Origin of the sequence: Bradyrhizobium sp. AZCC 2289, from assembly GCF_036924615.1 — a bacterium.
Classification (GTDB): Bacteria; Pseudomonadota; Alphaproteobacteria; order Rhizobiales; family Xanthobacteraceae; genus Bradyrhizobium.
Genome location: NZ_JAZHRY010000001.1, coordinates 563939 through 790413, shown reverse-complemented (window position 1 = coordinate 790413; position 226475 = coordinate 563939). Strand labels below are relative to the sequence as shown.

General features: G+C 62.5%; 219 protein-coding genes, 8 pseudogenes and 1 riboswitch (2 of these 228 running past the window's edge). Of the genes and pseudogenes, 121 read left to right on the top strand and 106 right to left on the bottom strand.

Translation table 11 applies throughout. The features are described from left to right. Together V1289_RS04090 and V1289_RS04085 are read left to right on the top strand one after the other, a co-directional pair. Positions 1 to 789, top strand: partial view of an AAA family ATPase gene (locus tag V1289_RS04090; RefSeq protein WP_334395740.1) — the 3' portion only. It extends 297 nt beyond the left edge of the window; 789 of the gene's 1086 nt are visible here — the last part of the coding sequence; the start codon falls outside the window, past its left edge; its stop codon occupies positions 787 to 789. Continuing rightward, the gene (locus tag V1289_RS04085; RefSeq protein ID WP_334395739.1) at positions 695 to 3145 is read left to right on the top strand and encodes a S8 family peptidase; all 2451 of its coding nucleotides are present in this window, start codon (positions 695 to 697) and stop codon (positions 3143 to 3145) included. Before V1289_RS04090 ends, V1289_RS04085 begins: the two co-directional genes overlap by 95 nt. A gap of 155 nt (positions 3146 to 3300) precedes the next feature. Here V1289_RS04085 and V1289_RS04080 read toward each other — a convergent pair whose 3' ends face one another. The 5 genes from V1289_RS04080 to flgF form a co-directional block, all read right to left on the bottom strand. Then, positions 3301 to 4068, bottom strand: coding sequence for a hypothetical protein (locus tag V1289_RS04080; protein ID WP_334395738.1), 768 nt, complete (start codon positions 4066 to 4068; stop codon positions 3301 to 3303). Between the two features lie 221 nt (positions 4069 to 4289). Beyond that, positions 4290 to 5045, bottom strand: a complete 756-nt coding sequence (gene flgH / locus V1289_RS04075) for a flagellar basal body L-ring protein FlgH (protein ID WP_334395737.1) — start codon at positions 5043 to 5045, stop codon at positions 4290 to 4292. Positions 5046 to 5050: 5 nt separating this feature from the next. After that, positions 5051 to 6124: a flagellar basal body P-ring formation chaperone FlgA gene (flgA, locus tag V1289_RS04070; protein WP_334395736.1), complete on the bottom strand. Its 1074-nt coding sequence runs from the start codon at positions 6122 to 6124 to the stop codon at positions 5051 to 5053. Positions 6125 to 6133: 9 nt separating this feature from the next. Continuing rightward, entirely contained in the window at positions 6134 to 6922 is a 789-nt protein-coding gene (gene flgG / locus V1289_RS04065) for a flagellar basal-body rod protein FlgG (RefSeq protein ID WP_334395735.1), read from the bottom strand. A 16-nt stretch (positions 6923 to 6938) separates the two neighbouring features. Further along, on the bottom strand, positions 6939 to 7703 hold the full coding sequence (flgF, locus tag V1289_RS04060; RefSeq protein WP_334395734.1) for a flagellar basal-body rod protein FlgF: 765 nt from the start codon (positions 7701 to 7703) through the stop codon (positions 6939 to 6941). 380 nt (positions 7704 to 8083) lie between these two features. Here flgF and fliL point away from each other — a divergent pair, with 380 nt between their 5' ends. From fliL to V1289_RS04030, 6 genes are all read left to right on the top strand, one after another. Further along, positions 8084 to 8578 (top strand): flagellar basal body-associated protein FliL, encoded by a 495-nt coding sequence (gene fliL / locus V1289_RS04055; RefSeq protein WP_334395733.1) that lies wholly within the window; start codon positions 8084 to 8086, stop codon positions 8576 to 8578. A gap of 18 nt (positions 8579 to 8596) precedes the next feature. Then, complete coding sequence (gene fliM / locus V1289_RS04050) at positions 8597 to 9799, top strand: flagellar motor switch protein FliM (protein WP_309178124.1); 1203 nt, start codon at positions 8597 to 8599, stop codon at positions 9797 to 9799. Further along, positions 9796 to 10233 carry a DUF6468 domain-containing protein gene (locus V1289_RS04045; RefSeq protein WP_334395732.1) on the top strand — a complete coding sequence of 146 codons (438 nt, stop codon included), beginning with the start codon at positions 9796 to 9798 and terminating at the stop codon, positions 10231 to 10233. Before fliM ends, V1289_RS04045 begins: the two co-directional genes overlap by 4 nt. Then, complete coding sequence (locus V1289_RS04040) at positions 10230 to 11024, top strand: MotE family protein (RefSeq protein ID WP_334395731.1); 795 nt, start codon at positions 10230 to 10232, stop codon at positions 11022 to 11024. The genes V1289_RS04045 and V1289_RS04040 overlap by 4 nt, the downstream gene beginning before the upstream one ends. A gap of 104 nt (positions 11025 to 11128) precedes the next feature. Further along, complete coding sequence (locus V1289_RS04035) at positions 11129 to 14941, top strand: tetratricopeptide repeat protein (protein WP_334395730.1); 3813 nt, start codon at positions 11129 to 11131, stop codon at positions 14939 to 14941. Between the two features lie 80 nt (positions 14942 to 15021). Further along, complete coding sequence (locus V1289_RS04030) at positions 15022 to 15258, top strand: hypothetical protein (protein WP_334395729.1); 237 nt, start codon at positions 15022 to 15024, stop codon at positions 15256 to 15258. Positions 15259 to 15354: 96 nt separating this feature from the next. Here V1289_RS04030 and V1289_RS04025 read toward each other — a convergent pair whose 3' ends face one another. The 4 genes from V1289_RS04025 to V1289_RS04010 form a co-directional block, all read right to left on the bottom strand. Continuing rightward, on the bottom strand, positions 15355 to 15645 hold the full coding sequence (locus tag V1289_RS04025) for a hypothetical protein (RefSeq protein ID WP_309178119.1): 291 nt from the start codon (positions 15643 to 15645) through the stop codon (positions 15355 to 15357). A 58-nt stretch (positions 15646 to 15703) separates the two neighbouring features. Beyond that, positions 15704 to 16384 (bottom strand): winged helix-turn-helix transcriptional regulator, encoded by a 681-nt coding sequence (locus V1289_RS04020; RefSeq protein ID WP_334395728.1) that lies wholly within the window; start codon positions 16382 to 16384, stop codon positions 15704 to 15706. A 31-nt stretch (positions 16385 to 16415) separates the two neighbouring features. After that, on the bottom strand, positions 16416 to 16850 hold the full coding sequence (locus V1289_RS04015; protein WP_334395727.1) for a hypothetical protein: 435 nt from the start codon (positions 16848 to 16850) through the stop codon (positions 16416 to 16418). 133 nt (positions 16851 to 16983) lie between these two features. Beyond that, on the bottom strand, positions 16984 to 17661 hold the full coding sequence (locus tag V1289_RS04010; RefSeq protein ID WP_334395726.1) for a GntR family transcriptional regulator: 678 nt from the start codon (positions 17659 to 17661) through the stop codon (positions 16984 to 16986). 124 nt (positions 17662 to 17785) lie between these two features. Here V1289_RS04010 and V1289_RS04005 point away from each other — a divergent pair, with 124 nt between their 5' ends. From V1289_RS04005 to V1289_RS03980, 6 genes are all read left to right on the top strand, one after another. Continuing rightward, positions 17786 to 18583: an enoyl-CoA hydratase/isomerase family protein gene (locus V1289_RS04005; RefSeq protein ID WP_334395725.1), complete on the top strand. Its 798-nt coding sequence runs from the start codon at positions 17786 to 17788 to the stop codon at positions 18581 to 18583. A gap of 8 nt (positions 18584 to 18591) precedes the next feature. Then, positions 18592 to 19863 carry a CaiB/BaiF CoA transferase family protein gene (locus V1289_RS04000; RefSeq protein WP_334395724.1) on the top strand — a complete coding sequence of 424 codons (1272 nt, stop codon included), beginning with the start codon at positions 18592 to 18594 and terminating at the stop codon, positions 19861 to 19863. A 49-nt stretch (positions 19864 to 19912) separates the two neighbouring features. Continuing rightward, positions 19913 to 20905 (top strand): Bug family tripartite tricarboxylate transporter substrate binding protein, encoded by a 993-nt coding sequence (locus V1289_RS03995; RefSeq protein WP_334395723.1) that lies wholly within the window; start codon positions 19913 to 19915, stop codon positions 20903 to 20905. A 61-nt stretch (positions 20906 to 20966) separates the two neighbouring features. After that, complete coding sequence (locus V1289_RS03990) at positions 20967 to 21434, top strand: tripartite tricarboxylate transporter TctB family protein (protein WP_334395722.1); 468 nt, start codon at positions 20967 to 20969, stop codon at positions 21432 to 21434. 11 nt (positions 21435 to 21445) lie between these two features. Continuing rightward, positions 21446 to 22978, top strand: coding sequence for a tripartite tricarboxylate transporter permease (locus tag V1289_RS03985; RefSeq protein ID WP_334395721.1), 1533 nt, complete (start codon positions 21446 to 21448; stop codon positions 22976 to 22978). Further along, positions 22975 to 23991, top strand: a complete 1017-nt coding sequence (locus V1289_RS03980; protein WP_334395720.1) for a 4-hydroxythreonine-4-phosphate dehydrogenase PdxA — start codon at positions 22975 to 22977, stop codon at positions 23989 to 23991. The genes V1289_RS03985 and V1289_RS03980 overlap by 4 nt, the downstream gene beginning before the upstream one ends. A gap of 25 nt (positions 23992 to 24016) precedes the next feature. Here the strand turns inward: V1289_RS03980 and V1289_RS03975 are convergent, their stop codons facing one another. After that, on the bottom strand, positions 24017 to 25168 hold the full coding sequence (locus tag V1289_RS03975) for an aminotransferase class V-fold PLP-dependent enzyme (RefSeq protein ID WP_334395719.1): 1152 nt from the start codon (positions 25166 to 25168) through the stop codon (positions 24017 to 24019). Between the two features lie 334 nt (positions 25169 to 25502). Here V1289_RS03975 and V1289_RS03970 point away from each other — a divergent pair, with 334 nt between their 5' ends. Further along, positions 25503 to 25793, top strand: coding sequence for a hypothetical protein (locus V1289_RS03970; protein ID WP_334395718.1), 291 nt, complete (start codon positions 25503 to 25505; stop codon positions 25791 to 25793). Between the two features lie 39 nt (positions 25794 to 25832). Here V1289_RS03970 and V1289_RS03965 read toward each other — a convergent pair whose 3' ends face one another. From V1289_RS03965 to V1289_RS03955, 3 genes are read right to left on the bottom strand one after another with little or no spacing between them, the layout of a single operon-like run. Continuing rightward, positions 25833 to 26564, bottom strand: a complete 732-nt coding sequence (locus tag V1289_RS03965) for an SDR family NAD(P)-dependent oxidoreductase (RefSeq protein ID WP_334395717.1) — start codon at positions 26562 to 26564, stop codon at positions 25833 to 25835. Next, a complete protein-coding gene (locus V1289_RS03960) occupies positions 26557 to 27942 on the bottom strand; it encodes a class I adenylate-forming enzyme family protein (RefSeq protein WP_334395716.1) in 1386 nt (461 codons plus the stop codon). Before V1289_RS03960 ends, V1289_RS03965 begins: the two co-directional genes overlap by 8 nt. After that, on the bottom strand, positions 27929 to 28174 hold the full coding sequence (locus V1289_RS03955) for an acyl carrier protein (RefSeq protein ID WP_334395715.1): 246 nt from the start codon (positions 28172 to 28174) through the stop codon (positions 27929 to 27931). The genes V1289_RS03960 and V1289_RS03955 overlap by 14 nt, the downstream gene beginning before the upstream one ends. A 102-nt stretch (positions 28175 to 28276) precedes the next feature. Between V1289_RS03955 and V1289_RS03950 the strand changes: the two genes are divergently transcribed. Continuing rightward, entirely contained in the window at positions 28277 to 29152 is an 876-nt protein-coding gene (locus V1289_RS03950; protein WP_334407263.1) for an acyl-CoA acyltransferase, read from the top strand. 4 nt (positions 29153 to 29156) lie between these two features. Here the strand turns inward: V1289_RS03950 and V1289_RS03945 are convergent. Beyond that, positions 29157 to 30975, bottom strand: a pseudogene (locus tag V1289_RS03945) (long-chain-acyl-CoA synthetase). 255 nt (positions 30976 to 31230) lie between these two features. On the opposite strand from V1289_RS03945, the gene V1289_RS03940 reads away from it, so the two are divergent. After that, complete coding sequence (locus V1289_RS03940; protein ID WP_334407261.1) at positions 31231 to 32211, top strand: Bug family tripartite tricarboxylate transporter substrate binding protein; 981 nt, start codon at positions 31231 to 31233, stop codon at positions 32209 to 32211. Between the two features lie 172 nt (positions 32212 to 32383). Here V1289_RS03940 and V1289_RS03935 read toward each other — a convergent pair whose 3' ends face one another. Beyond that, positions 32384 to 33079 (bottom strand): class I SAM-dependent methyltransferase, encoded by a 696-nt coding sequence (locus V1289_RS03935; protein ID WP_334395714.1) that lies wholly within the window; start codon positions 33077 to 33079, stop codon positions 32384 to 32386. Between the two features lie 276 nt (positions 33080 to 33355). Here V1289_RS03935 and V1289_RS03930 point away from each other — a divergent pair, with 276 nt between their 5' ends. After that, complete coding sequence (locus V1289_RS03930; protein ID WP_334395713.1) at positions 33356 to 34450, top strand: glycosyltransferase family 2 protein; 1095 nt, start codon at positions 33356 to 33358, stop codon at positions 34448 to 34450. Between the two features lie 156 nt (positions 34451 to 34606). Here the strand turns inward: V1289_RS03930 and V1289_RS03925 are convergent, their stop codons facing one another. The 3 genes from V1289_RS03925 to V1289_RS03915 form a co-directional block, all read right to left on the bottom strand. After that, positions 34607 to 35908: a glycosyltransferase family 87 protein gene (locus V1289_RS03925; protein ID WP_334395712.1), complete on the bottom strand. Its 1302-nt coding sequence runs from the start codon at positions 35906 to 35908 to the stop codon at positions 34607 to 34609. A gap of 238 nt (positions 35909 to 36146) precedes the next feature. Continuing rightward, positions 36147 to 36899 carry a flagellar type III secretion system pore protein FliP gene (gene fliP, locus V1289_RS03920; protein WP_334395711.1) on the bottom strand — a complete coding sequence of 251 codons (753 nt, stop codon included), beginning with the start codon at positions 36897 to 36899 and terminating at the stop codon, positions 36147 to 36149. Then, positions 36896 to 37828: a flagellar biosynthetic protein FliO gene (locus V1289_RS03915; protein ID WP_334395710.1), complete on the bottom strand. Its 933-nt coding sequence runs from the start codon at positions 37826 to 37828 to the stop codon at positions 36896 to 36898. Before V1289_RS03915 ends, fliP begins: the two co-directional genes overlap by 4 nt. A gap of 361 nt (positions 37829 to 38189) precedes the next feature. Here V1289_RS03915 and flgB point away from each other — a divergent pair, with 361 nt between their 5' ends. The 10 genes from flgB to V1289_RS03865 all read left to right on the top strand — a co-directional run bounded on the left by flgB (position 38190) and on the right by V1289_RS03865 (position 47456). Continuing rightward, complete coding sequence (flgB, locus tag V1289_RS03910) at positions 38190 to 38600, top strand: flagellar basal body rod protein FlgB (RefSeq protein ID WP_309178098.1); 411 nt, start codon at positions 38190 to 38192, stop codon at positions 38598 to 38600. 28 nt (positions 38601 to 38628) lie between these two features. Beyond that, the gene (gene flgC / locus V1289_RS03905; protein ID WP_074274904.1) at positions 38629 to 39054 is read left to right on the top strand and encodes a flagellar basal body rod protein FlgC; all 426 of its coding nucleotides are present in this window, start codon (positions 38629 to 38631) and stop codon (positions 39052 to 39054) included. A 17-nt stretch (positions 39055 to 39071) separates the two neighbouring features. Beyond that, positions 39072 to 39383: a flagellar hook-basal body complex protein FliE gene (fliE, locus tag V1289_RS03900; RefSeq protein WP_334395709.1), complete on the top strand. Its 312-nt coding sequence runs from the start codon at positions 39072 to 39074 to the stop codon at positions 39381 to 39383. Positions 39384 to 39510: 127 nt separating this feature from the next. Next, entirely contained in the window at positions 39511 to 39774 is a 264-nt protein-coding gene (fliQ, locus tag V1289_RS03895) for a flagellar biosynthesis protein FliQ (RefSeq protein ID WP_334395708.1), read from the top strand. 18 nt (positions 39775 to 39792) lie between these two features. Further along, on the top strand, positions 39793 to 40563 hold the full coding sequence (fliR, locus tag V1289_RS03890; RefSeq protein WP_334395707.1) for a flagellar biosynthetic protein FliR: 771 nt from the start codon (positions 39793 to 39795) through the stop codon (positions 40561 to 40563). Between the two features lie 99 nt (positions 40564 to 40662). Next, positions 40663 to 41736: a flagellar biosynthesis protein FlhB gene (gene flhB, locus V1289_RS03885; protein ID WP_334395706.1), complete on the top strand. Its 1074-nt coding sequence runs from the start codon at positions 40663 to 40665 to the stop codon at positions 41734 to 41736. Between the two features lie 153 nt (positions 41737 to 41889). Further along, positions 41890 to 44451: a cell cycle histidine kinase CckA gene (gene cckA / locus V1289_RS03880; protein WP_334395705.1), complete on the top strand. Its 2562-nt coding sequence runs from the start codon at positions 41890 to 41892 to the stop codon at positions 44449 to 44451. A gap of 305 nt (positions 44452 to 44756) precedes the next feature. Further along, positions 44757 to 45746 carry a TIM44-like domain-containing protein gene (locus tag V1289_RS03875; protein ID WP_334395704.1) on the top strand — a complete coding sequence of 330 codons (990 nt, stop codon included), beginning with the start codon at positions 44757 to 44759 and terminating at the stop codon, positions 45744 to 45746. 215 nt (positions 45747 to 45961) lie between these two features. Further along, the gene (locus V1289_RS03870) at positions 45962 to 46597 is read left to right on the top strand and encodes a lectin (RefSeq protein WP_309185078.1); all 636 of its coding nucleotides are present in this window, start codon (positions 45962 to 45964) and stop codon (positions 46595 to 46597) included. Between the two features lie 154 nt (positions 46598 to 46751). Beyond that, positions 46752 to 47456: a glutathione S-transferase gene (locus V1289_RS03865; protein ID WP_334395703.1), complete on the top strand. Its 705-nt coding sequence runs from the start codon at positions 46752 to 46754 to the stop codon at positions 47454 to 47456. 141 nt (positions 47457 to 47597) lie between these two features. Here the strand turns inward: V1289_RS03865 and V1289_RS03860 are convergent, their stop codons facing one another. The 5 genes from V1289_RS03860 to V1289_RS03840 form a co-directional block, all read right to left on the bottom strand. Next, positions 47598 to 47957, bottom strand: coding sequence for a GFA family protein (locus V1289_RS03860; protein ID WP_309178088.1), 360 nt, complete (start codon positions 47955 to 47957; stop codon positions 47598 to 47600). 23 nt (positions 47958 to 47980) lie between these two features. Beyond that, positions 47981 to 48655 carry a methyltransferase family protein gene (locus tag V1289_RS03855; protein WP_334395702.1) on the bottom strand — a complete coding sequence of 225 codons (675 nt, stop codon included), beginning with the start codon at positions 48653 to 48655 and terminating at the stop codon, positions 47981 to 47983. Between the two features lie 217 nt (positions 48656 to 48872). Further along, positions 48873 to 49055 carry a hypothetical protein gene (locus tag V1289_RS03850; RefSeq protein WP_334395701.1) on the bottom strand — a complete coding sequence of 61 codons (183 nt, stop codon included), beginning with the start codon at positions 49053 to 49055 and terminating at the stop codon, positions 48873 to 48875. A gap of 173 nt (positions 49056 to 49228) precedes the next feature. Next, positions 49229 to 49672, bottom strand: a complete 444-nt coding sequence (locus V1289_RS03845) for a hypothetical protein (protein WP_309185076.1) — start codon at positions 49670 to 49672, stop codon at positions 49229 to 49231. Between the two features lie 210 nt (positions 49673 to 49882). Next, the gene (locus V1289_RS03840; protein WP_334395700.1) at positions 49883 to 50194 is read right to left on the bottom strand and encodes a Kazal-type serine protease inhibitor family protein; all 312 of its coding nucleotides are present in this window, start codon (positions 50192 to 50194) and stop codon (positions 49883 to 49885) included. Positions 50195 to 50360: 166 nt separating this feature from the next. Here V1289_RS03840 and V1289_RS03835 point away from each other — a divergent pair, with 166 nt between their 5' ends. From V1289_RS03835 to V1289_RS03825, 3 genes are all read left to right on the top strand, one after another. Then, a complete protein-coding gene (locus V1289_RS03835; protein WP_334407257.1) occupies positions 50361 to 50636 on the top strand; it encodes a BrnT family toxin in 276 nt (91 codons plus the stop codon). Then, on the top strand, positions 50617 to 50859 hold the full coding sequence (locus V1289_RS03830) for a hypothetical protein (RefSeq protein WP_334395699.1): 243 nt from the start codon (positions 50617 to 50619) through the stop codon (positions 50857 to 50859). The genes V1289_RS03835 and V1289_RS03830 overlap by 20 nt, the downstream gene beginning before the upstream one ends. A gap of 118 nt (positions 50860 to 50977) precedes the next feature. Beyond that, entirely contained in the window at positions 50978 to 52630 is a 1653-nt protein-coding gene (locus tag V1289_RS03825) for a fumarate hydratase (RefSeq protein WP_334395698.1), read from the top strand. 136 nt (positions 52631 to 52766) lie between these two features. On the opposite strand, the gene V1289_RS03820 is transcribed toward V1289_RS03825, so the two are convergent. The 5 genes from V1289_RS03820 to V1289_RS03800 form a co-directional block, all read right to left on the bottom strand. Then, positions 52767 to 53063 (bottom strand): hypothetical protein, encoded by a 297-nt coding sequence (locus tag V1289_RS03820; RefSeq protein WP_074274917.1) that lies wholly within the window; start codon positions 53061 to 53063, stop codon positions 52767 to 52769. Positions 53064 to 53173: 110 nt separating this feature from the next. Continuing rightward, positions 53174 to 53722, bottom strand: coding sequence for an inner membrane-spanning protein YciB (locus V1289_RS03815; protein WP_334395697.1), 549 nt, complete (start codon positions 53720 to 53722; stop codon positions 53174 to 53176). A 39-nt stretch (positions 53723 to 53761) separates the two neighbouring features. Continuing rightward, positions 53762 to 54337, bottom strand: coding sequence for a hypothetical protein (locus tag V1289_RS03810; RefSeq protein WP_334395696.1), 576 nt, complete (start codon positions 54335 to 54337; stop codon positions 53762 to 53764). A gap of 125 nt (positions 54338 to 54462) precedes the next feature. Continuing rightward, positions 54463 to 54906, bottom strand: a complete 444-nt coding sequence (locus tag V1289_RS03805; RefSeq protein WP_334395695.1) for an MAPEG family protein — start codon at positions 54904 to 54906, stop codon at positions 54463 to 54465. A 107-nt stretch (positions 54907 to 55013) separates the two neighbouring features. Then, on the bottom strand, positions 55014 to 56420 hold the full coding sequence (locus V1289_RS03800; RefSeq protein WP_334395694.1) for a carotenoid oxygenase family protein: 1407 nt from the start codon (positions 56418 to 56420) through the stop codon (positions 55014 to 55016). Between the two features lie 113 nt (positions 56421 to 56533). Between V1289_RS03800 and V1289_RS03795 the strand changes: the two genes are divergently transcribed. Further along, the gene (locus V1289_RS03795) at positions 56534 to 57265 is read left to right on the top strand and encodes a TetR/AcrR family transcriptional regulator (protein ID WP_334395693.1); all 732 of its coding nucleotides are present in this window, start codon (positions 56534 to 56536) and stop codon (positions 57263 to 57265) included. A 16-nt stretch (positions 57266 to 57281) separates the two neighbouring features. Here the strand turns inward: V1289_RS03795 and V1289_RS03790 are convergent. Beyond that, positions 57282 to 57841: pseudogene (locus V1289_RS03790) on the bottom strand (hypothetical protein). Between the two features lie 232 nt (positions 57842 to 58073). On the opposite strand from V1289_RS03790, the gene V1289_RS03785 reads away from it, so the two are divergent. Continuing rightward, positions 58074 to 58757: an SET domain-containing protein gene (locus V1289_RS03785; RefSeq protein WP_334395692.1), complete on the top strand. Its 684-nt coding sequence runs from the start codon at positions 58074 to 58076 to the stop codon at positions 58755 to 58757. Between the two features lie 211 nt (positions 58758 to 58968). Here V1289_RS03785 and V1289_RS03780 read toward each other — a convergent pair whose 3' ends face one another. Together V1289_RS03780 and V1289_RS03775 are read right to left on the bottom strand one after the other, a co-directional pair. Then, positions 58969 to 59259, bottom strand: a complete 291-nt coding sequence (locus V1289_RS03780) for a DUF6522 family protein (protein ID WP_334395691.1) — start codon at positions 59257 to 59259, stop codon at positions 58969 to 58971. After that, entirely contained in the window at positions 59256 to 59690 is a 435-nt protein-coding gene (locus tag V1289_RS03775; protein WP_334395690.1) for an RrF2 family transcriptional regulator, read from the bottom strand. Before V1289_RS03775 ends, V1289_RS03780 begins: the two co-directional genes overlap by 4 nt. Before the next feature lie 84 nt (positions 59691 to 59774). On the opposite strand from V1289_RS03775, the gene V1289_RS03770 reads away from it, so the two are divergent. Together V1289_RS03770 and V1289_RS03765 are read left to right on the top strand one after the other, a co-directional pair. Continuing rightward, positions 59775 to 60236 (top strand): group III truncated hemoglobin, encoded by a 462-nt coding sequence (locus tag V1289_RS03770; RefSeq protein WP_334395689.1) that lies wholly within the window; start codon positions 59775 to 59777, stop codon positions 60234 to 60236. Continuing rightward, positions 60233 to 60367 carry a hypothetical protein gene (locus tag V1289_RS03765; RefSeq protein ID WP_309178072.1) on the top strand — a complete coding sequence of 45 codons (135 nt, stop codon included), beginning with the start codon at positions 60233 to 60235 and terminating at the stop codon, positions 60365 to 60367. Before V1289_RS03770 ends, V1289_RS03765 begins: the two co-directional genes overlap by 4 nt. Positions 60368 to 60484: 117 nt before the next feature. Here V1289_RS03765 and V1289_RS03760 read toward each other — a convergent pair whose 3' ends face one another. After that, the gene (locus V1289_RS03760) at positions 60485 to 60883 is read right to left on the bottom strand and encodes a hypothetical protein (RefSeq protein WP_334395688.1); all 399 of its coding nucleotides are present in this window, start codon (positions 60881 to 60883) and stop codon (positions 60485 to 60487) included. A gap of 34 nt (positions 60884 to 60917) precedes the next feature. Then, positions 60918 to 61136 carry a hypothetical protein gene (locus V1289_RS03755; protein ID WP_334395687.1) on the bottom strand — a complete coding sequence of 73 codons (219 nt, stop codon included), beginning with the start codon at positions 61134 to 61136 and terminating at the stop codon, positions 60918 to 60920. Positions 61137 to 61237: 101 nt separating this feature from the next. On the opposite strand from V1289_RS03755, the gene V1289_RS03750 reads away from it, so the two are divergent. The 3 genes from V1289_RS03750 to V1289_RS03740 all read left to right on the top strand — a co-directional run bounded on the left by V1289_RS03750 (position 61238) and on the right by V1289_RS03740 (position 63570). Then, positions 61238 to 62059: a helix-turn-helix domain-containing protein gene (locus V1289_RS03750; protein ID WP_334395686.1), complete on the top strand. Its 822-nt coding sequence runs from the start codon at positions 61238 to 61240 to the stop codon at positions 62057 to 62059. Between the two features lie 77 nt (positions 62060 to 62136). Next, complete coding sequence (locus V1289_RS03745) at positions 62137 to 62802, top strand: DsbA family oxidoreductase (RefSeq protein ID WP_334395685.1); 666 nt, start codon at positions 62137 to 62139, stop codon at positions 62800 to 62802. A gap of 129 nt (positions 62803 to 62931) precedes the next feature. Further along, positions 62932 to 63570 carry an NIPSNAP family protein gene (locus tag V1289_RS03740; protein ID WP_334395684.1) on the top strand — a complete coding sequence of 213 codons (639 nt, stop codon included), beginning with the start codon at positions 62932 to 62934 and terminating at the stop codon, positions 63568 to 63570. A gap of 4 nt (positions 63571 to 63574) precedes the next feature. On the opposite strand, the gene V1289_RS03735 is transcribed toward V1289_RS03740, so the two are convergent. The 5 genes from V1289_RS03735 to V1289_RS03715 form a co-directional block, all read right to left on the bottom strand. After that, a complete protein-coding gene (locus V1289_RS03735) occupies positions 63575 to 64519 on the bottom strand; it encodes a JmjC domain-containing protein (RefSeq protein WP_334395683.1) in 945 nt (314 codons plus the stop codon). Continuing rightward, positions 64516 to 65721: a GNAT family N-acetyltransferase gene (locus V1289_RS03730; RefSeq protein WP_334395682.1), complete on the bottom strand. Its 1206-nt coding sequence runs from the start codon at positions 65719 to 65721 to the stop codon at positions 64516 to 64518. Before V1289_RS03730 ends, V1289_RS03735 begins: the two co-directional genes overlap by 4 nt. A 105-nt stretch (positions 65722 to 65826) precedes the next feature. After that, on the bottom strand, positions 65827 to 66207 hold the full coding sequence (locus V1289_RS03725) for a hypothetical protein (protein ID WP_334395681.1): 381 nt from the start codon (positions 66205 to 66207) through the stop codon (positions 65827 to 65829). A gap of 102 nt (positions 66208 to 66309) precedes the next feature. Further along, positions 66310 to 67971, bottom strand: a complete 1662-nt coding sequence (locus tag V1289_RS03720) for a sulfatase-like hydrolase/transferase (protein ID WP_334395680.1) — start codon at positions 67969 to 67971, stop codon at positions 66310 to 66312. A gap of 208 nt (positions 67972 to 68179) precedes the next feature. After that, positions 68180 to 69187, bottom strand: a complete 1008-nt coding sequence (locus tag V1289_RS03715; RefSeq protein ID WP_334395679.1) for an ABC transporter substrate-binding protein — start codon at positions 69185 to 69187, stop codon at positions 68180 to 68182. A gap of 282 nt (positions 69188 to 69469) precedes the next feature. On the opposite strand from V1289_RS03715, the gene V1289_RS03710 reads away from it, so the two are divergent. Further along, a complete protein-coding gene (locus tag V1289_RS03710; protein ID WP_334395678.1) occupies positions 69470 to 69718 on the top strand; it encodes a hypothetical protein in 249 nt (82 codons plus the stop codon). Between the two features lie 754 nt (positions 69719 to 70472). Here V1289_RS03710 and V1289_RS03705 read toward each other — a convergent pair. Continuing rightward, a complete protein-coding gene (locus V1289_RS03705; protein WP_334395677.1) occupies positions 70473 to 70883 on the bottom strand; it encodes a hypothetical protein in 411 nt (136 codons plus the stop codon). Positions 70884 to 71051: 168 nt separating this feature from the next. Between V1289_RS03705 and V1289_RS03700 the strand changes: the two genes are divergently transcribed. The 3 genes from V1289_RS03700 (at position 71052) to V1289_RS03690 (ending at position 74972) form a co-directional block, all read left to right on the top strand. Then, positions 71052 to 71291: a hypothetical protein gene (locus tag V1289_RS03700; RefSeq protein ID WP_334395676.1), complete on the top strand. Its 240-nt coding sequence runs from the start codon at positions 71052 to 71054 to the stop codon at positions 71289 to 71291. A gap of 147 nt (positions 71292 to 71438) precedes the next feature. Further along, positions 71439 to 72872: a caspase family protein gene (locus tag V1289_RS03695; RefSeq protein ID WP_334395675.1), complete on the top strand. Its 1434-nt coding sequence runs from the start codon at positions 71439 to 71441 to the stop codon at positions 72870 to 72872. 72 nt (positions 72873 to 72944) lie between these two features. After that, a complete protein-coding gene (locus V1289_RS03690) occupies positions 72945 to 74972 on the top strand; it encodes a pyrroloquinoline quinone-dependent dehydrogenase (protein ID WP_334395674.1) in 2028 nt (675 codons plus the stop codon). On the opposite strand, the gene V1289_RS03685 is transcribed toward V1289_RS03690, so the two are convergent. Then, positions 74969 to 75211: a PilZ domain-containing protein gene (locus V1289_RS03685; RefSeq protein WP_334395673.1), complete on the bottom strand. Its 243-nt coding sequence runs from the start codon at positions 75209 to 75211 to the stop codon at positions 74969 to 74971. The two genes, V1289_RS03690 and V1289_RS03685, sit on opposite strands and share 4 nt — an antisense overlap. A gap of 239 nt (positions 75212 to 75450) precedes the next feature. Then, a complete protein-coding gene (locus V1289_RS03680) occupies positions 75451 to 75915 on the bottom strand; it encodes a PaaI family thioesterase (protein ID WP_334395672.1) in 465 nt (154 codons plus the stop codon). Between the two features lie 136 nt (positions 75916 to 76051). Here V1289_RS03680 and V1289_RS03675 point away from each other — a divergent pair, with 136 nt between their 5' ends. The 3 genes from V1289_RS03675 to V1289_RS03665 all read left to right on the top strand — a co-directional run bounded on the left by V1289_RS03675 (position 76052) and on the right by V1289_RS03665 (position 76910). Continuing rightward, the gene (locus tag V1289_RS03675; protein WP_309178050.1) at positions 76052 to 76183 is read left to right on the top strand and encodes a peptidylprolyl isomerase; all 132 of its coding nucleotides are present in this window, start codon (positions 76052 to 76054) and stop codon (positions 76181 to 76183) included. Positions 76184 to 76316: 133 nt separating this feature from the next. After that, on the top strand, positions 76317 to 76601 hold the full coding sequence (locus V1289_RS03670; RefSeq protein ID WP_334395671.1) for a hypothetical protein: 285 nt from the start codon (positions 76317 to 76319) through the stop codon (positions 76599 to 76601). A gap of 78 nt (positions 76602 to 76679) precedes the next feature. Then, positions 76680 to 76910, top strand: a complete 231-nt coding sequence (locus V1289_RS03665; RefSeq protein WP_074274961.1) for a hypothetical protein — start codon at positions 76680 to 76682, stop codon at positions 76908 to 76910. A 185-nt stretch (positions 76911 to 77095) separates the two neighbouring features. Here the strand turns inward: V1289_RS03665 and V1289_RS03660 are convergent, their stop codons facing one another. Together V1289_RS03660 and V1289_RS03655 are read right to left on the bottom strand one after the other, a co-directional pair. Then, a complete protein-coding gene (locus V1289_RS03660; RefSeq protein ID WP_074274962.1) occupies positions 77096 to 77278 on the bottom strand; it encodes a hypothetical protein in 183 nt (60 codons plus the stop codon). A gap of 448 nt (positions 77279 to 77726) precedes the next feature. Next, on the bottom strand, positions 77727 to 78029 hold the full coding sequence (locus V1289_RS03655) for a hypothetical protein (RefSeq protein ID WP_334395670.1): 303 nt from the start codon (positions 78027 to 78029) through the stop codon (positions 77727 to 77729). Between the two features lie 511 nt (positions 78030 to 78540). On the opposite strand from V1289_RS03655, the gene V1289_RS03650 reads away from it, so the two are divergent. After that, the gene (locus V1289_RS03650; RefSeq protein ID WP_334395669.1) at positions 78541 to 78729 is read left to right on the top strand and encodes a hypothetical protein; all 189 of its coding nucleotides are present in this window, start codon (positions 78541 to 78543) and stop codon (positions 78727 to 78729) included. Positions 78730 to 79036: 307 nt separating this feature from the next. Here V1289_RS03650 and V1289_RS03645 read toward each other — a convergent pair whose 3' ends face one another. After that, a complete protein-coding gene (locus V1289_RS03645; RefSeq protein WP_334395668.1) occupies positions 79037 to 79246 on the bottom strand; it encodes a hypothetical protein in 210 nt (69 codons plus the stop codon). A 614-nt stretch (positions 79247 to 79860) separates the two neighbouring features. Continuing rightward, on the bottom strand, positions 79861 to 80058 hold the full coding sequence (locus V1289_RS03640) for a hypothetical protein (protein ID WP_334395667.1): 198 nt from the start codon (positions 80056 to 80058) through the stop codon (positions 79861 to 79863). A gap of 280 nt (positions 80059 to 80338) precedes the next feature. On the opposite strand from V1289_RS03640, the gene recA reads away from it, so the two are divergent. The 4 genes from recA (at position 80339) to V1289_RS03620 (ending at position 84486) form a co-directional block, all read left to right on the top strand. After that, on the top strand, positions 80339 to 81436 hold the full coding sequence (recA, locus tag V1289_RS03635) for a recombinase RecA (RefSeq protein ID WP_309178045.1): 1098 nt from the start codon (positions 80339 to 80341) through the stop codon (positions 81434 to 81436). Positions 81437 to 81549: 113 nt separating this feature from the next. Next, positions 81550 to 82536, top strand: coding sequence for a hypothetical protein (locus tag V1289_RS03630; RefSeq protein ID WP_334395666.1), 987 nt, complete (start codon positions 81550 to 81552; stop codon positions 82534 to 82536). After that, entirely contained in the window at positions 82533 to 83204 is a 672-nt protein-coding gene (locus tag V1289_RS03625) for a hypothetical protein (RefSeq protein WP_334395665.1), read from the top strand. Before V1289_RS03630 ends, V1289_RS03625 begins: the two co-directional genes overlap by 4 nt. Positions 83205 to 83253: 49 nt before the next feature. Next, positions 83254 to 84486, top strand: a complete 1233-nt coding sequence (locus tag V1289_RS03620) for a hypothetical protein (RefSeq protein ID WP_334395664.1) — start codon at positions 83254 to 83256, stop codon at positions 84484 to 84486. A 2-nt stretch (positions 84487 to 84488) separates the two neighbouring features. Here the strand turns inward: V1289_RS03620 and V1289_RS03615 are convergent, their stop codons facing one another. The 4 genes from V1289_RS03615 to gcvT form a co-directional block, all read right to left on the bottom strand. After that, a complete protein-coding gene (locus V1289_RS03615; RefSeq protein ID WP_334395663.1) occupies positions 84489 to 85832 on the bottom strand; it encodes an IS5 family transposase in 1344 nt (447 codons plus the stop codon). A gap of 227 nt (positions 85833 to 86059) precedes the next feature. Beyond that, the gene (gene gcvP, locus V1289_RS03610) at positions 86060 to 88933 is read right to left on the bottom strand and encodes an aminomethyl-transferring glycine dehydrogenase (protein WP_334395662.1); all 2874 of its coding nucleotides are present in this window, start codon (positions 88931 to 88933) and stop codon (positions 86060 to 86062) included. A gap of 10 nt (positions 88934 to 88943) precedes the next feature. Next, entirely contained in the window at positions 88944 to 89309 is a 366-nt protein-coding gene (gene gcvH, locus V1289_RS03605; RefSeq protein WP_074274967.1) for a glycine cleavage system protein GcvH, read from the bottom strand. A 10-nt stretch (positions 89310 to 89319) separates the two neighbouring features. Beyond that, entirely contained in the window at positions 89320 to 90465 is a 1146-nt protein-coding gene (gene gcvT / locus V1289_RS03600) for a glycine cleavage system aminomethyltransferase GcvT (RefSeq protein WP_334395661.1), read from the bottom strand. A 148-nt stretch (positions 90466 to 90613) separates the two neighbouring features. Beyond that, a riboswitch (glycine riboswitch) is annotated at positions 90614 to 90704 on the bottom strand. A gap of 213 nt (positions 90705 to 90917) precedes the next feature. Between gcvT and alaS the strand changes: the two genes are divergently transcribed. From alaS to V1289_RS03585, 3 genes are all read left to right on the top strand, one after another. Beyond that, on the top strand, positions 90918 to 93608 hold the full coding sequence (gene alaS, locus V1289_RS03595; protein WP_334395660.1) for an alanine--tRNA ligase: 2691 nt from the start codon (positions 90918 to 90920) through the stop codon (positions 93606 to 93608). 5 nt (positions 93609 to 93613) lie between these two features. Beyond that, the gene (locus tag V1289_RS03590) at positions 93614 to 94861 is read left to right on the top strand and encodes a cyclic nucleotide-gated ion channel (protein ID WP_334395659.1); all 1248 of its coding nucleotides are present in this window, start codon (positions 93614 to 93616) and stop codon (positions 94859 to 94861) included. A 473-nt stretch (positions 94862 to 95334) separates the two neighbouring features. Then, entirely contained in the window at positions 95335 to 95796 is a 462-nt protein-coding gene (locus V1289_RS03585; RefSeq protein WP_334395658.1) for a hypothetical protein, read from the top strand. A gap of 263 nt (positions 95797 to 96059) precedes the next feature. Here the strand turns inward: V1289_RS03585 and V1289_RS03580 are convergent, their stop codons facing one another. From V1289_RS03580 to V1289_RS03565, 4 genes are all read right to left on the bottom strand, one after another. Next, the gene (locus V1289_RS03580) at positions 96060 to 96566 is read right to left on the bottom strand and encodes a DUF3455 domain-containing protein (protein ID WP_442895941.1); all 507 of its coding nucleotides are present in this window, start codon (positions 96564 to 96566) and stop codon (positions 96060 to 96062) included. A 139-nt stretch (positions 96567 to 96705) separates the two neighbouring features. Then, a complete protein-coding gene (locus V1289_RS03575) occupies positions 96706 to 97923 on the bottom strand; it encodes an NADP-dependent isocitrate dehydrogenase (RefSeq protein WP_334395657.1) in 1218 nt (405 codons plus the stop codon). A 116-nt stretch (positions 97924 to 98039) separates the two neighbouring features. Next, entirely contained in the window at positions 98040 to 98657 is a 618-nt protein-coding gene (locus tag V1289_RS03570) for a hypothetical protein (protein WP_334395656.1), read from the bottom strand. A 69-nt stretch (positions 98658 to 98726) separates the two neighbouring features. Next, the gene (locus tag V1289_RS03565; protein ID WP_334395655.1) at positions 98727 to 100454 is read right to left on the bottom strand and encodes an alpha/beta hydrolase family protein; all 1728 of its coding nucleotides are present in this window, start codon (positions 100452 to 100454) and stop codon (positions 98727 to 98729) included. A gap of 279 nt (positions 100455 to 100733) precedes the next feature. Between V1289_RS03565 and V1289_RS03560 the strand changes: the two genes are divergently transcribed. Next, positions 100734 to 101939: a TrmJ/YjtD family RNA methyltransferase gene (locus V1289_RS03560; protein WP_334395654.1), complete on the top strand. Its 1206-nt coding sequence runs from the start codon at positions 100734 to 100736 to the stop codon at positions 101937 to 101939. 54 nt (positions 101940 to 101993) lie between these two features. Here V1289_RS03560 and V1289_RS03555 read toward each other — a convergent pair whose 3' ends face one another. Further along, positions 101994 to 102221 carry a hypothetical protein gene (locus tag V1289_RS03555; RefSeq protein ID WP_334395653.1) on the bottom strand — a complete coding sequence of 76 codons (228 nt, stop codon included), beginning with the start codon at positions 102219 to 102221 and terminating at the stop codon, positions 101994 to 101996. 327 nt (positions 102222 to 102548) lie between these two features. Then, the gene (locus V1289_RS03550; RefSeq protein ID WP_334395652.1) at positions 102549 to 103214 is read right to left on the bottom strand and encodes a TetR/AcrR family transcriptional regulator; all 666 of its coding nucleotides are present in this window, start codon (positions 103212 to 103214) and stop codon (positions 102549 to 102551) included. A 233-nt stretch (positions 103215 to 103447) separates the two neighbouring features. Between V1289_RS03550 and V1289_RS03545 the strand changes: the two genes are divergently transcribed. From V1289_RS03545 to cynS, 7 genes and pseudogenes are all read left to right on the top strand, one after another. Next, positions 103448 to 103990 carry an OsmC family protein gene (locus V1289_RS03545; RefSeq protein WP_309178025.1) on the top strand — a complete coding sequence of 181 codons (543 nt, stop codon included), beginning with the start codon at positions 103448 to 103450 and terminating at the stop codon, positions 103988 to 103990. A gap of 31 nt (positions 103991 to 104021) precedes the next feature. Continuing rightward, entirely contained in the window at positions 104022 to 105152 is a 1131-nt protein-coding gene (locus V1289_RS03540) for an acyl-CoA dehydrogenase family protein (protein ID WP_334395651.1), read from the top strand. 68 nt (positions 105153 to 105220) lie between these two features. Beyond that, on the top strand, positions 105221 to 106099 hold the full coding sequence (locus V1289_RS03535; RefSeq protein WP_334395650.1) for a sulfurtransferase: 879 nt from the start codon (positions 105221 to 105223) through the stop codon (positions 106097 to 106099). 109 nt (positions 106100 to 106208) lie between these two features. Continuing rightward, positions 106209 to 107595, top strand: a pseudogene (locus tag V1289_RS03530) (CmpA/NrtA family ABC transporter substrate-binding protein). A 193-nt stretch (positions 107596 to 107788) separates the two neighbouring features. Further along, positions 107789 to 108628, top strand: a complete 840-nt coding sequence (ntrB, locus tag V1289_RS03525; RefSeq protein ID WP_334395649.1) for a nitrate ABC transporter permease — start codon at positions 107789 to 107791, stop codon at positions 108626 to 108628. A gap of 5 nt (positions 108629 to 108633) precedes the next feature. Then, positions 108634 to 109560 (top strand): ABC transporter ATP-binding protein, encoded by a 927-nt coding sequence (locus V1289_RS03520; protein ID WP_334395648.1) that lies wholly within the window; start codon positions 108634 to 108636, stop codon positions 109558 to 109560. Between the two features lie 66 nt (positions 109561 to 109626). After that, the gene (gene cynS, locus V1289_RS03515) at positions 109627 to 110109 is read left to right on the top strand and encodes a cyanase (protein WP_334395647.1); all 483 of its coding nucleotides are present in this window, start codon (positions 109627 to 109629) and stop codon (positions 110107 to 110109) included. Between the two features lie 134 nt (positions 110110 to 110243). On the opposite strand, the gene V1289_RS03510 is transcribed toward cynS, so the two are convergent. Then, positions 110244 to 110564, bottom strand: coding sequence for a DUF1476 domain-containing protein (locus tag V1289_RS03510; protein WP_334395646.1), 321 nt, complete (start codon positions 110562 to 110564; stop codon positions 110244 to 110246). A 310-nt stretch (positions 110565 to 110874) separates the two neighbouring features. On the opposite strand from V1289_RS03510, the gene purC reads away from it, so the two are divergent. Then, the gene (purC, locus tag V1289_RS03505) at positions 110875 to 111642 is read left to right on the top strand and encodes a phosphoribosylaminoimidazolesuccinocarboxamide synthase (RefSeq protein WP_309178017.1); all 768 of its coding nucleotides are present in this window, start codon (positions 110875 to 110877) and stop codon (positions 111640 to 111642) included. A gap of 160 nt (positions 111643 to 111802) precedes the next feature. After that, entirely contained in the window at positions 111803 to 112045 is a 243-nt protein-coding gene (gene purS / locus V1289_RS03500) for a phosphoribosylformylglycinamidine synthase subunit PurS (protein ID WP_074274980.1), read from the top strand. Positions 112046 to 112078: 33 nt separating this feature from the next. Here purS and corA read toward each other — a convergent pair whose 3' ends face one another. Next, positions 112079 to 113095, bottom strand: a complete 1017-nt coding sequence (gene corA / locus V1289_RS03495; RefSeq protein WP_334395645.1) for a magnesium/cobalt transporter CorA — start codon at positions 113093 to 113095, stop codon at positions 112079 to 112081. A 142-nt stretch (positions 113096 to 113237) separates the two neighbouring features. Between corA and purQ the strand changes: the two genes are divergently transcribed. Then, a complete protein-coding gene (purQ, locus tag V1289_RS03490; RefSeq protein ID WP_334395644.1) occupies positions 113238 to 113939 on the top strand; it encodes a phosphoribosylformylglycinamidine synthase subunit PurQ in 702 nt (233 codons plus the stop codon). Next, positions 113936 to 114898, top strand: coding sequence for a tripartite tricarboxylate transporter substrate binding protein BugD (locus V1289_RS03485; protein WP_334395643.1), 963 nt, complete (start codon positions 113936 to 113938; stop codon positions 114896 to 114898). Before purQ ends, V1289_RS03485 begins: the two co-directional genes overlap by 4 nt. A gap of 30 nt (positions 114899 to 114928) precedes the next feature. Here the strand turns inward: V1289_RS03485 and V1289_RS03480 are convergent. After that, positions 114929 to 115872, bottom strand: a pseudogene (locus V1289_RS03480) (DMT family transporter). Then, positions 115862 to 116350, bottom strand: coding sequence for a PaaI family thioesterase (locus V1289_RS03475; RefSeq protein ID WP_334395642.1), 489 nt, complete (start codon positions 116348 to 116350; stop codon positions 115862 to 115864). The pseudogene V1289_RS03480 and the gene V1289_RS03475 overlap by 11 nt, the downstream one beginning before the upstream one ends. A 161-nt stretch (positions 116351 to 116511) precedes the next feature. On the opposite strand from V1289_RS03475, the gene purL reads away from it, so the two are divergent. Then, complete coding sequence (gene purL, locus V1289_RS03470) at positions 116512 to 118719, top strand: phosphoribosylformylglycinamidine synthase subunit PurL (protein WP_334395641.1); 2208 nt, start codon at positions 116512 to 116514, stop codon at positions 118717 to 118719. 49 nt (positions 118720 to 118768) lie between these two features. Here the strand turns inward: purL and V1289_RS03465 are convergent, their stop codons facing one another. Together V1289_RS03465 and V1289_RS03460 are read right to left on the bottom strand one after the other, a co-directional pair. Then, complete coding sequence (locus V1289_RS03465; RefSeq protein ID WP_334395640.1) at positions 118769 to 119953, bottom strand: acyltransferase family protein; 1185 nt, start codon at positions 119951 to 119953, stop codon at positions 118769 to 118771. 266 nt (positions 119954 to 120219) lie between these two features. Further along, on the bottom strand, positions 120220 to 120579 hold the full coding sequence (locus V1289_RS03460) for a DUF427 domain-containing protein (RefSeq protein WP_334395639.1): 360 nt from the start codon (positions 120577 to 120579) through the stop codon (positions 120220 to 120222). Between the two features lie 185 nt (positions 120580 to 120764). Between V1289_RS03460 and V1289_RS03455 the strand changes: the two genes are divergently transcribed. Continuing rightward, on the top strand, positions 120765 to 121001 hold the full coding sequence (locus V1289_RS03455) for a BolA family protein (protein ID WP_074274988.1): 237 nt from the start codon (positions 120765 to 120767) through the stop codon (positions 120999 to 121001). A gap of 28 nt (positions 121002 to 121029) precedes the next feature. Continuing rightward, positions 121030 to 122208, top strand: coding sequence for a low temperature requirement protein A (locus V1289_RS03450; RefSeq protein WP_334395638.1), 1179 nt, complete (start codon positions 121030 to 121032; stop codon positions 122206 to 122208). A 31-nt stretch (positions 122209 to 122239) separates the two neighbouring features. Here the strand turns inward: V1289_RS03450 and egtD are convergent, their stop codons facing one another. After that, positions 122240 to 123211 carry an L-histidine N(alpha)-methyltransferase gene (gene egtD, locus V1289_RS03445; RefSeq protein WP_334395637.1) on the bottom strand — a complete coding sequence of 324 codons (972 nt, stop codon included), beginning with the start codon at positions 123209 to 123211 and terminating at the stop codon, positions 122240 to 122242. Between the two features lie 51 nt (positions 123212 to 123262). Next, positions 123263 to 124528: an ergothioneine biosynthesis protein EgtB gene (gene egtB, locus V1289_RS03440; protein WP_334395636.1), complete on the bottom strand. Its 1266-nt coding sequence runs from the start codon at positions 124526 to 124528 to the stop codon at positions 123263 to 123265. Positions 124529 to 124827: 299 nt separating this feature from the next. On the opposite strand from egtB, the gene grxD reads away from it, so the two are divergent. From grxD to V1289_RS03420, 4 genes are read left to right on the top strand one after another with little or no spacing between them, the layout of a single operon-like run. Further along, positions 124828 to 125160, top strand: coding sequence for a Grx4 family monothiol glutaredoxin (gene grxD / locus V1289_RS03435; protein ID WP_309178002.1), 333 nt, complete (start codon positions 124828 to 124830; stop codon positions 125158 to 125160). A 2-nt stretch (positions 125161 to 125162) separates the two neighbouring features. Next, positions 125163 to 125708 carry an O-acetyl-ADP-ribose deacetylase gene (locus V1289_RS03430; protein WP_442895940.1) on the top strand — a complete coding sequence of 182 codons (546 nt, stop codon included), beginning with the start codon at positions 125163 to 125165 and terminating at the stop codon, positions 125706 to 125708. Positions 125709 to 125750: 42 nt separating this feature from the next. Then, positions 125751 to 127037, top strand: coding sequence for a serine hydrolase domain-containing protein (locus tag V1289_RS03425; RefSeq protein WP_334395635.1), 1287 nt, complete (start codon positions 125751 to 125753; stop codon positions 127035 to 127037). After that, positions 127018 to 127260, top strand: a complete 243-nt coding sequence (locus tag V1289_RS03420; protein ID WP_334395634.1) for a hypothetical protein — start codon at positions 127018 to 127020, stop codon at positions 127258 to 127260. The genes V1289_RS03425 and V1289_RS03420 overlap by 20 nt, the downstream gene beginning before the upstream one ends. A gap of 2 nt (positions 127261 to 127262) precedes the next feature. Here the strand turns inward: V1289_RS03420 and V1289_RS03415 are convergent, their stop codons facing one another. Continuing rightward, on the bottom strand, positions 127263 to 128330 hold the full coding sequence (locus tag V1289_RS03415; protein ID WP_334395633.1) for a threonine aldolase family protein: 1068 nt from the start codon (positions 128328 to 128330) through the stop codon (positions 127263 to 127265). Positions 128331 to 128413: 83 nt separating this feature from the next. Here V1289_RS03415 and V1289_RS03410 point away from each other — a divergent pair, with 83 nt between their 5' ends. Further along, a complete protein-coding gene (locus tag V1289_RS03410; RefSeq protein ID WP_334395632.1) occupies positions 128414 to 128683 on the top strand; it encodes a type II toxin-antitoxin system RelE/ParE family toxin in 270 nt (89 codons plus the stop codon). A gap of 11 nt (positions 128684 to 128694) precedes the next feature. Next, the gene (locus tag V1289_RS03405; RefSeq protein WP_334395631.1) at positions 128695 to 128997 is read left to right on the top strand and encodes an addiction module antidote protein; all 303 of its coding nucleotides are present in this window, start codon (positions 128695 to 128697) and stop codon (positions 128995 to 128997) included. Between the two features lie 96 nt (positions 128998 to 129093). On the opposite strand, the gene rpsD is transcribed toward V1289_RS03405, so the two are convergent. The 4 genes from rpsD to V1289_RS03385 all read right to left on the bottom strand — a co-directional run bounded on the left by rpsD (position 129094) and on the right by V1289_RS03385 (position 132116). Further along, a complete protein-coding gene (gene rpsD / locus V1289_RS03400; RefSeq protein ID WP_074274995.1) occupies positions 129094 to 129711 on the bottom strand; it encodes a 30S ribosomal protein S4 in 618 nt (205 codons plus the stop codon). 271 nt (positions 129712 to 129982) lie between these two features. Then, entirely contained in the window at positions 129983 to 130762 is a 780-nt protein-coding gene (locus V1289_RS03395; protein WP_334395630.1) for an acyltransferase, read from the bottom strand. A gap of 117 nt (positions 130763 to 130879) precedes the next feature. Further along, on the bottom strand, positions 130880 to 131269 hold the full coding sequence (locus tag V1289_RS03390) for a cupin domain-containing protein (RefSeq protein ID WP_334395629.1): 390 nt from the start codon (positions 131267 to 131269) through the stop codon (positions 130880 to 130882). A 67-nt stretch (positions 131270 to 131336) separates the two neighbouring features. Continuing rightward, positions 131337 to 132116 carry an HpcH/HpaI aldolase family protein gene (locus tag V1289_RS03385; protein WP_334395628.1) on the bottom strand — a complete coding sequence of 260 codons (780 nt, stop codon included), beginning with the start codon at positions 132114 to 132116 and terminating at the stop codon, positions 131337 to 131339. A 1751-nt stretch (positions 132117 to 133867) separates the two neighbouring features. Here V1289_RS03385 and V1289_RS03380 point away from each other — a divergent pair. Both V1289_RS03380 and V1289_RS03375 read left to right on the top strand, forming a co-directional pair. Next, a pseudogene (locus V1289_RS03380) lies at positions 133868 to 134248 on the top strand (TSUP family transporter); the annotation flags it as partial. Between the two features lie 330 nt (positions 134249 to 134578). Continuing rightward, entirely contained in the window at positions 134579 to 134860 is a 282-nt protein-coding gene (locus V1289_RS03375; RefSeq protein ID WP_309177994.1) for a hypothetical protein, read from the top strand. 561 nt (positions 134861 to 135421) lie between these two features. On the opposite strand, the gene V1289_RS03370 is transcribed toward V1289_RS03375, so the two are convergent. After that, entirely contained in the window at positions 135422 to 135571 is a 150-nt protein-coding gene (locus V1289_RS03370) for a hypothetical protein (RefSeq protein WP_334395627.1), read from the bottom strand. Positions 135572 to 135812: 241 nt separating this feature from the next. Between V1289_RS03370 and V1289_RS03365 the strand changes: the two genes are divergently transcribed. The 4 genes and pseudogenes from V1289_RS03365 (at position 135813) to V1289_RS03350 (ending at position 142457) form a co-directional block, all read left to right on the top strand. Beyond that, positions 135813 to 135953: a hypothetical protein gene (locus V1289_RS03365; RefSeq protein ID WP_334395626.1), complete on the top strand. Its 141-nt coding sequence runs from the start codon at positions 135813 to 135815 to the stop codon at positions 135951 to 135953. A gap of 946 nt (positions 135954 to 136899) precedes the next feature. Next, complete coding sequence (locus V1289_RS03360; RefSeq protein ID WP_334395625.1) at positions 136900 to 140232, top strand: adenylate/guanylate cyclase domain-containing protein; 3333 nt, start codon at positions 136900 to 136902, stop codon at positions 140230 to 140232. 530 nt (positions 140233 to 140762) lie between these two features. Next, positions 140763 to 140954, top strand: a complete 192-nt coding sequence (locus V1289_RS03355) for a hypothetical protein (RefSeq protein ID WP_334395624.1) — start codon at positions 140763 to 140765, stop codon at positions 140952 to 140954. A gap of 661 nt (positions 140955 to 141615) precedes the next feature. Beyond that, positions 141616 to 142457: pseudogene (locus V1289_RS03350) on the top strand (IS5 family transposase). Between the two features lie 144 nt (positions 142458 to 142601). Here the strand turns inward: V1289_RS03350 and V1289_RS03345 are convergent. Together V1289_RS03345 and V1289_RS03340 are read right to left on the bottom strand one after the other, a co-directional pair. Next, complete coding sequence (locus V1289_RS03345; protein WP_334395623.1) at positions 142602 to 143174, bottom strand: DUF2147 domain-containing protein; 573 nt, start codon at positions 143172 to 143174, stop codon at positions 142602 to 142604. Positions 143175 to 143396: 222 nt separating this feature from the next. Further along, positions 143397 to 143765, bottom strand: a complete 369-nt coding sequence (locus tag V1289_RS03340) for a hypothetical protein (RefSeq protein ID WP_334395622.1) — start codon at positions 143763 to 143765, stop codon at positions 143397 to 143399. Between the two features lie 553 nt (positions 143766 to 144318). Between V1289_RS03340 and V1289_RS03335 the strand changes: the two genes are divergently transcribed. Next, a complete protein-coding gene (locus tag V1289_RS03335; RefSeq protein WP_334395621.1) occupies positions 144319 to 146406 on the top strand; it encodes a winged helix-turn-helix domain-containing protein in 2088 nt (695 codons plus the stop codon). Positions 146407 to 146521: 115 nt separating this feature from the next. On the opposite strand, the gene V1289_RS03330 is transcribed toward V1289_RS03335, so the two are convergent. After that, positions 146522 to 147313 (bottom strand): outer membrane protein, encoded by a 792-nt coding sequence (locus V1289_RS03330; RefSeq protein WP_334395620.1) that lies wholly within the window; start codon positions 147311 to 147313, stop codon positions 146522 to 146524. Positions 147314 to 148089: 776 nt separating this feature from the next. Further along, entirely contained in the window at positions 148090 to 149154 is a 1065-nt protein-coding gene (locus V1289_RS03325) for an IS110 family transposase (RefSeq protein WP_334395619.1), read from the bottom strand. A 1475-nt stretch (positions 149155 to 150629) separates the two neighbouring features. On the opposite strand from V1289_RS03325, the gene V1289_RS03320 reads away from it, so the two are divergent. Further along, complete coding sequence (locus tag V1289_RS03320) at positions 150630 to 152525, top strand: alkaline phosphatase family protein (RefSeq protein ID WP_334395618.1); 1896 nt, start codon at positions 150630 to 150632, stop codon at positions 152523 to 152525. 338 nt (positions 152526 to 152863) lie between these two features. Here V1289_RS03320 and murI read toward each other — a convergent pair whose 3' ends face one another. Continuing rightward, positions 152864 to 153652: a glutamate racemase gene (murI, locus tag V1289_RS03315; RefSeq protein ID WP_334395617.1), complete on the bottom strand. Its 789-nt coding sequence runs from the start codon at positions 153650 to 153652 to the stop codon at positions 152864 to 152866. 203 nt (positions 153653 to 153855) lie between these two features. On the opposite strand from murI, the gene V1289_RS03310 reads away from it, so the two are divergent. The 3 genes from V1289_RS03310 to V1289_RS03300 all read left to right on the top strand — a co-directional run bounded on the left by V1289_RS03310 (position 153856) and on the right by V1289_RS03300 (position 155719). After that, a complete protein-coding gene (locus V1289_RS03310) occupies positions 153856 to 154407 on the top strand; it encodes a cytochrome b (protein ID WP_334395616.1) in 552 nt (183 codons plus the stop codon). 113 nt (positions 154408 to 154520) lie between these two features. After that, on the top strand, positions 154521 to 154877 hold the full coding sequence (locus V1289_RS03305; protein ID WP_334395615.1) for a cupredoxin domain-containing protein: 357 nt from the start codon (positions 154521 to 154523) through the stop codon (positions 154875 to 154877). An 8-nt stretch (positions 154878 to 154885) separates the two neighbouring features. After that, on the top strand, positions 154886 to 155719 hold the full coding sequence (locus V1289_RS03300; RefSeq protein WP_334395614.1) for an FTR1 family iron permease: 834 nt from the start codon (positions 154886 to 154888) through the stop codon (positions 155717 to 155719). A gap of 337 nt (positions 155720 to 156056) precedes the next feature. Here V1289_RS03300 and purB read toward each other — a convergent pair whose 3' ends face one another. Further along, positions 156057 to 157364, bottom strand: a complete 1308-nt coding sequence (gene purB / locus V1289_RS03295; RefSeq protein ID WP_334395613.1) for an adenylosuccinate lyase — start codon at positions 157362 to 157364, stop codon at positions 156057 to 156059. A 403-nt stretch (positions 157365 to 157767) separates the two neighbouring features. On the opposite strand from purB, the gene V1289_RS03290 reads away from it, so the two are divergent. The 3 genes from V1289_RS03290 to V1289_RS03280 all read left to right on the top strand — a co-directional run bounded on the left by V1289_RS03290 (position 157768) and on the right by V1289_RS03280 (position 160727). Further along, positions 157768 to 158364, top strand: coding sequence for a TetR family transcriptional regulator (locus tag V1289_RS03290; RefSeq protein WP_334395612.1), 597 nt, complete (start codon positions 157768 to 157770; stop codon positions 158362 to 158364). 155 nt (positions 158365 to 158519) lie between these two features. Beyond that, positions 158520 to 159260, top strand: a complete 741-nt coding sequence (locus V1289_RS03285) for a metallophosphoesterase family protein (RefSeq protein ID WP_334407249.1) — start codon at positions 158520 to 158522, stop codon at positions 159258 to 159260. A 3-nt stretch (positions 159261 to 159263) separates the two neighbouring features. After that, a complete protein-coding gene (locus tag V1289_RS03280; protein WP_334395611.1) occupies positions 159264 to 160727 on the top strand; it encodes a serine/threonine protein kinase in 1464 nt (487 codons plus the stop codon). Between the two features lie 86 nt (positions 160728 to 160813). Here V1289_RS03280 and V1289_RS03275 read toward each other — a convergent pair whose 3' ends face one another. From V1289_RS03275 to V1289_RS03265, 3 genes are all read right to left on the bottom strand, one after another. Further along, complete coding sequence (locus V1289_RS03275; RefSeq protein WP_334395610.1) at positions 160814 to 160951, bottom strand: hypothetical protein; 138 nt, start codon at positions 160949 to 160951, stop codon at positions 160814 to 160816. Positions 160952 to 161113: 162 nt separating this feature from the next. Beyond that, positions 161114 to 161815 (bottom strand): ribulose-phosphate 3-epimerase, encoded by a 702-nt coding sequence (gene rpe / locus V1289_RS03270; RefSeq protein ID WP_334395609.1) that lies wholly within the window; start codon positions 161813 to 161815, stop codon positions 161114 to 161116. Positions 161816 to 162291: 476 nt separating this feature from the next. Further along, positions 162292 to 162528, bottom strand: coding sequence for a hypothetical protein (locus V1289_RS03265; protein ID WP_334395608.1), 237 nt, complete (start codon positions 162526 to 162528; stop codon positions 162292 to 162294). On the opposite strand from V1289_RS03265, the gene V1289_RS03260 reads away from it, so the two are divergent. Continuing rightward, positions 162527 to 163057, top strand: coding sequence for an EF-hand domain-containing protein (locus tag V1289_RS03260; RefSeq protein WP_334395607.1), 531 nt, complete (start codon positions 162527 to 162529; stop codon positions 163055 to 163057). The two genes, V1289_RS03265 and V1289_RS03260, sit on opposite strands and share 2 nt — an antisense overlap. Positions 163058 to 163213: 156 nt before the next feature. Here the strand turns inward: V1289_RS03260 and V1289_RS03255 are convergent, their stop codons facing one another. Beyond that, positions 163214 to 164209: a P1 family peptidase gene (locus V1289_RS03255; RefSeq protein WP_334395606.1), complete on the bottom strand. Its 996-nt coding sequence runs from the start codon at positions 164207 to 164209 to the stop codon at positions 163214 to 163216. A gap of 78 nt (positions 164210 to 164287) precedes the next feature. Next, positions 164288 to 167005, bottom strand: a complete 2718-nt coding sequence (locus V1289_RS03250) for a PAS domain S-box protein (RefSeq protein ID WP_334407247.1) — start codon at positions 167003 to 167005, stop codon at positions 164288 to 164290. Positions 167006 to 167436: 431 nt separating this feature from the next. On the opposite strand from V1289_RS03250, the gene V1289_RS03245 reads away from it, so the two are divergent. Continuing rightward, on the top strand, positions 167437 to 167844 hold the full coding sequence (locus tag V1289_RS03245; RefSeq protein ID WP_334395605.1) for a response regulator: 408 nt from the start codon (positions 167437 to 167439) through the stop codon (positions 167842 to 167844). Between the two features lie 6 nt (positions 167845 to 167850). Here the strand turns inward: V1289_RS03245 and V1289_RS03240 are convergent, their stop codons facing one another. The 7 genes from V1289_RS03240 to V1289_RS03210 form a co-directional block, all read right to left on the bottom strand. Further along, entirely contained in the window at positions 167851 to 169356 is a 1506-nt protein-coding gene (locus V1289_RS03240) for a sensor histidine kinase (RefSeq protein ID WP_334395604.1), read from the bottom strand. A gap of 14 nt (positions 169357 to 169370) precedes the next feature. Continuing rightward, positions 169371 to 175655 carry a HAMP domain-containing protein gene (locus V1289_RS03235; RefSeq protein ID WP_334395603.1) on the bottom strand — a complete coding sequence of 2095 codons (6285 nt, stop codon included), beginning with the start codon at positions 175653 to 175655 and terminating at the stop codon, positions 169371 to 169373. Positions 175656 to 175943: 288 nt separating this feature from the next. Further along, complete coding sequence (locus tag V1289_RS03230) at positions 175944 to 177062, bottom strand: branched-chain amino acid ABC transporter substrate-binding protein (RefSeq protein ID WP_334395602.1); 1119 nt, start codon at positions 177060 to 177062, stop codon at positions 175944 to 175946. A gap of 176 nt (positions 177063 to 177238) precedes the next feature. Continuing rightward, on the bottom strand, positions 177239 to 177985 hold the full coding sequence (locus tag V1289_RS03225; protein ID WP_334395601.1) for an ABC transporter ATP-binding protein: 747 nt from the start codon (positions 177983 to 177985) through the stop codon (positions 177239 to 177241). Further along, positions 177982 to 178815, bottom strand: coding sequence for an ABC transporter ATP-binding protein (locus tag V1289_RS03220; protein WP_334395600.1), 834 nt, complete (start codon positions 178813 to 178815; stop codon positions 177982 to 177984). The genes V1289_RS03225 and V1289_RS03220 overlap by 4 nt, the downstream gene beginning before the upstream one ends. Next, positions 178812 to 180137, bottom strand: a complete 1326-nt coding sequence (gene livM / locus V1289_RS03215; RefSeq protein ID WP_334395599.1) for a high-affinity branched-chain amino acid ABC transporter permease LivM — start codon at positions 180135 to 180137, stop codon at positions 178812 to 178814. Before livM ends, V1289_RS03220 begins: the two co-directional genes overlap by 4 nt. An 11-nt stretch (positions 180138 to 180148) precedes the next feature. Continuing rightward, positions 180149 to 181066 carry a branched-chain amino acid ABC transporter permease gene (locus tag V1289_RS03210; protein WP_334395598.1) on the bottom strand — a complete coding sequence of 306 codons (918 nt, stop codon included), beginning with the start codon at positions 181064 to 181066 and terminating at the stop codon, positions 180149 to 180151. A gap of 273 nt (positions 181067 to 181339) precedes the next feature. Here V1289_RS03210 and V1289_RS03205 point away from each other — a divergent pair, with 273 nt between their 5' ends. Together V1289_RS03205 and V1289_RS03200 are read left to right on the top strand one after the other, a co-directional pair. Next, on the top strand, positions 181340 to 181483 hold the full coding sequence (locus V1289_RS03205; protein ID WP_334395597.1) for a hypothetical protein: 144 nt from the start codon (positions 181340 to 181342) through the stop codon (positions 181481 to 181483). Between the two features lie 199 nt (positions 181484 to 181682). Beyond that, positions 181683 to 182216, top strand: coding sequence for a hypothetical protein (locus V1289_RS03200; protein ID WP_334395596.1), 534 nt, complete (start codon positions 181683 to 181685; stop codon positions 182214 to 182216). Here the strand turns inward: V1289_RS03200 and pcaC are convergent. The 3 genes from pcaC to V1289_RS03185 form a co-directional block, all read right to left on the bottom strand. Then, positions 182196 to 182588: a 4-carboxymuconolactone decarboxylase gene (gene pcaC / locus V1289_RS03195; RefSeq protein ID WP_074275021.1), complete on the bottom strand. Its 393-nt coding sequence runs from the start codon at positions 182586 to 182588 to the stop codon at positions 182196 to 182198. The two genes, V1289_RS03200 and pcaC, sit on opposite strands and share 21 nt — an antisense overlap. Positions 182589 to 182688: 100 nt before the next feature. Next, complete coding sequence (pcaD, locus tag V1289_RS03190; protein ID WP_334395595.1) at positions 182689 to 183471, bottom strand: 3-oxoadipate enol-lactonase; 783 nt, start codon at positions 183469 to 183471, stop codon at positions 182689 to 182691. A gap of 130 nt (positions 183472 to 183601) precedes the next feature. After that, positions 183602 to 184957, bottom strand: a complete 1356-nt coding sequence (locus tag V1289_RS03185; protein ID WP_334395594.1) for a 3-carboxy-cis,cis-muconate cycloisomerase — start codon at positions 184955 to 184957, stop codon at positions 183602 to 183604. A gap of 187 nt (positions 184958 to 185144) precedes the next feature. On the opposite strand from V1289_RS03185, the gene V1289_RS03180 reads away from it, so the two are divergent. The 10 genes from V1289_RS03180 to V1289_RS03135 all read left to right on the top strand — a co-directional run bounded on the left by V1289_RS03180 (position 185145) and on the right by V1289_RS03135 (position 193298). Next, positions 185145 to 185591 (top strand): SRPBCC family protein, encoded by a 447-nt coding sequence (locus tag V1289_RS03180; RefSeq protein ID WP_309177959.1) that lies wholly within the window; start codon positions 185145 to 185147, stop codon positions 185589 to 185591. Positions 185592 to 185769: 178 nt separating this feature from the next. Beyond that, complete coding sequence (locus V1289_RS03175) at positions 185770 to 186255, top strand: (2Fe-2S)-binding protein (protein WP_334395593.1); 486 nt, start codon at positions 185770 to 185772, stop codon at positions 186253 to 186255. 79 nt (positions 186256 to 186334) lie between these two features. Next, complete coding sequence (locus V1289_RS03170; RefSeq protein ID WP_334395592.1) at positions 186335 to 187141, top strand: FAD binding domain-containing protein; 807 nt, start codon at positions 186335 to 186337, stop codon at positions 187139 to 187141. Positions 187142 to 187178: 37 nt separating this feature from the next. Further along, a complete protein-coding gene (locus V1289_RS03165) occupies positions 187179 to 188087 on the top strand; it encodes an AAA family ATPase (RefSeq protein WP_334395591.1) in 909 nt (302 codons plus the stop codon). A gap of 232 nt (positions 188088 to 188319) precedes the next feature. After that, a complete protein-coding gene (locus V1289_RS03160; RefSeq protein WP_334395590.1) occupies positions 188320 to 189522 on the top strand; it encodes a vWA domain-containing protein in 1203 nt (400 codons plus the stop codon). 12 nt (positions 189523 to 189534) lie between these two features. Beyond that, complete coding sequence (locus V1289_RS03155) at positions 189535 to 189858, top strand: XdhC family protein (protein ID WP_334395589.1); 324 nt, start codon at positions 189535 to 189537, stop codon at positions 189856 to 189858. A gap of 2 nt (positions 189859 to 189860) precedes the next feature. Then, a complete protein-coding gene (locus V1289_RS03150; protein ID WP_334395588.1) occupies positions 189861 to 190565 on the top strand; it encodes an XdhC family protein in 705 nt (234 codons plus the stop codon). Then, positions 190562 to 192166 carry a molybdopterin-binding/glycosyltransferase family 2 protein gene (locus tag V1289_RS03145; protein WP_334395587.1) on the top strand — a complete coding sequence of 535 codons (1605 nt, stop codon included), beginning with the start codon at positions 190562 to 190564 and terminating at the stop codon, positions 192164 to 192166. Before V1289_RS03150 ends, V1289_RS03145 begins: the two co-directional genes overlap by 4 nt. A gap of 187 nt (positions 192167 to 192353) precedes the next feature. After that, a complete protein-coding gene (locus tag V1289_RS03140) occupies positions 192354 to 192743 on the top strand; it encodes a DUF4189 domain-containing protein (protein ID WP_442896164.1) in 390 nt (129 codons plus the stop codon). Positions 192744 to 192887: 144 nt separating this feature from the next. Beyond that, a complete protein-coding gene (locus V1289_RS03135) occupies positions 192888 to 193298 on the top strand; it encodes a DUF2000 family protein (protein WP_334395585.1) in 411 nt (136 codons plus the stop codon). Positions 193299 to 193489: 191 nt separating this feature from the next. Here the strand turns inward: V1289_RS03135 and V1289_RS03130 are convergent, their stop codons facing one another. After that, positions 193490 to 194218, bottom strand: a complete 729-nt coding sequence (locus tag V1289_RS03130; protein WP_334395584.1) for a protein-L-isoaspartate(D-aspartate) O-methyltransferase — start codon at positions 194216 to 194218, stop codon at positions 193490 to 193492. 940 nt (positions 194219 to 195158) lie between these two features. On the opposite strand from V1289_RS03130, the gene V1289_RS03125 reads away from it, so the two are divergent. The 6 genes and pseudogenes from V1289_RS03125 (at position 195159) to V1289_RS03100 (ending at position 201223) form a co-directional block, all read left to right on the top strand. Further along, the gene (locus V1289_RS03125; protein WP_334395583.1) at positions 195159 to 195887 is read left to right on the top strand and encodes a TetR/AcrR family transcriptional regulator; all 729 of its coding nucleotides are present in this window, start codon (positions 195159 to 195161) and stop codon (positions 195885 to 195887) included. Then, positions 195884 to 196673: pseudogene (locus V1289_RS03120) on the top strand (HlyD family secretion protein). The gene V1289_RS03125 and the pseudogene V1289_RS03120 overlap by 4 nt, the downstream one beginning before the upstream one ends. Beyond that, positions 196670 to 197614: an ABC transporter ATP-binding protein gene (locus V1289_RS03115; protein WP_334395582.1), complete on the top strand. Its 945-nt coding sequence runs from the start codon at positions 196670 to 196672 to the stop codon at positions 197612 to 197614. Before V1289_RS03120 ends, V1289_RS03115 begins: the two are co-directional and overlap by 4 nt. After that, on the top strand, positions 197611 to 198777 hold the full coding sequence (locus tag V1289_RS03110) for an ABC transporter permease (protein WP_334395581.1): 1167 nt from the start codon (positions 197611 to 197613) through the stop codon (positions 198775 to 198777). Before V1289_RS03115 ends, V1289_RS03110 begins: the two co-directional genes overlap by 4 nt. A 148-nt stretch (positions 198778 to 198925) precedes the next feature. Next, positions 198926 to 200236: an adenylate/guanylate cyclase domain-containing protein gene (locus tag V1289_RS03105; RefSeq protein ID WP_334395580.1), complete on the top strand. Its 1311-nt coding sequence runs from the start codon at positions 198926 to 198928 to the stop codon at positions 200234 to 200236. Between the two features lie 72 nt (positions 200237 to 200308). Then, entirely contained in the window at positions 200309 to 201223 is a 915-nt protein-coding gene (locus tag V1289_RS03100) for a PhzF family phenazine biosynthesis protein (protein WP_334395579.1), read from the top strand. A gap of 111 nt (positions 201224 to 201334) precedes the next feature. Here V1289_RS03100 and V1289_RS03095 read toward each other — a convergent pair whose 3' ends face one another. Next, on the bottom strand, positions 201335 to 201820 hold the full coding sequence (locus V1289_RS03095; RefSeq protein WP_334395578.1) for a DUF488 domain-containing protein: 486 nt from the start codon (positions 201818 to 201820) through the stop codon (positions 201335 to 201337). A gap of 12 nt (positions 201821 to 201832) precedes the next feature. Further along, complete coding sequence (locus tag V1289_RS03090) at positions 201833 to 202657, bottom strand: DUF72 domain-containing protein (protein WP_334395577.1); 825 nt, start codon at positions 202655 to 202657, stop codon at positions 201833 to 201835. 147 nt (positions 202658 to 202804) lie between these two features. Between V1289_RS03090 and V1289_RS03085 the strand changes: the two genes are divergently transcribed. From V1289_RS03085 to V1289_RS03065, 5 genes are all read left to right on the top strand, one after another. Then, positions 202805 to 203161, top strand: a complete 357-nt coding sequence (locus V1289_RS03085; protein WP_334395576.1) for a hypothetical protein — start codon at positions 202805 to 202807, stop codon at positions 203159 to 203161. An 83-nt stretch (positions 203162 to 203244) separates the two neighbouring features. Beyond that, positions 203245 to 203436, top strand: a complete 192-nt coding sequence (locus V1289_RS03080; protein ID WP_309177940.1) for a hypothetical protein — start codon at positions 203245 to 203247, stop codon at positions 203434 to 203436. Between the two features lie 338 nt (positions 203437 to 203774). Next, positions 203775 to 204908 carry a glycosyltransferase family 2 protein gene (locus tag V1289_RS03075; RefSeq protein WP_334407245.1) on the top strand — a complete coding sequence of 378 codons (1134 nt, stop codon included), beginning with the start codon at positions 203775 to 203777 and terminating at the stop codon, positions 204906 to 204908. A 70-nt stretch (positions 204909 to 204978) separates the two neighbouring features. Next, positions 204979 to 206475, top strand: a complete 1497-nt coding sequence (locus V1289_RS03070) for a glycosyltransferase family 39 protein (RefSeq protein WP_334395575.1) — start codon at positions 204979 to 204981, stop codon at positions 206473 to 206475. A gap of 242 nt (positions 206476 to 206717) precedes the next feature. Next, complete coding sequence (locus tag V1289_RS03065; protein ID WP_334395574.1) at positions 206718 to 207941, top strand: DUF2778 domain-containing protein; 1224 nt, start codon at positions 206718 to 206720, stop codon at positions 207939 to 207941. Positions 207942 to 207955: 14 nt separating this feature from the next. Here V1289_RS03065 and V1289_RS03060 read toward each other — a convergent pair whose 3' ends face one another. Beyond that, positions 207956 to 208585, bottom strand: a complete 630-nt coding sequence (locus V1289_RS03060; protein ID WP_334395573.1) for a glutathione binding-like protein — start codon at positions 208583 to 208585, stop codon at positions 207956 to 207958. Between the two features lie 24 nt (positions 208586 to 208609). Further along, positions 208610 to 209206, bottom strand: a complete 597-nt coding sequence (locus V1289_RS03055; RefSeq protein ID WP_334395572.1) for a cysteine hydrolase family protein — start codon at positions 209204 to 209206, stop codon at positions 208610 to 208612. Positions 209207 to 209340: 134 nt separating this feature from the next. Between V1289_RS03055 and V1289_RS03050 the strand changes: the two genes are divergently transcribed. The 3 genes from V1289_RS03050 to V1289_RS03040 all read left to right on the top strand — a co-directional run bounded on the left by V1289_RS03050 (position 209341) and on the right by V1289_RS03040 (position 211685). After that, on the top strand, positions 209341 to 210183 hold the full coding sequence (locus tag V1289_RS03050) for a LysR family transcriptional regulator (RefSeq protein ID WP_334395571.1): 843 nt from the start codon (positions 209341 to 209343) through the stop codon (positions 210181 to 210183). Positions 210184 to 210346: 163 nt separating this feature from the next. After that, positions 210347 to 211105, top strand: coding sequence for a signal peptidase I (gene lepB, locus V1289_RS03045; protein ID WP_334395570.1), 759 nt, complete (start codon positions 210347 to 210349; stop codon positions 211103 to 211105). A 28-nt stretch (positions 211106 to 211133) separates the two neighbouring features. Further along, entirely contained in the window at positions 211134 to 211685 is a 552-nt protein-coding gene (locus V1289_RS03040; RefSeq protein WP_334395569.1) for a GNAT family N-acetyltransferase, read from the top strand. A 55-nt stretch (positions 211686 to 211740) separates the two neighbouring features. Here the strand turns inward: V1289_RS03040 and groEL are convergent. After that, positions 211741 to 211960, bottom strand: a pseudogene (groEL, locus tag V1289_RS03035) (chaperonin GroEL); the annotation flags it as partial. A 392-nt stretch (positions 211961 to 212352) separates the two neighbouring features. Between groEL and V1289_RS03030 the strand changes: the two are divergent. Next, the gene (locus V1289_RS03030; RefSeq protein WP_442896163.1) at positions 212353 to 213108 is read left to right on the top strand and encodes a Crp/Fnr family transcriptional regulator; all 756 of its coding nucleotides are present in this window, start codon (positions 212353 to 212355) and stop codon (positions 213106 to 213108) included. A gap of 55 nt (positions 213109 to 213163) precedes the next feature. On the opposite strand, the gene V1289_RS03025 is transcribed toward V1289_RS03030, so the two are convergent. The 5 genes from V1289_RS03025 to V1289_RS03005 form a co-directional block, all read right to left on the bottom strand. Beyond that, entirely contained in the window at positions 213164 to 213364 is a 201-nt protein-coding gene (locus tag V1289_RS03025) for a hypothetical protein (RefSeq protein ID WP_334395567.1), read from the bottom strand. 42 nt (positions 213365 to 213406) lie between these two features. Then, complete coding sequence (locus V1289_RS03020; protein WP_334395566.1) at positions 213407 to 213619, bottom strand: hypothetical protein; 213 nt, start codon at positions 213617 to 213619, stop codon at positions 213407 to 213409. 214 nt (positions 213620 to 213833) lie between these two features. Continuing rightward, on the bottom strand, positions 213834 to 214301 hold the full coding sequence (locus tag V1289_RS03015; RefSeq protein WP_334395565.1) for a phasin family protein: 468 nt from the start codon (positions 214299 to 214301) through the stop codon (positions 213834 to 213836). A 389-nt stretch (positions 214302 to 214690) separates the two neighbouring features. Beyond that, entirely contained in the window at positions 214691 to 216334 is a 1644-nt protein-coding gene (groL, locus tag V1289_RS03010; RefSeq protein ID WP_309177929.1) for a chaperonin GroEL, read from the bottom strand. Positions 216335 to 216424: 90 nt separating this feature from the next. Continuing rightward, on the bottom strand, positions 216425 to 216742 hold the full coding sequence (locus V1289_RS03005) for a co-chaperone GroES (protein WP_074275059.1): 318 nt from the start codon (positions 216740 to 216742) through the stop codon (positions 216425 to 216427). A 377-nt stretch (positions 216743 to 217119) separates the two neighbouring features. On the opposite strand from V1289_RS03005, the gene V1289_RS03000 reads away from it, so the two are divergent. Further along, entirely contained in the window at positions 217120 to 217407 is a 288-nt protein-coding gene (locus V1289_RS03000) for an usg protein (RefSeq protein WP_074278385.1), read from the top strand. A gap of 160 nt (positions 217408 to 217567) precedes the next feature. Then, positions 217568 to 218125: a cupin domain-containing protein gene (locus tag V1289_RS02995; RefSeq protein WP_334395564.1), complete on the top strand. Its 558-nt coding sequence runs from the start codon at positions 217568 to 217570 to the stop codon at positions 218123 to 218125. A 96-nt stretch (positions 218126 to 218221) separates the two neighbouring features. On the opposite strand, the gene V1289_RS02990 is transcribed toward V1289_RS02995, so the two are convergent. Continuing rightward, a complete protein-coding gene (locus V1289_RS02990) occupies positions 218222 to 219493 on the bottom strand; it encodes a NupC/NupG family nucleoside CNT transporter (protein WP_334395563.1) in 1272 nt (423 codons plus the stop codon). Between the two features lie 173 nt (positions 219494 to 219666). Here V1289_RS02990 and V1289_RS02985 point away from each other — a divergent pair, with 173 nt between their 5' ends. Beyond that, complete coding sequence (locus V1289_RS02985; protein ID WP_334395562.1) at positions 219667 to 220890, top strand: MFS transporter; 1224 nt, start codon at positions 219667 to 219669, stop codon at positions 220888 to 220890. 141 nt (positions 220891 to 221031) lie between these two features. Here the strand turns inward: V1289_RS02985 and V1289_RS02980 are convergent, their stop codons facing one another. Both V1289_RS02980 and V1289_RS02975 read right to left on the bottom strand, forming a co-directional pair. Beyond that, positions 221032 to 221796, bottom strand: coding sequence for an SDR family oxidoreductase (locus V1289_RS02980; RefSeq protein ID WP_334395561.1), 765 nt, complete (start codon positions 221794 to 221796; stop codon positions 221032 to 221034). 13 nt (positions 221797 to 221809) lie between these two features. Beyond that, the gene (locus V1289_RS02975) at positions 221810 to 222568 is read right to left on the bottom strand and encodes a proteasome-type protease (RefSeq protein ID WP_309177924.1); all 759 of its coding nucleotides are present in this window, start codon (positions 222566 to 222568) and stop codon (positions 221810 to 221812) included. Between the two features lie 267 nt (positions 222569 to 222835). Between V1289_RS02975 and V1289_RS02970 the strand changes: the two genes are divergently transcribed. Further along, positions 222836 to 224446: an ABC transporter substrate-binding protein gene (locus V1289_RS02970; protein WP_334395560.1), complete on the top strand. Its 1611-nt coding sequence runs from the start codon at positions 222836 to 222838 to the stop codon at positions 224444 to 224446. 223 nt (positions 224447 to 224669) lie between these two features. Here V1289_RS02970 and V1289_RS02965 read toward each other — a convergent pair whose 3' ends face one another. Both V1289_RS02965 and V1289_RS02960 read right to left on the bottom strand, forming a co-directional pair. Then, the gene (locus tag V1289_RS02965; RefSeq protein WP_334407243.1) at positions 224670 to 225506 is read right to left on the bottom strand and encodes a transglutaminase family protein; all 837 of its coding nucleotides are present in this window, start codon (positions 225504 to 225506) and stop codon (positions 224670 to 224672) included. Positions 225507 to 225629: 123 nt separating this feature from the next. Next, positions 225630 to 226475, bottom strand: partial view of an alpha-E domain-containing protein gene (locus tag V1289_RS02960; protein ID WP_334395559.1) — the 3' portion only. Its footprint extends 99 nt past the window's final position; 846 of the gene's 945 nt are visible here — the last part of the coding sequence; its start codon lies beyond the right edge, outside the window; its stop codon occupies positions 225630 to 225632.

Genomic DNA, 226475 nt, shown 5'->3' with positions numbered 1-226475 from the left:
CTCGCTCACGTTGTTGTTGAAACCCGGATGACTGAGCAGCTTGAATTGAAGGGCCTTCGGCCCCGTCGAAGGCTATTGCTCGCCGGACCTCCAGGGACAGGAAAAACGCTCACCGCTGCGGCGCTCGCCGGTGAGCTCAAGTATCCGCTGTTCACTGCGTTGCTGCATGGGTTGATCACGAAATTTATGGGCGAAACGGCGCAGAAGCTTCGGATGGTGTTTGATGCCGTCCGGACGACGCGGGGGGTGTATCTATTTGACGAGATAGACGCTCTGGCGGCAGCGCGTGGTGCGGAAAACGACGTCGGCGAGGCTCGACGGATTCTCAATTCTTTTCTTCAATTTCTGGACGAGGACACCGGTCCTTCGATTGTTGTTGCCACAACGAATCTTCCACAGATTTTGGATCGCGCCATCCTTCGGCGCTTCGACCTAGTCCTACCGTACGAGATGCCCGCCGGACCTGCGATCGAGAAGGCGATGCGACGCAGGCTAGGTGGATTCGACGCTCGTGAGGTGAATTGGTTCGAGGTCGCAAACAATGCCGTGGGGTTGTCGACGGCTGACGTCGTCGCTGCGGCGGAAGATGCTGCGCGCAGGTCCGTGCTTGGCAAATCAAACTTGATAGAGACCTCTGCGGTCATCGCGTCCCTTGAACGTCGGCGCTCATTGCATGGGATAGGGGTGGATGTGAATGCCGAGGGATCTTCAACACTTCATACTAAGCGGTCTGGGGCAGGCAGAAAAATTCAAGGCCAAGGGCGGCGGATCGACCAAAAGACCAAGTGATGTGCCCAGTAGGGCGCTGCATGCTCAAGCCTTGCTTCGGGCACTCGATGCCCTTCCAAATATTACGGGCGACGCAAGACCGGGCGTCTACCTAGAGATCCAAGGTCGTCCCGGCGAAGTTATGATCACAAAGGGGCTGAATGCCAGTGACCTGACCCTGCTGGCGGCCGAGCCAGGAAATCCAGAGGAAAACCAGCCTCCGAAAGCGACCGTCTTTGCCTCGGCTCGGGGCTTGGACAAACTTCGTCACAAGATCGAAGATTTCGCCGAGAAAAATCGTACAAAAAAAGACGGCTCCGAACGTCGCCCCTACAATGCCGACCTCGTGCAGGGCATTGGCGCCATTGTTGAAGCCGGACTTCGGGCCTTGTGGCGTAGTCCGGATGCAAGGTTTCCGGAGGACGACGGCGCAAAGCCGTGGGAGATTTGGCTAGACAATTCGCAAGCCGAAGAATTTATCGCTCGTGCTCCCGAATTTGGGGTAGCGGTCGGGGCCGATCGCCTCGAATTTCCTGAAGACCTCGTCATTATTGCTAATGCGACGCGCGATGCTCTCGCGTTCGCCGTCCGCCGTGTAGCTGGTGTTCGAGCTCTTGCCGCCCCCACCGTTACCGCTGATTATTTCGATGCGATGGAAATTGAGGAGCAGACAGAATGGCTCGGTGCCTTGCAGGGCCTGACAACGTTCGAAGCAATTGATGACCCGACCTATATCACGCTTCTCGACAGAGGCGTCAGTCGCTCTCATCCTCTCATCGCACCCGCTTTGAACGGTGCCGATCGCCACGCAGCCGATCCTGCGTGGGGCGTAGAAGACAGTGTCGGTCACGGTACTCAATTGGCCGGCTTGTCGCTCTATGGCGATCTGACGATTGCACTACAGAACATGATGCCGATTCAAATACGACACCGCTTAGAGTCGGCAAAAATCATACCTGACGCTGGGCACAATCCCCATCACCTGTTGGGCGCAATGACTCGCGCGGGTATCAACGCGGCGGAAACCGTCGCCGATCGACGGCGCGCATTTGCGATGGCAAGCACGACTCAGGACGACACGCCGCATGATGGGGCACCGACCTCTTGGTCGAGCGAAATTGACCAATTGATAGCCGGTACCTCAGGCCTGAAAAAGATTCCGCGTCTCTTCCTGGTCTCGGCGGGAAACACCAATCAGAATCTCTTTGGAAATTGTGACTATCTGTCGACCTCCCATCATCCCGACAATGAAATAGAGTCGCCTGCGCACGCCTGGAATGCCATTTGTGTTGGTGCCTACACAGACAAGATTGTTTTGCCTCCCGGAGAACCGGGAGTCCCTCTTGCCCCAGCCGGCGATCTTGCCCCATCGTCCCGGACCGCGAGTTGGTTATCATATTGGCCGATCAAGCCGGACGTTGTTTTTGAAGGCGGAAACTGGGTCGTCGACGGTCTCCCTCCGCCGATGGGCCACTCAGCGCTCTCGCTGCTTACGACAGACCACCAATTTCCTTTGAGAGCGTTCACTACGTGTGGCGAAACCAGCGGTGCAACGGGCTTGGCGGCGCGGGCGATCACCGAGCTGTGGTCGGATTATCGTCACCTCTGGCCGGAGACCATTCGTGGGCTCTTCGTGTCCTCGGCACGTTGGACCCAGCAAATGCGGAGCCATCTGCCGGCGAATCCGGCGAAGGGAGACTATGGCCCGCTGTTTCAACGCTACGGTTATGGCATTCCAGATATGGAGCGGGCGCGGAGAAGCGCGTCCAATGCGCTCACGCTGATTGTGCAGGACATGATCACGCCGTATCGGAAAAGCGACAAGGCAAGTGCCGAGCATATTCACAACGAAATGAAACTGTTCGAGCTTCCGTGGCCGGTGGAAGAGCTGCGCAAGCTCACCAATACCCCCGTAACATTGAGAGTAGCTCTGAGTACGTTCATTCAGCCAAATCCTTCCGAACCAGCGCGTGGCTCGAAATTTCGCTACGCCTCACACAATCTGCGCTTCAAACTGAATCGGCCCAATGAAGGGAAACCGGAGTTCCTTGCGAGAATCAGTAAGATCGCCGAACAGCCCGACGGGCCCGTCGTTGAGGAGAATGATGGCTGGATATTCGGGCAGAATCGGCGGGACGTCGGCTCGATTCAAATCGACGAGCTGAGCTGCCCCGCGTCAGATCTCGCTCGTCGCAACTTACTCGCCGTTCATCCAGTCGCTGGATGGTGGAAGACCAAAACAATGCAAAATCCTGAAAAGCAGTCGGCGCGCTTCGCGTTGGTGGTCGAGATAGATGCCGGCACTGTTGAGGCGAATTTGTATGCCGAACTAAAAGCGGCAATCGATAATCTCAATGTCGTAACAACAGTCGTTTGATCGTTTTTGTATTGATTCCGGAAACCAGTCCTCAGCACTCCATCGCCTGTTTGCTCTAGCGTGGCTGCTGGATGTCTGTGATCTGGCCGCAACCGCCACAGGCGATCTTGGCCTGCGCGATCATTTTGAAATCGAGATACTCGACCCTCATCTCCTCACTGCTCCGCCTTCGCCGGCGCCTGCTCGCCATCCTCGGCGAGGCACCGGATAACAAACGCGGTCCAGTCTCGCGGCAAGACCTTCGCGATATCGGCCTTGCGGCGGCATTCGAGTTGCTCGGCTTTTTTGGCGCGGCGCTTCTCTTCGGTGAGCGAGGATTGCCGGATTTTTCGCAACGTGATCGGCGAACCGTCGGACTCGAATTGCAGTTCGTATTTTTTGCCGTTGGCGGTGGTCGCCGCGCAGGAGATGCTGGAGATCGGTGTCTTCGTGATGATCCCGACCTGCTTGCAGGTGCCCGCCGACGGCTCGGCCGACGGCACCGGCAGGCCGTCGACCCTCGGCCGGTCCTTGGAATTCAGCAGCATCTTGTCGACCTGCAGCTCGTAGACATTGTCCTGCTCCCGCCGGCCGTTTTCGCCGGAGAACGAGATGATATGGCTGGTGTCCCTGGGGTCGTCGAGCACGATGGTAAAATGGGCCCGGCCTTGCTGGCTGTGAAAATAGGCAACCGCCTTGCACGCGAAATCGCGCCCGGCGATCCTGAGCGTCGTGCACTTGCCCGACATCAGCGCGTACATGTCGATATCGGGCTCTTCGTGCTCGGGCTCGGTCGCGACGGGAACGACCGGCCGCGTGCCGTCGGGCGGCGCGGCCGCCGCCGGAGCCGCCGAGATAAAGCATGCAACGGCAAGGAGTTGCCAGCAAAAGCGCATCGTCATGTCCGGTTTGAAGAAAAGGTTCGCCTGGTTGCTGTTTAGCATCGAATGGAATCGCTTGCTGCCTGAACTTATGGGCGTTTCGATGGAGCCGGGTCCGCCAAAACAGCATGAACCGCAAAAAACGACCGCGGCCTTCGCCAGGGGAGCTAGCGAAGGCCGCGTTGGAACACATCGTCGCGCCTAGGTTCGCAACGAGGTGTGGGAGCTCTTGATCAGCTGGGCGATCTTATCCAAAAACCGGTTTCCACTTTTGGGATCATGCCCTAGAACGGCAGCAGAATGTCGGTCACTTGCTGGCCGTAACGTGGCTGCTGGAAGTCGGAGATCTGGCCGCGGCCGCCATAGGCGATGCGGGCCTGCGCAATCTTGCTCGAATCGATGGTATTGTCGCTCTGGATGTCCTCTGGACGCACGACACCGGCCACGATCAATTCGCGTATTTCGTAATTGACGCGGATCTCCTGCTTGCCCTCGACCACGAGATTGCCGTTCGGCAAAATCTGGGTAACGACAGCGGCGACGTTGGTCTGCAGATTTTCCTGGCGGTTGACCGAGCCCTTGCCGTCGTAGGTGGAAGTGGAATCGGTGGTCAATATGCGGCCTGGCAACACCTTTTGCGCCTGCGCGCCGAGTGTCTTCGCGCCGATGAAGTCGTCGATCCCGGAATCCTCCTTTGAGGCCCGGCTGCGCTGGCTCTCGTTGGCGATATTGGCCTTGTCGGTAAAATTCACTGTCACGGTGAGGAGATCGCCGATTCGCGCCGCGCGCTGGTCCTTGAAGAAGGCCCGGCTGCCGTTTCGCCACAACGAGTTCGCGTTATACGAAGCCTGCTCCGGCTTCGGCATCGGCATCTGCACCGGCTTGTAGCCGGGCTGCGCGGTCGGATTTTCGATCGCCGACAGCTTCGGCGTCTCGCCGATCTGGGAGAGACGGTCGATTGCGGAACAACCGCTGGCGAGGCTGCCGAGCGCCAGCAAGGCACTGGACAGGACGAGGCGGTTAATACGGGAAACTGACATTTACATTACTCGGCTTTTGGAGCGACTGAACTGGCGTTGGCGACGGCGACGGGGGCAGCAAGCTCGGCGGCGCCGAGCGTCGAAGAGGTGGCATCGCTGACCGGCGCGGGGCGTGGGGTTGCGACTGAAATCGAGACCTGGCCGCGGCCGGTGACGACGCCGGACACGGTGCGCTTGGACTGCAGGTTCATGACGCTGACGACGTCGCCTTCGGTGCCGTTGTCCTGTGCCTTGCCGCGAACGGTGATGTAGAGCCCGGCGGCCTCATAGATCAGCGTGACGTTCTGGTCGCGCTGCACCAGATCCGGCTTGGCGAGATCGGCGATTCTCAAGGCCTGGCCGGCGCGAAGCTGGCGGCGCGCCTGCATGCCGACGGCGCGGTCGCGGGTCGCGGCGTCACTGCCGACTTCGGCCTTCGGCCGGCGCTCGACCACCACGTCGGAGGATTTCAGCACTTCCTTGGACTCGACATTGCGCGCCAGCACCGCGGCTTCCACGGTCTCGATCGCAGTGCCGGTAAAGCGCAGCTTGGTCGGTGCGGCACCGGTCTCGTTCGATATTTCGAGCGTGACGTCGAAGCGGCTGCTGCGCGGTTCGTAGCGCACCGAAGTCGCCTGCAGGTTGCCGGTGTTGGAGGCGTCGAGGCGGATATCGCCGGGATCGCGATCGAAGGTCAGGCTCAGATTGGCGGCGTCGCCGAGGCCGTTCTTGCGTTCCAGCGCATGTGCGACCTGGCTCTCGATGTCCTTGCCCTCGAGCGTGCGGGCGAGCCGCGTCACCGAAATCTCCTTGAGATCCCGCGTGTCGACGCCGATCACCTGATGCGCCCGCAATGCGGACAGCACCTGCGAGACCTGCAGCGCGCCGGTGGTGCCGAGATCGGGCGCGCGATAGATCGCGATCTGCGCGGCGCTGCCGGCATTGTCGATGATGTCGCCGATCCGCACGATATCGCCGGAAACCGTGACGCTGGCGCGCAGCACCGGGGTTGCGATGACGTCGTCGCGGGTTTGGGCTGCGGCAGCGGTTACCGAGGCGGCGAGCAGTGCGGTTAAGAGGAGGAGCGAGCGGGCGATCATGTGCTTTCCTCAGCGGAACAGGGCAGTAGTGGATTGCAGCATCTGGTCGGCCGCACTGATGACTTTTGCATTCATCTCGTAGGCGCGTTGGGCGGCGATCAGATCGGAGATTTCCGAGACCACTTCGACATTGGCCTGTTCGAGGTTGGACTGCTGCATGTCGCCAAAGCCGTCGGTGTTGGCGATGCCGTCCTGCGGCGTGCCGGAGGCCGGGGTGTCCGTGAACAGATTGTCGCCGATCGGGTTGAGGCCGGCCTTGTTGATGAAGCGGGTCAGGCCGATCTGGCCGACCAGGGTCGGCGTGGTCGAACCCGGCAGCGTCACCGAGAGCTGGCCCTGCGCGTTGATGGTGATGCCGGAGGCGTTCTGCGGAATCGTGATGGTCGGCTGTACCGGGTTGCCCTGCGCGTTGACGACGCGGCCGGTGGCGTCCATCTGGAACGAGCCGTCGCGGGTGTAGGCGAAGGTGCCGTCCGGCATCTGGATCTTGAAGAAGCCTTCGCCGCGGACCGCGATGTCGAGATCGTTGCCGGTCGCCGACAGCGTGCCCTGGCTCATCAGCCGCGGCGTGCCGACGGTCTTGACGCCGCCGCCGATGTCGACGCCGACCGGCAGGATGGTGCCCTGGTCGGAGGCCTGCGCGCCGACCCGGCGCACATGGTCGTAGATCAGATCCTGGAACGCCGCGCGCTGCTTCTTGTAGCCGGTGGTGCGCAGGTTGGCGATGTTGTTGGAGATCACCTGAACGTTGAGTTCCTGTGCCGCCATTCCGGTCGCTGCGGTGTAGAGAGCGCGCATCGGTCTATTCCTTCACTTACGCCGGAACGTCGGCGAGTTTCTCGATGGCGGATTTGTGCAAATCGCTCTGCTGCTGCAGCAGCGACGAAATCTGGGTGTAGGTGCGCGTGATCTCGATCATCCGGCTCATCTCGGTCACCGAATTGACGTTCGATTTTTCGACAAAGCCCTGGCGCACGCGCGAGGCGGTGTCGGCCTGGGCGGCGGTGCCGGTGCCGGCCGAATAGAGGTTGGAGCCTTCCTTCAGCAGCTTTTGCGCATCGGCAAAGCTCACCATCCGCAGCTTGCCGCGGACCGAGTCGGTGCGGCTGATGCCTTCCTGCACGGTGACGTTGCCGTCGGCGGCGATGCTGATGTCATGGTCGGTCGGCTGGAACACGATCGGGCCGGAGGTGCCGAGCACGGGATTGCCGCCGGCGTTGACGAGCTGGCCCTGGTTGTTGATCTGCAGGCCGCCGTCGCGGGTGTAGCGCTCGCCGGCCGGGGTCTGCACCACCAGGAAGCCGGCGCCGTCGATCGCGACGTCGAGCGGGTTCTTGGTCTGCTCGGTATTGCCGGGTGCGAAATCGTGGAAGGTGCCGCGGTCCTGCACGAAGGAGACGCGGCGGTCGCTGGAGGCGAAATTATCCTCATGCGCGCCCGACCGCAGATATTCCTCGAACAGCGAGCGGTCGGCCTTGAAACCTGACGTATTGACGTTCGCAACGTTGTTGGCAACGACATCCATCTGCCGTTCCAGCGTCATCTGCCGCGAAAGTCCGACGAGAAGCGTATTCTCCATCGGTGGTTCTCCCCTTCAAATCGATCCGTGCGCGGCTCTCCCAAGCTCAGCTTTCGGATCTCGCAAACCGTAAGAGGGCTCTCCCAAGCGCCTCCGGGTTCGCCAACATCAGAGCGAAAGCCGTGCCAATTGAGAAAATGCTGATGTTTGAACGGCTTGGGTGTTTTGCAGGGGTAGACCGAGGGCGGCAGAAAGGTCTTGTTGACCATGTTTGCCCGGCAGTTTTTTCCTAGTGACAGGGCAATGGAAAGGTTCCGTTAACCATTATTACCCTACCGTTGCACCGGTAGAGAGCGCGTATGCGCTGGCGGCATTTGTATCGCGTCCTAAAGCCCGGCAGGCGGCAATCGCGTTCGTTCTCCTGATGAGCGGGCGGGGCAATGGCGGACAACGAAGCGGAAGGCGCGGCCGACGGCGCCGAAGGCGCGTCTGCGAAAAAGGGCAAGCTCAAGCTGATGATCGCCGCGGTGGGGTTCGTCGTCATCCTCGGCAGCGGCGCGGGCTGGTTCTTCTTCATGCGCGGCGGCCACGGCGAGGAGGCGCATGCCGAAGCGCTGCCGCCGAAGCCGCCGTCCTTTGTCGAAGTGCCGGACATGATGGTCAATCTGGTCGGCGCGCCCGGCGAGCGGGTGCAATATCTCAAAGTGAAGATCGTGCTCGAGGTCAAGGAAGAGAAGCAGGCCGAGTCCATCAAGCCGTCGCTGCCGCGCGTCACCGATCTGTTCCAGACGTACTTGCGCGAATTGCGGCCGTCCGATCTGAACGGTTCGGCCGGACTGTTTCGCCTCAAGGAAGAGCTGACCAAGCGGGTGAATTCGGCGGTGTCGCCCAATCAGGTCAGCGCGGTGCTGTTCAAGGAAGTTCTCGTCCAGTGACGAGACGGATGTAGAATCATGGCTGGCAACAACGATCAGGTCGATCAGGACGCAATTGCCGCCCAATGGGAAGCCTCGCTGGATTCCGAGGACCCGGCGGAGGCTGCGGAAGCGGCTGCGGCCAATGAACTCTCCGAGAGCATGGCGCTGCAATGGGCCGCCATGGTCGAGGACGGCAGCCGCGATTTCGGCAACAAGAACTCCGGCGAGCGGGTGCTGTCGCAGGAGGAGATCGACAATCTGCTCGGCTTCACCGTCGGCGACGTCAATCTCGACGACCATTCCGGCATCCGCGCCATCATCGATTCGGCGATGGTGTCCTACGAGCGTCTGCCGATGCTCGAAATCGTGTTCGACCGCCTGGTGCGGCTGATGACCACGAGCCTGCGCAACTTCACCAGCGACAACGTCGAAGTCTCGCTCGACCGCATCACCTCGGTGCGGTTCGGCGACTACATGAATTCGATCCCGCTGCCGGCGGTGCTCTGCGTGTTCAAGGCCGAGGAGTGGGAAAATTTCGGCCTCGCCACCGTCGATTCCAGCCTGATCTATTCGATCATCGACGTGCTGCTCGGCGGCCGCCGCGGCCAGACCTCGATGCGGATCGAGGGCCGGCCCTACACCACGATCGAAACCAATCTGGTCAAGCGGCTGGTCGAGGTCGTGCTGTCCGACGCCGAGCAGGCGTTCCGGCCGTTGTCGCCGGTGACGTTCTCGATCGACCGGCTGGAAACCAATCCGCGCTTTGCCGCCATCAGCCGCCCGGCCAACGCCGCGATCCTGGTGCGGCTGCGCATCGACATGGAAGACCGCGGCGGCAATATCGAGCTGCTGCTGCCCTATGCGACCATCGAGCCGATCCGGCCGGTGCTGTTGCAGATGTTCATGGGCGAAAAATTCGGCCGCGACCCGATCTGGGAAGGCCATTTCGCCACCGAAGTGGCGCAGGCCGAGATCGCGGTCGATGCCGTGCTGTACGAGGCCGATATCCCGCTGAAGCAGCTGATGAAGCTGAAGGTCGGCGACACCCTGCCGCTGGAAATGCGCGCCGATGCGCTGGTCTCGGTTCGCTGCGGCAACGTCGTCCTGACCGAAGGCCGCATGGGCCGGGTCGGCGATCGCGTCGCCATTCGCGTCACCAAGCAGTTGCGCAAGCCGAATACCACCTTCGCGATGTTCGAGAAGGCCGACGAGCAAACCAAGTTGATGGAGGCACCATGAGTCATTCCTTTGGAATTGTGATCGAGAGCCTGGTGGCGGTGCTGCTGATGCTCACGATCGGCTATTGCATGCTGCTCAACGCCCGCCTCAAGCGCCTGAAGGCGGACGAACATTCGCTGAAAGCGACGATCGGTGAACTGATCACGGCGACCGAAATCGCCGAGCGCGCGATCGGCGGCCTCAAGCATACCGTTCGCGACGTCAACGAAAATCTCGGCAGCCAGCTGACCGCCGCGGCGCAGATGTCGGCGCATCTGAAGAACCAGCTCGCCGAGGGCGACGGCGTGATCCGGCGGCTGTCCAGGATCGCCGCCGCCGCGCGGCCCTCGTCGGAGCCGGCTGAGGCGGCGCCGAAGGTTTCGGCCGCCAAGGCGGTCGCCGCGGCGGCACAGGCCTTCTCCGACCGCCGAAGGGCTGATGGCCTCGCCGCATGAAATCCTTCCGTGACATTCGCGTTATTCCGGTCGTCCTGGTCGCGGTCTTCGGCCTTGCCGTGCTGAAGATCGCCGGCCTGGTGCTCGATGGAGGATATGTCTTCGACTACGATCCGAACTCGACCCAAAAGTCATGGGCACAGGAAACCATCAATTTTCCGGGCGGCCCCAAGGCAAATTCCAGGAACGATCTGAAGGGCGATTCCGATATCACCGGATCGGTGCACGAAAAGCCCAAGGAAGAGGCGCCGAAACCCGCGGCACCTGTGGCCGAAGCGCCCAAGCCCGATGGCGTGCTGGCGTATCCCGAGCAGGCCCAGGGGGTGTCGCCGTCGGAGCGGGCGATCCTCGAACGGCTGCAGGCGCGGCGCCAGGAACTGGAGACGCGCGCCCGCGAAATCGACATCAGGGAAAACCTGCTCAAGTCGGCCGAGAAACGCATCGAGTCGCGGGTCGAGGAGATGAAGGCCACCGAGGCGCGGATCACGACCGCGACCGGACAAAAGGCCGAAGTCGAAGCCGCGCGCATGAAGGGCATCATCACGATGTATGAGGCCATGAAGCCGAAGGACGCCGCCAAGGTGTTCGACCGGCTGGAAATGTCTGTGCTGTTCGAAATCGCCTCCCAGATCGCCCCGCGCAAGATGTCCGACATCCTCGGCCTGATGCAGCCGGAAGCCGCCGAGCGGCTGACCGTCGAGATGGCGCGCCGGGCCAATCCGGACCGCTCCGCCTCCAGTGCCGATCTGCCCAAGATCGAGGGCAAGATGCTGTCGCAAAAGTCCAATTAACGCGGATATTTAACAAAGCCTTAAGCCGGCCAATTCAAGATTCAAACGCGAAGCCGAGGGCGCTTCGCCAGCGACCGTATCTTGAGGCTGAAAGTAGTTTTGGAATGGGGCGAACGGCTGCCGCTGGAATCTGGTCGCTGGGCCGCGCATTGGCGCGGACGGCCAGGCATTGCGCCGGCCTGCCGTCATCGCTGTCGTTCATCCTCGTCCTCGCCGGTTTGACGCTGTCCTTGCCTTGCCGGGCGCAGGATCTGGCCAGGCAAGACCCGGTCAAGGGCGAGGCGAGTTTTTCGGCCGCCGGCGGTTACGCGCGGCTGGTGCTGAAGCTCGCCGAAGACGTCGAATCCGAGGTCACCACGGCCGGTTCGATCATCGTGATCCGGTTCAAGCGTCCGGTGGACATTCCGGTCGACAAATTGTCGGACGCGGTGCCCGACTATGTCGGTTCCGCACGGCGCGATCCCGACGGCTCCGCGATCCGGCTGTCGCTACAGCGCCGGGCGACCGTCAACACCATGACCGCGGGCGAGCGGATCTTCGTCGACTTCCTGCCCGACAGCTGGACCGGCCCGCCGCCCTCGCTGCCGCAGGAAGTCATTCGCGAATTGTCAGAGCGGGCGCGAATTGCCGAACGCGCGCTTCGCTTGCAGCGCGCGGCCGCGGCGTCGAAGAGAAAGCCGCCGGTTCGCGTCCGCGCCTCGGTGCAGCCGACATTCGTGCGCTTCGTGTTTGAAATGCCCGATGGCGTCAATGTTTCGTCGGTGCTCAACGACCAGAAGCTGACATTGCAGTTCAACAGCGTGCTGGCCTTCGATCTGGCGGATGCCAAGGTGGCGGCGCCGCCGAACATCGCCTCGATCAGCCAGCGGGTCGATGTCGATTCCTCGGCGGTCGACATCACGCTGATCGGTGAAGTCGACGTCCACTCGTTCCGCGAGGAGAAGAACTACATCATCGACGTCGCCTTCCAGCAGGCCGAAAAGTCCGCCGCGGCCGAATTGCCGGCCGCGATTGCGGCGCTCGCCCCGGCCGCTGCACACGCTCCGGCGCCGGCCGCCAGCGACAGGCTGGCCAGGGAGTCGATGCCGCCGCAACAGCCGGCGCAGGTCGCGTCGGTGACCTCGGAGATGTTCGCCGAGGAGGCGAAGATCGAGATCAAGCCCGAACAGGCCGCCAACGCAGCGCCCGCGGCGGAGCAGGCTGCGCCTGCGGCAGAGAACACCGCGCCCCCGGCCGAGAAGGTTGCAGCGGACAAGGCCGCGCCCGAGAAAGGTTCGCCAGCGCCCGAGATGGCCGCTCCCCCGGAGGCGCTGAAAGCGGAGCATCGGGTGGAGGAGAAGCAGGCCGCCGCAAACGAGGCTGCGAAGCCTGCACCGGCAGCCCAGGAAACGCCGGCGCGTGCGACCGACGCGCCGTCAAAGATACCGCCCGCTGCGTCCCCACGTTCGGCCGAAAATCGCGGCACCGGCAAAGCGGTTGCCGTCGACGCGCGGCGGGACAGCGACGGATTTCGCGTGACGTTTTCGTTCGGTGCGGCGACGCCCGCGGCGATGTTTCGCCGCGCCGACACCGTGTGGTTGGTGTTCGATTCGAACAGGCCCGTCGATGTCGAACCGATCCGCGCCAAGGCCAGCGCGATCATCGGCGACGTCAGCCGGTTGCCGCTGGAAAAAGGCCAGGCCATCCGGTTTCGTCTCAACCGCCCGCAGATGCCGTCGCTGACCGGCGACGACCGCGCCACCGGCGAGAGCTGGACGCTGACATTTGCCGACCGGGTGCAAACGCCGCCGCTGCCGCTGACGGTGATCCGCAACATCACCGACCCCGCGCGCGCCAATGTCAGCGTGCCGCTGGCGAACCCCGGCACGCTGCATCGGCTGGTCGATCCCGACGCCGGCGATATGCTCTGGGTGGTGACCGCGCCGCCGCCGACCCGCGGCTTCATCAAGCGGCAGGATTTCGTCGAGCTGTCGCTGCTGGAATCCGTTCACGGCGTGGTGGTTCGTCCGAACTCCGACGATGTCAGCGCCGAGGTCGGCGCCGACAAGGTCATGCTCGGCAGGCCGGGCGGTCTCACGCTGTCATCGGCCGACGTCGCGGCCGAACGCGCCACCGCCGCGGTCCGTCCGCTGTTCGACGTCAACGAATGGCGCAAGAACCGGGAGGAGAAATTTCTCGCGCGGCTGGACGCGTTGATCACTGCTGCGGCCGCAGCCGCGCCCGACCTGCGCTCGCAGGCCCGGCTCGACCTTGCCGATTTCTACATGGCGAACGGGATGTATGAGGAAGCCCACGGCCTCGCCAATCTGATCCTCTCGGAGACCAAGCAGGGGACCGAGGACGCCGGCGTGATGATGGTGCGTGCGGTCTCCGGCATCCTGATCGGCCGGCCGGACGGGGGATTGAAGGATCTCGCCAACCCGGCGATCGGAAACGGCTACGATTCCCAATTGTGGCAGGCGCTGGCCTTTGCGCGCCAGGGCAAATGGGCGGATGCGCGCGAGAAGTTCAAGAACGCCGAATTCTCGATCGCGGTGCTGCCGCTTGAGTTGCAGCGCATCGTGACCGCGGAGGCGATGCGGGCATCGCTCGAAGTGAAGGATTATGCCGGCGCCTCGCGCCGCCGCAGCGAGCTCGAAGTGGTCGGCGTCCCCAAGGAGATGAAGCCTTCGGTCGCGGTTTTGCGCGGGCGGCTCGCCGAGGCGCTCGGACACGACAAGGACGCGCTCGATGAGTACAGGTTCGCGACCAACTCCGCCGACCGGCCTTCGGCGGCCGAAGGCAGGCTGCTCGAGGTGTTGCTACGGCAGAAGCGCGGCGAACTCGGCCAGGCCGAGGCCCTGCGCGAGCTGGAGACGCTGTCGGCGATCTGGCGCGGCGACGGGATCGAGGTGAAGACGCTGCAGACGCTGGCGCGCATCTATGCCGATACCGGGCGCTATTCTGAATCGTTCGCCGCGGTCAGGACCGCGACAAGGCTGCAGCCGAATTCCGAACTGTCGCGGCAAGGCCAGGATGCGGCGTCGGCGCTGTTTGCGCAATTGTATCTCAGCCCCAAGGGCGAGGACATGAAGCCGATCGATGCGCTCGGCATGTTCTACGAAAACCGCGAGCTGACGCCGATCGGCCGGCGCGGCGACGAGATGATCCGGCGGCTGGCGGACCGGCTGGTCGCGGTCGACCTGCTCGATCAGGCAGCCGAGCTGTTGCAATACCAGATCGACAAGCGGCTGGAGGGGGCTGCGCGCGCGCAGGTGGCGGCAAAGCTTGCGATGGTCTATCTGACCAATCGCAAGCCGGACCGCGCGATCGCCGCCCTTCGCACCACCCGCATCGCGGATCTGTCCGGCGAGTTGCGGCAGCAGCGGCTGCTGCTGGAGGCACGCGCGCAAAGCGACGTCGGGCGCCACGATCTCGCGCTCGACATCATCTCAAATATCACCGGGCCCGAAGCGATCCGGCTGCGCTCCGACATCTACTGGGCCTCGCGGAAGTGGCGCGAGGCCTCCGAACAGATCGAATTGTACTATGCCGATCGCTGGCGCGACTTCACACCGCTCAACGCCGCTGAGAAGGGCGACGTGATCCGCGCCGTGGTCGGATATGCGCTGGCGGAAGATGCCATCGGCCTGGCGCGATTCCGGGAGAAATACGCGCCCTTGATGATCGGCGAGGCGGACCGGCTGGCGTTCGACACTGCCAGCAAGCCGGCCACCTCCAGCAGCGCCGAATTCGCCCAGATCGCCAAGATGGCCGCCAGCGTCGATACGCTGGACGGCTTCGTCCGTGAAATGAAGACCCGCTTCCCGGACGCCACCGCGCGCGCGCCGCTGCCGCCGGAAGCCAGAGCCGACCCGGTCCCCACCGGTTCCCTGCCGGCGATTGTCGGATTGAAGCAGGTCCGCGCGGCGCGATAGCGCTTCCTTCGTCCCCTCGACAGATGCCCGCCGACGCGGCAACCTGTAGCGAACAATACTTTGGGGAGGACGCCGTCACCATGAGCAAGCAAGTCAAGACCGAAGCCGAAGTCATTGCGATGGCGGCAGCCGAATTGAAGGTTCACGCCGATTGTCCGGATGGAATGGTCATCTCGGTGATCCCCGACGGCGATAGCTGGGAATTCCGCGCCAAGGCCGATGCGGCAACCGTTGCCAAACCCGGCTATCCCGAATGCGTCGCGATGCTGGTGCAGATCGGCGACCACCTCAGCAAGCAGTATGACGTGGAGGGGTGAGGGGCACGCAGCCTTACCGACCGCAGTTCTGCGCGAAGCGTCTGGAACCGGCGATCAGGCATCGACCAGCCCGAAGAAGCTAGCGAGCGGGCAAGGCTACTTCGACATCACTTCATAGACCCTGATGCTCGATATGAACGGATTGCCTCGCGCCATCTCCTCTGCGTCATCAAGGCTATCTGCCTTCACTGTGGTGAAGCCGGTGATGGATTCAAGCCCCAGTGGCAGGTCCCTGGTCCCGGCTTTCGAGATTTCTCGGCCCCGACTGAAATGGCCGCCCATGTCGATGATATTGTCTTTCATTGCCTCGAACCACTTGCCCCAGGCCGCCATGATTTCCGGCGTTGGCTTTTCAAATCCGTAATGCAACAAGATAAACTTCTTCATTGTCCTCTCCTTGATGTTGGTCGAACAAGATCTGGAATCCTCCAGCTGGCTCCGCCGCCTACTGCTTCGTCATCATCCCACGCCTGCGTTCCGCGAGGTCGAACAGCTGCGGCAGCTTGCGAACGAGCGCTGCCGAGCCACTCACCATCGCGCGCTTCGCCGCTATCGCATCATCGAGCGACACGCCCATGCCAACGATCTGGAGTACGACGTCGAACGGCGCTTCCAGCGTTCCCTTGCAATCGGTGATGCCCTTCTGGATAGCCGTTCCGCTCTGGCCGCCCGCAACGGTAAAGCCGGCAGATTTCTTGCCATGCGTCACGACCAGACCGACGTTCATTTCGGGCACCGGCGTGCGCTTCGCGATGGCATCCAGGCCGAGCAGCACCCAATCCGGCTCGAACGTGTCCCCGGGCACCGGCGGAAACAGAAAGCGGCCTCCCCAGCGGATCAATTCCCGTATTGCTGGTTGAATCTCGCGACCGATATCGGTCAGTTCATAGAGCTGTGCATTGACCGGCCTCGGCAAAGTGATCCGGCGAACCACATTGCTGTCGATCAAAGCCGTGAGACGCGCCGTCAGCAAAGTCGGGCTCATCCCGTCAAGGTGATCCAGGAGATCGCCAAACCGCTTCGGCCCAAGAAGAAGCTCTCTGATGATCAGCAACGTCCAACGCTCGCCAATGAGCTCCGCGGCCCGGGCGAGCGCGCAAAACTGCGGGTAGTGGATATTGCTCATGGCTGAAAAATCGTCGTGTCAGCCTCCAGTATCAATTTCGTTGGGCAAGGGCGGTCAGGGGTCCCACGACCAGGAACTGCAGGATCGTGAAGGCGGTTTCGAGAAGCACATAGTCCGAGATCGAAGCCATCGGGTGTTTTGCCGCAACCGCCAGTGTCGTGAATGACCACGATAACAAGCCGGCACCCAGTCCGTACAGCAGCCCATCTTTCAGGATCGAATCGCGATGACCGGCAAACACACGGGGGAAAACCCACGAGAAGATGACGGCCTGGATCATCATCGAAGCCAACCCGAAGGGGATGATCGGATCGGCACGGTAGATGTGAAGTGCATGGTATTGCGGCTCGAACAGAACGAGGTGCCAAACATATGCAATCGGAAAGGTGGGGATGAGGTAGGCGGCGATACCGAGCCACAAGCCGCGCGCACTCGCCGGGTGCGTGGTGTCAGGGGCAATCGTCATTGGCTGCTCCAAGCTAGACTACATTTTCTATAGTACGCACTACATAATTTGGAGTCAATCGTTCGGCGGCATCCGAGAACCGTGAACTCACGCCGACGAGTGTGACGGCGGAGCCTCGCTCATAGGTTGCGCATCAAGCCGGTTGCAGCAGCGGCGCCCGAGCAACGCCCGGGTTTTCCGTTTCCGCAAAACCCGCTTGCAAGACTTCTTCGCGCTTGTGACGAAGATGCGCACGCAGGATGTGCGCCAGCCCGACTCCGTCGCGGCGCTGCAGCGCATTCAGGATCGCCTCGTGCTCCCTAAGCGCCAACGCCCAGCGCGGCGGCGTCATCGGGGTCACATAGCGGGCGCGGCGGATGCGCGCGGTCACCGATTCATAAAGTCCCGATAGTACCGGGTTGCCGGCGGCGGTGACGATGGCCTCGTGGATGGCGCGGTTGCAGCGGTAGTACTGCAGCAGATCGTTGTTTTGGTAGTGCTGCGCCATCGCGGCGTGGGTGGCGGCGACTGCGGCGATCTCCGCATCCGTGATGCGTTCGCTGGCGAGTTCGCCGGCCAGGGCCTCGAGGCCCTGGCAGACCTCGAACAGGTCGCGCATGTCCTTGTCGGTCAGCCTGGCTGCGCGCGAGCCACGGTTGGGCAGGAGTTGGACGAGGCCTTCGGCGGCGAGCACCTTGAGCGCTTCGCGCAGCGGCGTGCGCGAAATTTGCAGCTTCTCGCAGAGGTCGCGTTCCGGAATCCGCGCCCCCGGCGGAATTTCGCCTTCGAGCAGCATCGCGCGGATCCGGCCCACGACCTCCTCATGCAGCATTGTTCCGTCGATCCTCTTTTTTGAATTCAAAATAGTCAATAACATCAGTAATCCGAAAGTTCTAGCTTGATAAACCCGAATTTTGCATTCAAAATTGTAAAAACTAGAAAAGGGAGCCTTGGGAATGAACCAGCAACTGGCCGAGCAGGAGGATCTCCTCTTCACGCTCGACGACGGCATCGGCCGGATCGTTTTCAATCGCCCGCAGGCCAGGAACGCTTTCACCTTCGAAATGTATGAACGCCTCGCCGAGATCTGCGATCGGGCCAACACGGACCGCGCCATCAAGGTCCTCGTGCTGCGGGGCGCCGGCGATAAAGCCTTCGCCGCCGGCACCGACATCAACCAGTTCCGCGCGTTCGAGACGCCGCAGGACGGGATCGCGTATGAGCGTCGCATCGATCGCGTGCTCACGACCCTCGAACAATGCCGGGTGCCGACCATCGCTGCGATCACCGGCGCCTGCACCGGCGGCGGTGCAGCCATCGCGGCCACCTGCGACCTGCGCGTCGGCACCGCGAACACCCGGATCGGATTTCCCATCGCGCGGACGCTCGGCAACTGCCTGTCGATGTCGAGTATCAGCCGTCTCACGGCGCTGATCGGTCCGGCGCGGGTGAAAGATCTGATTTTCACGGCGCGGCTCGTCGGGGCGGAGGAGGCGGCCTCGGTCGGCCTTCTCACCGAAGTCGTCGACGATCTGGCGGCGCTCGACAAGCGTGCCGATGAAGTCGCCCGGCTTGTCGCAAGCCACGCGCCGCTGACTCTCAGCGCAACCAAGCACGCGGTGGCGCGATTGCAAAAACGGCTTACGCAGGACGAAGGCGAGGACCTGATCCTGATGTGCTACATGAGCCGGGACTTCCGCGAAGGCCTCGATGCGTTTCTCACCAAGCGCGCGCCGCAATGGCGCGGCGAGTAGGAGGGCACATGCCGACCCGCAACGACAACAGCCGTTCCCGTGCGGGCGCTACGGGGCCGCTTGCCGGCCTCAAGGTGGTCGATCTCACCCATGTGATGGCCGGCCCGACCTGCACCCTGATGCTGGCCGATATGGGCGCCGACGTCATCAAGATCGAAAAATCGCCGAACGGCGACGATACCAGGCATTCGATCCCGCCGAAGATCGGCGACGAGGCCGCATCCTTCTTGATGATGAACCGCAACAAGCGCGGCATCGTGCTCGATTTGAAGACGGCGGGCGGCAAGGCCGTACTGCGGCGGTTGATCGCCGACGCGGACGTCCTGGTGGAGAATTTCGCGCCGGGGGCGATGGAGCGGCTCGGCTTCGGCTACGAGGAGCTGCACAAGGATTTTCCGGCGCTGATCTATTGTTCGCTGTCGGGTTTCGGCCGCACCGGTCCCTACAAGGATCGCCGCGGTTTCGATCTGGTCGCGCAAGCGATGAGCGGCATCATGAGCTTCACCGGCGAACGTCCGGACGGGCCGCCGGTGAAATGCGGGCCGCCCTTGTCGGATATCACCGCCGGGCTTTTGGCGAGCATGGGCATCCTCGCCGCTTACGCGCATCGGCTGAAGACCGGCGAAGGCCAATGGGTCGAGACCTCGCTCTACGAGGCGGCGCTGGTTCAGACCTATTGGCAGTCGACGATTGCGCTCGCGACCAATGTAGCGCCGCGCGCCATGGGCTCGGCGCATCCATTGAACGCGCCTTACCAGGCTTTCGAGGCGTCGGACGGCTGGCTCGTGGTCGGCGGCGCCAACAGGAAGCACTGGCTATTGATGCTGGAGGCGCTCGGCGCGCCGGAACTGGCATCCGATCCGCGCTTTGTGAACGGCTCCGACCGCATGGCGCATCTTGCCGAACTCGAAGCGGTGTTGAGCCGGCATTTCCGGACCCGCACCAGGGCGCATTGGCTGGCCGCGCTCGAGGAGAAAGGCGTGCCCTGCGGTCCCGTTCACGACATGCTGCAGGCGCTCGAGGATCCGCAGACGCTGGCGCGCGAGATGGTGGTTGAGGTCGAGCATTCGACGATCGGACCGGTCAAGACCATCGGCCTCCCGGTCAAGTTCTCGGCGACGCCGGGCAAGGTGCGCTCGGGCGCGCCGGTCTATGGCGAGCATACGCGCGAAGTCTTGCGCGAATACGGTTTCGACGAAAAGCAAATCGAAGCGCTAGAAAGGGAAGGAGCGGTCGTTGCCGCTTCCGTCAGCCGCAAGGCCGGCCAGCAGGTCGCCTGATCGACAGTCCAACATACTCTTCTTAAAAAAACAACGAGACGGGGGAAACATGAACATCACGTCAAGACTTCTGTTGTCCACGGCCGCGATCCTGCTCGCCGGCGCGGCGCCTGCTTGCGCAGCCTGGCAACCGCAGAAACCGATTGAGTTCGTGGCGACGGCGGGGCCGGGCGGCGGCACCGACAATCTTGCCCGCGCCGTGCAGAACATCGTCACCAAATACAAACTGACCGATCAGCCGGTGGTGGTCGTCAACAAGGCCGGCGGCAGCGGCGCCGAAGGTTACGTCTATGGCAAGGCCTCGGCCGGCGATCCCTACAAGGTGATCTTCGGCACCTCGAACGCCTGGCAGCAGCCGTTGGTGTCCAAGGTTGCGTTCAACTACACCGATCTCACGCCGATCGCGGCGATGGCGCAGGACGAGTTCCTGCTCTGGGTGAAACAGGATGCGCCCTACAAGACTGCCACGGACTTTCTCAAGGCGGCGGCCACGGGCGATTTCAAGATGGGCGGCGCGCAGTCAAAGGATACCGACGAAGTGCTCACCCGCCTGATCGAGAAGGCCGCGCACGTGAAGTTCACCTACATTCCCTTCAAGAGCGGCGCCGAGGCCGCGGTGCAACTGGCCGGCGGCCACATCGACTCCCACGTCAATAATCCGAGCGAAAGCCTTGGACAGTGGCGCGGCGGCACGCAGCGCCCGCTCTGCGCCTTCAGCCCGAAGCGGTTGCCGCAGGGGCCGAAGATCACCGCGACCGAAGGCTGGAGCGACATTCCAACCTGCGTCGAGCAAGGCCTCGCCATCTCCCAGTACGAGCAGCCGCGCACGGTATGGCTGCCGGGCAAGGTCAGCGCCGATCAGACCGCGTTCTATCAGGATCTCATGAAGAAGGTTCAGGCGACGCCGGAGTGGAAGGACTACATCGAGAAATCCTCGCAGGTCGACACATTCCTCAGCGGCGATGCGTTCGACAAATTCATCAAGGAGGACCTCGAGCATCTGAAGCAGGTGGCGGCCGAGCAGGGCTGGCTCGTCAAGTGAACGAAGCGGGGCGCTGCGGTGAAGCATCGGGCCGCGGCCTGATGCGCGGCGGGAGGTACCAATGATATCGCGACGGGTGCTCGAGGTTTCGACGGCGGCGCTGACCGGGAGCTTCGGTCTCGCGGTCGCCGTCTCGAGCATCGACAACGGCATCGGCTGGTCCACGGCGGGGGTCGATTCCGGCACGTTTCCGTTCCTGGCCGGGGTCATCATCGTTCTCGGCAGCCTTTACAATCTCGGACGCGGCGCGCTGACGGGGGCCGCCGTGGTGGTCTCGCGCTCCGATCTGCGTCGCCTGGCGGCGTTGTTCATTCCGGCCGCGATCTTTATCGGCGTCATTCCGGCGATCGGCATCTATCTGGCTTCCGCGGGCTATATGTTCGCCGTACTGGCGCTGCCGAAGCATCAGTCGCTGCTCCGCTCGCTCGTCATCGCCGCCATAACGCCGGTCGCGCTCTACGTCGTGTTCGAGCGCCTGTTCCTGGTGACGCTGCCGCACGGCGCGCTCGCCGCCGCGCTTGGCTTCTGACGGGGGCGGCGATGGAAAACATCGATCTGCTGCTGCACGGCTTCACCATCGCGATCACGCTGCCGCATCTGGCGCTGATGGTGATCGGCGTGCTGCTCGGAATTCTGGTCGGCGTGCTGCCGGGCCTCGGTGCGCCGAACGGCGTATCGCTGTTGCTGCCGCTGACCTTCGGCATGCAGCCGGTCTCGGCGATCATCCTGCTGTCCAGCATGTATTGGGGCGCGCTGTTCGGCGGCTCGGTGACGTCGATCCTGTTCAATATTCCCGGCGAGCCGTCATCGGTCGCGACCACCTTCGACGGTTATCCGATGGCGCGCGACGGCCGACCGACGACCGCCCTCGCCACCGCGTTCGGATCGGCGGCGTTCGGCGCGCTGGTCGGCGTGATCCTGATTACCTTTCTTGCCTCCTGGGTAGCGAAGGTTGCGCTGGCGTTCGGACCGGCGGAATATTTCGCGGTCTACTTCCTGGCTTTCGCCAGCTTCGTCGGCATGGGCGGCGCGCCGCCGGCCAAGACCATCGTTGCGCTGGCGATCGGCTTCGCCATCGCCGCGATCGGCATCGATACCGTGTCCGGCAGCGTGCGGCTCACCATGGGCATCGATGAACTGGTGAAAGGCGTGAACTTCGTCGTCGCCGTGATGGGCCTGTTCGGTATCGGCGAACTGCTGATCGCCGTCGAGGAGGAATTTCACGCCCGCGCGGTGTCGTCGAAGATCGAGTGGCGGGAAGTATTCCGTGCGCTGGGCCGTCTGCCGTGGCATGGCGTCGCGTTGCTGCGCAGCGCCGCGATCGGCTGCTGGATGGGGATCACGCCGGGTGGCCCGACGGCGGCGTCGTTCATGAGCTACGGCATCGCCAAGCGGTTCTCGAGCCGCGGCAAACACTTCGGCACCGGCGAAGTCGAGGGCATCATCGCACCGGAGACCGCCGATCACGCCGCCGGAACCAGCGCGTTGCTGCCGATGCTGTCGCTCGGCATTCCCGGCTCGGCGACCGCCGCCGTCATGATGGGCGGCCTGATGATCTGGGGCCTCAATCCCGGGCCAATGCTGTTCATCGATCAGAAGGATTTTGTGTGGGGCCTGATCGCCTCGATGTATGTCGGCAATATCGTCGCCGTCGTGCTGGTGCTGCTCACCGTTCCCGTTTTCGCCGCCCTGATGCGGATTCCCTTCGTCATCATCGCGCCGCTGATTGTGATCATCTGCGCGGTCGGCGCCTATTCGGTCTCGAACTCCTATCTCGACGTGCTCTTGATGCTCGGGTTTGGCGTGGTCGGCTACCTCTTCAAAAAGCTGTCCTATCCGTTGGCGCCGCTGGTGCTGGCGATCGTGATCGGCGACAAGGCCGAAGATGCCTTCCGGCAATCGATGTTGATGTCAAAGGGTTCGCTCGGGATTTTCTTCGCCAACCGGCTGGTGACCAGCCTTGTCGTCGGCGGCGTGGCGCTGCTGCTGCTTCCGCTCGTTTTGCAGGTCGTGCGCATGCTGCGCGGAACCGTGCCCGACCGAGCCAAGCCCGAGGAGATACGGATCATATGAACGCAGATGGCAGCCGCCGCCCGGTTATCGCGCTCGCGATGGGAGATCCCGCCGGCATCAGCCCCGAGCTGACCGCGAAGCTCACAGCCCTCGACGAGGTCCGCGCCAGCGCGCGCGTCATCGTGATCGGCGATCGCCGCGTCTTCGACGAGGGGGCGCGTGTCGCGGGCACAAAGCCCGATCTCGGCAATGCCATGCCGGATGCCGACCCGCGGTCGATCAACGCCAGCGCGGTGTTCATGGATCTTGCCAATCTCGACCCGGCCACGGTCGAACGCGGCGTCGCCTGCGAAGCGGGCGGCGCGTTTGCGCTGGCGAATTACCGGCATGCCCTGACGCTGGCGCGCGACGGCCACGCCGACGCCGTGTGCTTCACGGCCTTCAACAAGAAGGCGATGCGGCTGGCGCGTTCCGGTTATGACGACGAAATCGCGTTCTCTTCCGAAGTGGTCGGACTGCGAACGCCGGCCAGCGAGTTCAACGTGCTCGACAAGATCTGGAATGCGCGCGTCACCTCGCATATCGCGCTCAAGGACGTGTCGTCGCAATTGAGTTTTGAGCGGATCAGCCGGGCGCTGAAACTGACCGATGCCTGCATGCGCCGGGCCGGTTTCAGCAAGCCCCGCATCGCGGTCGCCGGGCTCAACCCGCATGCCGGAGACGGCGGCAATTTCGGCCGCGAGGAAATCGACATCATCGCTCCCGCCGTGATGGCCGGCAGGGAAGAGGGGATCGCCGCGGAAGGACCGTTTCCGGCCGATACCGTGTTCCTGCGTGTGAAAAATGGCGCCTTCGACGCGGTGTTGACCATGTATCACGACCAGGGCCAGATCGCGATGAAGCTGATGGGGTTCGATCGCGGCGTAACGCTGCTGGGCGGTTTTCCGTTTCCGATCTGCACGCCGGCGCACGGCACCGCCTATGATATCGCCGGCCAGGGCTCCGCCTCGATCGGAGCCACCCGCGCGGCGGTGTTGCTTGCGGCCGAGATGGCCAACGCGCGCCGGGCGTGACGCCGCCAACGTTGAGGGGGCGATATCAGCCCCGCAGCCGCCTGGCCAGCGCCGCAACGAAGCGGTCGGCGTCGGCTTCGTCGTTGTAAACGTGCGGCGCGACGCGCATGCGGCCAAGCCGCGCCGCGACGTGGATGCCGTCGGCTGCAAGTCCCTCGATCAGTTTCGCCGGCATCCCGTCCTTGAAACCAAGGCTCAGGACATGCGGCGCCCTGACATTACGCGCCGGCACGCTGACGCCGAGACCGTGCACGCCGTCCGCGATCCGGTCCGTCAACATGGCGAGGCGTTGCGCGACGGTAGTCGCACCCCATTCGGCCATCATTTCCATGCCGATCGACGCCATCTCCATTGAGATGAAATGGTCGCGCTCGCCCATATCGAAGCGCCGCGCATCGCCGACATAGCCGAGGTCCGAGAAATAGACGTCGTTCTCGGCGCGCACGTTACGGCGGCCGGCCGCCGTCTGCTCGAGCGGAATGCCGTTTTGATGGCGCCTGGCAATGTAGGCAAACGCTCTGCCGTAGGGGCCGAGCAGCCATTTGTAGGTCGGGAACAGCACAAAATCCGGGTCGAGATGCCCTACCTCCATCGGAAGTACGCCGGCACTTTGCGTTGCGTCGACCAGAAAGAGGGCGCCTTGCCGCCGCAGCGCCGCAGCCACTTTTTCGAGATCGATCAGCCCGCCGTCCGACCAGTGCACTGATGAGATCGATGCCAAGCCGACCGGCGGCGCACCGGAGCGTTCGATCGCCGCGAGCACCGCCGAGGTCCAGTCGCCATCGCCGGGCTGGCGGATCGTCTCGATGGCAAAACCCTGCGCGTCGGCCCGGGCCTGCCATTCCAGCACCGGCGAGGAATGATCGTTTTCCAGAACGATGATTCGCGTGCCGCGGGCGATGGTCACGAGCTTCGCGGCCGTCGCCACCCCGTAACTGATCGAGGGGATCAGGGCTATGTCGGCGGGATCGGCATTGATCAGCCGCGCCGCGGCGGCCCGCGCGCGCTCATGCTGCCTATTGGCGAAGCCGGCGTCGAGTGTCCAGGGCGTCCCTTTGCGGCCGACCGCGGCGCGGCCGGCTTCCAGCGTTCGCCGCGGCAACGGGCTGTAGGAGGCCGAATTCAGGTAGCAGATGTGGCGCGGTATCTCGAACAGCTCGCGTTGCGACGGCAGCATTTCGGTCTCTCGGTTGCAATATGATCCTGATAACCTATCCGGGCCGCGCCAGCCACCGAGGTCGCCGGTTGGCTGTCTTGGTCGGCAAGGTCGAACATTGGCAGGTATAGGCTGCAGCGCTCCGCGAACGCACTCCAAGGATGCTGTTTTTCGACCGCTGACACCGCCGGTGGGTTGGATCCCGGGGAACCGGCCCAGCCCGGCAAGGCCGCCGAAACCCGCGTTTAACGCCGGCGCCCGCCTGTTATTCCACGCGGCGCCTGCATGGCCCAATGCCAGAACCTTTTTGCCTGTGGGGTTACCTATGGATAGGGCTGCATTACCGGGTTCTCGCATGACGTCTTTCCGTCCCACGAAAATCGACCAATTCGCGTTTGAAGCGAAGCTCAACCGGTTTTTCGGGGAACATGTATACGACCAGGTGTTCCTTGGATTCGAGATCGTGGAGGTTGTCGACGACGAACTGCGGGCCTGGTCGCCGTCGGAACATTGTGCCGCGGTGATCGACCTGCACTATTCGAAGAAAGTCGCGTGGATCGCGCAAACCCTGTTCAACCGGCCGGTGCGGCAGGTCCGCGTTCTCGCCCGCGGAATGAGCCATAACGCGCGCGAACAGCCGGTCTGAGCGATCGGGTTCCGTCGCCGGAACGCGTCAACGGCGGCATCAAGCCGTATTGCCGGCGTCGATCGTCATCACGGTGCCGGTGATGTTGCTGCCGCCGTCGCCGAGCAGATATTCCACCATCCGGGCCACATCGTCCGGGGCGGCGAGGCGGCGCAACGCGCTGCGGCCGGCGATACGCTTGCGCTGATCCTCGGCAAGATCCTTTGTCAGTTCGGTATCGATGAAGCCCGGCGCGATTGCGTTCACGGTGATCCCGAGCTTGCCTACCTCGCGCGCGAGCGAGCGGGTAAAGCCGGTCGCCGCCGCCTTGGTGGCGCCGTAGACCGACAGGCCGTTGTAACCCGTCGTCGCGATGATCGAGGACATGTTGACGATGCGGCCGGCGCCGTCGGCCATCATCTGGCGCACGACATATTTCGTGAGAATGATCGGCGAGAGAATGTTGAGGCCGACCAGGGCCTCGATCTCGCTGTTGTGCATGGTGGCCAGCAGTCCCTCGGTGCCGATGCCGGCATTGTTGACGAGGCCGTAGATCGCGCCGAATTCGTCGCGCAGGCCTTTGACAAAGGCGGGGATGGCGCCGGTTTCGCTGAGGTCGAATGCCCTGAAGTGAATGGCGCCGGTGCCGGTGGCGGCATCGCGGATGGCGTCGCTCAGTTCCTCGCTCGGGCGCCGCGCCACCGCGATGACATTGTAGCCGGCGGCGGCAAGCCGTTGTACGATTGCAAGCCCGATGCCGCGGCTGCCTCCGGTCACCAGGACGTTACGCATCGTTTCGCGCCAGCTTTCCGGCCGCCGTGACGTCGAGCGATGCGACAAAGCGGATCACGGCGGGCACCTTGTGGGCGGCGAGCTGCGCCCGGCAATCGGCCAGAATGTTGGCGCGGATCTCCTCGCTGCGGTCCGGGCCGCAGCCATCGGCCAGAATGACATCGGCCACCACGATCGCGCCGGTGATCGGACTGCGGCGAGATTTGGCGCGCGACATCCGCACTTCCGCGTGCCGGTTGATGACCGCTTCGATCTCTTCGGGATGCACTTTCAGCCCGCCAATATTGATGATGCCGCCGCGGCGGCCGACGAAATGATACCGGTCGCCGCGCAACTCGACCATGTCGCCGGTATCGACGAAGCCGTCGCCGTCGGTGAGTGCGGCGGCGTGCCGGCCGACATAGGCGTGCGCGGTGCGCGTCGAGCGGATCCGCAGCGATCCGTCCTCGACTTTCATCTCGACGCCGCCGTTTCTGTCTCCGACCATATGGGCTGGAAAACCTTCGCGGCCGTCATTGACCGCAAAGCCGACGCCGGCCTCGGTCGAGGCATAGGCGTGGCCGATCGAGGCCTTTGGATATGCCTTGCTCAAACCGTCGAGCACGGCCTGATCGGCGATCTCGCCGGACAGCCGAACATAGGACGGAGAAAACCCGGAGGCCGATCCGCTCATCAGAAGCTTGCGCCAGTGTGACGGCGTGCCCGAGATGTGGGTGACGCCCATCTTGTTCAGGCGCGCGACATGATCGGCGATCAGCTCTTCCGGCTGCGACAGCACCATCGAGCCGCCGCCGATGATGGCGCGCAGGAATATCTGGAGGCCGCCATAGCGGCGGATGTCATAGAAGGTCGCCCAGACGGCCGGGCCGCCGCGGGCAGGGCCGTCGGCGATGATCGCGCCGGTCAGGCCTTCCAGGGTGTGACGGACGATCTTCGGTACGCCCGAGGTGCCCGACGTCAGCATCAGCCACTCGGTCGCGCGCTCGGTTCGTGCGCGGCTCGCCGCAGCTGCGGGCGATCGGGCGGTAACGACCAGCTCAACCCCGGCGGTGTTCCGCTCGGCTGGCCGGTCGGTCACGACGGCATCGACCCCGGCGTCCTGCACCAGCCACTGGAAGTGATCGGCGCTGACATCGGGCGGGCACAGCAGCATGCGCCAGGCGACGCCATCGAGCTCCGTCATGACAAGCCCGGAAATCAGTTGATCGGTCACCGCCAGCAGCACGGCGCGGCCGGCGAGTTCGCGAAGACGGTTGCCGAGGCAGGTCCGTTCGAGAATGTCGGAGAGCGATACGATCTGTCGCGCATCCGAAATCGTCCGGCCCGTCAGCTCCGGGCCGAGATAATTGCGGAGAGCAAAAATCTCACGCGGGGACATTTTCATACGCCCTGACGAAGTCGCCGATCGTGAGCGGGAACGCGGCATCATCCGCGAGCGTGAAGGGGTCGACGCCGAGATCGTCTTCGAGACGCGCGACCAGGATGGCGAAGCCGAGCGAATCGAATCCGGTTTCATGAAGCGACAACTCGTCATGCAGCGGCGGCAGCTTGACCTGCTGCTCGACGGCGATCTGCTGCATCGCTGCAATGATCCTTAACCTTACCGACATGGATTCTTTTGCCTTCCCATTGAAGTGTGAGAGGACATCATAGAATGCAAAAGCGAAATAGCGCCGCCTTTCGCTGATCTTTTGGGTTCATTGGTAAACATGATCCTCGCCGCAAAGCCCCGGATTCGCGAGATATCGGACGCCGATCTCGAGGCGGTCGGCGACCTCCTGACCCGCGGGTTCGTGTACCGGCCGCGTGAGTACTGGATGCACGGCCTGCACCGCCAGGCCACCAGACCCTTGCCGCCAGACGTGCCGCGCTACGGCTATCTGCTCGAAAATGAGGGCGTGCCGGTCGGCTGCCTGCTGCTGATCTATTCGAGCCGGATCCTCGACGGCCAGACCGTGACACGCTGCAACGTGTCGAGCTGGTATGTCGATCCGGCGTTCCGGAACTACGCGGCGCTGTTTGCCTCGATGGCGCAGAAGCGCAAGGACGTCACCTATCTCAACGTCACGCCGGCCACCCACACCTGGCCGATCCTCGAAGCGCAGGGATACCAAGCCTATTGCCGCGGCCGGTATTTTTCCGTGCCTGTGCTGTCGGACGGCGGACGCGGCATGCGGATCGAGGCGGTCGGCGCGGATACGAAAGCGATCGAGGGCCTGGCGGACGCGGACCTGGAGATGCTGCGGCGTCACGCCGAATATGGCTGCCTCAGTCTGGTCTGCCATACGAACGAAGCTGCATTGCCGTTTATCTTCTTCCCGCTGCGCAAGCGCCGTGGGATCATTCCGGTGCCGGCGATGCTGCTCGGTTATTGCAACAGCGTCGCGGATTACGTTCGTTGCGCGGCCGTGATCGGCCGCCATCTGCTGTGGCACGGCAAGCCGGTGGTCATCGTCGATGCGAACGGGCCGGTGGCCGGGTTGACCGGGGTCTATCGCGAGCCGCAGGGCCGCAAATATTTCAAGGGGCCGCATCGCGCCGCGCTCGGCGATCTCGCCGACACCGAACTGGCGATCTTCGGTATGTGACCGGCTATAGCCGCAGCGCGCCGTCCATGAGCTGCGCATATGCCTCGGCATCGATCGGACGATAGAAGCCCGAGCTTACATCGAGGAAAAACAGCGGGTCTTTCACGCGCGCGGGATCGAACGCCTCGCGAACCAGTTCGTGCTTTTTCTGCTTGAAGGTTTCGGTACTGTCCAATGTCGCGCAGATGCGCACCAGGACGGGGCAGGCGTAAGCCGGCAGCCGGCGCGACAGGTGATGTCGCAATTCCCCGAGGTCGAAACCGTCGCCGGTCACGATCGCAACCATGCCGGCGCGGCCATCGGTGCCCGGAAGCCTCACGCCATAGGTCGCGGCGTCGACGACGCCGGGACATTGCACAACGGCTTCGTTGACTTCGGAGGTCGCGACATTTTCGCCTTTCCAGCGAAGCGTATCGCCGATCCGGTCGACGAAGCGGAAATAGCCGCTGTCGTCGCGCGTCATCAGGTCGCCGGTGCGAAACCAGGCATCGCCGGGCGTCAGCACATTGCGCAGGATCTTCCTTTCGGTTTCAGCGGCGTCGGTATAGCCCTCAAAGCGGCCGCCGGCCTCGTCGGCGGTTCCGATCCGTCCCATCGCTTCACCGGCTTCGCCGCGCGCGCAGGGGATGCACAGGCCGTCCGCGCCGCGAACGGGTGTGCCAAGCTCGGCGTCGACACGGATGATCGCCGCCGGAAACCGATGGGCGAGGAACGCCGGGATCCGGCCGATCGCGCCGGGTTTGCCCTCGACATTGTACAGCGAGAAATTGCCTTCGGTCGCCGCGTAGAATTCGAGGACCCGCGGAATCGCGAACCGGGCCTGAAAGGCTTCCCAGATGTCGCCGCGCAATCCGTTGCCGCAGGCCAGCCGCAGCCGGTGCCTGCGTTCGAGTTCGGATGGCGGCGCCTTCAACAGATAGCGGCAGAGCTCCCCGATATATTGAAACAGCGTGCAATCATGGCGGACGATGTCGTGCCAGAAACGCTCGATCGAGAATTTTTCGGCGAGCACCACCGAGGCGCCTGCGGCCAGCATGCTGCAGGGCGCGACGATGCCGCCGACGCTGTGGCAGACCGGCAGGCAGTCGTACAGGCGGTCGTCGGGCGCAGCGTTGGTCAGTCCGGCAAACCAGCCGCCCCAGTTGAGGATGCGCCGGTGACTGATGCTGGCGGCCTTGGGCAGGCCGGTGGTGCCCGAGGTATAGATCAGCAGCGCACGATTGTTGATGGTGATGCCGCGGCGTTCGGCGGATGACAATGCCGCGCCATCCATGTTCGCGAGCGCGGCATCGATGCTCGCTTCGTCGGCGACATCACCGTGGCGCCAGATTTTCGGCGCGCGCTTCAGATGCGGGACGGCGGTTTCAAATACGCCGGCAAGATTTTTGGCGAGGATGATTTGATCGGCATTCGCGACATTGAGGCCGTGCGCCAGCGACTGCCCGATCAGTCTGGTGTTGATCAGCGCGGCGACGCCGCCGACTTTGGTGATCCCGAGCCACGCCGCGATGTAGTCGGGGCCACCCGGCATGAACAGGCTGACGGTATCGCCGGCCTCGATGCCTGCCGACAATGCCCAGCGCGCATAGCGGTTGATCCGGGCCGCCAGGTCCCGGTAATTCAACGTCATCGCATCCGATATCAGCGCGGGGCGGTCCGGTTGTTTCTCCGACCAATCCTCGACGATGTCGGCAAACAGGCGATGCGGATCGGCATCGATATGCGAGGTGAGCTCGATCGCCTTCAGCCAGCTTTTTGGCGGCCGACGGCCTGCCGCGAAGCTGCGCGGGTTTTGTCGCGTGATCGATGACGCCGGTGTTCATGGCCCAAAATGCGTTGGCTTTCCGCGCCATCTATACGGGGGTCCGTCCGCCGAGGTGTTAATCAGCAGAGTTAAAACTCCTTTCCCGTGCAAATGGGATGGGCAGGGTTTTGATTAATTGATCGGCAATCGAATACGTATCGATGCTTCGCAGCGTCAGCTGCGCGCGAATTTTACCACGATGGCGGGAATGCCGTGCGGCGCCGCCGGATTCCTGCGATATCGGCCTCGGTTAAAACGACGAAAGGCCGCGATGATGATCAGCAAGAGAGCGTTCCTTCATTCCGCAGCGTGCGCCGGCATATCGCTGCTCGGCGTCAATGCCGCGAGGGCCGCGCGCGCCGATCTGGTCTACCCGACCCGTCAGGTAAAATGGGTTGTCCCGTACGCGGCGGGTGGCGCGACCGACGTGCTTTCGCGGCTGATCTGCCAGCATCTGACCGAACGGCTGGGCCAGCCCTTCGTGGTCGAGAACAAGCCCGGCGCCGGCAGCAATATCGGCACCCAGGCCGTCATCACTTCGTCGCCGGACGGTTATACCCTGTTGCTGACCAGCACGGCCAACGCCATCAACGCATCGTTCGATCCGTCGCTGCCCTATGATTTCGCCAAGGGCATCGCGCCGGTCGCCGGCGTCGCCCGCATTCCGCTGGTGCTCGTGGTCAGCAACGATCTTCCGGTGCACAGCGTTGCGGATTTCATCGCCTACGCCAAAGCCAATCCGGGCAAGCTCAGCGTCGCGTCTTCCGGCATCGGCACGTCGCTGCATCTGTCCGGCGAACTGTTCAAGGCGATGGCGGGCGTCGACTTCATCCACGTGCCCTACCGCGGATCGGCACCGGGCCTGACCGACCTGATGTCCGGCCAGATCCAGGGCATGTTCGACAACGTCACGTCCTCGTTCGAGCTGGTCCGGTCGGGAAAGATCCGGGCGCTCGGCGTGACGACGCGGGAACGGTCGGAAACCATGCCCGACGTGGCGCCGATCAGCGATACCCTGCCGGGATATGAGACCGCGTCGTTCTACGGCGTCGGCGCGCCCCACGATACGCCGCCGCAAATCGTCGAACTGCTCAACAAGGAAATCAATGCGGCGCTGGCCGACCCCGTCATCAAGGCGCGGCTCGGCGAACTCGGCGCCATTCCCATTGCAGGCAACGCCGGCCAGTTTGGCGCCATGCTCGTCGTGGAAACCGAGCGCTGGCGCAAGGTGGTGGAATTGTCGGGGTACAAGTAAAATCCGGTCGGTGGCCAATGCATTTGCGGAGGCAGGCCGATTTGTTCGGCTCAGCCTTGATATTCGAGCAGATGCAGATCGGCGCGCTCCAAGCGAGTCGAAGGGATTTGGTCCACCAGTAGAACATCAGATAACCGCCCGGTGCATGGCGGGTCGGCTCCAAACCGCTTCGTTAGAATTTGCGCGCGAGCGCAACGTATTGCGCCCCAAGCGGCAGCCAGCCGAGTTTGTCCTCGATGGGACGGAGCAGGGCAAGCGCACGCGGAAAAAACAGATTGTATCGAATCCGAGGGGACGCCCAACCAGCCTCAGCCAATCGTTGCGCCAAATTGCGGGCAAGAACAAGTTTCGCATTCACGTCGAAAGGGCAGGTGTTTACCGCATGGACGGTAAGGGGGTTCAACGGATTATGCTCGAAGATGGCGATCAATCCGCCCGGTTTCGTAATCCGGTAAAGTTCGCGCAGCCACATGGCGTGCTCGTCATGGGGGATGTGGTGAAACACGCATGCCGAAAATACCAGGTCGAAAGCGTCCGCTTCGGCGGGGATACGGTCATTTTCGATCAGAAGATAGTTGGTGGAATCCGGATAACGCTGTTTGCTGAGCGCAAGGCTGCGCTCGGACACATCGCATGACGTCAACGAAGCCTGAGGAAAATGCGTCCGAAAAAATGGAATCGAGTTGCCGATTCCGGAACCGAAGTCGCAGATTCGGGACACGCCGATACCGCTGCGATCGACGATCTGCCGCAGCTTCCTGATCTTGTATTCCGCGAAATATTCCGGGCCCTCCCCGGTGACAGCCACGTTCTCACGATGCTGGTCGTGGTATTCGTCGGCGAAGCGGTCGAATTCGGCCTGGTCCATGTTGCTATCGGGTTGCCCGTTTCACGCGCTGAATCGTTCGAATTTCTGCGAAGCCGGGTCGGCGGTTCGTCGTCGGGGGCTCGAACAGTTACAATAGGCCCCAATATTTAATTACATATCCGTCTCCCGCAGGCCCGGTGGGACAATTGAGCCCCGCAAAGGTTAGCGAATCATGCGTTACGTTGGCCATAAAAATTGATGAATAATTAACCGGGGTTCACCGAGTATGTCGCGACCGATCGAATTCGATTCCCGATCTTGCAGGCTGTCAGAGTCATGGAAATTCACGACGGTATGCAGCGCCCCAAAAGACTGTTCCTGTCGATCGTCGTGCCGTGTTGCAACGAAGAAGAGGGATTGCGCGAATTTCATCGTCAGATGACTGCAGCAGCGCGCGCGCGGTTCGGTCAGAAATTCGAACTCATCCTGGTCGATGACGGTTCGACCGACAATACCTGGAAAATCATCAACGAGCTTTCGGCGCAAGATCGCAATGTCGTCGCGGTTCGTCTGTCGCGCAACCACGGTCACCAGTTGGCACTAACGGCCGGACTTTCCACCGTGCGCGGCGACCTGGTCCTCGTTATCGACGCCGACCTGCAGGATCCCCCGGAATTGCTGGGCCCGATGTACGATCTGATGGTGCGTGAAGACGCCGACGTGGTCTATGGGCAGCGACGAAGCCGTGCCGGCGAGGGCCGCTTCAAGAAGAGGTCAGCCGAGGCATTCTACCGCCTGCTCGCCAACCTGACGCGCGTCAATATCCCGGTTGATACCGGCGACTTCCGGCTGATGAGCCGGCGCATCTCCGACCAGGTCGTGCAGATGCCGGAACATGATCGGTTTATTCGGGGCATGGTCGCCTGGCTCGGTTTCAAGCAGGTCGCTTTTGAATACGATCGCAACGCCCGATTTGCCGGTACCACCAAATATCCGCTGACCAAAATGATCGGCTTCGCCGCGGATGCGCTGGTGAGCTTTTCCATGGTTCCGCTGCGGATCGCAACCTACATCGGCGCGTTGTTGACGACGGTCCTGACTTTTGTCGGCCTCTGGGCGGCGGCAGGCTGGATCCTCTCAGGCACCGTACCCGGTTGGACCAGCCTGACGCTGCTTGTCGTCGGAATTTCCTCCGTGCAACTTCTGGTCCTCGGCCTGATCGGGGAATATGTCGGTCGCACTTATATTCAATCGAAGCATCGGCCACTGTTCGTGATCTCCCATCTCCACCGGCGCGCCCGTTTGCCGGATCGGCTGCCGCACGATCCGCCGCCCGGCCGGAAGAGTTCTGGGAACTTGCCATTCAAGGCGCTGCACACCGAGCTGGATGCCGAGGCGCACGAGCCGCTTCTCGACGAGATCGCCCAGTAGCGGCGATCCTGAATCATCCCGCGCTGTATCAGGCCTGGCAGAATGCCGGCGGCTTGTTTGGCGCGCGCGTCAAGGCAATCGCGGATGATGTGACGCTGGCTTGCGGGATGCGCGCGATCGACATCGTCGCGTTTATCATGTGGCGATGGTGTTTGGTCAGCTATTCGCGCTCGGGGCTAAATTGCGACCATCTTCCGGATAAAAAGGGTGCTTTTTGTACCCAGGATGTGCAAGCCAGCCGGCTGGGGCTTCTTTTTGAAAACGCCGATACAGCACGCCAAACCAAAGTAACAGGGCCAGGAAGGCAAACGGAACATGGCTGCCAACTGCGACAGGCTGTGCATAGGGCATGATCAGTAGCGCCGTTACCGAGGCTAATTCGATCCCGTCCCACCCATCACGCCAGTTGCGTGCGAGCAGCGGGATAACGGACAGCATCAGCAGTGGCGTGTCGTAAGACAATGAGTACGGCGTTGCAAGCAACGTCCCCGCGGCCAGGAGCGCCAATCGAAGATCAAGCCTCCCATCTTCTTTTCCCGTTTCCTGCTTGTTTGACTTCCACCGCGAAAAACCCCGGGTGATCACGGTCAGAACCGCAACGATCACGACCACCTGCAAAAGGCCCGCGAGAGCAGCCGGCATTCCAGCTCCCTGCAGCGATACATAGGGACCGAGTGCCAGTTGTTGTATCTGGTTGTAGCCCCTGCCAATAAAATGGCCGAACAGCTGGCTCATACGCAAATAATCTGTCCAGATGGCGGCTCCAAGCCATATCATCGAGAGAACAATCAAAGAGAGGACGGTTGTCGCTGCGGCCGCGACGACGCGCCACTGACCGGACGCTATCAGCGCAAAGGGCATCAACAGGCCCATTTGTGGTTTGATTGCCAAAAGACCGATGCAAATTCCTGTTAGAACAGGACGCGTTGGCCAGAAATACGCCGCCCCCAGAAACAGCACGGCAATGAGCGTACCCGTTTGTCCGCTAAACAAATTGGCGCTGAGAAAGGGCAAGGAGAATGCGACAAGCACGGCGTAAGCCTGCATTCGCGGCCAGTGATTCTCGCAAGCAGGATTGGCGCCGGCACCCAAGCCGGAGCGTTTCGCCAACAAAGCGATCAACGCAAAATAGAAGGCCAGCGGAACGAGCGACCAGGCCAGGACCGCTTCGTTGTACGTCGCGTCGCCCAGCGGCCATAATCCAAATAAGGTGAATGGTGGATATACGAACCACGAGAGGATGCCTGTCGTATTCGTCGACAAGATTCTTTGCCACGTTTCTGGATCATAGATGGCGGTGAACTCGCCGTGCCGCACTCGATGCGCCGCATTCCAGAAACTAATGAAGTCGCCACCGAAGCGCGAGCCGTCCGACAGTTCGTGGAAATACTTGATCAGATTGGCGCCGGCCTGCGTCGCCAGGCATGTCGCAAACAACAGCAGCAATGTTTTCTGCAACGGTCTCATGGGCCGGAGTTTAGCGGCCCTTCCTTTCTGGTGGCTTAAGACGGTAGCGGCAATGCCAAGCATTAACGCACGTCAGCGCAGCATTTGCCGTAAATGCTAGATCGTCGAGCCGGAAATATACTCCGGATCGTCGCGGCTCTGGTGTCCGCTTCCGCCGTCATCAAGGCCATTGGAACCGGTGACATCAACTGGGCTTCCGCGATTTTGGCGCGGCCCCCGGAATGAGCGCCTACCCCCCGTAGCTCTGCACCAGGCTGCCCGCCACCAGCGACCAGCCGTCGACCAGCACGAAGAAGATCAGCTTGAACGGCAGCGACACCACGACCGGTGGCAGCATCATCATGCCCATCGACATCAGGACCGATGCGACCACGAGGTCGATGATCAGGAAGGGCAGGAACAGCAGGAAGCCGATCTCGAACGCGCGCTTCAGTTCGGAAATCATGAAAGCCGGCACCAGGATCCGCAGCGACATCTCTTCGGGTGTTGCCGGCGGCGGTTCGCCGGAGAGATCCATGAACAGTTTTAGATCCTTCTCGCGGACGTTCTTCTGCATGAAGCCGCGCAGCGGCACCGAAGCCTTCTGCAGCGCTTCCTCGACGCCGATCTGGTTGGCGACCAAGGGCTTGATGCCGTCGTCATAGGATTTCTGCAGCACCGGCCCCATCACGAACGCGGTCAGGAACATGGCGAGCGCAATGATCACCGAGTTCGGCGGCGCGGTCGCGGTGCCCAATGCGGTGCGCAGCAGCGACAGCACCACGACGATGCGCGTGAACGACGTCATCATGATCAGGATCGACGGCGCGATCGACAGCACCGTGAGTAGCGCGATCAGCTGGATCGCGCGCTCGGTGACGCCGCCATTGCCCTGGCCGAGATTGATGCTGATATCCTGCGCCAACGCCGGATCGGCGAGCGATCCGGCGGCTATCAGGGTGGCAAAAAATAAAACTCTACGCGGGACTTTCGCCGATCTCACGAAGGAGACTTTGGACGGCCCAGCAAGGACGCCATCTCGTCTTCGAGATTTTCAAAGCCGCTCTTCTGCGGAGCGGGAGCGGGGGCTGGGGCGTCGCTGCGCGCCGGGCGGGCGGGCGGCGGCTCGGGCGCGACCGGCGGCGCGGTGTCGCCGGCCGGCCGACGCAGGGCTGCTTCCAACCGCTGCGCCATCTCGGCAAGATTCTGGTCGGCGCTGGATTGCGGCGGCGGCGCGGAAGGCGGCGGCGGGGGCGGAGGTGCTGCGGCGCGTTCCGGCGCGCGCACCGGCGGCGGCGCTTTCGGCGGTTCGCTCGGACGCGGCGCTCGCGGCAGCATTGGTTCTGTGCGGGTCACCCGCGGCGGGACCGGATCGGGGCGCGCTTCAGCCCTCGGCTCCGGGCGGCTGCCAATCGGTTCCGGCGCAAAGCCGGCCATCGGATCGCTGCGGCGCTCCGGCATCGGCACCGGGCGGCGAACCTCGTCGGCGAAGGAGGGGCGGGCCGAGCGCGGCGGCGGCTCCGGCATTTGCGGTTCCGCATGGTCGAACATGTCGGTCCGGGAACCTTCGCTGTCGGCCCAGGCGGCATCGGGCAGCGGCGCAATCCGGGGCGGCTGCTCGGCGCCGGCTACCGCGGGCCGCGGCGACATCTGATCCCGCCCGGGGGTCGCGCGCACGATATTGGGTTCCACCACGATGTCGCTCGGACCGCCGATCATCAGGAGATGTTCGACATTGTCGCGCCGTACCAGCACGAGACGGCGGCGGCCGTCGACGGCGGCGGCGTCGATCACGGCCAGCCGCGGCATCCGTCCGCGATTGGGATTGGCGCCGAGGCGGTTGGTGGCGAAGCGGCGAACCAGCCATGCGGCGACGCCGATCAGCGCCAGAACGGCGATGAATGCGAAGAGGAATGTCAGTGTCTGCGGCATTCTTTGGTCCCCGGCCAGAGGCCGTCCTCAACATGGCATACTTCAACGCGTGCGGATTGGAAGCGATCCACATACGGCGAATCACGCCCGAGATCAGCCTTATTCCTTAACTCCCCGCGGCAAACCTTGCCGCCCGTTAATTAATAGACCAAGAATCGCTTGATCCAAAACGACTTCTGAGCGCGCGAAAAGCATTGGCTTTTGCTGGTTAACGCAGCTTTCGTGGCCAAAATGCGCTCGCTTTGCGGTCTCGCGCACAGTCTGCGGCCAAAGCGCGCGATTTTAACCGACCGTTAACCATACACCGGGCAAATTCTGCCTACCTCGAAGGTGGCCCCAGAGGTTAACGGGAGCGGCGCCCATGCCCATGAACGATCTTCCGATCCTGTCGGCGCTGCGCACCAAGATGCAGTGGCACCAGGAGCGCCAGCGGGTGCTGTCCGAAAACATCTCCAACTCGGATACGCCGAACTTCAAGCCGCGCGATCTGGTCGAGCCGACCTTCGACAACAAGGGTGGAACCGTCGGCGGCGGCATGGGGTCGCTGGCGATGATGCGGACCTCGACCAGCCATATCGCGGTATCCGGCGGCGGACAGACTTTCGACGGGGACGGCGGCAAGAGCGGGTTCCAGACCCGGCCCGCCGGCAACGCCGTCAACCTCGAGGACCAGATGCTGAAAGTGTCCGCCAACCAGATGGACTACGCTGCGGCCACCTCGCTCTACAGCAAGAGCCTGCACCTTCTGAAGACCGCGATCGGCAAGGGCTAGATCATGATTATGGCGGAGAAACCCGGACATGGCTGACGATAGCAGCGATTTCGCCCGCTCGATGGGCATTGCGACCTCCGGTCTGCGGGCGCAGGCCGGGCGGATGCGGGTGATCTCGGAAAATATCGCCAACGCGGATTCAACCGCGCCGACGGCCGCCGGCGACCCCTATCGCCGCAAGGTGCCGACCTTTTCCTCCACGCTCGACCGTACGCTGGACGCAAAGGTCGTAGCCCTCGGCAAGGTCCGCACCGACCAGTCGGCGTTTCGCGTCAAATACGAGCCGAGCAATCCGGCGGCGGATGCCGCGGGCAACGTCAAATATCCCAACGTCAATCCGCTGATCGAAATGACCGACATGCGCGACGCCCAGCGATCCTACGAGGCGAACCTCAACATCATCAGCGCCACGCGCCGGATGATTCAACGCACGCTCGACATCCTCAAGGCCTGAACAGGAATTTTTAGCAAATGGCTACACCCACAGTTGCTGCCAACGCTTACGCCAGCCTTGCCCGCATGATGGAATCCGGCGGCACGGAGAAGGGCGGCCAGGCCTCGGGCGGCCCGTCCTTCTCGGCGCTGCTCAAGGACGCCGTCGGCGGCGTGCTCGAGGCCGGCAAGAAATCCGACGCCCAGACCATGGCGATGACCTCGGGCAAGGCCAACGTCATGGACGTGGTGACGGCGGTGGCGGAAACCGACGTCGCGGTCTCGACGCTGGTCTCGGTGCGCGACCGCGTCATCCAGTCCTACGAAGACATCATGAAGATGCCGATCTGATGCACGCCGTCATTGCGAGCGCAGCGAAGCAATCCATCGCGCAGCAAAAAGAAAGAATGGATTGCTTCGTCGCAAGGGCTCCTCGCAATGACGGGTGCTGAGCTTCCAGAGTAGACAGGAATTTGAAATGACCGGTGCTGAAACCCTCGACGTGGCGCGCGATGCGATCTGGACCATTGTCATAGTGTCGTCGCCGCTGATGGTGGTTGGCCTTGTGGTCGGCGTCGCGGTGTCGCTGTTCCAGGCGCTGACGCAGATCCAGGAGCAGACGCTGATCTTCGTGCCGAAGATCCTGGCGATCTTCGTGACGCTGTTGCTGGCGCTGCCGTTCATGGCGGATTCGCTGCACAGTCACATGATGCGGATATCGTCGCGAATCATAGGCGGTTGATGGCATCATGCGTGGGTCATGCGCGTCGATATCTCCCTTCTTCCGGCCCTCGCCGCCGCCTTCATCCTGGTGTTCGCCCGCATTGGCGCAATGGTGATGCTGTTGCCGGGGCTCGGTGAAACCAATATCCCGGTGCGCGTCAAGCTCGCGATCGCGCTATTGCTGACGCTGATCATCCTGCCGCTGCACCGCTCGGCCTACCACGTCGACATGACCTCGCTCACGTCGCTCCTGATATTGATGCTGTATGAGATCATCATCGGCGTCGTGCTCGGCGCCACCGCCCGCGTCACGCTGGCGGCGCTGTCGGTGGCGGGGTCGGTGATCGCTCAGCAGCTCGGCCTCGGCTTCGTCACCTCGGTTGACCCGACCCAGGGCCAGCAGGGGCTTCTGATCGGCAACTTCCTCACCCTCCTCGGCATCACGCTGCTGTTCGCCACCGACAGCCATCATCTGGTGATCGCCGCGCTGAACGAGAGCTACCGGATTTTTTCGCCGGGCGAGGCGATCCCGACCGGCGACGTCGCAGCCCTTGCCACCCGCGCGTTCGCCGCCGCCTTCAAGATCGGCATGCAGCTTGCGGCGCCGTTTCTGGTGTTCGGTCTGGTCTTCAACATCGGGCTCGGCGTGCTGGCGCGGCTGATGCCGCAGATGCAGGTCTATTTCGTCGGCGTGCCGCTCGCGATCATGGTCGGCTTCCTGATCTTCGCCCTCGTCCTCACGGCGATGATGGGAACCTACCTCGACTACTTCGTCGGCGTCATGCACGAGCTGACTCCGCTGAGATAGAGCATGATCCGGAAAAATGGGTACCGGTTTTCCCTCGCGACAAACGCGGAACGCGTTTGCGCGGAGATCATGCTCAAACAAAGAGGCTAGAGCGCTGCGATGGCCGACGATACCCACGACAAAACAGAAGACCCGACGCAAAAGCGTCTCGACGACGCCCATGCGCGCGGCGACGTTGCCAAGAGCCAGGAGGTCAACACCTGGTTCGTGATCGCGGGCGGGACGCTCGTGTTGTCGACCTTCTCGGGATCGATGGGCGGCGGCATCCTGATGCCGCTGCGCAACCTGGTCGCCAATTCATGGATGATCCACACCGACGGCGCCGCCCTGCTGGCGCTGGCGCAGACGCTGGGCTACGCCGTGCTGGCGGCGGTCGGCGTGCCGATGTTGATGCTGATGATCGCGGCGATCGCGGGCAACATGATCCAGCACCGGCTGGTGTGGTCGGCGGAGGGGCTGAAGCCGAAATTCAGCAAGGTGTCGCCCGGCGCCGGCTTGAAGCGCATCTTCGGCAAGCAGGCGGCGGCGAATTTCGCCAAGGGCCTCTTCAAGCTGGTGGCGCTCGGCGCCGTCATGATGGCGGTGCTGTGGCCGGAGCGCCATCGCCTGGAATCGTTCCTGCGGTTCGACCCGGACGCGATTCTTAGCGTCACCACCAGCCTGACGCTGCACCTGATGGGCGCCGTGGTGGCGATGCTGGCCGCGGTCGCCATCGCCGATTATTTCTTCCAGTACCGGCAATGGTACGAGCGGCAGAAGATGTCGCTGCAGGAGATGAAGGACGAGTTCAAGCAGTCCGAAGGCGACCCGCATATCAAGGGCAAGATCAGGCAATTGCGGCAGCAGCGCATGAAGAAGCGCATGATGGCTGCGGTTCCCAAGGCCTCCGTGATCATCACCAACCCGACCCACTATTCGGTGGCGCTGTCCTACGATCGCGGCATGTCGGCGCCGGTCTGCGTCGCCAAGGGTGTCGACAATATCGCGTTCAAGATCAGGGAAATCGCCAAGAAGCACGATATTCCCATCGTGGAGAACGTGCCGCTGGCCCGCGCCCTCTATGCCACCGTCGAGGTCGACGACGAGATCCCGGTCGAGCATTATCATGCGGTTGCCGAAATCATCGGCTACGTCATGGGCCTGAAGCGCGGGCTTTCCGGCCGGCGGACGTGAAACGGAACGGAAATCGCCTTGAAAAGCCTGTAATCTGCGGAATACCTGCCTGATGGACTTGCGTTTGCGGGTCCGATTCAGGCACTCAAGAGCGACGCGCCGGCCGGTTGGGATGGCGCGCCATCTCCATGCCGACGGGCAATGTCGCTTCAAATGACCGCCGAAACTGACAACCATCCGTCACCCGAGCCGTTCCTGGCCCATGAACCGGCGCGGCGGGGCGGCAGCATCGTGCTGGTGCTGCTGGTGGCCGCCGGGATCGTGGCGGTCGCGGTCGCGCTGATGACCATCGGCCGCGCCCAGGCCCAGCCCTATATCCTCGGTGTGCTGGCGCTGCTGGCGATGGTCGGCCTGTTCAATCTGTTCGCGTTCGCCGCCGGCATCATCCGTTTCACCGACCGTACCGCCGACGACCCGGTGATGGGCCACATCGCCGATCATGCCTATGACGGGCTGGCGGTCACCGATCCCCGGGGGCACGTGGTCTATTCCAACGCCGCCTATCTGGCGCTGACGGGGGCCACGAGCGCGCAGGACGTCCGTCCCATCGAGCGCGTCTTCATCGGCAATCCCGACGTGTCGGAAGCGGTGTTCCGCCTGTTGAAAGCCGCGCGCGAGGGCAAGCGGCAGCAGGAGGAAGTACGTATCGCGGGCCAGGGCGGCGCCCACGGCCGCTGGCTCCGGATGCGGGTTCGTCCGCTCGGCCAGAGCAAGCGCGAGGCGAAATACGCGGTGTGGTCGATCGCCGATATCACGCGGGACCGCGAACGTCAGGAAGACGTGTTCAAGGAACTGCAGCACGCGATCGAGTATCTCGATCACGCACCCTGCGGCTTCTTCTCGGTCAATCCCTCCGGCGAGATCGGTTACGTCAACGCGACGCTGGCGAACTGGCTGGACCACGACCTCGCCGAAATCGGATCGGGCGGCCTGAAGCTGACCGAAATCGTTTCCGGCGACGGCGCCTCGCTATTGACCTCGATCGCGGCGGTGCCCGGCGAAGTCAAAACCGAAGTGTTCGACATCGACCTGCGCATGCGCGGCGGCAAGACCATGCCGGTGCGACTCTATCACAAGCTGGCGTTCGGCGCGGACGGCGTGCCCGGCCCGTCGCGCACGCTGGTGATCAACCGCGCGCGCGACGAGCATTCCGATCCGGAACGCGCGGCCGAAGTCCGCTTCATGCGCTTCTTCGACCATACCCCGATGGCGATCGCGACCGTGGATCGCGGCGGCACGGTGGTGCGCGCCAATGCCCGCTTCGCCAAGCTGGCGCAAAGCCTGAGCGCGGACGGTGCGGCGAACAAATCGATCTTCCGGGCGGTGAACGCCCGCGACCGCAGCCTTTTGATCGCGGCGATCAATCAGGCCGCCGAAGGGCAGGGCGATATCGCGCCGGTCGAGGCCATGCTCGACGGGCCTAAGGAGCGCTGGGGGCAGTTCTTCGTCACCGGCGTCGAGAAAGACGAGCGCGATGCCGAGGCCGCCATCGTCTACATGCTGGAGACCACCGAGCGGCGCACGCTGGAGAACCAGATCAACCAGTCGCAGAAGATGGACATGGTCGGCCAGCTCGCCGGCGGCATCGCGCACGACTTCAACAATGTGCTGTCCGCCATCATGATGGCGAACGATTTCCTGCTGAACGCGCACAAGCCGACCGATCCGTCGTTCCAGGACATCATGCAGATCAAGCAGAACGCGACGCGGGCGGCGACGCTGGTGCGGCAGCTGCTGGCGTTCTCGCGCCGCCAGACCCTGCGGCCGCAGGTGCTCGACCTCGGCGACGCGCTCAGCGACCTCACCATGCTGCTGCGCCGGCTGATCGGCGAGAAGGTCAAGCTCGACCTCGTGCACGGCCGCGATCTCTGGCCGGTGAAGGTCGACGTCTCCCAGTTCGAACAGGTGATCGTCAATCTTGCGGTCAACGCCCGCGATGCGATGCCGGACGGCGGCAAACTGACGGTGAAGACCGCCAATGTCTCGTCGGACGAAGCGACCCAGCTGTCCTATAAGGGCATGCCGGCGGCGGATTATGTGCGGATCGACATTTCAGATACCGGCACCGGAATCCCCGCCGACATCGTCGACAAGATTTTCGAGCCGTTCTTCTCCACCAAGGAGGTCGGCAAGGGCACCGGCCTTGGGCTGTCGACGGTCTACGGCATCGTCAAGCAGACCGGCGGTTTTGTCTACGTCGACTCCAGGCCCGGCGAGGGCACCTCGTTCCGCATCTTCCTGCCGCGCTATCACCAGGAGCTGGAGGCCGCACCCGAGCCGCAAGCTATCAGTGGCGCCAGGGACGCTGGCGCCGAGCCGCCGAAGCCAAAACCCGATTTGACCGGGCACGGCACGATCCTGCTGGTCGAGGACGAGGAGGGCCTGCGCTCGCTGAACGCGCGGGGCTTGCGTTCGCGCGGCTACAGCGTGATCGAGGCCTCCAACGGCATCGAGGCGATCGAAGCGCTGGAGGAAAAACAAGGCGCGGTCGATCTGGTCGTATCCGACGTGGTGATGCCGGAAATGGACGGCCCGACGCTGCTGCGGGAGATGCGAACGCGCAATCCCAACCTCAAGATCATCTTCGTCTCCGGCTATGCCGAAGAAGCCTTCGAAAAGAGCCTGCCGGAAAACGAGCAGTTCGCCTTCCTCGCAAAGCCGTTCGCGCTGAGCGCGCTGGTCGAGAAGGTGAAGGAAACCATGACGTCGTCGTGAGGCATCATCCCCGTGTCCCGGACGCGTTGCAGCGTCTTGACGGTGCAACGCAGAGCCGGGACCCAAATCGTCTCACCACGATCCGGGGTCCGCAGCGCATCACCATAGCGCGTCGAAGACGCGCGTGAACGCGCTTGTGGTGCTGCGCGGCGCCCGGGAAAAGCTGCCAGACTGATCGCAATAGGGTGCACCTGCGCCCTGACAAGCCCCTTATCGTCACGTCCCCGCGACCGAGGGCCGCAGCCGCGGTTCCCGTTTGCGGCTTCACTTTTAGGCAACTGTGCCCATGTTAAGGGCGCTTCCCCATGCCGGGGATTGAGGAAACAGACATGAATTTCTCGCAACGCACGCGCGGGATTGTCCGGGCCATCGCCGTCGTACTGTCGCTGGCGGTGCCGCTGGTGATCGCGATCTCGTCGGCCGACGCCCGCGTCGGCGGCGGATTTGGCTCGGGCTCCCGGGGATCGCGGACGTTTTCCGCGCCGCCGAGCACGACCACGGCGCCGGGCACGGCGCAACCGTTCAACCGCACCTTTACCCAGCCCGGCAGCCCGGGCATGGGCGCGCCGACCACGGGCGGCGGCTTCTTCAACCGCGGCGGAATGGGCCGAGGCCTGCTTGGCGGGCTCGCCGCGGGCTTCCTCGGCGCCGGCCTCCTCGGCATGCTGTTCGGCGGCGGGATGTTTTCCGGCCTCGGCGGCTTGTCATCGATCTTCGGCCTGCTCCTGCAGATCGGCCTGATCTTCATCGTGGTGCGGATGGCGATGTCGTGGTGGCAGCGCCGTCACACACCGGCTTCAGCCTATGCCGGCGGGCCTGCGGTAGGTCCCGGTACGCAATCCGGCTTCGGCTCGGCCATGGGCTTTGGACTGGGGTCGGGCAGCAGCGCGCCGCTCGAGATCCAGCCCGCGGACTATGAGGCCTTCGAACGATTGCTCGGCGAGATCCAGGCCGCGTGGTCGAACGAGGACGTCGCCAAGCTGCATACGCTGGCGACGCCCGAGATGGTCAAGTATCTCACCGACGATATCCAGGCCAACAAGGCCCGCAACGTCATCAACAAGACCTCCGACGTCAAGCTGCTGCAGGGCGATCTCGCGGAGGCCTGGCGCGAAGGCGATACCGATTACGCCAGCGTGGCGATGCGGTTCTCGCTGGTCGACAAGACCCTGGATCGCAACACCGGCCGTCTGGTCGAGGGTAGCGAAACGCCGTCCGAAATCACCGAGGTCTGGACCTTCGTGCGGCCGCGCGGCGCAACCTGGGAACTCTCGGCGCTCCAGCAGACCAACTGATTATTGCCCAAGTGAACATCTGAAGCGAACATCTGAAGGCGCTGCGGTTCATTCCGCGGCGCCTTTTGTTTTTCCGTTCTTCATTCCGTCGTCGATGAGCAGGAATAATACCTCCCGTGACGGGTTGATCCCTGCGAACCAAAAAAACACTTGGGAGGATTTCGATGAACCGTTTCGCGAAGGTCCTGTCGGCTGCCTGCGTCGCGCTCGCCGCCATGTACGCTCTCGCTGCGCAGCCGGCGCAGGCGCAGTCGGCCGATACCAGCTTCTTCCTGACCAGCAACGGCATCGGCAACGGCGGCAACCTCGGCGGCCTGGCGGGCGCCGACAATCACTGCCAGACGCTGGCGCAGGCCGCGGGCTTTGGCGCCCCGAAGACGTGGCGCGCTTATCTCTCGACCCAGGCGGCCGACGGTGCGCCTGCCGTGAACGCGCGCGACCGCATCGGCAAGGGGCCGTGGAAAAATTCCAGGGGCGTCGTGATCGCCAAGGATGTCGCCGAGCTGCACTCCGGCGGCAACAACCTCACCAAGCAGACCGCACTCTCCGAGAAGGGCGAGGTCATCAACGGCCGCGGCGATACGCCAAACCGCCACGACGTACTGACGGGATCGCAGCCCGACGGTACCGCGTTCGCGGTGGGCGACGACCGCACCTGCAAGAACTGGACGAGTTCGACGCAGGGCGCTGCCATGGTCGGGCATTTCGACCGCTTGGGCTTGCGCGACGACGACGCCTCAAAATCCTGGAACTCCTCGCATGCCTCGCGCGGGCCGGACGGCGGCTGTTCGCAGGCCGACCTCAAGAGCACCGGCGGCGACGGCCTGCTGTATTGTTTCGCGGCGAATTGACGGACTGTCATTCCGGGGCGATGCGAAGCATCGAAACTATGATGCGCAGTTGCGCATCTGACATTCGCACAGGAAGGCGGTGGATTGGCGCGTTGACACCCAGGATGTAGCTTGGCGACCAGCCGTCATGTTCACATTCACGAGGGGATCGTCGATGCGTTATCAGCTCTATTACTGGCCGGGCATTCAGGGCCGCGGCGAATATGTCCGGCTCGCGCTGGAAGAGGCTGGTGCCGCCTACAGCGATGTCGCGCGCAGCGGCAACGGCATGGGTGCGATGATGAAGATGATGGAGGCCAAGGGCCTGCCGCCGTTTGCGCCGCCGTTCCTCAGGGCCGGCAAACTCGTGATCGGGCAGACCGCCAACATCCTGCTCTATCTCGGCGCGCGCCATGGTCTGGCGCCGAAGGCGGAGCCGGGAAAGCTGTGGCTGCATCAGCTGCAGCTCACGATCACCGATTTCGTGTCGGAGATTCACGACACCCATCACCCGCTCGGGCCCACGCTGTATTACGAAGACCAGCGCGCGGCTGCAAAGAAGCGCACCGAGGAATTCTGGAAAGAACGCGTGCCGAAATATCTGGGTTATTTCGAGCGCCTGCTAAAGGCCAATGGCGGCGCTTACGTCACCGGCCGCCGCCTGACCTATGTCGATCTCTCATTGTTCCAGATCGTGGAAGGGCTGCGCTACGCTTTTCCGAAGCGCATGAAGGCCTTCGAGCGGGAAACACCCGGCCTGATCGGCCTGCGTGACCGCGTCGTGGCGCGGCCGAACATCAAGGCGTATCTGGCGAGCGACCGGCGGATTGCGTTTAACGAGGACGGGATTTTTCGCAGGTACAAGGCGCTGGATATTTAGCTCCGTCATTCCGGGATGCGCCCGCTTGGGCGCAGGCCCGGAATCCATACTCACGATCGTGGTTATGGATTCTCAGATGTGCAATTGCACATCATAGCTCGCGCTTCGCGCGCCCCGGAATGACGAACGTTGGATTTGGTACTAACGATTCCTGCCATCGATCGGCGTCATCGCAAGCTTCGCAAGCTCGATGCCGTCGATGCAGCTGACGTTCAGCGCCACTACTTCGGTGCCGTCGGGCTTGGTGCCGCGCGCGAACACGTCGACGCCGCAATCGATGCAGAGCTGATGGCGGATCGCGTGCTTGTTGAACAGATATTCGCGCAGATTTTCCTCACCGGCGCGGAGCTGAAAGCTCTTCGGTGGGAGGAAGGTGAAATGCAGGCCCTTCTTGGTGCAGATCGAGCAGTTGCAGGCGGTCACCATCGCCATGTCGGTGGTGCATTCGAAGCGCACCTGGCCGCAATGGCAGCCGCCGGTGTAAACCTTGCTGTCGGGCATCGTTTCCCCCTCGCCAGACGCTCTCACCAGATTCCCGGTACCAGACGATAGCGCACGCGCGCGGCGTAGTCAGCATAGCCCGGCAGCCCCGCGATCAGCGTCCGTTCCTCAATACGGGCGCGAATGGCGAACAGCAATGCGAACAGGGGTGCGATCGCCACGCCCCACCAGGAGCCCAGCAGCAGCGGCGCGCCGACGAAAAACAGCATGATGGCGCTGTACATGGGATGGCGCACCAACGCGTATGGACCGGTCGAGACCACGTGATGGTGGCGCTCGGCCTGCACCTTGACCACGGGGGCGGCAAAGGAGTTTTCGCGGAACACCCACATGATGAAGCCGGTCGAGAGCAGGTACATCGCCAGCCCCAGCACCCGCAGCGCCACGGGTACGTCGGAGGCCTGCATCCGCCGGTCCAGTCCCATCGCGACGAACCACAGGAATGCCACGATGACGAATACCAGCATGAATTTCTTGTCGGCGGCGGGCTGTTCGTCGCGCGCTGTCAGCCGCATGCGCTCGGCCAGCAGCCCCGGATCGGTTCGCGCAAGCCACAATCCGCAGGCGGGGCCGAGTATCGCAGAGGTCGCCAGATACACCCACGCCGCCGGCCAGTGCAGCGTGCCCGCGGTCGCAAACAGCAGCACGCCCATGGCGACGACAACGAACGTGTTCTGCAGCAGCAGCTTTGCGATCATGCTTGTGTTCCTTGAGGGATCAGCATGATCGCGCGTTTTTTCGGCAAACTTGCGGCACTCACTACCGCCATTGCCGGGCATAGCAGTCTGCCTTGCGCAGACTGCGTAAACTTGTCTGCGCTCCCGGCAATCCATCCGCTTCGAAAAACTTCTCATGAAGAAAGATGGATACGCGGGTCGAGCCCGCGTATGACGTTTGGAGATTGCCTTTTGCAGCTCAGACCAGCTGGTCGATCCGCGTTCCCTGTCCGGGCGGAAGTGCGGCCAGCACCGTCGGCTGCGGCAGGCGCGTGCCGTCGGCCGCAGCGGCGTTGGCGTCAGGCGTCTTGTCGGGCGGATTGGGCGCGCTGGATTGCGGCGGTGCGATCGGCACCGGCGCGGCAATACTTGCGATCGTCATCGGAAACATCCTTTTCGTTGCCTCCGACCTTGGCTGCGTTGAAGCGAACGATTTATGAATCCGGCGCTTCAACCACGCAGCATCGCCGCCGATCCCATCGAACAGTGAACGGGAGGCTCCGATTTCACTACAAATTTATCGAACTCGGCGTTCCGGCGTGGCTGGCTGCAGGCCTATTCGTCCTTGTCGCGCGTGACCGCGATCGACGCGTCGGTCTTGGTGCGCGTGCATTCCATGTTGAGCCGGCGATAGCGAAAGCTGACCTTGTCGCCGCGCAGGATGCCCATGCGCTTGAGGCAGCGCGTGGTGCCGGTCGTGGTGTCGTCTTTCGGCACCGTGAAGACGATCGCCGCCGCGCGGCCGACCAGATCGTAAAATGCGGGCTTCGGCTTGCGGTCGCCCTTGGCGTAGAGCTCGTTGGAGTAATCCTGGCCGCGGCAGCCGAGCGACAGCTCTTTTGCCGCCGGGTGCGTCAGATAGACGATATTGGCGGCCTTGAAGTTGACCTTGAGGCCGTCGATCTGATCGGCGAGTTGCTTTGCGGCATCGTCGCAGGGATCGGCGCGGGCCGGAGAGATCGTCAATACGGCCAGTACGGCAAAAATGGCGGCGAACATCGCCGAACGAACGTCCGGTACGAAACGGTTGCGCAGTGTTTTTGTCATAATACCCCCGCGGCATTGAAACGCGCACGCAAGGTTCATGCAAGGTCCGCGCGAGCGCGTCAATACGTGCCGTGACCGCGCTCGGCGGTCACGGCGGGGCATCCGCGGGTGAATGCCGGCGCCGGAGTTCAGCTAGCGTGCGCTTCTATCGCATCGACTGGCCTAGAACAGGCATTTCCCGTCATGCGCCTTGGAGACCATGGCCGCCTGGCGCACGCAATCGTTGGGATAGGTCTTGCCGTTGCAGCCGCAGACCGGGCGGTAGATCTGGGGGCAGAATCGTGGGACGCGCGCGCAGGTGCCGGCGATATCGAAGATGAAGCACGCGCCGGTCGGATGCTGGCAGAACAGCCCGGGGTTGCACTGGATGCCGGGAAAGCCGCCGCATTGCTTGCCGACACCGACCGCGCCGGCGCCGGAGGGGACCAGGATCATCAACGCCAGTGCCAACGAAACGAAAAGCCGCGTCCTCATGATTGCCTCCCTGGGTGCGTAAACAACTTTAGGTTACAATAATGTATGTTGGGTCGCAACGGATGTCCGGCGGGCTGGGCGTATGCCAGGCTCTCCGGAAGACCGAGGCTTCTCTGCCATACAAAAGTATGGTAGGTTATACATACCAGACGATGGTTCCGTGCCGATGCCCGATTTCGAATGGGACGCTGCCAAGGACAGGGCCAATCGGGCCAAGCATGGCATTGGGTTTGAGCTCGCCCAGCTTGCGTTTCTGTACCCGTTGCGCGTGATCGCCGAAGACCTCGATCATGGCGGCGAGGAGCAGCGTTACTTTTGCTTTGGCCGGGTCGAGGGCGCCGTCATGGCGGTGCGATTTACCTGGCGAAACCGGAAGATCAGGATTTTCGGGGCGGGTTACTGGCGGAAAGGAAAGGCGATCTATGAAAAAGCCAACGGTTAAATACAGCAAGGGCGAGATCGGCCGGGTCAGGATCGTCGAGGACTTTCTACCATCTCCGGACCGGTTGGTGCTGCGCGAGGACAACGTGAAGGTGACGCTGAGCCTGTCGCAGCGATCGGTGGCGTTCTTCAAACGCGCCGCGCGCCAGCGCCGCGTGCCCTACCAGCGCATGATCCGCGCGCTGGTGGACGCCTATGCAGAAAAGCAGGAAGAGAAGGGGTGAGGAAGCATTGCTGCTGAGGCATCCGGAACCTTCCTTTTCTCCCAAAAATGCTTAGAACGGCTCTATCGCCGGCCTGGCGTCCGTGGACGCGTCCGGAACCTCAACTTGCGAGCCCCCCATGAACGCCCCCACCGCCTTTCCCGACCCAAAACCCGTCCCGCCCTACAAGCACACGCCGCTGTTCCCGCTTGGCGCGGATACCACGCCCTACAAGAAGATCACGACCGAGGGCGTGCGGGTCGAGAAGGTGCTCGGCAAGGACATGCTGGTGGTGTCGCGCGAGGCGCTGCGGGCACTGTCCGAGGCCGCGTTCGGCGACATCAATCATTACCTCCGGCCCGGGCATCTGAAGCAGCTGCGCTCGATCCTCGACGACAAGGAGGCCAGCGACAACGACAAGTTCGTCGCCTTCGATTTTCTGAAGAACGCCAACATCGCCGCCGGCGGCGTGCTGCCGATGTGCCAGGACACCGGCACCGCGATCATCATGGGCAAGAAAGGCTGTAACGTCATCAGCGATGGCGACGACGAGGCCGCGCTGTCGGAAGGCGCGCGCGACGCTTATCTGCGCCGTAATCTGCGCTATTCGCAGGTGGCGCCGCTGTCGATGTATGAGGAAAAGAACACCGCCAACAACATGCCCGCGCAGTGCGAGATCTATGCCGAGGGCGATGACGCCTACAAGTTCATGTTCATGGCCAAGGGCGGCGGCTCGGCCAACAAGAGTTTTCTGTTCCAGGCGACGCCGTCGGTTCTGACAAAAGATCGCCTGCTGGCGTTTTTGAAGGAGAAGGTGCTCACCCTCGGCACCGCGGCGTGCCCGCCCTATCATCTGGCGATCGTGATCGGCGGCACGTCCGCTGAACTCTGCATGAAGACAGTAAAACTGGCGTCGGCACGCTATCTCGACGCGCTGCCGACCCATGGCTCGGCGGACGGCAACGCCTTCCGCGATCTGGAGATGGAGCAAGAGATTCTGAAGATGACGCAGTCGCTCGGCGTCGGCGCGCAGTTCGGCGGCAAATATTTCTGCCACGACGTCCGCGTGATCCGGATGCCGCGCCACGGCGCGTCCTTGCCGATCGGGCTCGGCGTGTCCTGTTCGGCGGACCGTCAGGTGCTCGGCAAGATCACCAAAGACGGCGTCTATCTCGAGGAGCTCGAGCATAATCCGGCGCAATATCTGCCCGCGGTCGAACAGTCGCTCGGCGGCGAGGTCGTCAAGATCGACCTCAACCAGCCGATGAAGGATATTCTAGCGACGCTTTCAAAACACCCGATCAAGACCCGGTTGTCCTTGAGCGGGACCATGATCGTCGCCCGCGATTCCGCGCATGCCAAACTGCGCGAGCGGCTGGAGAAAGGCGAGCCGCTGCCGGATTATTTTAGGAATCATCCGGTCTACTACGCCGGTCCCGCCAAGACGCCGGATGGCTACGCCTCCGGTGCGTTCGGCCCGACCACCGCGGGACGGATGGACTCTTTTGTCGACCAGTTCCAGGCCGCGGGCGGCTCGATGGTGATGGTGGCCAAGGGCAACCGCGCAGTCACGGTGCGCGAGGCCTGCAAGAAGCACGGCGGCTTCTATCTCGGCTCGATCGGTGGGGCAGCGGCAAACCTCGCCGAGCACTGCATCAAGAAGGTCGAGGTGGTGGAATATCCCGAACTCGGCATGGAAGCGATCTGGCGCATCGAGGTCGAGAATTTCCCGGCCTTCATCATCATCGACGACAAAGGCAATGATTTCTTCAAGGAATTGAATCTGGGGTAGGTTGTCGTCCCGGCCTCGAGCCGGGACCCATAGCCACCGTCAGTCGCTGCTGAGCGAAAGTCGTCGACGACCGTGCCAAATAACAACGACCGCGGCGTATGGGTCCCGGCTCAAGGCCGGGACGACAGCGGCGCCCTTACGCCCGCGTTCCCGTGAACGGGAAGCTGCCCATCGGGCCGATGCCCATTTCGCCGGACATGCTGTCGCCGGACACCTTGCCGGTGAAGGCCAGCGTCAGCGGCATCGGGTTGGTGATGGAGATCTTCCAGGCGACGTCGTCGCCGCTCGCGGTGCCGTCGAAGATTTCGCCGGAATTGCCGTCGGCGCCCTGGGTGCCCGTCAGCGTGCCGCCGGAATTCTTCAGGGTCAGCGTCGCCTTGCGCTCGCCCATCGGCGTGGTCATCACGATGTTCCAGTTGCCGTCCACTGCCATTGCTGTCTCCCCAATATTTCCCAGTAAACCGGAATGGTTCTGAGCTCCAAGCTCGGGCGGCGGTATAACCTATCTCGCTGCGCAAGCCTATGGTGTGGTGAATGCGGCCATCAGGTGGCGGCGCGCAGGCGGCTCGTTACCAGGATGCGGAACGCAACATACTGGATGGCGAAGGCCGCAATCTTCGCGCCGACCAGCACAACCGTCACATAGAATGTCCAGAGCTTCATGTCGCCGGTCAGCGCCACCGCGATGGTGCCACAGCCGAGCGCGAACATCAGCGCCGCCCACGCAAAGCCCGCCAGTGTGACGTATTCCGGAATGGTCTCGGTCACGATCGGCGGCAGATAGCGCAGCAGCCAGCCGCGCTTGAGCATGATGGCGCCGATCGCAAAATGCCCGATCGCGGGTTTTGCCAGCACGAAACGGGGATCGTTGGTGAGCAGCGTCGCGCTGCCGAGCACGATCACCAGCGCCAGGCTGGCATAGGTCATGAAGCCGAGCGCCTTGCCCTTGACCCGGGCGTAGATCACCTGCGCGATGGCGCCTGCGATCGCGACGCCGGTCGCCAGCAGCACGTTGTCGGTGACGAGGTAGATCACAACGAACAGGATGGTAGAGAGAAAATCGGTGGCCAGCCTTGCAAATACGTCCTTCATCGTCCTGCTCTCTGTTGGATGGGTCGCTGGTGCGTGGGCTTAGTGCGTTCCGGGCAGTGCGCCAACGGGCGCCACGCCGTATTTGGCCTTGCGATATTGCGGATACCATCTTGTGAAATAGACCGCGCTGTTGCGGGCGGCAAACGTGATCAGCAATCCCGACCAGAGCGGCAGGCCCGGGACATAGAGCAGCGCGATGTTGCCGATCATCATCAACAGCGCAGCGCCGGTCCAGGCCCAGGTGATCAGATAGTTTGCGTGAAGGAAACCGGGGAGCCGCGCGGTCTCCGCGTCGACCACCTCCCGCGCATATTGCAGCGTGAAGGGTCGGCGGAACACGATCGACAGCAGCGATACCAGGAAGATGCCGGTATCGACCGCGAACTTCACGGCCGATGAGTTCATGGCGGGATCGATCAGGACGTAGCTGCCGACCGCGGCGAACACCACCACGGAGCCGGCACCGAGAATCTTGACCGAGCGGCCGCGCAAGATGTCGAGCGCGATCACGCCAAGGCAGACCGCAACGGCGGCAAACAGGCTCACGGCGGCCGAGGTCACCAGCACCAGCAGGGCATAGGCGCCGTAGGGGGCAAGGATCAGGAAAATCGTCATGGCAGCCTCTTTCCAATCTTTACATCGTAAAGATACGCTAGGGGCGAACGCAGGAATCGTCAAGCGAAATCTTTACAGTGTCTAAATTGTGATAAGATCGAATATTATGATGGAATTACAATTACTTAAGTTGGCGTAAGTCCACCCAATAGAATCCGCGACAAGATCTTGAGGGCGCACGCGAGCAGCAGGCCGATCGTGATCGTCATGCCGCCGACCCGGCAGATGCGAAATTGCAGGGTGTTGGGAGCGACATACATGCCAAGCGGATGCAGCAGCCGCGAGATCGTTAGCGCGCCCATCAGCAAATGTACCCGCAGCGCCGAGGCGCCCGACATTTCGATCATGGCGACCATCAGCGCGATGATCGGAACATATTCGGCAAAGTTGGCATGCGCCCGGATCGCGCTGCGCAGCGTCGGACTGCCGCTGTCGCCAAAACTCGCACGGTTGCTTTGGCGCAGCCGGATCACTTGCACGGTGAGGGCTGCATAGAGCAGCGCGAGAACGGCGAGATAGGTTGACGTGATCGAGGGCAGGTGCATGGCGATTTCTCGGATGGTTGACATCGTCATTCCGGGGCGATGCGCAGCATCGAACCCGGAATCCAGAGACTGTGCCATCGAGATTCCGGGTTCAGCCCTGCGGGCTGCCCCGGAATGACTGGGCAAGGCCCTTACTCCGCCCCCACCCAGTTGCCGTGAAAACCATCGGGCACGCGATGGCCGAGATGCACCAGCGCCACCGGGCCGGCTTCGACATCGCTAGCATTGAACACCGCCAGATCGCTGCGGTTTTCCCGCGCGCGCCAGACCGCGGCCAGCAGCCAGCCATCGCCTTCGGCGGCATCGCTGCCGCGTTCGACGAACACCGGCTCTGAAATCGTGTCGCCGGCGGGCAGCAGATAATTGCCGAGCCGCGTGCCCTTGCCGTCGACATGGACGATGCCGGACAGCGCGCCGAACATCGGCAGATCCGGATTGGCGCAGGCGTACCAGCCGTGGTTGCTCTTCAAGCCGGCGCGGCGATCGTCGATGCGCGGGAATTCGCCGGTCAGGTCGTCGAGATAGGTCTGCGTGAAGCGGTCGGTATTCCCGGAAAGATCGAAGGTCCAGCGGCAGTGGCGGGCGCGGGATTTCGCAGGATCCGTCGGCGAGCCGTCGGGATGGGTGAACAGCGGCGCTTCCTCGAACTGCATGACGTCGGCGACGATACGGTCGCCTTCTTCCCAGGCGTTCATGACATGGAAGACGTAGCAGCTTTCGGCGCGGAACCAGACGATGTCTTTCGCCGAACCGCTGCGCTTCATGACGCCGACATAGGCGCCCTTGTCCGGCTCCCAGGCATAAGGCGGCTTGCCGCGCATTGCGCGATCCATGCTGCCGGTGATCGGCAATATCGGAAACAGCAGGTGATGTTCGGTGACGATGAAGTCGTGCACCATGCTGGCATAGGGCGCCTCGAAGCGATCGAACCGCGTCACCACGCCGGACGCGTTGACCGATCCGAAGGAGAGGGCAGGGGTCAGCGGCCCCGCGGCGTTGTAGCCGAAGAACACCATTTCGCCGGTGACGGGATCGATCTTGGGATGCGCGGTGAAGGGACCGGAGATGGCGCCCTTGTAGTCGCAATAGCCGATCCGGTTCAGCGTATCCGGCTCGATCTCGGTCGGCGGATGGCCTTCTTCCAGCGCCAGCAGTCGGCCGGCGTGAAAGATGATGTTGGTATTGGCGACGCCGCTGTCGGTACACGAAGTGGCCGGTGCATCCGGTAGTTTTCGGCCGCCGAAGCCGCCGAACAGCGCGCGGCCGGCGTCATGCTCGGCCTGCCATTTGGGGGTGCGGACCCAGCGATTGCGATAGCTGGCGCGGCCGTTTTCGAGACGGAAGGCGTGCAGCATGCCGTCGCCGACGAACCAGTGCGCGCCCGGCGCGTCGAATTGCGGGTTGGGGCCGTTGCGATAGAATGTGCCGTTGAGCTCGCGCGGCAGCTCGCCGGTCACCTTCAGAAACGGCGCGTCGCACTCAAAAGGGATCGGCGCCAGATTGGTCCGCGCCGCATTAGATGTCACATGGTCAAGCATCTCGCGCTCCCTCCGTTTATATCTTTACATCGTAAAGATGTGAGTACAGGGTGCCCCGCGTGCCGTCAAGCAAAATCTTTACAGTGTCAAAATGGCGTCATATAAGGATTCGCATGGCAAGATTATCCAGAGAAAGCAGAGCGAGCCGCCCGGCGACGGCGCGAGCCCGCAGGCTGGCGAAGGCTGCAACCGAAAGGCCCGCCAGCCGGCGGCGCAAATCGTCCGGCGAAACCCCCTATCACCATGGCGACCTGCACGAGGCCTTGCTGAAGGCGGCCGAGCGCGTGCTCGAGCGCGACGGCTTACCGGGGCTGACGCTGCGCGCGGTGGCGCGCGAGGCCGGGGTGTCGCACGCCGCACCCACCCATCATTTCGGCGATCTCACCGGGTTGCTCAGCGAACTCGCCGCGATCGGCTTCCGGCAATTCGGCGCGGCGATGGCGGCTGCGCGCGCTTCCGCGACCACGCCGCCCGAGAGGGGGATGGCGAGCGCCAAGGCCTATGTCGCCTATGCGCAGGCGCATCCCGGCATGTACGGGCTGATGTTCCGCAGCGAACGGCTCGATTATTCGCGCCCATCGCTGCACGAGGCCTCCGAAGCCTCGTTCGCAGGGCTGGCCCGCGGCGTCGGTGCCAGCCGGCAGGAGCAGATTTCCGAGGAATCGCTGTCGCTGGACCAGGCTGCCGCCATCGCGCGCGCCTGGTCGCTGGTGCATGGTTTTACCATGCTGCTGCTCGAGGGACGCCTCTCCAAAATTCTGGACCGGGCGCCCGAGGGCACATCTGCGGAAATGTTGCTGGATGCCATGGTGCGGTCGACGGGAGGCCGCCCGCCGCGGCCGTAACGGCGCGACCCAAGGCCTAGCGTTTCGCCAGCCCCACGGCGACGCCGCTATCGCCGATCACCTTCACCTCGTCCTTGCTGCACTTGAAATCGCGGGCGAGTTCGTCCGCAGCCTTGCGGGCGAGGTCATTGGCGTTGGGGTTGGCCTGCGCGTCGACATAGGCGACGTGACAGACTTCGCCGGGCGGCAGCCGCGTCACCGCCAGCATCGGTTTGTCAGTCGGCCGCCCGCTCTTGTCGGGGTCGCCATTGTCGGCGAGGTACCAGCGCTGGATGATCGCGAACGGCTTGCCGTCAGCACTCCGCCATTCGACGGTATGGCTGCTCGAATTGAACGGGTGAAACCAGACCTGGGCTGCGGGCTCCCTGGCCGCCGCGGCGCCACTGCGGCCGACCGAGACGGTTTCGCGCAGATCGTCTTCGGCAATCCGCACCACCAAGTCTGCTTTGCCCGGGCAAAGGCGCATGGTGCTGCCGTCGAGTTCGCTGGGCTTGCCGATCATGCGGCAATTCCTGGGGCGGTAGAGCTGTAGCTGCTGCCGAATGTTTGGGCGTTTGCCGGTGAAACGGCGAACATCAGCGCCGCGGCGGCCAATCCGGATGCGACCTGCAAACAGGGGACGCGTTTCATCCCAAAAACCTTATCGCCAAAGGAAACTTCGACGGGAACCTCGACCGATCAGACGTGTGCAATCTGGGGAAGGTTCAAGCCGGAGGCGCGAAACACCTGACACGGGCGCGGAATCGTCCTAGAAGGGCGGCTTCGCGATCCCTTTCGCCCTCACCAGCGTGTCAGTTACTCAATCGCCATGCCTGCCATACCCACGAATAAACCCTACCGCGTCGGCCGTTCCCCCACCGGGCTTGGCCTCTTCGCCACCAAACCGATCAAGAAGGGTACCAAAATCATTCGCTATTTTGGGCCGCTGTTGGATTCGAAGAAGAAAAAAGACGACGCGATCGAGAACAAATATCTGTTCGAGCTCAACAACCGCTGGACCATCGACGGCTCGGTGCGCAAGAACGTCGCCCGCTACATCAACCACGCCTGCAAGCCGAACGCGGAATCCGACGTCAAACCGCGCAAGCGCAAGGTCTTCATCCGCGCCATCAAGAACATCGAACCGGGCGAAGAGATCAACTACGATTACGGCACCGATTATTTCAAAGCCTATCTGAAGCCGATCGGCTGCAAATGCGCGGCCTGCGAGAAAAAGCGCAAGAAGAAGCGCGCCGAGGCGCGGGCCGAGAAATTGCGCCTGAAGGCCAAGGCGGAGCGCAAGGCGCTGAAGCAGGCGGAAAAGCTGGCGGCGAAGGTTGCAAAGAAGAACGGCGCCAGTGCCAACGGCGTCAAGATGAATGGCGTCAAGGCGAACGGCAAACACCTCAACGGCAAGCACCTGAACGGCAACGGTCGGCGCAAGGTGACGGCAAGGAAGCCGCTCGCCGTGAGGCCGCGGGCTCCCGCGCCTGAGCCGGCCCTTCAGGCCTAGAGCATCCAATCAGCGCACCCGTTATCCTGAGAGGCGGTGAAGCTATCTCGGACCTCAACCTGAGGAGCGGCGTCTTCGCCGCGCGTCTCGAAGGATGGCCGCGAGTCCGTGTGTTGCGTCCATCCTTCGAGACGCTTGCGGAGTCTATCATCGGGCCGCGCTTCGCGCGGACCCGGTGGCAAGCTCCTCAGGATGGCGTCCGTGGGAGAATTCATCCCCCAGGCCTCCGCGTCGAGTCCGGCAGCGGCGCATCGCCAAAATCGAGCGCCGAGCGTTGCAGAATCGCGCCGCTGTCGTCGACGACGACGCGAAAGCGCCGGTGTTCCCAAAAGAACGTCAGGCGATGCCGGCCGAGATCCGCATCGACCCCGCGCTCGGACAGGCTCGTGATCTTGCCGGCTTGCATCTGTTGCCTGAGAACCGGCAAAGCGATGCCGAGGCCCTCGGCGATCACGGACGCGTCGATCTCAAGGTCGCCGTCGCGGAATTCGACCGGTTTCATGCAGCACCTCGGGCAGGGCTGGGTTTGGATCGCGCGGGATAGGCGCATTCCGCCAGCGTCGTGGAGTCAAGCTCGCGCATAAAGGCTTCGCGCGCGGCGGCGAGCTTTGCCTTGAGACGGCAGCGCGGCGTCAGCACGCAACCGCCGCCATCCTCGCGAAAACATTCGACCAGCGCTTCGCCTTCGAGTGCGCGCACGACTTCGCCGAGCGTGATCGACGCCGGCGGCCGCGCCAGCGTGAAGCCGCCGCCGGCGCCGCGATGGGTCGCGATGAATCCGCCGTCGGCGAGGTCGCGCACCACCTTGGCCAGGTGATTGCGGGAGATGCCGAACTCGGCGGCGATTTCGTTGGTCGCGAACGAGCGCGCCGGCTCGCCCGCCAGCCGCATCAGGGCGCGCAGCGCAAAATCCGTAAACGACGTCAGGCGCATGGGAGCCCCTCGAAAATAAGACTTTGTGGATCATCTATACCCGTCTAAATAGGTATTTGAAATACCTATTTAAGGAGACCTGCCATGACGGGGGCGGAACGGCGCGAAAAGATCACGGCCGAGATCACTGAGAGGACCGGCATCACCGAGGCCATGATCGAGCGCCTGGTGCACGGCTTCTACGCCAAGGTCAGAACGGACGCGGTACTGACGCCAATATTTGACGCCCGAATCCGGGATTGGGAGCCGCATCTTAAGCAGATGTGCGCGTTCTGGTCGTCGGTGGCGCTGATGTCGGGCCGCTATCACGGCACCCCGATGGTCAAGCATGTGCCGCTGCCGGTCGATGCCGCCCATTTCGACCGCTGGCTAAAACTGTTCGAGGAGACGGCCCGGGAGATCTGCCCGCCGGCGGCCGCGACGCATTTTGTCGAACTTGCGCGGCGGATTGCCGCGAGCCTCGAACTCGGCATCGCCGGCGGCCAGGGCGTCATGCTCAGGCCGGGCGAACGATTCAAGCGTAACGAAACGGGAGCCGTGCAATGATCGACCGGGCGCATGTCGTGACTGACCCGGTATCGGCGAATCCGTATTCCGGCAGCAGCCTGCTGCCGATGCTGGTCGCAGGGCTCGTTCTGACGCTGGTCGGGATGATCGCGGCTGTGCTCCTGAGTTGAGGCGTCATTGCGAGGAGCAAAGCGACGAAGCAATCCATTCTTTCTTTGCGTGGTGAGATGGATTGCTTCGCTTCGCTCGCAATGACGATTTCGGACTATCGTTTCCCAATAGGTCGCTTAAGCCGCCACCGCGCCGCCGCTCCGGCGCAGGCCGATATATTGCAGCTCGGCGAACACGCCGGTTGCGATCGCCTGCGCCACCACGACGATCTCGCCAAGCAGGTTCGGCGACACCGCGCCGGAGAACAACAGCGCGATGCTGGTGAGTGTCCATGCCGCGTTGCCGGCGACCACGAGCATCACCAGCGCCTTCGGCACCGATGGCCGCGTACCGAGCCAGCCCACCAGGATCGTATAAGCGATCAGGAACAGGCCGGTCTCCTGCAACAGCGCCTGGGGCAGGTTGAGCAAGGACGCAAAGGTGTCGGCGCCAAGCGTGAGCCCTACGGCGGATACGCCGCTGAAGATGGCGTCAGCCAGCAGGGCGCGGCGCAGGAACCGGGATGGGTTGATCATGACAAGTCTCCTTATCGGTTGCGGTTGGGAGGGGTCAGCGGAGCCAGGCGAGGAGCCGGCGCAGGTGCCGCATCGGGCACAGCGCCTTGCCGACCCTGTTCTCGATCGTCTGCACCTGCGCGAACACGAAGGCGCCGGTGTCGTGCACCACCGGTTCGGGCATGTTGAACGACCGCGCCAGCGCCCAGGTTGTCAGATGGAGCATCCACGGGATCAGGACGGCGAGGGTGCGAACGAGGGAAAGCATCAGCATGGGTCATCTCCTGTGCCTGACAAGATGATCCGGCCCGCGCCCAAATTCGATTACCTCGGACGTAATGGAACGGCTGACAATCGCGTGATAGGTTTTCGGGCATGAACGCACATGCATCCGCGGCGCGAGCCGAACGAACCCAGCCGGTCCATATCGGCGACCATTTGCGCGAATGGCGGCAGCGCCGCCATCTCAGCCAACTCGACCTCGCCGGCGACGCCGAGATTTCGGCGCGTCATCTCAGTTTCGTCGAAACCGGCCGCGCGGCGCCATCCCGCGACATGGTCTTGCGGTTGGCCGAACGCCTGGAGGTGCCCTTGCGCGAACGCAATGTGCTACTGGTCGCCGCTGGCTTCGCGCCGGCGTTTCCGCAGCGCTCGCTCGACGATCCCGCGCTGAAATCGGCGCGCCAGGCGATCGATCTGGTGCTGAAGGCGCACGAGCCCAATCCGGCGCTGGCCTATGACCGACACTGGAACCTGGTGACCGCCAACCGGATGGTGGCACCGCTCTTGGAGGGCATTCCGCAGCGACTGCTCGGGCAGCCCTTCAATATCCTGCGACTCGCCTTTCATCCCGAGGCGCTGGCGCCGCGCACGGTCAACCTCGCCGAATGGAGCAGCCATCTGCTGGAACGGTTGCACCGCCAGTGCGAGGCGACCGCCGATCCCGAACTCATCAAACTTTATCACGAGCTCAAGGCCTATCTGATGCCGGCGCGCTCGGGCCCGCTCTCGCCCGACAATGTCGCGATCCCGTTCAAGATGCGGCTCGACGGCGAGGTGCTGAGCTTTATCTCGACCACGATGATCTTCGGCACCCCGGTCGATGTCACGCTGTCGGAACTGGCGCTGGAGACCTTTTTCCCGGCGGACGATCTGACCGCCCGGCGGATGCGGGAGATGGCGGCAAATCTCAAATAGGGCCTTGCTCAAATAGCGCCTTGTCCGGGCCCGGATCGGGGCTTATCTCTGGGTCCTTTCCAGCGAGGGACCGTCCGATGAGCACCCTGAAGCCGCTTAAGATCGATATCGTTTCCGACGTGGTCTGCCCCTGGTGCTATATCGGCAAGCGCCGGATCGAGAACGCGCTGGCGCTGGTGCCGGATGTCCCGGTCGAGGTGCGCTGGCGGCCGTTCTTCCTCAATTCCTGGGTGCCGCGCGAGGGCATCAGCCGCGACGATTATCTCACCGCCAAATTCGGCTCGGTCGAAGCCTACAAGAACATCGCCGGCCGCGTCGTCACCGCCGCGGGCGAAGAGGGCCTGACGTACCGGCCTGATCTGGTGAAGCGCCAGCCCAACACCATCGATTGCCACCGCCTGATCCACTGGGCGGAAGCGCAGGGCAAATCCGCCGAGATGAAGCAGCGGCTGATGGAATTGTACTTTCGCGACGGCGGCGATCTCACCGACGTGAATGTGCTGGTGCAGGCCGCGGTCGATGTCGGGCTCGATGCCGACGACATCCGCAAGCGCCTCGCCACCGATAAGGACGTGGCGCTGATCTCCGGCCAGGCGCAGGAAGCGTCTGACAAGGGCATCTCCGGCGTGCCGACTTTTGTGTTCGCGCAGAAATACGCGGTGTCGGGCGCCCAACCGGCCGACCAGTTGGCGCGTGCGATCCGGCAGGTGTCGGGCGAAATCAACGCGCAGGCGGCGGAATGACGACCGAAAGGCCGTCATTCCGGGGCGCGCAATAGCGCGAACCCGGAATCTCGCTGTCGCAGGTCGCGTCGTCGATGGCCCGGCCATAGAACGAAATCATCAGCAACAAGAAAACCTGGGGGAAACATCATGATCTATGAGTTGAGAACCTACACCGTAAAGCCCGGCACGATCGGCGACGTGGTCAAGGCGGCGAGCACGGTGTCGCGCGATATCCGCGGCGATAATTTCGGCAAGCTGGAAGGTTACTGGTCGACCGAGATCGGTCCGCTCAACCAGGTCCTGCACATGTGGAGTTTCCGCGATTTCGAGGAGCGCGCGAAATTGCGCGCCGAACTCGCCAAAAACCCGCGCTGGGGCGGTGAGTATTTGCCGCTGATCCGCCCGCTGCTGCTGCGTCAGGACGTCCGCCTGCTCAATGCGGTGAGGGCGCCGGTTGCCCCCGCGACGACCGGCAACATCTACGAGATGCGCAACTATCGCGCCAGGCCCGCGGGTGCCGCCAAGCAGTGGCTCGATGCGTTTACCGCCGTGCTGCCCGCGCGCGAAAAATATTCAAAGATCGTCGGCCTCTGGCAGACCGAGGCCGGACAGCCCAATGAGGTCCTGCACATCTGGGCCTATCCCGACCTCAACGCGCGCGCCGAAGCGCGCGGCAACGCCATGAAGGATCCGGCCTGGCAGGACTTCCTGACCAAGGGCCCGCCGCTGCTGGAAGAGATGCACTCGACCATCATGCTGCCCGCGCCGCACTCGCCGTTGAAGTGAGGCTTCACGCCCCCTTCAGATAATAATTCGCGCGCTTGCCGAGTGCGATGCGCCGCAGTGTGCGGCGCATCGCCATTGAGGCGCGCAAGGGCCGGATCGCCGTCGTGACCGCACGATAGAACGCAAGCTTGAGCGCATCGCGCACCGGCTGTTTGCCCGGCGGCTGTTGCGGCAGGCCGATGCCGCGCAGCATCGAGTTGAAGAAATGCAGATCGTTGAGACGGCGCACCTCGCGCGTCTTCCAGGTGATCGCCATCGAGATCGAATAGAAGCCTGCGGTGCGGACCCAGTGCGGCCACTGATACGGAACGTAGCAGCCGTCGCCCTCGAACAGATGAAACTCCTTGCCGCGCGGCGCAAAGCTTTCGTCGTATTTCAGATTGCGATGCTTGGTCATCGAGTGCTCGATCTCGTCGTCAGAAACGATCGAGCGGTCGGTATTGTCCACAATCGTGAAGAATTTTTCGCCATGGATATGCACGAAGAAATTGTCTTCGCTGTCGAGATGGAACGGCGTGGTTGAATTCGGCGAGGATACGAACAAAAAGCCCTCGACCTGCTCAAAACCGGCATCGAGCAGCGAGTTGAAGCCGCGCGCCCGCGCCACCGAGAGCAGGGTGTCTTCCAGCAGCTTGCGGTATTCCGGCGAATTCTCGACGCGCTTGAGCACCATCCAGGCGCCCGCGGTCTCGATGCTTTTCACGACTTCGACCGGGTCGAGATCGACAGAAGGGATGGCGTCCGGGTCCTGGCTGATCGCGACCTTGCCGGAATTATATTCGATCAGGTCGCGCGGCAGTTCGGCGGCGAGCGCGGCAATGCGCGGCAGCGTCAGCAAGCGATGGCCGACAAGCTTGTGGCGGATCGCGAACGGTTTTGACGGAAAGTCGCGCCGCAGCGCATCGTTTGCCGCCGTAATCACCGGCGCGACAGCGGTGACGCTATTCATGAGGATTTCTCCTGACGTTTCCTGATGAATTGAACGGCGCGGCGCACGGGCTCGCGGATCGATTGGCGCAACGCCAAGGCGGCATGGATCAATGCGACGACAGGATCGTGCCGTCGCAGCGGGATCAGCACGTCGCCGATCGCCAGCCGTCCGCGCCAGATCGGATTGATCATGGGATGATCGGGGCTCGCGGTGGAATCGGCTGATGCGACGGCGGGATCGGCGCACAGATGCGTGGTCAACTCCAGCGTCAATTGCACGCCCGGCGAAAATTTCGCAAAACGCTCGTCGACGCCGAGCTTGAAATAAAATGCGCGGTCCCGATGCCGCAGCACGATCCCCGCCGCCACCGGCGTATCGCCGGCTCGCAGGCTGACGATCTCGCACTGGCCGGTCGCGGCCAGGCCTGCGGTCGCGCGGCGGATAAAGGCCGCATCGCCAAAATCCTGTCCGAGCGCGGTACCGCGCTTGGCCTTCCAGCCGCTGGCTTCCAGCGCAAGAAACGTTTCGAGCGCGGTGGCTACCTCCGCCTGGGTGCGCGCGACGTCGAAATGGACCGCGCCATGTTCGGCGAGGCGGTTGCGCTGGCGGCGCAGTTCCTTCAGCTTCTTGGCGCCGAGTGCCTCGCGAAGCAATTCTTCCGCGTCGCGCGTCGCGTCCAGACAGGCGCGGAGATGGGACTGCAGCACGCGCGGGCGCAGGCCCTCGCGCCGCAATGCCTCGGCAAAGGCCTTCATCGCGGCGCCATCGAGCGCCACGTCGCGCAGGATCAGTGCGTGGTGACCGGCCTGCCGGGCCTGCTGCAGCAGCCGCCAGACCGCGTCGTCGGCCATATCGCGATCGAGCAGCGGCGTGCAAAGCGTGCCATAGGGGTCGGCGCTGACAAGGGCGGGCAGCGGAATGTTGTAGGCGCGGCGCATCGGAATGACCGGCATCAGGCCGATCAATTCTGCTGTGTCGCTCCATGCGTTCAGGGCGGAAGCGCCGATCCGGCCGCGCGCGGAAACGCTCACCGCCAATTCCCAGTCGGGCAGATAATAGCTATTCGGCTCGATGGCGCGCCCGGTCAGCGCGCGCCAATGGGCAGGAGAGATATCGGCGAGCGGCGCCAGCGCGCCGACAGCCTTCGCTGTGCGCGTACGCGTGCCGGCATCCCTGCCCGATGCACGACGGACCACCGTTTGTTCGGTAATCTCGGCCACTTCCCCGCTTCCCCGTTCGCGTTTCGCTCGCTTCCATCGCGTTCCCAGGGACGCTAGTCGGAAAGATTGGAAAAACCCGCAGGCGCCGTACTCGAATTTGAGCGGTCATGTTAACGGGCTGTTCAGCACGTTGGCGGCGCCAACGCCGGAGAGGCCTTTGAGGCCGGCGCGATCACGTCCCGGCGGCGCTTCGTTCGACGAAATTACCGGCCCGTTACCGAAACGGGCTGCAAGCGGCAAATTGCCGTCTGGCGTCGATCTCGGCCATCCGGCTCTCGTCGTTGATGAGCGTGCGAAACAGCACGGCGCCGCGGTTGGTGGGGGCACGACCACGGGCAATCCGCCGCTCTCGACCGATTTCCCCGCTGCTCCCAAAACGAAATCGGCGGCGCCGGCCTTGGTCTGGAGTGACAGGCGATTGGCGCTGAGCTTACGGGCCGCCAATTCGCGTTTCAGCAAACGGCCGGGATGGACGATGGGAGTCATAAGGGGCAACCTCTGTGGTAATCTACAATCTCGACCTCGTGGGCGTCGCCTTGTCGACGCACGATTTTCTGTTTTCGTCTGACTCAAATCAGCTCGTATGACTTAGTATTGAGGTCGCGCGGTTGCCGCCAGGTCGATCATGCCGAGATTGACAAGGGTGCGGTGGAAGCGGCGTTTCCGCTCCGAGGAGGACGCGAAGTAGGCATCGCCGCACTGTCCGAGAAGGCTCGCGCGGGTGGCAAAGATCTCGTCAAGCGGCAGGCCGGCCTGCTGCAGAGCGACGGTGCCGAGGAAGGCAATATCCAGGTCCGGGCCGCGTCCGGGGATCATCCGCTCAGAGCGGTCGTTCAGGGTTTCCATGGCATAGAAGGTGCGAAACTGGCGTCGCGCATCCACCGGGAGTTTGATTTTTGCCTCGATCCGCCGCGCCATGACGGGTTGATGATCGCCGTAGTGGACGATCAGCATCGGGCGTCCGGAAAAGCGGCTGGAAAGTTCGGACTTGAGCCTGTTCCAGGTCACCGCGGTCTCCACCAGCCGGGCGTAGTACTCGGCATAGCAGGCATCGGCGAGGCTTGCGGCCGCAAACGCCCGTTCGCTCTCAAAGCGCCCGGGCGCTGTCAGTCGCCGGTTGTGGGGGCCGTGATTGAAGTTGGTCAGCGCATACAGGAAACGAGGTGCGGCGTCGCCGGCAATCCGTTTCATGTGAACGCCGAGGGCAGCTTCCAGAAACAATGCATCGGAATGCGTCGCCTCGAATCGGCCGACATCGAAAGGCGGATGAAAATCGTCCGTGAAGACGCGTTCGCCGATGCCGATCGAACGGTAGAACTCATCGTAGTTGAGAAAGCTGCGGCGGCAGCTCGACGTCAGCATGGTTTTGTACCCAAGCGCCGTCAGCGTCTTTGGCAGGCTGTTGTGGAAGCGGCCGGCGCCTCGCTTGAAAAGAAAATAGGCGCTCGAGCCGAAGCTGGCGCTGGAAAGGCCGGTGAGCAGGCTGAATTCGGATTGCCACGATCCGCCGCCAAAAATATCGACGCTGAGCGTTCCATGGCGGCCGTGTTTCGGGGACAGGAATGCTTCGACGATGGGATCGACCGGGAGCCCGAACAGCCGCGGATCGAAAATCGATTCGTGCTGGATCACGATAATGTCGGGTGTGTCCGGGGTGCGCGCCGGCATGGCCGGCATCAGCGGCAACGGATCGTCGGCGATATCGCTGAGCGCGAGCCCGCCGAACTGCCGCCAGGACAGCGGGTCGAACAGGGAAGCCATGAAGGTCGACAAGAAACATCGCGGCTGGGCCGCAATCCGCTGCAAAGAGACGGCGCCGCCGCCGGTCCTGTAGGCCGCAAACAAAACGACGGAGGCAGCGCCGAATAGAATGATCTGGAGTTCCCGGGAAACCGGCGGCCCAGCGACGTAGAGCAGCGTCGCGACCGCGGCCAGAATGAGGGCAATGGCTCCGGCGAAAAAGGCCGCCACCGCGCGGGGATATTGCACGATGAAGAACGGCACTGTTCCCGCGAACGCCAGCGGCAAATCGGTGACGGTCAGTTTCAGCCCGCTATGCCTGTGCTTGACGTTTGAGGTTCCGAAGATCGCCGCGGCCAGGATCGACGACAGCAGCAACGCTCGTTCTAAATCGGTAACGAAAAGCAGCAGCACCGCGGCCATCAAACACAGCGCGGCAATGGCCAGTTTCAGATGCTCAACGCTGCGCTCCGCCAGGCAAACGACGGCGATGGCTGACGCAATGATCAAGGTCAACATCATGTGGACAGGATGGCCAAGCCGCGGATGAAATTCTACAACGAAACCATCAAGAAGTGCATGGCCCGGTAAGTCAACCGCGCAATTTTCAATTTTGAGTCGAACCCGCCGGTGATTGAGGATGGTTGCCAGCGAAGCCTTTGCCGAGTTCCTGCGCACTGTCGCCGTAATTCCGCGATGTGCCAATGGGCGACATGACCTATTCGATCAACTCGTCCGCACTTGCGAGGAGCGCGGCAGGAATATTGAGCTCGATTGCTCTTGCGGCCTTCAGGTTGATGGCAAACTGAAATCTCGTAGGCTGTAGATAAGGCAGATCACCGGGCTTCGTACCTCTGAGGATCAGGTCTACATAATGCGCTAACCCCGTCATTACTTCACGGAAGTCGCTCGTGTACGACATGAGCCCTCCATCGTTCACGTACTCTCGGAAAGGATAGATTGCAGGCAGACGATGGTCCTGAACAAGTTGAACTATCATAGGCCGGTGCGCCAAAATCTCGAAAGCCGTGCTTACAACTAGCCCCTCGATACCGTCGTCGATCATGGACGCAAGCGAAGCTCGATGGTCCTGCTCCTTGAAGGGGCTCTCGACCATCGGTCCTACGACCGAGATGCCCATCGATTGCGATGTAGCCGTTAGGACAGGCTGCCAAATCTCCCACCCTTGCCGAGGCGCAAGAAATCCTGCCTTCTTTAATCCCGGTTTGAGGTCCCGCAGGAGTTGAAAATGCTTTCCGAGGAAAGCCGGGCCGGCCTCTGTTGTGACTCCAGTTATGTTCGCTCCGGGGCGCGATAAATTTTCCACGATTCCCATGCGAATAGGGTCAGCACCGGCAAGCACAACGATGGGAAGTGTGGAGGTCGTGTGTTTGAAGGGCAGCGCCATGCGACCCGTTGGTACGAACACAACGTCGGGCTTGTGGCCAATCACTTCGCGCGCGATTTCCTCGTAGCGGTCCGTTCTGCCTTCGGCCGTCCACCGTTCGACGAAAAGATTTTGGCCTTCAATGTAGCCGAGCCGCCGCAGCGCCCTAAAAAATGAAGGATAGAATTCGCCGTGAGTGGTTTCCTCGGTAAGATCAGCGACCGGAGCGGTTGGATGAACAATCGCGATGCGATACATATTCGCCGGTTGTTGCGACCGTGCTGCAAGTGGCCATGCTGCCGCGACGCTTGCGAGCCCTATGAAGTCGCGTCGTCTCATGCCAGTCCCCAGCCGCCTGAGACTGCACCGTATCAGGCTGGACGACCATCTTGATAGAGGCAGAAACCACGTCGAGCGCGATTTAGGCGGAAGCAGCGGATGTCTGTTTCGGGATCATTCGAGACCGCACCGTCAACGTCATTCCTGGTATCGGCGCTCCCTGCGCTTCGCGAAAACTTGCGTCGCCTGAAATTTGTTGAAACGATTCAACGTGATTTGCCCTGTCCAGCCCGTTGAGCTTCAATCCGCCTACGGACCAGTCTCCAGGAACGTGTTGGTTCCTTGCTTATCGCGACGGTGCTACAATGGGATATGGCAGATGGTCAGGTCGTACTGGTGACGACTGAACGGTTGGAGGGCGGTTCGCCCCTCCGATCGGTCTACTTTGTTGCCGAGCAGGATCCGGAGACGGCCAAGGCAATTATCGGTGCAATGATGGCTCCGAATGAGAAGGTCGAAGCGTGGGGCCGCCTTCCGGAGGCAGCGGTTAAAGCGCTCGGCTTGAAGCGTGGCGACTTCACGCACGGCTGACCCGGCATCGAGCGCCATGCGCCTGAAAACGAATTTGTTGAAATGATTCAACGTGATTTGCCCTGACCAGTCCTTCCCAAGAAAATATTCCTGTTTTCAAAACCCCCAAATCAGCAATAGAAATCCCGCCGTCTCATCCCTCAACGAGGGGCGTATCCGGATCGTCAAATACGTTGGGATGGGATGCGGTGGACGCGGCAGCGTCGGGCGCGCAAGCGTGATTGCAGGGCGGGTTCTCCCGTGAGCGATCGAGGCGCGCAGACGAACGATGCTAACGCGGACGGCAAAACCGTGTGGTCCTGGCACCCGTTGCTGGTGCTAAATCGGCGGAGGTTTTCGCGTCCAACCGGGTTTGTGCAAAACCTTTAATCCGCCGATGACGGTGACAAGACGAATTCGTCGCCGGGGAGAGCACGGCATAAGCCGTTAAAACCATTCGCGTGCGGGAATGCCGGGTGATTCCGGTGCGACCGTGGTGACTACCCTGTGCTTACTACCAATGCACAGGGGCTGCGGGTGCATCGGGCACCCGGCATTCCCCACGCCCTCCATTGGGCGAGAGATTCATCAACGACTCGGGCGCATCGCGTCGCGGGATCGCGAATGTGTGTTTGTAATTAGAACACCGTCATTGCGAGCGAAGCGAAGCAATCTATCGAGCGGCACAAAGAAAGAATGGATTGCTTCGCTTCGCTCGCAATGACGGTTAGAAAGTCTTGGCTCTTTGAAAATTGAATCCGTTGCATTCGCCTCGCTAGATCGGCTCGTAGCTCTCGGTCGCGCAGGTATCGTCGGCATCGATATGCTGGCGATCGGCGATCACGCCTTCGGTGATGGTGATGCGGTAGGTCTGCATGCCCAGCGGCTTGCCCATCACCGAGGTCAGCTCGGCCCTGACGCAGGCCGTCCAGCCCCGCCCGCGCGGATCGTGGATCGGCGCCGAGACCTGCACGCGGGTCGGATGCGACGCTGCCGTAAACACCGCATCCAGTTTTTCGCTGATCAGCCGCTTGACGTCGGGGGGCGCCTCGAGCGGCGGCGGTTCGGGCGCCTTGACGCGCATGAACTCCGGCACCACCGGCGAGCGGCTGTCGGCAAAGCCGCAGCCTGCCAGCACAAGTGCCGCGATCGCCATCAGCGCGATGTGAAGTCTGCCCCGCCCCATGCCTCGTATTTATGCTGCGCCGGTCAAAAATGCGCCCCCGGCGGTGGTTAATTCACGCAGGTTTATCGGGTTTGCCGATCAACAATTGCTGAAAAGGGCCGCGAGACCGGCTATCCTGTGACGCTTGTGTTGCAGAATGTTTCCGGGACGGGACGGCGGAGAGAGGCGATGAAGACGTTCACATTTGCGGCGGTCATGCTGGCGTTGCTTGCGGTGCCCGCGCACGCCCAGGCCCGGCGGCCGCAAGGCGGCGACGACAAGAAGGTCGATCAGAAGAAGCTGCAGGAAAAGCAGCAGGCGGACGACAAGGCCTACAAGGCGGCGCTGGAAAGAATTCCCGACTCCAAGGAAAAATACGACCCGTGGAGCATTACCAAGCCCGCGGAACCCGCCAAAAAACCCAAGTGAAATCCAAGTGAAGCCGACGCGATGGCCTGAATTCGCCGGGCGCGGGGCTGAATATCCGGCCTGCGGCGTTGCGTTGCTCCGGCTGGCTTGAACCTTGGTGCGGATGTCGAGACCTATCTGTAGCCGGCATTGATGGGAGGCTACCCCATGTCACGCCCCGCGCTGCTCACCGCGATCGTGCTCTCCGCGATCCTCAGTCATGCCAATCCCGCGTCCGCCGAAAATCGGCTGGCGCTGGTGATCGGCCAATCGGCCTACCGCTCGGTACCAATTCTGCCCAATCCGGCCAACGACGCCAGGGCAGTCACGCAATTGCTGACCGATTCCGGTTTCGAGGTCTCATCCGCATCCGACCTTTCGCAGAACGAGATGCGCGACAAGGTCTCGGAATTCGCCGGCAAGGTGGCGGCCAAGGGGGCCGATACGATCGCGCTGGTATTTTATGCCGGCCACGGCCTGCAGATCGACGGCGAAAACTTTCTGGTGCCTGTTGACGTCGACCCAAAGCGGGAAGCAGACATTCCGATCCAGGCCGTGCGCCTCAACGATATCCTCAACACGCTGACGTCGGTGCCGACCAGGATGCGCATCGTGCTGCTGGATTCCTGCCGCAACAATCCGTTCCCCGAGTTGAAGGCCGCGGGCCACGGGCTTGCAATCGTCGACGCCAAGGTCGGCGTTCCCGGCACCTTCCTGTCGTTCTCGACCTCGCCGGGAGCCGAAGCCGAGGATGGCAACGGCGTCGACAGCCCCTACACCACGGCGCTGCTCGCCGCCACCAAGGAGCCGGGGCCGATCGAGGAAACCTTCAAGCGCGTTCGCCTGTCGGTCAACAAGGCGACCGAAGGCCGGCAGACACCTTGGGACAGTTCGTCGCTGACCGAAGATTTCAGATTCTCCGGGCCTGCGGTCGCCGGTCCGAAACTCGCCGCCACGCCCAAGCGGACGGTCGAGCAATGGCGCGGCGATTTGACGGGCAAGCCGGTCGAGGTCGCCAACGAATTGATCGTCGCCGACGGCACCGACGAGGCCTATGAGGCCTTCGTCGGCCTGTATCCGCAAACGCCGTTCGGGCTGCAGGCGCGCGACTGGCTCGATCGCCACCGCCGCATGGTGGCGTGGAACAACGCCGTTCTCGTCAATACCGCGACGGGCTATCGCGCCTTCCTCGCGCAATATCCCGACAGCGATCTCACGGCGACCGCGCGCAAGCTGGAAGAGCGCTTGCGCAACCGGCCCAACGTCGCAGCGGTGGTCGCCGCTCCCGTCAGCGTTCCCGCCACCAACGTCGCGCTGGCCGCACCCACCTGTCCGTGCACCGCGCCGCCACAGCCTTTGAAGAAGGTCGACCTGCCGGCGAAGAAGCGCAGCGATCCCGATATGCCAAAGCGTGCGAACTCGACGCCGTCGCGCCGCGTCATCGACGAGGATGTCGTGGTCGTTCGCCGCCCGCCGCCGCCGCGCGACGTCTACGAGCCGTCAGGACCGCCCATTGGCATCGGGATCGGCATCGGCATTGGCGGCGGTGGATTTGGCGGACGCTCCGGCGGCGAGGGGATGAGCCGGAGGGGTGGATACTAAGACGGTAATGGCGTAATCCATTGGCGCAAGATGCGACTGGCTTTGCAATGATCGCATCATCACCGGAATGCCATGCGACATTTGCTTCGCCTGTCTGCCGTCCTGTTGCTGTGCGTGGCGCCGGCGCTGGCCTGGGAACATTGGGGCGGCGATCGCGGCGGCATGCGGTTCTCGCCGCTCACCCAGATCACGCCGGCCAATGTCGGCGACCTCGTCCGCGCCTGGGAGTTTCGCACCGGCGATCTCGATAGCCGCGCGCCCGAGGTGATGAAGCGCACCAAGTTTCAGGCAACGCCGTTGTTCGTCGAGGACAGCCTGATCTTCTGTTCGCCCTTCAACGAAGTCATCGCGCTCGATCCCGGCAGCGGCGCGCAGAAGTGGCGGTACGATCCGAAGATCGCGACCAGCCAGCGCCCGGCCAACCGTTACAACTGCCGCGGCGTTACCTATTGGGTCGATGACAAAGCCGCGGCAACTGCCGCCTGCCGCGCCCGGATCTTCATGGGTACCAACGACGTCCGCGTCATCGCGCTCGACGCCAGGACCGGCATTCCCTGCGCCGATTTCGGCAGCAATGGCGAGATCAAGCCCGATATCGGCATGAAGCTGGAATGGCCGGGCGAATTCCAGATCACCTCGGCGCCGGTGGTGAGCCGCGGCGTCGTCGTGGTCGGCTCGTCGATCGCGGACAACCGCCGCGTCAATGCGCCGCTTGGAACGGTGCGTGCCTTCGATGCGCGGACGGGGCAGCCGCGCTGGACATTCGATCCGCTGATCCATGACGGCATCGAGGCCGGCCACACCAATGTCTGGGCGCCGATGTCGGCGGATGAAGAACGCGGCCTGGTGTTCCTGCCGACCTCCTCGCCGAGCACCGATTTCTGGGGCGGCAAGCGGCCCGGCAATAACGCGCATGCCAACTCCGTGGTCGCGCTGCGCGCCGAGACCGGCGAACTGGTGTGGTCGTTTCAAACCGTGCATCACGACGTCTGGGATTACGACCTGCCGGCGCAGCCGACGCTGGCGCGCATCGACGCCGGCGAGGGGATGCGCGACGTCGTGATCCAGCCGACCAAGCAGGGCTTTGTGTTCGTGCTCGACCGCGACACCGGCAAACCAATCTGGCCGGTCGAGGAGCGCGCCGTGCCGCAAGGCGGCGCAGACGGCGAAAAATTGTCGCCGACGCAACCACTCCCGACGCACGTGCCGCCGCTGATGTCGCAACGCATCTCCGTGGATGATGCGTTCAACCCGTTTCCCAGCTTTGGCCGCTCGACCTGCGAGAAATTATTCGCCGGCGCGCGCAACGAGGGCCTCTACACGCCGCCATTGACGCAAGGCACGCTCATTTTTCCGATGACCGGCGGCGGCGTGAACTGGGGCAGCGCGGCGTTCGATCCCGTCAACCAGATCCTCTATGCCAATACCAGCCACGCCGTGCATGTGGTGAAACTGATTCCGCGCGCGCAAGCCGCCGGCTTCAATCCGCCGCCCGGCCATGATTTCGGACAGCAGCAGGGCGCGCCGTTCGCGATGACGCGCGCGGTGGCGATGTCGCCTTTGGGTCTGTTGTGCAACAAGCCGCCGTGGGGCGAGATGGTCGCGGTCGACCTGAAGGCGGGAAAAATCCTCTGGCATTCCTCGGTCGGCACCTCCGAGGATCAGGCGCCGCTCGGCATCGCCTTCAACTGGGGGACGCCGCTGGTCAATGGCGTCGCGATCACTGCGGGTGGCCTCGTCTTCACCGGCGCAATGGATGCTTACTTGCGCGCCTTCGATGCCAAATCCGGCCAGGAGCTGTGGCAGGGCAGGCTGCCGGTTCCCGGCGTCGCCAATCCCATGACCTATCTGTGGAAGGGCGAGCAATATGTCGCGATCGGCGCCGGCGGTCATTCCGAGGAAGGCACCACGATCGGCGACAGCGTGGTGGCGTTTCGCCTGCCGAGGGCCGGCGAGGCGCCGTCGCTATGGTCGCGCAGCATCGACCGGCCGGGTGGACGGTTTGCGAGCAAGGCGACAGCGTTTGCGCTCGTGGTGATGTTGCTGGTGGTCGCGGTGTGGCGCTGGCGCCGCTCGCGTCGCGCAAAGGCAGCCATCTAGTCGAACGCGACGCCGACCTTTGTGTCCTTGCTCCAGACCCGATGGCAGCGGCGCAGGAAGTGATCGGTCTTGATGACAAGGGTGAAAGACGGCGGCAGTCCCATCGGGCTCGCTGTCTCAATCCGCGCACCGCTCGAGGAGATGTTGCGGACCATGCAGTCGACGCCGCCGCCACTGCCGAAAGCCAGCGTTCCCTGTTTGAGCACGCGGTGTCTGGTTGCTGTTCGTCGTTCGATCATCGCCGTTATCCGTCTGCCGGTTGTCTTTCATTAAAATTAGCAGCACGAAATTACGAACAATTGAATCCAGTCTCGAACCTGCTTGCGCTCCCCTTCAGATTTCGTTTACCACAACGTCCGCGGAACCACGCTGTGGTCGCTGTTTAAGTCCCTGTTCGTATTGCGGCGTGATGCGTTTTCTTCACGCGAACCGCTACGCACCCCGGATCAAGTCCGGGGCAGGCTTTCGCTGGAAAACGCTAAGGCAGCATCGCGAACGCGCTCGAGACCATCGCCACCGGCTTGTTGTCGGTGGCGCCCGACAGCGTGACGCGGCCGAAGCTCATGGTGCGCCCGAGCCGGACCACGCGCGCCTCGGCCAGCACGTCGGAGGCGGTGACCGCGCGCATGAAATGCGTGGTCTGGTCCACCGTCGTCATCGGACGGTAGCCCTTGTTGGCGGCGAGGTTGGCCAGCACCATCGCGGTATCGGCAAACGCCATCAGCGCCTGGCCGCAGACGATGCCGCCATTGCGGCACAGCCGTTCCGAGAACGGCATCCGCAGGATCGCGCCCGGCTGCCAGTCGGCCGCGCCACCCGGCGGCGGGCTGAAGTCGAAACCCTCGATCGACAAATCCAGGTCCCGCACCCAGGGTGCAAACACCTCGCCCAGCACGCGCCTCGCCTCGTCGATGCCGAACTCCGCGGCCGGTTGTTGCTGCATGAACGCTGGTTCCTCGCCTGAATGATTGTCCCGGGCATTCTACGGTGCATTCGGCGGAAAGGAACAGTGGGTCGGTTCGGCTTGAAAATGCCCGACTTGAAGGCCTATGATCCGGCCACAGGGGAGCGGGTGGTTCATGTTACGCCGGTTGGTATTGCTTTTCAGCGTGATCGCCATGGGTCTCGTGCTCAATGGCTGCACCAAATGCGGTCCGATCTGGGACGACTGGGTGCAATCGCCGAAATCCTGTAAATCGGATCACCTTTGAGCCACGCCCGGTCGCGCTTGGCGGCGCGGTTTGGGGGGTGATATACGGCTTTGGCTTTTACGCGTTTTCTTGGCGCGAACCGGTTTCCACTTCGCCTGAAAACGCTACGGAGAGAACGCGAGGAGAGCGGTCCATGAGAATTCTGAGCGCGGCTGCCGTGGTGGTGTTGCTGACGGCGCCTGCCTATGCCCAGATCGCGACCCCCAACATCAACCTGATCCCCGAACTTACCTCCAAAACGCCGGAGGAGAAGGAACAGGATGCGATCAAGGAAAAGGCCTACAAGGAATCGCTGAAGAAGATTCCCGACGCCAAGGTCTCTTCCGATCCGTGGGGCAGCGTGCGTACCGACACGCCGAAGGCGGCCCCGGCCAAGCCGAAGACCAAGACCGGCAGCAGCGCGCAACGCAGCCAATAGAACGCGACCCTCGGGGACTCGGATTCATTCGCCGCCGCCCTATATCAAGCCAGTCGTCATGTGGTTCGGAGTTGCGACATGGTGTTGCGTCCGCGCGATCTCGCCAGCCGGATGGCCAGCCGGCGCAGGCCGGACGATGGCTATCTACGCGAGACCTTTACGCTGCCGCGCGACGCGGCGCGCACCAGGGCGCGTGACTTCCTCAATCGCTATCCCAAGGCAGCCTATATGAGCGCGGTCGAAAGCTGGCGCGAACTGCCCGGCGGCGAAATCGAATTCACGATGCGGCGGCTGGCCAGCGCCGATTAGCTTCGGTGGGACCGTCCTGGCTGCGGGTGCCTAATCCAGCGTTTCGGCGACCAGCCGAATTCGGAAAACCGGCTTCCTGAACTCATCCAGAAGCTCCAAAAGCTGTTATGGCCGTCGCAAAGCCATGCAATCATTGACAAATTCCGGAAAATCGCCGCCGCGCTCCGATCCGCAGAACTACCGGCTCATTCATCTCGCGCGGCCTTCTTCAGCTCGCGATCAATCCGCAGCTGAACGCGGCGGATGGCAAGCAAATTGAGTCTGGCTTCGGTCTTGCCCGATATCACCTTGTCGCCGATCTGGAACTGCCATTTCCAGACGCCCGGCGCGACCGGCGTCAGGATGTACTCGACGCCCTTGTAGTTCATGGGACATCCCCGGCCCGATTGAGGGTATTCAATCCCAAATCAAAACCAAAGGTTGTAGCTTATATTTGCAACTCAGAGAATATTGGATGCGGCGCCTGTAAATGTGGGTGAGGCTCCCGCCGGCCGGCTTCGACGGGCCGCCGGATCCCGGATGCGTGTCGCGTCCAGGATGCGCGTCGGCCCGGTGCGCCCGTGCCTTGCTTCCGTCGGTGCCGAACCGACGAGATCGCCTGTCCGGAACCGCCACATCCGCCCGGAAGGAATTGCCGTTCTTCCGAGCGTATTGTCTACGCCTTGGTAATTCATGGGGGAGTCGCCCACACGTCGCCTGCACCATCGGAGTGGAACGCAAAAATTCCATTCGTTCAATAGTGCACGCCATCGTGCACGTTGGAAACTCAGCCGGTCGGACGCGGGACATCGTTCTCCGCGCGGGAACCGGGCTTGCTCAGGGCGTCAGATCCAACTCCGCCAGCCGATTCAGATCGCCGAGCTGCTTGGCCGGATCCGCCGCAACATCCAGTTCCGCCAGCGATTGCAGCAGCCGCCGGTAGGCGCGATCGGCAATCGTCGATGGCAACGGCGCTTCGTCAAACTCCGCGATATAGCTGCCGACAATGCCATTCAGCAACCGGCACATCGCCCGCTGGTCCGGATGGTCGGCGGCAAGTTTCGAAAGTTTGAGCTGGAGGGTTTTGAAGGTCGCAAGACCGGGATGCTGGCCCGAGAGCCAAGAATACAATTCGTTCATGAAGCGCTCCTTCTTGAAATCGGGAAGAAGCTGCGAACTTGTACAGCTCCGCGCCGTGTAGGAGAAGTGGCGTTCTTGCAGGGGCGTGCGGCGAATTTTGAATGCGTGCGTGCGAAGAATTCAAGGGATCGTCATCAAGTGATCTCGCCCAGGCTGTCGGCGTCTCTCTCGATTTCGTGCTGGCATGCCCTGCATGTGAAGGTCTGCCGTTCAAAGTCGTAACCTCGAACCGGGTGCGGCGTGCGCCTCGTCAAGAGCATTCGGTTTTTGCATTTCGGGCAGACAGGGTTATCGGTCGCGCCAAAGCGGGTTGGCATGGCGATTCCTTTGGTTGGGAAGGAATCAACTCGCCATCTCAAATAGCGTTCCGATGGAGCTACAACTATTTCGCGAATCAATTCGCTGCACTCGGACCAATCGAAGCGGCCAGCTGCGGCGGTCTCACTTTTCGCGGAACTCCGGCATCCGGCGGCTGTTCCGTGTTACGGTCAGCGTGGGATGGGAGCATTCCATGCCGATGTGGTTGATCTTTCAACTGGTCTCGATAGCCGCGATGCTGGCTGCCTATCACATGGCGCTCGACCGTGGCAGATCGACCAGGGCCTGGCTCTGGACGGCGTTGATCTTTGGGCCCCTGGCGCTCCTCGCGCTCCTCATTCTGGGCAAGCGCAACAACCAAGCAGTGTGGACAGTGCCCTGAATTTGGCATGAGAGGGCTATGAGACAATGGCTACGATCCTGATCAAAATCGCTATGCTGGCTGGCCTGCTGATACTTACCTTTGGCGTTTTCCCGGATCGGCGAAGGGGCGGAATCCTTGCCATTGCGACGTGCGTCGCCGCTGCCGTTGTCCTTCATTTCGTGGCCCCCTGAAATAATCAAATCAGGCCATTGAGGATCGAAACCGGTCTGCACGGGATTTCTCGGGTCCAATATGACGCCTGACAAGAAACCATTTCTCCGAACGGCTGCAGCCATGATGATCGCTTGGGCCATCGGGGCATGCATCATTTTCCTGCTTTTTTAGCCAACGCCAAAAAGGCCGCCAACTGAGGCGGCCTTAACTTTTTCTTCTGCCCCAACTCTCGAAGGACGTCGAGAAAGTGGGCGATGAATCTCTTAACGAGATTATCGGCATCTAGCGGCGCGGGGTCGTGCTCTGCCTCTTCAAGCCAAATGATCTGGTTGTGGTGGTGACTGGGCTGGCCATCTGCCATTTGCAATCTCGCTCTCAAAAAGCGGGGCCCGGGAGTGTCAGGGCTCCCGGGGCTCCCGCACCTGGATCACTCCGCTCGGCGAGGCGATCAGGTCGAGACTAGTAATCATGGACCCGCACCGACAGGTTGCATTGATTCAGCGCAACAACATTTCCCCTAGCGATTCGTTTCCCCGAGGGAACAGCGTAGCTCTACCGAGAACCAAAAGGGACCACTGCTAAAATTGTAAAGGGACCACTAACCACTACGGGGAAATGGAAAGGGGGCCAGCACCTCTCTCTGGTGCTGGCCGAAATAGGCCACTCGCGATTCCAAAATAGGCCACCAATAGAAACCCGCCCCGATCGCCTAATCCGAACGGGTTAACCCAGAAGACCGCACCCAGTGTGGGTAGCCAAGTGCTAGGTTTGGTCCATTGCTCTGTATGCGTCCATTTCAGATCAAAGGCCCCAGCGCGCATGCCCCTGCGCCGGGGCCTTTTCTTGTGGCCACTCGCAGATTCAAAACAGGCCACTCAAAGAGCGGTTCGGGCGGCAGAGTCTCCCGCGTCTCCGGATGACCCTTTCAAGCCGCTTCACTAATGAAAGAGGCCGCCAACTGAGGCGGCCTTATCGTTATTTCGGGGACTGCAAGCCGGGCGATGAAAGCCACTCTTCAATGCGCAAGGCCGTGTCTGCTTGGCGGGCCTTCCTCAAAAGAATCTCGCGCTCTTGGCCCGGAGGCAACTTGTCAGCTTCCTCTCGAAGTCGTTCAGCTTCTTTGGACAGCCGATCAGGGAATGACAGAATGTTTTTGAAACGGCGTCGCTGCATGGCAATCCTCCGCTTACGGGTCCTAACCGTTGAGTTGGGCGAAAAACTGAAACTAATACGCGGAACTCTCGTCGTCAGTGCCAAAGTGGACACAATTCAAATTAGACCACTGTAATTTTCAAACTAGGCCACTGAGGTCGGAAACAGGCCAATACCCTAAGAAAGAACATATTGCGAACAGAGAACAAACATGGTACAAGGTTCCCATCAGCCGCCGATTCCAAAGACTTCGTCGCCCATTTGTCCCGCTAGCGAATCCCCGCCATAAGGAGCACGTCCTATGTCTGCTACTGCCCTGCGTATCGTCGAAGGATCCTCCATGGATAAGACCAAGGCCCTGTCTGCCGCGCTCTCCCAGATCGAGCGTCAGTTCGGCAAGGGCTCGGTGATGAAGCTGGGCAAGAACGACCGCTCGATGGACATCGAGACCATTTCCTCGGGTTCACTCGGGCTCGACATTGCGCTTGGCGTCGGCGGCTTGCCGAGGGGACGGGTGGTTGAAATCTACGGGCCGGAATCCTCGGGCAAAACCACTCTGGCGCTGCACACGGTGGCCGAAGGCCAGAAGAAGGGCGGCATCTGCGCCTTCATTGACGCCGAACACGCGCTCGATCCGGTCTATGCCCGCAAGCTCGGCGTCAACATCGACGAGCTGCTGATCTCGCAGCCCGACACCGGCGAGCAGGCGCTGGAAATCTGCGACACGCTGGTGCGCTCCGGCGCGGTCGACGTGCTGGTGATCGACTCGGTTGCGGCGCTGGTGCCGAAGGCCGAACTCGAAGGCGAGATGGGCGATGCGCTGCCTGGCCTGCAGGCGCGGCTGATGAGCCAGGCGCTGCGCAAGCTCACCGCATCGATCAACAAATCCAACACCATGGTGATCTTCATCAACCAGATCCGGATGAAGATCGGCGTGATGTACGGCTCGCCGGAAACCACCACCGGCGGCAACGCGCTGAAATTTTACGCCTCCGTCCGCCTCGACATCCGCCGCATCGGCGCCATCAAGGAACGCGACGAAGTGGTCGGCAACCAGACCCGCGTCAAGGTGGTGAAGAACAAGCTGGCGCCGCCGTTCAAGCAGGTCGAATTCGACATCATGTATGGCGAGGGCGTCTCCAAGATGGGCGAAATCCTCGACCTCGGCGTCAAGGCCGGCATCGTCGAAAAGTCCGGCGCCTGGTTCTCCTATGACAGCCAGCGCCTGGGCCAGGGACGCGAGAATTCGAAAGCGTTCCTGAAAGCCAATCCGGACATGACCGCGAAGATCGAGGCGGCGATCCGTCAGAACTCGGGCCTGATCGCCGAGCAGATTCTGGCAGGCTCGCCCGAGCGCGATGCCGATGGCGAAGAGCCGGAGGATGCCGCGGAGGCGTGAGGTTTTCCGAGACCTGGTCCGCGTGATCTGAGTTTCGACATAGCGGGCGCTGAGGACGTTGAGTTGCCGACGTTCCCGGCGCCCGTTTTGTTTTGTGCGTGTGAGTGAGCCCCATGAATCGCCTGATTGTGACCAGTTCGTCCGGCTCAAGTCTCACGCGTTCAGAGCTCATAGATGCTGACGCTACGATCATGTTTCCCTTTCGCTTCGTAGGGGGACCGTTGCCATCCTTGGACGAACTCGCGCGCTATGTCGCCGCGCGTTCCGAGAGGCACGGGCCAGGCGAGCATTGGTCGAATTTTGTCAGCCTATGGCGTCACGACAGCAAAGCGCGCAGAGATCTCGCGTTGTTCGAGTTCTGCAAGCCTTACGAGGTCATCGAGCTGTGGTTTGATCCAGCGCCCGACGATCAATTGCAACTGATCTGCTGGCTCGATTGGTTCAGATCTTACCCGGAGATTGCGACCAGGCTGAAACTGCGCCTTGTCGACTTCAACCTGATCATGATGGATGTGGAGGCGCCAAAGGAGGATCGTATCCCGCTTGTCAACGTCAGCAGAGCGCATATCGAAACTGCAAGCATGTGCTGGCGGGCGTATCGGGCACCGACCCCCGAACCCTGCTTCGATCAGCTCCATCGGGATTTGAGCCCATTTCCGTTGCTGAGGCCGGCCCTGCTTGATTTGATCGAGGAACTTCCTTCTGATGTAACGGGACTTGGCGCGACGGAGATGCGGCTCCTCGAACTGGTTGCGACAGGTTTTATGGGCACAAGCATGCTGTTCTATCTTCGCGGTTTTCGTCAACGCGGAGTATTCAGCGATTGGGAAATCGGGTCCTTGCTTGAGGGGCTTGCGCACGGTCCGAGGCCGGCCCTCGCAGGGCTCGACGACGAGTTGCGTGTCATCGACAAAGAGAACTTGCGAGATCGCCTCAAGGCGTATCAGCGAAGCCGGTTGACGATGACCGAATTCGGCAAGGCGGTTCTCGCTCATAAGGAAGATTTCAGCCGCCATAACCCGATTGATCGCTGGTGGGGCGGCACGCGGCTCACCAACGATCGCCTCTGGCGCTGGAATGCGCTGCTGGTGAAGCCATGAAGCCTCTGATCCTGACCAGTTCGTCCTCGCGCCGCATGCGTTCGGAACTCGCCGATGTTGTGATTGATTTCCGCTTTCGCTTCGTACCGGGAACATTACCTCCTCCGGACGAACTCGCAACCTACGTCGCCGCGCGCTCGGAAAAGCACGGCCCGGCTGAACACTGGTCGGACTTCGTGGGCCGGTGGCCCCACGGCGACAGAGCTCGCAGGGATTTCGGGTTGCTAGAGTTCTGTCAGCCCTTTGAGGCCATCGAGTTTTGGTTCGATCCAGAGCCGAATGATCAACTGCAACAGATTTGGCTACTCGACTGTTTTCGCTCGCATCCGAAAACTGCGGCGAAGTTGAAATTGCGCCATGTTGATTTCGACTTGATGACGATGGAATACGGACCGCCTGAAAGCCTGGAGGATGTGCGGGTTGTCGACGTCACGGCGGTGCAGCTCGAGACAGCAGCCATGAGCTGGCAAGCGTATCGGGCGGCGACGCCGGAAGCCTGCTTCGATCTGCTGCATAGAGACCTGAGCGCATTTCCATTGCTAAGGCCGGCCATGCTTGACCTGCTTGAAGAGCTTCCAGGCAGCACAACGGGGCCTCGGCGCCACGGAGATGCGGCTTCTGGAGCTGATTGCAGCGGGGTATTCGCATCCGAACAGGCTGTTTTATGAAGATAAGCTCGGCCAGAGGCGGGTATTCAACGATCATGAGATCGGGTGCATGCTGGAAGGGCTTGCCCACAGCCCGCTTCCAGCCGTGGTGGGCCTCGACGACGAGTTGCGCGTGCTGGACAAGGAGAACCATGCGGGCCGTCACGCGGCATTTCTGAGAAGCTGGCTATCACTGACCGAATTCGGCAAGGCGATTCTCGCTCACAAGGAAGACTTCAGCCGCCATAACCCGATCGATTCGCTGATGGGGCGGCACGAGGCTGACCAACGATCGGATATGGCATTTCGATCCTGTTCTGACGAAACCTCAACGGAAACGCGCATGACGCGCCTGATCTTGACGGCAGACTCTTCCGCCGCGGGCGCTCTCATGGGCGCGCATCCCGGCGACCTCGCGATCGCGATCGAACGTCGGCTCATCTGGGGAGCTTTGCTGTCCGGAGTGCAACTCGACGCATTCTTCGCGGCCCGAACGACGCAGGAGAATGGCCTTCATTGGCAGGACGATAGCCCTTCCTGGCGTCTGGAAGAATTTGGCGTCGCCGATCTTGGATTGATCGAGCTGTGTACGAAATGTGAAGCAGTCGAATTGTGGATCAATCCAGAGCCGAACGCCCAATTGATGCTGCTTTGGCTGCTCGACTATTTGCGACCGCATGCCAATGTCACGTCCAGACTGGCTCTGGTCCAGGCAGACTTCAGCATCGGCAATCAACTGCCGCGGGAATTGGCGGCGTTGCGGCCTCAGGCTGTTCCAGTCCGCAACGATCACCTTGAAATCGCCGCCTCGGCATGGGCCGCCTGGCGCGCGCCGACACCGCAGGCCTGGTTCGACCTGCTGGCGCGAGACTTGAAGACGTTTCTGCATCTGCGGAATACCGTTATTTCGCTGCTCGAAGAACTTCCCATGCGCGGCTCCGGACTTGGCGCGACGGAAATGCGGATTTTGGAGCTGATATCGGCAGGTCACGTGCATCCTTACGAGGTGTTTCCGGGGCACGAGAAGTCCAATGAACGTCGGGTTTTCGGCTATTGGGAAGTGGGGGCCTTGCTCGATGGATTGGCGCATGGTCCAGCACCTGCGGTGTTGGGACTCGACGAAGGACCTTTCGATCTAGACATGCACGAGGACGCTGGCCGTCACGCACGGTACAAGCGAAGCAGGCTTGCGCTGACTGAACTTGGCAAAGCCATCATCGCGCGAGCGGACGATTTCAGCTGGCACAACCCCATTCATCGCTGGTGGGGCGGCACCGAGGTAGTCGTCCGTGAAGAACGCTGATTTCAGGCTGGATTGATCAAAGGTCTGGGGTAGAGAGCGCTGAGGAGTTGCCGCAATAAAAGGCTGAGCCAGCGGATCAGGCGGCGGAAGTTGTAGCCGACGGCGGCGAGGACAGTGTTGTTGGCGTCGCCGCGCCGGAACCAGAGATAGTTGCGGCCCATGCGGTGCTCGGCTTTGAGATGGCCGATGACGGGCTCGACGGCAGACCTGCGGCGCAGTTCGCGCTTGATCCTGGGCGTCACCCCTCGCTTCTGGCCGGAGAGGAAGACCCTGAACTTGTAATCGGGCGGCGCATTGTGGCCGCGGTAGCCCTTGTCGGCGAGGATGCGCGTGATGGTGCTACCGACCAGCGCCTCCATGTCCGGAATCACCGTTGCCAGCGTGTGGCCGTCATATGGATTGCCGGGCAGCGCCTTCACGTGGGTGACGAACTGGCCGCCCTTGCAGTGCTTGAGGGTGGTGGCAACGCTGACCTTGACGCCGAACTCGTAAGGCCGATGGGCCTTGCCTTTGCCTATGCATTCGACTTCCGGCGCATGCAGGGAATAGACCTTCGGCCCGCGTTGACGTTGCTGCTGCTCGCGTACGCGCCGCGCCAGCAATAGCAACTGTGCGAACGTCCCTTCGAGCCCGCTGTTGCCCTCGATCTTGCGGCCGATGTCGCGGATGACGCGGCCGAGATAGGTGCGCAGCTTCTTGAGCATCCGGTTGGCACGCTTGAACTGCTTGGCGTGGGCATAGCGCTGATGCTGGATCAGGGCGAACTTGCCCACCCGCGCATAGGACTGGCGCAAATCTACCCCGTGGCGCTGCGCCAGCCGCACCAGCTTCTCGCGCGCCCGGTTCAGAAGCTTCGCGTCGGTGGGGAACGTCACGTTCTTGGGCTGCACCGTGGTATCGACGATCACCCGTGACAGCTCGGACGGCTTGATCGCCTTGGTCCTGGCGGCCACCGAAAGGCTCTCCTGGAGCAGCGCCTGCAGCCGCTCCTCGCCCATGCGATTGCGCCAGCGCGTCAGCGACGAGCGATCGAACACCAGCCGGTGCTGGAAGAACTCCTCGCCGCAGAAGAACTGGTAATAGGGGTTCTCGACCCAGCGCTCGCACAGCACCTCATCGGAGAGGTCGTAGGTGTGCTTGAGGATCGCCAGCCCGGCCATCAATCGCGTCGGCAGTGGCGGGCGGCCCGGATCATCCGTGTAGACCGCCCCAAACTCCCGTTCCAGGAACCGCCAATCCACCGTGCGCCCCAGCGCCACCAGTGGATGCTTCAGGTCGATGATCTGATCGAGCCGGGAGCGGAACAGATCCTGCTCTCCCGTCTCCCGCCGTTCCGATGGCCGCATCTGGTCCCCCGCCAAAACATTCAAAGGCGAGTGAATCACAAATCAAATTTGCAAGGAATCCCCTTCCGCACACCCGATTCCCGGCAAACTCGATTGTCACAGCGTCCCGTTTCCAGATTCTAAATCAACGACTTGGGAATTCTTCACGGACGACGAGGTAACCAACGACCGGTTATGGCGCTGGGATCCTGAGCGCCGTACGCTGGTCGCGCCCTAACGCGATCGCCTCATTCCGCCGCCTGCGCGTAATCGTCGATCGGCGGGCACGAGCACACCAGATTGCGGTCGCCATAGACATTGTCGACCCGCCCGACCGGGCTCCAATACTTATCCGTGCGCGACACGCCCGCAGGAAAACAGCCCTCGGCGCGGCTATAGGCGCGGGCCCACGCATCGTCGGCGATGTCGTGCACGGTGTGCGGGGCGTGGCGCAGCGGCGAGGCCTCGATCTTCCAGCGGCCGGCCTCGATCTCGGCAATCTCGTTGCGGATCGCGATCATGGCATCGCAGAACCGATCGAGTTCGGCCCTGGATTCCGATTCGGTCGGCTCGATCATCAGCGTGCCCGGCACCGGAAAGCTCATGGTCGGGGCATGAAAGCCGTAATCGATCAGGCGCTTTGCGATGTCGTCGACGGTGACGCCGCTCGTCACCTTGAGCGGGCGCGGATCGACGATGCATTCATGCGCGACCCGGCCTTTTGCATTTCGGTACAGCACCGGGAAATGCGGCTGCAGCCGTGCGGCGATATAGTTCGCATTGAGGATCGCGATCTCGGTCGCCCGCGTCAGGCCTTCGCCGCCCATCATCAGGATGTAGATGTAGGAGATGGTCAGGATCGACGCCGAGCCGAACGGCGCCGCCGACACCGGCCCGATCACATGCGGCCCGGCGCCGTTGGCGGCGGGATGTCCGGGCAGATAGGGAGCGAGATGCGCCTTTACGCCGATCGGGCCCATGCCGGGGCCGCCGCCGCCATGCGGGATGCAGAAGGTCTTGTGCAGATTGAGATGGCTGACATCGGCGCCGTAATCGCCGGGCCGCGCGAGGCCAACCTGCGCGTTCATATTGGCGCCGTCGAGATAGACCTGGCCGCCATGGCCATGCACGATATCGCAGATCTCGCTGATGTGCTCCTCGAACACGCCATGCGTCGAGGGATAGGTGATCATCACGGCGGCGAGATTTTTCGAATGCTTTTCCGCCTTCGCCCGCAAATCGTCGACGTCGACGTCGCCCCTGCTGTCGCAGGCCGTCACCACCACTTCCATGCCGGCCATGTGGGCGGACGCCGGATTGGTGCCGTGCGCGGAGGAGGGGATCAGGCACACCTTGCGATGCGGCTCGCCGCGCGCGGCGTGATAGGCGCGGATTGCGAGCAATCCGGCATATTCGCCCTGCGCGCCGGAATTCGGCTGCAGCGAGATCGCGTCGTAGCCGGTGATATCGCACAGCCATTTGTCGAGCCGCGCAAACAGCGCGTGATAGCCTTTGGCCTGTTCGCGCGGCGCGAACGGATGCAGATGGCCGAACTCCGGCCAGGTCAGCGGGATCATCTCCGCCGTCGCATTGAGCTTCATGGTGCAGGAGCCCAGCGGGATCATCGCGCGGTCGAGCGCGAGATCTCGATCGCTGAGTTTTCGCATGTAGCGCAGCAGCTCGGTTTCGGAACGATGCGCGTGGAACACCGGATGGGTCAGGAAGGCGCTGGTGCGTTTCAGTTCCGAAGGCAACGCCTCGCGCGTGCGGGCCTCGATGTCCGCATAGGACAGCTTGCCGCCGAACGCGCGCCACACCGCCTCGATGATCGCCGGCGTGGTGGTCTCGTCCACGGCAATTCCGAGCGTTCCTTCACCGATCCGAAAGTTGATTTTCTCGGCCAAAGCGCGGGCGACGATCTCACTTTGTTTGCCGCCGGCTTCCACCGTCACGGTGTCGAAGTACGCCTCGCTCCTGGGGGCAAAGCCGAGCTTGCGCAGCCCCGCCGCCAGCACGGCAGCGCGGCGATGCACGGCGCGTGCGATATGCGTCAGTCCCTCCGGGCCGTGATAGACCGCATACATCGAGGCGATCACCGCCAGCAGCACCTGCGCGGTGCAGATGTTGGAGGTCGCCTTTTCGCGGCGGATGTGCTGTTCGCGGGTCTGCAGTGCCAGGCGGTAGGCGGGTGCCCCGCGCGAGTCCACCGACAAACCGACGATGCGGCCGGGCAGCGAACGCTTCAGCGCATCGCGCACCGCCATATAGGCCGCGTGCGGGCCGCCATACCCCATCGGCACGCCAAAGCGCTGCGCCGAACCAACCGCGATATCGGCGCCGAGTTCGCCGGGGGAAGCGAGCAGCGTCAGCGCCAGCAGGTCGGCGGCAACCACCGCAAGCGCGCCCTTGGCGCGCAGCGTTGCGATCGCCGGCCGCAAATCGCGCACCGCGCCGGACGTCCCCGGATATTGCAGCACGGCGCCGAACACGTCCGCGCTGTCGAGATCGGTGAGGGGATCGCCGACGATTAATGTCCATCCCAGCGGCTCGGCGCGGGTGCGCAGCACGGCCAGCGTCTGCGGATGCACTTCCGCGTCCACGAAGAACGATTTTGTCTTCACCTGCGAGGCGCGTTCCGCCAGCGCCATCGCCTCCGCCGCCGCGGTGGCCTCATCGAGCAATGAAGCGTTGGCGACGTCGAGCCCGCTGAGATCGCAGATCATGGTCTGGAAATTGAACAGCGCTTCCAGCCGGCCCTGGCTGATTTCCGGCTGATACGGCGTGTAGGCCGTGTACCAGGCCGGGTTTTCCAGAATGTTGCGCTGGATCACTGCGGGCAGGATGGTGCCGGAATAGCCTTGGCCGATCAGCGAGGTGAACACCTGGTTTTGCGCGGCGAGTTCGCCCATATGCGCCAGCGCCTCGGTTTCGCTCAAAGCACGGCCGAGATCGAGCGGCGCCTGCTGCCGGATCGAGGACGGCAGCGTTTGGCCCATCAGCGCGCTGAGGCTCTTGACGCCCACCGTCTCCAGCATGGCCGTGATGTCGCGAGGCGAGGGGCCGATGTGCCGGCGCACGAAATCGGTGGCGGCTTCGTTTAAATGCTTGAGCGGCGCGTTCATGGGCTGATCCTCAGGCCGTGTGCTTGGCGTAGGCGGCCTCGTCCATCAGGCCGTCGAGTTCTTTTTTGTCCGCGATCTTCAGTTTGAAGAACCACGCCTTGCCGGCGGCGTCGGAATTGACCAAAGCGGGCTCGGCGGCCAGCGCATCGTTGACCTCGAGCACTTCGCCGGAGATCGGCGCGTAAACGTCGGAGGCTGCCTTGACGGATTCGACGACGGCGGCGGCTTCCGCCTTCTTCAGGGATCGCCCGACCTTGGGCAGTTCGACGAACACGACGTCGCCGAGCTGCGATTGCGCGTAGTCGGTGACCCCGATGGTGGCGACATCGCCATCGATGCGGAGCCATTCGTGGTCGGAGGTGAACAGCGTCGTCATGGAACTTCCTCTAGCGTTTATAGGTATTGGGAACGAAGGGCATGGCTGCGACCTTGAGCGGCAGACGCTGTCCGCGCACTTCGGCGAATAGTGTTGTGCCGATGGAAGCGAGCGACGACGGCAGATAGCCCATCGCTACCGGTGCATTGAGACTCGGGCCAAAGCCGCCGGAGGTGACCTTGCCGATTTGTTCGGTCGAGGCCGCATCCGCAAACAGCGCTGCGCCTTCGCGCACCGGCGCGCGGCCTTCCGGCTGCAAGCCGACGCGGCGGCGCGGCGCGCCTTTTTCGAACTGCGCGAGAATCGTGTCCGCGCCGGGGAAGCCGCCCGCGCGCGCGCCGCCAAGGCGGCGGCTTTTCTGGATCGACCATTCCAGCGCGCCGTCGACCGGCGTCGTCATGGTGTCGATGTCGTGGCCATAAAGACAGAGCCCGGCCTCGAGCCTAAGGCTGTCGCGCGCGCCGAGCCCGACCGGCAGCACGTCGCTGTTCTCCAGCAGCGCGGTGGCCAGCGCTTCGGCGTGAACGGCTGGAACCGAAATCTCAAAACCATCTTCGCCGGTATAGCCGGAGCGCGAGACGAAGCAGTCGTAACCGGCCACGCGACGCGGTCCCGCATCCATGAACTTCATCGCGGCTGTGTCTGCACAAAATTTCGTCAGCGCTGCTTCGGCCTTCGGTCCCTGCAGCGCGATCAGCGCGCGGTCGCCGAGCGAATCGATGACGCAGACATCCGAGAGGTGCGCGCGCAGATGCGCCTCGTCTTCAGCCTTGCAGGCGGCGTTGACGACCAGAACCAGATGGTCGCCGAAATTCGCCACCATCAAATCGTCGAGAATGCCGCCATTCGCTTCGGTAAACTGAGCGTAGCGTTGCCGTCCCGGCGCAACCGCAACGATATCCTGCGGCACCAGCCGCTCCAGCGCGAGCGCGGCGTCCAAAACCCTGCCGGATTTGGGCCGCAGCGCGACCTGGCCCATATGAGAGACGTCGAACAGGCCGGCCTTCTCGCGGGTATGCAGGTGTTCCCGGAGCACGCCGGCCGGGTACTGCACCGGCATGTCATAGCCGGCGAAAGGCACCATCCTGGCGCCGCGCGCCACATGGAGGGTGTGCAAAGGGGTCTGTTTTAAGGGAGATTCGTCGCGCGCCAGCATCAAGGAGCCCTCGCGGTTCCCGAGGACCAGCCCCCGAAAACCTACAGAAAGCCCCATCTGTCGCTGTGCCTGAGAGTATTATCCCGTCGGCGGACGCATCAGGCCGAAGCCCGAGGGCCCAAGCCTATGTGTCTCTTTCCAGATGCTATCAAGTCACGCGGTCCGTTTGCCTGAGAGTTTCCGGGGCGGTTGCTCCTTCGGCGCCAGCACTTAAGCCGATCTCTCCCGACGCGACTGTCTTGAACAGATAAGAGCAAAACACGGCTCCGCCAAGCCTGTCAACGCAGCCGCAGCAATATCAACGATTCTTGCAACGGCTCTTGTGTGGTGCGGCAAGCCTATGATCCGCCTGCACAGTTTCTGGACAGCGCGACAGCCCTTGTCTAAAAGCGTTGCGCCGGAGGATCAGGCTATTTGCGGCCAAACCCGGACAGATTTCCGATTGGATGAACATGAGCGGCGTCAACGAGATCAGGTCGACATTCCTCAACTTCTTCGCCAAGAACGGCCACGAGATCGTGCCGTCGTCGCCGCTCGTTCCGCGCAACGACCCGACCCTGATGTTCACCAATGCCGGCATGGTGCAGTTCAAGAACGTCTTCACCGGCGTCGAAAAGCGCGGCTATCAGCGCGCCACCACCTCGCAGAAATGCGTGCGCGCCGGCGGCAAGCACAACGACCTCGACAATGTCGGCTACACCGCCCGGCATCACACCTTTTTCGAGATGCTCGGCAATTTCTCGTTCGGCGATTACTTCAAGGACCACGCAATCGAGCTCGCCTGGAACCTGGTGACGAAAGAGTTCGGCCTGGCGAAGGACAAGCTCACTGCGACCGTCTATATCGACGACGACGAGGCGTTCGATCTCTGGAAGAAGATCGCGGGGCTTCCTGAATCGCGCATCATCCGCATCGCAGGTTCCGACAATTTCTGGCAGATGGGCGACACCGGCCCCTGCGGGCCCTGTTCGGAAATCTTCTACGACCATGGCGACAAGATCTGGGGCGGCCCTCCGGGCTCGCCCGAGCAGGACGGCGACCGCTTCATCGAGATCTGGAATCTCGTGTTCATGCAGTTCGAACAGCTCGAAGGCGGCGTGCGTAACGCGCTGCCGAAGCCGTCAATCGATACGGGTGCGGGCCTTGAGCGTGTTGCGGCCGTGCTGCAGGGCAAGCACGACAATTACGATATTGACCTGTTCGTCGCCCTGATCCGCGCCATCTCGGAACTGACCGGCGCCGATCCGCAGGGGCCGCAAAAGGCGTCGTTGCGCGTGATCGCCGACCATCTGCGTGCGTCGTCGTTTTTGATCTCCGATGGCGTGCTGCCGTCGAACGAAGGCCGCGGCTATGTGCTGCGTCGGATCATGCGCCGCGCGATGCGCCACGCACAGTTGCTCGGCGCGCGCGAGCCGCTGATGCATCGGCTGGTGTGGGCGCTGGTGCGCGAGATGGGCCAGGCCTATCCGGAACTGGTGCGCGCCGAAAAGCTGATCGAGGAGACGCTGCGGCTGGAAGAGACGCGTTTTCGCAAGACGCTGGAGCGGGGGCTTTCGATCCTCGACGAGAAGAGCAGTTCGCTCAAGCAGGGCGACATGTTCGACGGCGACACCGCGTTCACGCTGTACGACACCTATGGGTTCCCGCTCGATCTGACCCAGGACGCGCTGAAATCGCGCGGCATCGGCGTCGATATCGCCTCGTTCACGGATGCAATGGAAAGGCAGAAAGCTAAGGCGCGCGCGTCTTGGTCTGGTTCGGGCGACACGAAGACGGAGAACTACTGGTTCCCGTTGCGCGAGAAGTACGGCGCTACCGAATTCCTTGGCTATGACACGGAGATCAGCGAAGGCGTTGTTCAAACGATTATACGTGGTGGGCCGGAAGTTAGCGAATTAAAGGCCGGCGAAAGCGGTGAAGTGGTCCTTAATCAAACTCCATTTTATGCAGAGTCGGGTGGTCAAGTTGGTGACACGGGTTGGCTGAAGCGTACCTCTGACGGCGAAATTGTCGCTGATGTTCTCATGACGCATAAGCAGGCAGGCGATCTTTTTATACACAATGTCAGAGTGAAATCTGGTGTGCTCAAGGTCGGCGATTCGGTTCGGCTTGAAGTCGATCATGCTCGCCGCTCGTCGATTCGCGCCAATCACTCCGCGACGCACCTCTTGCATGAAGCGCTGCGGCAGGTGCTCGGCGATCACATCGCGCAGCGCGGCTCGCTGGTGGCGCCGGATCGTCTGCGCTTCGACTTCGTGCACCCGAAGCCGATCACGCCGGAAGAACTCGCCCGCGTCGAGGATATCGCCAACGATGTGGTGCTGGAAAACGACGAGGTCATGACGCGCCTGATGGCGGTCGACGACGCCCGTGAGGCGGGGGCGCGCGCGCTGTTCGGCGAGAAGTACGGCGATGAGGTCCGCGTCGTCTCGATGGGCAAGCACAGCCGCGAGCACGGCCAGAACGCGCTCGGCTGGTCGGTCGAATTGTGCGGCGGCACCCATGTGCGCCGTACCGGCGATATCGGCCTGATTTCGGTCACCGGCGAAAGTGCGGTGGCTTCAGGCGTCCGCCGCATCGAGGCGCTGACCGGACGCCATGCGCGCAAGCACGCCAACGACACCATGGCGCTGGCGAAAACCGCAGCACTGGAGCTGCGCACCACGATCGACGACGTGCCGGCGCGGATCGCTTCCCTGATGGAAGAGCGCAAGAAGCTCGAGCGCGATCTGTCGGATGCGCGCAGGAAGCTGGCAATGGGCGGCGGCGCTTCGTCCGCCAATGGATCCGCCGCGGCCTCCGGCGTGCGCGCAGTCGGCAACGTCAAGCTTTTGGCGCGCGCGGTCGAAGGCGTCGAGACCAAGGACCTCAAGAGTCTCGTCGATGACGGCAAGAAGCAGATCGGCTCCGGCGTGGTCGCGATCGTCGGCGTCACCGAGGACGGCAAGGCCGGCATCGTGGTCGGCGTCACCTCCGATTTGACCGCGCGTTTCAACGCGGTCGAACTGGTGCGCAAGGGCTCCGAGGCGCTCGGCGGCAAGGGCGGCGGCGGACGGCCCGACATGGCGCAGGCCGGCGGCCCCGACGGCGCCAAGGCCAATGCGGCGCTGGCGGCGATCGAACAAGCCATGGCTGGCGCTTAAGTCCGGTGGCGATCGTCCCGCGCAGAAAGCGGTTGAACGATCCCAATCTGCGGGACCGGCTCTACGAGCTGCTCGAACACGATCATCTGCCGTACTCGGTCGGCTCGCGCTTCGTCCGGCTGATCGTCGCCATCATCATCATCGACGTGCTGGCGATGATCCTGGCGTCGGTGCCGGAATTCGATGCGCGTTTCGGCACCCTGTTCACCGTCGTCAAGATCGGTGCGGTCGCGGTGTTTGCGCTGGAATACGCCGCCCGGCTCTGGAGCGTGGTCGGCCACTCGCCGCGAAATTTGTCGCCGACGCAGGACCGGCTCGAATACGCGCTCTCGAGCCTCGGCATCATCGATCTGCTGGCGTTCCTGCCGGCGTCGATCGCGCTGATCGCCGGCAGCCGCTCAACGCTGGTGCTACTTGGTGTGTTGCCGTTTTTCAAACTGGTGCGTTATTCGCCGGCGATGCGCTCGCTGCTATCAGCGCTTCACGCCGAGCGGCGGACGCTGGTCGGCTGCCTTGTGATCCTGATGGGAGCGGTCCTGCTGTTCGCCTCGCTGCTCTACGCCATCGAGCACGACGTGCAGCCCGACAAATTCGGTACCATTCCGCAGGCGATGTGGTGGGCGATCGTGACGCTGGGCACCGTCGGCTATGGCGACGTGGTGCCGATCACGCCGCTTGGCAAACTGGTATCGGTGTTCGCCATCATTGGCGGCTTGACTATGATCGCGCTGCCGGTCGCGATCATTTCCACCGCCTTTGCCGACGAGGTCCGGCGGCGCGACTTCGTCGTCACCTGGGGCATGCTGGCGCGGGTGCCGCTGTTCTCGCATCTCAGCGCCGCTGAAATTGCCGACATCATGCGCCTGCTGCGGGCCAGGACCATTGAGTCCGGCGAAGTCCTGGTGCGGCGCGGCGATACCGCCTCCTCGATGTACTTCATCACCGCGGGCGAGGTCGAAATCGAGTTGCCGAGCCAGCGCGTGCGGCTTTCAGACGGGACCTTCTTCGGCGAAATCGCGCTGCTGCACCGTACCAATCGCAGCGGCACGGTGACGGCGACACGCAAGACCAGGCTTTTGGCGCTCGATGCGCAGGATTTCCACGCGCTGATCGAACGCATGCCCACGCTCGCTGCCCATGTCCACAAGACCGCGAAGGCGAGGCTTGCGGATAGCAATGAGGCGATGAAGGGCGATCTCGCCGTGGCCGAAATCGCGCAGGCCGAGCACGACGACCAGCCCGTGGACAAATAGCCGGGCGCGAACGGCAGCGCCGCAATTAATTCTTACGTTTCCAGACGAAGTACAGTGTGCCTTCGAATTTCGGCTGGGGGGTCCCTGCGCCGGCTTGCGGCGGTTCCCCGCCCGAAAAGCTCAATGCGACATCGGTGACCCGAATGCCATGGCAGGTCTGATGCACCGTCTGCATCCGGATCCTTGGCCAATACATGCGGGGCCATCGCGCTTTAGCCCGAGGCGTGCGGGCTCGACGAGTAGAAACACCTCCGCCCAGCAGCGTGCTGAGCCGCGTCGAAAGATACGGGAACATCGAAACCCCCTTCATTAGAATTGTAATTAAAAATTACACAAACGGTTTAAGGAGTCAAACATTAGTCGGCCATTAACCATTTTTGGGGGTAACCACCGATTCGATCAGTAAGGCTCTGGCGGACCGGTAATGTTCTGTTACCTTAATAAAGAGTAAAAAGGGACCCTGGAACCGACAAATGGCGCTTTCCTCGGACGTTGTGCGGCAGGTCGAGCAGGATTTGCTCGTGAAGGCGGATGTGCTGGCCTACCATTTAGGTAATTTGGTAGTGACGGACGCCGAGCGTGCCAAGGCCGTCTACGAGGAAATCGTCGCGCGCTTGCGGGACGCGGTTTCGCCGGGGGCCGATCTGGCGCCGAAATCCGAGCTGCTATCGCTGGATCGGCGGCCGAATGTTCGTCTCGCCAAATCCGGCGGCGATGAAATCGAGGATTTCATCCTTGAAATCCTCGCCCACAGCCCGCGCGGGTTGTCGGTGCAGGAAATCGTCGACGGCCTTCAGGAGGCCGAGATCGAGATCAAGCGGGCGACGCTGGTGGTTCGTCTTCACCGCATGCTGCAGGCGGGAAAGCTGACCTCGAGAACCCATGGCCATTATGTGCTGAGCGAAGCCGAACATAATCGACGTCAATCGGCTTAAGCGTCAAAATCCGGTCCTGTGCATATCCCGAGGCTCGCGGAGCCTGTCATCGGGCGCGCATTCGTGCGACTCGTTGGCTCGAGGATGACGGAGAGTACGAACCTCATCCTGAGGAGCTTGCGAAGCAAGCGTCTCGAAGGATGGATACAACACACGGACTCGCGGCCATCCTTCGAGACGCGGCGAAGACGCCGCTCCTCAGGATGAGGTCCGAGATAGCTTCACAGCTTCTCAGAATGACGGATCGGGTGAGCTTTCCGCGCTTACCCCTTGCGCAGGAACACGTAATCCGCCGAGTAGGGCGCGCTGCGGGTGGCGCCGGTCTTGTCACACGCGCCGTCGAGCTTTCCGCCCTGCGTGTTGATCCGCTGCACCGTCGTTGCGCCTGAGAGGATGCCGCTGCCGCGCTTGGAAGTCACCTCGAGCTTCAGCCAGGGAATGTCGTTTGGCGTTGCGCCGGGCGCGTTGCCGATAGCTTTGCCGACTGCGGCGCTGCCGTCGACATGTTCCCAGCTCGGTCCGGCATAGTGGCGGCCGACGGTCTTGCCGTCGGCCATCAGGGTCGCAACCGGCTCGCGAAACGCCCAGGCCAGTTTGCCTTCGGCGCCTGTCTTGCATTCGTAGACCTGGGCGCCCTCGGCGTGAACGGCGAGGACGACCGCCTCTCCCGGCGCCGCGATGGCGTCGGGAAGCGGTGTCTCGGCGTGCGCGGTGGGAGGCATTCCCAACAACAGCAGTAGTGCCAGCGTGGCAGTCTTGAAATTCGGCATTGTGCGCTTCCGGATGTAGGGTTTCGTCATTGCGAGGAGCGTAGCGACGAAGCAATCCATTCTTTCTTTCGGTAGAGAGATGGATTGCTTCGCTTCGCTCGCAATGACGTTGATAGGCCAGCGGAAAGTGGCCGGCGGTTTATGCCGGCACCATCGCCTTGGTCAGGTTTTCCGCGACCTTGTCGAGGAAGCCGGTGGTGGAGAGCCAGCGCTGGTCGGCGCCGACCAGGAGCGCAAGGTCCTTGGTCATGTAGCCGGCCTCGACGGTGTCGACGCAAACCCGCTCCAGCGTGGCGGCAAACTTCGCCAGCGCCTCGTTATTGTCGAGCTTTGCGCGATGCGACAGGCCGCGGGTCCAGGCGAAGATCGAGGCGATCGAGTTGGTCGAGGTCTCCTTGCCCTTCTGGTGCTCGCGGTAATGCCGGGTCACCGTGCCATGCGCGGCCTCGGCTTCCACGGTGTCGCCGTCCGGCGTCATCAAGACCGAGGTCATCAGGCCGAGCGAGCCGTAGCCTTGCGCCACGGTGTCGGACTGCACGTCGCCGTCGTAGTTCTTGCAGGCCCAGACATAGCCGCCCGACCACTTCATCGCGGCCGCCACCATGTCGTCGATCAGGCGGTGCTCGTAGGTGATCTTCTTGGCGTCGAACTTGGCCTTGAATTCCTTGTCGAAGATGTCCTGGAAGATGTCCTTGAACCGCCCGTCATAGGTTTTCAGGATGGTGTTCTTGGTCGAGAGATAGACCGAATAGCCCTTGGAGAGGCCCTGATTGAAGGAAGCACGGGCGAAATCGGCGATCGAGTCGTCGAGATTGTACATCGCAAGCGCGATGCCGGCGCCGGGCGACTTATAGACTTCCCGTTCGATCACTTTGCCGTCCTCGCCGACGAATTTCATCGTCAGTGTGCCCTTGCCGGGGAATTTGAAATCGGTGGCGCGATACTGGTCGCCGAAGGCGTGACGGCCGATGATAATCGGCTTGGTCCAGCCGGGGACCAGCCGCGGCACGTTCTTGCAGATGATGGGTTCGCGGAACACGACGCCGCCGAGGATGTTGCGGATGGTGCCGTTCGGCGATTTCCACATTTCCTTGAGGCCGAATTCCTTCACCCGGGCCTCGTCCGGGGTGATGGTGGCGCATTTGACGCCGACGCCGACCTTCTTGATGGCGTTGGCGGCGTCGACCGTGACCTGGTCATTGGTCTTGTCGCGGTATTCCATCCCAAGGTCGAAATACATCAGGTTGATATCGAGGAACGGGTTGATCAGCTTGTCCTTGATGTATTGCCAGATGATCCGGGTCATCTCGTCGCCATCGAGTTCGACGACGGGGTTGGTCACCTTGATTTTTGCCATGACGGAGGGGGCCTTTTTGGAACAGGGCGTTTCGGAAGGGGGGTGGGTAATGCCGACGCTATAGCACCCGAAAACGCGGGCTGGAAGGCGATTGGGCGGGTAGCTGCGGCCCGATCTCAGGCGAGCTTGAACCGGCGCGCCAGCGCCGCTTTCGCCTTGCCCTCCGGCATGGCAGCTATCACGGACGCCGCCGATCCCGCCTGCCGCTGCTCCCTGACTTCGGCGATGTGCCGATAAAGCCTTGCCGCGCGCCAGTGATGATCCGGGTTGCACAGCCTGAGAATCGCCTGCCAGATCGGTTCGGCGAAGGCGTCGTCGGCGGCATTGCGGCCGCTCCACAGACAGTTCAGGGCGAATATGCGCGAGGCGAGCGGCTCGACTTCGGGAGCAAGCCGCAACACCCGGTCGAGTTCGGCGCGCGCATAGGCTTGCCGGCCACGGCTCCAGGCGGCCCGCAGCGGCCAGGACATCACCGCCACGGTGTTATAGGCGTCGGAGCAGTCATAGGCGGCGGCGATGGCCTGACCCGCGATGCTGCCGATACTCGATTCGCGCGCGTGCTCGGCGACACAGGACAACGCCTGGGCGCGATACCAGGCGTCGGGAATGGTATGGGCCAGCGCGAGCGCCCTGGCTGGATCGGTTGGCGCAATCCGGCCGACCTCGGCGCGTCCATGGACGGAGACCATGGTGGGGCGGTCGGGCACCAGCTTGCTGCGCAAATAGGCGGTCATGCCGACTTGGTCGCAAGCTGACGCCCGCGGGTTCGCGCGGGGCAGGCTGATCCGGCGCGAAAGCTTAAGCTAGAACGCGGCCTGGGTAGCCGTCCCCGCCACCACATACCAGGTGACGAACAGGCCGCAGATCAGCGCGCCCGGCAGGCTGGAGCCGGTGCGGCGCCAGGTGAAGGTCGCGATCACAGCGCAAATCGCCAACAGCGGCACGAACTGGATGGCGACAATGGTAGACAGAGGCACGAAGCCGGGATCGGGCAGCGGATTGAACAGCTTTCCCGATATCCAGAGCGTGCCGTATTGCAGCACCAGGAGCGCGATGAAGCCGAGCGTGAGCGCCAGGATATTGGTCAAATAGAGCGCGCCGCGCCCAGCGCCCATGGTCGAGAAATTCCGGTGCAGCACATGGAGCGCGACCACGAAGAACGCGATGAGGGGCACCAGGTAGATCAGGAAAATCAGGAATTGCTTGCCGTTCATCAGCTTGAGGGCGACGATCCAGAACCGGAAATCGATCTTGAAGGCGAGATCGGCCAGCCACAGCGCGGCATAACCGATTACGACGGTGGCGATCGCGATCACGACCGACTGGGCGACGATCCCGGCCCGGCCCGTCCGTTTCGGCGCGAACGGCATCAGCGCCAGCGTGATCAACGCGTTGATGATGGCCCAGACCATGATCTGGTTGGTGATGCCCTGCGGCAGGAACGCCGACGGCTTTACAAAAGTCCCGGCCAGTGCGAACGCCGGATAATAGGTCAGCGCGGGAATGAAGGCTGACAGCAGGAGCGCCACTGTCCAGCGTTTGCCCTTTGCCGCGACGTGGTCCGGCATGGTGCCGTCGGCGATTTCGGGCAGCCGCAGGCGCGAAAACATTGCCGCCTCCAGCAGGCCGTCGAAGGCGCCGATCAGGAGCGCCACGAAGCCGAGCAGGGCGATCAGGGTGCCGATTTCCTTGCGGAACCAGATCTGGTCGTCGGCCGGCCGCGGCGTCCCGCCCTGCAAGGTCCTGGCAAACCAGTCGAGGCTGTAGCCGATCGCTTCATGGGAGATGTGCTCATCCGGATGGGTGATCGCCGGCGTGTAGAGCACCCGGGCAGTCCCTTGGGCGATGTCGCCATAGACCCTGCCGGGTTCGACGGCGCCTTGCGTGCCGAACATCGCCCACAGCTTTGGGCTTTGGGTCACGTCGCGGGCGCGATCGACGCCCCACATCAGCGTGGGGAATTCCTCGTATTGCGCGAACACCAGCGCGACGTTTTTCGGCCAGCTAGAGGTGCCGTCGGCGGCGAACGGCTTGCCGGTCGACGACCCTTCCAGCACCATCGACTTGTAGTCGTTGGGCATGGCGGTGGCGGCGGCGAGTACGGTCCAGCCACCCATCGAGTGGCCCTCCAGCCCGATATTGTTCTTGTCGACCATGTCGAGGCCGCGCAGATGCGCGAGCCCATCGGGGCCGCCAAAGCCGCCTGCGAAGGCGGGCGGATCGCTGTAGCCATGGCCGGTCTGGTCGAGGGCGAGGACCACGTAACCGCGGCGGGCGAATTCGATCGCAAAGCCGTCCTGGGTTTCGCGCGAATTGATGTAGCCGTGCACCGCGAGGATGCCGGGGGCGGGGGTCTGCGCGGTCGCGTTCGGCGGGATGTAGAGCAGGGCGCTCATGGTGTTGCCCTTGGCGCCCTTGAAACGGATATCCTCGATCCGGATGCCACCAGCGGTCTGGGTGAAGTGCGCGAGCAACCCGCCGGCCAGAATCAGAACCACGCCAATAATGGCCAACGACCATCTGCCGCGCATCGACGCCTCCCCCATGTGCCCTTCGCCGTTGCAGCGGCTTTCAGGTTCGTTTTATTTGTGATTGATACCCTATCCGAAGCCGGAATGCGCACAAGCGAGCCCTGTGGATAGAGCAATTGAGGTTTTTAAAAAACCTCAAGCAACGGCGCTAACCCCATTATTTTACTTGAGAAATTATGCCGGACAGGCAATCGAATGCGAGCGGGGGTAAGGTGTTGAATCAATCTCTTCGGAGCTTGATTCAAGATCTTCAGAGGTTGAATCAGAAAGTGAAGTGAGATGTCCGGCTCGGGTACCGACAAGACAAAAACAGGCCACGACCTCAGAGGTCCCGTTGTCATTCTGGTTGAGCCGCAACTCGGCGAGAACATCGGCATGGCCGCGCGCGCGATGGGCAATTTCGCCCTGACGCGTTTAAGAATCGTCAAGCCCCGCGACGGCTGGCCGAACGTCGCAGCCCAGCGCGCGGCGGCTGGCGCCGACCACATCCTCGACCGCGCCGAACTGTTCGATACAGTCGAGCAGGCGGTCGCCGATCTGACCCTGCTGTTCGCCACCACCGCCCGCGCCCACGACCAGGCCAAGCCGGTGGTGGCGCCGGAAGCCGCGGCCCGCGAAATCGTGGCGCATGCCGCTGATGGCGGCGGGGTCGGCATCATGTTCGGCCGCGAGCGCTACGGCCTGCAGAACGAGGAGGTCGCGCTCGCCAACCGCATCATCACCTTTCCGGTCAATCCCGGCTTTGCCTCGCTCAACCTGTCGCAGGCGGTGCTCCTGATCGGCTATGAGTGGTTCAAGCTGTCGACCTCAGGCGCGCTGCCGTTTTCGATGCCCGAACGGTCCGAGCCGGCCTCGCAGCACCAGATGCAGGCCTTCTTCGACAATCTGGTCCGCGAGCTCGACAAGGTCGAGTTTTTGCGGCCGGCCGAGAAGCGCGAGACCATGCTGGTGAACTTGCGCAACATCTTCACCCGGATGGACCCGACCAAGCAGGACATGCACACGCTGCACGGCGTGGTGATGGCGATCGCGGAGGGGCGCAAGGGCCCGGCCAAGGGCGGCGTGCTCGACGGCGAACAGGCGACCAGGCTGCGCGCGCTATTGGCCGAGCACGGGCAGGGGGGTGTGCCTGCCGACAGCAGCAGCACGGTGCGGGGGCTGGCGCGGCTGCTGCGGCGAAACCCGACCGACGCCGAGCGCATCCTGTGGCAGGCGCTGACCCGCGACCGCCGCTTCGCCGGACAGTTCAAGCGCCAGACACCGGTCGGCCGCCACATCCCCGACTTCGTCTCCTTCGTGCACCGGATCGCGATCGAGCTCGAAAACCCCGATGAGTCCGAAGCGATCGTGAGCGACCGCGCCGCCCGGCAGGCCTGGCTGGAGGCGCGCGACTACCGCGTGGTCCGGATGCGCGTCGCCGACGTCGAGCGCGATCTGGCGGGCGAACTGGAACGGCTTGAAGCGAGCTTGCTCGAACAGCGCTGAATTCCGGCCCCAAAAGACCTTCGCTATCGCAGCAATCCGATTATGTCGGGCGGATCAGGGAATGTTCACGGCCGGCATGAACTGGGCTACTTGCGGGTTTGAGACGGGAATCGAAACCAGCAGCGCGACCCCGCCCAACAGCACCAGCGCGCAATAAAACGCCATTACGGCTCGACGCCAGCTGCGACAAGTCGCCTTCTCCTCGGGTGTCAGTGTCTTGAAGTCGGCGGGATCCAGTCCGGAAATGCTGGTGTACGCGGAATCCTGACGATAACTGTCCATGACAATCTCCTCAAAATCCGGGTGAGATCAGTCACCCCCTTGAAATCAGTTGCGTTCGAACAAGGCTCCGCTCCGAACCCGGAGCCGTAATTGCACCACGCGCGTTTTCCACCCCACGATTTGATTTTCTGAGGTTTTCGGCCTTGGCGCCTGGCAATGCCGACCGTTATTTGATCAAGATGCTTCAATTGGTCGAACGCCGCTGTGAAACGCTTCGCATTCGGCGATCACTTGTTGTTGAGTTTTCGTGAGCGGCGGATCGAGGGGAGACGGTGGGCACGGCGCAAACAGCGCCTCTTGCCTATCCTGCGATAGCCGGCGCGTGGCTCACACCGCGACCAGCTGCACGGTGGCGCCGCTCGCCCGCTTCGGCTTCTTCACCTTGGAAGGCCCGAACAGATTGCCGGCCGCGATCGCTGCCGTATCGGCGACGCCGGGGTCGCGCGACACCATGGCAGCGACGATGGCGCCGTCGATCAGCAGCGCGAGCTGATGGGCGAGACTTTCCGGCTCGACCGCGCCCATTTCACCGGCGAGCTTTTCGATGTGCGCCAGCACCACCTTCTTGTGGCGCAGCGCGATGGCGCGAAACTGCTTTGCATCCTTGTCGTGCTCGCCGACCGCGTTGATGAACGGGCAGCCGTAGAAACGCTCTTCGCCGAACCAGCGCTTCAGGGCCGGAAAGATCCGCGTCAGCTTGGTCTGCGGATCGCCGCCGCCGGCCTCGATGGCGCCGATGAACCATTCGCGCCATTGCCTGCCTTCGCTCTCCAGCACCGCATGCACGAGATTGGTCTTGGAACCGAACAGTTTGTAGAGCGTGGTCTTCGCCGTGCCGGCCTCGTCGATGATCGCGTCGATGCCGGTGGCGTTGATGCCGTTCTTGCAGAACAGGTGCGTCGCCGCATTGAGCAGGCGCCCGCGCGCAGACTCCTCATCGCCTGCGGCAGAGACCGCTGCGACGGATTTTTTCTTCGAAGCTGATTTGCCCATGCACGGCAGTTAATCGGACCGCGGCAAAATCATCAAGTCGCATCTTTTGTGCGCTCAAAATAATCGCAAGCACGCGAGCAACTGCATCGGCTTTGAGCACGACCCCGCTGATCAATCCGCAGGCAGGGCAGGCTAAGGCCCTCCAGCCCTTCGGCTTTTGATTTCGCGCCCGTCTGGCACGCTTCGTGCAGGAAACAGACCGTTCGGTATCCTACCCCCAAGGGAGACAAATAATGACCGCGGTCGCTCAAAAAACAGTGCTTACGGGCTGCCTTGCCCCCATCGACAAGAACGGGCTCGAACAGCTCATCGCCAACGGCAAGGCCAACCCACAGGTCATCAAGACCTTGAAATGCAAGACGGTGGCCGAGGGCAAGTTCCGCCACGCCAACTATATCCGCAACCTCGCGCCCTACATCGTCGATGAGCCGCCCGGACTGTTGGGCGACGACACCGCGCCCAATCCGTCGGAAGCATCGTTGGCGGCGCTCGGCTCCTGCCTCGCGGTCGGCCTGCATGCCAACGCGGTTCACCGCGGCTGGATCGTCAACAAGCTCGAGCTCCAGCTCGAGGGCGATCTCAACATCACCGCGGTGTGGGGCACCGGCGACGTCAGCGAGAAACCGGTCGGCTTCACCGACGTGCGAGTCAAGGTCGACATGGAATGCGAGGGCATCCCGCAAAGCGAGATCGACGCGCTGGTGACCCACGTCAAGAAATGGTCGCCGGTCGCCAACACCTTCACGCGCCCGGTCAATCTCGAGGTCAGCGCTTAAACAGCCACCACCAGGAGGGGCGGAGGGTCACATGGGTTCATTGGCTGCATCTCGGCTGACTGTTGAGGACGACCTGCCATCGGCATCGATCGCCGATCAGGTCGCCATCATCGCCCGCAAAAACCTCGCACCCCAGGCGGCGGCGATCGACGAGGGGACCGTCTATCCCGACGAATTGCTCCGGCGTCTCGGCGATGTCGGCGCCTGGGGCAGCCATCAACCCAAAAATGGCGCCAAGAATGGCGCGGCGGACTTGCGCTGCGCCATTCAATCGATCTCGGCGCTCGGCGAGGTCTGCGGCGCCACCGCCTTCATGGCGTGGTGCCAGAACACGCTGGTCTGGTACGCGGCCAATTCTGACAATTCAAAACTACTCGCCAGGTTTGGCGACAAGTTCGCGACGGGGCAAATTCTCGGCGGCACCGGCCTTTCCAACCCGATGAAAAGCTTCTTCGGCATCGAGAAGCTGAAATTGAAGGGTCGCAAGGTCGAGGGCGGCTATATCGTTCGGGGCGCGCTGCCCTGGGTGTCGAACCTCGGTCCCGACCACTTCTTTGGAACGATTTTCGAGCGCGAGGACGAGCCCGGCGGCACCGTGATGTTCCTCGCCGATTGTTCCGATCCGGCGATCACCTTGCAGCCCTGCAAGCCGTTCCTCGCCATGGATGGCACCGGCACCTATGGCGTCCAGTTCCGCGACGTCTTCGTATCGGACGATCTGATCCTGGCCGCGCCGGCCGGACCGTTCGTCAAGAAAATCCGCGCAGGTTTTATTTTGCTGCAGGCCGGAATGGCGCTTGGCCTGATCAAGGATTGCATCGCCATCATGGACGAGGTCGCAGCACCCCTTGGCCACGTCAACCGCTATCTGCCGCAGCAACCGGTTCAATTCCGCGAGCTGTACGCCGAATTCGAGAAGGAGGGGATGGCGCTGGCAAGCGATCCCTACAATTCGGACGACAGCTACTGGCGCCGTGTCGTCGCGCTTCGCCTGCGCATGGGAGATGCCGCGGTCGCGGCCGCGCATGCCGCGATGCTCCATTGCGGTGCGCGCGGTTACCTCAAGAGCCATCGCGCCCAGCGCAGGCTTCGCGAAGCCTATTTCGTCGCCATCGTCACCCCTGCCACCAAGCAGCTTCGCAAAATGCTGGCGGGAGATTGAGCCAAAAAACCAGCAACGAAGAATTTCTGTTCGACCCTGACTGCAACCACAAACAGGAGAGGCCTGCCATGACGGACGTTCTGATTACTGCCGGCGAACTCGCCGATCTCATCAAGAAAGAACCGTGTGTCATCATCGACACAAGGAATCCGGATGCCTATGCTGCGGGACACCTGCCCAATGCCGTCAACGTGCATGAAATCTTCACGTTTCTCGCAACGTCGACGCCGGAAGGCATGCAGGAGCTGAAGACCAAGTTCGCCGACGCCTTCGGCGGCGCCGGCCTCTCCGGCAAGGAGACCGCGGTCATCTACGAACAGTCGATGAACTCCGGCTTCGGCCAGTCCTGCCGCGGCTATTACCTGCTGACCATGCTCGGCTATCCCAAAATCAAGGTGCTGCATGGCGGCTACGACGCCTGGGCGGCCGCGGGGTTGCCGACGACCAAGGACGTGCCGTCGCCGGTGAAGGCGTCGTTCTCGATCATTCCCGAGGCCGGCGACATCCTGATCGACGCCAAGACGATGTTGGCGGCGCTCGACAAGCCCGGCATCGCGCTGCTCGACGTGCGCGATGTCGACGAGTGGATTGGCGAAAGCTCGTCTCCTTATGGGAAGGATTTCTGCCCGCGCAAGGGACGCATCCCCGGCGCTGTCTGGCTGGAATGGTACCGCATGATGAAGCCGACCGCCGAAGGGCCGCGCTTCAAGTCCAAGGACGAGATTCTGGCGGAGTGCGCCACCGTCGGCATCTCCGAGAATACGCCGGTCTATCTCTACTGCTTCAAGGGCGCGCGGGCGTCGAACACCTTCCTCGCGCTCAAGAATGCCGGCGTGAAGGATGTCCGGATGTATTTCGGCTCCTGGAACGAATGGTCGCGCGATCCCTCGCTGCCGATCGACGAAGGTCTGCCGACGGCTGCCCGGATAACAGGCAAAGCGGCATAAAAAGTGCATGCTTCTCACTGCCCGGCCATTTGGCTGGGCAGTGACTGAATTTTCCCGACCGCGGTGGAGTGGGACCTCCGCCGCGGCCGGTGTGACAAAGGGGCGCAGCATGTCCACATTCGATGATCCCTTCGATGCCGATCGCGCGCTCAGCCGATCCGGCTGCGTGTGCGGCCAGCATCGCTCCGCGGCCGAGCACGGGCATGCGACGCCGGCGTTGCGCTGCGAGCCGGTCGAAAGCGAGCAGAAGCGTTACGAGGGCGTGGTGGCGTCTGCCGTGGTGCGGGCGATGTTTCCAAAGGACGCCGCGCGGCGGGCGTTCCTGAAATCGGTCGGCGCCGCGACCGCGCTTGCCGCGATCTCGCAATTCTTCCCGCTCAAGACCGCGACCGAGGCGTTTGCGGAAGCGGGTACGCCGGAGAAGAAGGACCTCAAGGTCGGCTTCATCCCGATCACCTGCGCGACGCCGATCATCATGGCTGCACCCCTGGGGTTTTATGCCAAATACGGTCTCAACGTCGAAGTCGTGAAGACCGCCGGCTGGGCTGTGATCCGCGACAAGACCATCAACAAGGAATACGACGCCTCGCACATGCTGGCGCCGATGCCGATCGCGATCTCTTTAGGCCTTGGCGCGACCGCGATCCCGTTTGCGGTGCCGGCGATCGAGAACATCAACGGGCAGGGCATTGTGCTCGCCATGAAGCACAAGGACAAGCGCGACCCCAGGGATTGGAAGGGCATGAAGTTCGCCATTCCCTTCGACTATTCCATGCACAATTATTTGCTGCGCTATTACCTCGCCGAGCACGGCCTCGATCCCGACACCGATGTGCAACTGCGCTCGGTGCCGCCGCCGGAAATGGTCGCCAATCTGCGCGCCGACAACATCGACGGCTTCCTCGCGCCCGACAATATCTGCCAGCGCGCGATCTTTGACGGCGTCGGCTTCATGCACCTGCTGTCCAAGGAGATCTGGGACGGGCATCCCTGCTGCAGCTTTGCCGCCAGCCGCGAATTCATCACGACGTCGCCGAACAGTTTTGCGGCGCTGACGCGGGCGATCGTCGATGCCACCGCCTATGCGTCCAAGGCCGAGAATCGCAAGCAGATCGCGGAGGCGATCGCGCCGGCGAATTACATCAACGCGCCGGTGACCGTGCTGGAACAGGTACTGACAGGCACCTATGCCGACGGTCTCGGCGGCGTCAAAACCGACGCCAAGCGCGTCGATTTCGATCCGTTCCCCTGGCAATCCTTTGCGGTGTGGATGCTGACCCAGATGAAGCGCTGGGGCCAGATCAAGTGGCGATGTCGATTACAAGGCGGTGGCCGAGCAGGTCTATCTTGCAACCGACACCAGGAAGGTGATGGCCGAGATGGGGCTAACGACGCCACAGGCCTCGTACAAGTCGTTCTCAGTGATGGGCAAGACGTTCGATCCGGCGGCGCCTGACGATTATCTCGCGAGTTTCAAGATCAGGAAGGCATCGTGAGGGCGGGGGCGCCACTACATTTGCCGCTGTCGTCCCGGCGAACGCCGGGACCCCAGCGCGAGCGCAAATTGCGCTCGTCGCGGCGCCGTGTCACCTCTTTCAGGCATGATGTCAGAGGCCTTCCTTCACTACTAGCGCCGCGGAGTATGGGTCCCGGCGTTCGCCGGGACGACATGCTGAGAGACTGTCCCCAATGACCTTCTCGCTCCGCTTCCGCGCCGCGATCGTGTCGATCGCGCTGTTCGTTGCCTTCATGGGCATCTGGCACATCGCCACGCGCGGCACCGCCGCCGTCGCCACCATGACGCCGGAATATGCCAAGCTGATGGGGCTGACCGCGACGCAGGGCAAATCGGCGATGCCGGGACCATTGGATGTCGGCGCGAAATTGTGGGAACACCTCAAGCGGCCGTTTTATGATAACGGCCCGAACGACAAGGGCCTCGGCATCCAGCTCGGCTATTCCATCGCCCGCGTGGGGTTAGGCTATTTCCTCGCTGTCATTGTCGCGATCCCGCTCGGGTTCCTGATCGGGATGTCGCCCTTGATCAACAAGGCGCTCGACCCCTTCATTCAGGTGCTGAAGCCGATCTCGCCGCTGGCCTGGATGCCGCTGGCGCTCTACACCATCAAGGATTCCTCGATCTCCGCGATTTTTGTGATCTTCATCTGCTCGGTGTGGCCGATGCTGCTCAATACGGCCTTCGGCGTCGCCGCTGTGCGCAAGGAATGGATCAACGTCGCGCGCACGCTGGAAGTCGGAACCGTCAGGCGCGCTTTCACCGTGATCCTGCCGGCGGCGGCGCCGACCATTTTGACGGGCATGCGGATCTCGATCGGCATCGCCTGGCTCGTGATCGTCGCGGCCGAAATGCTGGTCGGTGGCACCGGTATCGGCTACTTCGTCTGGAACGAGTGGAACAATCTCTCGATCACCAATGTCATCATCGCGATTTTGCTGATCGGGATCGTCGGCATGCTGCTCGACCAGATTCTGGCGCGGTTCACCCGCATGGTCACGTTTCCGGAATGAGCGCGATGGCCGACAAGTTCATTTCCATCGAGGGTATCGCGCGGCGCTACCCGGGCGCCAGCGGCGGCTCGACCGCCGTGTTCGAAAATATCTGGCTGTCGATGGCGCGCGGCGAATTCGGCTGCGTGATCGGCCATTCCGGCTGCGGCAAGACCACGGTGCTGAATATCCTGGCCGGTCTCGACCAGCCGAGCGAGGGCACGGTGATCGTGGACGGGCAGGCGATCGAGGGCACCAGCCTCGACCGCGCGGTGATTTTCCAGAGCCACGCGCTGTTGCCGTGGCGCACCGTGCTCGGCAACGTCGCCTATGCCGTGACCTCGAAATGGAGGAACTGGGACCGCGCGAAGGTGAAGGCGCATGCGCAGACCTTCATCGATCTCGTGGGGCTCACCGGCTCCGAGCACAAGCGCCCATCGGAACTATCGGGCGGCATGAAGCAGCGCGTCGGCATCGCGCGCGCGCTCTCGATCACGCCAAAGATCATGCTGATGGACGAGCCGTTCTCGGCGCTGGACGCGCTGACGCGAGGAACGCTGCAGGATGAAGTTCGCCGCATTTGTCTTACGACCGGGCAGACCGCGTTCATGATTACTCACGACGTCGATGAGGCGATTTATCTCGCCGACAAGATTTTCCTGATGACCAACGGTCCAGGTGCCGTGCTGGCGGAGATCGTGGAAAACCCGCTGCCGAAGGATCGCGGCCGCATCGATCTGCACCGCCACCCCTATTACTACGCGCTGCGAAACCATATCGTCGATTTCCTGGTCAGCCGCAGCAAGACCTTTGCTGCGGAGACGCTCGGCCACGATCCGCGCAACGTGCCATTGGTTCGGATCGGCAAACCCGAACTGGTCATTGCATCGGTATCCGAAGAATCAAAACAGGCGTCATGGCCGGGCTTGTCCCGGCCATCCACGTCTTCTTAAACTCGCAAGGAAAAAGACGTGGATGCCCGGGACAAGCCCGGGCATGACGATTGAAGGGAGACCCACATGAAACGAGAAGACCTCACCGAAAAGCTGCTCGACATCAAGCGCGAGAAGGGCTGGAGCTGGAAATACATCTGCGAAAAAATCGGCGGCTATTCCGAAGTGCTGATCGTCGGCGCGATCCTCGGCCAAATGAAATTGACAAAACCGCAAGCGGCGAATGCGGCGGAACTGTTCGGGCTCTCGCAGTCCGAGACCACCATGCTCAACGAGACCCCGATGCGCGGCATGCCGATGCCGCCGACCGATCCCCTGATCTATCGCTTCTACGAACTGGTGATGGTCAACGGCCCGGCATGGAAGGCGCTAATCGAGGAAGAATACGGCGACGGCATCATGTCGGCGATCGATTTCGACATGGTGATGGAGCGCGTCGCCAACCCCAAGGGCGACCGCGTCAAGATCACGATGTCCGGAAAATTCCTGCCGTACAAATATTACGGTGCCAGCGGCAATGTGCCGGAATACGGGTTTAAGGAGGGGTGACTTTGTCCTCGCGTAGCGAGGGCAAAGTCATTCCGGACGGCGCAAAGCGGCGATCTCAGATGCGCAATTGCGCATCGGGGAATCTCGAGATTCCGGGTCTGGTCCTGCGGACCATCCCGGAATGACGCCGCGCGTCACGTCCCCGCCTTTACCTGGGCGATCGCCTGCGCCATCAGCTCGATCATCTTGGTGCCGAGCTCCGATTCCGTGATGGCCTCGCCCTTGGCGGCGAGGTCCTTCGTCACCTTGTGGACCACGTCGCGGTCGCCGGCCTCGAAATCGGCCGCAACCACCTCCTTGGCGTAGGCGGTCGCCGCGTCTCCCGTCAGCCCGAGCTTCCCGGCCACCCACAGTCCCAGCAGCCTGTTGCGGCGTGCCTGAGCCTTGAACTTCAGTTCCTCGTCCACGGCGAATTGCTTCTCGAAACCTTCCTCGCGCTTGTCGAAAGTGGTCATTTTTGCGGTTCCAATCCCCGGTCGAATGGTAAACGCGGTCCGCGTTGCGGCAGGCTGCTTGGATACCTACATAAAGGCGGCGAATCGGCAAAACAACGGGCCGTTAGGCCGCAGGGCAAACGGTATAAGTTGGGCCCAATCGGGCCGGGTCGATTGTGCTGGATGGGCCAATCGGATAGGTTGGCATCAAGCTCGGTTCTTGTTCTGTTTCTTGTTCCCGGGCCTTCACGGCAGCTCCGTCGTGGGTCGCAAACCTTGTCATCCGGAGCACACCAAATTCATGGATTTCAACAAAACACGGTACATCCCAATGAGCCGTCGACGCCGCATTTATGAAGGCAAGGCAAAGGTCCTGTATGAAGGTCCGGAGCCGGGAACCCTGATCCAGCACTTCAAGGACGATGCGACCGCGTTCAATGCCAAGAAACACCAGATTATTGAGGGCAAGGGCGTCCTCAATAACCGGATTTCGGAGTACCTGTTTCAGCACCTCAACGACATCGGGGTGCCGACCCATTTCATCCGCCGCCTCAACATGCGCGAGCAGCTGATTCGCGAGGTCGAGATCGTGCCGCTGGAGGTGGTGGTGCGGAACGTGGCGGCGGGATCGTTGTCGCAGCGCCTCGGCATCGAGGAAGGCACCCAATTGCCGCGCTCGATCATCGAGTTCTATTACAAGAACGACCAGCTCAACGATCCCATGGTGTCGGAAGAGCACATCACCGCGTTCGGCTGGGCGACGCCGCAGGAAATCGACGACATCATGGCACTCGCCATCCGCGTCAACGACTTCCTGACCGGGCTGTTTCTGGGCATCGGTATCCGCCTGGTCGATTTCAAGATGGAATGCGGCCGGCTGTTCGAGAACGAGATGATGCGCATCATCGTCGCCGACGAGATATCGCCGGACTCCTGCCGGCTGTGGGACATCAAGTCGAACGAAAAACTCGACAAGGACCGCTTCCGCAGGGATCTCGGCGGCCTGCTGGAAGCCTATACCGAAGTGGCAAAACGGCTGGGCATCCTGATGGAGAACGAGCGGCCGGCCGGCTCCGGTCCGGTGCTGGTGAAGAGCTGATTGTTAGCCGTCATCCTGATGTGCTCGCCGGTTTCGGCGAGCCTCGAAGGATGAAGACATACGAGGTCGCCCTTCGAGGCTCGGGCTTCGCCCGTGCACCTCCAGCGATAACGGCGAAGCCGTTATGCATGGGTGACGTTCTGGATACTGGGTCACGAAGATGAAAGCACGCGTTACCGTCACGCTGAAATCCGGCATTCTCGATCCGCAGGGCAAGGCCATCGAAGGCGCTCTGAAATCGCTCGGCGTCGATGGCGTCGCGAGCGTGCGCCAGGGCAAGGTGTTCGACATCGAACTGTCGGGCTCCGACAAGGCCAAGGCGGAGGCGGCGCTGAAAGCCGCCGCCGACAAGCTGCTGGCGAATACCGTGATCGAGAATTACCGGGTCGAGGTTCTGAGCTGACCATGATTGTGGGCGTCGCGGTCAGCCGCGCGCTCACAGCCATCCGACGCGGCGGAATCGCCAGTACAACCCGACGCAGGCGACCAGCATCAGTCCCATGACGATGAAATAGCCGTACTCTAGCTGGAGTTCGGGAATGTACTTGAAATTCATCCCGTAGATTCCGGCAACCGCGGTCGGAACTGCGATGATGGCGAGCCACGACGCCAGCTTCTTGGAGACCGCGGTCTCCTGGGCCTGGCCGAGCAGAAGGCTCGCCTCGAACGCGAACGCCAGCACTTCGCGCATTGAATCGATGCGCTCCTGGATGTTCCTGACGTGGTCGGTGACGTCGCGAAACAGCGTCTGCATGTTCGAACGCACCATCGGCAGATTGTCGTGTTCGAGCCGGCGGCAAACCTCCACCAACGGTCCGACCGCGTTACGGAGCCGCAACAGATCGCGGCGCAGCATGTAGAGCCGTTCGATGTGCGCCCGCGTGATGGTATTGGCCAGCACGTAATCCTCGATCTCCTCGACCTCCTCGTGGATCGTTTCCAGCACCGGGGAATAATTGTCGACGATGAAATCGAGGATCGCGTAGAGGATATAATCCTCGCCTCGCGCCAGCGCGCGGGGACAGCTCTCGCAGCGTTCGCGCACCGCCGCATATGACGTCGATGCGCCGTGGCGCACCGAGACCAGATAGCCTTCGCCGACGAACAGATGCGTTTCGCCGAACGCGATCCTGCCGTCGATCAGTTGCGCCGTCCGCGCCACGATGAACAGGCCTTCGCCGTACTGTTCGATTTTAGGCCGCTGATGGGCATTATTGGCGTCTTCGATGGCGAGGTCGTGCAGGTCGAACTGTTTCTGCACGCTGGTCAACAGCGCCAGATCCGGCTCGTAGAGCCCGATCCAGACCACATGACCGGGCTTGCTGCGCCAGCTCGACGCCTCATCGATGGCAATATTGGCAACGCGCCGGCCGTCAACGTAAACGCCGGCGGCGACTACGCCTTCGGAGGCGATCGGATCGGTTGCGGGGGTCGTCAGCGGCACAACATTCATGGTTTCAATCCCCGGATGTTGTTGAGCCATGCTCCGACAGAGAGCATTTCAGCAAGGCTAGCACTGGAAAAACCCCCGTCAATTGGTTATCTCTGGCCATCGGCCGTCAGCCGCCGATTCCCGTTTTCCAGTCGGAACCGCCATGAAATCCGCCGTCCTCGTCTTTCCCGGAATCAATCGCGAGCGCGACATGGCGCGCGCGCTCAAGCTGGCATCGGGCCATGAGACCGCGATGGTCTGGCATGCCGAGACCGCGCTGCCGAAGGGCACCGATCTCGTCGTCGTACCCGGCGGCTTCTCCTATGGCGATTATCTGCGCTGCGGCGCCATTGCCGCGCGCGCGCCCGTGATGGACGCGGTGCGTACGTTTGCGGCCGGCGGCGGCCTCGTGCTCGGCGTCTGCAACGGGTTCCAGATCCTCTGTGAAGCCGGGCTTCTGCCCGGCGTGCTGATGCGCAATGCACGGCTGAAATTCATCTGCCAGGATGTTCACTTGAGGGTCGAACGCTCGGACACGCCGTTCACCCGCGGCTACAATGCCGGACAGGTGATCCGCGTGCCGGTGGCGCATGGCGAAGGCAATTACGAGGCGGACGAAGAGACGATCAAGCGGCTCGAAGGCGAGGGGCGGGTGCTCTATCGCTATTGCTCGGCCGATGGCGTCGTCGACGAGACCTCCAACATCAACGGCGCGGCGGATTCGATCGCGGGCATTGTCAACGAGCGCGGCAATGTGCTCGGCATGATGCCGCATCCGGAAAACCACGTCGAAGACATCATGGGCTGCACCGACGGCCGCGGCCTGTTTGCAGGCCTGGTGGCGCATCTGGAAGCCGCGGCGTGAAGCTTTCAGCGACGACGCTGCTCGCGGCGGTCGCCGCGTTATCGGTCGCGGCTGCTCACGCCGAGGACTATCCAAAACATCCCATCACCATGATCGTGCCGTTCGCGGCCGGCGGCACCTCGGACGTAATCGCACGCGCCGTCGCCGAGGAGATGGGCCAGTCGCTGGGCCAGCCGATCGTGATCGAGAATGTCGCCGGCGCTGGCGGATCGACCGCGCTGGCGCGGGCGGCGCGCGCGGAGCCCGACGGCTACACTATTGCGATCGGCAATGCCGGTACCAGTGCCGCGACCTACACGATCTATCCAAAACTGCCGTTCACACCGGAATCCTTCGCGCCGATTGCCATGGTGGCGAAGACCTTTGGCATCGTCGCGCTGCGCAAGGATTTTCCCGCCAAGGAGCTGAAGGACTTCATCGCGTACGCGAAAAGCAATCCTGGCAAGATCAATCTCGGCCATGCCGGCATCGGCTCGTCCAACTTTTTGATCTGTAAGAGCTTCGTCCAGGCCGCGGGCATCGATGTGACTCTGGTGGGCTATCGCGGCGCGGCGCCTGCGCTGACGGATGCGATCGGCGGCCAGATCGACGGCGTCTGCGACGCGGCGGCGTCAGTGTCGCAGGCGATCGACGACAAGCTCGTCCGGGGCCTGGTGGTCGGCTCGAATGTGCGGCTCGCAACGCTGCCGGCTCTGCCGACCTCGGCGGAGGCAGGCCTTCCCGAATTCGAGGCGCAGGGCTGGAACGGCCTGTTCGCGCCGAAAGGCACGCCGCCCGAGATCATCGCGAAGCTGAACGCGGCAGCGCGGACCGCGGTGGAAAGCGACGCGGTCAGGAAGCGCTTTGCCGATTTGTCGACGGTCGCGCCTGATGCCAGCGAGCATGCGCCCGAAGTGCTCGGGCAATTGGTGACGCGCGACGTCGAGAAATACCGCAAACTGCTGGCGGACCAGAAGTAGCGGTTCGGGCTTTCTGGCTTGGCCGGTGTCTCACACCGTGCGGTTTCGATTGATCCATCGTCTCAAACCGTCTTTCGGCATGGTCATGGCGGCGACGCCGGCCATCACCAGCAGCAGGCCGAGCGCGAGGTTGGACGGCACGGTTTCGCCGAGCAACAGCACCGACAGGCCTACGCCGATTGGAATGCGCAGATAGCCCTGCGCGTTGGTGGTCAGCGTGCCGAGCCGCGTCAGGCACATGTAGAACAGCATCAGTCCGAGCGCGCTCGAGAATATCCCCATGGTGACGGTGGCGGCGAGTGCGTGCGCCGTCGGCCGCAAGGTCCAGGGATGGTCGATGATCAGCGAGGCCGGCAGCAGGATGCAGCCGCCGAACAAAAGCGAGCCCGCCGCCACCACCATCGGATCGTAGTCGCTTAGCCGCAGTCCGAAGATCGTGGCGCAGGCAAAGGAGACGGTGGCGAGCAGGACCACGATCTCGGCAAAGATATTGCTGCCGAGGCCACCCCAGCGCGTCGAGGCCGATGATCGCGGCGGTTCCGGCAAGCCCCAGGACGGCGCCGGCGAGCTTGAGCAGCGTGGCCGGTTCGTGCCGCGTGATGCCCCAGGTGATGACGAAGGCAAAGATCGGCGTCGTCGAGGCCAGCACCACGGTGATGGACGCCGGCACATATTGCTGTGCCCAGGTGATCATCAGGAACGGAATCGTCGAATTGATGGTCTGCTGGAACGCGAACAGCTTCCAGGCCTTGGCGTCGGTCGGAATCCGAATGCCGCGCGCGCAGGATGACGAGCAGGAAAATGGCTGCGATCAGCGAGCGCGCCGAGATGAAGGTGATCGGCGGGATCGAGCCGAGGCCGATCTTGGTCAGCGGATAGGTCGAGCTCCAGCAGCACGCCAGCGCCAGCAGCAGCGCATAATCACGCCAGCCGCGATGCTTCTGAGGGAGAGCCCGAATCACATCAGGTGGCAACGGGGCTGGCCACCGCCGGCGCCTTGCGCTTCACCCGCTTGATGGTGCCCGAGAACGTGAACAGCGCGCGTTCGCCGGATTTCAGCACGCCGCGCAGGAAGATCAGCGAGCCGCCGGCGCGGGTGATTTCGCCCTCGCATTCGACCAGTTCGCCTTCGCGCGCGGCATCGAGGAATTCGCAGCCAAACGACACCGTCACGCCGGGTCCCTGCAGCACCGAGGACGCCAGCGCGAACAGGCAATAATCCGCAAATGTCATGAAGCAGCCGCCATGGACGTTGCGCATGCCGTTGAGGTGCTTTTTCTCGACGCGGAATGCGCAGCGGACGCGGCCGTCTTCCTCGACCCGGTGCCAGAACGGCCCGTTGTTGGATTCGAAGCTGTCGCGGGTCCAGGTGCGCCAGCCCGCGAATTCGCCCTCGGTTTCGACGTGGAGATCGGGTCGGTTGTGGAATGCGGTTTTGGATAGCTCGTTCACGAAATATGGGCCTTTATTTGGGTGTTTGAGCCCTTAAATCCGATCCATCCGAGTTGTGCAAACCCTCATCCTGCGACCAGTGGCCCCAAAACTCTGGACAGGGCGGAAATGCGCCATAAAAGGCCTTTTCGCACCCCTTCGATCTTCCTAATAAGGGACCCATGAACGAACCCCAGATTACCCCCGAACTCGTCGCCAGCCATGGGCTCAAGCCGGACGAGTATGAGCGTATCCTGAAACTGATCGGGCGGGTGCCGAGCTTCACTGAACTCGGGATTTTCTCGGCGATGTGGAACGAGCACTGCTCGTACAAATCCTCGCGTATCCATCTGCGGGGCCTGCCGACCAAGGCGCCGTGGGTGATCCAGGGCCCGGGCGAGAACGCCGGCGTGATCGATATCGGCGACGGCCAGGCGGTCGTGTTCAAGATGGAGAGCCACAACCACCCGAGCTACATCGAGCCCTATCAGGGTGCCACCACCGGCGTCGGCGGCATTTTGCGCGACGTCTTTACGATGGGCGCACGGCCGATTGCCTGTCTGAACGCGCTGAGTTTTGGTGCGCCGGAGCACCCGAAGACGCGGCATCTGGTGTCCGGCGTCGTCGCCGGCGTCGGCGGCTACGGCAATTCGTTTGGCGTGCCGACGGTCGGCGGGCAGGTGCGTTTCCACACCCGCTATGACGGCAATATCCTCGTCAACGCGATGGCGGTCGGCCTTGCCGAGACCGACAAGATTTTTTATGCCGCGGCCTCCGGCGTGAACATGCCGATCGTCTATCTCGGCTCCAAAACCGGGCGCGACGGCATTCACGGCGCCTCGATGGCCTCGGCCGAATTCGACGACGATAGCGCCGAGAAGCGCCCGACCGTGCAGGTCGGCGATCCCTTTGCGGAAAAGCTTCTGTTGGAAGCCTGCCTCGAGATCATGGAAGCCGATTGCGTGATCGCGATCCAGGACATGGGCGCGGCGGGTCTGACCTGTTCCGCGGTCGAGATGGGCGCCAAGGGCGACCTCGGCGTCGATCTCAATCTCGACGCGGTGCCGACGCGCGAAACCGGCATGAGCGCCTATGAGATGATGCTCTCGGAAAGCCAGGAGCGCATGCTCATGGTGCTCAAGCCCGAGAAGGAAGAAGAGGCCGAGGCGATCTTCAGGAAATGGGGATTGGATTTCGCCGTGGTCGGCTACACCACGCCGAGCAAGCGTTTTGTGGTCAAGCATGGCGGCGACGTCATGGCCGATCTGCCGATCAAGGAATTAGGCGACGAGGCGCCGCTCTACGACCGGCCGCATGTGCCATCCGCGCCGTTGCCCGTGATCCATGCGCGCGACGTGAAGCCACCGGTCGGAATTGCGGCCGCGCTGGAAAAATTGATCGGCACGCCCGAGCTCTGCTCGAAGCGCTGGGTCTGGGAGCAATACGACCACGTCATTTTGGGCAATACCGTGCAACGTCCCGGCGGCGATGCCGCCGTCGTGCGCGTGAAGGACGGGCCGAAGGGGCTGGCACTGACCGTCGACGTGACGCCGCGCTATTGCGAGGCCGACCCGTATCAAGGCGGAATGCAGGCGGTGGCGGAAGCCTGGCGCAACATCACGGCCGTGGGCGGACGGCCGCTCGCGATCACTGATAATCTCAATTTCGGCAATCCGGAGCGGCCCGAGATCATGGGCCAGTTCGTCGGCTGCCTGAAAGGCATTTCGGAAGCCTGCCGCACGCTCGATTTCCCGGTCGTGTCCGGCAACGTCTCGCTCTACAACGAGACCAACGGCCGCGGCATTTTGCCGACGCCCTCGATCGGTGGCGTCGGCCTGCTCGACGATTTCACGAAATCCGCGACGCTGGCGTTCAAGGCGGCCGGCGAGGCGATCCTGCTGATCGGCGATACCCACGGCTGGCTCGGCCAGTCGGTGTATTTGCGTGATATTTGCGGCCGCGAAGACGGCGCGCCGCCGCCGGTCGATCTCGCGGCCGAAAAGCGCAATGGCTGCGTGGTGCGCGGCATGATCCACGCCGGCACCGCCACGGCCGTGCACGACGTCTCCGACGGCGGGCTTTTGATCGCACTCGCCGAGATGGCGATCGCGAGCGGCATCGGCGCGCAGCTGTTGGCGGCGCCGGCGGCGATCGTGCCGCATGCCTATTGGTTCGGCGAGGATCAGGCGCGCTACATCGTGACGGTCCCGGCGGAGCAGGCCGGCCTGGTGCTGGCGAAGATGAAGGGCGCCGGTGTGCCCTGCGCGCGTATCGGCACCACGGGCGGCGACGCGATCGAGGTCGCGGGCGAAGCGCCGGTGGCGATCAAGGCGCTCAACACGGCGTTCGAGGCCTGGCTGCCGGCCTATATGAGCGGCAAGCCGTCTTAACGAAGCTTTCTCAACGTCATTGCGCCGACCCGTTGGCTCGCAAGGACGATTAGAGCACCTGCGTCGCGCCTGGAATCTTGCGCAGCGCGGCCGTCGCAGCCCAGCTCAAAGCGACGGTCAGTACGAACGCGATCGCCGCCTTGACGATGGCGGAAAGATTGAGATCGAACAGCCAGTATTGCAGCCACAGCACGATCGGGTAGTGCACCAGGAACATGCCGTAGGCGTCGGCCTGCATCGGATCGAGCATGCTCCAGCCCGATTGCTTGAACCGCAGGAAATAGGCCAAGATCACAAACAGGATGGCCACGCTGAAGAGGGCGAAGGAGAAACCATAGTCCGCTTCGTACCATTCCGGCAGCCGCACCGGATTCCCCAGTATTTCGCGCTTGATGTAGATCAGCACCCACATCAGGCAATACGGAACGAGCGCCAGGACTACCCAGTTCGACGTGCGCTTCGCCAGCTGGCCGTCCGCCGCCAACAGCCCGCGATCCATATGCAGGACGCCTACGCCGGCGCCGAAAAAGAAATAGGTGGCATAGAGCAGCACGCGGCCATGCTGGACCGAGAACGGCCCGAACTCGAACCAACTGCCAGCGCCAAAGTGAATTCGCCCGGGAACGTAGAGCGCGGCTGTGACAGCAAACATCACCACGAAGAATTCCCCCGGCCGATCGTGACCGTTCAGCGACAGGCGATTGATCGGCTCGAGCAGGGTGGGTGACAGCCGAAACAGCAGACATGCGACGAGATCAAAGCCGAACAGGACCCAGAGGAACCAGAGCGGTCCGCTCGGCCAGGGGCCGACGGTCATCGTGTTCCACCAGAACTCGGCGAAGCCGATCTCGGGATGCTCCCGCAGCGAGATGGCGTAGTAGGCGATCGGAATGAGCGTGAACGCGCAGATCACGAACGGCAGGCCAAGCCTGGTCAGGCGATCGCGCAAATAGTTCAGTGGTCCTTTTCGAGCAATCCCCGGCCACACGAACAGTCCGGAGAGGAAAAAGAACATCGCCATGAAAAAACTGTCGGTGGCGAGCACGATCATGTCGAAGCCGATCCACGACTTCGGATCGGTGTGGCCGAAATAGGTGTAGGGGATGACCGCATGGTGGAGGAGGACCACGAGCGTCAGGAAGGTGCGCGCGCGGTCGATCGAGAAGTTGCGGACTTTGGCTTTCGGCGCGGCATGAACGTCCGCGGTCGTGGCGGCGTGGGTGATGGATGACATGGGCGCCCCCGGCAGGGTGATTGCGCCCGATGTTGCAACCGGGAGCCCGATTCAGCAAGGCTAATTCGACAGATTTGGAACGGCGTCGACCCCGGATTTCGCTTTGCTCATCTTGACTGCGAGCTTTAGCTAAATTCGTCATGCCCGGCCTTGTGCCGGGCATCCAGGTCTTCCTTCTAGGAATCAAGGGCGTGGATGGCCGGGACAAGCCCGGTCATGACGAGGTGGGGGATCATGGGCGCGCTTTCTTGGAGGCGCTCAAGCCCTCACGCCACTTCCTCGATCGTGACCTTGTCCGGATAGAACGCCAGATGGCCTGATATCTCGGCCATGGCCGGGAAGGGTGTCTCGTAGGTCCAGATCGAGTTCTCGATCCGTTTGCCGTTGGCATTGATGCTGAAATAATTCGCATCGCCCTTGTAGGGGCAGTGGGTGGTCCGCTCGGTACGGTCGAGCAGCGCCATATTGGCGTCCTGGCGCGGCACATATTGCACGGCCGGATAGCTCGCTTCTTTCAGGGTCAGCGCATGGGCGGTGTCGGCAATGACCACGCCGCCGGCCGAGATGCGGACGCGCTTCGGATTTGCCGTAATTGTGATCGGATGGTCGGGACCGGGGAGTTTCATGGTTTTGAGCCTCTTTTTCGGTCAGTCCTTTGTGATCGGACGTGCCGGATCCTGCAGGTTTAAAACAATTGGACCGGGAATATAGTGCAGGGATGGGTGACCTAGAAGGGTGTACGCGCTAGGTTTGGCTTTCACGGTCGCGAGAGCCGGCCGTGATTCGAAACATCTGATGGAGGTCTCCTGGAATGCCGATGGACGCCCACGATATCGAATCGATGATCAAGGCAGCCATACCCGATGCCGAGGTGACGATCCGCGATCTGGCCGGTGACGGCGACCACTACGCCGCGACCGTGATTTCGGAGTCCTTCCGCGGCAAGTCGCGCGTCCAGCAGCACCAGATCGTCTACCAGTCGCTCAAGGGACAAATGGGCGGCGTGCTGCACGCGCTGGCGCTGCAGACCGGAGTGCCGGAAGCCTAGGCCCGGCGGGGAAAGCGGGGGCACACCGATGGCGGACAACCCACGCGGGGCGCTGTTTCGCGTCATCGTGCCGAACCAGCACAGCCGCGTCACTTACGCCGAGTTGTTCTTCGATCTCGTCTTCGTTTACGCGGTCACCCAGATATCTCACATGCTGCTCGGCCGGTTCACGCCGCTGGGTGCCGTCCAGGTCACGCTGCTGTTCCTCGCGGTCTGGTGGGTCTGGGTCTACACCACCTGGGTCACCAATTGGCTCAATCCCGAACTGACGCCGGTCCGGATTCTGCTGTTCCTGCTGATGCTCGGCGGCCTCGTGTTGTCGACCTCGATCCCGACGGCCTTCGAAGGCCGCGGCCTCTGGTTCGCGATCGCCTATGCGACGATGCAGGTCGGCCGGACCCTGTTCTGGCTGGTCTCGACGCCGCCGGAGCGGACGCCGGTGCGGCACAATGCAATCCGCATCCTGATCTGGCTATCGGGGTCGGCAATTTTTTGGGTGCTTGGCGGCTTCGCGGACGGACCGTCGCGGCTATGGCTGTGGGTTGTGGCGCTGACGATCGAATATATCGCGCCGGCGGCCCTATTCTGGATACCGAAACTGGGGCCGTCGTCGGTCGAGGCCTGGGCCGTCGAAGGCGGCCACATGGCGGAGCGCTGTGCGGGCTTCATCATCATCGCGCTCGGCGAAGCGATCGTCGTCAACGGCGCGACCTTCGCCGAACTGACCTGGAGCACGGAAAATGTAAGCGCGTTCCTGTCGGCGTTTGTCGGCAGCATTGCGATGTGGTGGATCTATTTCCACAAGGGGGCGGAAGCCGGCTCCGAACTGATCTCAAAATCAGCCGAGTCCGGGCGGGTGGCGCGGCTGGCCTATACCTATCTGCACATGCCGATCGTCGGCGGCATCATTTTGTCGGCGGTGGCCGACGAACTGGTGCTGAAGCACCCAGGCGGCCATAGCGATATCCGGACGGTCTTGAGCGCGATCGGCGGGCCGCTGCTGTTCCTCGTCGGAACGATCCTGTTCAAACACTCGATCCGCGGCTTTCTTCAGCTCTCGCACGGCATCGGGATTATTGCGCTCGGCGGACTGGCGTGGTTCGCCGGCGATCTGTCGCCGCTGATGCTGTCGTTCCTGACGACTGCGATCCTGATCGTGGTCGCGGTATGGGAATCGTTGTCGCTGCGGTCCGGCCCCAAAGAATAGCGGGATATTTTTGCAACGCGGGGGCGTGTTCTCAATCCGCAGCCGCCAGCGCGTGAACCGAAAACATCCGGTCCTGGTCGGTCCAGGACTCCCGCACCTTCCAGCCCGAGTCGCAGGCGAGCGCGGTGAAACGCTCGAGAGAGTATTTATAGCTGCTCTCGGTATGGATGCTCTCGCCGGGACGGAATGAGAAATTCCGCCCGAGGATGCGCACGGTCTGCGATTTCTTGCTGATCAGGTGCATCTCGATGCGATGACGGTCGCGATTGTAGACCGAGCGATGCATGAAGGCCGAAAGATCGAAATTGCCGCCGAGTTCGCGGTTGATGCGCACCAGCACATTGAGATTGAAGCGCGCGGTGACGCCGGCGGAATCATTGTAGGCGTCATAGAGCACGCGCTCGTTCTTTTCGAGATCGACACCGATGATCATCTGCGCGCTGGCGCCCAGAATTTCGCGCGCGCTGCGCAAGAAGGCACGGGCCTCATGCGGCTCGAAATTGCCGAGCGTCGATCCCGGGAAGAAGCCGACCTTGGCCATTCCGGTGATATCTTCCGGCAATGCGAACGGCGCGGTGAAATCCGCCGCCACTGGATAAACGTCGAGGCCGGGAAAATCCTTGCGCAGCGCATCGGCCTGCGCATTGAGGAAATCGCCGGATATATCGACGGGGACGTAGGCGCCGAAGTCGCAGCGTTCCAGCAGCAGCCGGACCTTGGTGGTCGCACCGGCGCCGAACTCCACCAGCGCAGCGCTCTGCGGGATGATATCGGCGATTTCATTGCCGCGGCCACGCAGGATGCCAAGTTCGGTCCGGGTCGGATAATATTCCGGGAGCACCGTGATCTGTTCGAACAACTCGGAGCCCGCGGCATCGTAGAAATATTTCGGCGAAAGCCGTTTCGGATGCTGCGCGAGATTTTCGATCACGTCGTCGGCGAAGACCGAGGTCGCTTCGTCGAACGTGTGCGCTTTGGCCAAAGCGGGGGCATGCACATTCATGATACTCTCCTGAACGCGCTTTCCCGCGCGGTTGTGATCGTCATCTGGGGCTCAGGCGTAGTCGGCGAGGCGCAATCCCGTGAATTGCCAGCGGTGGTGCGGATAAAAGAAGTTGCGATAGGTAATACGGCTATGGCCGGCCGGAGTTGCAAGCGAGGAGCCGCGCAGCACCAATTGGTTGACCATGAACTTGCCGTTGTATTCGCCGAGCGCGCCTTCGATGGCGCGATAGCCGGGGTAGGGCGAGTACCAACTGCGGGTCCACTGCCAGACGATGCCAAAGGCGTCGTTCAACTGCCCGGCGCGGGCGGCGACCTCCCATTCCATCTCGGTCGGCAGGTGACGCCCGCTCCAGCGTGCGAACGCGTCCGCCTCGTAATAGCTGACATGGCAAACCGGCGCTGACGGATCGATCGGCTGCAATCCGCCCAGAGTCATGATCCGCCATTCGCCTTCGGCTTCACCGTCCACTTGGCGCCAATGGCCGGGCGCCTGCCACTCTTCGTTGTTCGCTGCCGCAAAACCGTCCATCAGCCACAGCGTCGCGGTCGAGTAGCCGCCGTCCTTCATGAAGGCGAGCCATTCGGCGTTGGTAACGAGGTTGCGGTCCAATTTGACCGGCCCTACCAGCGCGCGGTGCGCGGGCTTTTCATTGTCGAAATGAAAGCTGTCGTCTGTATGCCCTACCGTGTGGATGCCTTCGTTGAGCGTGACCCATTCGTCATTGCCGCGGGTCGAGTCCGGGAAACGCCACGCCGGATCGTAGGCCGGCGGGATCGGATTCTGCGCAAAGGCGTGCAGGATGTCGGTCAGCATCAATTCCTGGTGCTGCTGCTCATGATTGAGGCCCACTTCGACCAACGGGACCAGCCTCGCGAGGGTGTCTTCGGCGGCGGTCTGGAAGAATTTCACGATCGCCGCGTCGACATGCCGGCGATAGGCGGTGACTTCGTCGGCGCACGGGCGGGTCAAATGGCCGCGCTGGTGACGGGCATGCCGGGGACCGGCGCTGACGTAATAGGAATTGAAGAGGTAAGCGTAGTCGGGGTGGAAGGGCGTGTAGCCCTCGCAATGCTCGCCCAGCAAGAATTGCTCGAAGAACCAGGTGGTATGGGCGCGGTGCCACTTCGCCGGGCTGGCGTCCGGCATCGACTGGATCAGCTGGTCCTCGGGGCTCAAGGGCGCGGCGCGGCGCTCGGTCTCGTCCCGGACGGCGAGGTAGGCCTCCACCAGATTCTGGGCGAGGCTGCCGGAATCGGCAAAAAGGGTGGGGGAGGAGGCGGAAATGGCGGCCGCAGCAGATACTGGTTTCGTCACTGGTGTCTCCGGTAGGGGAGAGAACGTTGCTTCGGCGAACTGGTTCCTGACGGACAGTCCGTCCTAGATAGGGGTTCCCGTTCAGGAAAAAAGCCTCTCGCGGCGATGATATTGATGCCGTCAGACTATGGCCCGACCCGTCTGGTGGGGGGTGCCAGGCCCATGCATGCCAGATGCCCGCCATTTTACTTTGGATGCACAACGGTTTGGGCTACATATATGGTCAGTGTCGGGTAAAACGGGACGAGCCGGCCCGTAAGGCAAAGCCGCAGGGGGCAGCGCCCCAAAAGGAAGCGAATATGAGCATCGAACAATTTATCGACAACGAAGTGAAGTCGAACGACGTCGTGCTGTTCATGAAGGGTACGCCGCAGTTTCCGCAGTGCGGTTTCTCCGGCCAGGTGGTGCAGATCCTCGACCACGTCGGCGTCGGCTATAAGGGCCTGAACGTCCTCGAATCCGCCGACCTGCGCAACGGCATCAAGACCTATTCGAACTGGCCGACCATTCCGCAGCTCTACGTCAAGGGCGAGTTCGTCGGCGGCTGCGATATCATCCGCGAGATGTTCCAGGCCGGCGAATTGCAGCAGCTGTTTGCCGACAAGGGCGTCGCGATCAACGCGACGGCCTGAGCTTGGCGGCGCGCCAGATCGGCCAGGCGCGGCTCGAAGTCATCGTTGCCGACATCACGACATTAAGCGTTGACGCCATCGTCAACGCGGCCAATTCGTCGCTCCTGGGCGGAGGCGGCGTCGATGGCGCGATCCATCGGGCGGCCGGCCCCGAACTGCTTGCCGAATGCCGCATGCTCCACGGCTGCAAGACTGGCGATGCCAAGATCACCCAAGGCTACCGGCTCAAGGCCCGGCATGTGATCCACACGGTTGGGCCGGTGTGGAATGGCGGCGACCTCGGCGAAGACGATTTGCTCGCCTCCTGCTATCGCCGCTCGATCGAACTCTGCCAGAAGCATGGCCTTGCCTCTGTCGCCTTTCCAGCGATTTCAACCGGCACCTATCGCTTCCCTGCCGAACGTGCGGCCGGTATCGCGGCCAAGACCGTCGTCGATGCGCTGGCCGACGCACCCGCGGTGACGCGGGTGATCTTCTGCTGCTTCTCCGAGGCCAGCGGGTTGCTGCATGAGGAGGCGCTGGCCCCGTTCGGCAGCCCTTGTGCCTGATCACGCCGCCGCTACACTCCCCGAAATGATTGGGAGCGGGTGATGATTTCACGTCATGTATTACGTTCGATGTTTTGCGGCGCGGCACTTGCGTTGCTGGCGGCGCCCCAGGCGCGCGCCGAAGGCACCTTCGACATTCCCGCCGGCGCGCATTTCAACCCCGACAAGCTGGCGAAAGTCGGCGATTTCTTCAAGAACGAGGTGGCGACCGGCAAGATTTCCGGCGCCATCGTCCTGATCCAACAGCACGGCAAGCCGGTGTATCACGAATCCTTCGGCGTCCAGGATGTCGTCTCCAAGGCGCCGATCACGGACCAGACCATCTTCCGCCTGTCTTCGCTGACCAAGGTGATCACCTCTGTTGTGGCGATGCAGTTGATCCAGGACGGCAAGATCAAGCTCGACGATCCCGTCTCGAAGTACATTCCCTCCTTCGCGAATATGAAGGTCGGTGTGGAGAAAAAGGCCGAGGACGGCACCAAGACGCTCGAACTGGTGCCGCTGACCCGGCCCATCACCATTCTCGATCTGATGCGTCATACCTCCGGCATCACCTACGGCTTCTATGGCGACAGTCTGGTGCGCAAGGCCTACAGGGAGGCCAACCTCTACGCGGGCGATTTCGACCTTGCCGAGTTCGCCGAGCGGATCGCAAAGCTGCCGCTGCACAATCAGCCAGGCGCGCTCTGGCAATACGGCCATTCCACCGACATCCTGGCGCGGATCATGGAGATCGTGTCCGGAAAATCATTGCTCGAGATCGAGCGGGAAAAGCTGCTCGATCCGCTCGGCATGACCGACACCGGCTTCTTCGTTACCGAACCGGAGAGGCTGCAGCGGCTCGCCCAGCCGCTGCCGAACGACAGTGATTTCCGGGTCGGCCGCCTATACAGGACCGAGGTTCGCCAGAAATGGGAATCCGCCAGCGGCGGCATGGTTTCGACCATGTCGGACTTCTCGAAGTTTGCGCAGATGCTGGCCAATGGCGGTACGTTCGAGGGCAAGACCTATCTCAGCCCGAATACGTTCGAACTGATGGCATCGGATCATATCGGCAAGGGCTCCGGTGTAGAGCGCGATTATTTCTATTTTCCCGGTGACGGCTTCGGCATGGGGCTTGGGTTTGCTGTGCGCACCGATCCCGGTAACGCCAAGCCGCCGCCGCCGGGATCGCTCGGCGAACTGAAATGGGACGGCGCCGCCGGCTGCTACATGGTAGTCGACCGCAAGCAGGACATGTTCTTCGTACTGCTGGAGCAGACGCCGACCGAGCGCCAGCGCATCCAGCGCACGCTGAAACAGTTGATCTATGAGGCGATGGAGAACTGACGGTTTTACGCGCCGCGATTTTGTCGCGGCGACGCTGGCTGGTTTCGTCGCCGCCGGATGGCAGCATGGGGCGTACGCCGAATCCTCGGCGCCGATTGTCGGGACCTTTTCGCGCGCCGGGCTGGATCGCGTCGGCGACTATGTGCGCAACGAGATATCGACCGGAAAAATCCCGGGCTCGAACGAGTTGAAGGCGTTGATCTACGAGGCGATGGGGAGGTGAGCCTACGCTCCCCGCACGATCTCGCGCACCAGGCCAACCGTCTCCTCAACCATGTCAGCCGTGACATCGAGATGGGTGCAGGCCCTGATCCGGCCGTCCATCATCGCCAGCAGCACGCCGCGCTTGCGCAATTCCGCGACCATCTTGTCGCCGCTGACGCCCGCGCCATCGGGCCTGAAGAACACCAGATTGGTCTCGGGCTGCTGCACATCGACGCCGCTGAGTTGCGACAGGCCGCGGGCCAGCGCGCGGGCGTTGGCGTGATCCTCGGCAAGGCGGTCGACATGGTGGTCGAGTGCGTAGACGCAGGCCGCGGCACAGATGCCGGCCTGGCGCATCGAGCCGCCGAGCCGCTGCTTCCAGCGCCAGACGTCGTCGATGAAGTCGCTGCTGCCGGCGATCACGCCGCCGATCGGCGCGCCCAGGCCCTTTGAGAAATCGATCCAGGCCGAATCCCATCCTGCCGTCATGTCGCGCGCGCTGATGCCGGTCGCGACGGTGGCGTTGAGCAGCCGCGCGCCGTCCATGTGGGTGGCGAGGCCGTTCGCCTTCGCGATTTTTGCGATCTCGTCGAGATCGGCCTTCTTCCAGATCGTGCCGCCGCCGATATTGGCGGTCTGCTCGACGCTGACGACAGTTTGCGGTGGCTGGTAGCGCGAGCGCGGGTGCAGGGCGGAGCGGAAGGTTTCCGGCGAAAACTGTCCGTCGGGACCCGGCAGCGGGGTGATCTGGAATCCGCCAAGCGCCGCATGCGCGCCGCCCTCGCGGGCGATGATATGGGCACTGACATGCGCGAGAATCTCGTCGCCCGGCCGGCAATAAGACAGCGTCGCCGCGACGTTGCACATGGTGCCCGAGGGCATGAACACCGCGGCTTCCTTGCCGAGCAGATCGGCCACGCGCTCGCACAAAAGGCTCACCGTTGGGTCGTCGCCGATCTGCTCGTCGCCGACCTCAGCTTTCGCCATCGCCTCGCGCATCGCGGGCGTTGGGCGGGTCTGCGTATCCGACAGCAGATTGACGCGGACGGGTGTTGCCTTGGGATCGCGCGGGGCAGGGGTGTACGTCATTGAGAGTTTCTCGTCATTCAGTGCTATTGACACTTTGCGTCATGTATCCTATAGGATACATGTGTTCGAGGTTCGAAAGACCGATGAGTTCGACAATTGGCTTTCCGCCCTCGCGGACCCAGCGTGCCGTTGCGAAAATCGCTTCCCGAATTGAACGACTTGGCCTCGGTAACGCCGGAGACGTCAAGCCGGTTGGCGAAGGTATTAGCGAAATGCGCCTGACCTATGGTCCCGGATATCGCATTTACTACAAGCAGACCGGCAAGACGATTGTGCTGATTTTGTGCGGTGGCGACAAATCAACCCAAGACAGCGACATCAAGCGGGCAAAAGACATCGCTAGGCAGCTCTGAAGGAACGCAAGATGGTCAAGATTTCGAAGTTCGATGCGGCCGACTACCTCAAAACGCCTGTCGCGATTGCGGCCTATCTCACCGAAGCATTTGAGACCAACGATCCGGCTTATATCTGCACGGCGCTGGATACGGTCGCGCGCGCCAAAGGCATCGGGGACGTGGCAAAGGCCACCGGTCTGTCGCGAGAAAGCCTGTACAAAACCTTCAAGGAAACGGCGAAGCCTGAATTCGATACGGTTCGAAAGGTCATGCAATCGTTTGGCGTCAAGCTTGTAGCCGAGCCGATCGACGAAGGGCACAAGGTCGCTTGAGTCGAGACTGTCGCAGCCGCCGAAGCAATAGCAGCGCGACAAACAAAAAGGCCCCGGCAAAACCGGGGCCTTCGATATCTCGACCTTGTAAACCGATCAGCGCGAATAGAATTCGACGATCAGATGCGGCTCCATCTGCACCGCGAACGGCACGTCCGACAGCGCGGGGATGCGGGTGTATTTCGCCGTCATCTTGGAGTGATCGACCTCGAGGAAATCGGGCACGTCGCGCTCGCCAAGCTGGACCGCTTCCAGCACGGGGGTGAGCTGCTTGGAGGATTCCTTGACCTCGACGACGTCGCCGACCTTCAGCTTGTAGCTTGCGATATTGACGCGGCGGCCGTTCACCTTGATGTGGCCGTGGTTGATGAACTGGCGCGCGGCGAACATGGTGGCCACGAACTTGGCGCGATAGACCACGGTGTCGAGACGGCGCTCGAGCAGGCCGATCAGGTTTTCACCGGTATCGCCCTTCATCCGGCCGGCCTCGACATAGATGCCGTGGAACTGGCGCTCCGAGATGTTGGCGTAATAGCCCTTGAGCTTCTGTTTGGCGCGCAGCTGCACGCCGAAGTCGGACAGCTTGCCCTTGCGGCGCTGGCCGTGCTGGCCGGGACCGTATTCCCGGCGGTTCACGGGGCTCTTCGGGCGGCCCCAGATATTCTGGCCCATACGGCGATCGATCTTGTATTTCGCCTCACTGCGCTTTGTCATCGCGTCCTCTATGGCATAGCCATCGCGCATGCGATGGCGTTCTGTTTCAGGTTTGAGGAAACGCGCCCTCCTGTGCGCCGGGAATTTCCCGGTGCCGACAGGTCCGCCTCAAAAAGCTTCGGGGTGAACCACGGGTCGCGAAACGCAACGCGGGCCGAAACCGGCCCGCGAGCAAGCGGGTTCTAAGGGAGAAACCGCTGTTCTGTCAAACGAAAGACCCCGAATTCCCTGCTTAATTTGGGTCGAAACCGGCGATCTCGCGCACTTTTGGTCAGGTCGCGACCGCCCGGACCGATTTGGGCTCGGTTTGCTGGCGAATGGCGCGTAATTCGCCGGATATTTCGGTGTTCAGCACCTGTTCCAGCCGGGTCAGCGCCCTGGCCATGAGGGCGGCGTCGGTAATCCGGTGGTCCCAGCGCAATATGACGTCGACGGTCTGGTCCGGCTTCACCACGCCGTAGCTGAGCACAAAGGGCCCCGGGCCCAGCGCATACAATTCACCCGGGCCGAAAGCCGCCACCGAGGTCACACCGAAGCTGCCGAAATAGTTGGCGCGCTGGCGGGCCCAATTGAGGCCGATCCACCAGAGCAGACGGCGAACCAGCAGCGGCAGCCGGGTCGCCAGCAGCATCTTCCGGAACGCCGGCACCTCGTCGACCGGCGCTTCCTTGGCGTGCCGGAGCTCGGCATCGACCTCGGTCAGCGACGCTTCGTCGGGCGCGTTGACCTTTTGCAGCAGCACGCAATCCTGGCCGTCTTCCACCCGCGCGATCGTTACCATGGCAATGCTGCGCGGCAGTTCGTAAAGGCGGGCGTAGGGCCATTTGACATAGAGCGTGCGCAGAGCGGATTCGCCCTGCGCCACCAGCGCAAATGCCTTGACGAAGATCGCCGCCCACCCCGGCGGCCGCTGAAGCTGCGCGCGAGCCTCGATCAGGTTACGAATGTTGAGCGGACGCGCCAGCGAGACAAAAGGCACGCGAATCGATGCGTGCATGAGGTCGGCAACGAGGCGGCGCGGTATTGTTATTTTTCGGACCGTTCCGCGCATGCTCCGCTCGAGTTCTCGCTATACATAAATCAAAAAAATAGCCCGGCGCGCCCAATAGCAGTACGCAAGCCCCTGATCTAGCACGAACCAGCCGGCTTGACGCCAGATGGTTCTGGTCTACGGCGCCGGCGAGGCCAACGGCTTGGTCTTGTCCACGACATAAACCCCAAGCACTTTCAATGCCTTGTCGCCATGAACTTTGGCGTCATGCACCGTGCCGGCCGGTATCATATAGGACTCCCCGGCCTTTAGATGCTGGTCCGGTCTGCCCTCGACGATGAGTTCGGCTTCGCCTTCCAGCAGATACCCAATTTCGACGCCCGGATGGGTATGACGTCCGGCGCTGCTGCCCACGGGGATTTCGGCAATCCCGGAGACCGTGACGTAACCGTCCGGAAATTCGGCCTTTTGCAGCGGCGTGCGCTTGATGCTGCTCTGCTGGGCGATCGCCACACCTGCAAAGGCAAACGCGACGACGGCCACTCCGAGCAGAATTTTCTTGATCATGATGTTTCATTCCAATGGGAACGAGCCTAGCAGCGCACGCGGCGCGGGAAAGCAGGCGAGGCGGCGTTCAGCGCTTGATCCCCGCAAAACTTGCCGCGATGCCGCGCTGAAGCAGCGACCAGTCAAAACCCAGCGCCAGCGCCAGGTAGCCGCGATCGATCATCTGATTGGCCTGTTCGGCGGTGCGCGCCACGCCGCCGATCGGCACGCCGCTTTTCAAAATGCCTTCCTCCGCCCGCTTCATCAGCGCGACCACTTCCGGGTCATCAGGCAGGCCGCGCTTGTTGATCGAGGTGGCGAGATCGCCGGGTCCGATCACCGCGAGGTCGATGCCGGGGACAGCCATGATCTCGTCGATGCGCTCGACCGCCTCGACATGCTCGATGGTGATCCCGCAGATCATGTCGTCGTCCGCGGTCGCCATATAGTCCGCCATCGAGACTCCCCAGCGGAACGGGGCGTGGAACGGGCCCCACAGACGGTCGCCCTTCGGCGGGTAGCGCACGCTGCGCACCGCCCTTTCGGCATCGGCGCGGCTGCAGATCATCGGAAAATTGATGCCGAGCGCGCCGAGGTCCATCGGCGCTTTCGCAAGCCAGGGCTCGTTGGCGGCAATCCGCACCCACGGTACGCAGGGCGTGCCCGCGGTCGCCGTGATCATCGCATGCGCGGAGCCCAGATCGATCGGGCCGTGCTCGAGATCGACGATGATCCAGTCGAGCCCCGAACGCGCCATGATCTGCACGGTCTGGATACTTGGGATGGTGGCAATCGCCCCGAAAGTCGGGCGACCCTCGCGCCATTCCTTGCGAAGGCGGTTGAGAGGAGGGAGGGGTGCGGACGTCAAATGCAAAACTCCGTTCGGCGGGTAGGGCGGATTGGAGCCCAGCGGGTCCGCGCGAGGCGCGGCCCGATGGGCGTAATCCGCCGGTTAGAATGACGGGAGTTACAGTGTAGCAAACGCGCGATGAGCATTCGAGATGCGGCCAGGCTAGCACATGAAGCGCCGGTGTTAACGGAGCGGCGGATTACACCTTCGGCTCCAATCCGCCCTACGGGCTCTCCGCGTCATTGCGAGCCACCGGGTCGCGCGAACACGCGCGCCCGATGACAGGCTCCACGAAGCAATCCATTTTTCAGTTCGCTGAGGCATGGATTGCTTCGTCGCTTGCGCTCCTCGCAATGACGGGGCTTCGTATGATTCAATTGTCAAACAGCGAGAGGATGTGCGTTCGCGATCTCGCGGCGCGATGCGCCCGAGCTTTGCGTCGATTTTCACCCTCGAGGAGAACAAGAGGGCGCAGGGAAAGCCGGGTGCGCGCTGCACCCGCGGTCTCGTGTGCAAAGTGCACAAAGAAAAGCGCACACGAGCATACAGGTCCAGCGGAGGCATCCGGCCTTCCCTGCGCAATGGTTTTACGGCTTATAGCGCGCTCTCCCCGGTGACCGGCTTTCTTGTCACCGTCGCCTCGCGGAAACTCCACAAGACTTGACGCCAGCATCGGGGCGTCAGGACCACACGATTTCGCCGTACGCGTCAGCCACGCTCGTCAGTCGCAGCATCTGCGTCCACCGCATCCCACCGCGCGTTCGTGACGATCGCGACCCGCCCCTCTCATCGGGTGAGACGCGCCGAGCTAAACCACTGATTTGCCCGACGGCGAAAGCGGAATATTTTTCGCGGAAGGGCTGGACAGGGTTTTGGGTGATTTGCCCGTCGCGTTGTTTTGTCGCGGTCAGTCAGCGAGATTTCGCTTGTGTGCGATGCGACGCAGTTCGTGTTTCGCGATTTCGGCCTGAAAGAATTGTGGGTGACAGCAAGCACGACGCACTGAACAGAGTAAAGTGCAGAACAGAGTAGAGTGCACTGCCACCGTAATTCGTCAGTCCAGGCTGGCGGCCTTTTACGTTTGCGTCATAGACGATATCGATGTTTCAACCTTAGACGGCCAAGCACCTAAACCAATTCGTTCGGCAGCTATTGGATTGTAGCAAGCGCCGGTCGACTTGACGGACCGCTCGGCACTACCGAGCCGTTCCGGGCCTCGATAGCCTTGACCGAATTTCAAACGCCTTTTCCAGCACACCCTTGCCGATGGTCCCGAGCACGAAACCGAGGATCCATCCCCTCAGGTTCTTGCCCTCGCGAACGAGACGACAATTCCGGGAAGCCGCCCTCATTGGCGGCGCCTTTCGTTTCGCGCACGCCCTCCGTCGGCCGAAGGCTCCAGCACGATCAGCATTGCACAGATCACTCTCCAATTTGATTGGATGTTTCTCGTCATCTTATTGACCGGGCGACTTCCTCCTCCAACTCGGGGCCAGGCTGCTTTTTCGAACGGATGCAACAAGGAGCGCACATGTCCACGATTCATCTCCATCGGACGACAAATTTGACGCCGGAGCAATTTGTCGCCGGGCTTACCGACTTCGGGCCTGGCCGCTCGAAGCTCTTTTCCAATAGTGCAGACGCGTACCTCAAAGTGCATCACCGAGGCCACTCGCAGGCCGACGTCACGGAAGGCTCAGGCGGAGTCTGGGAGCGTTTGCACTACGACTGGTCCGATCCAGGTCACGTGGTTCTCACGACGACCGACTCCGCGTTCGTCGCCGAAGGCAGTCGCCGCCGGTCTCGCCTCGGGCGTCACGACCATGGTTGCGCATTCCGGTGGACCGCCGCTTGCGATGTATCTGCTGCCGCTTGGCCTCAGCAAGGAAGTCTATGCGGGAACGACGAGCCTGTTCTTTACGGTCGGCAATGCGATCAAGGCGGTGCCGTGGTTGTTGTTGGTGAGGCCGGAGGGCAACGTCTGGATATTGATGGCGGCCAGCCTGCTCGCCATTCCCGCCGGCGTATGGCTCGGTTGGCGGCTTCACGGAAGGCTGGACCGGCAGCAGATTTTTCGGGCCTGCTACGGATTGCTGGTCGTGACGGCCTTGAAATTATTATGGGACGGTGTTTCCGGCTATCTGGCCTAAATTCAGATTGCGAATGCCTGCTATTGGCTCAATAGCCGACCTGCTCGCCATGTCTGCTTTTGGCATTAGCGGACCTGACAGGTTAGGTCGACCATGTCGGTTCTTGGCAGCGCGCCTATCATCTGACCGGCCCACGGGATTTAGCGCACTGTCACCGAAATTCCTTGCGGCCACGAACAGTGGTCTTATCACGCCCTCACGTAGCTGTGAGAGCCCAATGACCCGTACCGTGTGGCGTACCTCACAAAGCCTGCCTGCGCTTGGGATTAAAGATGGGGTTGCTTTGATTTCAGAGCAGCCTCGTGACGATCAAGTCGAAGGAGCTTTGCGATGAAACGTCTTGCATTTCTAAGCTTTACTATCGCTACGCTGATTGCGCCGATCCAAGTTCAGGCCCAGCAATATGATCCCGCCAGGAACTGCGTCAGGTTCCCGCAGCAACCTAACCCGGAAGCAGAAACGCGGTATTTGCTCTCTCATCCGAATATCCGTGTTTGTCCGGGACCGAATCCTGATCCGGCAGGACAGAGGGGTGTTTTGGAGCAAATCTCGAGGGACCGTGTAAACAATACGACGACCCAAATTTGTGCCATGAACGGTCAGCGTTGCTGATAGTGGCAAGGCTTTCCTTAGCGAAGCGCGTTGGTGTCGGCGGCGAGGTCGGCCATTGCTCTGGACAGCATCATCAAGCAGGAGCGATGCTGATGCTACCGACCGTCTCCCTGCCACGGCATCGTCGGCAGTGACGGCTCCGTCGCGGCGGACACTGGTTGTGCGTCTCAATTAGCAACTGCAACCACGGATAAACAAAAGCGCGCCGCCGGCGGCGCGGGCTCCCATGACGACGACCGCCGCAAATGAAGATCAGCGCCTGAGCGCTCGACATGCGCCACATTGCACACCGCCTTTGTGTACCAACTCGCGCGAAATAAAGTCGGGAATGAAAAGTTGAGAATATATTTACGCGCCGCGGTCGCGCGGTCCCCGCGCTTTGGGGCGCTCTCCACAGTACCTTGCTGACCGATTGCGGAGGGACCGCCATCCTTCGACGGTTCCCGTTAGCGTCATCGCCATCACCATCCCCAGCGCTCGCACCGCGTCACCTCGACCACCAAGACAGTTTGGAAGCGACTTCAGAACCTTGACCATTTTCGTGTGCTGCAAACGCGGTGACTACGCCAGCGGAAGTGTGGCTTTTGCAATACTCCCAACAATGTTTCCGAGGTCAAACGAGCCGCCGGTAACGGCGTCAAGCTCGTCATCTCGCAGGGTCTCAATGTCGCGGTCGATGTCTGATGCTTGTCGAGGTTCAGTCGTGCTCATAGCAGTTCTCCTTGATGGTCCCGCACCCTATCGGCGCGGCGATGCCTACCGTCGTAGCGGATCGCACGGCCCGCAACTGTGACCGCCCTCACGTTTCAAAACGGTCGCGCGCGTCGCGTCATCACGACCGACGACGACAACAGGGACATGTGACCAGGGTCACAGTGCCGCCGAGAGAGTTGAGCCAGTGTGTCCGCACCAGCGATTGGATGGTCCACGCCGGCTCGGATGGAGAAAGATCATGAACGATTTAGACCCCGGTCGCGCCACGCAGAGCCGAGAACTACAGGACAATGAGCTGGATGCAGTGTCCGGCGGCATCATTGCCATCTTGATCGGTCTGTTGCTCCCAGCGGTTCAAACCGCGCGTGAACCTAAGTGATGGCAATCACGAAATGTCCGATTTGGGTGTCGCCAGTGACGGCGGATGAACTTGATCAATTCACCGGCGGAATGGGCCCCATGCGTCTCTTTCGTATGGCTACCGAAGTTAACTTTGGTGGCATTAAGGGGAAGCGACGGATAAGCCGGCACGCTGGCAGCCACGGTTCTGTGAAATTCTTTTGGATGCGAGGCGGCACCAACGTTCTTCTGGGGCGGCCATGCCGCCAGGGCGCGGGCCCCGGTCGGGCCGATGCTTGATCCCGATGGGTGTCTGGCGCGATCCGTGATGCGGACGCAGCCATCAACCGAAGAAACGGGCGCGGTTCGAACACGGCAGCTGAAAACGACAATGAGAAAACTTGGCAGCCAGTGCTGCCAAAAAAATGCTCCGCGCCCTTGACCAGCGGCCGGCTAATGGGCGGCTAACGGGTGTCACCGTAATACTGAATTTCTAACACCGGCAAATGCACGACGGTGTGAAACTCCTCACATCGTCATGACATGCTCCCGCCCCTGGAGGAATCGTCATCGTCCGACGTTCAAGGTTCAAATAAAATTTTCCGGAGTAACGTAATACCTAATAGCGGGTCATGATTCGTTGGCCGAAGATTGATGCAACGCAGGTCTCCGTGAGTCTTATGTCGCCGGCTCATGGATCCGCTCAATCAGTCGTGGCGTTCATATCAGTCTGAATTTTTTCAACGCTGCGAGTGGGTTCGACCTTGCTGTCGAGTGGGCGCGTACAGCAATCCAGCCGTTCTGCATCCTGCAAATACTCTCTCGAGTAGCGGACATTTGTACTGAGCACCCCTTTAAAAAAATCGAGGACCAGCCGCGCCGAATTGCCGCAAACAAGACGTGCCATCCGGGAAATATTGGGATAATTTTTTTGTTACCGTGGTCCAAAATTAGGCTGGCCGCCAACCAGACAGTCGGTGGTGCCAATGCAACAGATTGCGGACTGGCTCGAGAAGCTTGGGCTTGGGCAATACGCGTTGCGTTTTGCCGAGAACGGGATCGATCTTGGTGTCCTTGCCGAACTGACGGACCAGGACTTCGATAGGCTCGGGGTCCTGCTCGGCCATCGACGTAAAATGCTGCGCGTGATCTCTGAACTCAATCAAGCAGAACTGGTTGCCGAGCCGGCTCTTCGGCATGATGCCGAGCGACGCCACGTCACTGTAATGTTCTGTGATCTTGTGGGCTCGACCGCGCTTTCGGCGCGCCTCGATCCCGAGGACATGTGGGAGGTGATCCGTTCCTATCGGACCGCGTGCGCGAGGGTCATTGCCACTTATGACGGCATTATCGCCAGGTTTCTGGGCGACGGCATACTCGCCTATTTCGGCTATCCCCGCGCACATGAGGATGACGCGGAGCGCGCAGTGCGAGCGGGGCTCGACATCATCGCCGCAATAAGGCAGCTCGAAACGCGCGCGCAAGAACAGGTTGAGGTGAGGATCGCCATCGCGAGCGGGCTGGTGGTGGTTGGTGACCTCATCAGCGGAGGCGCGTCAGAAGAGCAGGCAATGGTCGGCGATACACCGAATGTCGCTGCCCGTCTCCAGGGCCTGGCGGAGCCGGGGGCGGTCGTCGTTGCTGCTTCGACGCGCGCGCTGCTTGGCGATTTATTCACTTTTCGCAGCCTCGGCCGCCGTGAGGTCAAGGGCATCTCCGAGTCCATCGCGGTCTGGGCGGTCGAAGGTGGAGCCGCATCGGAGAGCCGCTTCGAGGCGGTGCGAACCGCGCGCTCGATTGGCTTTGTCGGCCGCAAGGCAGAGATCGAATTCGCACTCTCGCGCCAGCAGCTGGCGTGGCAGGGCCAGGGCCAGGTGGTGTTGATTTCTGGCGAGGCCGGGATCGGCAAATCGCGCCTTGTTGCAACGCTCTCCGAGAACCCTGCGTTGGGAGCGCACCGTCGGGTGCGCTATCAGTGCTCGCCCTACCACACCAACAGTGCGCTTCATCCCTTTATCGCTCAACTCGAGCGCGCTGCCGGCATCAGGTCACAGGACACGCCCGAGGAAAAGCTCGACAAGCTTGAAGCAATGCTTGCGCTTGGAACGCAGCAGGTGGCCAAAGCGACGCCGCTCATTGCCGCTCTCCTTTCGATCGCAACTGGCGAGCGCTATCCGCCGCTCGGCTTGAATCCAGTGCAGCAGCGGCGGCAGACATTCGCCGCCCTTCTCGACCAGCTTGAGGGTTTGGCACGGCAGCAACCAGTGCTGATCGTCTGCGAGGACATGCATTGGGCCGATGCCACGACGCTTGAGCTGTTCGATCTCGCGGTCGACCGGGTCAGGGGGCTGCCGATACTCGCGCTCATGACCTGTCGGCCCGAGTTCGAGCCGCCCTGGGCGGGTCTTGCCAACGTCAGCCTGCTGCGGCTCGATCGGCTTGACCGGCAGGACACGCGCGCGCTGGTCGAGCAGGTAACCGTCGGTCGACCGCTGCCCGGCGACATGATGACGCAGATCATCGAGAGGACGGATGGTGTCCCGCTATTCGTCGAGGAATTGACCAAGATGGTGCTGGAGTCCGGACTACTCGTGGAAGATGCCGGGCGCTATCGCCTCGATAGTCCGCTCCCGCCGCTCGCCATTCCCGCGACACTGCAGGACTCGCTTATGGCGCGGCTCGACCGGCTCGCGCCGGTCAAGGAGGTGGCACAGATTGGCGCTGCCATTGGCCGCGACTTCTCATACACGCTGCTGCGTTGTGTGGCGGGGCGCGATGATCTGACGCTGAGCGCCGCGCTGGGGCAGCTCGAGGAGGCCGAACTGCTATTGCGCCGCGGGACGCCGCCAGAATCAAGCTACAGCTTCAAGCATGCGCTCGTTCAGGAAGCGGCTTACGAGAGCCTGCTCAAGAGTCGCCGGCAACTGCTCCATAAGCAGATTGGCGATGTCCTGCGCGACAAGTTTCCGGTCATCGCCGAGATCGAGCCGGAAGTCCTGGCATACCACTTCACTGAAGCCGGGCTGAGCGGAATAGCCCTCGAGTGGTGGCGTAAGGCGGGTCAGCAGGCGCTGAAACGCTCGGCATATTCCGAGGCAATCGCACATCTCGGCAAGGCGGTTGCGATCGCCGATGAGCTGCCTGATGAGCCGGGCCGGATCATGAACCGGCTGCATCTTCAAATCGCATATGGCCGCGCGCTGCGGGGCAGCCTTGGACACAGCGCGCCCCAAACGGTGGCCGCATGGACGCGCGCCCGACAGCTAGCAGCTGACATCAACGATCCGGTCGAACTGGCGCCGATCCATTCGGGGCTGTTCAATGCCAGCTTGACTCACGGCGAGATCGCGCCGATGCGGGAATTGGCGGATGCAATAATGAGCGCCGCCAACCGACGACCGGACTCGCCGGTGGCTGCAGTCGTCGCACATTGGACAAACGGGGTGACCTGCTGGTTCGGTGGCGATTACTTGAACGCGAGAATGCATCTTGAGCGGGCACTCGCGATCTACGGTGCCGAGCCGAATCCCGAGACCTTCAGGGCGTCGACACTGGACCTGCCGTTCGTTATCATGAGGTTTCTTGCGCTGGTGCTTTGGCCGATTGGGAAGATTGATCGATCGCACCGGCTCGCCGCACAAGCGGTGAGCGCGTCAGGAGAAAAGCGAGCACTCTCTCAAGCCAATGCGCTCGTTCATAGGGCCGTCTTCGACGGACTATGTGGGGGCCCGTTGCAACAAACAGAGACAATCCTTGCGTTGGGCCTCGCCCGCGAGCACTCGATGCCCTTGTATGTGGCCGCCGGCACCTACCTAAACGGTCTGGCAAAGTGGCGTGCCGGCGACCGAGAGGGTGGACTTGCGGAAATGCGCCGAGGCTGGACCTTACTGCACGAAAATGACTGCTACCTTTGTGAGCCGTTTTGGGGGAAGCAGGTTGCCGTAGCGAATGCTGCGGCAGGGCAATTCGAGACTGGGCTGGAAATTTTGCGCGAGTTGATCGCCTGGACCCAAAAATCCGGCCAGCGTTGGCTGGATGCCGAACTGCATCGTGTCCAGGGTGAGATCTTGTTGCGTCGCGAGCCGCAGAACCCTTCTAGCGCCGAAGATGCTCTCAATAAGGCCCTTGAAATCGCCCGAAGCCAACAGACGAAGACGTTCGAATTGCGCAGCGCAGTTGGACTTTCGCGCCTTTATATCAAGGATGGTCGCGCGGCGGCCGTATCTGCGATGCTCGCGCCGGTCCTCGCCGATTTCGATGCAGGGCGAGATCTCCCCGAAATGGAAGAAGCGGAGAAGTTGCTCAGGCATAGGCATTAGCCAGGCTGGCCATTCTCTTTTCAAGCGTGCTTCCGCTATTCCATCCGTACTGCCTCACTTCTCCGCCAGATAAACCTCGCCAGCAGCGACGAGTTCGACCACGGCACCTGCTTCGACTTGGTCGAGGCGACGATTTTGGCGCGCACCCGCGTCAGCATTTGCTGCACCTCGCCCGCGCATGCTTGTGCCGACGAGGTGATCGAATACGACGCAATTTGCTGCGGTGCATGAGTCCGGAAGTGGCACAACTCGGACATGCCGCCGTGGCCGCCCTATGTCCGTTGTTGGGGGCAGAGCGGAAAACATATGCTCTTATTGAGCTTTTCCGGGTTTGACCCCAAGCCGACATCGCACAAACGAAGATCATTCTAGCCAAGGAAGTTTCGCCCTGGCGTAGCCAAAGCTGACTGCCACTGTGGGGGCGCGCGTGATTTCTGTCACAGATAGAAAAACCACCCTCCAGTATCAAACACGAGAAGTGAGGCACTGGCTGAGCCAGATGTTGTTCACATGTAAAGCAGAGGAAAGTCATGAGTGAAATGCATGAACTGACTGACACGGAAGTCGAGTCGGCGTGTGGCGGGGTCTCCGACCTCGGCAAATACATCACAAAGGCGGTTGATGACGCAATCAGCGCTGCCATCGGGGGTAAACCCGGTGACGGCCCTGGTGTTTATCCTCAGCCGAATTACAGTCCGCAGGCGAAGCTTGTGGGCCTTTAAGTCACGTTAAATCTCGAACGCGACAGGCGACGAGAGCCCGCTGCGGAAATTGGCAGCGGGCTTTTTCGGTTATGAGACAACCCGATCTCAGATCAGCGCCGGGCGGTAGGGTCGTGGGAAACGGACCAGCCTCTGCGGCTGCGCGTGCGGGCGGCAGATGCTGAGGAGACACCTGCCGCATTGTCCGGAGACCAGCCTTCCGGTTCGGGATTGCAACCCTCAATGACAGGGAGAATAACACTCCCTCGGGGGTCTCGACACGGTGTCGATGCCCAACGAGCGTACCTGCCAGAGATGCTCATCCCACAGCGGATGATGACCCAAATCAAATGGGCTATTGAGTCCGCAGATGGCACAAAGCGTCAGTTTGCGCGGTGCAAGGCCATGTCCGGAGTTGGGTGTAAAGCCGACCTGCCGGTTGAACGCCCGGCCTTCTCAGTTTGACCCATAGCGGCCGTTACCCCTCCGGTACCCCGCCAATCGAATGCTGGCAAAAAAAGCGCTCGCGTTGCTCGAGGTAAATGGATGACGCGAGAGGGATACAGGCATCTGCGCCGATGCGGCCTAGCCTTCTAGAGTCTAAGTGTCTGTCCGAAAACATGTTGAATCATCGGAATCATTTGTGATTCAAGGGAGGCGGTCCGAATCTGAAGGAGCGCCGATGTGGACGAAAGAGAACCGCGGTCGTTACGACCGCAGCCGGCTACGCTATCCCAGCGATTTGACGGATGAGGAATGGGCGTTGGTGAAGCCGCTGATTGCGTCAGCCAAGCGAGGCGGAAACAAGCGCACGGTGGATGTGCGTGAGGTGGTCAATGGTCTGATGTATGTGCTGAGCAGCGGTTGCCAATGGCGAGCGATCCCGAAGGATCTGCCGCCGCGCAGCACGGTGCACGGTTATTTTGACTTGTGGACTTGGGACGGCACGCTCGATCGCATCCATCACGCGCTCTATGTACAATGTCGGGAGTTGGCCAACCGAGAACCCAGCCCGAGCGCCGCCATCATCGACAGTCAAAGCGTCAAGAGCGCGGAAAAAGGGGGGCGTGGATTGACCCGCATGGCTACGATGCGGGAAAGAAGATCAAGGGCAAGAAGCGCCACATCCTAGTCGATACCCAGGGCTTATTGCTCCACGCCCTTGTACATTCGGCGGACATCCAGGATCGTGACGGCGGGGTGCTGGTGATGGCCACACTGTTTGGCCTGCATCCATTCCTGCTGAAGCTCTATGCCGACGGCGGCTATCAGGGGCCGATCTTTCAGTCCGCCGTTCGCAAAATCCTCCGGCAAATCGACGTGGAAATCGTCAAGCGTTCCGATACAGCAAAGGGCTTTGCGGTCTTGCCCAAGCGATGGATCGTCGAGCGCACCATCGCCTGGCTCAATCGCTGTCGCCGCTTGGCCAAGGATTGGGAGTGCCTCAACCGAAAGGCCTTGGCGTTCTTGCGCCTTGCCTCAATCCGCCTCATGCTCAGAAAGCTCTGTCAAAAAACAGCATGATCCCGGACAGACTCTAAGAACTAATGGCGGTCACGGGCAGCGGGACTATAACGCTTTGGATGCTTCCAAAGGCCAACCACGATTGTGGAAAGTTCATCCGTTCGATTTCACTATTTGCTCTAAAGGCCACACCCGCCGCTACGGCTAATGCGCTGGCGCCATCTTCCTCTGTATGGCGGGCGGCTTGATCGCGGCGGCACGCGCTGGGAGATATTTTGCCACGATGGCGGGATCGATCTGGGCGATGGTGCTGTCAGGCAGGCGGGTCCATGTCTCGTCCCGGCCGAGCAGCGAAATGCCGATATAGCCGCGCAGGGTCAGGTTCTGCCCATCCGGGCTCAAGGTCATCATGGCGCTGTAGATCTTGCCGTCGCGGGGATCGAGCACGTTGCCGTTCTCATATTTCAGACCATTGCGCTTCATGTCACGGACGAAGGAGATACCGAGCCAGGGCGCGTTCTTGCGGTCGTCGGTACACTCCGAACAGATCCGCGGGCCTGTACTGCCCGGCTTGGGGAAAAGTTTCGCCATCACGCCTTCGAAAACGCCGTTGTGATCGACGACCAACACGTAAAGCCGGGGCTCGCCGTTCTCGATCTTCTGCCACAGGCCCGCCGCGGAGGGCTCCGCCGCAGCCGCCCAAGCGGCGGCGGCCCAGAGGGTAAGGCCCGCGATAAGCGACAGCAATCGCCGAAGTCCGAAAGACGAATTCCGCATCGTTGTCACCTCGACCAATCCGTCGAATTCAGTGACTGCCTTCAATTGCTGCAGACTACGGCCATTTTGCGAGCAGGTTGTGGAAAGCTGCGGTCGCGGCCCGGATAGTGGTTGGTCGCGACTCCTGCAGTGCGTTGGCATAATTCGCCTGGGAACCTCGAAGAGAGCTAAAAACCCCGGCTCGGTGTCGGCCAACATCTCCAAGAGAACACCGAGCCGGGACTAGGCGTCATAGGTCGTAATCCGTCGCCCGGTGACACACGAGACCTCAGCTTCGCCTTCCGGGATAAATTCAAGACGCTTGAGGCCCAAAATGACGCATTGGCCGGCGGATCGAAGGCCACGCCGCCAGTCGCGGCGCGGAAAATAGACTCTCGAAATCAGTTCGTGAGCGTTCTCAAGCAGGACGTTTCGGACATTCTTTACGTCTTCTCTCACGGTCTTAGCCGTTCTCCCGATCAATCGGTGCTTGCGCTGCTTCTCGAAAAGCTTGAGCGAGGCCCCTCGCACTCCGTTTTCCAGTGAGCTTATCAATTTGTTCAAGGTGATCGATGCGACGGAGGCCAACGACAGTTGGATAAAGCTGACCAAGTCTTCGGTCTCCTGCGCCGACGTGCAGCGCGACGAATTCCGCAATGGGTCATTCGCGACGTTTTGACCGTGCCCCGGCCACTTCCGGTCTTCCTCTTCCGACGCGTTGACCGTTTCGGACGCGCCGTTGGCCGATCCGGACCTCCTGCGGCAAATTCGGTTGCGGTATCTATGGGGCGATCGAGCAAGCCGACCGGCCACGGCGGCGCTAACGCTGGCTCTCACAGAAAAACTATTTGAAACATAAAACATTGAAGCGTAGCTCGACGAATTGAGGTCCGAAGGTTCTCGAATCACTTGTGTGAGCGCGAGTGAGCGGAAGCATCGGCCCAGGCGCGTTCATTGGCTCGTCCTATGTCACCGCGCGCAATCTTCCCGCGCGCATGTACGCAATCTTTACGGGGCTGAGCAGTGTCTTGGAATGCTCGGTGCCGTTGCGATTGCGGGGCGTCACAATCCGCCGGTCCGCAGGACTGCGACGGTACCAGCCGAGCCACTACCGAGTCCGACGATCAAGTGAAGCCATCGTGGCCAAATGGAGCATAAGCAGACTATGTCTAGCAGTGGTGTTCATAGAACGCTGATATTTGGTCCGTTTGAGCTTTCGAGTAGCAAGAGGGTGCTGCGACGTGACGGTGTCACGCTTTCCATTGGCAGCCGGGCGTTCGATATTTTGGTCTATCTCGCCGAACGTCCAGGCAAGGTCATCGGAAAGAAGGAGCTCATCGATCATGTCTGGTCGGACGTCACCGTGGAGGAGGGCAGCCTCCGGGTTCACGTGGCTGCCATCCGCAAAGCGCTCGAGGATGGCCAATTCGGCAACCGATATATCGCAAACGTTAAAGGAAGAGGCTACTCGTTCATTGAATCGGTCGTTCGTCTCGAAGACAGCACGGAACAAAGGCGATTGGTGGCGATCTTGGCCGCTGACGTGGTCGGCTACTCTGCGTTATTGCAACGCGCCGAGGAAGCCAGCTGCGCCGAGTTCGAGCGGCTCAAGAGAGAATTGATTGCGCCTGGCCTCTCCCGCCACGAAGGGCGACTTATCAAGACTACGGGTGACGGCGCGCTCGCCGAGTTCGCGAGTCCTTTAGCGGCCATGAGATGCGCGGTTGAGATACAGGATCATCTCGCTTCCGGAGGCAGCACCCTGAGGTTACGCTTCGGGCTCAACCTTGGTGACGTTGCCGTCGGGCAGGATGGTGATCTCTACGGCGACGGGATCACCATTGCTATCCGGCTGGAGGGGATTGCCGATCCGGGCGGCATCCTGATTTCCGAGAAGATGTACAGCGAAGTCGAAGGCAAGTTGGACGTTGGCTTCGAGGATCGCGGCGAGCTGCAGCTCAAGAACATCTCCGAGCCGGTCCGTGCGTACGCGGTGCGCGCGGGAGCGCATAGCGCGCCGATCGATAAGTTGGGTGCGGCCCTTTCACTCCCAGACAAGCCTTCCATTGCCGTACTGCCGTTCCAGAACATGAGCAGCGATCCGGAGCAGGAGTTCTTCGCCGACGGCATAGTGGAAGAAATCATCACTGCACTGTCCCGTTTCAAGGAACTATTCGTCATCGCCCGCAACTCGAGTTTCACTTACAAGGGGCACGCGGTCGAAGTGAAGCAGGTCGGACGCGAGCTGGGGGTGCGGTACGTGCTGGAAGGGAGCGTTCGCAGGGCGGCAAACCGAGTCCGTATCACGGGACAGCTCATCGATGCCGCCACTGGTGCACATCTTTGGGCCGACCGTTTTGACGGCGGGCTCGGCGATATCTTCGATCTGCAGGATCAAGTGACCGAGAGGGTGGTCGGCGCGATCGCCCCGGCGGTTGAAATAGCCGAAATAGAACGTGCCAAGTACAAGCCGACGGAGAGCCTCGATGCCTATGCCATCTATTTACGGGGGCTGGCCAAGTTTTATCAGTACGGCAATCGGATTGCCACGACCGAAGCGCTGCGCCTGTTCAACAGCGCGATCGAACTCGATCCGGAGTTTGCGCTAGCCTACAGTCATGCGAGTCACTGCTATGCCCAGGCTAAAACCAATAGCTGGTCTTCAGACACAGCGGACGAGCTTGCTGAAGCGTCGAGGTTAGCTCAGCGGGCGCTTGAACTCGGCAAAGATGACGCATGGGTGCTCTGCGGTAGCGGATGGGCGTTGGCGCTTGTTGTTCGTGACCTCGGCGTTGGCACAAGCCTGGTCGATCGCGCGCTGATGCTCAATTCCAATTTGGCCGAGGCGTGGCGTTGCAGTGGCTGGATGAGAATCTGGCTTGGAGATCCGAAACTGGCCATCGAGCATTTTGCACGTGCCATGCGCCTAAGTCCCCTTGGTCGGTGGCTCGTAGACATTCAAAGCGGGATTGCGCACGCACATTTTTTCCTGGACCGCTATGACGAAGCGGCATCGTGGGCTGCAATGGCATTGCAGAACAATCCGGACTTTCAAGCTGGAGTGCGTATCAGCGCCGCAAGCAATGCAATGGCCGGACGGACCGGGGAAGCACATGAGACGGCGGTCCGACTGCAGCGGCTAAATTCTGCGCTGCGTGTTTCGAATCTCAAACACGTGCTTGGCCCTTATCGACGTGTCGAATACCTGACGAGATACGAGGAAGGATTGCGGAAAGCCGGGCTGCCCGAATGAACATCCCAACCGGCATGCCCCCAACTGCGACATCCGCGCGATCCGTAATTCCGCTAACGCGAGTACAAAAAGCCTCGGCGATGCCGGGGCTTGAGTTGCCGGGGTTTCGAGAAAATCAGTACCTCCCGACGACCGGACCACCCCAGTTGAAGCGGTAGTTGATGCGAGCGGTGATGAGGTCCACATCTTGGTGGATAGAGTCAGTGCGGAATACGCCGCCGACCGGTATGACAGCGGCACCCAAAACACCTGTCGACGTGAAGCTGCGACTATGGTTACCCATGAACAGGTGATCGTACTCGACCGCAACCGACCAATTCGGTGCGAATCCGAATTCGAGTCCCGTTCCGACGGCACCACCCCAGCGTGTTTCACTCGCCGAATCGAACAGCGCGCCTGTGGCGGTCACCGTACCTCGGTATTTGTCGTCGGTCACGGCGGCGCCGCCCTTCACATACCAAAGGACGTTGTTCCAGGCATACCCGACCTGGCCGGTGAACAGGCCGAACGCTTCAATCTTGGAATTGTTAGTCCAGGCGGGAATGAAACCGCTAACATTAGATCCCTTCAAATCCGCCCAGTCGCCCTGCGCTTCGAGACCGAACACCCAACCGGCGCTCTGCCAACGGTAGCCAATCTGACCGCCAACCACTCCGCCGGTCGCATCGTGACAACCTTCACGGAAGGTGGGCACGACAGTTGCGCCGGGGAAGTTCGTAATATCCCAGCACTTGTGGCTCGATCCCCAACCGCCGTTGGCGCCGATATAGAAGCCACTCCAATCGTAGATAGCAACCACCGGGGGTGGCGCCTTGGTGTAGGGACGCGCAGCCAGATCAGCCGCCGACGCGGGGGCGGCTATGCCCAATGCTACTAAGCCAACCGTAGCCAAGAAGAATTTCTTCATCGCATTTCTCCATCTCCGTCGCCTGTGGTGATCTATCTGAAACGATAGATGCACTCGCGACCGCCGATAACCTTGTTGCAGAGACACGCTTCATTCCGTCCACAAGCTATGCGATTGGGTCCTGAGATTGCGTACCTTTAATGCAACAACCCGTTTTTCAAATATGACTGGAAAATGGCACGTCAGCCCTGCTGACCTTCAGCAGACGGCTGCCAATTGAAAGCCGCACTGCGCGCCATGAGATGGCCGACTCATGATGCTGTTTGCTGCGGTTAAGTGAGTCCGGAAGGGAAGTGGCTGGTAGAGGTGCAAACCGGCGCTTTTGACCCAGATGTATGGTCCGGCCGCGCGTTGCAAGAAGATTTCGTCGAATTGGCGGCGGCGGTCTTGCATCAATGTATCCGGCCTCTGATTGGAGCCCATGTGGTGCTCCGGGCCATCATGGATATCAGCGCGCGTGCGTTCTAATTAGCGGACAGGCCTCGATTGGGCCATTTGGGTCACCAGTGTTCGCACGCGCTCGGAAGACCGAACCTCCATCTCGTCTCATCCTCTCGCAGACCTCGGCTGGAAACTGTTGATAGGGTTACGTCATCGCTTGCTCCTCATGTCGCGCAGTTCCTTTGTTCGAGCCAAGGGCCGTTCCTTCGTCCCGGCCCGCAGAACGTCGATCGCGTCGCGCGCAGGGGCGGTCAAGGCCGGCCGTCGCGCCTGGCTTGCGGCGGGCGCCGGCGTCGCCAGGCTGCGCCTTGACCGCGCCGAGCACGGCGCGAGGATCAAGCGGGTCGGACGCCTGCATCGTCGGTCCTCGTCAGCTCGAAGGCGCGTCCTTTGGCCAGCACCGCCCAGGCGATCCGGGCAAGCTTGTTGGCGAGCGCGATCGCCAGCACGTTGTGGTGTAACCGCCTCTTGGCGGCTTCGATCCAGGATTTGAGCCCGTAACGTTCCCAGTCCTTTATCCTGACCAGCACAACCCATGCCGCCTGCACGAACAGAACGCGCAGGTAGCGATTGCCGCGCCTGGAGATTTTGCCGAGGATCGTGCGGTCTCCCGTCGAGATCTGCTTGGGCACCAGTCCGAGCCAGGCGCCGAAGTCGCGGCCTTTGGAGAATACGTCTCCAGTGCCGATCGCGGCCACCATGGCGCTCGAAATGATCGGCCCGATGCCGGGCACCGTCATCAGGCGCGAACATGCCTGATCCTGACGGGCCAGGGCTTCGATCTCGCCGGATAAGCCATCGATGCGCTGGTCCAGCCGGCGCCAGTCGCCTGCCAACTCCTCGATGGCACGCAACATGCGGGGCGACAGGGCATCGGTGCGCGTCGCAAGGATGGTGGGCAGTTCCGTGCGCAGGAAGCCGATCCCCTGGCGCACGGCGATCCCGCGTTCCAGCATGAAGGCGCGAATCTGGTTGATGATGCCGGTGCGTTGCGACACCAGCCGCTCGCGCACCCGATGCAGCGCCTGCAGATCCAGTTGCTCCGCGGTCTTGGTCGCCACGAACTTCATCGTCGGGCGCTGCACGGCTTCGGCAATCGCTTCGGCATCATTGAAGTCGTTCTTCTGTCCCTTGCTATAGGGGCGGACATATTTGGCCGGCATCAACCTGGCATCGTGACCAAGCGATGCGAGTTTGCGGCTCAGGTGATGGGCGCCGACGCAGGCTTCCATGCCGACCAGGCAGGGCGGCATATTGGCGAGCCGCGCTTCCACTTGGCCACGCGACCACTTTTGCCGCAGCACGATGGCGCCGCGCGCATCGTGGCCCACGGCGTGGAATGAGTTCTTGCCGATATCGATGCCGATCACGGCGATCGCGGTATTGGGTATCTGAGACATGGCGTGCTCCTTGTCCTTGGCGCCCCTTGCCAGCTTCGCTTGCTGGCGGGGCAGGAGCACGGCCGGACCATCCCATTAACGGATATTGGGATGACAGTCGTTCCTCAACGAACTTTCCCAAGCCGTGCATCAATATTAAATTTCAGGGCAGCCCTTTCGCAAACGACGGTCGCGGGAACCTATGGCCGGACTACCGGTTGAAGTTCCGGGAAAAACGGGAGGGTTTGGACATGAAGAAAGCAGTATTGGCGTTAGCGACCGCTGCCACCATCGGTGTCACTGCCTTGGCGGCCCCGTCACCAGCTCAGGCTTGGCGGGGTGGTTGGGGTCCCGGTCTCGCGGGCGGACTACTTGCTGGCGCGGTGATCGGTGGCATAGCCTCCAGTGCCTATGCGTATGGCCCTGGTTACGGCTACTATGGCGGACCGGGTTACGGCTATTATGGCGGCTATGCCCCCGCTTATTACGGCGGGTACGCCCCAGCGTACTATAACTACGGCTACGCCCCCGCATATTACGGCGGATACAGGTCGAGTTACTATGCTCCCGCCTACTACGGTCCCCGGTACCGGCGCGTTGTTCGCCGCGCATACTGGTGATCGCGAGGGCGACGCTGAAGTCCCGGACAACGAAAGGTCGGAGAGATGGCTGCGGCCTTTTTTGTGCCGACTTGGAGTTGGTTATGACGAGACAACCGCGTCGAGATTGTTTGCGATCGCGTCACGCTTGTGTTGTGTTGGCGGGTCACGCTTTCGCTAACTCAATTACGGTGACAGCGCGTGGTGCTGCCGCGCTCCACAATAATTTGCGTCGTCGTCGGTGCCGGCAACGTATCGACATCAATCGCAGGCAAGCACAATGTAGCCTAATGTCGCGACCGGAGCGGCGGATTACGCCTTCGGCTCCAATTCGCCCTACGAGCTCTGGTATTGTTGCCAGCTTGGCTCACCCTGGGGCCAGCATCAAGCAACGAAATACAACTTCATCGTCAATCTAAAAACAGCGAAAGGTCTCCGCCTGGAGATCCCCCAACGTTGCTTGCCCGAGCAGACGAGGTAGTCGAATAACACGCTGTGTCGCCTATTGGCAGATAATGTTGCAAAAGTCGAAAATCGAACTCCCCCCTAAAATCTCATGCCCGCGGCCCGGAGAATGTCTGTTTCCCGGGGCAAACCGCTTTTTGGCGGATCGCGTGATCGCACTCACTTCGAATGTCAGCAAGCGAAGGTCCGTCTAGTTATACGTCCAGACCATATCAGGCGCTATCAGCGCATCTCGCGGTCATTATCAAGCCTTGGCATCAGGCCTTGGCATCAGGCCTTGGCCAACATCATGCCGCCAGTGTGTCGCCCGGTGGCGATCTCGTCAGACGAACATTTTTGGTTGTGTCACGCAAACGGAACATGAGTGTCATCGTCGCAGAATAAGAACGAACTCCCGTTCCCGTTACTTTCAAAATCCAACAGGAGAAAGATATGCTGAAAACAGCGCTTGCGCGCAGGTTCTGGCTGCTCGGCGTTTCCATGGCGGCCGTTGCGCTTTCGCAAAGTGTTCACGCGGAGGACGCGAATAATCCCATCAAGACCGCGTCGCCTATCAAGCATGTCATCATTATCGTCGGCGAAAATCGCAGCTTTGACCACCTGTTTGCCACCTACGTGCCGAAGTCGGACGATGAAACGGTGTTGAACCTGCTGTCCGAACACATCGTCAAGGCCGACGGCACGCCTGACGAAAAATTCGACAGGGCGCATCAGTTTCAGATCACGTCGGCGCCGAATGGCGCAAGTTACTTCATCAGCGCAGGATCCGCCAAAAAGTCATTGTATTCAACGCTGCCTGCGCCTGACCTCGGCGGCGTACAAAACCCGCCAGCGGCTGCCATTCTCGGCCTGCCGGGCGGCGATCCAGGTCTCCCCGCGACCGACCAATTCCTGTTCGGAACCGGCGGCACGGGTCTGCCAACCAAGCTAGGCCCGGATACGCGCATCACCAACGTCAACAACCTGCCGCCCGGGCCGTTCCAGTTGACCGGCCCGACCATGCCCTATGACGCCTATACCGCCGACACCATCCACCAGTTCTTCCAGATGTACCAGCAGATGGATTGCGCGATCGACAAGGAGCACGTCACCCGGGGCAATCCGACCGGCTGCCTGCATGATCTGCAATCGTTCGTCACGACCACCTACTCGACCCCGCCCGGTGTCGCGCCACACGATACCGGCCAGACGATGGCATTTTTCAACATGCAGAAGAACGATGTGCCCTATCTGAAATTCCTCGCCGACGAATACACCATGAGCGACAATTATCATCAGCCGGTGATGGGCGGGACCGGGCCTGACAGCGTACCGCTGGGCTTTGCCGATCAGGTCTTTTTTGGCGACGGCCGGGGCAACGCTGCGACGCCGCCTTCCAGTACCTTCTACAATCCCGACCCGCTCTCCAATACGCTCAACCAGTACACGGCGCGGAAGCAGTGGTTCAATTGCTCCGACTCGACGCAGCCAGGGGTGAAGGCAATCCTGGATTACCTCGGCAAGCTACCCTACCCGGTGCAGGCGAAATGCGATCCCGGCCACTATTACAACGCGGTGAACATCAACCCGGCCTGGACGCCGCAAGGCACGCCGAGTCCGGCCGGTGCCATTCCGCCGGTCACCATGACAAGCATCGGCGATCTCTTGAGCGCAAAACACATCCCATGGAAGTATTACGGTGGCAGTTACAATGTTTCCGGGACGGGCACTCCGCTCGACGGAATCTATTGCAACATCTGCAACCCGTTTGAATATCAGGTGAACTATCCGGCGATGCGTGCCGACCATATGCGTGACGTCACCGATCTCTTCCAGGATCTCAAGAACGGCACGTTGCCGGCGGTGTCATACGTCAAGCCCGACGGCGCCATGGACGGCCATCCCGCATCATCGAAGTTCAATCTGTTCGAGGAGTTCACCAAGAACATTATCGGACTTGCCCAAGGCAACAAGGAGCAATGGGAAAGTACGGCGATTTTTGTCACCGTCGATGAGGGAGGCGGATACTATGACTCCGGCTTCATCCAACCGGTCGATTTCTTCGGCACCGGGCCGCGCATTCCGATGATTGCGGTTTCGCCGTTCTCACGGGGCGGTCACATCACCCACGTCTATGGGGAACACTCGTCCTTTGTGAAATTCGTCGAGCGGAATTGGTATCTCGGCAAGCTCAGCGAGCGCAGCCGCGACAACCTGCCCAATCCGCGCGCCGACGATGACAATCCCTATGTTCCCGTCAATATGCCGGCAATCGGAGACCTGTTCGATATGTTCGATTTCGACCGGGATCACGATCGTGATCGGGGCGGCGACCGGCACTCCAGGTAGTCGATCGACGGGAATAAGCCAAACAGGATTGGGGCCGGCACGTTTGCCGGCCCCAAATGTTTGATCGGGACCAAAGCCGACCTCGCCTTGATGCCCGATGACTTCAGCTTTTGCCCTAATTGGGAAGAACGCGGCGACCATTGGATACGTCGGCTTCCGCGCGTAGACCGGACGCGGCTGGCGCCGGCCCGGACTTCCGCGTCTGACCCCATAGCGGGAATTACGGTGACAGCGCTGGACTGCACCCCATAAGTGAGACACGGTCATTTTCTGTGACAGGGCAATTTTGGTCGACCTGTTCCCCTTTTCCATCAACGCGTAATCCGCCACCCCGCCCGCTACGCCGGCACCCGCCCGCCGAAAAACGGCATCAATGCCTGGCTCAGCGTGTGCTGACGCCGGGAGGTGAAAATCATTTCAGCACCGGCCTCGTCGCTTTCGTTACCCGGGGGGCCGAGCAAATCGGAGGCGCGGCGCGCGATCGCGGGCGCGGGGTCGATCCAGTCGACCGGCCATGGCGCGAGTTTTATGAGCCGGTCCAGCAGCAGCGGGTAATGCGTGCAGGCCAGCACGATGGTGTCGGTGCGGGCTCCGCCGTGTTCGACAAAACAGGGCGCGAGTTCGGCCGAGATATCCGCATCGCTTACCGCGTTGCCGCTCAGCGCCGACTCGGCCAGCGAGGCGAGCTCCGCCGAGCCTACCAGCGTCACTTCGCAGCCTAACGCGAAATCGTGGATCAGCTTCCTTGTGTATTCGCGCTTGACGGTGCCCTTGGTGCCGAGCACGGAGACGCGCTTGGTCTTCGAAGACGCGCAGGCCGGCTTGATCGCGGGCACCGTTCCGACGAACGGCACTTTGTATGCGCTGCGCAGGTGCGACATCACCAGCGTGGATGCGGTGTTGCAGGCGATCACCACCAGGTCGGGGGTGTTGGTTTTGATCAATTCGCCGACCAGCGGGACCACGCGAGCGATGATCTGCTCCTCGCTGTGGTGGCCATAGGGGAAGAACGCATCGTCGGCGACGTAGACGTAATGCGCATCGGGGCGGGCACCGACGATTTCACGCAATACCGTGAGACCGCCAAGGCCGGAATCGAACAGGAGAATCGTCGGAGGGACTGACACGCCGCAATCCTAGCCGATCCGCGGTTACCGTTCAGTTGTTTTTGCTGGCCCCGCGGCTTCCCGGGCGGTGTCGCTGCACCGCCCCAATTTTGAATGATTCAAATCGCTTCGCGTGGGCCGGAAAGCTATCAGGGCAAGCCGTTGCAGACGCGGACAAAACCGCGACGCACGCGCGATCCGAAAGCCGGGAGCCCGAACCAAATATGTTACGAAATACGTCATCGAGCTGGGGCACCCTCTCGCGCGCTTTCCACTGGATTCTTGGGTTCGCGATCATCGGCATGCTGGCCTACGGGTGGTGGATGAACCACTTCCCGGCGCGTGCGGACCGCTTCTTCTACCGCTCGATCCACGCCGATCTAGGCTATCTGGTGCTGCTCTTGACGGCGATCCGGCTCGCCTGGCGCGGCGTCAATCCGACGCCGGCTTTGCCTCAGGATACGACGCGTTGGCAACGGATCGCGGCGCGCGTCAGCCATGGCGCGCTGTATGCGGTCACCATCCTGGTGGCGATGCTGGGCTGGGCCCATTCCGGTGCGCGCTCGCCGGATTATTCCGACTGGTTCGGGCTGTTTCACGTCCCGCAGATTACCTCGCCCGACAAGGCCGCGGCGGCGGCTTACGAGGAACGCCACATCTTCTTTGCCTATGCGCTGCTGGCGCTGATCGTGCTGCATCTGGCGGCCGCGCTATGGCATCGCTTCATCAAGCGCGATCGCGTCGCCGCACGGATGGTGGATGGTACGGCCGGCTGACCGAAGCGGTTTAGAATCGCTCCAGAAATACGCGTCTTTTTGCCTCTTCTCGGGATAGCTACCGGCAGCGTAAGGCATCGGTCGAACTCATCAGCCTCAATGAAAGAACCGCCATGTCTCTCTCGCGAACGCTCTCAAGTGCAACTCTGCTCGCCGCCGTCGCTCTCGTATCGGTCGCCGTTACCGGCGCCGCGGACGCAGAGAACGCGGTCGAGATTCAACTGAGCTACAAGGACAGGAAATTCGATCCGGCCGAGATCGGCGCGCCCGCCAACACGCCGATCGCGATCAAGCTGAGAAATCTCGACGCCGGGGCGATGGAATTCGAAAGCAAGACGCTGCATGTCGAGAAGGTGGTCGCCGCCGGCGGCGACGCCACCATCAATGTGCGCGCGCAAAAGCCCGGCCGCTACGAGTTCTTCGACGAATATAACGAGAAGACCGCCCGCGGCGCGCTGGTGGTGAAGTAAGACCCGCCGTGATCGCCGCATTGATCATCGTTTTCCGCGAAGTCTTCGAGGCCGGTCTGATCGTCGGCATCGTGCTGGCGGTGACGCGCCCGGTGCCGCATCGCAATCGCTGGATCGGCGGCGGCGTGCTGGCCGGCGTTCTCTTGGCCTGCGTGGTGGCGGGCTTTGCCGGCGCGTTGTCCAACCTGTTCGCGGGCATGGGGCAGGAACTGTTCAACGCCGCGATCCTTAGCCTCGCCGTGGTGATGCTGACCTGGCACAATGTCTGGATGGCGCGTCACGGCAGCGAACTGGCCGGTGAGTTGCGCTTGGCGGGGCAGGCGGTGGTCGAAGGATCGAAGTCGCTGCTGGCGCTCGCGATCGTGGTCGGCGTCGCGGTGCTGCGCGAGGGCAGCGAGGTCGTGCTGTTCCTGTATGGCGTGCTCGCCGCCGGCAGCGACACTTCGTGGAGCGTCGCGCTCGGCGGTTTTGCCGGGCTCGCGCTCGGCGCCGTCATTTGCATGCTGACCTATTTTGGTCTGGTGCGCATTCCCATGCGGAAGTTGTTCACGACGACGACGGTGCTGATCGCGCTGCTGGCGGCCGGCATGGCGGCGCAGGCGGCGGCCTTCCTGGAAAAGGCCAACTGGCTGACGGCGATGGACCACGTCGTCTGGGATTCAGGCTGGATCCTGTCGGATACCAGCATTCCCGGCCGCGCGCTGCACACCCTGATTGGCTACACCGACCAGCCCACGGAAATGCAGCTCACGGTCTATCTGACGATCCTGGCGGTAACGTTCGTGCTGATGCGGCTCTACGGCGCCCCCGTGAAGCCGGCGCGGTCAGCTGCGCGAGGCTAGAGACACAGCGTACACCTCATCCTGAGGAGCGGCGTCTTCGCCGCGTCTCGAAGGATGGCCGCGAGTCCGTGTGTTGCATCCATCCTTCGAGAAGCTTGCTTCGCAAGCTCCTCAGGATGAGGTCCGTACTATCCGTCATCCTGAGAGGCAGTAAAGCTATCTCGGACCTCATCCTGAGGAGCGGCGTCTTCGTCGCGTCTCGAAGGATGGCCGCGAGTGCGTGTGCTGCGTCCATCCTTCGAGACGCTTGCTTCGCAAGCTCCTCAGGATGAGGTCCGTACTCTCCGTCATCCCGAGCGAACGCAAGTGCGTTCGTCCGGGGATGACGACCTAACGGTCAGCCCGCGCCGAACACGCGCCTGAAGATCGTATCGACGTGCTTGAAGTGATAGCCGAGGTCGAACTGCTCCTCGATCTCGGCGTCGGTCAGATATTTCTTCACGTCGGGGTCTTTTTTCAGCAGCGTCTGGAAATCGCCTTCGCCGCGCCACACCGGCATGGCGTTGCGCTGCACGAATTTATAGGAGTCCTCGCGGCTGGCGCCCTTTTGCGTCAGCGCGATCAGGAGCCGCTGCGAATGCACGAGGCCGCCGAGGCGGTCGAGGTTTTTTTGCATGTTGGCGGGATAGATCAAAAGCTTGTCGATCAGGCCGGCCAGACGATTCAGCGCAAAATCGAGCGTCACGGTGGCGTCAGGGCCGATCATGCGTTCGGCCGAGGAGTGCGAGATGTCGCGCTCGTGCCAGAGCACGACGTTTTCCATCGCCGGCAGCGCATAGGCGCGCACCATGCGGGAAAGCCCGGAAAGGTTTTCCGACAGCACCGGGTTGCGCTTGTGCGGCATCGCGGACGAGCCCTTCTGGCCTTCGGAGAAGAACTCTTCGGCTTCCAGCACTTCGGTGCGCTGCAGATGGCGGATCTCCGTGGCGAGGCGCTCGACGGAAGAAGCGATGACGCCGAGCGTGGCAAAATACATCGCGTGGCGGTCGCGCGGGATCACCTGGGTCGAGATCGGCTCCGGCGTAAGTCCCATCGCCTTGGCGACATGCTCTTCGACGCGCGGATCGATCTGGGCGAAGGTGCCGACGGCGCCCGAAATCGCGCAGGTTGCGACTTCCTTGCGGGCGGCGACGAGGCGCTCGCGGGCGCGGGTGAATTCGGCATAGGCATAGGCGAGCTTGAGCCCGAAGGTCACGGGTTCGGCGTGAATGCCGTGGGAGCGGCCGATGGTCGGCGTCATCTTGTGCTCGAAGGCGCGCTTCTTCAGCGCCGCCAGCACCTTGTCGATGTCGGCGATCAGCAAATCCGCGGCGCGGGTGAGCTGCACATTGAGGCAGGTGTCGAGCACGTCGGAGGAGGTCATGCCCTGGTGGACGAAGCGCGCCTCGGGGCCGACGATTTCGGCCAGATGGGTCAGGAAGGCGATGACGTCGTGCTTGGTCTCGCGCTCGATCTCGTCGATCCGCTCGACGTTAAAGGTCGCATTCCTGGCCTTGGCCCAGATCGTCCTGGCCGCTTCCTTGGGGATGGTGCCGAGTTCCGCCAGCGCGTCGGCCGCATGGGCCTCGATCTCGAACCAGATCTTGAAACGGGTCTGCGGCTCCCAGATCGAGGCCATTTCCGGGCGGGTATAACGGGGGATCATGGTCGACTCTCAGCAATTGTTTTTTACGCCGCGCTTTAACAGAGCCGCCGAGGTGAGACAAACCTTGGTGCCGGGGGCCGGGGGCCGGCGTGCGAGGCGCCCGGGCCGCCCGCCCGCGGGGGTCTCAATCACATATTATTGACTGACATATACTGATATCTGTCAGCGAGATGTGCTATATCCCTTTCTGACGCCGGGGCTGGGCGTCAAATATAGGGCTCGCCGGCCGATACGGCGGGTTTCGGAACTGAAGAGGACTACCCCGATGACGATGGAAATTCTTTATTTAACCGCCCAAATTCAACGCTGGCTCAACCTGCGCGTCGCCCGCCACCTTGAGGCCCAGGCTGCCAAGTTTACTCACTAAACGAAGCGGGACAGCGAGAACCAAACGGAGCGGCCCATGAACGAAGTAATGGTTTTGACGCCGGAACGGATTCTCGAAGTAACCGAGGACGTGTTGCGGCGCTATGGGCTCGCCAAGGCTACTGTGGTCGACGTCGCCCGTGCGCTCGATGTCAGCCACGGCAGCGTCTACCGCCACTTTCCGAGCAAGGCTTCGCTGCGCCAGGCCGTTGCAAAGCGCTGGCTCGACCGCGTCAACGCGCCGCTTCAGAAGATTGCGGAGGAGTCGGGGCCGGCGCCCGCCCGGCTGGAACGCTGGCTGCGCACGATGTTTGCGATCAAGCACAAGAAGGTCAGCGACGACCCCGAGATGTTCAGGACCTACCTGACGCTGGCACAGGAAGCCTGCACGGTGGTGAAGGCGCACAAGGACGGCCTGGTCGACCAGATCGTGCATATTCTGTCCGACGGCGTGGAGCAGGGCGTATTTCAGGCCGCCGATCCCAAAGCTTCGGCGCGCGCGATTTTTGACGCCACCAGTCGTTTCCACCATCCCGCCCATGCGGAGGAATGGAGCGAGGCGGAGCTTGCCGCGCGGATCGATGCCGTGCTGGCGCTGCTGCTCAAAGGCCTGGAAGCGCCGCGCAAGCGCTAATCCACTCTGCCGCGCGATCGTCGCCGCACCGCGTCAAAACCAACCCCACCGCATATGACCTTGTCTCGGACCCGTCGCGGGCCCGAGGTAGCGCGTGTTTGACATCCATCAAATCTGGCACCAGCCTTTCTGGTACCGATAGCGCGGAGGAAGATGTGCGGCTGGCGCTGTTTGCGGATATCCATGCCAACCAGCAGGCTTTTGGCGCCTGCCTCGATGCGGCGCGGGCGCGCGGCGCCGAGCGCATGATCTGCCTGGGCGATATCGTCGGCTACGGCGCCGATCCGGAATCGACGGTCGAGACGGTGATGGATCTGGTCGATCGCGGCGCCATGGCCGTGCGCGGCAACCATGACAGCGCGATCGGTGCCCCCTCCGAGACCATGAATGCCGAAGCGCAAGCCGCGATCGAATGGACCCGCGGCAGGCTCAGCGCGAACCAGCGGCGGTTTCTGGCCGAATTGCCGCTGACCCGGCAGGACGGCGATCGCCTCTACGTTCATTCGGAAGCGAGCCACCCGGCGCGGTGGCGCTATGTCCAGGGCACGCCGGAGGCCGCACGCAGCCTCGAGGCGACGGAAGCCCACATCACCTTCTGCGGACACATCCACAAGCCGGCGCTGTATTCGATGTCGTCAGCCGCCAAGATGACGAGCTTCGTTCCGACCTCCGGCGTCCCCGTGCAATTGCTCGGCGGCAGGCGCTGGCTCGCCGTGATCGGCTCGGTCGGGCAGCCGCGCGACGGCAACCCGGCCGCCGCGTTTGCGATGCTCGATACCACCTCGCATGAGATCACCTATTGCCGCGTGCCCTACGACGTCGAGACCGCGGCCAGCCGGATTCGGGCCAACGGTCTGCCGCACTGGCTGGCCGATCGGCTGCTGGTCGGGAGGTGAGCGATGGCCAAACCTTCGAGGAACAGGCCTTTGATTGCGACCGGCGCCGAGCTGGATGGTTTTACGATCGGGGAGTGCGTCCATCGCGGCGGCATGGCGACGCTGTGGAGCGTGGCCCATCCCGGCATCAACGTGCCGCTGCTGATGAAAATCCCCCGGGTTTCCGAGGGCGAGGATCCGGCCGCCATCGTCAGTTTTGAAATGGAGCAGATGATCCTGCCGCGGCTGGCGGGACCGCACGTCCCCGGCTGTTTCGGCACCGGCGATTTCGGCCGGCAGCCCTACGTCGTCATCGAGCGCATCCCGGGCACCACGCTGTACGACCGGCTCAGCGACCTGCCGATCCCATATGAAGAGGCGAGGGTGATCGGCGGCAAGATCGCGACCGCGCTCGCCGATTTGCATCGGCAGAACGTCATTCATCACGACATCAAGCCGAGCAGCATCATGTTTCGCCCCTCGGGCGAATGCGTGCTGATCGATTTCGGATTGTCGCATCACAATCTTTTGCCCGATCTGCTGCAGGAAGAATTCCGCTTGCCCTACGGTACCGCGCCCTACATGGCGCCGGAGCGCCTGCTTGGCGTACGCAACGATCCGCGCAGCGACCTGTTTTCGCTCGGCGTGCTGCTGTATTTCTTCACCACCGGCGAGCGGCCGTTCGGCGAGGGTGAAACGCTGCGCGGCATGCGCCGGCGGCTGTGGCGCGATCCGCATCCGCCGCGCAAGCTTAAGACCGATTATCCGTCCTGGCTGCAGGAGATCGTGCTGCGGTGTCTCGAGATCGAGCCGGTCTGGCGGCACCCGACGGCATCGCAGCTGGCGTTCGAACTTGCCCATCCCGAGCAGATCAAGCTGACCGCGCGATCGGAGCGCCAAACGCACGATCCGCTCTCAACGGTCTGGCGGCGCCGCTTCAATCGCGGCCTGACCCAACCGAGACCGAAATCCGATCTTGCCGCCCAACTGGCGTCGGGGCCGATCGTGGCCGTCGCGCTCGATACCGCTGAAGGGGCGGGGCTGCTGAACGAATCGCTGCGCAAGGCCGCCGAGCAGATCCTGGCAACCCTGCCATCGGCGCGGCTTGCCTGCCTGAACGTGCTCAAGCTCGGGCGCATCACGCTCGACAAGACGCTCGACGAGCAGGGCAACAACAAGCACATCGACCGGCTTGTCGCGCTCCGGCATTGGGCTTCGCCATTGCAGCTCGACGAAAGCCGGCTCACGGTGCATGTGCTGGAGGCAATCGATCCCGCTTCCGCCATCCTGGAATTTGTCGAGGTCAACCACGTCGATCACGTCGTGATCGGCGCGCGGCAGAATTCGCTGGCGCGCGCGCTGCTCGGCAGCGTCTCGGCCAGGGTGGCGGCGGAGGCCGGTTGTACGGTCACCGTGGTGCGGCCGCCGCGGTTGGCGGCGATGCACGGGCAAGAAGAAACAGAGGCCGGCGCCGTTCGTAACGGCTGAAGAAAAATTCGAGGTCCGGATGCGGGCGCCGCGGAATGCGGCACCTGCGCTTTGACGGCCGCTTTGCAATCACGCCCGCCATGGACTCAAACCAGCCGCACGTGCGTGCGGCGAGAGCTTGCGGCGATCTTGACCGGTCGTGTCACATAGATGCGCCGCGCGACGAACGCCACGTTCAGGCCGAGCCACAAAGCAACGCCGATCCAAACATAGGTCATCGTCATGATGCGCACTCCCGCGAATTCGAGCGCGGTATGTGCAGTGATTTGCTTGAATCCGGGAAGCCCGGATCACTACGGTGCGGCGCACGAATATTGAGCATGTGGCGGCGCAGCATGGGAACTGCTGCAGCGCACCGAAACGATCATTTACGCGGCAATCGCCGGCTAGATTGCTTCGCCGCGCGCGCTGGCCGCAGCATTGCGGATCGCGGAAATATTGGTCTTGTACGCGTCCACGCTGCCGCCCTTGAATACCGCGGAGCCCGCGACGAACGCGTTGGCGCCGGCGGCCGCCAACTGGCCCGACACATCCGGGCCGACGCCGCCGTCGACTTCGATATCGATCGGGCGGCCTGCGGTCATCGCCCTGACATCGCTGATCTTGCCGAGCGCCGAGCGAATAAAGGCCTGACCGCCGAAGCCTGGATTGACCGACATCACCAGCACCAGATCGATCAGATCGATGACATATTCGATCGCGCTTGCCGGCGTGCCCGGATTGAGCGAGACGCCGGCCTTCTTGCCGAGCGCGCGGATCGCCTGCAGCGAACGATGCAGATGCGGACCCGCCTCGGCATGGACCGTGATGTGATCGCAGCCGGCTTTTGCAAACGCCTCGAGATATTGATCGCACGGTGAGATCATCAGATGCGCATCAAAAATCTTCTTTGTGTGCGGGCGCATCGCCTTGATGACATCGGGACCGTAGGAAATGTTCGGGACGAAATGGCCGTCCATCACGTCGAGATGGATCCAGTCGGCGCCGGCGGAATCGACGGCGCGGACTTCCTCGCCCAGTTTGGCAAAGTCCGCCGCCAGGATCGACGGCGCGATGACGAGGGGACGTGACGCAAATTGCTGGGACATGTGCGCTTTTCCGAAGGCCGATTTCGAAGGTGCGGAACGTTTCGCGTAACACGCGCAAAGCCGGGGGGCAATGCGGGCGGGACCGGGTATCGAGGATAGAAAGATTGTCCCATGCGAAGCCATCAGGCCGCATGGGTTCCGCGCACAAATTGGCAGAACCGAGCCCGCGTGAGTTCGAATGGAGCCAGCGCAGCCACGCCCGATTTCCAAAACGAATGATTCGATAAATTGTGCGAATGCCTGCCGTCGGCGCGAGGGGACTCAACGCGGGGCGGAAAAATCTGCCGGAGCGGGCACGAATTGCCTGCCATGCCGGCCGAGGTCAAATGCAAAAAGCGTCGGTTTCATTGGGTTTCTCACCATGGCACGGCGCTTGCTGAGTAGTTGGCGTGAGTTAACGGCCGCGTCGTCCGGCCTTGTCGGAGTTCTGCCATGTTGCCTGCCATTGGCGCCGCGTCGTCGGCCATCGATGCCCTTCAAGGGCTGCTTTCGTCGAAGTCCTCGTCCACGCAATCGACCGGCTTTAGCCAGGGTGCGAGCAGTCCGTTCGATTTTTCCAGCAGCGCCTCGACCCCGACCAGCCAGAGCACGAGCGCGAGCACCGGATCCAGCAGCGGCTTTTCGCAGATATCACCGGAAACGATGAGCGCGCTGCTGGCGGCGCAAAGCCAGTCTTCGACCTCGTCGACGACTTCGACGTCCACCAGCCCCATGGATTCACTGAAGGACCTGTTCTCGAAGATCGACGCCGATGGCGACGGCAAGATCTCAAAATCCGAATTCGAAAACGCGCTCGGCGCCGGCGGCACCAACATCGCGCAGGCTGACGACGTCTTCAACAAGCTGGACAAGAATGGCGATGGCTCGGTCAGCCTCGACGAAATGTCGAACGCGCTGAAGGGCGCTGGCGGCAAGGGCGGGCATCACCATCACCACGTCGCCGCTTCGGACGGATCGAGCGATTCCAGCAGCAGCGGCACCAGCAGCGACGGATCATCGAGCACCGATCCGCTGTTGCAGGCGCTGGAGGGCGCGTCGAGCACCTCCGTCACCAATAGCGACGGTTCCACGACGACCTCGCTGACCTACGCTGACGGTTCAAAGGTGACGATGACGTCGCCCGCGGCAACGACTTCGTCCAGCACCGCGACGTCGTCCTACAATTTCATCGAGCAGATGATCCAGCGCGAGGCCAGCGCGATTGCATCCTCCGCCACCGCATCGCTCTCGGTCAGCGCCTAAGCCGTGGTCATAGCGTTTTCGAGCGAAAGCCTGCCCCGGACTTGATCCGGGGTGGATACCGGCTCGCATAGCAATCAAGTTTACGCAGATTGCGCAGACTTATCTGCGGTTGAAAACGCGTCAAAACAGAATCTGGAGGTTTCGGCGCACTTCCGTTTAGCCGAAGCGATCCTTCCACGCCGGCAGCGCGCCTGGAAAGGGCAGCGCGGTCGCCGAATGGACGCCACGCGCGATCGCGCGGGCGAGCACATTGGCCGCTACCATGCCGAGTTCGGTGAGACCGAACAGCGGATCGATCGGCTTTTCGCCGGTCGCCGCCGCAAACACCACGTCGCCATCGAGCGGCGCATGAACGGGATAGATGGCGCGCGCCATGCCGGTCTGCGCGATCATCGCAAGCCGCTTGGCCTGCGGCTTCGTCAGCAAGGCGTCGGTGACGACGACGGCCAATGTGGTGTTTTCCGCAGAGGTGGCCTCCGGGCCGCCCTTTAGCCGCGCCCTCAACATGTCCGGATCGAATGACGGCGGCAGGCCGCGTCCGCCGAATTCGCCGCCGATTTCGAACGGCGCCGCCCAGAACCACGGCCCGTCGCCGACCGTCACGCTGCCGACGGCATTGACCACCGCGAGTGCGGCGACCTTCACGCCGCCTTCGGTCTGCGCGGAAGCGGAACCGAGGCCGCCCTTGAAATTGGCCGTGGTCGCGCCGAGGCCGGCGCCGGCGCTGCCGAGCGCGAAATTCGCCGCTGCTGCACCAGCTGCGGCGTAACCGAGATCGCGATAGGGCGGGAAGCGTCCCCACGCCTTGTTGCCGCCGTTCAGGAGATCGAAGCAGATCGCGCCCGGAACGATCGGAATGACCGCGCCACGCATGCGCAGGCCGCGCCCCTGTTCGGCGAGCCAGGCCTGCACGCCGCCGGCGGCATCCAGTCCGAGCGCCGAGCCGCCGGAGAGCGCGATGCCGTCGATCGCTTCGACTGTGCTCTGAAGGTCGAGCACGGTTGCCTCGCGGGTGCCGGGCCCGCCGCCGCGGACGTCGATCGATGCCACCGCGGGCTTGTCGAAGATCACGGCGGTAACGCCGGACGCAAGTGCTGCGTCGTCGGCGTGACCGACGCGGACGCCGGATATGTCGGTGAGGAGATTTTTCAAGAAACCGGTCCGTCATGCCCGCATTCGGGCCGTCGATATCTGGTTGTGATCACCGATATATCAGTCGCAAGGATTGCTTCAATTGCCAAGCGCCATTCGGAGCATGCTGGCCAGTTCGGATTTGCGATAGGGCTTGGCAAGCAGCAGTACGCCGGTATCGAGGCGGCCATGATGGACGATGGCGTTCTCGGTATATCCCGACGTGTACAGGACTTTCAGCGAGGGCCGCCGCTGCCGCGCGACGTCGACCAGTTGGCGGCCGTTCATGATACCGGGCATGATGACGTCGGTGAACAGCAGATCGACGGTCGCGGCGGTATCGATGACATTGAGGGCTTCGGCCGCGTTGGCCGCCTCGAACGTGGTATAGCCGAGGCTTTTGATCTGGGTGATGACATATTTGCGCACCAGTGCATCGTCCTCGACGACGAGGACGGTTTCGTTGCCTCCCTCGACGTTCGCCGACATCCGCACCTCTGTGGCGGTCTGGTTCAACCCCGTCGCCCGCGGCAGATACATCTTGATCGAGGTGCCGTGGCCTTCCTCGCTGTAGATCTTGATATGCCCGCCTGACTGTTTGATGAAGCCGAACACCATGCTGAGACCGAGGCCGGTGCCCTTGCCGACCTCCTTGGTGGTGAAGAAGGGTTCGAACACCCGCTCAAGCATTGCTGCGGGAATTCCCGTGCCGCTGTCGCTGACGGCAATCATAACGTAGTGGCCTACCGTCACCTCGCTATGCATGCTCGCATAGGCGTCGTCGAGAAAGACGTTGCGGCTCTCGAGCGTGAGCTTGCCGCCATCGGGCATGGCGTCGCGCGCGTTCAGGGCAAGGTTCAGGATCGCCGTGGTGAGCTGGTTCGGATCGACCAGCGCCGTCCATGCGTCTTCCGCGAGCAGGGGCATGATTACGATATGCTCGCCCAGCGTCGGATGCAGCAGCTTGGCGGCTTCGAGCATCAACCCATTGATGTCGACCTCAACCGGTTGCAGCGGCTGCTTGCGGGCGAAGGCGAGCAGATGCTTGGTCAGGCTGGCGCCCCGTTCGGCGGCCTCGTCGATCAGCTTGGCAATGGCCACGAGCTCGGGCTGGCTGGCGACCGCCTCTTCCAAAATCCCGATGGTGCCGGTGATGACGGTCAGAATGTTGTTGAAATCATGCGCGACGCCGCCGGTCAGCTGGCCGATCGCGTCCATCTTCTGCACCTGGCGGATATGCGCGTCCGCGGCCTGCTTTTCCGTCAGATCGCGGCCGATGAAAAAATGGCGCCTGACCGGCTCCGACCATGTTCCGGTCCAGTTCAGCGCCACGGTCTTGCCGTCCTTGCCGATATAGCGCGTCTCGAAGTTGCGCTTGTTCTGGCCGCGGCGCGCCGCCCGCATCTCGTTGCGGGTATTCTCGAGATCGTCCGGGTGGATGAATTCGACCGCGCTGTGTCCCACCATATCCGCGGGTTCGTAGCCCAGGATGGAAGTAACGCTCGGACTGACCTGAATGAAATTGCCCGCGGTATCCGTCACCAGAATGAGATCATGCGAGGTGTCGAAGATGCGCCGCCGCTCTTCGATCTCCTGATTGAGCGCCTTTTCCGTCCGCTTGCTCTCGGTAATGTCGCGCGCGGATTTGGAGGCGCCGACAATCTCGCCCGACGCCGATCGGATCGGCGAGACGCTCAGCGAAACATCCAGGCTGCGACCGTCCTTGCGCACGCGCGAGGTTTCGTAATGTTCGATCCTTTCGCCGCGGCCGACCCGGTCGAGGATATTGTGGACCTCGGCGCGCCGGTCGGGCGGGACGATGATATCAACAGGTCTGCCGACCGCTTCCTGAGCCGAATATCCAAACAGTTGCTCGGCGGCCCTGTTCCAGCTGGTGATCTTGCCGTCGAGCGCCTTGGTGATGATGGCGTCGTTGGATGATTCTACGACCGCGCTCAACAACCGCTCGCGTTCGGTATGATACTGCCTTTCGGAGGCGGCCTGAAGCCGGAGCGTATCGAGCAGGCGGGACAACTGGGCTTGCAGGGCGACGTTGTCGATCAGCAAGACGGCGAGAATGAAACTCGCGGCGCACAGGCCGTAGAACCGGCCGGAATAAAAGCCGAGATCGAATCTGGCTGCGCTGAAAATTCCAGACAAAGCAATGTCGAACAGCCAGGCGCACATCACGGCCATCAGCCAGATGTCCAGTACGGAATGTTGCCGCCGAAACCACAAGGTCAGCAGCGCCGCCAGGCTGAGCAACAGCTCCGTCGATATGGCGGCGGTCAGGTAGGACGTAAAATGGCCGTCGCTCAACAGCGTCGGCAGAAGGTCGTGTTTGGCGGTGACGATCCAGACTGCGACCGACAACACGCCGCCGACGGCGATGGCGCTCGAAAGCATCGCCCTCCGTGCGGATCCCCGTATTTTGGCGCCGCCATCTTTGTCTTTCAGCAGCGCATAACCGAGGACGACAAGCGGAAATACGCCGTGCCAGATCTGGTATAGCCACGCGGTGGTCTGCGGACCGGCATTGAGAAGCCCGGCCGGGGCAAACACGCCGGGAAAAGTCAGGGCATGGACGATCGCCGCGGCCATGGTGAACAAATATCCGCTCGCCAGCAGCAGCAGAGCGCGCGACCGCAACAGGCTGAATTGCGAAAACAGCAGGATGGCCGTGATCAGATCGTTGATGGCAAGCGCGGACTGATAACTCGCAATGAACGCCGGGATCGGGGTGAGCGGCACAGTGGCGAAAGTCGCGGCAAATGCGAACAGAATCGACGAGACCCCGACGACGGCGAGAGCCATCATGCGGTCGCTGTTGGTGGCGGGCAAGGTCGACAGGAAGATGCTGCGGTCGTCACCAGTCGGCACTCATGATCTCCTGCAGGCTGGCATCGATGCACCAAAGGGTCCAAATCAAGCCCGCACCATGGAGCACCCGCCGGAGCGTGAAATCTAGCCGATATGCGGATATCGACCGGGGGCAATGCTGCCCTGCCTGGGCACAGGCATGATATTGCAGCCAAAATCAGCCGAGCGCCATGCGGAATTGCATGCAGCCGCTGCCTATCCCAGAATCAACTCAAGGTTACATACTATCCAATCGGCATAGCGGCGGAAAGGCTATTGCGGAGTAACGGCGTCTTTACCGACCGAAAGGTCGAATAATGCCGCCTCAGTGCGCCGATATCCGGGGTTTTCACCGTAGGCTGCCGGACGACCGGCTCTGGATGCCATTCATGCCCCGCGTTCTCGTTGTCGATGACCAATCCAATGTGCGCGCGATGATCGCGATCGTGCTGCGTGTGAACCATTTCGAAATTGTCGAGGCCGCCAACGCCGCGGCGGCATTGCAGGCGTTCGCGGATTCCAGTTTCGATCTCGCCATCGTCGATATCGTCCTGCAGGGCACCAACGGGTTCGACCTTATCCGGACCATGCGCGAGCGCGTGCCGGATTTGTTCGTTGTCGCCATATCCGGAATGACCGCGCTCGACTTCCTGGCCGAATCCCCCGAGCTTTCGAATGTCGCGTGTCTGCAAAAGCCGTTTCGCCCGATCGAACTGATGCGTGCCATCGAGGCGGTCCTTGGGTTTCGACCGTCGCATGATCGAGAAACCGAAGTTGCCGGCGGGGCCGCGCTCTGATCGGGATCACGCGTCGGCCGATCGCGCGGTGCGTTCGGGATTATTTTTTTCGATGACGCCGCCTTGATGCACGCCCGAATCCGGCCGCGCCAGCGCGGGCGACAACGGAACGGAAAGGCGGCACAGCAGGCCCTCGCTGCGCCAATCGAACCTGGCCTCGCCGCCGAGTTGCGACTCGATGCTGGCGAGCACGGTCCGGGTGCCGAAGCCCCGCGTTGTCGGCTCTTGAACCGAAGGCCCGCCGGTCTCTTCCCAAAGCAACCGGAGCAGGCCCTGGTCGTTCTCCCATCTGAGCGAGAGCCGGCCCGACAGCGTCGACAGCGCGCCATACTTGGCCGAATTGGTGACGAGCTCGTGCAAGGCTAACGCCAGCGTCTGCGCGGTGGCAGGCTGCAACTGCAGCTCCGGACCGGACAATGCGATTTGATCGCCGACCGCATAGGGCGCGAGCTCCTCGCCGATCAGCCGTCGCATTTCCGCGCCCTGCCAGTTCGACAGCGACAACACCGTATGCACCCGCGCCAGCGCATTGATCCGCCCTTCCACCGAGCGGATGTAGGCCTTGACGTTTTCGCCTCGGGTCAGCCGGACGATGGATTGGGCCAGCGCCAGCGCATTCTTGGCGCGATGATCGACCTCCCGGGCGAGCAGGTTCTGGCGTTCCTCGGCATGCTTGCGCTCGGTGATGTCGACCGTGACGCCGCTGACGCGCACCACGCGGCCCGCTTTGTCGAGTGTGGCGGCGGCGGTGCCGACGCACCAGCGTATCTCGCCATTGGGGCGGATAACGCGAAACTCGGCCTCGTATGATTTTGCACCCTTGGCGAAGTGCGCCAATGCCTTGCGCAGTTCGCCGATGTCCTCCGGATGCAGCAACGCCTGTATCTTGGAAGGCGTCACCACGAAGGTCTTCGAATCGACGCCGAGAATCTGGTATTGGCCCTCGTCCCACATCCAGTCGCCATTGACCCAGTCCCAGTCCCAGGATCCCATTTTGCCGGCGGCGATCGCGAGACTTCGGCGTTGCTCGCTTTCCAGGAGCCGGGCGTGCGATTCCTCCAGCTCGGCGGTTCGCGCCCGCACGCGATCCTCGAGTTCGGCATTCAGCCGCTCCAGCTGCCGGGTCTTGCGGTACAGCTCGGCAAACACCTTGATCTTGGCGCGCAACACTTCCGGGACGACCGGTACCGGAACATAGTCGACGGCGCCCATCTCGTAGCCGCGCAGCCGGTCGAGATCGCTGACCTGAATGGCCGAAATGAAGATCATCGCCGTCTTCTGGAAACGCGGATGGTCGCGGATCATGGCGGCGAGCTCGAAGCCGTCGAGTTCCGGCATGCAGACATCGACCAGGATCACCGCGACTTCGTTCTTGAGCAGATATTCCAGCGCCTCCCTGCCGGATGCGGCGACGACCAGATTCTCGCCGAGCTCCTTGAGGATGACTTCATAGGCCAGCAGTTTTGCCGGCTGATCGTCAACCAGAAGAATATTGACTTTCTCGTTGTCCATCATTTGAACGCCGGTCAACGGTGTAGCCACATGCGGATGGCAAGCAGCAACTGCTCGGTGTTGACCGGCTTGGCCAGATAATCCGACGCGCCGGCCTCGAGACATTTTTCACGATCGCCCTTCATGGCCTTGGCCGTCAGCGCGATAATCGGGAGCCGGCGAAGCGCCGGGTTCTGGCGGATCACACCAATAGTTTGGTATCCGTCCATCTGGGGCATCATGATATCCATCAGCACGACGGCGATCTGGGGGTTGGACTCGACAAGCGCAACCGCCTCGCTGCCGGTGGTCGCGGTCAGGACCTTCATGCCGCGGCGTTCCAGCACGCTGCTCAGTGCAAAGATGTTGCGGGCATCGTCGTCCACGAGCAACGCGGTCCGGCCGACCAAATCCTCGTCGGAACTGTTGAGCTTTTCGAGCATTCGCTGCTTTTCGATTGGCAATTCCGTAATCACGCGGTGAAGAAACAGTGACGTTTCGTCGAGCAGGCGTTCCGGCGATTCCACGCCTTTGACCACGATGCTTCGCGCCATCGTGTGCAGTTCGGCGTCTTCCTCGACCGACAGTTCCCGCCCCGTGAACACCACCACCGGCACGTTCGATAATTGGTCGTCGTTGCGGATCCGGTCGAGCACCTCGAAGCCGCTCATGTCGGGTAGCCGCAAATCCAGCACGACGCAGTCGCACGGACTGTCGCGCAGGGTGGAAAGCGCGCCTTCGCCGGTATCGGTGGTCACGATCTCGATATCGTTGTGATCGAGCAGTTCCTTGATGCTCATCTGCTCGGCGGCATTGTCCTCCACGATCAGCAGGCGTTTACGGCGCGGCTTGGCATATTCCTTGATCTGCGACAGCGCAGCGCTGACGCCTTCGGTCGTGGTCGGCTTGTTGACGAAGGAAAACGCCCCGCGCGCCAGCGCATGCTGGCGGTCCTCGTCGAGCGTGATGATCTGCACCGGAATATGCCGGGTGAGGGGGTTGTGCTTGAGCTGGCTCAGCACCGTCCAGCCCAGCATGTCCGGCAGGAAGACGTCGAGCGACACCGCCGACGGCTGGAACTGTTTTGCCAGTTCCAGCGCCTCGGCGCCGTGGGCGGCAACCAGCACCTTGAATCCCTTGTCGCGGGCGAGGTCGACCAGCACGCGCGCGTAATGCGGGTCATCCTCGACGATCAACAGGATGGTGTCTCCGGGTTCGAGATTGAGCCGGTCATCCGGCAGCTGTTCGATGATCCGCTCCTGCGTCGCGGCCTGCAGCGCCGGCACGGCCGCGTAGGGCGGCGAGGCAGGGACGCGCGGTGCGACCGTCGGGCCGGAATATTTCAGCGGCAGATAGAGCACGAAGGTGCTGCCCTTGCCGGGCGTACTCCTCAGATGAATTTCACCACCGAGCAGGGTCGCCAGCTCGCGGCTGATGGCGAGGCCCAAGCCGGTGCCGCCATATTTCCGGCTGGTGCCGGCGTCGGCCTGCTGAAACGCCTCGAAGATCAGCTTTTGCTTGTCGTGCGGAATGCCGATGCCGGTGTCCGACACCTCGAACGCGATGACGGCGGGCGAATGATTCAGAATCGGATGCTCGGCGCTCCAGCCGCCCAGCGCGGCGGAAACGCTCAAGCGAACCCCGCCTTCGGCGGTGAACTTGAAGGCGTTCGACAGCAGGTTCTTCAGCACCTGCTGCAGGCGCTTCGAGTCGGTAATGATGCTTCGACCGAGACTGGGATCGAGATCGACGTTGAACGACAGTTGACGGTTTTCCGCTTCGTGGCGGAACGGCCGTCCCACGGTTTCGAGCAGGTTGGCGGTGAGGATTTCCTCGGCGTCGACCGTCACCGTTCCGGATTCGATCTTGGAGAGGTCGAGAATATCGCTGATCAAATTCAAGAGGTCGGTGCCGGCGCCATGGATGGTGCGCGCGAATTCGACCTGCTTGGCGGAGAGGTTGCCGTCCGGATTTTCGGTGAGCTGCTGGCCGAGAATCAGGATGCTGTTGAGCGGCGTCCGCAGCTCGTGCGACATGTTGGCGAGGAATTCCGATTTGTATTTCGACGTCAGCGAGAGTTCGGTGGCCTTTTCCTCCAGCGCGCGGCGCGCCTGCTCGATTTCCTGGTTCTTTCTTTCCACTTCGACGTTTCGCTCGGCGAGCTGCTGGGCCTTTTGCTCGAGCTGCTCGTTGGTCTGCTGCAATTCCTTCTGCTGGGTCTGCAATTCACCGGCGAGCTGTTGCGATTGCTTCAACAGGCCTTCGGTCTGCATCGTCGCCTCGATGCTGTTGAGCACGATGCCGATCGAATCGGTGAGCTGCTCGAGGAAGGTCATCTGTGAGGTCGTGAATGAACTGACGGAAGACAGCTCGATGACGGCCTTGACCTGATTCTCGAACAGCACCGGCAGCACGACGATATTTTTCGGTATCACCCGCAACAGCGCCGAGTTGATCGGGACGGCGTCGCTCGGAATGTCCGACACCAGCCGCTGTCGCTTGTCCATCGCGCATTGCCCGATCAGGCCGTCGCCAAATTGCACGAATAGCGGATGAGGATTGGCGCCGTCGCCCGCATAGGCCGACAGCAGCCGCAGTTGCGGATTGTCTTCATTCTCGACCTGGTAAATGACACCCATATGCGCATTGACCAGCGGGGTCAGTTCGGTCAGCAGCAATCGGCCCACGGTGGTCAGGTCGCGCTGGCCCTGCAGCATGTTGGTGAATTTCGCCAGATTGGTTTTCAGCCAGTCCTGTTCCGAGTTGACGTCCGTGGTCAGGCGGAGATTGCCGATCATGGTGTTGATGTTGTCTTTGAGTTCGGCGACTTCGCCGCGGGCGTCGACCTGGATCGAACGGGTGAGGTCGCCCTTGGTGACCGCGGTCGCCACTTCCGCGATTGCGCGCACCTGCGATGTCAGATTGGCGGCCAGCAAATTGACGTTGCCGGTCAGATCCTTCCAGGTACCGGCGGCGCCGGGCACGTTGGCCTGGCCGCCGAGCCGGCCTTCGACGCCGACTTCGCGCGCCACGCTGGTGACCTGATCGGCGAACGTCGCCAGCGTCTCGGTCATGTTATTGATGGTATCGGCAAGGGCCGCGACTTCGCCCTTCGATTTCACCGTCAGGTCCTGCTTCAAATCGCCGTTGGCGACGGCGGTCACGACCTTGACGATGCCGCGCACCTGCTCGGTCAGATTGGCCGCCATGAAGTTCACTGTATCGGTGAGGTCCTTCCAGGTGCCGGCGACGCCCGGAACCTGCGCCTGTCCGCCGAGCTTGCCCTCGGTGCCGACCTCGCGCGCGACGCGCGTCACTTCGCCGGCGAAGGCGTTGAGCTGATCGACCATCGTGTTGATGGTGTTTTTGAGTTCGAGGATTTCGCCCTTGACGTCGACCGTGATCTTTCGCGACAGGTCGCCGCGTGCCACCGCCGTGGTGACTTCGGCGATGTTGCGGACTTGCGTCGTCAGGTTGGCGGCGAGCAGGTTGACGTTGTCGGTGAGGTCCTTCCAGGTGCCGCCGACGCCGGGCACCACGGCCTGGCCGCCGAGCCGTCCCTCGGTGCCGACTTCGCGCGCCACGCGCGTCACCTCGGCGGCGAAGGAACGCAGCTGCTCGACCATCGTGTTCAAGGTATCCTTGAGCAGCAGGATCTCGCCGCGGACGTCGACCGTGATCTTCTTCGACAGGTCGCCGCCGGCGATCGCGGTCGCGACCTCGGCGATGTTGCGGACCTGCGCGGTCAGGTTGGACGCCATGAAGTTGACGTTGTCGGTCAGGTCCTTCCAGGTGCCGGCGACTTCGGGCACCTCGGCCTGGCCGCCGAGCTTGCCTTCGGTGCCGACCTCGCGCGCCACGCGCGTGACTTCGGAGGCAAACGCATTGAGCTGGTCCACCATCGTGTTGATGGTATTTTTCAGTTCGAGAATTTCGCCTTTGACGTCGACGGTGATCTTGCGCGAAAGGTCGCCGCGCGCCACGGCGGTCGTGACTTCGGCGATGTTGCGGACCTGGGCCGTCAAATTGCCGGCCATCGAGTTGACGCTGTCGGTCAGGTCCTTCCAGGTGCCGGCGACGCCGGGCACGTTGGCCTGTCCGCCGAGCCGCCCTTCGGTGCCGACCTCGCGCGCCACGCGCGTGACCTCGCCCGCAAAGCGGTTGAGCTGGTCCACCATCGTGTTCAGCGTTTCCTTCAACTGCAGGATCTCGCCGCGGACGTCGACCGTGATCTTGCGCGACAGGTCGCCGCCGGCAATCGCGGTCGCGACTTCGGCGATGTTGCGGACCTGGGCTGTCAGATTGCCGGCCATCGAGTTCACGCTGTCGGTCAAGTCTTTCCAGGTGCCGGCGACGCCCGTCACCTGAGCCTGGCCGCCGAGCTTGCCGTCGGTACCGACTTCGCGCGCGACGCGCGTCACCTCGCTGGCAAAGGCGTTGAGCTGATCCACCATGGTGTTGAGCGTTTCCTTCAACTGAAGGATTTCGCCGGATACGTTCACGGTGATCTTCTTCGACAGGTCGCCCTTGGCGACGGCGGTCGCGACTTCGGCGATGTTTCTGACCTGGCCGGTCAGATTGCTGGCCATCGAGTTCACGCTGTCGGTCAGATCCTTCCAGGTACCGGCGACGCCGCGCACCAGCGCCTGGCCGCCGAGCTTGCCTTCGGTACCGACTTCGCGGGCGACGCGCGTGACCTCGCCGGCGAAGGCGTTGAGCTGGTCCACCATGGTATTGATGGTGTCTTTCAGCTCCAGAATCTCGCCGCGCACGTCAACGGTGATCTTCTTCGACAAATCGCCATTGGCGACCGCGGTCGTGACCTCGGCGATGTTGCGGACCTGCGCGGTCAAATTGCTCGCCATCGAGTTGACGCTCTCGGTCAGATCCTTCCAGGTGCCGGCGACGCCGAGCACGTTGGCCTGGCCGCCGAGCCGGCCTTCGGTGCCCACCTCGCGCGCCACGCGGGTCACTTCGCCGGCGAAGGCGTTGAGCTGGTCGACCATGGTGTTGAGCGTTTCCTTCAACTGAAGGATTTCGCCCGACACGTTCACCGTGATCTTCTTGGAGAGGTCGCCGCCGGCGATCGCGGTCGCGACGTCGGCGATGTTGCGGACCTGCGCGGTCAGGTTGGACGCCATGAAGTTGACGTTGTCGGTCAGGTCCTTCCAGGTGCCGGCGACGCCGGGCACCTGCGCCTGACCGCCCAATTTGCCTTCGGTGCCGACCTCGCGGGCGACGCGCGTCACTTCGGAGGCAAAGGAATTGAGCTGGTCCACCATGGTGTTGATGGTGTCCTTCAGCTCGAGGATTTCGCCGCGGACGTCGACGGTGATTTTCCGCGAAAGGTCGCCGCGCGCAACCGCCGTGGTCACGTTGGCGATGTTGCGAACCTGGGCGGTCAGGTTGCCGCACATCGCGTTCACGGAGTCGGTGAGATCCTTCCAGGTGCCGGCGACGCCGGGCACGATCGCCTGGCCGCCGAGCTTGCCGTCGGTGCCGACTTCGCGGGCGACGCGGGTGACTTCGGAGGCGAACGAGCGCAGTTGGTCCACCATCGTGTTGATGGCTTCCTTCAACTGCAAAATCTCGCCGCGCACGTCGACGGTGATCTTCTTGGACAAATCGCCGTTGGCGACAGCGATCGTGACCTCGGCGATGTTGCGAACCTGGCCGGTCAAGTTGTTGGCCATCGAGTTCACGCTTTCGGTCAAATCCTTCCAGACGCCGGTCACTTCGGGCACCTGCGCCTGGCCGCCGAGCTTGCCCTCGGTGCCGACTTCGCGGGCGACGCGCGTCACCTCCGAGGTGAACACGCTGAGCTGCTTGATCATGGTGTTGACGATATTGGCCGACTGCAAAAATTCGCCGCCCAGCGGGCGGCCATCGACATCCAGTTGCACGGTCTGCAACAGATCGCCCTGCGCAACGGCGGCAACCGCGCGGGTCACCTCGCGCGTCGGCCACAACAAATCGTCGATCAGCGTGTTGACCGATCCCTCCATGTCGGCCCACGAACCGCTCGACAGATCGAACTTGACGCGCTGGCGGGTTTTGCCTTCGCGGCCGACGACCTGGCCGACCCGTTCGAGCTGCTGGGCCATGCGCTGATTGGCGGCGACGATTTCATTAAAAGTGTCGGCGATCTTGCCTTCGATCCCGAGATGGTCCCCGGTCATCCGCACCGAGAAATCGCCGGCTCGCATCGCCTGCAGCGCGTGCAGCAGATCCTGCAGCGAGTCCGGTTTCCCGTTGGCCTCTGATTTTCGCTTTGAGATAGGGCGAAGGTTCGGCGGTGCTGCCGGATCGAGGTCGCTCATTGCATTCCCCCAAGCATGTACGAGAGAAAATCTGAGTCGCGTGCGTTATGCACGCGGCTGCTTCTCTCACATCAGACGGCAGCAACGGGAACCGCCAAAGGAGGCGTTCCGGCGAACTCAGCCCAATTGACCCAAGTCGCGGACGAATCGTTGGTTCCCTGGGGTCGGTAAAAATCCTGTCAGCACCGAGGGTTCCCATGGGTTCCCTTCCGGGTTCCCTGGGAACGCCCAAAGCAAAAACGCCCCGGCAAGCCGGGGCGTTTGGCGTTAAGAATTGGTCAGGAGACGTCAGGAACCTTTCGGGTTGATCTCGGTGTAGCCGCCCTTGGCGTCCCATTTGTAGACGACATAATCGAGCTGCTTGATGTCGCCCTTGGCGTCGAACTCCAGCTTGCCGATCACGGTATCCCACGCGCCGGCCTTGATCGCGTCCATCACCTTCTTCGGATCGGTGGTGCCGGCCTTCGCCACCGCCTGCGACCAGACCTGCAGTGCTGCATAGGTGTAGAGCGTGTAGCCTTCGGGATCGATGTTGTTGGCCTTGAACTTCTCGACGATGACCTTGGCGGTCGGCTTTTTGCGCGGGTCGGGACCGAAGGTGAACAGCGTGCCTTCGCCGGCAGGGCCGGTGATCGAGGCGAACTCCTTGTCGGCCAGCGCGTCGCCGGCCATCAGGACGGTCTTCAGGCCCTGGTCGCGCATCTGGCGCAGGATCAATCCGGATTCCTGATGGTAGCCGCCGACATAGACCAGATCGATGTTGTCGCGCTTCAGGCGGGAGACGATGGCGTTAAAATCCTTGTCGCCCTTGTTGTAGGACTCGAACATCTTTTCGGTGACGCCGGCCTTATTGAGCGCCTTCTTGGTTTCGTCGGCCAGGCCTTTGCCGTAGGTGGTCTTGTCGTTGAGGATCGCGATGTTCTTGCCCTTGTAGTTTTTCGCGATGAAGTCGGCAGCGACCAGGCCCTGCTGGTCGTCGCGGCCGCAGACGCGCGCCACGTTCCACAGCTTGCGTTCGGTGTACAGCGGGTTGGTCGAGGCCGGCGTAATCTGCAGCACGTTGCCGTCGGCGTAGGCTTCCGAGGCCGGGATCGACGACGAGGAGCAATAGTGGCCGGCGACGAACGGGATTTTCGCGCTGGCGATCTTTTCCGCCACCGAACGCGCCTGCTTCGGATCGCAGGCATCGTCCTCGACATCCAGCACCAGTTTCTTGCCGGTCACGCCGCCGGCGGCGTTGAGATCGGCGATCGCCTGTTCGGCACCGTTCTTCATCTGGCGGCCGAACGCGGATTCGCCGCCCGTCATCGGGCCGGCCACCGCGATGGTGATGTCCTGCGCGAGCGCACTTGCCGACAGCGCAAGCGATGCGCCCAATGCCAGGCCGATGAGTTTCAGTGATTTCATGAGGGATCCTCGCGGGTAGGTCGCTTTCGGGAAATACCCGGGCACGCCGGGTACGACAATCCGGTGCATTGTCGACTGATTTTGCCGCGAAGTCATCGGCAATTTTCGGGCAAATCCACGCTCCGTTCGCCGCATCTTGCCGCAGTTTTCGCGGCGGGATGACGGAGGGAGCGGAGCTAGCCCCGGCGTCCGCCTTCCAGGTAGGCGGCGCGAATCTCCGGGCGCTGCAGCAGTTCGCTGCCGGTCCCCGACAGCGTGATCAGGCCGTTGACCATGACATAGCCGCGATGGGCCAGTTTCAGCGCATGGTTGGCGTTCTGCTCGACGATCAGCACGGTGAGGCCGTCCTGCCGGTTCAAGGTCCGGATCGCGTCGAAAATCTGCCGCGCGATCAGGGGCGCAAGGCCGAGCGACGGTTCGTCCAGCATCAAGAGGCGAGGGCGGCTCATCAAGGCGCGGCCGATCGCCAGCATCTGCTGCTCGCCGCCGGACAGCGTGCCGCCGCGCTGGGCCATGCGCTCCCTGAGCCGCGGGAACAGCGTCAAGACGCGCTCCAGGCCGGCCGCGCGATCGGCCTCGCTGGACTCGGTCGCGTCGGCGCCCATCTGCAGGTTTTCCGCGACACTCATGCGCGGAAAGATCCGCCGGCCTTCGGGCGACTGGGCGATCCGCAGCCGTGCGATCTGGTGCGTCGGCACACCGGTGATGTCGTGGCCGTCGAACTCGATCTGGCCCGAGCGCGCGCGCGGCTTGCCGAAGATCGTCATCATCAGCGTCGACTTGCCGGCGCCGTTGGCGCCGATCAAAGCGACGATCTCGCCGGCGTTGATCTCGATATCGACGCCCTTCAGCGCCTCGATCTTGCCGTAGGCGGCGTGGAGGCCGCGGATCGCGAGCAGGGGCGTTGCGGCCGGCGCGGTCACGTGCCGCTCTCCATCACGGCGATCGCTTCCTCTTCGTCGGTGCCGAGATAGGCCGCGATCACCTTGGGATCGTCGCGCACTTGCTGCGGGGTGCCTTCGGCGATCTTGACGCCGTAATCCATCACCACGACGTGGTCGGAAATCTCCATCACCACCGACATGTCATGCTCGATCAGCAGGATCGAGGTGCCCTGACCGGCGCGGATCGAGAGCAATAGTTCGCTCAGTGCGGCGCTCTCGCGTGCGTTCAGCCCGGCGGCCGGCTCATCGAGGCAGAGCAGCGCCGGCTCGGTGCACATCGCGCGCGCGATTTCGAGGCGGCGCTGATCGCCATAGGGCAGATTGCCGGCGGCCTCGTCGGCGCGGTCGAGCAATCCGATGCGCTCCAGCCAGGTCCGCGCCAGATCGATCGCGTGTTGCTCGGCGCTGCGCCACGACGGCGCGCCCATCAGCCCGAGAAAGGTCAGGCCGGAGGCGCGCATCAGCGCGTTGTGCTGCGCCACCATCAGGTTTTCCAGCGCTGTCATGCCGGGAAACAGCCGGATATTCTGGAAGGTGCGTGCGACCTTGGCCTGTTTGGAAATCCGGAAATCGTTCAGCCGCTCGAGCCGGATGGCGCGGCCGTCATCATGCGTGAGCTGCATGGTGCCCGATGTCGGCTTGTAGAAACCGGTGATGCAGTTGAACACGGTGGTCTTGCCGGCGCCGTTCGGCCCGATCAGCGCGGTGATCTTGCGCCGCTCGGCGCCGAAGGAGAGATCGTTGACGGCGACGATGCCGCCGAAGCGCATCGACAGCCGGTCGACGGACAGGATGTGATCGCCGTTCATCCGTGCCCCTCCTTGACGAGGTCGGATGAGATCGCCTGGTTGCGCTCCAGGAAAACCGTCGGGGCGCGATGGCCGATCAGCCCGCGCGGCCGCCAGATCATCAACAGCACCATTGCAATGCCGAATACCAGCATGCGGTACTGTTCGAGCCCGCGGAACAGCTCGAAGCCGCCGATCATCGCGAGCGCCGCCAGCGCCACGCCGAGCTGCGAGCCCATGCCGCCCAGCACCACGATCGCCAGCACCAGCGCCGATTCCTGGAAGGTGAAGGATTCCGGGCTGATGAAACCTTGTCGCGTGGCGAAGAACGCGCCGGCGAAGCCGCCGAACATCGCCCCCGTCGCAAATGCCGTCAGCTTGGTCGTCGTGGTGTTGATGCCGAGCGCGCGGCAGGCCACTTCGTCCTCGCGCAATGCTTCCCAGGCGCGGCCGATCGGCAAACGCCGCAGCCGGATCGTGACCCAGTTGGTCAGCAGCGCCAGCGCCAGGATCAGATAGAACAGGAACACGATGCGGTGGGTCGGCGAGAATTCGATGCCGAGTTTTGCGGCAAGCCCATCGTCGCCCGGGGTGAGCGGAATGCCGAACATGGTCGGGCGCGGAATGCCGGAAACGCCGTTCGGTCCGCCGGTCAAGCTCTGCCAGTTGATGATAACGAGCCGGATGATCTCGCCGAATGCCAGCGTGACGATGGCAAGATAGTCGCCGCGCAGCCGTAAGACCGGGAAGCCCAGCATCACCCCCCACAGCGCCGCGAGGATACCGGCGAGCGGCAGGCAGATCCAGAACGACAGCCCGAAATTGGTCGCCAGCAGCGCGTAGGAATAGGCGCCGACCGCGTAGAACGCGACATAGCCGAGATCGAGCAGGCCGGCGAGGCCGACCACCACGTTCAGCCCCCATCCCAGCATCACGTAAGTGAGCACGAGGATGCCGAGGTCGAGAATGTAGCGCTGATCGTAGAAGATGACGGGCACCAGAAAGGTGAAGATCAGCAGCACCGGCGCGACGCCGCGCCGCGCCAGCGCGAGGGCGCTCTTTACGTTGGTCGGAACCACTCTGACGGTGCTAACCGGCCCCCACCATTGCCGCAGCAATTCGACGACGATGCTGCCGCCGAACACGGTTGCGACCATGGCGGCGAGATCGCCGAACCGGGTCCAGTAAATCAGCTGACCGGTCGGCCCTGCTTCGGTGCGGACGCCGATCATCAGCAAGAACAACACCAGCGCAACCAGCGCGCTGATAAGCGCCTTCTTGAAGATGAAGGCTGCGCCCAGCGCGTGCGAGGCTCGTGTTAATACGGCTGGGGGCGCGTTCACTCGGCCGCCCGTCAGACTTTTTCGACTTCGGGCCGGCCGAGCAGGCCGGTCGGAAGGAAGATCAGCACGATGATGAGGATCGAGAAGGCGGCGACATCCTTGTATTCGACCGAGAAGTAAGCCGACCACATGGTCTCGATCAGGCCGATGGCGAGCCCGCCCAGCATCGCGCCGGGCAGCGAGCCGATGCCGCCGAGCACGGCCGCGGTGAACGCCTTGATGCCGGCGACAAAGCCCATGTTAAAATCGACCTGGCCGTAATAGAGCAGGTACATCATGCCCGCGACCGCGGCGAGGGCGGCGCCAATGACAAACGTCATGGAGATGGTGCGATCGACGTCGACGCCGAGCAGCGCCGCCATGGTCTGGTCCTGTTCGCAGGCCCGCATGTCGCGGCCGAGCCGGGTGCGCGCCACCAGCCAGGTGAACAGCCCCAGCAGCACGATGGTGGTGATGACGACGACGATCTGGACGTTGGACAGTTGCACGACAAAGCCGCTGGCGCCCTCATGCAGCGTGTAGCCGCCTCTGATGATCGGCGGCACCGGCTTGACGCGCGCGCCCTGGGCGATCTGCGAATAATTGGTCAGCACGAATGACATACCGATGGCGGACAGCATCGGCGCGAGGCGGAACGAGTGCCGCAGCGGCCGGTAGGCGATGCGCTCCACGGTCCAGCCGTAAAGTGCTGTGATCGCCATCGAGACCAGCAGCACGATCAGCAGGATCAGGGGGATCGCGGTCAGGCCGAACGAGACCAGGATCAGGAACGAGATCAGCGCGATGAAGCCGCCGACCATGAAGATGTCGCCGTGGGCGAAATTGATCATGCCGACGATGCCATAGACCATGGTGTAGCCGATGGCGATCAGGCCGTAGACCGAGCCGAGCACGAGGCCGTTGATGAGTTGCTGGGCGAAATAATCCATGCGCTGCCGCTTTTAGAGAACGACGCGACGAGGCCCCCGGCAGCCCTGAACGACGCGTCGGGTCGGTTTCTAACAGGTGGGAACCCGGTGCGGCAACAGCGCTCGCGGCGGCTTAAGGGCTTGTACATAGCTAGTTTTTGCGACGGGGTTCCGCCGTCACAGTGGCGACATGCGGTTGCCGCGCAATCTCCACCTGGGAACTGCGGTTCCACCGCAACCAATGCCGGCGCCCCGAGTTATCGCCCGGCGACGTTCAACAACGGAGATCCCCGAATGAACAACCCAAACCAGAACCCGGGCCAGCAGAACCAGAACCCGAGTCAGAAGCCAGGTCAACAGCAGGGCGGCGGCCAGAAGCCGGGCCAGCAGCAGCAGGATCCCAGCCGTCAGGGCCAGAAGCCCGAGCGTGATCGCTAGTTCGGATCAAAGCCGAAGTTAAGGGAAAGGTCTCGCCGAAAGGCGGGACTTTTCCTTTGGGCTGGTGGTACGCTGGTCCGCTTGCCCCGGCCATTAAGGTAAACAAAGGGTTTAAATTGCCGCCTGCTGTTGAAGCGAGTTAGCTCGCTGCTCAAACCGCCGCCCCGGTCCGGGGCTCGCGGAACAAGCGGGAAGCGACATGTTCAGCAACTGGCGGATCAGCTCATTCAACGGCGCGCTGCTGGCGGCCTATTTCATTCCGTCCTGGACCGTCATCGCGTTCAACATCATGATTTCGCCGGTCCACGGGCTCTATGAGCGGCCGAACATATCGGTTGCGTTGTTCATCAGCGACCATCTGCAACTGGCCGGGATGGCCACCGTGCGCGTCGCCTGGCTGTTGGCGCTGGGCCGGATGACGGTGGTGGCGTTCTTTGCGATCTTTCTCCTCTTCCTCGCCCGTGCCGCGATCCGCAAGAGCGGCGGCGGCAATGAAGCGCTCGGTGTGGCGCTTGCGATCGGCTGCGTGATCAGTTTCGCCAGCATGGTGCTGGCGTCGCAGGTCGGCGAGACCGAGGCGCTTCGGCTGCACGCGACCGAATTGTTGATGCTGCTCGGCACCGCGATCGTTCTGCTGGTCGAACCGCCGGCGAAACCGCAGGCCCAAACGCAGGCGCAAGTGCAGGCCGATTCCGGTGCGACGTCCGGCGACCTATCCCTTCAGCAATCCTAATTCCGCGACGATCGCGGCCGCTTCCTTCACCGCGTGATTGGCGGCCGGCACGCCGCAATAGATCGCCTGCTGCAGCAGGATTTCCTTGATATCGTCGGGCGTAAAACCGCCTTCCGCCAGCGCCGCGCGCACGTGCAGGCGAAACTCGTCCCACTGGCCGAGCGCGACCATGGTGCCGATCACGAGCACGCGGCGGGTGCGGTGGTCAAAATGCGGCCGGGTCCAGATATCGCCCCAGGCATAGCGCGTGATCAGGTCCTGGAAATCGGTATTGAACGCATTGCGGTTGGCGATCGATTTGTCGACCCAGGCATCGCCGAGCACTTTTCGGCGCTGGGTCATGCCGTCGTCGCGGCGTTTCTGGTCGTCCATTGAGTCTCCTCCCGTCATTGCGAGGAGCGATGCGACGAAGCAATCCATTCTTTCTTTGCGCTGTGAGATGGATTGCTTCGCTTCGCTCGCAATGACGTTGTTACGGTTGCGTCAGGAAACCGACCACCGCGTCGGTGAAGGCGTGCGGCTGCTCGACATTGGAAATATGCGCGGCGTCCAGGATCGTGAGACTCGCGCCGGGAATTTTGCTGCGGATGAACTCGCCGGCCGCAATCGGCGTTGCCATGTCGTGACGGCCGGCGATCACCAGCGTCGGGCTCTTGATCGCTGGCAATAATTCGCGCTGGTCGAGCGTGCTCAGCGCCTCGCAGCAGGCGAGATAGCCTTCGACCGGCGAGGCCAGCAGCATCGCCTTCATGTTGGCGGCGATTTGCGGCTCGCGCTCGCGAAAATCCGCCGTCAGCCAGCCTGCTATGACGGTATCCGCGACCGCTGACATGCCGCCTTCCTTCACCGCCTTGATGCGGTTCAGCCAATTGGTCGGGTCCGGATAATAACAGGCGGTGTTGGCGAGGATGATCTTGCCGAAGCGATCCGGCGCGTTGGCGCCCAGCCATTGCCCGACCATGCCGCCCATCGACAGGCCGCACCAATGCACCTTGGCGATGTTGAGGTCGTCGAGGATCGCCAGCACGTCGCGGCCGAACCGTTCCATCGAATAGGGGCCAGGCGGCACGCCGGATTTGCCGTGGCCGCGGCGGTCATAGCGGATGACGCGAAATACTTGGCCGAGCGCCTTGATCTGCGGCTCCCACATCTGCAGCGTACAGCCCAGCGAGTTCGACAGCATCAGCGTCGGTCCGCCGTTGCGGCCTTCGACGGATACGTTGAGCAGGCAACCGTCGGCGTCGATCATCGGCATTTTTCGTTCCTCGTCGTGCGCGCACAAAAGCGCGAAGCGCGTCTTCTACCTGACTACCCGCGCATCCATCTAAGAAGAAGTCCAATCAAGAAGATGGATTGCCGGGTCAAGCCCGGCAATGGCATCTCGGTTATTTGTCGTCGAGCGAGGCGAGCAGGCGGTCGATCAGCGCTTGCGAGGCGCCCTGATAAGCCATCGGCTCGAACAATTTTGCAAGCTGGCCGGCGTTGAGATGTGCGGCGACATTCGAGTCGGCAGTCAACACGTCGCGCAGGTGTTTCTTCTCCGCAACCGCCTTCTTGCTGGCCGCCTCGATCAGATGATGCGCGTCGCTCTTGCCGATCGTTTCGGCAAGCCGCATCGTCACCGCTTCCGCCATGATCAGCCCGCCGGTCGCCTCGAGATTGACGCGCATGCGCGCGGCGTCGATCTCGAGCCCTTCGGCGATATCGACGATCGCGGCGAGCGCACCCGAGGTGACGAGCAGCAGCGTCGGCAGGGTCGGCCATTCCGCATGCCACGGCCCGGCGCTGCGTTCGTGATCCTGCACTTGGGCGGCAAAGATCGTCGCCGCGAGATTAGGCGCCATGGTGGCCGCCGCCAGCGCGCTGGCTGCCGCGACGGGATTGCGCTTGTGCGGCATGGTGGAGGAGCCGCCGCGGCCTTCGCCCGAGGGCTCGAAGGCTTCGGCGACGTCGGTCTGCATCATCAGGGAAACGTCGCGCGCGATCTTGCCGCAGGTGCCGGCCAGGATCGCGAACACCGAAGCTGCTTCCGCGATGCGGTCGCGATGGGTGTGCCAGGGCGCGTCCGGCAGCGGCAGTTTCAGTAGCCCGGCCAGCTTTTCGGCGACCGGCAAGCCGTTGTCGCCAAGCGCCGCCAGCGTCCCGGCGGCGCCGCCGAACTGCAGCGCCAGCGTCTCGCTGCGCAGCCGCTGCAGCCGCTTGCGCGAGCGGTGCAACGCCGCGGCATATTCGGCAAGCTTGAGCCCGAACGGCATCGGCAGCGCGTGCTGCAGCCAGGTGCGCGCGACCATCGCGGTGGTGCGATGCCGGCGCGCCAGTGTGGCGAAGCCCGCGACGGCGCGGTCGATATCGCCGAGCAGCGCGTCGATGGCGGCGCGCAAGGTCAGCATGGTAGCGGTATCGATCACGTCCTGGCTGGTCGCGCCCCAATGCACATAGCGCGCGGCCTCGGCATCAGCCTTGGCGACGTTGGCGGTCAGCGCCTTGACCAGCGGGATCGCCAGATTGCCGGATCGGGTCGCGGCCTCGGCGAGGGCTGTGAGGTCGAATGATTCGACCTTGCAGGCGCCGGCGATCGCATCAGCCGCGCGCTCCGGAATGACGCCGATGTTGGCTTCGGCGCGCGCCAGCGCGGCCTCGAAATCGAGCATGTTTTGCAGGCATGCGGCATCGTCGCATACCGCGCGCATCGCGGTACTCGACAGCATCGGCGCCAGCAAGGGAGAGAGGGAGGTGCTCATCTGCGCGCGACCTAACCATCCCCGGTTGACTCTGCCAATGGCCTCCGATCGGTTTGCGTATTTTCTGGTCACGCGCCGGCCTGCGGCGCCCGCGAATATGCATCGCTCATTGTCGGAAGGTGGCCTTTCTTTTGGGCCAAGCGTGCTTTACTTGGGGGAATAGTTTGACGCGATCCAGGAGGCCCCCATGGCCATGACGATGAACGGCGAAGTCCAGCTTGCGGCGCCGCGCGAGGCGGTGTGGGCCAAATTGAACGATCCGGAAGTGCTGAAAGTCTGCATTCCCGGCTGCGAGGAACTGGAGAAGACCGACGATGGCGGCTTCCGCGCCACCGCCAAAATGAAGGTCGGCCCGGTCTCCGCCCGCTTCAAGGGCAAGGTCATGCTGAGCGATCTCGATCCGCCCAACGGCTACAAGATCTCGGGCGAGGGCGAGGGCGGGGTTGCCGGTTTCGCCAAGGGCGGCGCCACGGTGGGGCTGGCCGAGAAGGATGGCGGGACGCTTTTGAGCTACAATGTCGAGGCGCAGATCGGCGGCAAGCTGGCCCAGCTCGGGCAGCGGCTGATCAACGGCGCGGCCAAGAAACTGGCCGACGAGTTCTTCGCCAATTTCGCCAAGGCGGTTCAGGGTTGATTCCCGAAAAAGCCTGATCCCTGAGACGGCTAGACCCCGCCCGAGAGTCCCGCCAGGTCATATCAGGCCATGCCCCAGCTGAGGTTGCTCATTGCCGGCATGGCCCATATTATGGCCTTCGAACGTTTCTAAACGCCTGTTCTGCCGATATTCGGCAGGGCAGCCCAAGAGAGTGCTGATGGCCAAGATTTCCCTGATCGTGAACGGCAATCCCGTAAACGCCAATGTCGACCCCCGTACCCTGCTGGTCCAGTTTTTGCGCGAAAATCTGCGCCTGACGGGCACCCATGTCGGTTGCGACACGTCGCAGTGCGGCGCCTGCGTCGTCCATCTCGACGGCAAGGCGGTCAAATCGTGCACCACGCTGGCGGTGATGGCCGACGGCCATGAGGTCAAGACCATCGAGGGCCTGGCCGCCGACGGCGCGCCGCTGCATCCGATGCAGGAAGCCTTTCGCGAGCATCACGGCCTGCAATGCGGCTTCTGCACCCCCGGCATGATCATGACCGCGGTCGATATAGTGCATCGCAAGGGCCATGACCTCTCCGACCATGTCATCCGCGAAGAGCTCGAAGGCAATCTGTGCCGCTGCACCGGCTATCAGAACATCGTTCAATCGATCGCAGCCGGCGCCAAGGCGATGGCCGAGTCTGACCTCGCATAAAGTCTGACCTCGCATAAAGTCCGACCTCGCTTAAACCAGATCATCGCGACTGCGATCAGGAAATTCCCGGGAAACTTTCATGTACGAATTCAAATATCATCGTCCGGCAACCGTGCGGCAGGCAGCCAATCTTCTGGTGAAGAACGAAGACGCCAAACTGATTGCCGGCGGCCACACGCTGGTGCCTGTGATGAAGCAGCGGCTCGCCAGCCCCCCGCATCTGGTCGACCTCTCCCATATCGAGGGGCTGGATACGATCGAGATGAAGGGCCGTGCGCTGGTGATCGGCGCCACCGCCAAGCACGCCGATGTCGCCACCTCCGCCATCGTCGGCGAGGCGATCCCGGCGCTGGCCGAACTCGCCGGCCAGATCGGCGACCCCGCGGTGCGCCACAAGGGCACCATCGGCGGCTCGCTCGCCAACAACGATCCGACCGCGGACTATCCGGCCGCGTGTCTCGCGCTCGGCGCCACCATCGTCACCAACAAGCGCCGCCTGAAGGCCGAAGAGTTTTTCCAGGGACTGTTCACGACCGCGCTGGAGAGCGACGAGATCATCACCAAAGTGATGTTCCCGGTGCCGAAGAAGGCGGCCTACGTCAAGTTCCGGAATCAAGCCTCGCGCTACGCGCTGGTCGGCGTGTTCGTTGCAAAACGTCCGTCGGACGTGCGGGTGGCCGTTACCGGTGCCGGCTCGGACGGCGTGTTCCGCGTCACCGCGTTCGAGGAAGCGCTGAAGAAGCGTTTTTCGCACAAGGTGCTCGACGGCCTGTCGGTGCCGGCGGAAGGGCTGAACAGCGACCTGCACGGCAGCGCGGAATATCGCGCGCATCTGATCGGGGTGCTGACGCGCCGCGCGGTCGAAGCTGCGACCGCCAAAGCGTAAAATTGCGAATTCCTGCTCTATCAAGACTGGCTTGCCCATGAGCGCACCGGCGTTACCCAAATCCGTCGATGCGATGCTGGAACTCCTGACCTCGCGCGGCTATCTCGCCGAGCGGTCGCTGGCGACGGTGACCTATCTGTCGCTGCGCATGGGCCGGCCGCTGTTTCTCGAAGGCGAGGCCGGCGTCGGCAAGACCGAAATCGCAAAGGTGCTGTCGGCGGCCCTTGGGCGAAAACTGATCCGGCTGCAGTGCTACGAAGGCCTGGATGTTGCGTCCGCGGTCTATGAGTGGAACAGCGCGGCGCAGATGATCGCGATCCGGCTCGCGGAGGCGGCCGGCGATACCGACCGCGAGCAGCTATCGAGCGACATTTTCGCCGAGCGCTTCATGATCAAGCGGCCGCTGCTGCAGGCGCTGGAGCCTGATGTCGCCGGCGCGCCGGTGCTGTTGATCGACGAACTCGACCGCGCCGACGAGGCGTTCGAGGCGTATCTCCTGGAAATTCTCTCGGACTTCCAGGTCACGATTCCCGAATTTGGCACCGTCAAGGCGCCGCAGGCGCCGATCGTCATCATCACCTCGAATCGCACCCGCGAGATCCACGACGCGCTGAAGCGCCGCTGTCTCTATCACTGGGTGGATTATCCCAATGCCGAGCGCGAGCTCGCGATCGTCAAGTCGCGCGTGCCGGATATCTCGGCAAAACTGTCGCTTCAGGTCGTGCGCTTCGTACAGGCGCTGCGCGACCAGGACTTCTACAAATCGCCGGGCGTCGCCGAGACCATCGACTGGGCCACCGCGTTGACCGAACTCGACGCCCGTTCGCTGACGCCGGAAGTGGTCGGCGACACGTTGGGCGCGCTGTTGAAATACCAGGACGACATCGCGCGGATGCAGGGCGACGCGCTGCAGAAGGTTTTGAAGGAAGCGACGAGCGAGAACTAGGTCTGCGATCCCTGAGGCAAACCGTCCGACGCGACGGCAGTGTTCTCCCTCTCCCGCTTGCGGGGGAGGGCCGGGGTGGGGGCTCTCTCCGTTTGCTCCAGCGTTGAAGTTTGGCACTGGCGGAAACACCGCGATGCAAATCTGACAGTGTATTTGTTGAGGCAGCCCCCACCCCAACCCTCCCCCGCAAGCGGGAGAGGGGGCGCACCGTCCGCGTGAGAGTCAGTAGCCGATGCCCATCAACCACCTCAATCCCCCGACCGGCCAAATGGCCGACAACGTGGTCGGCTTTGCCCGCGCGCTGCGCGCGGCTGGGATTCCGGTTGGGCCGGGTGCGGTGATCGATGCGCTCAACGCGCTGCAGGCGATCGAGATCGGCAACCGCGCCGATGTCTACGCCACGCTGGAAGCGATCTTCGTCAAGCGCTACGAGCATATGCTGATCTTTGCCCAGGCGTTCGACCTGTTCTTCCGCGCCGCCGACGAATGGAAGCACATGCTGGATTCGGTGCCGCTGCCCGACCACGCCAGGAAGAAGCCGCCGCCGGCCTCGCGCCGGGTCCAGGAGGCGATGGCGCAGCCGCAGACGCGCGAGGAGATGCCGCAGGCCCAGGAGCAGGAGCTGCGGCTGTCGGTGTCGGACAAGGAGATCCTGCAGAAGAAGGATTTTGCGCAGATGAGCGCGGCCGAGATCGCCGAGGTCACCCGCGCCATCGCCAATATGCGGCTGCCGCAGGCCGAATTGCGCACCCGCCGCTACCAGCCGGACGCGCGGGGCTTGCGGCTCGACATGCGCCGCACCTTGCGCGGCAGCCTTCGCACCGGCGGCGAGATCATCGATATCCGAAAGCTCGGCCGGATCGACAAGCCGGCGCCGATCGTGGCGCTGCTCGATATATCGGGATCGATGAGCGAATATACCCGCCTGTTCCTGCATTTCCTCCATGCCATCACCGACGCCAGGAAGCGGGTCTCGGTGTTCCTGTTCGGGACCCGGCTGACCAATGTGACGCGCAGTTTAAGGGCGCGAGATCCCGACGAGGCGCTGGCGAGCTGTTCGTCCTCGGTGGAGGATTGGGCCGGGGGCACCCGGATCGCCACCTCCCTGCATACGTTCAACAAATTGTGGGGGCGGCGGGTGCTGGGGCAGGGCGCCATCGTGCTGCTGATCTCCGACGGGCTGGAACGCGAGGCCGACGACAAGCTGGCGTTCGAGATGGACCGGCTGCACCGGTCCTGCCGCCGCCTGATCTGGCTCAACCCGCTATTGCGCTATGGCGGCTTCGAGGCCAAGGCGCAGGGCATCAAAATGATGTTGCCGCACGTTGACGAATTCCGTCCGGTGCATAATTTGAGTTCAATCGAGGGGCTGATCGCGGCGCTGTCGGCGCCGCCTCCGCCGCATCATCTGAGCCATATCCGCCCCGCAGCTTGAAAGAGGCCCGCAATGCTCAATCTTGACGAGGATATCCTTCAGGCGGCTGAGAACTGGCAAAAGGCCGGCCACGGCGTCGCGCTGGCGACCGTGGTCGAAACCTGGGGCTCGGCGCCCCGGCCCGCCGGCTCCAGCCTGGTCATCAACGACGACGGCACGTTTTTAGGGAGCGTCTCCGGCGGCTGCGTCGAGGGCGCGGTGGTCACCGAAGCGCTGGATGTGATCGCCAGCGGCCAGCCAAAGATGCTCGAATTCGGCGTCGCCGACGAGACCGCGTGGAATGTCGGCCTGTCCTGCGGCGGTACCATCCGCGTGTTCGTCGAGAAGGTCGGATAGTCGTGAAACTCCAGACCCTGAGCGAAGTAAATATCGAGCGCGCCGCGCGCCGCCCGGTGATCGTGGTCACCGACACCGCCAATGGTGACCAGCGCCTGGTGAGGGCAAAAGACATCGCCACCGACCCGCTGAGCGCCGATCTGGCAAAGCAGTTGCGGATGGGCAAGAGCGGCATGATCGAGGCCGGCGGCAAAAAGCTGTTCCTCAATGTCTACGCGCCGACCGCACGGCTCGTCATCGTCGGCGCGGTCCATATCAGCCAGGCGCTGGCGCCGCTGGCGCGCTCGCTGGACTATGACGTGACGGTGGTGGATCCGCGCACCGCGTTCGCAAGCCCGGAGCGCTTTCCCGACGTGCCGCTGGTCGCCGAATGGCCCGACGTGGCGCTGCCGCCGCTCAACATCGATCACTATACCGCGTTCGTCGCTGTCACGCACGATCCCAAGATCGACGACCCGGCGCTGCTGCACGCCTTCGCGCGCGACTGCTTCTATATCGGCGCGCTCGGCTCGCGAAAGACCCACGCCAAGCGCGCCGAGCGCCTGAAGGCGCAGGGCGCCTCCGATGCCGACATCGCGCGCATTCACGCGCCGATCGGCTTGAGCATCGGCGCGGTGTCGCCGTCGGAGATCGCGGTCTCGATCATGGCCGAGATCACCGCGGAGCTGCGCCTGCCCAAAGAGATCAAGAAAGAGCAGGCGGCATGAAGTTCGGACCCGCCAGTCCGGCCGACGCGATTGGCGGCGTCACCGTGCATACGCTGCGGCAGGGACCGCTGGTGCTCAAGAAGGGCACCACGATCGGGCCGGCCGAAGTCGACGCGCTCAACAAGGCCGGCGTCAAGGAAGTTGTCGTGGTGCGGCTCGAAGACGGCGACGTCTCCGAGGACGTGGCCGCCGCCAGCATTGCGAAGGCCGTTGCCGGCGATGGCGTCCATGTCGAGCGCGCCTTTACCGGCCGCTCCAACCTGTTCGCGGCACGCGCTGGCGTGCTGGTGGTGGACCGCGCGGCGGTCGACCGCATCAATGGCGTCGACGAAGCCATCACCTTTGCGACGCTTGCCGCCTTCAAGCCGGTGGTCGAAGGCGAGATGATCGCCACCGTCAAGCTGATTCCGTTCGGCGTCGAGGCCAAACTGCGCAACGCGGCGGTGGCGCAGGCGGGCCGCGATGCGTTGCGGATCGCGCCCTACACCATCAAGAAGGTCGGCGTGGTCTCGACCTTGCTGCCGGGGCTGGCGCCGAAGGTGATCGAAAAAACCCTGCGGGTGACGGCCGAACGATTGGCGCCGGCGGGCGCCGCCATCATCGCCGAGCGGCGCGTGCCGCATGACGAGACTGACCTGGCCGCCTCGATCAAGGAATTGCTCGGCCTCGGCGCCGAACTCGTGATCGTGTTCGGCGCTTCGGCGATCGCCGACCGCCGCGACGTGATCCCGGCCGCGATCACCGAAATCGGCGGCGCCATCGAGCACTTTGGCATGCCGGTCGACCCCGGCAATCTGCTCCTGATCGGCAGCGCCGGCGGCGTGCCGGTGCTGGGCGCACCGGGCTGCGCGCGCTCGCCGGTCGAAAACGGTTTTGACTGGGTCCTGATGCGGCTGCTCGCGGGCCTGAAGGTGTCGCGTTCCGACCTGACCGGCATGGGCGTCGGCGGGCTGTTGATGGAAATCGTCACGCGGCCGCAGCCGCGCACCGTCCCAAATCTCGAAGGCAACCGCAACGTCGCCGCGATCGTGCTCGCGGCCGGTCGCTCGACCCGGATGGGCGGGCCCAACAAGCTGCTCGCCGAACTCGACGGCAAAAAACTGGTGCGGATCGCGACCGAGCAGGCGCTGGCGTCGAAAGCCTCCGAGGTGATCGTCGTCACCGGCCATCAGGCCGATCTGGTCGAGCAGGCATTGAGCGGCCTCAAGGTAAGATTCGTCCGCAACCCGGATTTCGCCGGCGGGCTCGCCAGCTCGGTCAAGTCGGGCATTGCGGCGGTACCCGCGAACGCCGACGGCGCGGTGATCTGTCTTGGCGATATGCCGCTGATCGATGCCAAACTGATCGACAGACTGATCGAGGCCTTCGAGCCCGACCGCGGCCATCTGATCGCGGTGCCCGTCAGCGACGGCAGGCGCGGCAATCCGGTGCTGTGGTCTCGGCGCTTCTTCCGCGAATTGATGACGCTCGACGGCGACGTCGGCGCCCGCCATTTGATCGCCAAGCACGCCGAAGCCGTGGCCGAAGTCCTGGTCGAGGGTTTTGGCGCGTTTCTCGACATCGATACGCCGCAGGCGCTGGAAGCGGCGCGAAGGTCGTAATTCGTAGTCCGTAGGGTGAGCCACGAAATCTATCCACGTCGTCCCGGCGAACGCCAGGCGAACGCCGGGACGACGAAATCAACAGATCGACTGTCGCTTACGCACCCCCATTTCAACCTCCCGTTCACCAAGTCTCAACTCCCCCCGGCTAGATTCGGCGCCGCCTGCCTTGGGGGATGGGATCTTGATCGTTTCGACTGCCACAGCGCAACGTCGCGCGTTGTTCGTTCTTGCGCTGACCCTGGTCGTGGGCGCGACGCGTTTCGCCACGCAGGCGTGGGCTGCCGGCGCGTTGGCGGTCGGCAAATGCGGCGCCTATGGCCAGGCCTATGACTATCCGGCCGAGGCCACCGCGCGTGCGGCTGCCCTGAAACAGTGCAAGGGCGATTGCACCGCCGTGGCCATGAAGCGCGGCTGTGCGGCGCTCGCGGTCGACATGACCAACCCCTGCGGCGCCCATGGCTACGCGGTGAAGCCGAAAATATCGAGCTCGCTCAACGCCGCGACCAAAAAATGCTACGAATTCGGCGGCAAGGAATGCGTCATCCGCGCCTGGGCCTGCGACGCCAAGGGGTAGCTTGCCGAACCTCATCCTGAGGAGCGCGCTCTTGCGCGCGTCTCGAAGGATGGACGCGGGCTACATGGTTCGAGACGGCGCTAAAGCGCCTCCTCACCATGAGGAAACGAATTCTCTCTATTCCCAAGGGCGCGAGTAGCTATCATGCAGTTCGACACCAAGATCGCGGTCATCATCCGGACCGACCTGGAGCCGTGGCAGAAGCTCAACGTCGCCTCGTTCCTGGCCGGCGGCATCGCCGCCAGCTTTCCCGAATGCATCGGCGAGAGTTACGAAGACGGCTCCGGCACCAAATATCTGTCGCTGATCGGACAGCCGATCCTGATCTACGGCGCCGACCGTCCGGCGTTGTCCCGCGCGCTGGAACGCGCGCTGTCGCGCAACGTCAAGCCCGCGGTCTATACCGAAGACATGTTCAAGACCACGCATGACGCCGCCAACCGCGAAGTGGTGAAGGCGGTGATCCGCGCCGAACTCAATCTCGTTGGGCTCGCAATGCGCGCCGAGCGCAAGGTGATCGACAAGATCGTCGACGGGCTGAAGTTTCACAGCTAGGCCGTGAACGCATGAACGCGCCGATCGGACTGACTGCCCGAGTCCGCTTTGTTCCCGATAGCCGACGAATCGTTGCATCACGGCGAAACGACGCGATGTGCTGTCGTTCCAAATGTGCATTCCCGCAAGGCTTCAGCCACCTGGGCGAATCCCCAAGTCCTGCTCCTCAGGAACTGGGCCGTTACTTGTTTTTATTTTTGTGAACGCGTGAAGGGCACAAAGCGCACGAGGGCGACGGCGCGCGTTGTCGTCTTGCCAGGAGCGATTTTTTCGACGACCGTGAGGTGCTGAGTGGTGTAAGCGGACCCCACCGGCATGACGAGCCGGCCACCCACTTTAAGCTGCTCGATCAGCGGCGGCGGTAGTTCCCCGAGCGCGGCGGTCACGACGATGGCGTCAAAAGGACCGCATTCGGGCCAGCCATCATAGCCGTCGCCAAGCCTGACGCTCACGTTGTCATACGCGAGATCTCTGAGTGTTTTCGCGGCGGCCTCGGCCAATTGCGGGATAATCTCGATGGTGCAGACCTTTCGCGCCAGGTGCGCAAGAATGGCGGCCTGATAGCCCGAACCCGTACCGACTTCGAGCACAACATGATCGGGCGCGACCTCGGCCAGCTGGGTCATCAAGGCCACAATGTACGGCTGCGATATGGTCTGGCCGAGGCCGATCGGAATCGGCCCGTCCGCGTATGCGATCGAGCAAGATCGCTCAGGGATGAACAGATGGCGTTTCGTTTGCCCCATGGCCTCAAGGACCCTCTCCGACAGGCCCTGCTGTCCCAAAACACCGCCGCCGGACCGGGCGTAGGCCCGGATGGTTTCGACCATGGCGGCGCGCTCGCGGACACACTCGTCCTGTGCGGTCGCTTCCCGCGCGGCGGCAACCATGGAAAGCACGAGCAGCAGCAAGGTCTTCATGATCGTGCGGTCTCCAACCGGTCCACGATTCGCGCCGACCGCTTGAGGGCAACGAGTGGATTCGACCGATCAGCCGTTAAGCGAAACACGGCGTCCAGCGAATGACCGCAATGCGCCAGGCGGTCCTCCAGCAAGTCTTGATACCATGACTGCGTTTGGCCGGTAAGTTGACGTCTCCGCGCAAATTGCCGCTGCGGAACTGCAGGACCGGACATAGCCCCGCTTCACTGGATCACTTGCCCGAGTCCGCTTTGTCTCCGATAGCCGACGAATCGTTGCATCGCAGCTAAACGAGGCGATCGGCCAAGCACGGACTTACGCCTGATTTTACTTGGTAGTCGCTCGATCCCGCTAACCCGAACCTTCGTGCAAAAATACCGACTATGCTCCGTGCAGTTTGGAATCAGGCCGTAGTGGTGAACATGTGCCTCGGCGTTCCCACCACGTCCCTTGCCATGTTCAGAAAATACCTCGGAAAAGTATGATTGCGGCCGGAATGCTGAAACATATGGTGATAGACGCTCGCGCGCTGAGTGAGCGCGCCAATATTTCCTGCTAAGGCCGTCGCTTCCCCTCTCAGGGAATCCACGAGGCATCCGACATCTATCGCTCGACCGCTCATTCTTCTTTTTACGCATGCTTGATTTCGCGGGAGTTAACGTAATGGCTGTAGTTAGCGCACAGCGCACGTGGCGCGTGTTACAATCGAGAGAGGCATTCTTCCTCAGTTCGATCCGCTGATCTCGCCCGCACAGGGGCTGCGGGTGCAGTGGGCACCCGGCATTAAGATTCCTCGCATCACTCGGGGCGTCGCGAGATCGCGGACCGCGTTTGAGCTGCCGCAATGACGGGTTGCGGCAATCCCGGCAGTAACAGCTATGTGAGATTTGCCGTTTTTGAGTTCATTGACAATGACTGACCAGTCAGTCATATTATAAATATGAAGAAAACACGCCCCGAAACCTCAGTCCCTCCGAAGCCGGCCAAAAGCCGCGTCGCGATCCGGGCTGCCTCCGCCAAGACGCCCAAAATCGTGTCGCCGCAGCTGCCGGCCGCAAAGCCCGCCTCCAGCCGCGCCGAGCGCGCGGCGGAGCGGCGGGCGGCGATCATCGATGCGGCGCTGGACGAGTTCATTGCGCGTGGGTTCACGGCAACCCGGCTCGATGATGTCGCGAAGCGCGCGGGGGTCGCCAAGGGCACCATCTACCTGCACTTCAAGGACAAGGAATCGATGTTCGAGGAGCTGATCCGCACCGCGCTGGTGCCGCTGATCGGCCGCATGGTGCCGCCGCCGCTGGCGGGCGGATCGATCCGCGATGCGGTCGAGGGGTTTGCCCGCACCTTCATCCAGGAGGTTGCGGGCACGCGCCGCGGCGACATCGTGCGGCTGATCGTGGCCGAGGGGCCGCGCTTTCCGGAGGTGGCCGACTTCTATTATCGCGAGGTGGTTTCGCGCGGCCTTGCCGGCATGCGCGCGCTGATCGAATTCGGCATCGCGCGCGGCGAAATCCAGCAGAAAGACCTCGCGCGCTTTCCGCAGCTCCTGGTGGCGCCCGCGATCGTCGCGGTGATCTGGCAGAGCCTGTTCAGCAAACACGCGCCATTGGACGCGATCGAGATGTTTCGCACCCATCTCGATCTGATTTTCGGCGAACGGAGGACGACATGACCTCGTCGCGAACCACATTACGCCTTCTGGCGATCTCGGCGCTGGCGATCGCGCTCGCCGGCTGCAACGAGCGCCGGGATCCCGGCTTCCAGGGCTGGGTCGAGGCCGACATGATCTTTGTCAGCCCCGATGAATCCGGCCGCGTGACCAAGCTTGACGTGCGCGAAGGCGACGAGGTGAAGCCCGGCGCGCCGCTTTATTCGGTAGATGACGATTTGCAGCAGGCCGACCTCAACCAGAACAACGCAACGCTGGCCAACGCGAAGCAGAGCTATGATCGCGCGGCTTCGCTGAGCAAGACCGGCTCCGGCACGCAGGCGGCGCTCGACGCCGCGGTGTCGGCGTTGCGGGTCGCCGAAGCGCGGGTCAACACGTCGCAAACGAGATTGGCGCGGCGCAACGGCTTTGCGCCGGTCGGCGGCACCATCCAGCAGATCTATTTTCGCGAGGGCGAAATGGTGCAGGCGCAGCGGCCGGTGTTGTCGATCATGCCGCCCGGCAACATGAAGCTGCGCTTCTTTCGTGCCGGAGACGGAATTGCCGAAGCTTACAATCGGCGACGAGGTCAAGGTGACCTGCGACAATTGCTCCGCGGATCTGACCGCAAAAATCTATTTCATCGCAACCACGGCGGAATATACCCCGCCCGTAATCTACAGCCTCGATGAGCGCAACAAGCTGGTCTATCTGATCCAGGCCCGGCCGAGCCGGCCCGATAGCTTGCGCGTCGGCCAGCCGATTAGCGTGTTCCTCAATGCGCGGACGCCGGTGGCGGACAAGCGATGAGCACGATAGCAACCAGTGCCGCCGACATCGCCATCAATGTCGAGGGTCTGTCGAAATCGTTTGGCGGCCGCACGGTCGTGAATAACCTGTCGATGCAGGTGAAGCGCGGCACCATCTACGGCTTCCTCGGCCCCAACGGCAGCGGCAAGACCACCACCATCCGCATGCTCTGCGGCCTGCTGACGCCGGATAGCGGCGAGGGTACCTGCCTCGGTTACGACATCCGCCGCGACGCCGACAAGATCAAGCGCAAGGTCGGCTACATGACGCAGCGCTTCAGCCTGTATCAGGACCTGTCGGTGCGAGAGAACCTGGAATTCGTAGCCCGGCTCTATGGCCTGCCCGACGCCCGCGGCGCTGCGCGCGACATGATCGACCGCATCGGATTGAAGGGCCGCGAAGAGCAACTCGCCGGCGAACTCTCCGGCGGCTGGAAGCAGCGGCTGGCGCTTGGCGCCTGCACGCTGCCCAATCCGCAATTGCTGCTGCTGGACGAGCCGACCGCCGGCGTCGATCCCAAGGCGCGGCGCGACTTCTGGAACGAGATCCATGCGCTGGCGGCCGAGGGCTTAACCGTGCTGGTCTCCACCCATTACATGGACGAGGCCGAGCGTTGTCACGAGATCGCCTATATCGCCTACGGCCATCTCTTGGCCCACGGCACCGTGGATGAGGTGATCGCGAAATCCGCGCTGTCGACCTACACCGTCACCGGCGACGACCTCAACGCGCTTTCCGCCGAATTGCTGGGCAAGCCCGCCATCGACATGGTGGCGCCGTTCGGCACCAGCCTGCATGTCTCCGGCCGCGATCAATCCGCGCTCGAGGCTACCATCGCACCCTATCGCGGCAACGAGAACTGGCACTGGCAGCACAGCGAGCCGTCGCTGGAGGATGTCTTCATCGACTTGATGGGCCGCTCCAAGGATAATTTCCAATGAGCGCGACCGACACTTACCGGCAAAGCCACGACGTCGCCGAGCCGCGTTTCGGCTTCTGGCGCCGGAGCTACGCGATGCTGGTCAAGGAGTTCATCCAGCTCCGCCGCGACCGCGTCTCGTTCGCGATGATCGTGATGATTCCGGTGATGCAGCTGTTGCTGTTCGGCTACGCCATCAACACCACGCCGCGCAACCTGCCGACCGCGGTGCTGTTGCAGGAGGACTCCGATCTTGCGCGCTCGATCCTGAAAGCGCTGGAAAATACTTCCTACTTCCGCTTCACCCGCGAAGTGCACGATGTCGCGGAGTTCGACGATCTCCTGAAGTCGGGCAAGGTGCTGTTCGGCGTCGAGATCCCGCGTGGCTTTGAGCGCGCGGTGCGGCGCGGCGATCATCCGGCGCTGTTGGTCGCCGCTGATGCAACCGATCCGGTCGCGGCCGGCTCCGCGCTGGGCGCGCTCGGCACCGTCGTGCAGACCGCGCTGGAGCACGACCTGTTCATCGGCGATCCGCCGTCGCTGCCGTTCGAGATCCGGGCGCATGCGCGCTACAACCCCGCGGCCTCGTCGCGGCTCAACATCGTTCCGGGCCTGGTCGGCACCATCCTGACCATGACCATGCTGATTTTCACCGCGCTGTCGGTGACGCGCGAGGTCGAGCGCGGCACCATGGAGAGCCTGCTGTCGATGCCGATCAAGCCAATAGAGGTGATGTTCGGCAAGATCATCCCCTACGTGCTGGTCGGTTTCGTGCAGGCCACGCTGATCGTCGGCATCGGGGTGCTGCTGTTCGGCGTCCCGATCCTCGGCAGCCTGCTGACGCTGGCGTTGTTGTCGACGCTGTTCATCACCACCAACCTGTCGATCGGCTACACCTTCTCGACGATCGTGCAGAACCAGCTGCAGGCGATGCAGCTGTCGATGATGTTCTTTTTGCCGAGCATTCTGTTGTCCGGCTTCATGTTTCCGTTCATGGGCATGCCGGTATGGGCGCAATATATCGGCGAGGGCCTGCCGCTGACGCATTACGTTCGCATCGTCCGCGCCATCATGCTGAAGGGCGCGACCATCCAGAATTTGCAGTACGATACGATTGCTCTGATTGCACTGATGTTATTGGCCATGACGATCGCCGTGACGCGCTTCCGTCGCACGCTCGATTGATGCAGAATGCTTACCGTCATTCCGGGGCGATGCGAAGCATCGAACCCGGAATCTGGAGATTCCCCAGGGCGCAATTGCGCCCCTGAGGTCTGGTCCTTCGGACCATCTACGATGCGCAATAGCGCATCGGAGAATGACGGGGAGTGCGATGCTAGGGTTATGGGGCAACAAGGAAGGTCAGAGCGGGGCGGTATCGGCCGACTTTACCCATGCCTTGATGCAGCAAGTGCTGCGTACCGAGCTGATCCGGATCAAGGCGCTGATCGCGACGACCGCGATTCTGACGATCATGCTCTTCACGTTGTATTTCTTCGATCCCTATGCTGTAACCCATCTCTGGCACGGCGGCCTGAAGCCATCCCGTCTCTACGCGATCTTGATCCCCTTCATCCTGTTCGAGCTTTGGGTCCATGCCGTTATCAGCCGTCATTTGAGGCTGGACCGCGACATTTCCGTGTACAGGCGGTATCTTGGCGCGCTAATCGAAACCTCGATGCCAACCGTCGCGTTGTCGCTTCACATCGACAGCATGGGGCCGGTGGAGGCGCTGGGATTCGTGGCGCCGCTGATCTATTTCATCTTCATCATTCTCTCGACGCTGCGGCTGGATTTCTGGCTCTCCACGTTCACCGGCTTCGTGGCCGCGGCTGAGCTGTTGTGCATGGCGATGTTCTATCATCGCGCGGGCAGCACCGATCCGCCGCCTGATCTGTACTATCACGCCGTGCGCAGCGTGGTCGTCCTGATCTGCGGCATGCTGGCGGGCGCGGTCGGGGTTCAGTTGCGCCGGCAATTCGAGGCCAGCATTCTGGCCGCGACTGCGCGCGACCGCATCACCAACCTGTTCGGCCAGCACGTCTCGCCGCAGGTGGTCGAGCGGCTGATGGCCGAGGGCGCTGCGACCGACAGCGAAATCCGCCGGGTCGCAGTCATGTTCGTCGATTTCCGCAGCTTTACCGCCGGCGCCAGCACGCGCTCGCCGCGGGAAGTGGTGGATCGCCTCGATGGCGCGTTCGCGGTGCTGGTCGATATCCTCGACCGCCATGGCGGCATCGTGAACAAGTTTCTCGGCGACGGATTCCTGGCGCTGTTCGGCGCGCCGTTCGAGGCGCACGACGCCGCGCACCGGGCGGTCGCCGCGGCCCGCGAAATGCTCGACGCCAATGACCGCGCCAACAAGGCGACGAGCTGGCCGCTGCGGATCGGCATCGGCGTCCACATCGGCGAGGTGGTCGCGGGCAATATCGGCTCGCCGCGGCGAAAGGAATATACGGTGATCGGCGATACCGTGAATTTTGCGGCACGGCTGGAAGCGCTCAACAAGGAATTCCACTCACAGTTCCTGATCTCGGATGCGGTTCACGACGCGCTGGGTCAGGAATGCAGCGATGCGGTCTCGCTCGGCGAGGTCCCGATCCGGGGTTACGACCGGCCGGTGCCGGTATGGCAATTGGGCTAGGGCATGATCCGGAAAAGTGGGTACCGGTTTTCCGATGAGATCATGCCCAAACAAAAAGAGTAAGGATTCTTGATGCAACGGCGTTACATCACCGTCGACGTTTTCACCGACCGGGCCTTCGGGGGCAATCCGCTCGCCGTCGTAATGGATGCCGGCGGGTTGTCGACGGCGCAGATGCAGGCGATCGCGACCGAATTCAATTATTCCGAAACCACCTTCGTGCTGCCGCCGCAAGACTCGGCGCATGATGCGCAGGTTCGCATTTTCACCGTGCGTTCCGAAATTCCATTCGCAGGTCACCCCAATGTCGGCACCGCCTTCGTGCTGGCAACACAGGCGGAAAAGCCGCCGGCGCGGCTCAAGTTTGAGGAGAAGGCGGGTCTGGTGCCGGTCGAGATCCTGACCGGACAAGACGGGGTCGTCGGTGCCGAACTGACCGCGCCGCAGCCGCTCAAGAGGTTGACGCAATTGAGCGCGGAGCAGGCGGCGGCCTGCCTTTCGCTGTCCGCGGCGGACGTGAAAACCGATCGCCATCCGCCGCAGATCGCCTCCGTCGGTTTGCCGTTTCTGATGGTCGAACTGGCGACGCGCGAGGCGTTGCGGCGGGCGAAGCCGGATGCGGCGGCGTTCGGCAAGACCTTCCCGTGCGACGGCTCGGACGCGGTCTATTTCTACACGCCCGACGTGCCGGGTAGCGAACAGCCGCTCGACCTGCAGGCGCGCATGTTTCATCCAGGCTCCAGCGGCCTTTCCGAGGATCCCGCCACCGGCAGCGCAACCGCCGCCGCCGCGGCGCTGCTCGCCGATCTCGACAACACGCAAGACGGCGAACTGAAATTGCGGATCGGCCAGGGCGTCGACATGGGGCGGCCGAGCCTGTTGCTGACACGGATCCGCAAGCAAAACGGCGCGGTCGTCTCCGCTCATGTCGGCGGCGGCTGCGTGCAGATGATGGAGGGGTCGTTCCGGCTCAAGGGGGAGGGGTAGGCTCGAGGCAGGGAGGCCGTCATTGCGAGCGAAGCGAAGCAATCCATCTCACCACGGAAAGAAAGAATGGATTGCTTCGTTCGCTTCGCTCCTTGCAATGACGGCGAAATCTCACACCTGCGGCGCGACCAGGTTCTCGGTACTGATGCCGTCGCGGTCCTCGATGATTTCCGCGATCCATTGCCGGTGGCAATGCCGGTGGTCGCGCTCATAGCAGAGGATGCAGATGGGTCCCGATTTCTGCACCAGCGCCGACAACTCGTCGAGCTCTTCCCTGGCCTGCGGCGTCTTCAGATGCTTCGAATAGATCTTGTGCAACCGGTCGAATTCGCCGCTGCGCGCCGCCTCGCGGCCCTCTTTCGGCGTGCCGAGCCCGCGCAGGTGCAGATAGGCGATGCCGCGCTCATCCAGCCCGGCCGCAAGCTGGTTCTTGGAAAAGCCCGGACGGCGGGACGACGCGATGGCGCGCACATCGACCAGAAGTTTCACGCCGGCCTGCTCGAGCTCGTCGAGTACGGCGTTGGCAGGCGTCTGTTCATAGCCGATGGTGAAGAGCTTCGCAGCCTTCTTCGCGGCCTTCTTCGCGCCCTTGGCCATGGGATCCCCCGATCACTTCACGCGTTCGATCAATTCCATCGCGCCCGCAGGCGCGCGCACCTTGCCCTCGTGGATCACATAGGCAAACACGTCGCGCGGCGCCTTCTTCGGCTTTGTGTCATCGACGCGCGGCAAATCGTCCGGCTCGCCGCCGCCGGCCCAGGCCTGAAATCGCTTTGCCCAGGCATCGAGTTGCTTGGGCGGATAGCAGGTCTTCAGTTCGTCATTGCCTTTTTGCAGCCGGGCATAAACAAAATCGCTGGCGATGTCGGCAATCGCGGGATACTTGCCGTGCTCGGCGAACACGACGGGGGTGTCGAACTTGCGCAACAGCGCGATAAAATCAGGCACGCAGAAACTGTCGTGCCGGACTTCGACCACATGGCGCAGCGCGCGGCCGTCGAGCTTGCGCGGCAGCAATTCGAGAAACTTTCCGAAATCGGCCGCGTCGAATTTCTTGGTCGGCGCGAATTGCCAGAGCACCGGGCCGAGGCGATCGCCGAGTTCCAGCACACCGGAATCATAAAACCGCTTCACGGAATCGCCGGCTTCCGCCAGCACGCGGCGGTTGGTGGCGAAGCGCGGCCCCTTCAGCGAGAACACAAAACCGTCCGGCACCTCGCTGGCCCATTTGCGAAAGCTCTCCGGTTTCTGCGAGCCGTAATAGGTGCCGTTGATCTCGATCGATGTCAGCTTCGAGGCGGCATAGGAAAGCTCCTTCGCCTGCGTGAGTTTTTCCGGATAGAACACGCCGCGCCACGGCTCAAAGGTCCAGCCGCCGATGCCGATATAGATGTTGCCGGATTTGGTGGAAGCGGTCTTCGGGGCTTTGGTCACGGAAGGGCTCGTCTCAAAGGAGGAGGGCGTTGTTCGGGCCGGAGACTAGTCAAACCAATCGTAATTGGCCAGTTCGCCGGAAATGCGACGTCCGCGCTTACCCGCGTCGGTTGTTCGAGCTAAATTGACAAAAAAGGGAGAAGAACAATGCGCATGATGATCGCGGCCATTCTGGCGATGACGACCTCCGTTGCGATTGCCGACGAGGTCGACGACGCGCACCGGCTGGCGGTGTCGGGCCGCGACTCCTATTGGAACTGCCTCGCCCGGGAATATCCGCGGGACAGCAACAAGAACCTGTCGGAAGCGGATTTCGTCGCGCTGATCGCCGGCGCCTGTCGTTCCGAACGGCAGAATTTCAGGGTGGCGCTGGTGGATTATCTTGCGATGCAATTTCCCGACAATGAGGCCGGCGCCAACATGACGACGGCCAACAACGCCATCGCCCTGGCCCAGAAGGACATTGTGACGGCGTTCGCCCGGCGCAAGGCGGCGTCGAAGTAGCCGTCCGCACCGACCTTGAGCCCTATTCCTTCGGCCCGATTTTCCATGATATCAATTCGTCAGAACAGAAGGGATCGGCGGGTATGAGTTCCCAGTCAGTCGCGGGTATTTTGGGCGCTATTATCGCTTCGGTTGTGCTGGTGGCTGCGATCGCGTATGGTCCGATCGGACAATTCGGCAAGCCGCCGGCCAAGCCGGCCAGCGCTCAGCCGGCGGCAGAGCAGCCGGCGCCAGCGGCGCCAAGGGGCCCGGTGATCCGGGAAGTGCCCAATTGATTAACGCGGGGGGCCTCTTGCGGAATGCCCTTTGCATCCCTATTTGGCTTATAACGGCGACGTCGACGCTTAAGAAGCTCCGGCGCTGGGACGACCATGAATAGCCAGGCAGCGCCGGATGTACGCGCGCCCTTCTGTTCGTGGTCGTTGGCATTTTTAGAGCGTTTTCAAGCGAAGCATGCCCTCGGACTTGATCCGAGGGTGGCTACCGGTTCGCGTAAAGAAAACGCGTCAAACCAACAACCAGGCTGTTTTGGCCGGTTTTTTCCACCGACCAGCCTCTATCCCGGAACCCTGCCTTGGCAGCGCTGGCGGCTGCGGATATACGCTTGGCCGTCATGAATGAAGCCATCAAACCGGGCCCCGAAATCCCGTCGCAGGCCACCGGTTTGCCCCAGCTTTCGGTCGTCGTCCCCACCTTCAACGAGCGCGACAACGTCACCGTGCTGTACCGGCGGCTCGACGCGACGCTGAAAGGCGTGGCCTGGGAAGTCGTCTTCGTCGACGACAATTCCCCCGACGGCACCTGGGAAGTGGTGCGGGGCCTGGCGCGGCAGGATTCTCGCGTCCGCTGCATCCGCCGGATCGGCCGCCGCGGACTGTCCGGCGCCTGCATCGAGGGCATCCTGGCCTCAAGCGCGCCCTATGCCGCGGTGATCGACGCCGATCTGCAGCATGACGAGTCGCAGCTGCCGAAGATGTTCGGGCTATTGCAAAGCGGCGAGGCCGAGCTCGTGGTCGGCAGCCGCTATATCGAGGGCGGCAGCGCCGACAGTTTCAACAAGCAGCGCGCCGGCGCCAGTCAGCTGGCGACCGAAGTCGCCAAGCGCGTGCTCGCGGTCCAGGTCAAGGATCCCATGAGCGGCTTCTTCATGATCCGCCGCGACCGCTTCGAGCAATTGGCGCCGCAGCTCTCCACCCAGGGCTTCAAGATCCTGCTCGACATCATCGCCACCGCGCATGGCCAATTGCGCACCATCGAGGTTCCCTTTACCTTCGGCGCGCGCCAGCACGGCGAGAGCAAGCTCGACTCCATGGTGGCGCTGGATTTCCTCGGGCTGGTGCTGGCGAAGAAGACCCGTGACGTGGTGTCGCTGCGCTTCCTGTTGTTTGCCATGGTCGGCTCGATCGGCCTGATCGTGCATCTGTTGACGCTGTTCGTCGCGCATGAAGTCTTCGACGTGGTGTTTGCGGAAGCGCAGGCCGCCGGCGCGTTTGTCGCCATGACCAGCAATTTCATCCTGAACAATTTTCTCACCTATCGCGACCAGCGGCTGAAGGGTTTTGCGATCCTGCGCGGCTTGCTGCTGTTCTATCTCGTCTGCAGCGTCGGCCTGTTCGCCAATGTTGGCGTCGCGTTCTCGGTCTACGACCAGCAGCCGATCTGGTGGCTCGCGGGCGCCGCCGGCGCGCTGATGGGCGTGGTCTGGAACTACGCGATGTCCGGACTGTTCGTCTGGCGCAAGCGATGAAGAATAGCGTTTTCAAGCGAGGTGGATGCCCGGTTCGCGTGAAGAAAACGCGTCGAAACAATAGACCAAAATGAACCCGAACGAGGCGCGACTTGTCCTCAACACGGTTCTGACGATCCTGGCGCTGGTCGTGCTGCGCCTGGTTGCCGCCGCCTACACGCCGCTCACCTTCGACGAAGCCTATTACTGGATGTGGTCGAAGAGTCTGGCCGGCGGTTATTACGATCATCCGCCGATGGTAGCTCTGGTGATCCGGTTCGGCACGCTGATTGCCGGCGACACCGAACTCGGCGTGCGGCTGGTCTCGATCCTGCTCGCGCTGCCGATGAGCTGGGCGGTCTATCAGACCGCCGCGACCCTGTTCGGCGGCCGCCGCCTGGCGTCGACCGCGGCGATCCTCCTCAACGTCACGCTGATGGCGGCGGTCGGCACCATGATCGTCACCCCGGATGCACCGTTGCTGGTGGCGTCGAGCTTTGTGCTGTTTGCGCTGGCCAAGGTGCTGCAGACCGGACGCGGCGCCTGGTGGCTTGCGGTCGGGATCGCCACGGGAGCGGCGCTGCTGTCGAAATACACCGCGCTGTTTTTTGGACCGGCGATCCTGATCTGGCTGGTCGCCGTTCCAAAATTGCGGTGCTGGCTGATCTCGCCATGGCTTTATCTCGGCGGCCTCGTCGCGCTCTTGATGTTCGCGCCGGTCATCCTGTGGAACGCCGATCACGGCTGGGTTTCCTTCATCAAGCAGATGGGCCGCGCGCGGATCGAGGATTTCAGGCCGGCCTTCATCGCCGAATTGATTCCGACGCAGATCGCATTTGCGACACCGCTGGTGTGGATCCTGGGCGCGATGGGGCTTTACGCGCTGTTCAAGCGCGGCGCCGGGGCGCTGGGGGCACGCGCGCTGATCAACACGACGTTCTGGACCATCGTCGCCTATTTCGTCTGGCATTCGCTGCACGCCCGCGTCGAGGCGAACTGGTTCGCGCCGGTCTATCCGGCGTTTGCGATCGCAGCCGCAGTCGCCGCCAATCTGACGCAATGGAACGTGGGCGAGCAGCGCATGGTCGACTTCTGCCTGCGCTGGGCGGCGCCGACCGGCATCGTGATGTTTGCGCTGTTGATCGTGCAGGCCAACACCGGCGCGCTCACGGCCTATCGCCGCGACGCCACGGTGCGCAGCGTCGGCGTCGGCTGGCGCGACCTGGCGCGCGAGATCGAAGCGGTGCGGGCGCGCACCGGTGCTTCCTGCGTATTCGCGCCGGATTACGGCACCACCGGCTGGCTCGCCTTCTATCTGCCGAAGGGCACCTGCGTTGCGCAGCAGAGCCAGCGCATCCGCTGGGTCAATATGCCCGAGCCTGACGCAAAGCAGCTTGCCGGCAAATTGCTCTACGTCCACGAGGTCTGGCCCGGCGATCCCCTGAAGGACATGTTTGCCCGCGTCGAGAAGGTCGCCGAGGTCCCGCGCAAGCGCGGCCCGCTCACCATCGAAACCTACGCGCTCGATGTGCTGGAGGGACCGAAGGGCGAAGTGTTCGACCGCTCGCCGCCGCCGGAACTGGAGTAGGGAGCGTTCGCGGAATTCATTGACCGCGGACACAATTGCTGTGGAACCCCCGCATGAATACGGGGTGATTTTGTGCATGCACCGCAATCATTTTGGCATGCCTCAGATTGGCCGGCGTTTAATCCGCATTTAACTAAAACTCGCCTTAATGACGCTCCGCGCCTCTGCGAGATGCTGCGGCGGAACCTTTCGGCCGTGGCATCAAAGAGGGACCAAGTGGAACTGTTCTGGACGCAGGGCGAATGAGTACGAGTACCGGTGCGTTTGGCCTTGCGGCCCACACCCGCAAGCAATCTTCCCGCAAGATCTTCCCGCGACACTTCTTCGGCAGCGCTGCCATCGCAGGCCTCGTGCTGGGCTGCGCCTGGACCGTTTATACCAATGTATTCGGCGCCAGCATCTATCCGTTGGTGAACAACGCGGCGTTCGACCCACCCGTCATCAAGCGGCCGGTCGCAGTTGCGGCGCGTCCCGCGACGCCGGCCTTCAATGAAGTGTTCGCGTCCGTTGCGGCGCCCGCGCCTGTCTTGTCGAAGCCCGAGACCGTGCAACCTTCGATTATGTTTAACGAAAGGTTTGCAGCCGCGGCGCCGCAAAGCGAAGCCTCGAAGGTTGCAGAGGTCGCGCCGCCAACTGACGCGCCGGCACTCGCCGAGGTGTCCGAGCCGGTAAAGGCATCGAAAGTCGCCGAATCGCCGAAACCTGCGGCCGCAACCAAATTAGCGGAAGCGCCGAAGCCAAAGGAAATGGCGCCCGCCGCCGCGTCGACCCAGGTTGCACTCAATGTTCCGGCGCCGACGACGCCGCGGGCTGCCGAGGCAAAATCCGCGGAAGCCAAGCCCGCAGAAGTAAAGACCGCTGCAAAAACGCCGGGCGACACGGTCCGCGACATGGCGCAACGCGCCAAGGCGGCCGTGATGTCGATTGCTTCCAACGAGAAGCAAACCATCGTCGAAAAACTGTGGGGCAAACAGCCGTCGCACGGATCGCTGCTGTCCTACGCTTCCGCCGACGCCAGCGTCACCGGCAGCATTCCTTCCACCGTCAACCAGAACCCGATGCTCGGCGGATCGCCGCCCTATGACCGGCAGACCGCGGTATATGACGTCTCCGCGCACATGGTCTATTTGCCCGACGGCTCCAAGCTTGAAGCGCATTCCGGCCTCGGCTCCATGCTCGACGATCCTCGTTCCTCGCGCATCAGGATGCGAGGCGTGACGCCGCCGCATATCTACGAGCTGACGCCGCGCGAGGCGCTGTTCCACGGCGTGCCGGCCTTGCGGCTGAATCCGATCGGCGGCGAAGACAAGATTTTTGGACGCAGCGGCCTGCTGGCGCATACCTACATGCTCGGGCCCAACGGCGATTCCAACGGCTGCGTTTCCTTCAAGGACTATTACGCCTTCCTCAATGCCTATCGTAACCAGGGCATCAAGCGTCTCGCCGTGCTGGCGCGGGTGGAGTGAGCCCGCGCGAGCGATCAAACCGCCGCGGTCTTGCGCAACTGCATCTCGATGCCGATAGCCGCCTTGACCTGCGGCCGCGCCTGGAAGCGTTCGAGATAGGCGACCAGCGACGGCCACTGCGCCACGTCGACACCTCCACGCCCGAGCAATAGCAGCGCCCAGCCGAAATACGCGTCCGCTACGGTGAAGCGCTCGCCGACCAGATATTGCCTGCCTTCAAGATGTTCGGCGGCGACCGAGACGTTGTTGCCGATGCGTTCGCGCGCGCTCGCTTTTGCCGCGTCGTCCTTGTACCAGAAGGTTGGAAACAGAAAGGCCTTGTGGATCTCGGTGCCGACGAAGCTGAGCCATTCCTGCAGGCGATAGCGGTCGGGATCGCCGGGCGGCGGCGCCAGTCCGAGGTCCGGTTTGATGTCGGCGATGTATTGCAGCACGGCGGCGTTCTCGGTCAGCCGTTCGCCGTTCTCAAGCACCAGCACCGGGACGGCGCCCTTCGGCGAGACCGCCCGGAAGTCGCGGTCATCCACCGGAATTGTCTTGTTCCAGATATTCACCAGATGATAGCGCGGCTCGATCCCGGCCTCCATCAGCGCGATCCGGCTCGCGAGCGAACAGGCCATCGGGTAGAAATAGAGCTGCAGCATGGGTGATCTCCCTGTCTTGTGCGGTCAGACCAGCGCGCCGGCGCCGCGCGCGATGATGGCAAAGCGGTCGGACAGTTCGGCAAGCGCGACCTCGTGAATCGTTGCGGCCGATATCGTCCCGCCGCGCCCGTCGGGAAGGTCGCGGGTGGCGCAGCTATCGGCGTCAACCGTGGTGCGGAAGCCGAGATCGAGCGCGGCACGCGCGGTGGAGCTGACGCACATATGCGTCATCAGCCCGGCGAGGATGATGTTCTTGCGTCCGGTCGCGGCGAGGCGCGCCTGCAGATCGGTGCCGGCGAAGGCGTTGGGCAATTCCTTCTCGATCACCGGCTCGTCGGCGCGCGGAGCCAGTGCGGCGACGATGGCGCCGCGTTCCGCGGTGCGATCGAACAGGCCGCCGGGCCGTCCGCGGTGCGCGACATGAAACACCGCAGCGCCGCTGCTCCGCGCCCGCGCCAGCAATTTTCCGGCGTTCGCGATCGCGGCATCGGCATCGGGCAGGGCGATCGGGCCTGCGCGATATTCGTTCTGCAGGTCGATCAGCACGAGGCAGGAATCGCCGAGCCTGGGAAGGCTGAGGTCGGCGCCGGCAAGCTGGAGCAGGGTTTTCGTGGCAATCATGGTTTTAAGGATATTTCAATCGGAGACGTCGCGCCTCCGATAGTGCGCCGGGGGTGGCCTGCTTTCACGCAGGAATATCGCAGCCCGTGGCTGCGTTATTGCAGGCGGAAAGGGCCTCGTGATAGGTTACGGGCATGAACTGGGACGATCTGCGCATCGTTGCCGCGGTCCGGGACGAAGGCACCTATGCCGGCGCCAGCGCGCGGCTGCGCATCGACGAGACGACGGTCGGGCGGCGGCTGGCGCGGATCGAGCGCGCGTTGGGCCTTCGATTGTTCGAGGCCGTCGACGGGCTGCGCAAGCCGACCCGGCAATGCGAGACGGTTTTGGCGCATGTCCAGGCGATGGCGGGTCAAGTTGCCGAGATCAACAAGGTCGGTGAAAGCCTGCCGGGCCTCACCGGGCGCTTCCGGATTGCCTCCACCAATGCGGTCGCGGAAGAGTTGCTGTCTCCGCGCGCCGGCGATTTTCTGGCAGGGAATCCGGGGCTGAGCGTTCAACTGCTGACCTCCAGCGAGAACGTCAAATTCTCGCGCTGGGAAGCCGATCTCGCCATTCGCCTGCGCAAGCCCGACAAGGGCGATTTCACGATTTCAAAACTGGCGGAAGTCCGGCTCTATCTGATCGAGCCCGCGACCGAAGCCGATGTCGACCCGGTGGTCTGCGGCTATTCCGACGAGCTCGGCGCCATTCCGGAGTCGCAATATCTCAAAGCGCGGGGGTTGCATCAGCGCGCCCGCTGCATCAGCGACAATGTGCGGGTGATCCGAAGAATGATCGGGTCCCATCAGGCCGTCGGCATCCTGCCCGAATATTCCTGCCAGGAGTTGCTGGCCGATCGCCGCCTGCGCGCAACCTTGCTGCCGCAGCGCCGCGACGTCTGGCTGCTGGTGCAGAACCATCTCAAGCGCGACCCCGCAGCGCGTGCGGTGATCGACTGGGTGCGCGACTGCTTCCAGGAGGTTTCGAATCTGTAGCTGTTGGCACCAGCATGATGCTCGGGCCCGAACGTGAGCTTCGTCATGCCCGGCTCCCGGAGCGACCGGCTCTCGCCTGTACTAAATGAAGGCGAAGACGACAATGTGGAGTTGCGCTTCATATCAGCTTCGCTATTTTGATCGAAACACCCCGAGGAAATTCATGACAACAATTGAAGAAGCAAGCCGGCCGTCGCGATGGATCAAGGTAACGCTTGTCGTCGTGGCCGTGATTTTGCTGTCGTTGGTATTTTCCCCGATCCTGTTTCGGACCTTCCTGTTTCAACCCTTCAACATGCCAAGCAATTCGATGACGCCGACGGTTCTGTACGGCGATTATTTCTTTGTCTCGAAATATGCCTATGGCTACACCCATTATTCGCTTCCGTTTTCGCCACGGCTGTTTTCCGGACGCATCTTCGGGTCAGAACCGGCGCGCGGCGACGTTGTCATATTCCGTCTGCCGAAAGACGACTCGGTCGACTACATCAAGCGCGTGGTGGGATTGCCCGGCGACCGCATCCAGATGAAGGAAGGGCAGCTTTACATCAACAGCACCGCGGTGGCGCACGAGCCGTTGGCGGATTTTGCAGGCGGAGATTCCTGCGGATCGAACGACGGCGCCAGGATAAAACGCTGGCGCGAGACCCTGCCGAGCGGCGTCAGTTATGAGACGCTGGACTGCGTCAAAAACGGCTATTACGACAACACCAATGTCTACACGGTGCCGGCAGGCCATTTCTTCGTGATGGGCGACAACCGCGACAATTCGACCGATAGCCGGGTGCTTTCGGCGGCGGGCTATATCCCGCTGGAAAATGTCGTCGGCCGCGCCGGGCTGATCTTCTACTCTCGCGCGTCTGGGTCAGACCCGGTCGCGCCAGGCGCTCGTTCCGAGCGGATAGGCACGTTCATTCGTTGAACGCCCGAGCTTCATGGTTACGCAAGATATGTCCGAGCCTGATTTTCAGCCAACGCTGACCGGCCCCACCATCATCGTCAGGCCGATCGCCGCGGATGATTGGCCGGAGCTGTTCGCCGCCGGCTCCGACCCGGAGATCTGGAAGGTGCATCCGGTCCACGATCGCTACACCGAGCCCGGGTTCAGGAAGTTCTTCGACGGCGCGATCGAGTCGAAAATGGGTTTTGTGTTCGTCGATCAATCGACCGGCCGGCTGATCGGCTCGAGCCGGTATTATGGTTATGAGCCCGCGCGCAGCGAGATCGAGATCGGCTGGACCTTCATCGTGCGCAGCCACTGGGGCGGCCGCGCCAATCGCGAAGTGAAGCGCCTGATGCTCGATCACGCCTTCACCTTCGTCGATACCGTGGTGTTCTGGGTCGGCGACCACAACTGGCGCTCGCAGGGCGCGATGACCAAGATCGGCGGCGTCAGGCGAGAGGGACTGTTCACGCGCGAGTTGTCGGGAGACAGGCCGTACTACATTTTCGAGATTACGAAGGGGCGATACGAGCAGGGTGGACGCGCGCTGGTTGGCTGAAAACTTGCAAAGCAATCGTCAGGCCGCGGTGCTCGGCCCGATCTTCTTGTAGCTGTGCGTTCTGGATCGCCGCACGGACCATCTTGGTCGGCTCGATGATGCCCTTGGAGACCAATTGCCGTATTCGCCGGCCGGCGAGTCGAACCCGTAGTTGTACGGGTCGGTCCTTCTCGATCATCTTGCCGACGATGATGGAGCCGTCTTCACCGGCGTTGAGCGCGAGCTGGCGGGACGGCGCGGAGCGCCTTGCGCAGAATCTCGACGCGGGTCTTCTGGCCCATGGCAGCCGCTCATTGCGGAGAAGCGACGGCCGCAGTCTTGAGAGCGGAACAGGCTCGTCGGTCGAGAGCAGCTTTGCCGTGTGCCGGAATTGGAACTGCGGTTTCCCGCACTCTTACGGTGTTACCCATGCGTATTTTTGTCACGCATGCGTATTTTATAGTTGCGTCCAGCGGCTCATTTGCCTCTAACTTCTCATGCTGCTGCGAGCAGACAGTCCGCCGCGCGGCCGCGTTTGGAGTTTATTGTTAGAGCGAGGGCGTATTTGAGTGAGCGCGCATAGCGAAAGCAGATTTAAACCTGGTTTAATGTCGCCGATCGGCGACACCGCAAATGGAGAAGGCCGCGGCCTCACCGCGGGTCCCCCGCAGTGACGCCTCGCGGCGGAATGGGTAATCGCCTTCTAGGAGCATTGCCGGCATCGGACCTCGATCTGCTGGGGCCCGAGCTTGAGACGATCTCGCTCGATCAGGACGGGGTCCTTTCGCAGGCGGGCGACGATATCGATTACGTCTTCTTCCCTCATAGCGGCGCCATCTTGCTGATGATCGACATGGCGGATGGACGCACGGTAGCCACCGCGGCAATTGGGCGTGAGGGGGCAGTGGGCACGCTTTCGGTGCTGGGGCCGTCACCTTCGGCCATTACCGCGGTCGTTCGTGCGGCGGGCACGGCCACTCGGATCCCTGCATCGCGATTTCACGCCGCCTTCAGCCGAAGTCCCGCGATTCGGCATGCGGTCCAGATTCACATCAGGTCGATGCTTATGCAGTTCCAGCTCGGCGCGGCCTGCAATGCGCTGCACCCGGTCGAAGCCCGTATGGCTCGCTGGCTGCTCCAGCTTCGCGACCGCATCGACGACGATGTTCTCCCGCTCACCCAGCAGACGCTGGCGCAAATACTCGGTGTGCGACGAACGACGGTAACGCTCTTGATGCGCAATCTCCGAGCGCGCGGGGCGATCAGGTCCGATCGACGAGGCCTCTTCGAGATCGACCGAGCGCGGCTCGAAGCGACAGCGTGCGAATGCCACAGCGCCATGCGTCTCGAAGTCGAGGAGATCTTCCCGGCGAATACGACCCGATCTCGCGCGGCGGTTCTGCCCGAAAATGGGCGCATCCCTGAATCGGGCGATGCCATGTAGGTGCGTTTCCGCGCGACCGCTTAACCTTGCGGCGCGGCGTTCCCGGAAGGCCCCATCAAGAGCGATCCTCCGCCAAGCCAGGTTCTCTGCCGCCAACGGATGCCGCCTCGAGTTTGGCAAGCTCGCGCAGCACCTTCGCCGTCTGGCGCAGCTCGTTGCGCTCGGGGCCCGGCTTCAGCCGTCGTGCTTCGTCAAGAAAGTCCTTGGCCTGCAGCAACCAGGTGGATGTTTCAGCCGAGATTTGCATGCGCGCCATGGTGTCCCTCCATCGCGATCGTCACTTGATCTGTGTCGATGATTACGCCGGGGAGCCCGCGCTGCGACGCCGTACCCGGATGCTCGGCTCGTCGACCCAGGCTTCCCGCGCAAACCACGCGTGATCGATGCGGCAGATCGGGCATCGGGTGCGCGAGAAAAACACCGCGCGGCGCCCAAAGCTCTCGCGGTCAGTCTGGATGCCGGTAGGAATCGCGTGTCCGGTTTGCGGACATTTGACCATGACCATTCCCATGTAGTCCTCCCTCGAAATTGGTCTTCAGTGTTTCTTGCAGAAAAGTACCGGCCGGTTGGAGTGCGCCTCTTGTCGGTGCGGTTACTTGGGGGGCATCGCGCACCTTGTCTGATCGAGCATCGGCCAGTGGGGGCTGCATGCTCGCTGCTGGGCTTGTTCCAACCGGCCGGATCCCTCCTCAAACGAATCCTGGACGTGAATTGAGCGGGCTTTTTTAGCCGACTTGGTGGAGAACCTTGGTGAAGTGCTTCCTGATCGGCTCGCCCGTTTCCGTCGCAAGCTTCTGGGCAAGCGCCAACAATTCCTTGTTCTGGTCCGATGCGGTGTCGAATGCCTTGCGCGTTTGCGCCGCGGACAAGGCAAAGACATCGGTAGCTGACCTGCTGCCGATGAGATGGACGAAGAAATCGAGCGCAGATGCGGTATTGGCGTTCGAGATTTCGAACACCTTGAGCCCGTAGTCGGTCGCGCTTCGGGCATTGCTCGAAAAGGTCTCGCGCAGCGCTTCCGTCATCTTCTCTGACGCGGCCTTGATCGTCTCGCAGCCTTCCCGTGCGCGGGCCAAACTCTGCTCGGCAAGCTCGCCGCTCAGGCCAGGCAAGGCGATCTTCGAGAAGTCCAACATCGGCGTCCCGAAAACATTCGTTCCGTTCAGCGTGACCTTCATTTCGCTTTCACTCACGGCACCATTCCTCTTCTCAAGCGAAAGCATTCCCCGCGACGCTCGCTTGCGTCACGAAAGCTCACGCTCCGTGTTGGATCAGTTTCTGGATGAGCTTTGATTAGCCCCGACACTACTTTGCGTCAGGAGAAACGGGACTGTCGGTTCGGTTTGCGACTCTCGGGCCAAATTTTTTTTGAAATTGTCAATACAAACAAACGTATATTTACGGAGGTCCTGTGCATAACAGGGATATCCAAGGGAGCACAAAGCCTCCTCTTCACCGTAGCGTTGCGAAAGAGACTTCGGCGTTAACTGCGTTGCGGGCGGCCATTCGCGTCGTCTGCCCAAACAAAAACCCCGGCATCGCTGCCGGGGTTTTGCATTCTTGTAACCGCCGGAGGGCTGGATCAGAAATCCATGCCGCCCATGCCACCGCCCGGGGGCATACCGCCGCCGCCAGCGCCGGACTTCTTCGGCAGTTCGGCGATCATGGCTTCGGTGGTGATCAGGAGAGCCGCAACCGAAGCTGCGTTCTGGATCGCCGCACGAACCACCTTGGTCGGGTCGATGATGCCCTTGGTGACCAGGTTGCCGTATTCGCCGGTCTGCGAGTCGAAGCCGTAAGCGTACTGGTCCTTCTCGAGGATCTTGCCGACGATGACGGAGCCGTCCTCGCCTGCGTTGATCGCGATCTGGCGAGCCGGCCAGGAAAGCGCCTTGCGGACGATCTCGACGCCGGTCTTCTGGTCGTCGTTCTGGGTCCGGATCTTCTTCAGCTGCTCGGAAGCACGCAGCAGGGCGACGCCGCCACCCGGCACGATGCCTTCTTCAACCGCCGCACGGGTCGCATGCATCGCGTCATCAACGCGATCCTTGCGCTCCTTGACTTCGACTTCGGTCGCGCCGCCGACGCGGATCACCGCGACGCCGCCAGCGAGCTTGGCCAGACGCTCCTGCAGCTTCTCACGGTCGTAGTCCGAGGTGGTTTCCTCGATCTGCGCCTTGATCTGCTGAACGCGGGCTTCGATGTCGGCCTTCTTGCCGGCGCCGTTGACGATGGTGGTGTTCTCCTTGTCGATCATCACCTTCTTGGCGCGACCGAGCATGGCGAGCGTGACGTTCTCGAGCTTGATGCCGAGATCTTCCGAGATCGCCTGACCACCGGTCAGCACCGCGATGTCCTGCAGCATGGCCTTGCGGCGATCGCCGAAGCCCGGCGCCTTGACGGCGGCAACCTTCAGACCACCGCGGAGACGGTTCACAACGAGCGTGGCCAAGGCCTCGCCTTCGACGTCTTCCGCGACGATCACCAGCGGCTTGCCGGTCTGCACCACGGCTTCGAGCAGCGGCAGCAGCTCGTTCAGCGAGGAGAGCTTCTTCTCGTTGATCAGGATGTAGGCATCGTCCATTTCAACGCGCATCTTGTCGGCGTTGGTGACGAAGTAGGGCGAGATGTAGCCGCGGTCGAACTGCATGCCTTCGACGACGTCGAGTTCGGTCTCGAGCGACTTGGCTTCTTCAACCGTGATGACGCCCTCGTTGCCGACCTTCTTCATGGCATCGGCGAGGAACTTGCCGATTTCGGCGTCGCCGTTGGCGGAGATGGTGCCGACCTGGGCGATTTCCTCGTTCGAGGTGACCTTCTTGGAGTTCTTGACGAGGTCGGCGACCACGGCTTCCACCGCCAGGTCGATACCGCGCTTCAGGTCCATCGGGTTCATGCCGGCGGCAACCGACTTGGCGCCTTCACGGACGATCGCAGCCGCCAGAACGGTCGCGGTGGTGGTGCCGTCGCCGGCAGCATCTGCGGACTTGGAAGCGACTTCGCGCACCATCTGCGCGCCCATGTTCTCGAACTTGTCCTCGAGCTCGATCTCCTTGGCGACGGTGACGCCGTCCTTGGTGATGCGGGGAGCGCCGAACGACTTGTCGAGCACGACGTTGCGGCCCTTGGGACCGAGCGTCACCTTGACGGCGTTGGCGAGGATGTCGACGCCGCGCAGCATGCGGTCGCGGGCATCCACGCCGAATTTGACTTCTTTAGCTGACATATTTGATTTCCCTGAGTTGTTGTCTGTCTCTCACCCTATTGGGGAGGCGCCACGCAGGCGCTCCCCAGGGTGAGCGGTGCGGCGAAAAGCTTAGGCGGCCTTCTTCTTGGAGGCGGGAACGTCGGTGAGGACGCCCATGATGTCGCTTTCCTTCATGATCAGCAGCTCCTGGCTGTCGATCTTGACCTCGGTGCCCGACCACTTGCCGAACAGGACGCGGTCGCCGACCTTGAGGTCGATCGGGATCAGCTTGCCGGCTTCGTCACGGCCACCGGGGCCGACGGCGACGATTTCGCCCTGCGACGGCTTTTCCTTGGCACTGTCGGGAATGATGATGCCGCCTGCGGTCTTCTCTTCGGCGTCGATGCGCTTGACCACGACGCGGTCGTGAAGCGGACGGAATTTCATGCAGTCCTCCTAAGTTTCTGAAGATGTTGTCAGATTCTGAAAATTTGGCAGTCCGGGCCAGCGAGTGCCAGCACGGCTGGGCAGGACATAGGCCAGACTTGTTCGGGGGACAAGGGCTTCTAGCAGAAAAATTGGCACTCAAATATGACGCCTGCCAATTTCGTTCATCATGATTAATTCGGCGGGGAACCTGCCAAACCTCGTATTAGCACGTGCGGTAAGCTGCTGCTAACGCGACCTTTTTCAACAGATCGTTAAACATTTAGGCTTGTGATGGATGGGTATCGTGCGTCACATTTCTCTCATGTGAGCGCATCTCCGCCGGGGTGGCTCGGTGCGGCCACCACGTGAAATGCGCTCCAGCAATGGAGGTTGGCATGGTGTCGCAGGTTGGAGTTGTTTCCGACGATTTCCGGAAACAGGTGCTGGGTTACGGGCTGACGACGGCGCAAATTCTCTATCGGATGCCGGATCATCCCTCGCTGCTGCAGACCTATGTCTGGCAGAACTACGACCTGTTTCCGAAATTCCCGGCGTTGAAGGACTTTCTGGCCTTCTGGCAGGAAAAGCTCGACGGCCCCTTGTTCTCGGTCACGGTCGCGCATTCCAAGCTGATCAAGCCCGCCGAGCTGCGCGCCGTCGACGGCGTGTTCAGGCTGCATTGAGCCAAGATCCTAGGGTGGGCAAAGGCGCTCTTGCGCCGTGCCCACCACGACACTGGGAATTTGTTGAAACACCTCTGGTGGACTCGCTTCGCGTAGCCCACCCTACGAAATTCGTTTTGTGCTAGCCTTCTCCCACCGAACGAAAAGGGAGGACACAAAAATGGCCAAGCAAAAGGCAACATCAAGAGCCGCAGCCAAAACCGCGGTGAAGAAGAAATGGGCAGGCCTCAGAGGCGCCGCCAAACCCTCATCCCGCAAGACTATCAAATCGAAGGGCCGCGTTTCCGCGGCCAAACCCAAGACAGTATCGAAGACTGCAGCGAAGGCGCGGCCGAAGCAGCGCATCGCCATCAGCCATCATCGTGAAGAGGATTTTAAGGCCGACGGCCTTCGCACCTACGCAAAGTACCGCGATCTCGGCATTGCCGATGCGACCCACGGCCTGGCGCAGGCGCATGTGATCCGGTTGATCGGGCCATGCAATCCGGCGGAGGTCTCAAAGCTGCATTACCACGACGTCGAATTCCAGATGGTCTATGTGCTCAAGGGCTGGGTGAAGACCTACATGGAAGGCCAGGGCGAGACGCTGATGAAAGAGGGCAGCGCCTGGACCCAGCCGCCGCGCATCAAGCATCTGATCATGGATTATTCCGATGACGTCGAATTGCTGGAAGTGATTTTGCCGGCGGAGTTCAAGACGGTGGAATTGGCGTCGTAACACGTTGTCGTTCCGGGGCGACGCGAAGCGTCGAACCCGGAACCTCGAGATTCCGGGTCTGGTCCTTCGGACCATCCCGGAATGACAGCGGGGCCGTTACGTCAACACCCCCACGATCGCGCCCATCAGGCACGTCGTCAGCGTGCCCGAGACGATCGACTTCAATCCCAGCGCATTGATTTCGTCGCGGCGGGTCGGGGCCATGGTGCCGAGGCCGCCGATCATGATACCGAGGCTGCCGAAATTGGCAAAACCGCACATCGCATAAAGCATGATCAGCCGCGAACGCGGATCGAGCGCATCCGTGCCGAGCTTTGACAGATCGACATAGGCGATCAACTCGTTCAGCACGGTTTTTGTGCCCATCAGGCTTCCCGCCGTGATCGCCTGCGGCCATGGCAGGCCTATCAGCCAGCATACCGGCGCCATCACATAACCGAGCAGCCGTTGCAGCGAGATTTTGGCGCCGGCGATCTCGGGCAACAGCCCGAGGATCGCGTTGGCGAGATAGACCAGCGCCACCAGCACCAGCAGCATGGCGATGATATTGAGCAGCAGCTCCAGCCCGGACGCGGTGCCCTTGACGATCGCGTCCATCGTGCTGGAAGCGACCTGACCGGGATCGGCGTCGGCCAACCCGGGCACTTGGGACGCGCCGCCGGTGCGCTGGTCCGACGTCTCCGGCACCATGATCAGGCTGATCAGGATTGCCGCCGGCGCGCCGAGCACGGAGGCGATGACGAAATGCGCGGCGGCGTCGGGGATCAGCGGCGCCAGCAGCGTGGCGTAGAGCACCAGCACGGTGCCGGCGATTCCGGCCATGCCGCCGGTCATCACCAAAAAGAGCTCGCTGCGGGTCAGTTGCGCCAGATAAGGGCGGATGAACAGCGGCGCCTCGACCATGCCGAGAAAGATATTGGCGGCGGTCGACAGCCCCACTGCACCGCCGACGCCGAGCGTGCGCTCCAAGAGCCACGCCATGCCGCGCACGATCGGCGGCAGCACGCGCCAGTAAAACAACAGCGTCGTCAGCACGCTCATGACAAGGATGATCGGCAGCGCCTGAAACGCCAGGATGAAATCCGCGCCCGGCGACTTGAGATCGAAGGGCAGGGCGCCGCCGCCGAGATAGCCGAACACGAACGAGGCGCCGGCGCGGGAAGCCGCCGAGATCGTATTGACGGCGTCGTTGATGGCGCCGAACGCTTTTGCCACCAGCGGCAGCTTGATCAGGACCAGCGCGGTCACCAGCGTGACCGCAAGCCCGATGGCCATCTGCCGGATTGAGACCGCGCGGCGGTTTTCGCCGAGCCCCCAGGCGATGGCCAATAGCGCCAGAACGCCGAACGCCGATTGCAATTGCAGCATGATCCCCAAGCCCCGCTTTCAGCGATTATGGCAGCGGCGGAGTTCAAAGCGCAATGCCGGGCCCGTCTGCCGGCGCGGCCATTGACAACGGGGCGATGGTCGGTCACGGCGTCATAAACAAGACGGAAGCGGGGCCGCACGGCTCACGCTTTGAACGCAGGACCGGTCGAGCCATGTCTTCCATCATGCCCGCGGGCGCCGGCGCTCTGCTCAAGCATCGATCCTTGCTGCTGTTTCTGCTGTCGCGCAGCCTGTCGCGGTTCTCCAGCCAGATCGGCGCGGTGGCGATCGGCTGGCAGATCTATGACCTGACCGGCAGCGCGTTCGACCTCGGCATGGTCGGGCTGGTTCAGTTTCTGCCCACCGCGTTGTTGCTGTTCGTCGCCGGCCATGCCGCCGATCGTTACGAGCGCAAGCGCGTCGTGCAGCTTTGCCAGTTTGCCGAAGCGCTGACGGCGTTGTTTCTCGCCTGGGGCGCCTATTCGGGCTGGCTGACGGTGACGCATATTTTCATCGCGACGTTCGTGCTGGGAACGGCGGGGGCGTTCGAGAGCCCGACGACATCGGCGCTGCTGCCGCTGATCACGCCGCCGGGTTCGCTGCAACGTGCGACCGCGATCTCGAGCGGTGCTACGCAAGTCGCCACCATCACCGGGCCGGCGCTCGGCGGTCTCGCTTATGCCGTGATGCCCAGCATGCCCTATGGCATCATGGTGCTGTTCTGGCTGTTCGGAGCGATCCTGACCGGCGGCATTCGCCTGCTGCAACCGGCCGCGGTCGGGGATGCGGCGACGCCGGGCGATCTGTTCGCCGGCGTCAGGTTCGTTCGCAACAATCCTGCGATCCTGGGAACGATCTCGCTCGATCTGTTCGCGGTGCTGCTCGGCGGCGCCACCGCGCTGTTGCCGATCTATGCGCGGGATATCCTTGAGGCCGGGCCGCTCGGCCTCGGCATCCTGCGCGCAGCACCCGCGGTCGGCGCCTTGCTGATGACCGCGTTCCTCGCGCGCCACACCATCCACCGCCGCGTCGGCATGCGCATGTTTCAGGCCGTGATCGTGTTCGGCGCGGCGACCGTCGTGTTCGCGCTGTCGCACTGGATGTGGCTGTCGGTGCTGGTGCTGGCGATCCTCGGTGCTGCCGATACCATCAGCGTGGTGATCCGGTTTTCGCTGGTGCAGCTGGCGACGCCCGACGAGATGCGCGGCCGCGTCGGTGCGGTGAATTTCCTGTTCATCAACGCTTCCAACCAGCTCGGCCAGTTCGAGAGCGGCGTGACCGCAGCGCTGTTCGGCGCGATGCCGGCCGCCGTGCTCGGCGGCGTCGGCACCATCGCCATCGCGCTGTTGTGGATGAAGTTGTTTCCGGCGCTGCGGGATGTGGAGAAGCTGGAGTAGGGGGAGGCGGCATCCACCTACTCGCCTCATCCTGAGGAGCCGCGCTTGCGCGGCGTCTCGAAGGATGGGCCACATCGGGGCCGCATGGTTCGAGACGGCGCTAAGAAGCGCCTCCTCACCATGAGGGTCTTTTCGGCGCTATCAGCCCCGTCCGACGAACGGCATCTTGCTCGCCATGACCGTCATGAACAGCACGTTGGCGTCGAGCGGCAGGCCGGCCATATAGGCGACGGCGTCGCCGACGGCTTTCGCATCCATGCGCGGCTCTTGTTTCATCGTGCCATCCGGCTGCATCACGCCGGGGCCGGCAACCATGCGGTCGGTCATCGGCGTTGCGGCATTGCCGATATCGACCTGGCCGACCGCGATGTCGTACATGCGGCCGTCGAGGTTACTGGCCTTGGTGAGACCAGTGATGGCGTGCTTGGTCGAGGTATAGGCCGCGGAGAACGGCCGCGGCGCGTGCGCCGAGATCGAGCCGTTGTTGATGATGCGGCCGCCGCGCGGGGTCTGGTCCTTCATGATGCGGAAGGCGTGCTGGGTGCACAGGAACGGGCCGGTGAGATTGGTGTTCACCACGGCCTGCCACTGTTCGAGGCTGAGATCCTCAAAGTTCACCGGCGGCGCGCCCATGCCGGCATTGTTGAAGAGAACGTCGAGCCGGCCATAGGTGTCCATCACCTTGGCGAACAGCGCCGCGATCGAGCCGGGATTGGTCATGTCGGCGGACACGCAGATGCTCTTGCCGACATTGTCGCCGAGCTTTTTGGTCTCTTCCAGCATCTCCAGGCGGCGCCCGGCGAGCACCACCGTGAAGCCCGCATTCATCAGCGCCAGCGATGCCGCGCGCCCGACGCCGGTGCCGGCACCGGTGACGATTGCGATCTTGTTTGCTGCCTCGGCCATGGTTTCCTCGCCTTCAGTTTTTTGTTTCTGTTTCGGATTTGTAGGGTGGTCTTGGAATATTCTGATGCGCCGCGCGCAATGCCGCCGACCAGCGCGAGCGCAGATCGTGGAAATAGGGTTCGCCGGCCTCGATGCGGTGATTGAGATCGGCCTCGCAGGCATCCGCGCGCACCACCAATACGTCGATCGGAAGGCCGACGCCGAGGTTGGAGCGCATGGTCGAATCCATCGAGATCAGGCTGGTCTTCAGCGCCTCATACAGCTCGACGTCGTAATGCATCGCGCGATCGAGCACCGGCTTGCCGTATTTGTGCTCGCCGATCTGCAAATAGGGCGTGTCGGTGGTGCATTCGATGAAATTGCCGGCGGTGTAGACCATGAACAGCCGCATCCGCGAGCCCTTGATCTGGCCGCCGAACAGGAACGAGACGTCGAACGAAACGTCTTCCGATTTCAGCGCGTCGCCTTCGGTGGCGTGCACGTTGCGGATGGCGCGGCCGATGCGCTGGGCTGCCTGGAACATGGTCGGCGCGTTCATCAGGGTTTCGATCTCGCCGGTGTGCGGGTCTTCGAGCCCTTCGGTCAGGGTCGACAGCACCGACTGGCTGATCGCGAGATTGCCGGCGCTGGCGATCGCCATGATGCGCTCGCCGGGCTTGGAGAAAATGTGCAGCTTGCGAAAGGTCGAGACGTTGTCGAGCCCGGCATTGGTGCGGGTATCCGCGATCATGACGAGGCCGTCCCGAACCAGAATTCCGCAACAATAGGTCATTCCCAGTCCCCAAACGCGTCCGAGTTTCTCGGCGCCAAACTAGTAGCCAATTTCAGGGGGGCATCCAACCCCAATTCCCCGTGGCGCGGTATGCGTCCAATGGGTAAAAAGACGCATTGGGCGTCGGGCGGAGCCTGCGCCTTGATATGCGCCTGGGCCCTGGTGTCTCCGCGTTTGGTGGCCAGGCTGAACCACGAGTATTGATTAAGCCCTCGGCCTCCGGCACGCTGGCGCCTCCAAAAAGAACAAGAATTTTGGGAGGCCAACATGCGCGCCAGCCGGCGGCTCCGCCAATCAGCCAGATCCATTGCGCTGCTGGGTTTTGCGATATTGGCCGCGAGCCCTGTCGCCGCCCAAAAGGCCGGCGGCACGCTCAGGCTCTATCACAACGACAATCCGCCCAGCACCTCGCTGCTGGAAGAAGCGACCATCGCCTCGGTGATGCCGTTTGCGGCGGTGTTCAACAACCTCGTCGTGTTCGATCCTGCCAAGGTCCACGAGAGCCTCGAGACAGTGATCCCGGATCTGGCCGAAAGCTGGTCGTGGGATCCGACCAACACCAAACTGACGTTCAAGCTGCGGCAGGGCGTGAAATGGCATGACGGCCAGCCGTTCACCGCCAGGGACGTGCAATGCACCTGGCGGATGCTGATAGGCAAGGGCGATGCCAAGGATTTTCATCGCAACCCGCGCAAGGTCTGGTACTCCAAGCTGCAGGACGTCAGCGTCAACGGCGACTATGAGGCGACCTTCGAACTCAGCGAGCCGCAACCGAGCCTGCCGGTGCTGCTCGCGAGCGCGTTTTCGGTGGTGTATCCGTGCCACGTTCCGCAATCCGTGATGCGGACCAGGCCGATCGGCACCGGCCCGTTCAAATTCGTCGAATTCAAGCGCGGCGACTCGATCCGCCTGGTGCGCAACCCCGACTACTTCAAGAAAGGCCGCCCCTATCTCGACGAGATCGCGGTGCGGACCATCGACAGCCGCGCCACGCGGATGCTGGCGTTCGCGACCGGCGATTACGACATCACTTTTCCCTCCGACATCAGCGTTCCCCTGATGAAGGACATCAAGGCGCAGGCGCCGAAGGCGATCTGCGAAATGACCACGACGGGAACCCAGATCAATTTGCTGGTCAATCGCGTCAATCCGCCGTTCGACAATCCGGAGATCCGAAAGGCCATGTCGCTGGCGCTCGATCGCAAGGCCTTCAACACCATCCTGATGGAAGGGGATGCGCGGCTGGGCGGGGCCATGCTGGCGAAGCCCGAGGGCGAATGGGGCATGCCGCCGGAAATGGTGGCGTCGCTGACGGGATATGGTCCCGACACCGACAAGAACATCGCCGAGGCGCAGGCCATCATGCAGAAGCTCGGCTACAGCGATGCCAAACCGCTGCCGATCAAGATCCAGACGCGGAACCTGCCGACGTACCGCGATCCGGCCGTGATCGTGGCCGACCAGCTCAAGAAGATCTACATCGTCGGCGAACTCGATATTCTCGACACGCCGCGATGGTATGCCAGGCTCGCCAAGAAGGATTACACCATCGGACTGAACGTCACCGGCGTCAGCGTCGACGATCCCGACGGCAATATCGTCGAGAACTATTCCTGCAATTCGGAGCGCAACTACACCCAGTACTGCAATGCCGAGGTCGACAGGCTGCTGTCGGCGCAATCGCGCGAGCTCGACCGGGACAAGCGGAGCAGGCTGGTCTGGGACATCGAACGTATCCTGGTCGAAGACGCCGCACGCCCGATCATCCTGCACTCATCGGCCGGCAATTGCTGGCAGCCCTACGTGAAGAATTTTCGCCCGCACGACAACAGCCAGTACAACAACCTGCGGTTCGAGGATGTGTGGCTGGATAAGTGACGGCCGAAAGGCCGTCATCTACGATGCGCAATTGCGCATCTGAGGGCGCGCTTAGCGCGAACCCGGGATCTCGAGATTCCCCGGTGTGCAATCGCGCATCGTGGCCGCGCACTATCCACGTCATTGCGAGCGAAGCGAAGCAATCCATGGCGCAACAAAGCAAGCGTGGATTGCTTCGTCGCTACGCTCCTCGCAATGACGATGGTAGGGCTGCGATCAAATCCTACGACTGGCTCTGCCACTGCCCCGGGCGCCCGGCCTGTTCGACGTTGACGGCCACCGTCAGCGTCTCGTTGCCGCCGCCATAACGGGTGCCGCGCACCGGGGCGGCGCCGAGATAGTCGAGCCCGATGGCGACGCGGGCGTGCGCGTCCGTGGTGCAGACGGCGTTGGCCGCATCGAACCCGACCCAGCCCAGATCAGGCACGAAGGCTTCCGCCCAGGCGTGGCCGGCCTGCTGGTTGACCATGCCGTCGGAGCGCAGGAAATGCCCGGAGACGAACCGCGCCGGCACGCCGCCGGAGCGCGCGCAGGCGATGAAGATATGGGCGTAGTCCTGGCACACGCCGCGCTTGAGCCCAAAGGCCTCCGCCGCGGCGGTGCCGCTGTTGGTGGGGTCTTCGTCGAACGTCATGTGCTCGTTGATCTGCACCATCAGCGCGTGCAGGAAGCCGAGCACGTCGCCGTCCGATTCCGAGCGCAGCTCGCGGGCAAAGGTCGCCATCGCCGGATTGACCTCGGTCAGCGCGGTCGAACGCAGGAACAGGCTCGGCGGGAAGCGCTCGTCGGTGCCGCGCAGCACGCCGCCGGTGTCGTGGGTTTCGATCAGGCCCTCGACATTGATGGTGAGTTCGGCGAGCGGCCCATACGTCAGCACATGCGTCACGTTGCCGAACGCATCCTGGTGCATTTCGAGCCGCGAATCGGTCGAGACGTCGATCTGCCATTCGGCGATGTACTGCCCGTCATGGCTGGAGGGCGTCATCCGCAGAATCTGGATCACGCCCGTGGCCGGCGGCTCGTAGCGATAGCTGGTGGAATGGGCAATTCGCAGGCGCATGGCGTACCAGGATGGGGTTGGGATCGTCGTGCCCGGGCTTGACCCGGGCATCCACGTCTTTCTCCGTGGACCACTCCCTAAAACAAGACGTGGATGGCCGGGTCAAGTCCGGCCATGACGGTATCAGATGAGATACTGCTTGGTGATGATTTCACCCAGCCGTGCGTTATCCGCAAGGAACTCCTGGATGAACTCATGCACGCCATGCTGGAAGATATCGTCCATATGGCTGTGTTCAAGGCGGTTGCGGACGCCGCGGGCGTGGCGCTGCGCGGCGCCCTGGCGGCCGTAGGCGACGCCGATCTGGTCGAGATTGCGGACCAGATTGCTGTAACAGCTCGCCAGCGAGCGCGGCAGCGTATCGTTCAGGATCAACAGGTCGGCGATCAGCCAGGGTTTCAGCGTTTCGCGGTAGACCCAGTGATAGGCGGTCAGCGCCGACACCGAGCGCAGGATCGAGGTCCACTGGTAGTAATCCAGGGGACCGCCGACATGCTCCTCCTCGGGCAGCAGCACGTGATACTTCACGTCGAGAATGCGGGCGGTGTTGTCGGCGCGCTCCAGATGCAGGCCGAGCCGCGAGAACCAGTAGGCATCGTTGCGCAGCATGGTCCGATAGGCCGAGCCGTCGAACCGCAGCGAGGTTTCCTGCACGAAGCGCAGGAATTTGGCGAGTTCCTCACGGGTCGAGGTGCCCTTGCCCCAGACTTCCTGCAATTCGATCCAGGCCGAGTTGATGGTGTCCCACATCTCGGAGGTCAGCGCGGTGCGGACCGAGCGGGAATTCAGCCGCGCGGCCTCGATGCAGTTCTTGATCGACGAGGGGTTGGACGGCGAAAACGCCAGATACTCGACGACGTTGTGTTCGTTGGCTTCGGAATAGGCCTCGTAGAAGCTCGCGCCGACGCCGGCGGTGAGAAGTGCGGAGTCCCATTCATTGGTCTTGCCGATATAGGCGGCGGGAAGGGC

Coding starts and splice junctions, on each gene's coding strand:
- V1289_RS03965 (WP_334395717.1), bottom strand. CDS start 26,564: ATGCGTAACGTCCTGGTGACCGGAGGCAGCCGCGGCATCGGGCTTGCA.
- flgG (WP_334395735.1), bottom strand. CDS start 6,922: ATGCGCGCTCTCTACACCGCAGCGACCGGAATGGCGGCACAGGAACTC.
- V1289_RS03130 (WP_334395584.1), bottom strand. CDS start 194,218: ATGAAGACCTTGCTGCTGCTCGTGCTTTCCATGGTTGCCGCCGCGCGG.
- V1289_RS03075 (WP_334407245.1), top strand. CDS start 203,775: ATGAATGAAGCCATCAAACCGGGCCCCGAAATCCCGTCGCAGGCCACC.
- V1289_RS03855 (WP_334395702.1), bottom strand. CDS start 48,655: ATGATCGCAAAGCTGCTGCTGCAGAACACGTTCGTTGTCGTCGCCATG.
- V1289_RS03765 (WP_309178072.1), top strand. CDS start 60,233: ATGATCGACCGGGCGCATGTCGTGACTGACCCGGTATCGGCGAATCCG.
- V1289_RS03915 (WP_334395710.1), bottom strand. CDS start 37,828: ATGCCGCAGACACTGACATTCCTCTTCGCATTCATCGCCGTTCTGGCG.
- flgF (WP_334395734.1), bottom strand. CDS start 7,703: ATGGAGAATACGCTTCTCGTCGGACTTTCGCGGCAGATGACGCTGGAA.
- V1289_RS03835 (WP_334407257.1), top strand. CDS start 50,361: ATGCCCGATTTCGAATGGGACGCTGCCAAGGACAGGGCCAATCGGGCC.
- V1289_RS03260 (WP_334395607.1), top strand. CDS start 162,527: ATGGATTCACTGAAGGACCTGTTCTCGAAGATCGACGCCGATGGCGAC.
- V1289_RS03250 (WP_334407247.1), bottom strand. CDS start 167,005: ATGATGGCTCTCGCCGTCGTCGGGGTCTCGTCGATTCTGTTCGCATTT.
- V1289_RS04045 (WP_334395732.1), top strand. CDS start 9,796: ATGAGTCATTCCTTTGGAATTGTGATCGAGAGCCTGGTGGCGGTGCTG.
- V1289_RS03305 (WP_334395615.1), top strand. CDS start 154,521: ATGTCTCTCTCGCGAACGCTCTCAAGTGCAACTCTGCTCGCCGCCGTC.
- V1289_RS03975 (WP_334395719.1), bottom strand. CDS start 25,168: ATGCTGCCGTCGCAACGCGAGCTGTTCGAGATACCGCGCCACATCTGC.
- V1289_RS03080 (WP_309177940.1), top strand. CDS start 203,245: ATGAGTTCCCAGTCAGTCGCGGGTATTTTGGGCGCTATTATCGCTTCG.
- V1289_RS04015 (WP_334395727.1), bottom strand. CDS start 16,850: ATGACGATTGCCCCTGACACCACGCACCCGGCGAGTGCGCGCGGCTTG.
- groL (WP_309177929.1), bottom strand. CDS start 216,334: ATGTCAGCTAAAGAAGTCAAATTCGGCGTGGATGCCCGCGACCGCATG.
- V1289_RS03000 (WP_074278385.1), top strand. CDS start 217,120: ATGGTGTCGCAGGTTGGAGTTGTTTCCGACGATTTCCGGAAACAGGTG.
- V1289_RS03575 (WP_334395657.1), bottom strand. CDS start 97,923: ATGGCAAAAATCAAGGTGACCAACCCCGTCGTCGAACTCGATGGCGAC.
- V1289_RS03510 (WP_334395646.1), bottom strand. CDS start 110,564: ATGACCACTTTCGACAAGCGCGAGGAAGGTTTCGAGAAGCAATTCGCC.
- V1289_RS04025 (WP_309178119.1), bottom strand. CDS start 15,645: ATGAAGAAGTTTATCTTGTTGCATTACGGATTTGAAAAGCCAACGCCG.
- rpe (WP_334395609.1), bottom strand. CDS start 161,815: ATGTCCCAGCAATTTGCGTCACGTCCCCTCGTCATCGCGCCGTCGATC.
- V1289_RS03175 (WP_334395593.1), top strand. CDS start 185,770: ATGGCCAAGATTTCCCTGATCGTGAACGGCAATCCCGTAAACGCCAAT.
- V1289_RS03205 (WP_334395597.1), top strand. CDS start 181,340: ATGAACAACCCAAACCAGAACCCGGGCCAGCAGAACCAGAACCCGAGT.
- V1289_RS03715 (WP_334395679.1), bottom strand. CDS start 69,187: ATGAGACGACGCGACTTCATAGGGCTCGCAAGCGTCGCGGCAGCATGG.
- flhB (WP_334395706.1), top strand. CDS start 40,663: ATGGCCGACGATACCCACGACAAAACAGAAGACCCGACGCAAAAGCGT.
- grxD (WP_309178002.1), top strand. CDS start 124,828: ATGAGCATCGAACAATTTATCGACAACGAAGTGAAGTCGAACGACGTC.
- V1289_RS03290 (WP_334395612.1), top strand. CDS start 157,768: ATGAACGAAGTAATGGTTTTGACGCCGGAACGGATTCTCGAAGTAACC.
- V1289_RS03040 (WP_334395569.1), top strand. CDS start 211,134: ATGTCCGAGCCTGATTTTCAGCCAACGCTGACCGGCCCCACCATCATC.
- V1289_RS03155 (WP_334395589.1), top strand. CDS start 189,535: ATGCTCAATCTTGACGAGGATATCCTTCAGGCGGCTGAGAACTGGCAA.
- V1289_RS04010 (WP_334395726.1), bottom strand. CDS start 17,661: ATGCTGCATGAGGAGGTCGTGGGCCGGATCCGCGCGATGCTGCTCGAA.
- fliM (WP_309178124.1), top strand. CDS start 8,597: ATGGCTGGCAACAACGATCAGGTCGATCAGGACGCAATTGCCGCCCAA.
- V1289_RS03930 (WP_334395713.1), top strand. CDS start 33,356: ATGGAAATTCACGACGGTATGCAGCGCCCCAAAAGACTGTTCCTGTCG.
- ntrB (WP_334395649.1), top strand. CDS start 107,789: ATGACCTTCTCGCTCCGCTTCCGCGCCGCGATCGTGTCGATCGCGCTG.
- V1289_RS03850 (WP_334395701.1), bottom strand. CDS start 49,055: ATGACGATCGCAAGTATTGCCGCGCCGGTGCCGATCGCACCGCCGCAA.
- V1289_RS03570 (WP_334395656.1), bottom strand. CDS start 98,657: ATGACCGCCTATTTGCGCAGCAAGCTGGTGCCCGACCGCCCCACCATG.
- V1289_RS03025 (WP_334395567.1), bottom strand. CDS start 213,364: ATGGCGCGCATGCAAATCTCGGCTGAAACATCCACCTGGTTGCTGCAG.
- flgB (WP_309178098.1), top strand. CDS start 38,190: ATGCCCATGAACGATCTTCCGATCCTGTCGGCGCTGCGCACCAAGATG.
- V1289_RS02970 (WP_334395560.1), top strand. CDS start 222,836: ATGCGCGCCAGCCGGCGGCTCCGCCAATCAGCCAGATCCATTGCGCTG.
- lepB (WP_334395570.1), top strand. CDS start 210,347: ATGACAACAATTGAAGAAGCAAGCCGGCCGTCGCGATGGATCAAGGTA.
- V1289_RS03680 (WP_334395672.1), bottom strand. CDS start 75,915: ATGCAGCAACAACCGGCCGCGGAGTTCGGCATCGACGAGGCGAGGCGC.
- V1289_RS03135 (WP_334395585.1), top strand. CDS start 192,888: ATGCAGTTCGACACCAAGATCGCGGTCATCATCCGGACCGACCTGGAG.
- V1289_RS03170 (WP_334395592.1), top strand. CDS start 186,335: ATGTACGAATTCAAATATCATCGTCCGGCAACCGTGCGGCAGGCAGCC.
- V1289_RS03960 (WP_334395716.1), bottom strand. CDS start 27,942: ATGTCCCCGCGTGAGATTTTTGCTCTCCGCAATTATCTCGGCCCGGAG.
- V1289_RS03810 (WP_334395696.1), bottom strand. CDS start 54,337: ATGACGATTTTCCTGATCCTTGCCCCCTACGGCGCCTATGCCCTGCTG.
- V1289_RS03230 (WP_334395602.1), bottom strand. CDS start 177,062: ATGAAATCACTGAAACTCATCGGCCTGGCATTGGGCGCATCGCTTGCG.
- V1289_RS03970 (WP_334395718.1), top strand. CDS start 25,503: ATGACGTCTTTCCGTCCCACGAAAATCGACCAATTCGCGTTTGAAGCG.
- alaS (WP_334395660.1), top strand. CDS start 90,918: ATGAGCGGCGTCAACGAGATCAGGTCGACATTCCTCAACTTCTTCGCC.
- corA (WP_334395645.1), bottom strand. CDS start 113,095: ATGAATGTTGTGCCGCTGACGACCCCCGCAACCGATCCGATCGCCTCC.
- V1289_RS03655 (WP_334395670.1), bottom strand. CDS start 78,029: ATGAACGAATTGTATTCTTGGCTCTCGGGCCAGCATCCCGGTCTTGCG.
- V1289_RS03585 (WP_334395658.1), top strand. CDS start 95,335: ATGGCGCTTTCCTCGGACGTTGTGCGGCAGGTCGAGCAGGATTTGCTC.
- pcaC (WP_074275021.1), bottom strand. CDS start 182,588: ATGGACGACCAGAAACGCCGCGACGACGGCATGACCCAGCGCCGAAAA.
- V1289_RS03180 (WP_309177959.1), top strand. CDS start 185,145: ATGGCCATGACGATGAACGGCGAAGTCCAGCTTGCGGCGCCGCGCGAG.
- gcvP (WP_334395662.1), bottom strand. CDS start 88,933: ATGAACGCGCCGCTCAAGCATTTAAACGAAGCCGCCACCGATTTCGTG.
- V1289_RS03330 (WP_334395620.1), bottom strand. CDS start 147,313: ATGAAGAAATTCTTCTTGGCTACGGTTGGCTTAGTAGCATTGGGCATA.
- V1289_RS03550 (WP_334395652.1), bottom strand. CDS start 103,214: ATGGGCAAATCAGCTTCGAAGAAAAAATCCGTCGCAGCGGTCTCTGCC.
- V1289_RS03050 (WP_334395571.1), top strand. CDS start 209,341: ATGAACTGGGACGATCTGCGCATCGTTGCCGCGGTCCGGGACGAAGGC.
- V1289_RS03110 (WP_334395581.1), top strand. CDS start 197,611: ATGAGCGCGACCGACACTTACCGGCAAAGCCACGACGTCGCCGAGCCG.
- pcaD (WP_334395595.1), bottom strand. CDS start 183,471: ATGCCGATGATCGACGCCGACGGTTGCCTGCTCAACGTATCCGTCGAA.
- V1289_RS02965 (WP_334407243.1), bottom strand. CDS start 225,506: ATGCGCCTGCGAATTGCCCATTCCACCAGCTATCGCTACGAGCCGCCG.
- V1289_RS02980 (WP_334395561.1), bottom strand. CDS start 221,796: ATGGCCGAGGCAGCAAACAAGATCGCAATCGTCACCGGTGCCGGCACC.
- V1289_RS03775 (WP_334395690.1), bottom strand. CDS start 59,690: ATGCGCCTGACGTCGTTTACGGATTTTGCGCTGCGCGCCCTGATGCGG.
- fliE (WP_334395709.1), top strand. CDS start 39,072: ATGGCTACACCCACAGTTGCTGCCAACGCTTACGCCAGCCTTGCCCGC.
- fliR (WP_334395707.1), top strand. CDS start 39,793: ATGCGCGTCGATATCTCCCTTCTTCCGGCCCTCGCCGCCGCCTTCATC.
- V1289_RS03070 (WP_334395575.1), top strand. CDS start 204,979: ATGAACCCGAACGAGGCGCGACTTGTCCTCAACACGGTTCTGACGATC.
- V1289_RS03450 (WP_334395638.1), top strand. CDS start 121,030: ATGGCGGACAACCCACGCGGGGCGCTGTTTCGCGTCATCGTGCCGAAC.
- V1289_RS03420 (WP_334395634.1), top strand. CDS start 127,018: ATGAGGCGATGGAGAACTGACGGTTTTACGCGCCGCGATTTTGTCGCG.
- V1289_RS03360 (WP_334395625.1), top strand. CDS start 136,900: ATGCAACAGATTGCGGACTGGCTCGAGAAGCTTGGGCTTGGGCAATAC.
- V1289_RS03795 (WP_334395693.1), top strand. CDS start 56,534: ATGGCAAGATTATCCAGAGAAAGCAGAGCGAGCCGCCCGGCGACGGCG.
- V1289_RS03425 (WP_334395635.1), top strand. CDS start 125,751: ATGATTTCACGTCATGTATTACGTTCGATGTTTTGCGGCGCGGCACTT.
- V1289_RS03685 (WP_334395673.1), bottom strand. CDS start 75,211: ATGATCGAACGACGAACAGCAACCAGACACCGCGTGCTCAAACAGGGA.
- V1289_RS04005 (WP_334395725.1), top strand. CDS start 17,786: ATGAACCAGCAACTGGCCGAGCAGGAGGATCTCCTCTTCACGCTCGAC.
- flgH (WP_334395737.1), bottom strand. CDS start 5,045: ATGTCAGTTTCCCGTATTAACCGCCTCGTCCTGTCCAGTGCCTTGCTG.
- V1289_RS03410 (WP_334395632.1), top strand. CDS start 128,414: ATGAGTTCGACAATTGGCTTTCCGCCCTCGCGGACCCAGCGTGCCGTT.
- V1289_RS03375 (WP_309177994.1), top strand. CDS start 134,579: ATGAAACGTCTTGCATTTCTAAGCTTTACTATCGCTACGCTGATTGCG.
- V1289_RS03725 (WP_334395681.1), bottom strand. CDS start 66,207: ATGACTCCCATCGTCCATCCCGGCCGTTTGCTGAAACGCGAATTGGCG.
- V1289_RS03665 (WP_074274961.1), top strand. CDS start 76,680: ATGGTGTTGCGTCCGCGCGATCTCGCCAGCCGGATGGCCAGCCGGCGC.
- V1289_RS03780 (WP_334395691.1), bottom strand. CDS start 59,259: ATGAAACCGGTCGAATTCCGCGACGGCGACCTTGAGATCGACGCGTCC.
- V1289_RS03280 (WP_334395611.1), top strand. CDS start 159,264: ATGGCCAAACCTTCGAGGAACAGGCCTTTGATTGCGACCGGCGCCGAG.
- V1289_RS04085 (WP_334395739.1), top strand. CDS start 695: ATGCCGAGGGATCTTCAACACTTCATACTAAGCGGTCTGGGGCAGGCA.
- V1289_RS03820 (WP_074274917.1), bottom strand. CDS start 53,063: ATGGCAGTGGACGGCAACTGGAACATCGTGATGACCACGCCGATGGGC.
- V1289_RS04000 (WP_334395724.1), top strand. CDS start 18,592: ATGCCGACCCGCAACGACAACAGCCGTTCCCGTGCGGGCGCTACGGGG.
- V1289_RS03615 (WP_334395663.1), bottom strand. CDS start 85,832: ATGCGGCCATCGGAACGGCGGGAGACGGGAGAGCAGGATCTGTTCCGC.
- cynS (WP_334395647.1), top strand. CDS start 109,627: ATGAAACGAGAAGACCTCACCGAAAAGCTGCTCGACATCAAGCGCGAG.
- V1289_RS03675 (WP_309178050.1), top strand. CDS start 76,052: ATGTTACGCCGGTTGGTATTGCTTTTCAGCGTGATCGCCATGGGTCTC.
- V1289_RS03940 (WP_334407261.1), top strand. CDS start 31,231: ATGATCAGCAAGAGAGCGTTCCTTCATTCCGCAGCGTGCGCCGGCATA.
- V1289_RS03755 (WP_334395687.1), bottom strand. CDS start 61,136: ATGCTGATGCTTTCCCTCGTTCGCACCCTCGCCGTCCTGATCCCGTGG.
- V1289_RS03535 (WP_334395650.1), top strand. CDS start 105,221: ATGACGGACGTTCTGATTACTGCCGGCGAACTCGCCGATCTCATCAAG.
- fliQ (WP_334395708.1), top strand. CDS start 39,511: ATGACCGGTGCTGAAACCCTCGACGTGGCGCGCGATGCGATCTGGACC.
- V1289_RS03160 (WP_334395590.1), top strand. CDS start 188,320: ATGCCCATCAACCACCTCAATCCCCCGACCGGCCAAATGGCCGACAAC.
- purL (WP_334395641.1), top strand. CDS start 116,512: ATGAACGAACCCCAGATTACCCCCGAACTCGTCGCCAGCCATGGGCTC.
- V1289_RS04040 (WP_334395731.1), top strand. CDS start 10,230: ATGAAATCCTTCCGTGACATTCGCGTTATTCCGGTCGTCCTGGTCGCG.
- V1289_RS03640 (WP_334395667.1), bottom strand. CDS start 80,058: ATGCAGCGACGCCGTTTCAAAAACATTCTGTCATTCCCTGATCGGCTG.
- V1289_RS03065 (WP_334395574.1), top strand. CDS start 206,718: ATGAGTACGAGTACCGGTGCGTTTGGCCTTGCGGCCCACACCCGCAAG.
- V1289_RS03580 (WP_442895941.1), bottom strand. CDS start 96,566: ATGCCGAATTTCAAGACTGCCACGCTGGCACTACTGCTGTTGTTGGGA.
- gcvH (WP_074274967.1), bottom strand. CDS start 89,309: ATGACGACGCTGTTCACCTCCGACCACGAATGGCTCCGCATCGATGGC.
- V1289_RS03520 (WP_334395648.1), top strand. CDS start 108,634: ATGGCCGACAAGTTCATTTCCATCGAGGGTATCGCGCGGCGCTACCCG.
- V1289_RS03785 (WP_334395692.1), top strand. CDS start 58,074: ATGCCTGCCATACCCACGAATAAACCCTACCGCGTCGGCCGTTCCCCC.
- V1289_RS03700 (WP_334395676.1), top strand. CDS start 71,052: ATGAAGACGTTCACATTTGCGGCGGTCATGCTGGCGTTGCTTGCGGTG.
- V1289_RS02995 (WP_334395564.1), top strand. CDS start 217,568: ATGGCCAAGCAAAAGGCAACATCAAGAGCCGCAGCCAAAACCGCGGTG.
- gcvT (WP_334395661.1), bottom strand. CDS start 90,465: ATGCTGGCGCGCGACGAATCTCCCTTAAAACAGACCCCTTTGCACACC.
- V1289_RS04080 (WP_334395738.1), bottom strand. CDS start 4,068: ATGCTAAACAGCAACCAGGCGAACCTTTTCTTCAAACCGGACATGACG.
- flgC (WP_074274904.1), top strand. CDS start 38,629: ATGGCTGACGATAGCAGCGATTTCGCCCGCTCGATGGGCATTGCGACC.
- V1289_RS03735 (WP_334395683.1), bottom strand. CDS start 64,519: ATGAATAGCGTCACCGCTGTCGCGCCGGTGATTACGGCGGCAAACGAT.
- purC (WP_309178017.1), top strand. CDS start 110,875: ATGAGCCGTCGACGCCGCATTTATGAAGGCAAGGCAAAGGTCCTGTAT.
- V1289_RS03815 (WP_334395697.1), bottom strand. CDS start 53,722: ATGAAGGACGTATTTGCAAGGCTGGCCACCGATTTTCTCTCTACCATC.
- V1289_RS03980 (WP_334395720.1), top strand. CDS start 22,975: ATGAACGCAGATGGCAGCCGCCGCCCGGTTATCGCGCTCGCGATGGGA.
- V1289_RS03985 (WP_334395721.1), top strand. CDS start 21,446: ATGGAAAACATCGATCTGCTGCTGCACGGCTTCACCATCGCGATCACG.
- V1289_RS03200 (WP_334395596.1), top strand. CDS start 181,683: ATGTTCAGCAACTGGCGGATCAGCTCATTCAACGGCGCGCTGCTGGCG.
- V1289_RS03670 (WP_334395671.1), top strand. CDS start 76,317: ATGAGAATTCTGAGCGCGGCTGCCGTGGTGGTGTTGCTGACGGCGCCT.
- V1289_RS04035 (WP_334395730.1), top strand. CDS start 11,129: ATGGGGCGAACGGCTGCCGCTGGAATCTGGTCGCTGGGCCGCGCATTG.
- V1289_RS03955 (WP_334395715.1), bottom strand. CDS start 28,174: ATGTCGGTAAGGTTAAGGATCATTGCAGCGATGCAGCAGATCGCCGTC.
- V1289_RS03660 (WP_074274962.1), bottom strand. CDS start 77,278: ATGAACTACAAGGGCGTCGAGTACATCCTGACGCCGGTCGCGCCGGGC.
- V1289_RS03750 (WP_334395686.1), top strand. CDS start 61,238: ATGAACGCACATGCATCCGCGGCGCGAGCCGAACGAACCCAGCCGGTC.
- V1289_RS03335 (WP_334395621.1), top strand. CDS start 144,319: ATGTCTAGCAGTGGTGTTCATAGAACGCTGATATTTGGTCCGTTTGAG.
- V1289_RS03870 (WP_309185078.1), top strand. CDS start 45,962: ATGTACGCTCTCGCTGCGCAGCCGGCGCAGGCGCAGTCGGCCGATACC.
- V1289_RS04030 (WP_334395729.1), top strand. CDS start 15,022: ATGAGCAAGCAAGTCAAGACCGAAGCCGAAGTCATTGCGATGGCGGCA.
- purQ (WP_334395644.1), top strand. CDS start 113,238: ATGAAATCCGCCGTCCTCGTCTTTCCCGGAATCAATCGCGAGCGCGAC.
- V1289_RS03865 (WP_334395703.1), top strand. CDS start 46,752: ATGCGTTATCAGCTCTATTACTGGCCGGGCATTCAGGGCCGCGGCGAA.
- V1289_RS03455 (WP_074274988.1), top strand. CDS start 120,765: ATGCCGATGGACGCCCACGATATCGAATCGATGATCAAGGCAGCCATA.
- V1289_RS03560 (WP_334395654.1), top strand. CDS start 100,734: ATGTCCGGCTCGGGTACCGACAAGACAAAAACAGGCCACGACCTCAGA.
- V1289_RS03185 (WP_334395594.1), bottom strand. CDS start 184,957: ATGAGCACCTCCCTCTCTCCCTTGCTGGCGCCGATGCTGTCGAGTACC.
- purB (WP_334395613.1), bottom strand. CDS start 157,364: ATGATCCCCCGTTATACCCGCCCGGAAATGGCCTCGATCTGGGAGCCG.
- V1289_RS03705 (WP_334395677.1), bottom strand. CDS start 70,883: ATGGGGCGGGGCAGACTTCACATCGCGCTGATGGCGATCGCGGCACTT.
- V1289_RS03395 (WP_334395630.1), bottom strand. CDS start 130,762: ATGCGCGGAACGGTCCGAAAAATAACAATACCGCGCCGCCTCGTTGCC.
- V1289_RS03355 (WP_334395624.1), top strand. CDS start 140,763: ATGAGTGAAATGCATGAACTGACTGACACGGAAGTCGAGTCGGCGTGT.
- V1289_RS03345 (WP_334395623.1), bottom strand. CDS start 143,174: ATGCGGAATTCGTCTTTCGGACTTCGGCGATTGCTGTCGCTTATCGCG.
- flgA (WP_334395736.1), bottom strand. CDS start 6,124: ATGATCGCCCGCTCGCTCCTCCTCTTAACCGCACTGCTCGCCGCCTCG.
- V1289_RS03210 (WP_334395598.1), bottom strand. CDS start 181,066: ATGGATTATTTCGCCCAGCAACTCATCAACGGCCTCGTGCTCGGCTCG.
- V1289_RS03620 (WP_334395664.1), top strand. CDS start 83,254: ATGCTGGAAGGGCTTGCCCACAGCCCGCTTCCAGCCGTGGTGGGCCTC.
- V1289_RS03540 (WP_334395651.1), top strand. CDS start 104,022: ATGGGTTCATTGGCTGCATCTCGGCTGACTGTTGAGGACGACCTGCCA.
- rpsD (WP_074274995.1), bottom strand. CDS start 129,711: ATGACAAAGCGCAGTGAGGCGAAATACAAGATCGATCGCCGTATGGGC.
- V1289_RS03460 (WP_334395639.1), bottom strand. CDS start 120,579: ATGAAACTCCCCGGTCCCGACCATCCGATCACAATTACGGCAAATCCG.
- V1289_RS03740 (WP_334395684.1), top strand. CDS start 62,932: ATGATCTATGAGTTGAGAACCTACACCGTAAAGCCCGGCACGATCGGC.
- V1289_RS03005 (WP_074275059.1), bottom strand. CDS start 216,742: ATGAAATTCCGTCCGCTTCACGACCGCGTCGTGGTCAAGCGCATCGAC.
- V1289_RS03565 (WP_334395655.1), bottom strand. CDS start 100,454: ATGCGCGGCAGATGGTCGTTGGCCATTATTGGCGTGGTTCTGATTCTG.
- V1289_RS02975 (WP_309177924.1), bottom strand. CDS start 222,568: ATGACCTATTGTTGCGGAATTCTGGTTCGGGACGGCCTCGTCATGATC.
- V1289_RS03085 (WP_334395576.1), top strand. CDS start 202,805: ATGCGCATGATGATCGCGGCCATTCTGGCGATGACGACCTCCGTTGCG.
- V1289_RS03125 (WP_334395583.1), top strand. CDS start 195,159: ATGAAGAAAACACGCCCCGAAACCTCAGTCCCTCCGAAGCCGGCCAAA.
- V1289_RS03760 (WP_334395688.1), bottom strand. CDS start 60,883: ATGATCAACCCATCCCGGTTCCTGCGCCGCGCCCTGCTGGCTGACGCC.
- V1289_RS03845 (WP_309185076.1), bottom strand. CDS start 49,672: ATGTTCGCCGCCATTTTTGCCGTACTGGCCGTATTGACGATCTCTCCG.
- V1289_RS03745 (WP_334395685.1), top strand. CDS start 62,137: ATGAGCACCCTGAAGCCGCTTAAGATCGATATCGTTTCCGACGTGGTC.
- V1289_RS03275 (WP_334395610.1), bottom strand. CDS start 160,951: ATGACGATGACCTATGTTTGGATCGGCGTTGCTTTGTGGCTCGGCCTG.
- V1289_RS03650 (WP_334395669.1), top strand. CDS start 78,541: ATGCCGATGTGGTTGATCTTTCAACTGGTCTCGATAGCCGCGATGCTG.
- V1289_RS02990 (WP_334395563.1), bottom strand. CDS start 219,493: ATGCTGCAATTGCAATCGGCGTTCGGCGTTCTGGCGCTATTGGCCATC.
- V1289_RS03390 (WP_334395629.1), bottom strand. CDS start 131,269: ATGATCAAGAAAATTCTGCTCGGAGTGGCCGTCGTCGCGTTTGCCTTT.
- V1289_RS03830 (WP_334395699.1), top strand. CDS start 50,617: ATGAAAAAGCCAACGGTTAAATACAGCAAGGGCGAGATCGGCCGGGTC.
- V1289_RS03105 (WP_334395580.1), top strand. CDS start 198,926: ATGCTAGGGTTATGGGGCAACAAGGAAGGTCAGAGCGGGGCGGTATCG.
- V1289_RS03465 (WP_334395640.1), bottom strand. CDS start 119,953: ATGTCATCCATCACCCACGCCGCCACGACCGCGGACGTTCATGCCGCG.
- V1289_RS03625 (WP_334395665.1), top strand. CDS start 82,533: ATGAAGCCTCTGATCCTGACCAGTTCGTCCTCGCGCCGCATGCGTTCG.
- V1289_RS03545 (WP_309178025.1), top strand. CDS start 103,448: ATGACCGCGGTCGCTCAAAAAACAGTGCTTACGGGCTGCCTTGCCCCC.
- purS (WP_074274980.1), top strand. CDS start 111,803: ATGAAAGCACGCGTTACCGTCACGCTGAAATCCGGCATTCTCGATCCG.
- V1289_RS03695 (WP_334395675.1), top strand. CDS start 71,439: ATGTCACGCCCCGCGCTGCTCACCGCGATCGTGCTCTCCGCGATCCTC.
- V1289_RS03690 (WP_334395674.1), top strand. CDS start 72,945: ATGCGACATTTGCTTCGCCTGTCTGCCGTCCTGTTGCTGTGCGTGGCG.
- V1289_RS03165 (WP_334395591.1), top strand. CDS start 187,179: ATGAGCGCACCGGCGTTACCCAAATCCGTCGATGCGATGCTGGAACTC.
- recA (WP_309178045.1), top strand. CDS start 80,339: ATGTCTGCTACTGCCCTGCGTATCGTCGAAGGATCCTCCATGGATAAG.
- V1289_RS03365 (WP_334395626.1), top strand. CDS start 135,813: ATGAACGATTTAGACCCCGGTCGCGCCACGCAGAGCCGAGAACTACAG.
- V1289_RS03325 (WP_334395619.1), bottom strand. CDS start 149,154: ATGTCTCAGATACCCAATACCGCGATCGCCGTGATCGGCATCGATATC.
- V1289_RS03840 (WP_334395700.1), bottom strand. CDS start 50,194: ATGAGGACGCGGCTTTTCGTTTCGTTGGCACTGGCGTTGATGATCCTG.
- V1289_RS03415 (WP_334395633.1), bottom strand. CDS start 128,330: ATGACGTACACCCCTGCCCCGCGCGATCCCAAGGCAACACCCGTCCGC.
- V1289_RS03095 (WP_334395578.1), bottom strand. CDS start 201,820: ATGGCCAAGGGCGCGAAGAAGGCCGCGAAGAAGGCTGCGAAGCTCTTC.
- V1289_RS03265 (WP_334395608.1), bottom strand. CDS start 162,528: ATGGGGCTGGTGGACGTCGAAGTCGTCGACGAGGTCGAAGACTGGCTT.
- V1289_RS03235 (WP_334395603.1), bottom strand. CDS start 175,655: ATGAGCGACCTCGATCCGGCAGCACCGCCGAACCTTCGCCCTATCTCA.
- V1289_RS03320 (WP_334395618.1), top strand. CDS start 150,630: ATGCTGAAAACAGCGCTTGCGCGCAGGTTCTGGCTGCTCGGCGTTTCC.
- V1289_RS03060 (WP_334395573.1), bottom strand. CDS start 208,585: ATGCTGCAGCTCTATTTCTACCCGATGGCCTGTTCGCTCGCGAGCCGG.
- V1289_RS03115 (WP_334395582.1), top strand. CDS start 196,670: ATGAGCACGATAGCAACCAGTGCCGCCGACATCGCCATCAATGTCGAG.
- V1289_RS03800 (WP_334395694.1), bottom strand. CDS start 56,420: ATGCTTGACCATGTGACATCTAATGCGGCGCGGACCAATCTGGCGCCG.
- V1289_RS03825 (WP_334395698.1), top strand. CDS start 50,978: ATGAACGCCCCCACCGCCTTTCCCGACCCAAAACCCGTCCCGCCCTAC.
- V1289_RS03860 (WP_309178088.1), bottom strand. CDS start 47,957: ATGCCCGACAGCAAGGTTTACACCGGCGGCTGCCATTGCGGCCAGGTG.
- V1289_RS04020 (WP_334395728.1), bottom strand. CDS start 16,384: ATGAGCAATATCCACTACCCGCAGTTTTGCGCGCTCGCCCGGGCCGCG.
- V1289_RS03805 (WP_334395695.1), bottom strand. CDS start 54,906: ATGTCAACCATCCGAGAAATCGCCATGCACCTGCCCTCGATCACGTCA.
- V1289_RS03370 (WP_334395627.1), bottom strand. CDS start 135,571: ATGAGCACGACTGAACCTCGACAAGCATCAGACATCGACCGCGACATT.
- V1289_RS03405 (WP_334395631.1), top strand. CDS start 128,695: ATGGTCAAGATTTCGAAGTTCGATGCGGCCGACTACCTCAAAACGCCT.
- V1289_RS03645 (WP_334395668.1), bottom strand. CDS start 79,246: ATGGCAGATGGCCAGCCCAGTCACCACCACAACCAGATCATTTGGCTT.
- V1289_RS03145 (WP_334395587.1), top strand. CDS start 190,562: ATGAAGTTCGGACCCGCCAGTCCGGCCGACGCGATTGGCGGCGTCACC.
- cckA (WP_334395705.1), top strand. CDS start 41,890: ATGACCGCCGAAACTGACAACCATCCGTCACCCGAGCCGTTCCTGGCC.
- V1289_RS03055 (WP_334395572.1), bottom strand. CDS start 209,206: ATGATTGCCACGAAAACCCTGCTCCAGCTTGCCGGCGCCGACCTCAGC.
- V1289_RS03020 (WP_334395566.1), bottom strand. CDS start 213,619: ATGGGAATGGTCATGGTCAAATGTCCGCAAACCGGACACGCGATTCCT.
- V1289_RS03310 (WP_334395616.1), top strand. CDS start 153,856: ATGTTACGAAATACGTCATCGAGCTGGGGCACCCTCTCGCGCGCTTTC.
- V1289_RS02985 (WP_334395562.1), top strand. CDS start 219,667: ATGTCTTCCATCATGCCCGCGGGCGCCGGCGCTCTGCTCAAGCATCGA.
- V1289_RS03030 (WP_442896163.1), top strand. CDS start 212,353: ATGGGTAATCGCCTTCTAGGAGCATTGCCGGCATCGGACCTCGATCTG.
- V1289_RS03220 (WP_334395600.1), bottom strand. CDS start 178,815: ATGAACGGCGATCACATCCTGTCCGTCGACCGGCTGTCGATGCGCTTC.
- V1289_RS03990 (WP_334395722.1), top strand. CDS start 20,967: ATGATATCGCGACGGGTGCTCGAGGTTTCGACGGCGGCGCTGACCGGG.
- fliL (WP_334395733.1), top strand. CDS start 8,084: ATGGCGGACAACGAAGCGGAAGGCGCGGCCGACGGCGCCGAAGGCGCG.
- V1289_RS03935 (WP_334395714.1), bottom strand. CDS start 33,079: ATGGACCAGGCCGAATTCGACCGCTTCGCCGACGAATACCACGACCAG.
- V1289_RS03875 (WP_334395704.1), top strand. CDS start 44,757: ATGCCGGGGATTGAGGAAACAGACATGAATTTCTCGCAACGCACGCGC.
- egtD (WP_334395637.1), bottom strand. CDS start 123,211: ATGAATGTGCATGCCCCCGCTTTGGCCAAAGCGCACACGTTCGACGAA.
- V1289_RS03630 (WP_334395666.1), top strand. CDS start 81,550: ATGAATCGCCTGATTGTGACCAGTTCGTCCGGCTCAAGTCTCACGCGT.
- V1289_RS03995 (WP_334395723.1), top strand. CDS start 19,913: ATGAACATCACGTCAAGACTTCTGTTGTCCACGGCCGCGATCCTGCTC.
- V1289_RS03770 (WP_334395689.1), top strand. CDS start 59,775: ATGACGGGGGCGGAACGGCGCGAAAAGATCACGGCCGAGATCACTGAG.
- V1289_RS03555 (WP_334395653.1), bottom strand. CDS start 102,221: ATGGACAGTTATCGTCAGGATTCCGCGTACACCAGCATTTCCGGACTG.
- V1289_RS03240 (WP_334395604.1), bottom strand. CDS start 169,356: ATGGACAACGAGAAAGTCAATATTCTTCTGGTTGACGATCAGCCGGCA.
- V1289_RS03245 (WP_334395605.1), top strand. CDS start 167,437: ATGCCCCGCGTTCTCGTTGTCGATGACCAATCCAATGTGCGCGCGATG.
- V1289_RS03100 (WP_334395579.1), top strand. CDS start 200,309: ATGCAACGGCGTTACATCACCGTCGACGTTTTCACCGACCGGGCCTTC.